General features: G+C 70.8%; 201 protein-coding genes, 6 pseudogenes and 1 riboswitch (1 of these 208 running past the window's edge). Of the genes and pseudogenes, 107 read left to right on the forward strand and 100 right to left on the reverse strand.

Annotation, left to right across the window (positions count from 1 at the left end):
- Nucleotides 1-1,031, forward strand: partial view of a M1 family metallopeptidase gene (locus ACZ6S6_RS21695; RefSeq protein ID WP_469706627.1) — the 3' portion only. 418 nt of this gene lie to the left of the window's left edge; the window shows 1,031 of its 1,449 coding nt (coding positions 419-1,449); its start codon lies beyond the left edge, outside the window; it ends in the stop codon at nucleotides 1,029-1,031.
- Nucleotides 1,032-1,058: 27 nt separating this feature from the next.
- On the opposite strand, the gene ACZ6S6_RS21700 is transcribed toward ACZ6S6_RS21695, so the two are convergent.
- Entirely contained in the window at nucleotides 1,059-2,642 is a 1,584-nt protein-coding gene (locus ACZ6S6_RS21700) for a M4 family metallopeptidase (RefSeq protein ID WP_362965467.1), read from the reverse strand.
- Nucleotides 2,643-2,929: 287 nt separating this feature from the next.
- On the reverse strand, nucleotides 2,930-3,505 hold the full coding sequence (locus tag ACZ6S6_RS21705; protein ID WP_207318258.1) for a TerD family protein: 576 nt from the start codon (nucleotides 3,503-3,505) through the stop codon (nucleotides 2,930-2,932).
- Between the two features lie 225 nt (nucleotides 3,506-3,730).
- On the opposite strand from ACZ6S6_RS21705, the gene arfB reads away from it, so the two are divergent.
- Nucleotides 3,731-4,165, forward strand: a complete 435-nt coding sequence (arfB, locus tag ACZ6S6_RS21710; RefSeq protein WP_145764821.1) for an alternative ribosome rescue aminoacyl-tRNA hydrolase ArfB — start codon at nucleotides 3,731-3,733, stop codon at nucleotides 4,163-4,165.
- Nucleotides 4,166-4,208: 43 nt separating this feature from the next.
- On the opposite strand, the gene ACZ6S6_RS21715 is transcribed toward arfB, so the two are convergent.
- Nucleotides 4,209-4,715 (reverse strand): flavin reductase family protein, encoded by a 507-nt coding sequence (locus ACZ6S6_RS21715; RefSeq protein ID WP_469706628.1) that lies wholly within the window; start codon nucleotides 4,713-4,715, stop codon nucleotides 4,209-4,211.
- Nucleotides 4,716-5,040: 325 nt separating this feature from the next.
- Between ACZ6S6_RS21715 and cdgB the strand changes: the two genes are divergently transcribed.
- Nucleotides 5,041-6,693: a diguanylate cyclase CdgB gene (gene cdgB, locus ACZ6S6_RS21720; protein WP_469706629.1), complete on the forward strand. Its 1,653-nt coding sequence runs from the start codon at nucleotides 5,041-5,043 to the stop codon at nucleotides 6,691-6,693.
- A gap of 153 nt (nucleotides 6,694-6,846) precedes the next feature.
- Nucleotides 6,847-7,848 carry a CBM35 domain-containing protein gene (locus tag ACZ6S6_RS21725; RefSeq protein ID WP_469706630.1) on the forward strand — a complete coding sequence of 334 codons (1,002 nt, stop codon included), beginning with the start codon at nucleotides 6,847-6,849 and terminating at the stop codon, nucleotides 7,846-7,848.
- Between the two features lie 299 nt (nucleotides 7,849-8,147).
- On the opposite strand, the gene ACZ6S6_RS21730 is transcribed toward ACZ6S6_RS21725, so the two are convergent.
- The 6 genes from ACZ6S6_RS21730 to ACZ6S6_RS21755 form a co-directional block, all read right to left on the reverse strand.
- Complete coding sequence (locus ACZ6S6_RS21730; protein WP_469706631.1) at nucleotides 8,148-8,549, reverse strand: peptidase inhibitor family I36 protein; 402 nt, start codon at nucleotides 8,547-8,549, stop codon at nucleotides 8,148-8,150.
- Nucleotides 8,550-8,570: 21 nt separating this feature from the next.
- Nucleotides 8,571-9,422 carry a class II fructose-bisphosphate aldolase gene (locus ACZ6S6_RS21735; protein ID WP_469706632.1) on the reverse strand — a complete coding sequence of 284 codons (852 nt, stop codon included), beginning with the start codon at nucleotides 9,420-9,422 and terminating at the stop codon, nucleotides 8,571-8,573.
- Nucleotides 9,423-9,478: 56 nt separating this feature from the next.
- Nucleotides 9,479-10,423: a 1-phosphofructokinase family hexose kinase gene (locus ACZ6S6_RS21740; RefSeq protein ID WP_469706633.1), complete on the reverse strand. Its 945-nt coding sequence runs from the start codon at nucleotides 10,421-10,423 to the stop codon at nucleotides 9,479-9,481.
- Between the two features lie 168 nt (nucleotides 10,424-10,591).
- A complete protein-coding gene (nagA, locus tag ACZ6S6_RS21745; protein ID WP_362965452.1) occupies nucleotides 10,592-11,752 on the reverse strand; it encodes an N-acetylglucosamine-6-phosphate deacetylase in 1,161 nt (386 codons plus the stop codon).
- A complete protein-coding gene (locus ACZ6S6_RS21750) occupies nucleotides 11,752-12,684 on the reverse strand; it encodes an ROK family protein (RefSeq protein ID WP_362965450.1) in 933 nt (310 codons plus the stop codon). Before ACZ6S6_RS21750 ends, nagA begins: the two co-directional genes overlap by 1 nt.
- Nucleotides 12,685-12,829: 145 nt before the next feature.
- The gene (locus ACZ6S6_RS21755; protein ID WP_362965448.1) at nucleotides 12,830-13,738 is read right to left on the reverse strand and encodes an SIS domain-containing protein; all 909 of its coding nucleotides are present in this window, start codon (nucleotides 13,736-13,738) and stop codon (nucleotides 12,830-12,832) included.
- Nucleotides 13,739-14,110: 372 nt separating this feature from the next.
- On the opposite strand from ACZ6S6_RS21755, the gene ACZ6S6_RS21760 reads away from it, so the two are divergent.
- The 3 genes from ACZ6S6_RS21760 (at nucleotide 14,111) to otsB (ending at nucleotide 17,152) form a co-directional block, all read left to right on the forward strand.
- On the forward strand, nucleotides 14,111-15,325 hold the full coding sequence (locus ACZ6S6_RS21760) for an extracellular solute-binding protein (RefSeq protein WP_362965446.1): 1,215 nt from the start codon (nucleotides 14,111-14,113) through the stop codon (nucleotides 15,323-15,325).
- Nucleotides 15,326-15,357: 32 nt separating this feature from the next.
- Nucleotides 15,358-15,630, forward strand: coding sequence for a DUF3263 domain-containing protein (locus tag ACZ6S6_RS21765; protein ID WP_469706634.1), 273 nt, complete (start codon nucleotides 15,358-15,360; stop codon nucleotides 15,628-15,630).
- A gap of 664 nt (nucleotides 15,631-16,294) precedes the next feature.
- The gene (gene otsB / locus ACZ6S6_RS21770; RefSeq protein ID WP_469706635.1) at nucleotides 16,295-17,152 is read left to right on the forward strand and encodes a trehalose-phosphatase; all 858 of its coding nucleotides are present in this window, start codon (nucleotides 16,295-16,297) and stop codon (nucleotides 17,150-17,152) included.
- Here the strand turns inward: otsB and ACZ6S6_RS21775 are convergent.
- Nucleotides 17,129-18,523, reverse strand: coding sequence for an alpha,alpha-trehalose-phosphate synthase (UDP-forming) (locus tag ACZ6S6_RS21775; protein ID WP_469706636.1), 1,395 nt, complete (start codon nucleotides 18,521-18,523; stop codon nucleotides 17,129-17,131). The two genes, otsB and ACZ6S6_RS21775, sit on opposite strands and share 24 nt — an antisense overlap.
- 57 nt (nucleotides 18,524-18,580) lie before the next feature.
- Nucleotides 18,581-19,531: a glucosyl-3-phosphoglycerate synthase gene (locus ACZ6S6_RS21780; protein WP_362965438.1), complete on the reverse strand. Its 951-nt coding sequence runs from the start codon at nucleotides 19,529-19,531 to the stop codon at nucleotides 18,581-18,583.
- 153 nt (nucleotides 19,532-19,684) lie between these two features.
- Nucleotides 19,685-19,811, forward strand: a riboswitch (SAM riboswitch).
- Nucleotides 19,812-19,828: 17 nt separating this feature from the next.
- On the opposite strand from ACZ6S6_RS21780, the gene thrC reads away from it, so the two are divergent.
- The 4 genes from thrC (at nucleotide 19,829) to groL (ending at nucleotide 24,117) form a co-directional block, all read left to right on the forward strand.
- The gene (thrC, locus tag ACZ6S6_RS21785; RefSeq protein ID WP_362965436.1) at nucleotides 19,829-21,142 is read left to right on the forward strand and encodes a threonine synthase; all 1,314 of its coding nucleotides are present in this window, start codon (nucleotides 19,829-19,831) and stop codon (nucleotides 21,140-21,142) included.
- Between the two features lie 115 nt (nucleotides 21,143-21,257).
- Entirely contained in the window at nucleotides 21,258-21,536 is a 279-nt protein-coding gene (locus ACZ6S6_RS21790) for a MoaD/ThiS family protein (protein ID WP_362965434.1), read from the forward strand.
- A 435-nt stretch (nucleotides 21,537-21,971) separates the two neighbouring features.
- Nucleotides 21,972-22,178, forward strand: a complete 207-nt coding sequence (locus ACZ6S6_RS21795) for a cold-shock protein (protein ID WP_003967346.1) — start codon at nucleotides 21,972-21,974, stop codon at nucleotides 22,176-22,178.
- 316 nt (nucleotides 22,179-22,494) lie between these two features.
- On the forward strand, nucleotides 22,495-24,117 hold the full coding sequence (groL, locus tag ACZ6S6_RS21800) for a chaperonin GroEL (protein WP_250968409.1): 1,623 nt from the start codon (nucleotides 22,495-22,497) through the stop codon (nucleotides 24,115-24,117).
- Nucleotides 24,118-24,235: 118 nt separating this feature from the next.
- On the opposite strand, the gene ACZ6S6_RS21805 is transcribed toward groL, so the two are convergent.
- Complete coding sequence (locus ACZ6S6_RS21805; protein WP_469706637.1) at nucleotides 24,236-25,522, reverse strand: alpha/beta hydrolase family protein; 1,287 nt, start codon at nucleotides 25,520-25,522, stop codon at nucleotides 24,236-24,238.
- Nucleotides 25,523-25,842: 320 nt separating this feature from the next.
- On the reverse strand, nucleotides 25,843-26,559 hold the full coding sequence (locus tag ACZ6S6_RS21810; protein WP_362965430.1) for a TetR/AcrR family transcriptional regulator C-terminal domain-containing protein: 717 nt from the start codon (nucleotides 26,557-26,559) through the stop codon (nucleotides 25,843-25,845).
- A gap of 189 nt (nucleotides 26,560-26,748) precedes the next feature.
- Between ACZ6S6_RS21810 and ACZ6S6_RS21815 the strand changes: the two genes are divergently transcribed.
- Complete coding sequence (locus ACZ6S6_RS21815; protein WP_469706638.1) at nucleotides 26,749-28,488, forward strand: CocE/NonD family hydrolase; 1,740 nt, start codon at nucleotides 26,749-26,751, stop codon at nucleotides 28,486-28,488.
- Between the two features lie 30 nt (nucleotides 28,489-28,518).
- On the opposite strand, the gene ACZ6S6_RS21820 is transcribed toward ACZ6S6_RS21815, so the two are convergent.
- Nucleotides 28,519-29,295 (reverse strand): sulfite exporter TauE/SafE family protein, encoded by a 777-nt coding sequence (locus ACZ6S6_RS21820; RefSeq protein ID WP_362965426.1) that lies wholly within the window; start codon nucleotides 29,293-29,295, stop codon nucleotides 28,519-28,521.
- A gap of 47 nt (nucleotides 29,296-29,342) precedes the next feature.
- Entirely contained in the window at nucleotides 29,343-30,116 is a 774-nt protein-coding gene (locus ACZ6S6_RS21825) for a GntR family transcriptional regulator (protein WP_469706639.1), read from the reverse strand.
- A 302-nt stretch (nucleotides 30,117-30,418) separates the two neighbouring features.
- Here ACZ6S6_RS21825 and ACZ6S6_RS21830 point away from each other — a divergent pair, with 302 nt between their 5' ends.
- The gene (locus ACZ6S6_RS21830) at nucleotides 30,419-30,898 is read left to right on the forward strand and encodes an HIT family protein (RefSeq protein WP_362965422.1); all 480 of its coding nucleotides are present in this window, start codon (nucleotides 30,419-30,421) and stop codon (nucleotides 30,896-30,898) included.
- A gap of 70 nt (nucleotides 30,899-30,968) precedes the next feature.
- On the opposite strand, the pseudogene ACZ6S6_RS21835 reads toward ACZ6S6_RS21830, so the two are convergent.
- The 3 genes and pseudogenes from ACZ6S6_RS21835 to ACZ6S6_RS21845 form a co-directional block, all read right to left on the reverse strand.
- Nucleotides 30,969-31,969, reverse strand: a pseudogene (locus tag ACZ6S6_RS21835) (IS5 family transposase).
- Between the two features lie 583 nt (nucleotides 31,970-32,552).
- Entirely contained in the window at nucleotides 32,553-35,789 is a 3,237-nt protein-coding gene (locus tag ACZ6S6_RS21840; RefSeq protein WP_362965420.1) for an NACHT and WD40 repeat domain-containing protein, read from the reverse strand.
- 287 nt (nucleotides 35,790-36,076) lie between these two features.
- Nucleotides 36,077-36,532 (reverse strand): GNAT family N-acetyltransferase, encoded by a 456-nt coding sequence (locus ACZ6S6_RS21845; protein WP_469706640.1) that lies wholly within the window; start codon nucleotides 36,530-36,532, stop codon nucleotides 36,077-36,079.
- A gap of 353 nt (nucleotides 36,533-36,885) precedes the next feature.
- Here ACZ6S6_RS21845 and ACZ6S6_RS21850 point away from each other — a divergent pair, with 353 nt between their 5' ends.
- The gene (locus ACZ6S6_RS21850) at nucleotides 36,886-38,883 is read left to right on the forward strand and encodes a glycosyl hydrolase family 28-related protein (protein ID WP_469706641.1); all 1,998 of its coding nucleotides are present in this window, start codon (nucleotides 36,886-36,888) and stop codon (nucleotides 38,881-38,883) included.
- A gap of 97 nt (nucleotides 38,884-38,980) precedes the next feature.
- Here the strand turns inward: ACZ6S6_RS21850 and ACZ6S6_RS21855 are convergent, their stop codons facing one another.
- From ACZ6S6_RS21855 to ACZ6S6_RS21870, 4 genes are all read right to left on the reverse strand, one after another.
- Nucleotides 38,981-39,541, reverse strand: coding sequence for a DinB family protein (locus tag ACZ6S6_RS21855; RefSeq protein ID WP_362965414.1), 561 nt, complete (start codon nucleotides 39,539-39,541; stop codon nucleotides 38,981-38,983).
- A 62-nt stretch (nucleotides 39,542-39,603) separates the two neighbouring features.
- Nucleotides 39,604-40,377 (reverse strand): hypothetical protein, encoded by a 774-nt coding sequence (locus ACZ6S6_RS21860; RefSeq protein ID WP_469706642.1) that lies wholly within the window; start codon nucleotides 40,375-40,377, stop codon nucleotides 39,604-39,606.
- A gap of 163 nt (nucleotides 40,378-40,540) precedes the next feature.
- A complete protein-coding gene (locus ACZ6S6_RS21865) occupies nucleotides 40,541-41,380 on the reverse strand; it encodes a hypothetical protein (protein ID WP_469706745.1) in 840 nt (279 codons plus the stop codon).
- 357 nt (nucleotides 41,381-41,737) lie between these two features.
- Nucleotides 41,738-42,451, reverse strand: coding sequence for a TetR/AcrR family transcriptional regulator (locus tag ACZ6S6_RS21870; RefSeq protein WP_469706643.1), 714 nt, complete (start codon nucleotides 42,449-42,451; stop codon nucleotides 41,738-41,740).
- Nucleotides 42,452-42,666: 215 nt separating this feature from the next.
- Here ACZ6S6_RS21870 and ACZ6S6_RS21875 point away from each other — a divergent pair, with 215 nt between their 5' ends.
- Complete coding sequence (locus tag ACZ6S6_RS21875; protein ID WP_469706644.1) at nucleotides 42,667-44,154, forward strand: MFS transporter; 1,488 nt, start codon at nucleotides 42,667-42,669, stop codon at nucleotides 44,152-44,154.
- Between the two features lie 55 nt (nucleotides 44,155-44,209).
- Here ACZ6S6_RS21875 and ACZ6S6_RS21880 read toward each other — a convergent pair whose 3' ends face one another.
- Nucleotides 44,210-44,749 (reverse strand): MarR family winged helix-turn-helix transcriptional regulator, encoded by a 540-nt coding sequence (locus tag ACZ6S6_RS21880; RefSeq protein ID WP_469706645.1) that lies wholly within the window; start codon nucleotides 44,747-44,749, stop codon nucleotides 44,210-44,212.
- A 241-nt stretch (nucleotides 44,750-44,990) separates the two neighbouring features.
- On the opposite strand from ACZ6S6_RS21880, the gene ACZ6S6_RS21885 reads away from it, so the two are divergent.
- The 4 genes from ACZ6S6_RS21885 to ACZ6S6_RS21900 all read left to right on the forward strand — a co-directional run bounded on the left by ACZ6S6_RS21885 (nucleotide 44,991) and on the right by ACZ6S6_RS21900 (nucleotide 48,783).
- Nucleotides 44,991-46,388 carry an MFS transporter gene (locus ACZ6S6_RS21885; protein WP_469706646.1) on the forward strand — a complete coding sequence of 466 codons (1,398 nt, stop codon included), beginning with the start codon at nucleotides 44,991-44,993 and terminating at the stop codon, nucleotides 46,386-46,388.
- Complete coding sequence (locus tag ACZ6S6_RS21890; protein WP_469706647.1) at nucleotides 46,385-47,239, forward strand: SDR family NAD(P)-dependent oxidoreductase; 855 nt, start codon at nucleotides 46,385-46,387, stop codon at nucleotides 47,237-47,239. The genes ACZ6S6_RS21885 and ACZ6S6_RS21890 overlap by 4 nt, the downstream gene beginning before the upstream one ends.
- Nucleotides 47,232-48,074 (forward strand): alpha/beta hydrolase family protein, encoded by an 843-nt coding sequence (locus ACZ6S6_RS21895; protein WP_469706648.1) that lies wholly within the window; start codon nucleotides 47,232-47,234, stop codon nucleotides 48,072-48,074. The genes ACZ6S6_RS21890 and ACZ6S6_RS21895 overlap by 8 nt, the downstream gene beginning before the upstream one ends.
- A 241-nt stretch (nucleotides 48,075-48,315) precedes the next feature.
- Nucleotides 48,316-48,783, forward strand: a complete 468-nt coding sequence (locus ACZ6S6_RS21900; protein ID WP_469706649.1) for a hypothetical protein — start codon at nucleotides 48,316-48,318, stop codon at nucleotides 48,781-48,783.
- A gap of 141 nt (nucleotides 48,784-48,924) precedes the next feature.
- Here the strand turns inward: ACZ6S6_RS21900 and ACZ6S6_RS21905 are convergent, their stop codons facing one another.
- Together ACZ6S6_RS21905 and ACZ6S6_RS21910 are read right to left on the reverse strand one after the other, a co-directional pair.
- A complete protein-coding gene (locus ACZ6S6_RS21905) occupies nucleotides 48,925-49,908 on the reverse strand; it encodes an AraC-like ligand-binding domain-containing protein (RefSeq protein ID WP_469706650.1) in 984 nt (327 codons plus the stop codon).
- 557 nt (nucleotides 49,909-50,465) lie between these two features.
- Nucleotides 50,466-50,618 (reverse strand): annotated as a pseudogene (locus ACZ6S6_RS21910) (transcriptional regulator); the annotation flags it as partial.
- A 113-nt stretch (nucleotides 50,619-50,731) separates the two neighbouring features.
- Between ACZ6S6_RS21910 and ACZ6S6_RS21915 the strand changes: the two are divergent.
- From ACZ6S6_RS21915 to ACZ6S6_RS21935, 5 genes are all read left to right on the forward strand, one after another.
- Nucleotides 50,732-50,974, forward strand: coding sequence for a hypothetical protein (locus ACZ6S6_RS21915; protein ID WP_362966772.1), 243 nt, complete (start codon nucleotides 50,732-50,734; stop codon nucleotides 50,972-50,974).
- Nucleotides 50,964-51,206 carry a hypothetical protein gene (locus ACZ6S6_RS21920; RefSeq protein WP_362966774.1) on the forward strand — a complete coding sequence of 81 codons (243 nt, stop codon included), beginning with the start codon at nucleotides 50,964-50,966 and terminating at the stop codon, nucleotides 51,204-51,206. Before ACZ6S6_RS21915 ends, ACZ6S6_RS21920 begins: the two co-directional genes overlap by 11 nt.
- Nucleotides 51,207-51,260: 54 nt before the next feature.
- Nucleotides 51,261-52,076: an inositol monophosphatase family protein gene (locus ACZ6S6_RS21925; protein WP_469706651.1), complete on the forward strand. Its 816-nt coding sequence runs from the start codon at nucleotides 51,261-51,263 to the stop codon at nucleotides 52,074-52,076.
- A gap of 267 nt (nucleotides 52,077-52,343) precedes the next feature.
- Nucleotides 52,344-53,225, forward strand: a complete 882-nt coding sequence (locus ACZ6S6_RS21930) for a hypothetical protein (RefSeq protein ID WP_469706652.1) — start codon at nucleotides 52,344-52,346, stop codon at nucleotides 53,223-53,225.
- Between the two features lie 119 nt (nucleotides 53,226-53,344).
- Entirely contained in the window at nucleotides 53,345-53,950 is a 606-nt protein-coding gene (locus ACZ6S6_RS21935; RefSeq protein ID WP_362966780.1) for a Uma2 family endonuclease, read from the forward strand.
- Nucleotides 53,951-54,014: 64 nt separating this feature from the next.
- Here the strand turns inward: ACZ6S6_RS21935 and ACZ6S6_RS21940 are convergent, their stop codons facing one another.
- The 3 genes from ACZ6S6_RS21940 to ACZ6S6_RS21950 all read right to left on the reverse strand — a co-directional run bounded on the left by ACZ6S6_RS21940 (nucleotide 54,015) and on the right by ACZ6S6_RS21950 (nucleotide 57,561).
- Complete coding sequence (locus ACZ6S6_RS21940; protein ID WP_469706653.1) at nucleotides 54,015-55,541, reverse strand: PTS transporter subunit EIIC; 1,527 nt, start codon at nucleotides 55,539-55,541, stop codon at nucleotides 54,015-54,017.
- 41 nt (nucleotides 55,542-55,582) lie between these two features.
- The gene (gene murQ / locus ACZ6S6_RS21945) at nucleotides 55,583-56,548 is read right to left on the reverse strand and encodes an N-acetylmuramic acid 6-phosphate etherase (protein WP_469706654.1); all 966 of its coding nucleotides are present in this window, start codon (nucleotides 56,546-56,548) and stop codon (nucleotides 55,583-55,585) included.
- A 95-nt stretch (nucleotides 56,549-56,643) separates the two neighbouring features.
- Nucleotides 56,644-57,561 carry a MurR/RpiR family transcriptional regulator gene (locus ACZ6S6_RS21950; protein ID WP_073732940.1) on the reverse strand — a complete coding sequence of 306 codons (918 nt, stop codon included), beginning with the start codon at nucleotides 57,559-57,561 and terminating at the stop codon, nucleotides 56,644-56,646.
- Nucleotides 57,562-57,677: 116 nt separating this feature from the next.
- On the opposite strand from ACZ6S6_RS21950, the gene ACZ6S6_RS21955 reads away from it, so the two are divergent.
- Nucleotides 57,678-58,046: a hypothetical protein gene (locus ACZ6S6_RS21955; RefSeq protein WP_362966786.1), complete on the forward strand. Its 369-nt coding sequence runs from the start codon at nucleotides 57,678-57,680 to the stop codon at nucleotides 58,044-58,046.
- Nucleotides 58,043-58,315: a DUF4031 domain-containing protein gene (locus ACZ6S6_RS21960; protein ID WP_469706655.1), complete on the forward strand. Its 273-nt coding sequence runs from the start codon at nucleotides 58,043-58,045 to the stop codon at nucleotides 58,313-58,315. The genes ACZ6S6_RS21955 and ACZ6S6_RS21960 overlap by 4 nt, the downstream gene beginning before the upstream one ends.
- A 6-nt stretch (nucleotides 58,316-58,321) precedes the next feature.
- On the opposite strand, the gene ACZ6S6_RS21965 is transcribed toward ACZ6S6_RS21960, so the two are convergent.
- Both ACZ6S6_RS21965 and ACZ6S6_RS21970 read right to left on the reverse strand, forming a co-directional pair.
- Nucleotides 58,322-59,560, reverse strand: coding sequence for a Cmx/CmrA family chloramphenicol efflux MFS transporter (locus tag ACZ6S6_RS21965; protein ID WP_469706656.1), 1,239 nt, complete (start codon nucleotides 59,558-59,560; stop codon nucleotides 58,322-58,324).
- A 179-nt stretch (nucleotides 59,561-59,739) separates the two neighbouring features.
- Nucleotides 59,740-60,414 (reverse strand): HD domain-containing protein, encoded by a 675-nt coding sequence (locus ACZ6S6_RS21970; RefSeq protein ID WP_469706657.1) that lies wholly within the window; start codon nucleotides 60,412-60,414, stop codon nucleotides 59,740-59,742.
- Nucleotides 60,415-60,506: 92 nt separating this feature from the next.
- On the opposite strand from ACZ6S6_RS21970, the gene ACZ6S6_RS21975 reads away from it, so the two are divergent.
- The 4 genes from ACZ6S6_RS21975 (at nucleotide 60,507) to ACZ6S6_RS21990 (ending at nucleotide 63,644) form a co-directional block, all read left to right on the forward strand.
- Nucleotides 60,507-61,157, forward strand: coding sequence for a maleylpyruvate isomerase family mycothiol-dependent enzyme (locus tag ACZ6S6_RS21975; protein WP_469706658.1), 651 nt, complete (start codon nucleotides 60,507-60,509; stop codon nucleotides 61,155-61,157).
- 173 nt (nucleotides 61,158-61,330) lie between these two features.
- Nucleotides 61,331-62,080 carry a LamB/YcsF family protein gene (locus tag ACZ6S6_RS21980; protein WP_469706746.1) on the forward strand — a complete coding sequence of 250 codons (750 nt, stop codon included), beginning with the start codon at nucleotides 61,331-61,333 and terminating at the stop codon, nucleotides 62,078-62,080.
- Nucleotides 62,077-62,781, forward strand: coding sequence for a 5-oxoprolinase subunit PxpB (pxpB, locus tag ACZ6S6_RS21985; RefSeq protein ID WP_469706659.1), 705 nt, complete (start codon nucleotides 62,077-62,079; stop codon nucleotides 62,779-62,781). The genes ACZ6S6_RS21980 and pxpB overlap by 4 nt, the downstream gene beginning before the upstream one ends.
- Entirely contained in the window at nucleotides 62,778-63,644 is an 867-nt protein-coding gene (locus ACZ6S6_RS21990; protein ID WP_469706660.1) for a 5-oxoprolinase subunit C family protein, read from the forward strand. The genes pxpB and ACZ6S6_RS21990 overlap by 4 nt, the downstream gene beginning before the upstream one ends.
- Before the next feature lie 115 nt (nucleotides 63,645-63,759).
- On the opposite strand, the gene ACZ6S6_RS21995 is transcribed toward ACZ6S6_RS21990, so the two are convergent.
- The gene (locus ACZ6S6_RS21995) at nucleotides 63,760-66,072 is read right to left on the reverse strand and encodes a heavy metal translocating P-type ATPase (protein ID WP_469706661.1); all 2,313 of its coding nucleotides are present in this window, start codon (nucleotides 66,070-66,072) and stop codon (nucleotides 63,760-63,762) included.
- A gap of 252 nt (nucleotides 66,073-66,324) precedes the next feature.
- On the opposite strand from ACZ6S6_RS21995, the gene ACZ6S6_RS22000 reads away from it, so the two are divergent.
- Nucleotides 66,325-67,014, forward strand: a complete 690-nt coding sequence (locus ACZ6S6_RS22000; protein WP_362966798.1) for a copper homeostasis protein CutC — start codon at nucleotides 66,325-66,327, stop codon at nucleotides 67,012-67,014.
- Nucleotides 67,015-67,284: 270 nt separating this feature from the next.
- On the opposite strand, the gene ACZ6S6_RS22005 is transcribed toward ACZ6S6_RS22000, so the two are convergent.
- Nucleotides 67,285-69,366, reverse strand: coding sequence for a HelD family protein (locus ACZ6S6_RS22005; RefSeq protein ID WP_469706662.1), 2,082 nt, complete (start codon nucleotides 69,364-69,366; stop codon nucleotides 67,285-67,287).
- Between the two features lie 382 nt (nucleotides 69,367-69,748).
- Between ACZ6S6_RS22005 and ACZ6S6_RS22010 the strand changes: the two genes are divergently transcribed.
- A complete protein-coding gene (locus tag ACZ6S6_RS22010) occupies nucleotides 69,749-69,937 on the forward strand; it encodes a hypothetical protein (protein WP_362967490.1) in 189 nt (62 codons plus the stop codon).
- 12 nt (nucleotides 69,938-69,949) lie between these two features.
- On the opposite strand, the gene ACZ6S6_RS22015 is transcribed toward ACZ6S6_RS22010, so the two are convergent.
- Together ACZ6S6_RS22015 and ACZ6S6_RS22020 are read right to left on the reverse strand one after the other, a co-directional pair.
- The gene (locus tag ACZ6S6_RS22015) at nucleotides 69,950-71,593 is read right to left on the reverse strand and encodes a DNA repair helicase XPB (protein WP_362967492.1); all 1,644 of its coding nucleotides are present in this window, start codon (nucleotides 71,591-71,593) and stop codon (nucleotides 69,950-69,952) included.
- Nucleotides 71,594-72,143: 550 nt separating this feature from the next.
- Nucleotides 72,144-74,594, reverse strand: a complete 2,451-nt coding sequence (locus ACZ6S6_RS22020; RefSeq protein WP_469706663.1) for a helicase-associated domain-containing protein — start codon at nucleotides 74,592-74,594, stop codon at nucleotides 72,144-72,146.
- 75 nt (nucleotides 74,595-74,669) lie between these two features.
- Between ACZ6S6_RS22020 and ACZ6S6_RS22025 the strand changes: the two genes are divergently transcribed.
- Nucleotides 74,670-75,752, forward strand: coding sequence for a hypothetical protein (locus ACZ6S6_RS22025; RefSeq protein ID WP_469706664.1), 1,083 nt, complete (start codon nucleotides 74,670-74,672; stop codon nucleotides 75,750-75,752).
- A gap of 111 nt (nucleotides 75,753-75,863) precedes the next feature.
- On the opposite strand, the gene ACZ6S6_RS22030 is transcribed toward ACZ6S6_RS22025, so the two are convergent.
- From ACZ6S6_RS22030 to ACZ6S6_RS22045, 4 genes are read right to left on the reverse strand one after another with little or no spacing between them, the layout of a single operon-like run.
- The gene (locus ACZ6S6_RS22030) at nucleotides 75,864-76,841 is read right to left on the reverse strand and encodes an ABC transporter substrate-binding protein (protein WP_362956066.1); all 978 of its coding nucleotides are present in this window, start codon (nucleotides 76,839-76,841) and stop codon (nucleotides 75,864-75,866) included.
- Between the two features lie 36 nt (nucleotides 76,842-76,877).
- Nucleotides 76,878-77,723: an ABC transporter ATP-binding protein gene (locus tag ACZ6S6_RS22035; protein WP_362956063.1), complete on the reverse strand. Its 846-nt coding sequence runs from the start codon at nucleotides 77,721-77,723 to the stop codon at nucleotides 76,878-76,880.
- Entirely contained in the window at nucleotides 77,720-78,790 is a 1,071-nt protein-coding gene (locus tag ACZ6S6_RS22040) for a FecCD family ABC transporter permease (protein WP_362956060.1), read from the reverse strand. The genes ACZ6S6_RS22035 and ACZ6S6_RS22040 overlap by 4 nt, the downstream gene beginning before the upstream one ends.
- Nucleotides 78,787-79,797 carry a FecCD family ABC transporter permease gene (locus ACZ6S6_RS22045; RefSeq protein WP_469706665.1) on the reverse strand — a complete coding sequence of 337 codons (1,011 nt, stop codon included), beginning with the start codon at nucleotides 79,795-79,797 and terminating at the stop codon, nucleotides 78,787-78,789. The genes ACZ6S6_RS22040 and ACZ6S6_RS22045 overlap by 4 nt, the downstream gene beginning before the upstream one ends.
- Nucleotides 79,798-79,910: 113 nt before the next feature.
- On the opposite strand from ACZ6S6_RS22045, the gene ACZ6S6_RS22050 reads away from it, so the two are divergent.
- Nucleotides 79,911-80,525 carry an HAD family hydrolase gene (locus tag ACZ6S6_RS22050; RefSeq protein ID WP_469706666.1) on the forward strand — a complete coding sequence of 205 codons (615 nt, stop codon included), beginning with the start codon at nucleotides 79,911-79,913 and terminating at the stop codon, nucleotides 80,523-80,525.
- Between the two features lie 9 nt (nucleotides 80,526-80,534).
- Here the strand turns inward: ACZ6S6_RS22050 and ACZ6S6_RS22055 are convergent, their stop codons facing one another.
- A complete protein-coding gene (locus ACZ6S6_RS22055; protein WP_469706667.1) occupies nucleotides 80,535-80,759 on the reverse strand; it encodes a hypothetical protein in 225 nt (74 codons plus the stop codon).
- Between the two features lie 161 nt (nucleotides 80,760-80,920).
- On the opposite strand from ACZ6S6_RS22055, the gene ACZ6S6_RS22060 reads away from it, so the two are divergent.
- Nucleotides 80,921-81,304 (forward strand): cold-shock protein, encoded by a 384-nt coding sequence (locus ACZ6S6_RS22060; RefSeq protein ID WP_362956048.1) that lies wholly within the window; start codon nucleotides 80,921-80,923, stop codon nucleotides 81,302-81,304.
- A 79-nt stretch (nucleotides 81,305-81,383) separates the two neighbouring features.
- Here the strand turns inward: ACZ6S6_RS22060 and rph are convergent, their stop codons facing one another.
- The 5 genes from rph to ACZ6S6_RS22085 all read right to left on the reverse strand — a co-directional run bounded on the left by rph (nucleotide 81,384) and on the right by ACZ6S6_RS22085 (nucleotide 87,710).
- A complete protein-coding gene (gene rph / locus ACZ6S6_RS22065) occupies nucleotides 81,384-83,990 on the reverse strand; it encodes a rifamycin-inactivating phosphotransferase (protein ID WP_469706668.1) in 2,607 nt (868 codons plus the stop codon).
- A gap of 181 nt (nucleotides 83,991-84,171) precedes the next feature.
- Nucleotides 84,172-85,029: a 1,4-dihydroxy-6-naphthoate synthase gene (locus ACZ6S6_RS22070; protein ID WP_469706669.1), complete on the reverse strand. Its 858-nt coding sequence runs from the start codon at nucleotides 85,027-85,029 to the stop codon at nucleotides 84,172-84,174.
- A complete protein-coding gene (locus tag ACZ6S6_RS22075) occupies nucleotides 85,010-85,717 on the reverse strand; it encodes a futalosine hydrolase (protein ID WP_362956044.1) in 708 nt (235 codons plus the stop codon). The genes ACZ6S6_RS22070 and ACZ6S6_RS22075 overlap by 20 nt, the downstream gene beginning before the upstream one ends.
- Before the next feature lie 31 nt (nucleotides 85,718-85,748).
- Nucleotides 85,749-86,228 (reverse strand): DUF2771 domain-containing protein, encoded by a 480-nt coding sequence (locus tag ACZ6S6_RS22080; protein WP_362956041.1) that lies wholly within the window; start codon nucleotides 86,226-86,228, stop codon nucleotides 85,749-85,751.
- Nucleotides 86,229-86,255: 27 nt separating this feature from the next.
- A complete protein-coding gene (locus ACZ6S6_RS22085) occupies nucleotides 86,256-87,710 on the reverse strand; it encodes an MFS transporter (RefSeq protein WP_362956038.1) in 1,455 nt (484 codons plus the stop codon).
- Nucleotides 87,711-88,129: 419 nt separating this feature from the next.
- Here ACZ6S6_RS22085 and ACZ6S6_RS22090 point away from each other — a divergent pair, with 419 nt between their 5' ends.
- The 3 genes from ACZ6S6_RS22090 to ACZ6S6_RS22100 all read left to right on the forward strand — a co-directional run bounded on the left by ACZ6S6_RS22090 (nucleotide 88,130) and on the right by ACZ6S6_RS22100 (nucleotide 93,910).
- On the forward strand, nucleotides 88,130-89,056 hold the full coding sequence (locus ACZ6S6_RS22090) for a DUF3027 domain-containing protein (protein WP_362956036.1): 927 nt from the start codon (nucleotides 88,130-88,132) through the stop codon (nucleotides 89,054-89,056).
- Between the two features lie 429 nt (nucleotides 89,057-89,485).
- Nucleotides 89,486-92,692, forward strand: coding sequence for a sacsin N-terminal ATP-binding-like domain-containing protein (locus ACZ6S6_RS22095; RefSeq protein ID WP_362956109.1), 3,207 nt, complete (start codon nucleotides 89,486-89,488; stop codon nucleotides 92,690-92,692).
- A 273-nt stretch (nucleotides 92,693-92,965) separates the two neighbouring features.
- On the forward strand, nucleotides 92,966-93,910 hold the full coding sequence (locus tag ACZ6S6_RS22100; RefSeq protein WP_469706670.1) for a hypothetical protein: 945 nt from the start codon (nucleotides 92,966-92,968) through the stop codon (nucleotides 93,908-93,910).
- A 43-nt stretch (nucleotides 93,911-93,953) separates the two neighbouring features.
- Here ACZ6S6_RS22100 and ACZ6S6_RS22105 read toward each other — a convergent pair whose 3' ends face one another.
- Nucleotides 93,954-96,437 (reverse strand): cation-translocating P-type ATPase, encoded by a 2,484-nt coding sequence (locus ACZ6S6_RS22105; RefSeq protein WP_362956031.1) that lies wholly within the window; start codon nucleotides 96,435-96,437, stop codon nucleotides 93,954-93,956.
- Between the two features lie 168 nt (nucleotides 96,438-96,605).
- A complete protein-coding gene (locus tag ACZ6S6_RS22110) occupies nucleotides 96,606-96,923 on the reverse strand; it encodes a DUF2530 domain-containing protein (protein ID WP_469706671.1) in 318 nt (105 codons plus the stop codon).
- A gap of 197 nt (nucleotides 96,924-97,120) precedes the next feature.
- Between ACZ6S6_RS22110 and ACZ6S6_RS22115 the strand changes: the two genes are divergently transcribed.
- Complete coding sequence (locus ACZ6S6_RS22115; protein WP_362956026.1) at nucleotides 97,121-98,575, forward strand: NCS2 family permease; 1,455 nt, start codon at nucleotides 97,121-97,123, stop codon at nucleotides 98,573-98,575.
- Between the two features lie 28 nt (nucleotides 98,576-98,603).
- Here ACZ6S6_RS22115 and ACZ6S6_RS22120 read toward each other — a convergent pair whose 3' ends face one another.
- Nucleotides 98,604-98,810 (reverse strand): hypothetical protein, encoded by a 207-nt coding sequence (locus ACZ6S6_RS22120; RefSeq protein WP_362956024.1) that lies wholly within the window; start codon nucleotides 98,808-98,810, stop codon nucleotides 98,604-98,606.
- 145 nt (nucleotides 98,811-98,955) lie between these two features.
- On the opposite strand from ACZ6S6_RS22120, the gene ACZ6S6_RS22125 reads away from it, so the two are divergent.
- Nucleotides 98,956-99,396, forward strand: a complete 441-nt coding sequence (locus ACZ6S6_RS22125) for a MarR family winged helix-turn-helix transcriptional regulator (protein WP_123460825.1) — start codon at nucleotides 98,956-98,958, stop codon at nucleotides 99,394-99,396.
- 95 nt (nucleotides 99,397-99,491) lie between these two features.
- Nucleotides 99,492-100,826 (forward strand): MFS transporter, encoded by a 1,335-nt coding sequence (locus ACZ6S6_RS22130; RefSeq protein ID WP_362956022.1) that lies wholly within the window; start codon nucleotides 99,492-99,494, stop codon nucleotides 100,824-100,826.
- A 95-nt stretch (nucleotides 100,827-100,921) separates the two neighbouring features.
- Here the strand turns inward: ACZ6S6_RS22130 and ACZ6S6_RS22135 are convergent, their stop codons facing one another.
- The 5 genes from ACZ6S6_RS22135 to ACZ6S6_RS22155 all read right to left on the reverse strand — a co-directional run bounded on the left by ACZ6S6_RS22135 (nucleotide 100,922) and on the right by ACZ6S6_RS22155 (nucleotide 106,378).
- A complete protein-coding gene (locus ACZ6S6_RS22135) occupies nucleotides 100,922-101,506 on the reverse strand; it encodes a Uma2 family endonuclease (RefSeq protein ID WP_469706672.1) in 585 nt (194 codons plus the stop codon).
- A gap of 292 nt (nucleotides 101,507-101,798) precedes the next feature.
- Nucleotides 101,799-102,794: an aldo/keto reductase gene (locus tag ACZ6S6_RS22140; RefSeq protein ID WP_362956018.1), complete on the reverse strand. Its 996-nt coding sequence runs from the start codon at nucleotides 102,792-102,794 to the stop codon at nucleotides 101,799-101,801.
- A 63-nt stretch (nucleotides 102,795-102,857) separates the two neighbouring features.
- Nucleotides 102,858-104,606, reverse strand: coding sequence for a serine/threonine-protein kinase (locus ACZ6S6_RS22145; RefSeq protein ID WP_469706673.1), 1,749 nt, complete (start codon nucleotides 104,604-104,606; stop codon nucleotides 102,858-102,860).
- A gap of 115 nt (nucleotides 104,607-104,721) precedes the next feature.
- Nucleotides 104,722-105,699 carry a prolyl aminopeptidase gene (pip, locus tag ACZ6S6_RS22150; protein ID WP_469706674.1) on the reverse strand — a complete coding sequence of 326 codons (978 nt, stop codon included), beginning with the start codon at nucleotides 105,697-105,699 and terminating at the stop codon, nucleotides 104,722-104,724.
- Nucleotides 105,700-105,778: 79 nt separating this feature from the next.
- A complete protein-coding gene (locus ACZ6S6_RS22155; protein WP_362956012.1) occupies nucleotides 105,779-106,378 on the reverse strand; it encodes a hypothetical protein in 600 nt (199 codons plus the stop codon).
- Nucleotides 106,379-106,532: 154 nt separating this feature from the next.
- Between ACZ6S6_RS22155 and ACZ6S6_RS22160 the strand changes: the two genes are divergently transcribed.
- The gene (locus tag ACZ6S6_RS22160; protein WP_362956010.1) at nucleotides 106,533-107,024 is read left to right on the forward strand and encodes a hypothetical protein; all 492 of its coding nucleotides are present in this window, start codon (nucleotides 106,533-106,535) and stop codon (nucleotides 107,022-107,024) included.
- A gap of 49 nt (nucleotides 107,025-107,073) precedes the next feature.
- Here the strand turns inward: ACZ6S6_RS22160 and ACZ6S6_RS22165 are convergent, their stop codons facing one another.
- On the reverse strand, nucleotides 107,074-108,018 hold the full coding sequence (locus ACZ6S6_RS22165; protein ID WP_469706675.1) for an aldo/keto reductase: 945 nt from the start codon (nucleotides 108,016-108,018) through the stop codon (nucleotides 107,074-107,076).
- 157 nt (nucleotides 108,019-108,175) lie between these two features.
- On the opposite strand from ACZ6S6_RS22165, the gene ACZ6S6_RS22170 reads away from it, so the two are divergent.
- A complete protein-coding gene (locus ACZ6S6_RS22170) occupies nucleotides 108,176-108,817 on the forward strand; it encodes a TetR/AcrR family transcriptional regulator (protein ID WP_469706747.1) in 642 nt (213 codons plus the stop codon).
- A gap of 170 nt (nucleotides 108,818-108,987) precedes the next feature.
- Nucleotides 108,988-109,953 carry an endonuclease/exonuclease/phosphatase family protein gene (locus ACZ6S6_RS22175; protein WP_469706748.1) on the forward strand — a complete coding sequence of 322 codons (966 nt, stop codon included), beginning with the start codon at nucleotides 108,988-108,990 and terminating at the stop codon, nucleotides 109,951-109,953.
- A gap of 44 nt (nucleotides 109,954-109,997) precedes the next feature.
- Here the strand turns inward: ACZ6S6_RS22175 and ACZ6S6_RS22180 are convergent, their stop codons facing one another.
- Nucleotides 109,998-112,550, reverse strand: coding sequence for a scabin-related ADP-ribosyltransferase (locus ACZ6S6_RS22180; protein WP_469706676.1), 2,553 nt, complete (start codon nucleotides 112,548-112,550; stop codon nucleotides 109,998-110,000).
- A gap of 844 nt (nucleotides 112,551-113,394) precedes the next feature.
- On the opposite strand from ACZ6S6_RS22180, the gene ACZ6S6_RS22185 reads away from it, so the two are divergent.
- The 3 genes from ACZ6S6_RS22185 to ACZ6S6_RS22195 all read left to right on the forward strand — a co-directional run bounded on the left by ACZ6S6_RS22185 (nucleotide 113,395) and on the right by ACZ6S6_RS22195 (nucleotide 115,468).
- Entirely contained in the window at nucleotides 113,395-114,027 is a 633-nt protein-coding gene (locus ACZ6S6_RS22185; protein ID WP_469706749.1) for an RNA polymerase sigma factor, read from the forward strand.
- Nucleotides 114,024-115,094: a CU044_5270 family protein gene (locus tag ACZ6S6_RS22190; RefSeq protein WP_469706677.1), complete on the forward strand. Its 1,071-nt coding sequence runs from the start codon at nucleotides 114,024-114,026 to the stop codon at nucleotides 115,092-115,094. Before ACZ6S6_RS22185 ends, ACZ6S6_RS22190 begins: the two co-directional genes overlap by 4 nt.
- A gap of 110 nt (nucleotides 115,095-115,204) precedes the next feature.
- The gene (locus ACZ6S6_RS22195) at nucleotides 115,205-115,468 is read left to right on the forward strand and encodes a chitin binding peritrophin-A domain-containing protein (RefSeq protein ID WP_469706750.1); all 264 of its coding nucleotides are present in this window, start codon (nucleotides 115,205-115,207) and stop codon (nucleotides 115,466-115,468) included.
- Between the two features lie 259 nt (nucleotides 115,469-115,727).
- Here ACZ6S6_RS22195 and ACZ6S6_RS22200 read toward each other — a convergent pair whose 3' ends face one another.
- Nucleotides 115,728-116,519 carry a class I SAM-dependent methyltransferase gene (locus ACZ6S6_RS22200; protein WP_469706678.1) on the reverse strand — a complete coding sequence of 264 codons (792 nt, stop codon included), beginning with the start codon at nucleotides 116,517-116,519 and terminating at the stop codon, nucleotides 115,728-115,730.
- Between the two features lie 247 nt (nucleotides 116,520-116,766).
- Nucleotides 116,767-117,756 carry a helix-turn-helix transcriptional regulator gene (locus ACZ6S6_RS22205; protein ID WP_469706679.1) on the reverse strand — a complete coding sequence of 330 codons (990 nt, stop codon included), beginning with the start codon at nucleotides 117,754-117,756 and terminating at the stop codon, nucleotides 116,767-116,769.
- A 132-nt stretch (nucleotides 117,757-117,888) separates the two neighbouring features.
- On the opposite strand from ACZ6S6_RS22205, the gene ACZ6S6_RS22210 reads away from it, so the two are divergent.
- A complete protein-coding gene (locus ACZ6S6_RS22210; RefSeq protein WP_469706680.1) occupies nucleotides 117,889-118,287 on the forward strand; it encodes a VOC family protein in 399 nt (132 codons plus the stop codon).
- A 15-nt stretch (nucleotides 118,288-118,302) separates the two neighbouring features.
- Here ACZ6S6_RS22210 and ACZ6S6_RS22215 read toward each other — a convergent pair whose 3' ends face one another.
- Genes ACZ6S6_RS22215 through ACZ6S6_RS22225 form a run of 3 tightly spaced genes read right to left on the reverse strand, consistent with a single transcriptional unit; the run spans nucleotide 118,303 to nucleotide 119,973 of the window.
- Complete coding sequence (locus ACZ6S6_RS22215) at nucleotides 118,303-118,920, reverse strand: hypothetical protein (RefSeq protein WP_469706681.1); 618 nt, start codon at nucleotides 118,918-118,920, stop codon at nucleotides 118,303-118,305.
- 4 nt (nucleotides 118,921-118,924) lie between these two features.
- Nucleotides 118,925-119,164: a DUF397 domain-containing protein gene (locus tag ACZ6S6_RS22220; RefSeq protein WP_469706682.1), complete on the reverse strand. Its 240-nt coding sequence runs from the start codon at nucleotides 119,162-119,164 to the stop codon at nucleotides 118,925-118,927.
- The gene (locus ACZ6S6_RS22225; protein WP_469706683.1) at nucleotides 119,161-119,973 is read right to left on the reverse strand and encodes a helix-turn-helix domain-containing protein; all 813 of its coding nucleotides are present in this window, start codon (nucleotides 119,971-119,973) and stop codon (nucleotides 119,161-119,163) included. The genes ACZ6S6_RS22220 and ACZ6S6_RS22225 overlap by 4 nt, the downstream gene beginning before the upstream one ends.
- Nucleotides 119,974-120,055: 82 nt before the next feature.
- On the opposite strand from ACZ6S6_RS22225, the gene ACZ6S6_RS22230 reads away from it, so the two are divergent.
- The 4 genes from ACZ6S6_RS22230 to ACZ6S6_RS22245 all read left to right on the forward strand — a co-directional run bounded on the left by ACZ6S6_RS22230 (nucleotide 120,056) and on the right by ACZ6S6_RS22245 (nucleotide 123,105).
- Complete coding sequence (locus tag ACZ6S6_RS22230; protein WP_362955980.1) at nucleotides 120,056-120,484, forward strand: hypothetical protein; 429 nt, start codon at nucleotides 120,056-120,058, stop codon at nucleotides 120,482-120,484.
- A gap of 592 nt (nucleotides 120,485-121,076) precedes the next feature.
- Complete coding sequence (locus ACZ6S6_RS22235; protein ID WP_469706684.1) at nucleotides 121,077-121,655, forward strand: hypothetical protein; 579 nt, start codon at nucleotides 121,077-121,079, stop codon at nucleotides 121,653-121,655.
- Nucleotides 121,656-121,749: 94 nt separating this feature from the next.
- On the forward strand, nucleotides 121,750-122,406 hold the full coding sequence (locus tag ACZ6S6_RS22240) for a TetR/AcrR family transcriptional regulator (RefSeq protein ID WP_362955975.1): 657 nt from the start codon (nucleotides 121,750-121,752) through the stop codon (nucleotides 122,404-122,406).
- Between the two features lie 69 nt (nucleotides 122,407-122,475).
- Entirely contained in the window at nucleotides 122,476-123,105 is a 630-nt protein-coding gene (locus ACZ6S6_RS22245) for a helix-turn-helix domain-containing protein (protein WP_362955972.1), read from the forward strand.
- On the opposite strand, the gene ACZ6S6_RS22250 is transcribed toward ACZ6S6_RS22245, so the two are convergent.
- Nucleotides 123,041-123,799 carry a GDSL-type esterase/lipase family protein gene (locus ACZ6S6_RS22250; RefSeq protein WP_469706685.1) on the reverse strand — a complete coding sequence of 253 codons (759 nt, stop codon included), beginning with the start codon at nucleotides 123,797-123,799 and terminating at the stop codon, nucleotides 123,041-123,043. The two genes, ACZ6S6_RS22245 and ACZ6S6_RS22250, sit on opposite strands and share 65 nt — an antisense overlap.
- Before the next feature lie 58 nt (nucleotides 123,800-123,857).
- Between ACZ6S6_RS22250 and ACZ6S6_RS22255 the strand changes: the two genes are divergently transcribed.
- Nucleotides 123,858-124,847: a WD40 repeat domain-containing protein gene (locus tag ACZ6S6_RS22255; protein WP_469706686.1), complete on the forward strand. Its 990-nt coding sequence runs from the start codon at nucleotides 123,858-123,860 to the stop codon at nucleotides 124,845-124,847.
- Nucleotides 124,848-124,880: 33 nt separating this feature from the next.
- On the opposite strand, the gene ACZ6S6_RS22260 is transcribed toward ACZ6S6_RS22255, so the two are convergent.
- A complete protein-coding gene (locus tag ACZ6S6_RS22260; protein ID WP_362955964.1) occupies nucleotides 124,881-125,276 on the reverse strand; it encodes a PPOX class F420-dependent oxidoreductase in 396 nt (131 codons plus the stop codon).
- Between the two features lie 102 nt (nucleotides 125,277-125,378).
- On the opposite strand from ACZ6S6_RS22260, the gene ACZ6S6_RS22265 reads away from it, so the two are divergent.
- Nucleotides 125,379-125,894 (forward strand): GNAT family N-acetyltransferase, encoded by a 516-nt coding sequence (locus ACZ6S6_RS22265; protein WP_469706687.1) that lies wholly within the window; start codon nucleotides 125,379-125,381, stop codon nucleotides 125,892-125,894.
- Nucleotides 125,895-125,928: 34 nt separating this feature from the next.
- Here ACZ6S6_RS22265 and ACZ6S6_RS22270 read toward each other — a convergent pair whose 3' ends face one another.
- From ACZ6S6_RS22270 to ACZ6S6_RS22305, 8 genes are all read right to left on the reverse strand, one after another.
- Entirely contained in the window at nucleotides 125,929-126,624 is a 696-nt protein-coding gene (locus tag ACZ6S6_RS22270) for a Uma2 family endonuclease (protein WP_469706688.1), read from the reverse strand.
- A gap of 160 nt (nucleotides 126,625-126,784) precedes the next feature.
- Nucleotides 126,785-127,903 (reverse strand): phosphoserine transaminase, encoded by a 1,119-nt coding sequence (gene serC, locus ACZ6S6_RS22275; RefSeq protein WP_362955955.1) that lies wholly within the window; start codon nucleotides 127,901-127,903, stop codon nucleotides 126,785-126,787.
- 106 nt (nucleotides 127,904-128,009) lie between these two features.
- Nucleotides 128,010-129,218: a cytochrome P450 family protein gene (locus tag ACZ6S6_RS22280; protein WP_362955952.1), complete on the reverse strand. Its 1,209-nt coding sequence runs from the start codon at nucleotides 129,216-129,218 to the stop codon at nucleotides 128,010-128,012.
- Nucleotides 129,215-130,480 carry a cytochrome P450 gene (locus ACZ6S6_RS22285; protein ID WP_362955950.1) on the reverse strand — a complete coding sequence of 422 codons (1,266 nt, stop codon included), beginning with the start codon at nucleotides 130,478-130,480 and terminating at the stop codon, nucleotides 129,215-129,217. Before ACZ6S6_RS22285 ends, ACZ6S6_RS22280 begins: the two co-directional genes overlap by 4 nt.
- Nucleotides 130,477-131,130: a GTP-binding protein gene (locus ACZ6S6_RS22290; protein WP_362955947.1), complete on the reverse strand. Its 654-nt coding sequence runs from the start codon at nucleotides 131,128-131,130 to the stop codon at nucleotides 130,477-130,479. The genes ACZ6S6_RS22285 and ACZ6S6_RS22290 overlap by 4 nt, the downstream gene beginning before the upstream one ends.
- A complete protein-coding gene (locus tag ACZ6S6_RS22295) occupies nucleotides 131,111-131,476 on the reverse strand; it encodes a DUF742 domain-containing protein (protein WP_362955944.1) in 366 nt (121 codons plus the stop codon). Before ACZ6S6_RS22295 ends, ACZ6S6_RS22290 begins: the two co-directional genes overlap by 20 nt.
- Nucleotides 131,473-131,910, reverse strand: coding sequence for a roadblock/LC7 domain-containing protein (locus ACZ6S6_RS22300; RefSeq protein ID WP_469706689.1), 438 nt, complete (start codon nucleotides 131,908-131,910; stop codon nucleotides 131,473-131,475). The genes ACZ6S6_RS22295 and ACZ6S6_RS22300 overlap by 4 nt, the downstream gene beginning before the upstream one ends.
- The gene (locus ACZ6S6_RS22305; protein ID WP_469706690.1) at nucleotides 131,907-133,514 is read right to left on the reverse strand and encodes a sensor histidine kinase; all 1,608 of its coding nucleotides are present in this window, start codon (nucleotides 133,512-133,514) and stop codon (nucleotides 131,907-131,909) included. Before ACZ6S6_RS22305 ends, ACZ6S6_RS22300 begins: the two co-directional genes overlap by 4 nt.
- Before the next feature lie 444 nt (nucleotides 133,515-133,958).
- Here ACZ6S6_RS22305 and ACZ6S6_RS22310 point away from each other — a divergent pair.
- Nucleotides 133,959-134,266: pseudogene (locus tag ACZ6S6_RS22310) on the forward strand (aldehyde dehydrogenase family protein); the annotation flags it as partial.
- Nucleotides 134,267-134,370: 104 nt separating this feature from the next.
- Nucleotides 134,371-134,454 (forward strand): annotated as a pseudogene (locus ACZ6S6_RS22315) (hypothetical protein); the annotation flags it as partial.
- A gap of 258 nt (nucleotides 134,455-134,712) precedes the next feature.
- On the opposite strand, the gene ACZ6S6_RS22320 reads toward ACZ6S6_RS22315, so the two are convergent.
- Nucleotides 134,713-135,267 carry a GNAT family N-acetyltransferase gene (locus ACZ6S6_RS22320; RefSeq protein ID WP_469706691.1) on the reverse strand — a complete coding sequence of 185 codons (555 nt, stop codon included), beginning with the start codon at nucleotides 135,265-135,267 and terminating at the stop codon, nucleotides 134,713-134,715.
- Nucleotides 135,264-136,262, reverse strand: coding sequence for a hypothetical protein (locus tag ACZ6S6_RS22325; RefSeq protein WP_469706692.1), 999 nt, complete (start codon nucleotides 136,260-136,262; stop codon nucleotides 135,264-135,266). The genes ACZ6S6_RS22320 and ACZ6S6_RS22325 overlap by 4 nt, the downstream gene beginning before the upstream one ends.
- A 526-nt stretch (nucleotides 136,263-136,788) precedes the next feature.
- Here ACZ6S6_RS22325 and ACZ6S6_RS22330 point away from each other — a divergent pair.
- The 7 genes from ACZ6S6_RS22330 (at nucleotide 136,789) to ACZ6S6_RS22360 (ending at nucleotide 144,811) form a co-directional block, all read left to right on the forward strand.
- Nucleotides 136,789-137,070: a hypothetical protein gene (locus ACZ6S6_RS22330; RefSeq protein ID WP_469706693.1), complete on the forward strand. Its 282-nt coding sequence runs from the start codon at nucleotides 136,789-136,791 to the stop codon at nucleotides 137,068-137,070.
- Nucleotides 137,067-137,432 (forward strand): hypothetical protein, encoded by a 366-nt coding sequence (locus ACZ6S6_RS22335; RefSeq protein ID WP_469706694.1) that lies wholly within the window; start codon nucleotides 137,067-137,069, stop codon nucleotides 137,430-137,432. Before ACZ6S6_RS22330 ends, ACZ6S6_RS22335 begins: the two co-directional genes overlap by 4 nt.
- A 160-nt stretch (nucleotides 137,433-137,592) precedes the next feature.
- Nucleotides 137,593-137,763, forward strand: coding sequence for a hypothetical protein (locus ACZ6S6_RS22340; RefSeq protein WP_469706695.1), 171 nt, complete (start codon nucleotides 137,593-137,595; stop codon nucleotides 137,761-137,763).
- Between the two features lie 258 nt (nucleotides 137,764-138,021).
- On the forward strand, nucleotides 138,022-140,181 hold the full coding sequence (locus ACZ6S6_RS22345) for a B12-binding domain-containing radical SAM protein (RefSeq protein ID WP_469706696.1): 2,160 nt from the start codon (nucleotides 138,022-138,024) through the stop codon (nucleotides 140,179-140,181).
- Nucleotides 140,182-140,186: 5 nt separating this feature from the next.
- Nucleotides 140,187-141,281 (forward strand): aldo/keto reductase, encoded by a 1,095-nt coding sequence (locus ACZ6S6_RS22350; protein WP_469706697.1) that lies wholly within the window; start codon nucleotides 140,187-140,189, stop codon nucleotides 141,279-141,281.
- The gene (gene cyaB, locus ACZ6S6_RS22355) at nucleotides 141,278-141,841 is read left to right on the forward strand and encodes a class IV adenylate cyclase (RefSeq protein WP_469706698.1); all 564 of its coding nucleotides are present in this window, start codon (nucleotides 141,278-141,280) and stop codon (nucleotides 141,839-141,841) included. Before ACZ6S6_RS22350 ends, cyaB begins: the two co-directional genes overlap by 4 nt.
- A 129-nt stretch (nucleotides 141,842-141,970) precedes the next feature.
- Entirely contained in the window at nucleotides 141,971-144,811 is a 2,841-nt protein-coding gene (locus ACZ6S6_RS22360; protein WP_469706699.1) for an FAD-binding and (Fe-S)-binding domain-containing protein, read from the forward strand.
- Here the strand turns inward: ACZ6S6_RS22360 and ACZ6S6_RS22365 are convergent.
- The 3 genes from ACZ6S6_RS22365 to ACZ6S6_RS22375 all read right to left on the reverse strand — a co-directional run bounded on the left by ACZ6S6_RS22365 (nucleotide 144,808) and on the right by ACZ6S6_RS22375 (nucleotide 146,530).
- On the reverse strand, nucleotides 144,808-145,212 hold the full coding sequence (locus tag ACZ6S6_RS22365) for a type II toxin-antitoxin system VapC family toxin (protein ID WP_362955936.1): 405 nt from the start codon (nucleotides 145,210-145,212) through the stop codon (nucleotides 144,808-144,810). The genes ACZ6S6_RS22360 and ACZ6S6_RS22365 overlap by 4 nt on opposite strands.
- Nucleotides 145,209-145,490, reverse strand: coding sequence for a type II toxin-antitoxin system Phd/YefM family antitoxin (locus tag ACZ6S6_RS22370; RefSeq protein ID WP_362955933.1), 282 nt, complete (start codon nucleotides 145,488-145,490; stop codon nucleotides 145,209-145,211). Before ACZ6S6_RS22370 ends, ACZ6S6_RS22365 begins: the two co-directional genes overlap by 4 nt.
- Nucleotides 145,491-145,597: 107 nt before the next feature.
- On the reverse strand, nucleotides 145,598-146,530 hold the full coding sequence (locus ACZ6S6_RS22375) for a LysR family transcriptional regulator (RefSeq protein ID WP_362955930.1): 933 nt from the start codon (nucleotides 146,528-146,530) through the stop codon (nucleotides 145,598-145,600).
- Nucleotides 146,531-146,726: 196 nt separating this feature from the next.
- On the opposite strand from ACZ6S6_RS22375, the gene ACZ6S6_RS22380 reads away from it, so the two are divergent.
- On the forward strand, nucleotides 146,727-147,755 hold the full coding sequence (locus ACZ6S6_RS22380; protein ID WP_362955927.1) for an EamA family transporter: 1,029 nt from the start codon (nucleotides 146,727-146,729) through the stop codon (nucleotides 147,753-147,755).
- Here ACZ6S6_RS22380 and ACZ6S6_RS22385 read toward each other — a convergent pair.
- Entirely contained in the window at nucleotides 147,715-148,596 is an 882-nt protein-coding gene (locus ACZ6S6_RS22385) for an alpha/beta hydrolase (protein ID WP_469706700.1), read from the reverse strand. The genes ACZ6S6_RS22380 and ACZ6S6_RS22385 overlap by 41 nt on opposite strands.
- 370 nt (nucleotides 148,597-148,966) lie before the next feature.
- Here ACZ6S6_RS22385 and ACZ6S6_RS22390 point away from each other — a divergent pair, with 370 nt between their 5' ends.
- The 3 genes from ACZ6S6_RS22390 to ACZ6S6_RS22400 all read left to right on the forward strand — a co-directional run bounded on the left by ACZ6S6_RS22390 (nucleotide 148,967) and on the right by ACZ6S6_RS22400 (nucleotide 150,850).
- Nucleotides 148,967-149,395: a hypothetical protein gene (locus tag ACZ6S6_RS22390; protein WP_469706701.1), complete on the forward strand. Its 429-nt coding sequence runs from the start codon at nucleotides 148,967-148,969 to the stop codon at nucleotides 149,393-149,395.
- A 305-nt stretch (nucleotides 149,396-149,700) separates the two neighbouring features.
- On the forward strand, nucleotides 149,701-150,198 hold the full coding sequence (locus ACZ6S6_RS22395; RefSeq protein ID WP_362955920.1) for a phospholipase: 498 nt from the start codon (nucleotides 149,701-149,703) through the stop codon (nucleotides 150,196-150,198).
- A gap of 169 nt (nucleotides 150,199-150,367) precedes the next feature.
- The gene (locus tag ACZ6S6_RS22400) at nucleotides 150,368-150,850 is read left to right on the forward strand and encodes a SitI3 family protein (protein ID WP_469706702.1); all 483 of its coding nucleotides are present in this window, start codon (nucleotides 150,368-150,370) and stop codon (nucleotides 150,848-150,850) included.
- Between the two features lie 121 nt (nucleotides 150,851-150,971).
- On the opposite strand, the gene ACZ6S6_RS22405 is transcribed toward ACZ6S6_RS22400, so the two are convergent.
- Nucleotides 150,972-151,925, reverse strand: coding sequence for an alpha/beta fold hydrolase (locus ACZ6S6_RS22405; protein ID WP_469706703.1), 954 nt, complete (start codon nucleotides 151,923-151,925; stop codon nucleotides 150,972-150,974).
- A gap of 520 nt (nucleotides 151,926-152,445) precedes the next feature.
- Nucleotides 152,446-154,206, reverse strand: coding sequence for a S8 family serine peptidase (locus ACZ6S6_RS22410; RefSeq protein WP_362964035.1), 1,761 nt, complete (start codon nucleotides 154,204-154,206; stop codon nucleotides 152,446-152,448).
- Between the two features lie 1,723 nt (nucleotides 154,207-155,929).
- On the opposite strand from ACZ6S6_RS22410, the gene ACZ6S6_RS22415 reads away from it, so the two are divergent.
- The 4 genes and pseudogenes from ACZ6S6_RS22415 (at nucleotide 155,930) to ACZ6S6_RS22430 (ending at nucleotide 162,583) form a co-directional block, all read left to right on the forward strand.
- Nucleotides 155,930-158,800 (forward strand): helix-turn-helix transcriptional regulator, encoded by a 2,871-nt coding sequence (locus ACZ6S6_RS22415; protein ID WP_469706704.1) that lies wholly within the window; start codon nucleotides 155,930-155,932, stop codon nucleotides 158,798-158,800.
- A gap of 84 nt (nucleotides 158,801-158,884) precedes the next feature.
- A complete protein-coding gene (locus ACZ6S6_RS22420; protein ID WP_469706705.1) occupies nucleotides 158,885-159,070 on the forward strand; it encodes a hypothetical protein in 186 nt (61 codons plus the stop codon).
- A gap of 176 nt (nucleotides 159,071-159,246) precedes the next feature.
- Nucleotides 159,247-159,444 (forward strand): annotated as a pseudogene (locus ACZ6S6_RS22425) (L-serine ammonia-lyase, iron-sulfur-dependent, subunit alpha); the annotation flags it as partial.
- A 349-nt stretch (nucleotides 159,445-159,793) separates the two neighbouring features.
- Nucleotides 159,794-162,583, forward strand: a complete 2,790-nt coding sequence (locus ACZ6S6_RS22430) for a helix-turn-helix transcriptional regulator (protein WP_469706706.1) — start codon at nucleotides 159,794-159,796, stop codon at nucleotides 162,581-162,583.
- A gap of 55 nt (nucleotides 162,584-162,638) precedes the next feature.
- On the opposite strand, the gene ACZ6S6_RS22435 is transcribed toward ACZ6S6_RS22430, so the two are convergent.
- Both ACZ6S6_RS22435 and ACZ6S6_RS22440 read right to left on the reverse strand, forming a co-directional pair.
- Nucleotides 162,639-162,947, reverse strand: a complete 309-nt coding sequence (locus ACZ6S6_RS22435; protein ID WP_469706707.1) for a hypothetical protein — start codon at nucleotides 162,945-162,947, stop codon at nucleotides 162,639-162,641.
- Between the two features lie 215 nt (nucleotides 162,948-163,162).
- Nucleotides 163,163-163,515, reverse strand: a pseudogene (locus ACZ6S6_RS22440) (transposase); the annotation flags it as partial.
- A gap of 296 nt (nucleotides 163,516-163,811) precedes the next feature.
- Here ACZ6S6_RS22440 and ACZ6S6_RS22445 point away from each other — a divergent pair.
- The 7 genes from ACZ6S6_RS22445 (at nucleotide 163,812) to ACZ6S6_RS22475 (ending at nucleotide 173,849) form a co-directional block, all read left to right on the forward strand.
- Complete coding sequence (locus tag ACZ6S6_RS22445) at nucleotides 163,812-164,612, forward strand: TIGR03084 family metal-binding protein (RefSeq protein WP_469706708.1); 801 nt, start codon at nucleotides 163,812-163,814, stop codon at nucleotides 164,610-164,612.
- Nucleotides 164,613-164,668: 56 nt separating this feature from the next.
- On the forward strand, nucleotides 164,669-166,432 hold the full coding sequence (locus tag ACZ6S6_RS22450; RefSeq protein ID WP_469706751.1) for an acyclic terpene utilization AtuA family protein: 1,764 nt from the start codon (nucleotides 164,669-164,671) through the stop codon (nucleotides 166,430-166,432).
- Nucleotides 166,429-168,027: an acyl-CoA carboxylase subunit beta gene (locus tag ACZ6S6_RS22455; RefSeq protein WP_469706709.1), complete on the forward strand. Its 1,599-nt coding sequence runs from the start codon at nucleotides 166,429-166,431 to the stop codon at nucleotides 168,025-168,027. Before ACZ6S6_RS22450 ends, ACZ6S6_RS22455 begins: the two co-directional genes overlap by 4 nt.
- 108 nt (nucleotides 168,028-168,135) lie before the next feature.
- Nucleotides 168,136-170,133: an acetyl/propionyl/methylcrotonyl-CoA carboxylase subunit alpha gene (locus tag ACZ6S6_RS22460; RefSeq protein ID WP_469706710.1), complete on the forward strand. Its 1,998-nt coding sequence runs from the start codon at nucleotides 168,136-168,138 to the stop codon at nucleotides 170,131-170,133.
- The gene (locus ACZ6S6_RS22465; protein ID WP_469706711.1) at nucleotides 170,130-171,290 is read left to right on the forward strand and encodes an acyl-CoA dehydrogenase family protein; all 1,161 of its coding nucleotides are present in this window, start codon (nucleotides 170,130-170,132) and stop codon (nucleotides 171,288-171,290) included. Before ACZ6S6_RS22460 ends, ACZ6S6_RS22465 begins: the two co-directional genes overlap by 4 nt.
- 155 nt (nucleotides 171,291-171,445) lie before the next feature.
- Nucleotides 171,446-173,035: a 4-coumarate--CoA ligase family protein gene (locus tag ACZ6S6_RS22470; protein WP_469706712.1), complete on the forward strand. Its 1,590-nt coding sequence runs from the start codon at nucleotides 171,446-171,448 to the stop codon at nucleotides 173,033-173,035.
- Between the two features lie 436 nt (nucleotides 173,036-173,471).
- Nucleotides 173,472-173,849 (forward strand): hypothetical protein, encoded by a 378-nt coding sequence (locus ACZ6S6_RS22475; RefSeq protein WP_469706713.1) that lies wholly within the window; start codon nucleotides 173,472-173,474, stop codon nucleotides 173,847-173,849.
- Here the strand turns inward: ACZ6S6_RS22475 and ACZ6S6_RS22480 are convergent.
- A complete protein-coding gene (locus ACZ6S6_RS22480) occupies nucleotides 173,830-173,976 on the reverse strand; it encodes a hypothetical protein (protein WP_469706714.1) in 147 nt (48 codons plus the stop codon). The two genes, ACZ6S6_RS22475 and ACZ6S6_RS22480, sit on opposite strands and share 20 nt — an antisense overlap.
- 100 nt (nucleotides 173,977-174,076) lie before the next feature.
- A complete protein-coding gene (locus ACZ6S6_RS22485) occupies nucleotides 174,077-174,457 on the reverse strand; it encodes an effector-associated constant component EACC1 (RefSeq protein WP_362964057.1) in 381 nt (126 codons plus the stop codon).
- Nucleotides 174,458-174,761: 304 nt separating this feature from the next.
- Between ACZ6S6_RS22485 and ACZ6S6_RS22490 the strand changes: the two genes are divergently transcribed.
- From ACZ6S6_RS22490 to ACZ6S6_RS22505, 4 genes are all read left to right on the forward strand, one after another.
- Nucleotides 174,762-175,499, forward strand: coding sequence for an enoyl-CoA hydratase family protein (locus ACZ6S6_RS22490; protein WP_469706715.1), 738 nt, complete (start codon nucleotides 174,762-174,764; stop codon nucleotides 175,497-175,499).
- Entirely contained in the window at nucleotides 175,487-176,065 is a 579-nt protein-coding gene (locus tag ACZ6S6_RS22495; protein WP_362964061.1) for a TetR/AcrR family transcriptional regulator, read from the forward strand. The genes ACZ6S6_RS22490 and ACZ6S6_RS22495 overlap by 13 nt, the downstream gene beginning before the upstream one ends.
- Before the next feature lie 127 nt (nucleotides 176,066-176,192).
- On the forward strand, nucleotides 176,193-176,549 hold the full coding sequence (locus ACZ6S6_RS22500) for a DoxX family protein (RefSeq protein WP_362964063.1): 357 nt from the start codon (nucleotides 176,193-176,195) through the stop codon (nucleotides 176,547-176,549).
- 53 nt (nucleotides 176,550-176,602) lie between these two features.
- Nucleotides 176,603-177,145 carry a GNAT family N-acetyltransferase gene (locus tag ACZ6S6_RS22505; RefSeq protein ID WP_362964065.1) on the forward strand — a complete coding sequence of 181 codons (543 nt, stop codon included), beginning with the start codon at nucleotides 176,603-176,605 and terminating at the stop codon, nucleotides 177,143-177,145.
- Between the two features lie 17 nt (nucleotides 177,146-177,162).
- Here ACZ6S6_RS22505 and ACZ6S6_RS22510 read toward each other — a convergent pair whose 3' ends face one another.
- The 3 genes from ACZ6S6_RS22510 to ACZ6S6_RS22520 all read right to left on the reverse strand — a co-directional run bounded on the left by ACZ6S6_RS22510 (nucleotide 177,163) and on the right by ACZ6S6_RS22520 (nucleotide 180,178).
- Nucleotides 177,163-177,783, reverse strand: coding sequence for an RloB family protein (locus ACZ6S6_RS22510; protein ID WP_362964067.1), 621 nt, complete (start codon nucleotides 177,781-177,783; stop codon nucleotides 177,163-177,165).
- Complete coding sequence (locus ACZ6S6_RS22515) at nucleotides 177,767-179,056, reverse strand: AAA family ATPase (protein WP_362964069.1); 1,290 nt, start codon at nucleotides 179,054-179,056, stop codon at nucleotides 177,767-177,769. Before ACZ6S6_RS22515 ends, ACZ6S6_RS22510 begins: the two co-directional genes overlap by 17 nt.
- Nucleotides 179,057-179,215: 159 nt before the next feature.
- On the reverse strand, nucleotides 179,216-180,178 hold the full coding sequence (locus tag ACZ6S6_RS22520; RefSeq protein ID WP_469706716.1) for a MarR family transcriptional regulator: 963 nt from the start codon (nucleotides 180,176-180,178) through the stop codon (nucleotides 179,216-179,218).
- Nucleotides 180,179-180,669: 491 nt separating this feature from the next.
- On the opposite strand from ACZ6S6_RS22520, the gene ACZ6S6_RS22525 reads away from it, so the two are divergent.
- The 5 genes from ACZ6S6_RS22525 (at nucleotide 180,670) to ACZ6S6_RS22545 (ending at nucleotide 183,288) form a co-directional block, all read left to right on the forward strand.
- A complete protein-coding gene (locus tag ACZ6S6_RS22525) occupies nucleotides 180,670-181,464 on the forward strand; it encodes a helix-turn-helix domain-containing protein (RefSeq protein ID WP_362964073.1) in 795 nt (264 codons plus the stop codon).
- On the forward strand, nucleotides 181,461-181,760 hold the full coding sequence (locus ACZ6S6_RS22530; protein ID WP_469706717.1) for a DUF397 domain-containing protein: 300 nt from the start codon (nucleotides 181,461-181,463) through the stop codon (nucleotides 181,758-181,760). The genes ACZ6S6_RS22525 and ACZ6S6_RS22530 overlap by 4 nt, the downstream gene beginning before the upstream one ends.
- Before the next feature lie 224 nt (nucleotides 181,761-181,984).
- Nucleotides 181,985-182,221 (forward strand): hypothetical protein, encoded by a 237-nt coding sequence (locus tag ACZ6S6_RS22535; RefSeq protein ID WP_362964077.1) that lies wholly within the window; start codon nucleotides 181,985-181,987, stop codon nucleotides 182,219-182,221.
- A gap of 49 nt (nucleotides 182,222-182,270) precedes the next feature.
- Nucleotides 182,271-182,777, forward strand: coding sequence for a DUF6624 domain-containing protein (locus ACZ6S6_RS22540; protein ID WP_362964079.1), 507 nt, complete (start codon nucleotides 182,271-182,273; stop codon nucleotides 182,775-182,777).
- A 100-nt stretch (nucleotides 182,778-182,877) separates the two neighbouring features.
- On the forward strand, nucleotides 182,878-183,288 hold the full coding sequence (locus tag ACZ6S6_RS22545) for a VOC family protein (RefSeq protein ID WP_469706718.1): 411 nt from the start codon (nucleotides 182,878-182,880) through the stop codon (nucleotides 183,286-183,288).
- A 125-nt stretch (nucleotides 183,289-183,413) separates the two neighbouring features.
- On the opposite strand, the gene ACZ6S6_RS22550 is transcribed toward ACZ6S6_RS22545, so the two are convergent.
- The 3 genes from ACZ6S6_RS22550 to ACZ6S6_RS22560 form a co-directional block, all read right to left on the reverse strand.
- Nucleotides 183,414-184,136, reverse strand: coding sequence for a sulfite exporter TauE/SafE family protein (locus ACZ6S6_RS22550; protein ID WP_362964083.1), 723 nt, complete (start codon nucleotides 184,134-184,136; stop codon nucleotides 183,414-183,416).
- The gene (locus ACZ6S6_RS22555; RefSeq protein ID WP_469706719.1) at nucleotides 184,129-184,776 is read right to left on the reverse strand and encodes a TetR family transcriptional regulator; all 648 of its coding nucleotides are present in this window, start codon (nucleotides 184,774-184,776) and stop codon (nucleotides 184,129-184,131) included. Before ACZ6S6_RS22555 ends, ACZ6S6_RS22550 begins: the two co-directional genes overlap by 8 nt.
- A gap of 157 nt (nucleotides 184,777-184,933) precedes the next feature.
- A complete protein-coding gene (locus ACZ6S6_RS22560; RefSeq protein ID WP_469706720.1) occupies nucleotides 184,934-186,403 on the reverse strand; it encodes an MFS transporter in 1,470 nt (489 codons plus the stop codon).
- Between the two features lie 307 nt (nucleotides 186,404-186,710).
- Here ACZ6S6_RS22560 and ACZ6S6_RS22565 point away from each other — a divergent pair, with 307 nt between their 5' ends.
- The 4 genes from ACZ6S6_RS22565 (at nucleotide 186,711) to ACZ6S6_RS22580 (ending at nucleotide 191,756) form a co-directional block, all read left to right on the forward strand.
- Nucleotides 186,711-188,312 carry a class I adenylate-forming enzyme family protein gene (locus ACZ6S6_RS22565; protein WP_469706721.1) on the forward strand — a complete coding sequence of 534 codons (1,602 nt, stop codon included), beginning with the start codon at nucleotides 186,711-186,713 and terminating at the stop codon, nucleotides 188,310-188,312.
- A gap of 122 nt (nucleotides 188,313-188,434) precedes the next feature.
- Nucleotides 188,435-188,818 (forward strand): Zn-ribbon domain-containing OB-fold protein, encoded by a 384-nt coding sequence (locus ACZ6S6_RS22570; protein ID WP_362964125.1) that lies wholly within the window; start codon nucleotides 188,435-188,437, stop codon nucleotides 188,816-188,818.
- Complete coding sequence (locus ACZ6S6_RS22575; RefSeq protein WP_469706722.1) at nucleotides 188,811-189,941, forward strand: thiolase family protein; 1,131 nt, start codon at nucleotides 188,811-188,813, stop codon at nucleotides 189,939-189,941. Before ACZ6S6_RS22570 ends, ACZ6S6_RS22575 begins: the two co-directional genes overlap by 8 nt.
- Nucleotides 189,942-190,160: 219 nt before the next feature.
- Entirely contained in the window at nucleotides 190,161-191,756 is a 1,596-nt protein-coding gene (locus tag ACZ6S6_RS22580; protein WP_469706723.1) for an amidohydrolase, read from the forward strand.
- A 115-nt stretch (nucleotides 191,757-191,871) separates the two neighbouring features.
- Here the strand turns inward: ACZ6S6_RS22580 and ACZ6S6_RS22585 are convergent, their stop codons facing one another.
- Nucleotides 191,872-192,516 carry a hypothetical protein gene (locus ACZ6S6_RS22585; RefSeq protein ID WP_469706724.1) on the reverse strand — a complete coding sequence of 215 codons (645 nt, stop codon included), beginning with the start codon at nucleotides 192,514-192,516 and terminating at the stop codon, nucleotides 191,872-191,874.
- Between the two features lie 257 nt (nucleotides 192,517-192,773).
- Entirely contained in the window at nucleotides 192,774-193,883 is a 1,110-nt protein-coding gene (locus ACZ6S6_RS22590) for a citrate synthase 2 (RefSeq protein ID WP_362964098.1), read from the reverse strand.
- A 225-nt stretch (nucleotides 193,884-194,108) separates the two neighbouring features.
- Here ACZ6S6_RS22590 and pdxH point away from each other — a divergent pair, with 225 nt between their 5' ends.
- The gene (gene pdxH, locus ACZ6S6_RS22595) at nucleotides 194,109-194,783 is read left to right on the forward strand and encodes a pyridoxamine 5'-phosphate oxidase (RefSeq protein WP_469706752.1); all 675 of its coding nucleotides are present in this window, start codon (nucleotides 194,109-194,111) and stop codon (nucleotides 194,781-194,783) included.
- A gap of 361 nt (nucleotides 194,784-195,144) precedes the next feature.
- The gene (locus ACZ6S6_RS22600; protein ID WP_469706725.1) at nucleotides 195,145-196,539 is read left to right on the forward strand and encodes a PAS domain-containing protein; all 1,395 of its coding nucleotides are present in this window, start codon (nucleotides 195,145-195,147) and stop codon (nucleotides 196,537-196,539) included.
- A 50-nt stretch (nucleotides 196,540-196,589) separates the two neighbouring features.
- On the opposite strand, the gene ACZ6S6_RS22605 is transcribed toward ACZ6S6_RS22600, so the two are convergent.
- Nucleotides 196,590-197,345, reverse strand: coding sequence for an SIS domain-containing protein (locus ACZ6S6_RS22605; RefSeq protein WP_362964103.1), 756 nt, complete (start codon nucleotides 197,343-197,345; stop codon nucleotides 196,590-196,592).
- A 207-nt stretch (nucleotides 197,346-197,552) separates the two neighbouring features.
- On the opposite strand from ACZ6S6_RS22605, the gene ACZ6S6_RS22610 reads away from it, so the two are divergent.
- On the forward strand, nucleotides 197,553-198,245 hold the full coding sequence (locus ACZ6S6_RS22610; RefSeq protein WP_362964105.1) for a metal-dependent transcriptional regulator: 693 nt from the start codon (nucleotides 197,553-197,555) through the stop codon (nucleotides 198,243-198,245).
- A 678-nt stretch (nucleotides 198,246-198,923) separates the two neighbouring features.
- Nucleotides 198,924-199,817 (forward strand): alpha/beta fold hydrolase, encoded by an 894-nt coding sequence (locus ACZ6S6_RS22615; RefSeq protein ID WP_469706753.1) that lies wholly within the window; start codon nucleotides 198,924-198,926, stop codon nucleotides 199,815-199,817.
- A 109-nt stretch (nucleotides 199,818-199,926) separates the two neighbouring features.
- On the opposite strand, the gene ACZ6S6_RS22620 is transcribed toward ACZ6S6_RS22615, so the two are convergent.
- The gene (locus tag ACZ6S6_RS22620; protein ID WP_469706726.1) at nucleotides 199,927-200,466 is read right to left on the reverse strand and encodes a GNAT family N-acetyltransferase; all 540 of its coding nucleotides are present in this window, start codon (nucleotides 200,464-200,466) and stop codon (nucleotides 199,927-199,929) included.
- A complete protein-coding gene (locus ACZ6S6_RS22625; protein ID WP_469706727.1) occupies nucleotides 200,451-201,440 on the reverse strand; it encodes a hypothetical protein in 990 nt (329 codons plus the stop codon). Before ACZ6S6_RS22625 ends, ACZ6S6_RS22620 begins: the two co-directional genes overlap by 16 nt.
- A 503-nt stretch (nucleotides 201,441-201,943) precedes the next feature.
- On the opposite strand from ACZ6S6_RS22625, the gene ACZ6S6_RS22630 reads away from it, so the two are divergent.
- Nucleotides 201,944-202,315 (forward strand): ATP-binding protein, encoded by a 372-nt coding sequence (locus ACZ6S6_RS22630; protein ID WP_469706728.1) that lies wholly within the window; start codon nucleotides 201,944-201,946, stop codon nucleotides 202,313-202,315.
- A gap of 103 nt (nucleotides 202,316-202,418) precedes the next feature.
- On the opposite strand, the gene ACZ6S6_RS22635 is transcribed toward ACZ6S6_RS22630, so the two are convergent.
- Genes ACZ6S6_RS22635 through ACZ6S6_RS22645 form a run of 3 tightly spaced genes read right to left on the reverse strand, consistent with a single transcriptional unit; the run spans nucleotide 202,419 to nucleotide 205,621 of the window.
- Nucleotides 202,419-204,068 (reverse strand): transporter, encoded by a 1,650-nt coding sequence (locus ACZ6S6_RS22635; RefSeq protein WP_469706729.1) that lies wholly within the window; start codon nucleotides 204,066-204,068, stop codon nucleotides 202,419-202,421.
- A complete protein-coding gene (locus ACZ6S6_RS22640; RefSeq protein ID WP_469706730.1) occupies nucleotides 204,065-204,895 on the reverse strand; it encodes an ABC transporter ATP-binding protein in 831 nt (276 codons plus the stop codon). Before ACZ6S6_RS22640 ends, ACZ6S6_RS22635 begins: the two co-directional genes overlap by 4 nt.
- Before the next feature lie 39 nt (nucleotides 204,896-204,934).
- On the reverse strand, nucleotides 204,935-205,621 hold the full coding sequence (locus ACZ6S6_RS22645) for a bifunctional DNA primase/polymerase (protein WP_362964128.1): 687 nt from the start codon (nucleotides 205,619-205,621) through the stop codon (nucleotides 204,935-204,937).
- A gap of 293 nt (nucleotides 205,622-205,914) precedes the next feature.
- Here ACZ6S6_RS22645 and ACZ6S6_RS22650 point away from each other — a divergent pair, with 293 nt between their 5' ends.
- On the forward strand, nucleotides 205,915-207,297 hold the full coding sequence (locus tag ACZ6S6_RS22650) for a transcriptional regulator (RefSeq protein WP_207319185.1): 1,383 nt from the start codon (nucleotides 205,915-205,917) through the stop codon (nucleotides 207,295-207,297).
- A gap of 191 nt (nucleotides 207,298-207,488) precedes the next feature.
- A complete protein-coding gene (locus ACZ6S6_RS22655) occupies nucleotides 207,489-209,060 on the forward strand; it encodes a hypothetical protein (protein WP_469706731.1) in 1,572 nt (523 codons plus the stop codon).
- A 43-nt stretch (nucleotides 209,061-209,103) separates the two neighbouring features.
- Here ACZ6S6_RS22655 and ACZ6S6_RS22660 read toward each other — a convergent pair whose 3' ends face one another.
- Nucleotides 209,104-210,384, reverse strand: coding sequence for an ABC transporter substrate-binding protein (locus ACZ6S6_RS22660; protein WP_469706732.1), 1,281 nt, complete (start codon nucleotides 210,382-210,384; stop codon nucleotides 209,104-209,106).
- 174 nt (nucleotides 210,385-210,558) lie between these two features.
- Here ACZ6S6_RS22660 and ACZ6S6_RS22665 point away from each other — a divergent pair, with 174 nt between their 5' ends.
- Nucleotides 210,559-211,005 carry an SCO4402 family protein gene (locus tag ACZ6S6_RS22665; protein ID WP_024494606.1) on the forward strand — a complete coding sequence of 149 codons (447 nt, stop codon included), beginning with the start codon at nucleotides 210,559-210,561 and terminating at the stop codon, nucleotides 211,003-211,005.
- Between the two features lie 28 nt (nucleotides 211,006-211,033).
- The gene (gene purU / locus ACZ6S6_RS22670) at nucleotides 211,034-211,936 is read left to right on the forward strand and encodes a formyltetrahydrofolate deformylase (protein ID WP_362964117.1); all 903 of its coding nucleotides are present in this window, start codon (nucleotides 211,034-211,036) and stop codon (nucleotides 211,934-211,936) included.
- 27 nt (nucleotides 211,937-211,963) lie between these two features.
- On the opposite strand, the gene ACZ6S6_RS22675 is transcribed toward purU, so the two are convergent.
- Both ACZ6S6_RS22675 and ACZ6S6_RS22680 read right to left on the reverse strand, forming a co-directional pair.
- On the reverse strand, nucleotides 211,964-213,328 hold the full coding sequence (locus tag ACZ6S6_RS22675; RefSeq protein WP_469706733.1) for a zf-HC2 domain-containing protein: 1,365 nt from the start codon (nucleotides 213,326-213,328) through the stop codon (nucleotides 211,964-211,966).
- On the reverse strand, nucleotides 213,325-213,921 hold the full coding sequence (locus tag ACZ6S6_RS22680) for an RNA polymerase sigma factor (RefSeq protein WP_362964119.1): 597 nt from the start codon (nucleotides 213,919-213,921) through the stop codon (nucleotides 213,325-213,327). Before ACZ6S6_RS22680 ends, ACZ6S6_RS22675 begins: the two co-directional genes overlap by 4 nt.
- Nucleotides 213,922-214,353: 432 nt before the next feature.
- On the opposite strand from ACZ6S6_RS22680, the gene ACZ6S6_RS22685 reads away from it, so the two are divergent.
- On the forward strand, nucleotides 214,354-214,677 hold the full coding sequence (locus tag ACZ6S6_RS22685) for an STAS domain-containing protein (protein WP_469706754.1): 324 nt from the start codon (nucleotides 214,354-214,356) through the stop codon (nucleotides 214,675-214,677).
- Nucleotides 214,678-214,795: 118 nt separating this feature from the next.
- Nucleotides 214,796-215,317 (forward strand): EF-hand domain-containing protein, encoded by a 522-nt coding sequence (locus ACZ6S6_RS22690; protein ID WP_362964121.1) that lies wholly within the window; start codon nucleotides 214,796-214,798, stop codon nucleotides 215,315-215,317.
- A gap of 476 nt (nucleotides 215,318-215,793) precedes the next feature.
- On the opposite strand, the gene ACZ6S6_RS22695 is transcribed toward ACZ6S6_RS22690, so the two are convergent.
- Entirely contained in the window at nucleotides 215,794-217,335 is a 1,542-nt protein-coding gene (locus ACZ6S6_RS22695) for a class I adenylate-forming enzyme family protein (protein WP_362962253.1), read from the reverse strand.
- Between the two features lie 144 nt (nucleotides 217,336-217,479).
- Between ACZ6S6_RS22695 and ACZ6S6_RS22700 the strand changes: the two genes are divergently transcribed.
- The 4 genes from ACZ6S6_RS22700 to ACZ6S6_RS22715 all read left to right on the forward strand — a co-directional run bounded on the left by ACZ6S6_RS22700 (nucleotide 217,480) and on the right by ACZ6S6_RS22715 (nucleotide 221,889).
- Nucleotides 217,480-218,673: an amidohydrolase family protein gene (locus tag ACZ6S6_RS22700; protein ID WP_362962251.1), complete on the forward strand. Its 1,194-nt coding sequence runs from the start codon at nucleotides 217,480-217,482 to the stop codon at nucleotides 218,671-218,673.
- Between the two features lie 11 nt (nucleotides 218,674-218,684).
- Nucleotides 218,685-219,842, forward strand: coding sequence for an acyl-CoA dehydrogenase (locus ACZ6S6_RS22705; RefSeq protein ID WP_362962249.1), 1,158 nt, complete (start codon nucleotides 218,685-218,687; stop codon nucleotides 219,840-219,842).
- 7 nt (nucleotides 219,843-219,849) lie between these two features.
- A complete protein-coding gene (locus ACZ6S6_RS22710) occupies nucleotides 219,850-220,791 on the forward strand; it encodes an acyl-CoA dehydrogenase family protein (RefSeq protein ID WP_469706734.1) in 942 nt (313 codons plus the stop codon).
- Between the two features lie 495 nt (nucleotides 220,792-221,286).
- Nucleotides 221,287-221,889: an ATP-binding protein gene (locus ACZ6S6_RS22715; protein ID WP_469706735.1), complete on the forward strand. Its 603-nt coding sequence runs from the start codon at nucleotides 221,287-221,289 to the stop codon at nucleotides 221,887-221,889.
- A 127-nt stretch (nucleotides 221,890-222,016) separates the two neighbouring features.
- Here ACZ6S6_RS22715 and ACZ6S6_RS22720 read toward each other — a convergent pair whose 3' ends face one another.
- Nucleotides 222,017-222,943 (reverse strand): cyclase family protein, encoded by a 927-nt coding sequence (locus ACZ6S6_RS22720; protein ID WP_362962243.1) that lies wholly within the window; start codon nucleotides 222,941-222,943, stop codon nucleotides 222,017-222,019.
- An 83-nt stretch (nucleotides 222,944-223,026) separates the two neighbouring features.
- On the opposite strand from ACZ6S6_RS22720, the gene ACZ6S6_RS22725 reads away from it, so the two are divergent.
- Entirely contained in the window at nucleotides 223,027-223,953 is a 927-nt protein-coding gene (locus ACZ6S6_RS22725) for an SDR family oxidoreductase (RefSeq protein WP_363069577.1), read from the forward strand.
- Nucleotides 223,954-224,260 lie beyond the last annotated feature (307 nt).

A 224,260-nucleotide genomic window follows, 5' to 3' on the forward strand; every position in this document is an offset into this window, starting at 1 on the left:
TTCGCCGGGGCCGGACCTTCCGCACGGTCGTGCGCTACTCCGGCTCCCCGAAGACGATCACGGACTCGGACGACTCCGAGGAGGGCTGGCTGCCGACCGCCGACGGGGCGGTGGCGCTGGGTGAGCCGACCGGCGCGATGGCCTGGTTCCCGGGGAACAACCACCCGAGCGACAAGGCGACCTACGATCTGGCGGTCACCGTGCCCAAGGGGCTGACGGCGGTCTCCAACGGGGTGCTCGCCGGTCCGCCCAGGACGGCCGGGGACCGCACCACGTTCCGCTGGCACACCGCCGAACCGATGGCGAGCTATCTCGCGACGCTGGCCGTCGGCCGGTTCGAGACGAAGACGTCGACCATGGCGGGCGGCATCACGGTGTTCACCGCGGTGGACCCGGTGTCGGCGAAGGCGAGTGCGCGGACGGTGGCCCGGGTTCCCGAGGTGGTGGAGTGGGAGGCCGCGCACTTCGGCCCGTACCCGTTCTCCGCCACGGGCGCGATCGTCGAGCGCAAGGGGGACGCCGGGTACGCGCTGGAGACGCAGAACCGGCCGTTCTTCCACGGGCCGCCGACCATCGGGCTGCTCGTCCACGAGATGGCGCACCAGTGGTTCGGTGACTCGGTCACGCCCGCGAGCTGGCAGGACATGTGGCTCAACGAGGGTCTGGCGACCTACGCGGAGTGGCTGTGGGAGGAGGAGAAGGAGGACACCCCGGCCCAGGACTCGTTCGACGACGCCTACGAGAACGACAACAACTGGGCCTTCCCGCCCGCCGATCCGCCGACCGCCGCCAACATCTCGGACCCGCCGGTGTACGGGCGCGGGGCCATGGTGGTCCACAAGATCCGCGGGGTGGTGGACGACGACGAGCGGTTCTTCGCGCTGCTCAAGGGCTGGACGAAGACCCACCGGCACGGCAACGCCACGACGGCGGACTTCACCGCCTACGTGGAGAAGGCGACCGGTCAGGACCTGACGGATCTCTGGAAGGCCTGGCTGTACGGCGGGAGCCGGCCCGCCGCGGACGGCTGACCGGCTCCCGGAGCAACGCGTGGGGTGTTACTTCACGTTGACACCGCTCCAGGCGGCGTCGACCTGGGCCAGCTCGGCGCTGTCCGCCCCGTACAGGTCGGTCGCCGCCTTCTCGGTCGCCGTGCGGGCGTCCGCGTAGTCGGTGGACGAGGTCATGTACTCGGAGAGGGCCTTGTACCAGATCTGGATGGCCTTGTCCCGGCCGATGCCGGTGACGGTGGAGCCGTCGGAGGTCGGGGAGTCGTAGTCGACGCCGTTGATGGTCTTCGCGCCGCTGCCCTCGGCCAGCAGGTAGAAGAAGTGGTTGGCGACGCCGGACGAGTAGTGCACGTCCAGGCCACCGACGCTGCTGTCCCAGTAGTCGGCCGAGCCGCCGTCCTTGCTGGGCTCGTCCATGTAGCGCAGCGGGCTGCCGTCGCCGTTGATGTCGATCTTCTCGCCGATGAGGTAGTCGCCGACGTCGGTGGCGTTGTCGGCGAAGAACTCCACCGCGGTGCCGAAGATGTCGCTGGTCGCCTCGTTGAGGCCGCCGGACTCACCGACGTAGTCGAGGTTGGCGGTCGACGCGGTCAGCCCGTGGCTCATCTCGTGGCCGGCGACGTCGAGGCCGGTGAGGGCGCTCTTGTTGTCGGCGCCGTCGCCGTACGTCATGCAGAAGCAGCTGTCGTCCCAGAACGCGTTGACGTACGCGTCGCCGTAGTGGACCCGGGAGTACGCGGCCTTGCCGTCGCCCGCGATGCCGTCGCGGCCGAGCGCCGACTTGTAGAAGTCCCAGGTCTGCGCGGCGCCGTAGTGGGCGTCGACCGCGGCGGTCTGGCGGTCGTTGCCGGTGCCGTCGCCCCAGGTGTTGTCGTCGTCGGTGACCAGGTCGCCCTTGCCGCTCTCGCCCTGGTTCAGGTCGTACGTCGTGTGGCCGCCGCGGTCGCCGTCGGTCAGCTCGAAGCCGGAGCCGGAGGCGGTGGTGGACAGGTCGACCTTGCCGCTGTACTGGCTGTTGCCGATGCCGGCCGTCTCGATGGCCTCGTAGCTGTGCAGCGTCTTGCCGGTGGTGGCGTCCGTGATGATGTGGCGGCGGCTCGGCGTGCCGTCCTTCTGCACTCCGGTCTTCACGGACTCGAGGGCGAGGACGGGCTTGCCGCTGCCCGCCCAGATCACCTTGCGGGCACTCGCCACCGTCTTGATCTTCGCCGTCGTGGACGGCACGGATATCTTGGCGCTGGTCGCCTTGGTGACGCTCTTGAGCTTGCCGTTGCTCGCGGTGTGGGTGACGAGGTCGCCGCCGATGACGGGCAGTCCGGCGTAGGTGCGCTCGTAGCGGGTGTGGACCGTGCCCTTGGCGTCCTTGATCACGTCACGGACGATCAGCTTCTCCTTGCCGCCGAGCTTGAGCGAGGCGGCGGTCGAGGAGACGTCAGTCTGGGCCGACTTGATGGCCGCCGTGCGCGCCGAGGCGCTGCTGAAGGCGGGCGAGGAGGCGCTGGGAGAGGCGGAGGAACCGTCGTTGGGGGCGGCCGGCCTGGCGTTCGCCGTACCGGTCTGCACTCCGACGACGACCATCGCGGCCACGGCGGCCAGGGCTGCGGCGCGACGGGTGTTCATGTGGGGGGTCATGGGTTCTCCGTTGCTCGTTCCGTGGGGGGTTACGAGCGGAGAGCGTGCCACCGAATGAGCGAAATTGACGGTGTACTAACAATTACCTCACATTTCTTTGACCAGTTCTTGTCCGACTGGGATGCGTCTGTGTCCGCTATCCGGCGGACTTCCGTCACTTGCGCAACACCGCGTGTCGTTCGCCCCATTGAGGGCGATCGATGGTACGTGGACACGCGGGAGCCCCCGGCCGCAGGACGTTCGGCCGGGGGCTCCGGTGAAGCGGGTGAAGCGGAAGGACGAGAGCGTCAGAGAGTGACGCCGAAGTCCTGGGCGATGCCGCGCAGGCCGGAGGCGTAACCCTGGCCGACGGCACGGAACTTCCACTCGGCGCCGTTGCGGTACAGCTCGCCGAAGACCATCGCGGTCTCGGTGGCGGCGTCCTCGCTCAGGTCGTAGCGGGCGATCTCGGCGCCGCCGGCCTGGTTGAGGATGCGGATGTAGGCGTTGCGCACCTGGCCGAAGTTCTGGCTGCGGGTCTCGGCGTCGTAGATCGACACCGGGAAGACGATCTTGTCGATGTCGGCCGGCAGGCCTGCCAGGTTGACGTTGATCTGCTCGTCGTCGCCCTCGCCCTCGCCCGTGACGTTGTCACCGGTGTGCACGATGGTCTGGTCCGGCGTCGCCTTGTTGTTGAAGAAGACGAAGTGACCGTCGGAGAAGACCTTCCCGGCGGTGTTGACCGCGATCGCGGAGGCGTCGAGGTCGAAGTCCGTGCCGGTGGTGGTCCGGACGTCCCAGCCGAGGCCGACCGTGACGGCGGTGAGGCCGGGGGCCTCCTTGGTGAGGGAGACGTTGCCGCCCTTGGACAGGCTTACTGCCATGGGAAGTCCCTTTCATCTGTCGTGTGCGGGCTCCGTGTCGTCACGAAGCTACCGTCACACTCCATAACGCAGGCAGGGGACCGGGAGGTTCCTTCCGTCTTTGCTTTCTTTACCGAACTGGCCCGAACTGGCGGCCGTCGCTGCCGGGGCGTGGCCGGAGGGCGCCGCTGAAGAACTGAAGGGCGGCGCTAAAGAAGGTGACGAACACCCGGTGGGCCGGGGAACATGGGTGTCATGTCCGGGCCCTATGTCATCCGCGGTGCGGTCTCCCTGCCGGAGGCCGAGCTCATGTGGCGTTTCTCGCGGTCCTCAGGGCCAGGCGGGCAACACGTCAACACCAGCGACTCCCAGGTGGAGCTGCGCTTCGACCTCGCGGCGACCGAGTCGCTGCCCGAGGTGTGGAAGGAACGGGCGCTGGAGCGGCTGGCGAACCGGCTGGTCAACGGCGTGGTGTCGGTACGGTCCTCGGAGCACCGCTCGCAGTGGCGCAACCGCGAGACGGCCGCCGTACGGCTCACCGCCCTGCTGGCCGAGGCCACGGCGCCGCCCCCCAAGCCGCGCCGCAAGCGCAAGATCCCGCGCGGCATCAACGAGCGCAGGCTGCGCGAGAAGAAGCAGCGCGGCGACACCAAGCGCGGCCGCTCGGGCCGCGACTGGTGAACGGACCCGCCGCCGACCCTTGTCGCCGTCAGCCCGGCCCCCGTCAGCCCAGCTGCCGGTAGCGCCCGCGGAAGTACGCCAACGGGCTGCCGTCCCCGCTCGGCAGTTGCGCGCCGAGCACCCGCCCGATCACCAGCGTGTGGTCACCCGCCACGACGCGCTGTTCCGTGCGGCACTCCAGGGTGGCGAGCGCGCCGCCGGCCAGCGGGGCTCCGGTGACCTCCCCGCGTACATAGGGGATGTCCTCGAACAGCAGCCGGTCGCTGATCCGGCCCTTCATGGCGAACCGTCCGGCGATGTGCCGCTGGCTCTCCGACAGGACGGAGACGGCCCACAGCGGCTGCTCCGCCAGCAGGTCGTCCATCCGTGAGTCGTTGCGCAGGCTCACCATGACCAGCGGCGGGTCCAGCGAGACCGACATGAACGCGGTCGCGGTCATGCCGACGTCCTCGCCGCGCCCGTGCTCGTCGAGCGGCGGCTCCTGCGCGGTGATCAGTACCACACCGGCGGCCAGTCGGGCGAGGGCGCCTCGGAACTCGTCGTTGCTCACCCCCTCAGCATGGGGGATGGGCCTGGGACGCGGGGCGGGGGGCTTCGTCTGCAACACACCGGGCACGCTAGCCGTGCGCGGGCCGTCGGCGCATCGGGCCAGGGGACCAGCCAGGTCCTAGGACCAGTCGTGGGACCCCTCGTGGGACCTGGCCGGAATCCTTTACCATCTGTTGTGACTTGGCTCACAGAGCGCGATATTTGTTGACCCTGTGTACCGGGTGCACAGCTCACTGTGATTCAGTGGCCGTGACACTGCAGTAAGTACGTCAAGTACGCCGATATGAAAACCTGGAGTGCTGTCGAGGTCTCGGGGAGTGCGAGCGATGGAGGCCGAGTCGGAGCCGTACGTCCGTCTTGCGACGATGCGGCAGCTGCACCAGGCCGTGGCCGATCTCAACACGGCGCGGAGCCTGGCCGACACGCTGCAGACCGTGGCCGACGGAATCGTCGCCGGTCTCGGTTACGAGCTTGCCTGCGTCAACCTCGTCCGTCCCGACGGTGATCTCGTGGTCGCCGCCTTCGCGGGCAACAGCGCCGCCGAGGCACTGATCACCGGCCGCGTCGGCTCCCGCACCTCCTGGGAGCGCCGGCTCGCCATGGGCGAGCCGTGGGACGAGCTCCGCTTCATACCGCACACCGACGGCTGGGTCCTCCTCGACGACGACGTCCCGCAGTGGCACACCGAGGGCCCCGAGCCCCGCTTCGAGGACGAGTGGCACCCGCAGGACCGGCTCTACGCCCCGATGTACGCCTCGGGCGGCGGCCTCGACGACCTCCTCGGCGTCATATCCGTCGACCGCCCCCGCAACGGCCGCCACCCCGGCGCCTGGGGCCGCGAGGCCCTCCAGATGTACGCGTCCCAGTCGGCCATAGCCATCAGCAACGCCAGGCTCCGGGCCAACATGCAGCGCGCCCTGGTCCGCCTGGAGCGTGAACAGCAGGCGCTGCGGGCCAGTGAGGAATCCTTCCGCCAGGCCTTCGAGTACGCCCCCAGCGGCATGGCCATCGCGGAGATGGGCGGCGACCAGCACGGCCGGCTGCTGCGCACCAACGACGCCCTGTGCCGGCTGCTCGGCCGCCCCGCCTCGGTGCTGCGCCGCTACTCCTTCGCCGACCTGGTCCACCCCGAGGACATCGGCACCCTGCTCCGCACCTCCGCCGAGGGCGGCCGCGCCGAACTGCGGCTGGGCCGCCGGGACGGCACCTACCTCTGGGTGTCGCTGCGCAACTCCGTCGTCGCGGACACCGCGGACGGGCCGCGCTTCCTGCTCACCCATGTCGAGGACATAGAGGAGCGCAAGCGCCACGAGCTGAACCTCGCGCACCGCGCCTCGCACGACGCGCTCACCGGTCTGCCCAACAGCGCGGAGCTGCGCTCCCGGCTCAGCGCCCGGCTCTGCGAGCGCCCGAACGCGGTGGCGTCCACGGACGTGCAGGCGCTGGACGCGGCGTACGGAGACGTGGACGAGGCCCGCGTGCACGGCTTCCCCGTCGACGGCTTCGACGCGGGGGCGGGCGTCGGCCCGTACGACCACCATGTGCATTCCGTCGCACCCGACACCGGGAAGGACGACGGGTCGAAGGGGCTCGCGGTCCTCTTCTGCGACCTGGACGGTTTCAAGTCGATCAACGACCGCTTCGGCCACCACACGGGTGACGTGGTCCTCATCGAGGTCGCCCGCCGGCTCACCATCTGTGTCCGCGACGGTGACACCGTCGCCCGGCTCGGGGGTGACGAATTCGTCGTCCTCGCGGACGGGCTGGGGTCCGCAGATGCCGCGGACCTGGCCGTACGCCTGCGTAACGCCATCATTCCGCCCATTCGGGTCGACGGCCGGGCGGTCCGCGTCGGGGCCAGTTTCGGCATCGGCTGGGCCGCGTGCGGCATGACCGCCGAAGAGGTGCTGCGCTCCGCCGACCAGCGGATGTACGTCGAGAAGCGGTCCAGGTCGAAGGTTCACCGCAGGGCCGGCTGACGTTCGCCGGGGCGTTGTGCGCGCACCCCGCCCCGGTCCCCGCCGCATCTTCGGCAATTCTTGGGCTGGTCCGTTCGGGGTAGGCTCGGCCGGTCGGCGTGGGCTGACGGTATACGGCGAGTGGCCGACGACATGGTGAGGAGTGACCCAGGGATGGCCGGGAACAACGGCGCGAGCACACCCGAGGACGACGACCCGTTCGGCTACCTCTACGAGGACGGGCAGGCGGCCGGCGCGCAGCCGCCGGGGCAGGGCGGCTACGGCTACCCGGGTCCCGCCGCGCAGCCCGGTGTGCCGCGCACCTCGTACAACCAGGTGCGGACCGTCGGTGAGCGCCAGTACGGCCAGCAGGTGCCGCAGCAGGGGGCCTACGGCTACCCGCCGCAGGGCCAGAACGCCCAGTACGGGCAGCCCCAGGGCCAGCACGGGCAGCCGAACGCGCAGTACGCGGCCCCGGAGACGTACCCCGGTGCCCCCACCTCGCAGGTGCCGCACCAGGGCGGCCGAGGCAACGGCGGCCCCGGCAAGGGCGGTCCCAACACCAAGGGCCTGCTGATCGGCGCGGTCGCGGTCGTCGCGGTCGTGCTCATCGGCATCGGCGCCGCGCTGATGACGGGCGACGGCGACAAGGACAAGAAGAAGGACGACGCGGCGTCCTCCTCCTCCGGCGCGGCCGGTGAGGTCGAGGAGTCGCCGAAGCCCCAGGACTCCCCGAGCGCCTCGGCCCCCGTCGAGCTCCCGAAGCAGGACGCGGCGTCGCTGAAGCTCGGTGGCACGGCGGCCGTGGAGAAGGGCGTCAAGGGTGCCGAGGGCCCCGACGGCTCCTACGTTTCCGGTTTCAACGCCGTTGGATCCTCCGTGACGTGGCAGGCCGCGATGGAGGAGGCCGGTTCGTACCGTCTGACGGTGCGCTACGCGATCCCCGGCAAGGACGCCAACGCCACGTTGACGGTCAACGGGAAGCCGAACTCGCAGCCGATCGGGCTCAAGGACTTCGTCCATTCCTCGGACCCGAACTGGGAGAAGAACTGGCAGACCACCTGGGCGCCCGTCGACCTGGTCAAGGGTGAGAACGAGATCGGTATTTCTTGCCAGGATGGCAATCAGTGCGACGTGATCCTGGATTGGCTGGAAGTCACCCCTGCGAAGGGTTAGCCCATTGCGGGTGAACCGTGTGTGGCCTCTCCTGGGTCCGAATCCGGGAGAGGCCACATTTGTATTTTCTGCGCTGAGCGATCAGGCGCCTATTGTGTAAATTCCGCCTCTTGCGTCAACAGGGCGAGACCGGAGTCATTTCCCTATCATGTCCAAGGCGTAAAGAAGGCGAGGCTCCATCCCTCCCGGTCTGGGCCGCATGGATTCATTTCGTGAATATTGCCTTGCTGCTGTCCTGGGCTTTGGTGTTGGCGGCAACGCTGGTGTTGGCGCCGACATCCACGAGGCGGTGAGGTCTGCTATCCGTAGACCTCGATTCCTGTAGCGGTGGAACCGGTGTTGTCTGTGTAAGTGCCCGGATTCAGAGTGAGCAGCTTGGCGCCCTCGCCGCAGCCGGTGCTGATGTGCCAGAGCACTATGCGATAGGACGTCTGGTTGGAGACGGACCGGGCAGCGGTGAGGGGATAGCAGCCGGGCGCTTTGGAGTAGACGGTCCTGGTTCCAGTCCTGTTTGTCCCCGACCAACCGCAGAAGTTTCCCTTCGGGCAGGTATTGGGGTCAGCCGCCGCGGCCGGTGTGACAAAGGCGCCGGCCACAGCGACGGGACCTCGGCACGCCAATCCCTGAAACCGGCCGACCCACGACCAAATAGACCGCGAACGGCACCTCGCCGGCCGCAGCCGAAACGCTGTTCGGCGCACGCAGCGCCCTGCGTGGTGCTGTCAGCCCATCAGGGCCAGGAAGCCCGCCACCGTCGCGGCCATCGCCTCGCGGCCCGGGGCGATGTACTTGCGCGGGTCCACACCGGTGGTGTGCTCGGCCAGGTAGGTCCGGACGGCCCCGGTGAACGCGGTGTTGAGCGCCGTACCCACGTTGATCTTGACCATGCCGGAGGAGGCGACGGCCTGGCGGATCTCGTCGTCCGGGACGCCGCTGGAGCCGTGCAGCACCAGCGGGACGGGGACGGCGTCGCGCAGCCGGCCGATCAGGGCGTGGTCCAGGGCGGCCGTGCGCTCCGTCATGGCGTGCGAGGAGCCGACCGCGACGGCCAGCGCGTCGACGCCGGTGGCGGCGACGTACGCGGCGGCCTCGGCCGGGTCGGTGCGGACGCCGGGGGCGTGGGCGTCGAGCGGGGCCTCGCCCTCCTTGCCGCCGACCTTGCCGAGCTCCGCCTCGATCCAGATATCACGCGCGTGGCCCCAGGCGACGGCTTCTGCGGTGGCCCGCACGTTCTCCTCGTAGCTCAGCTTGGAGGCGTCGAACATCACCGAGCCGAAGCCCTCGTCCGCTGCCTGGTGCAGCAGCTCCACGGACTCGACGTGGTCGAGGTGGAGGGCGAGCGGGACGGCGGAGGTGCGGGCGACGGCGGCGGCGGCGGCCGCGATGGCGGAGAGCCGGCCGCCGTGGAACTTCACGGCGTTCTCGGAGATCTGGAGGATCACGGGGGCTCCGGCGCGCTCCGCACCGGTGGCGATGGCCTCCGCGTGTTCCAGCGTGATGACGTTGAAGGCGGCGATTCCGCGTCCCTCGGCCTGGGCGGCGGAGACGAGTTCACCGGTGCTGACGAGCGGCATGCTGACCTCTGTTGCTTCGTCGGACCCGTGGGAGGGGCCCGGTGGGGGTGCGGCGCTCAGGCCGCTCCGGGTGTGTGTTCCTCGATGGCGACGCGCGGCAGCAGCTCCTCGTAGGCCGCGCGGTCGAAGTCACCGGCGGTGGGGGCCAGCACGGTCGCCGTCGACAGTGCCACCGCCCGTCGCAGCCGGTCCGGCCAGCTCAGGCCCTCGACGAGGCCGGACAGCAGTCCGGCCACCGCGGAGTCGCCCGCCCCGGTCGGGTTGCCCTTCACGGGGGCCGGCGGGGACGCCTGCCAGCTGCCGTCGGGGGTGACCGCCAGCATGCCGTCCGGGCCCAGTGAGGCGATCACCGCGTGCGCGCCGCGGCGGCGGGCGTCGCGGGTGGCGCGCAGGGGTTCGCGGGAGCCGGTGAGCTGGGCGAGCTCGTCGGCGTTCGGCTTGACGAGGTCGGGGCGGGCGGCGATGCCCCGGCGCAGCGGTTCGCCGCTGGTGTCCAGGAGTACGGGCACGCCCGCGGCGCGGGCCGGCCGGACCAGTTCGGCGTAGGCGCCGACGTGGATGCCGGGGGGCAGGCTGCCGCAGAGAGCGACCGCGTCGGCGCCGGTGAGCAGCTCCTCGTACGAGCGGAGGAAGGCGGTCCACTCGGTGGCGGTGATGTGCGGGCCGGGTTCGTTGAACTGGGTGGTGTCGCCGGTGGCCCGGTCCGCGACGGCCAGGGTGCGGCGGGTGTCGCCGGCCACCGGGACGAGTGCGTCGGTGAGGCTCGCGGTGCCGGGCGGCACGGCCGCGAGCAGTTCCCGCAGGACGGAGCCGGTGGCGCCTCCGGCGAAGCCGGTGACGACGCTGTCGTGGCCGAGGGCGGTGAGTACCCGGGCGACGTTGATGCCCTTGCCGCCGGGGCGCTCGGAGAGTTCGGTGACCCGGTGGCTGGAGTGCGGGACGAGGGCCGTGACGCCGTACGTCAGGTCGAGTGCCGTGTTCAGCGTGACCGTGAGGATCACCTCGGCCGCCACCTCGATCCGTGCTGAGCGCGGATCCCTTGGCAGAACGCGCTTTCCCTGACTGTTTCGCGGACGATCATGCCAAAGAGCCGGCGGCCGGCCCAGACCTCGGGTACAACCGCCGTCTCTTCGTTACGTATCCGCCTCACCGTTCTAGGCCCGCCGCCCTCACACTGCCGCGGGCACCGGCTGGGTGATCCACTCACCCTTGCGCATGACGCCCTTGAGCGTGAAATCGGCGTCCAGGATCACCAGGTCGGCGTCCTTGCCCGGTTCCAGCGAGCCGACGCGGTCGTACACGCCGAGCAGCCGGGCCGGGTTGGCGGAGATGGACTGCACCACGTCGCCGACCGGGATGCGGTCGATGGTGACGGCCCGGTGGAAGGCGGTGTCCAGGGTGAGCGTGGAGCCGGCGATGGAGCCGCCCTCGACGAGCCGGGCGACACCGTCCTTGACCTCGACGGCGAGCGGGCCCAGCTGGTACTGGCCGTCGCCGAACCCGGCCGCGTCCATGGCGTCGGTGATCAGGGCGACGCGGCGGGCGCCCGCGTGGTGGTAGGCCAGTTGCAGGGCGGCCGGGTGCAGATGGGTGCCGTCGTTGATCAGCTCGACCGTGATCCGCTCGTCCTCCAGGAGGGCGGCGATCGGGCCGGGCGCGCGGTGGCCCAGGGGCGGCATGGCGTTGAAGAGGTGCGTGGCGACGGTGGCGCCCGCGTCGATCGCCTCGACGGTCTGCTCGTACGTGGCGTCCGTGTGCCCGATCGCGGCGATGACGCCGTGCTCGGCGAGCAGCCGTACGGACTCGATGCCGCCGGGCAGTTCGGTGGCGAGCGTGAACATCTTCGCGGTGCCGCGGGCGGCGTCCATCAGTTTGCGGACCTCGGCCGGGTCCGGGTGGCGCAGCAGGCCCTCGCTGTGCGCGCCCTTGCGGCACGGCGAGATGAAGGGGCCCTCGAAGTGGATGCCGGCCAGGTCGCCCTGTTCGACCAGTTCGGAGAGGACGCCGGCCCGTTCGGCGAGGAAGTCCATCTCGCCGGTGACGGTGGAGGCGACCAGGGTGGTGGTGCCGTGCTCGCGGTGGGTGCGGACGCCGGTGAGGACGTCGTCCACGGTGCCGGAGGTGAAGGAGGCGCCGCCTCCGCCGTGGTTGTGCATGTCCACGAAGCCGGGGACGATCCAGTGGCCGGACAGGTCGACGGCCGGGGCGCCCTCCGCCGGACCGCCGGCGATGCGGGTGCCCTCGATGATCACCCGGCCGTTCTCGACGGTGCCGGTGGGGAGTACCACCCGGGCACCTGCGAGAACTGTGCTGTCTGCGCGTCCGGCCATCAGGCGGATACCTCCGTGGAGAGAAGATCCCAGGCGAGCAGCCCCGCGCCCAGGCATCCGGCGGTGTCCCCGAGGGCTGCCGGGACGATGTGGGGCAGCTTCTGGAACGTGACGCGTTCCTCGACGGCCGCACGGAGTGGTGTGAACAAGGTTTCTCCCGCCTCGGCGAGACCGCCACCGATGATGAGCGTGCGGGGGTCGAGCAGGGTGATGGCGGTGACCAGTCCGGCGGCGAGGGCGTCGACGGCGTTCAGCCAGACCGCCACGGCCTTCGGGTCGCCCGACTCCACGGCCTTGGCGCAGTCCGCGGCGTCGGCCTTCGGGTCGCCGGAGGCGGCGGCCCAGGCCCGGCTGACGGCCGCCGCGGAGGCCAGCGTCTCCAGGCAGCCGCGCTGGCCGCAGCTGCAGTCCGGGCCGTCCGGCCGGATCACGATGTGGCCGATCTCGCCCGCGGAGCCGTGGGCGCCCGCCTCGATGGTGCCCGCGATCCCGATGGCCCCGGCGATCCCGGTGCCCAGCGGGATGAACACGAAGCGGTCCGCGCCCCGCCCCGCCCCGATCCGGCCCTCGGCGAGCCCGCCGGTCCTGACGTCGTGGCCGAGGGCGACGGGGACGCCGCCGAGCCGTTCGCCGAGCAGCCTGCGCATGGGGACGTCGCTCCAGCCCAGGTTGGCCGAGTAGAGCGCGATCCCGTTCGCGGCGTCGACGATGCCGGGCACGGCGACACCGGCCGCGACGGCGCTCTCACCGAAGTGCTCCTCGCCGTACGCGCGCAGATCCGCCGCGAAGACGAGGATCGACTCCACGACGGCGTCGGGGCCGCGCTCTCTTCCGGTCGCGCGCCGTGCCTCGTAGAGCAGGGCGCCGTCGGCCCCGACCAGTGCGGCCTTCATTCCGGTGCCGCCCACATCGAGGGCGATGACGTGTTTCACGGGAGACAGTTTCGCCCGACGAACCCCAAAAGGTCTAGTCCACTATCGTTGTTTGTTGCGCATCCATACAAAATCGGGACCGCAATCGGGCGACAACGTGCCGACAACACGCCGGCAGCGCGCCGACAACGCGCCCCGCGCGCCCTCAGCCCGGCAGGATCACGCTGCGCGACAGATTGCGCGGGTGGTCCGGGTCGTACCCCTTCGACTCCGCGAGCGTCACCGCGAGCCGCTGGGCCCGGATCAGGTCGGCCATCGGGTCGGCGGTGGCGTGCGCCACCAGCGTTCCGCCGACCCCCGCGACCTCGCCCGCCAGGCCCTCGGGCAGTGCGCCGAACACCCAGGCCACCCGGTTCGGTCCGGTGATCGCGATCGGGCCGTGGCGGTACTCCATCGCGGGGTACGCCTCCGTCCAGGCGCCCGCCGCCTCGCGCATCTTCAGCCCGGCCTCCTGCGCCAGGCCGTAGGTCCAGCCGCGCCCCAGGAACGTCCACTGCTCGGCCGAGACCACCGCCTCGTCCAGCGGCTCGGTCACCGCCAGCTCCGCGTCGACGGCGGCCTCGGTGACCGTCTTCACGCCCGCCGGGAGCGGGCCGGCGGCTTCGAGCCCGGCCCGCAGGAAGGCGAGCGCGGTGGTGGCGAACCGGGTCTGCACGACGGACTCCTCGTCGGCCCAGTCCAGTACCGCCACCGTGTCGGCGACGTCCATCACCGGCGTCTTCGGGTCGGCGGTCAGCGCGACGGTGGGGGTCCTGCCGCGCAGTTCGCCCAGCAGCGCCAGCACCTCGCTCGTGGTGCCGGAGCGGGTGATCGCCACGACCCGGTCGTAGGACCGCCCGGCCGGGAACTCCGACGAGGCGTACGCGTCCGTCTCACCCTGCCCGGCCGCCTCGCGCAGGGCCGCGTAGGCGATGGCCATGAACCAGGAGGTTCCGCATCCGGTGACGGCGACCCGCTCGCCCGGACGCGGCAGCCCCTCGGCCACCGCGCCCGCCTCGGCGGCGCGGCGCCAGCAGCTGGGCTGGGTGGCAATTTCTGTTGCGGTACGGGACATGCGGTACGGCTCCTTGCGGCGTGGGCGGTCGTGGGCGGGCGTGGGCGTGGGTGGAAGTGGGGCGATATCGGGGCGGCACGGCGGCACCGCACGGGTGCGGGTATAAAGGCCTGGACCATTAAGGGCCTTGTGTCCGGCCCTGGTTGACCGAGACCTACTTAGCAGTCACTCCGCGTTCCGTGCAACGCTGCCGCGTTGCCGAAGCGATACCGGGGTGGTGTAGACCTCATCGGACCAGGTGGGGGAAAATCGCAGCTCGTCCGGGGTAGCCCCATGCAGAGGTGGATGCCGCGGATGGCGCGACCGACTAGGACGGACTGGGCTGTGCAGCGGCGTTACTTGGGACTGACGGCGGCTGTCGCCGCTCTGGGGATGACGGCAACGCTGTCGGGCTGCGGCGGCGACGGCGGGGGCGATGTCACGCTGAAGCTGGTCGCGGCCGATTACGGCACCGGCGAGGCGGACAAGTCCGACAAGTACTGGGACGGGGTCGCCAGGAGCTTCGAGGCGTCCCACCCCGGCATCAAGGTCGAGGTGACCGTCCTGCCGTGGACGGACATCGACCGCGAGGTCGCGGAGATGGTGAAGGCCGGAAAGGCCCCCGACATCGCGCAGATCGGCGCGTACGCGGACTACGCCAAGGCCGGGAAGCTCTACTCCGCCGACCAGATGCTCAGCATCCGTACCCAGGCGAACTTCCTGCCGGTCCTCGCGGACGCGGGCCGGGTCAGCCAGATCCAGTACGGGCTGCCGTTCGTGGCCAGCACCCGGCTGCTCTTCTACAACAAGAAGCTCTTCAGTCAGTCGGGTCTCGACGCCCCGAAGACCTGGAGCGACATCGCCGGCGACGCCGCCGCGCTCAAGCAACACGGTGTGAAGTTCCCGTTCGCGCTGCCGCTGGGCCAGGAGGAGTCCCAGGCCGAGACGCTGATGTGGCTGCTCAGCGGCGGTGGCGGCTACACCGACGACGTCGGCTCGTACGACATCGACTCGGACGAGAACATCAAGACGTTCGACTGGCTGAAGTCGAACCTCGTCGACAAGGGGCTCGTCGGCCCCGTCGCCCCCGGCGACCTCAACCGGGCGAAGGCCTTCTCGGCGTTCACCAGCGGTGACGTCGGGATGCTCAACGGCCATCCGACGCTGATGCGGGAGGCCAAGAAGCAGGGCGTCGACGTCGGCATGGTGCCGCTGCCCGCCGTCTCCGGGCCCACCACCAGCTCGATGGGCGTGGCCGACTGGATCATGGGCTTCAAGCAGAACAAGCACCGGATCGAGATGGGCAAGTTCTTCGACTTCATGTTCAGCGACAAGAACGTCATCGACTTCGCGGACACGTACGACATGCTGCCGGTCACCGACAGCGCCTCGGCCTTGATGGAGAACGACCCCAAGTACAAGCCGCTGCACAAGTTCCTGGACGCACTGCCGAACGCGCAGTTCTACCCGTTCGGCAAGACGTCCTGGGCCCAGGCCAGCGAGTCGATCAAGAAGAACATCGGTGAGGCGGTCGAGCCGGGCGCGAACCCCGAGAGCGTGCTGGGGCGCATAGCGCAGGAGTCCACATCGGCGGAGAACGCGGAGTAGCGGTCCACGGGCCGCGCCATATATTGGCTGATATGACCGCCCCTCCTCCGAACGGCCCCGACGAGCCCGCCGCCCCGCCCCCCGGACTCTCCGACCGGGACCGGGCGGTGCTGGCGGTCGAGCGGCAGTCGTGGGCGGGGCCCGGGGCGAAGGAGCGGGCGATCAGGGAGCGGCTCGGCATCTCCCCGACCCGCTACTACCAGCTGCTGAACGCGCTGCTCGACGACCGACGGGCCCTGGAGGCCGACCCGGTCACGGTGAACCGGCTCCGACGCGTGCGAGCGGCTCGGCGAGAACGCCGGTGATTACGGGGCTGGGCCCGTGTCCGAGCCCTCCGGCGGCTCCCTCCAGCCCCTCCGGCGCCCGTGTGCGGCCCCTCCGCCGGCTCCCTCCAGCCCCGCCGGCCGCGCCGTATACCAGCCCGTCCGGCGGCCATCTCAAGCCCCTCTGGCCGCCGTATATCCGACCCGTCCCGCGGGCAAATCAAGCCCCTCCGGCGATTGAGGAGCGGGGTTCGGGGCGGAGCCCCGGTTGCGCGGCGACGGGTTTCACCGGGGGCTCCGCCCCCGAGCCCCCGCGCCTCAATCGCCGGCGGGGCTGGATGGTGCCGGTCACCTCAAGGGGCGGGGTTCGGGGCGGAGCCCTGGGGGTGTGGCGACGGGTTTCACCGGGGGCTCTGCCCCCGAGCCCCCGCGCCTCAAACGCCGGCGGGGCTGGATATGGCCGGCCACCTCAATCGCCGGCAAGGCTGGATGGTGCCGTCCACCTCAAGGAGCAGAGTCCGGGGCGGAGCCGGGTCGGGCCGACCGGAGCCCAGGTCGGGCCGCACGGGGCCCCGGTCGGGCCGCACCGAGCCCCGGTGGGCCGCACGGAGCCCAGGTGGGCCGCACCGAGCCCCGGTCGGCCGCGCCCAGCCCCGGTCGGGCCCACCGAGCCCCGGTCGAGGCCCACCGGCTATAGGCTCGGCGCATGGGCAGCCACCCGCACACCCCGCCCCTGCCGACACCGACGACCCCCGCCGGACAGGAGGGCCTCGCCGCGCTCCTCGCCCGTCCCGACCGTGCCGTCGTCGCGCTCGATTTCGACGGCACCCTCGCGGACATCGTCCCGGACCCCGAGCAGGCCCGCGCGCACCCCGGCACCGTCGAGGCGCTCGCCGCACTCGCCCCGCAGGTCGCGTCGGTCGCCGTGATCACCGGCCGCCCGGCCGGCGTCGCGGTCCGCTACGGCGGCTTCGCCGGGGTCGCGGGCCTCGACCACCTCGTCGTCCTCGGCCACTACGGCGCCGAACGCTGGGACGCCGTCTCCGGCACCGTCCGCGCCCCCGCCCCGCACCCCGGCGTCGCCGCCGTGCGGGCCGAACTCCCGGGCGTACTGGACAGGTTCGACTCCTGGCGCGGTACCTGGATAGAGGAGAAGGGGCAGGCGCTCGCCGTCCACACCCGCCGCGCCGAGGACCCGCAGGCCGCGTTCGAGGCCCTGCGCGGCCCCCTCGGCGAGCTCGCCGCCCGGCACGGGCTGATCGTCGAACCGGGCCGTCTGGTCCTGGAGTTGCGCCCCTCGGGCATGGACAAGGGCGTCGCCCTGACGCAGTACGTGCGTGAGACGGGCGCCGAGTCCGTGCTGTACGCGGGCGACGACCTGGGCGACCTGGCCGCCTACGCCGCCGTGGAGAAGCTCCGCGCCGAGGGCCCCGACGGCACCCCCGGCCTGCTGATCTGCAGCGGCGAGGCGGAGGTGCCCGAACTCGCCCAGCGCGCGGACCTGTTGCTGCCGGGGCCGGGAGCCGTCGTCGAGTTCCTGTCAGTCCTGGCGCAGCGCCTCTAGCTGCTCCAGGAACCACTGCTGCGGCGGCAGCGCGGTGGCCGCCGCAGCCAGCCGCTCCGTGCGCGCCGCGCGCTCGTCGTCCTCCATCGTCAGCGCCTCGTGCAGCGCGTCGGCGGTGGCGGACACGTCGTACGGGTTCACCGTGATCGCGTCGTCGCCCAGCTCCTCGTACGCCCCCGCCTCCCGCGACAGCACCAGCGCGCAGCCGTGGTCGGAGACGACCGGGACCTCCTTGGCGACCAGGTTCATCCCGTCCCGGATGGGGTTGATGAGCGCCACGTCGGCCAGCCGGTACGCGGCGAGGGAGCGTGCGAAGTCGTCCTTGACGTGGAGCACGACCGGGGTCCAGTCAGCTGTGCCGTGCGCCGCGTTGATGCCGTCGGCGACGCGCTGCACCTCGGCCGTGTACTCCCGGTAGACCGCGAGGTCCTGCCGCGAGGGGTAGGCGAACGCGATGTGGACGACCCGGCCGCGCCATTCGGGCCGCTCGTCGAGCAGGGCGCGGTAGGCGAGCATCCCGCGGACGATGTTCTTGGACAGCTCCGTACGGTCCACCCGCACGATCGTCTTCCGGCCGGGGCCCACCTGTTCGCGCAGCGCCGCCATCCGCTCGTCGACGTCCGCCTCGTGCGCGCGGCGGCGCAGGAAGTCCGCGTCGGCGCCGAGCCCGTGCACGCCGATGCGGGTGCGGCCGGTGCCGCCCAGGATCTCCGTGCAGCAGCCGATGAAGGCGTCCGCCCAGCGGCGGGTCAGGAAGGCCGCCCGGTCGGCGCCGAGGATGCCGCGCAGCACCTGCTCGGCGATGTCGTCGGGCAGCATCCGGAAGTAGTCGACGGGCGCCCACGGGGTGTGCGAGAAGTGGCCGATCCGCAGGTCGGGGCGGAGTTCGCGGAGCATTCCGGGCACCAGCACCAGGTGGTAGTCCTGCACCAGGACCGCCGCGCCCTCGCCCGCCTCCTCGGCGAGCGCCTCCGCGAAGGCCCGGTTGTAGGTCTCGAAGGAGGCCCACTGCCGGCGGAACTCCGCGTCGAAGACGGGTTCCAGGGGGGTCTGGTAGAGCAGGTGGTGGACGAACCAGAGCACCGAGTTCGCGATCCCGTTGTACGCGTCGGCGTGCACGTCCGCGTCGATGTCGAGCATCCGTACGCCCGGCTCGCCGACCCCGCGGCGCACCGCCTCGCGGTCGCCGTCACCGAGTGCGGCGCAGACCCACACCTTGTCGTCCACCGCGCTCAGCCCGGAGACGAGTCCGCCCCCGCCCCGTTTCGCGTCGAGTGAGCCGTCCTCGCGGAGCGCGTACGAGACCGGACCTCGGTTGGACGCGACGAGTACCTGGGCGGCGGCGGGCTGGGGGACGTGCTCGGAGACCATGCTGCGGAATCTAGCCCGATCCCGAACCGTCCAAACGTGCGTGCGGCGGTGCTCCGGTCACGCCGCGCGGCGCGAGACGTACTCCTCGATCTCGCGCATCGGCGGCCGCTCCTCGGTGTCCACCGGGTACGTGTGCGGGACGAAGCCGTGCTCGCCGCGCTCGAACTGGGTCAGCGAGGGGCGGACCAGATGCCCTCGGGAGAGCCGCAGCTGAGCGGTCCGGTAGATGGCCGCCGCCATCCGGCCGAGCGCCTGGCCGTCCTGGTGGCGGTGTTTCCTGACGCCGACGTCGACCTGCCCGAGCGCGTCCAGGCCGACCGTGTGCAGGGCGTCGACGAGCAGCCCCAGCTCCACTCCGTAACCGACCGGGAACGGCAGCTGTTCGAGCAGGGAGCGGCGCACGGCGTACTCGCCGCCCAGCGGCTGGACGAAGCCGGCCAGTCGCGGCCAGTGCAGATTGAGCAGCGGCCGTGCCACCAGTTCGGTGACCCGCCCGCCCTGGCCTGCGGTGTCCCCGAGGGGGCGGTCGTACATCGCCTTGACGAACTGCACCGAGGGGTCGGTCAGCAGCGGGCCGACGATGCCGGAGACGAAGTCGGCCGAGAAGTCCTTCAGGTCCGCGTCGATGAAGCAGACGATGTCACCACTGGTCACCAGGAGTGACCGCCAGAGCACCTCGCCCTTGCCGGGGACGGCCGGGACGCGGGGCAGGATCGCGTCCCGGTGGATCACCCGGGCGCCCGCCCGGCGGGCGACCTCGGCGGTGGCGTCCGTGGAGCCGGAGTCGATCACCACGAGTTCGTCGACCAGCCGGACCTTCTCCATGAGCTCGCGCCGGATCACCCGGACGATGTCCCCGACCGTCGCCGCCTCGTTGAGCGCAGGCAGGACGACACTCACGCTCCCGCGGCGCGGGTCGCCGTCCCTGGCGGCCAGGAGCTGCTCCAGCGGGCGGTCGGCGGAGGACCAGGAACGCCTGGTCAGCCAGCCTTCGACCTCTTCCAGCACGGTCGATACTCCCTGTATGTGATCCATCTCGCGGTTCGGACGACTATCTCAACAGTCCGGTGCTTCGGTTACAGTCTTGAACAACGCAGATGGCCGTGGCATGCCGGGGTCCATCCGCTGATAAACGCCTGGATCCATGGTCCAGTGCCACAGCGCTCATCCAGAGGGACAGAGGGAACGGCCCGTTGAAGTCCCGGCAACCATCCAGCCGACCGCGAGGTCAGGTGGGGAAGGTGCCAATTCCGTCTTGTGGCGAAATGCGTCACGAGGAAGATGAGGAGAAAGGGCCTCGCCATCATGGCTGTTCAGACTGTTGCAGCAAACACCGAATCCTCCGTTGATCTTGGTCCCGCCGCGGCGCTTTCCTGCCGCGAGTGCGGAGAGCGATTCGAGCTCGGCCCCCTTTTCGCCTGTGCGACCTGTTTCGGGCCGCTCGAAGTGGCGTACGACCTGCCGAGCGGCTCCCCGGACGAGCTGAAGAAGCGCATCGAGGCCGGCCCCGACAACATCTGGCGTTACGCGCCGCTGCTGCCGGTCCCCGCCGATGTCGCGGACAAGCCCAACCTCAACCCCGGCTTCACCAAGCTGGTCAAGGCCGACAACCTCGCCCGTGAGCTGGGCGTCACCGGCGGCTTGTACGTCAAGGACGACTCCGGCAACCCGACGCACTCCTTCAAGGACCGTGTCGTCGCGATCGCCGTCGAGGCCGCCCGCGCCTTCGGTTTCACCACGCTCTCCTGCTCCTCCACCGGCAACCTCGCCGGTGCGGTGGGCGCCGCCGCAGCCCGCGCCGGCCTGCGGTCCTGCGTGTTCATCCCGCACGACCTGGAGCAGGGCAAGGTCGTCATGGCCGCGGTGTACGGCGGTGAGCTGGTCGGTATCGAGGGCAACTACGACGACGTCAACCGCTTCTGCTCGGAGCTCATCGGCGACCCGCTCGGCGAGGGCTGGGGCTTCGTCAACGTCAACCTCCGGCCGTACTACGGCGAGGGCTCCAAGACGCTCGCGTACGAGATCTGCGAGCAGCTCGGCTGGCGGCTGCCCGACCAGATCGTCATCCCGATCGCGTCCGGCTCGCAGCTCACGAAGATCGACAAGGGCCTCCAGGAGCTGATCAGGCTCGGTCTGGTCGAGGACAAGCCGTACCGGATCTTCGGTGCCCAGGCCGAGGGCTGTTCCCCGGTCTCCACCGCCTTCAAGGCCGGTCACGACGTCGTGCGGCCGCAGAAGCCGAACACGATCGCCAAGTCCCTGGCGATCGGCAACCCGGCCGACGGCCCGTACGTCCTGGACATCGCCCGCCGTACCGGCGGCGCCGTCGAGGACGTCAACGACGAGCAGGTCGTCGACGCGATCAAGCTGCTGGCGCGCACCGAGGGCATCTTCGCCGAGACCGCGGGCGGGGTGACGGTCGGTGTGACGAAGAAGCTGATCGAGGCCGGTCTGCTCGACCCGTCGCTCACCACCGTCGTCCTGAACACCGGTGACGGCCTCAAGACGCTGGACGCGGTGGCCGCCACCTCGCAGGCGACGGCGACGATCCGCCCCAGCCTGGACGCCTTCCGCGCCGCCGGCCTCGGCACCGGCGGAGAGGCCGCCGGCGCCAGCTGACGGGCCACCGGCACCAGCTGACAGGCCCGCCGGCACCAGCTGACAGGCCGTCGGCAGCAGTTGAGAGGCTGCCGGCAGCCTCCGACCATCCGTGACTCCAGGAAGGGCACCCACCATGAGCGTCAAGGTCCGTATCCCCACCATCCTCCGCACCTACACGGGCGGCCAGGCCGAGGTCCCGGCCGAGGGCGCGACCCTCTCCCAGGTCATCGAGTCCCTGGAGAAGAACCACCCGGGCATCGCCGCCCGCGTGCTGGACGACCAGGGCAAGCTCCGCCGCTTCGTGAACGTGTACGTCAACGACGACGACGTGCGCTTCGAGGGCGGCCTGGAAGCGGTCACCCCGGACGGCGCGGGCGTCTCGATCATCCCGGCCGTCGCCGGCGGCTGCTGACCCCCGGGACCCGAGTGGTCCCGCTCCACCGCGTCACCGGAATCGCCCCCTCTGCGACAGAAGCGGAGGGGGCGATTCTGTATGGTTGAGCGCGGTAGAGTGTGGGAAGCCCCCTCTGCTGCCCGTGCCCCCCCCGCATATGTGAATGCGCCCGGCCACGACAAGATGCAGCCAAAGTAACTGAACTTCTTGCGCCATAAGTCGCCTTTGCCTGGCCCGACTTGCCCTGGAATCTCATGAGTTACTCATATTCGGGCGATCGGCGCTGCCCAGAATTCTCGTCCGATTGACCTGTTGCAGAGGGCAGTTGGGCAGATACATTCGGCCGCGGTCGACGCGTTCCGGCGCACGCACCCTCTCCTGACGGAGGGTGAGTTCTGACCCGGGCCCGCGAAGTGCGGTCCTGTGCAAGGGCCAGTAATAGGGGAGTTAGGCATGGCTCAGGGCACCGTCAAGTGGTTCAACGCGGAGAAGGGGTACGGCTTCATCGCGGTCGACGGTGGTGCGGATGTTTTCGTCCACTACAGCGCGATCCAGATGGACGGATACCGCACCCTCGAAGAGGGTCAGCGAGTTGAATTCGAAATCTCGCAGGGCCAGAAGGGGCCGCAGGCGGACATGGTCAAGCTCGCTGTCGGCTGAGCTCGGCACGGTCGGCCAACGACACTACTCACGCACGGAGGGCCCGTACCCCCTGGGGTACGGGCCCTCCGTGCGTCCGGAACCCCTCCGCAAGCGTCGGCCGGTTGTCCACACTCCGGAGGGGGACGCTTGCACTCTCGGGGGTCGAGTGCTAATCATTGGGCTTAGCACTCTCCGGGTGAGAGTGACAGAAACTTGGACCGGGCCGGTGAGGCCCGCAGGTCTGTCGGGGCAAGGAACCGGCAGGCGGCAGGCCGTCCGTCGCGGGCGCCACTCGGTCCGGAGAATCCACCCCTGTCCGGGAGGACCACTTCATATGGCCAAGATCATCGCGTTCGACGAGGAGGCCCGGCGCGGTCTTGAGCGCGGCATGAACCAGCTCGCCGACGCCGTCAAGGTCACCCTCGGCCCCAAGGGCCGCAACGTCGTCCTTGAGAAGAAGTGGGGCGCCCCCACGATCACCAACGATGGTGTTTCCATCGCCAAGGAGATCGAGCTGGAGGACCCGTACGAGAAGATCGGTGCGGAGCTGGTCAAGGAGGTCGCCAAGAAGACGGACGACGTCGCCGGCGACGGTACGACCACCGCCACCGTTCTCGCTCAGGCGCTCGTCCGCGAGGGCCTTCGCAACGTGGCCGCGGGTGCGAACCCGATGGCTCTCAAGCGGGGCATCGAGAAGGCCGTCGAGGCCGTCTCCGCCGCCCTCCTGGAGCAGGCCAAGGACGTGGAGACCAAGGAGCAGATCGCTTCGACCGCCTCCATCTCCGCCGCTGACACCCAGATCGGCGAGCTCATCGCCGAGGCCATGGACAAGGTCGGCAAGGAAGGCGTCATCACCGTCGAGGAGTCCCAGACCTTCGGGCTGGAGCTTGAGCTCACCGAGGGTATGCGCTTCGACAAGGGCTACATCTCGGCGTACTTCGCCACGGACATGGAGCGCATGGAGTCGTCCCTGGACGACCCGTACATCCTGATCGTGAACTCGAAGATCAGCAACGTGAAGGACCTCCTTCCGCTGCTGGAGAAGGTCATGCAGTCCGGCAAGCCGCTGCTGATCATCGCCGAGGACGTCGAGGGCGAGGCCCTGTCGACCCTGGTCGTCAACAAGATCCGTGGCACCTTCAAGTCCGTCGCCGTCAAGGCTCCGGGCTTCGGTGACCGCCGCAAGGCCATGCTCGGCGACATCGCCATCCTCACCGGTGGCACCGTCATCTCCGAGGAGGTCGGCCTCAAGCTGGAGAACGCCGGTCTCGACCTGCTCGGCCGTGCCCGCAAGGTCGTCATCACCAAGGACGAGACGACGATCGTCGACGGCTCCGGTGACAGCGACCAGGTTCAGGGTCGCGTCAACCAGATCCGTGCCGAGATCGAGAACTCCGACTCGGACTACGACCGCGAGAAGCTCCAGGAGCGCCTCGCGAAGCTGGCCGGCGGCGTGGCCGTCATCAAGGCCGGTGCCGCGACCGAGGTCGAGCTCAAGGAGCGCAAGCACCGCATCGAGGACGCGGTGCGCAACGCCAAGGCCGCCGTCGAGGAGGGCATCGTCGCCGGTGGTGGCGTGGCTCTGCTCCAGGCCTCGGCCGTCTTCGAGAAGCTGGAGCTCTCGGGTGACGAGGCGACCGGCGCCAACGCCGTCAAGCTGGCGCTGGAGGCCCCGCTCAAGCAGATCGCCGTCAACGGTGGTCTCGAGGGTGGAGTCGTCGTCGAGAAGGTGCGCAACCTGCCGATCGGTCACGGCCTCAACGCCGCGACCGGCGAGTACGTCGACATGATCGCCGAGGGCATTATCGACCCGGCGAAGGTCACGCGCTCCGCTCTGCAGAACGCCGCGTCCATCGCCGCGCTCTTCCTCACCACCGAGGCCGTCATCGCCGACAAGCCGGAGAAGGCCTCCGCGGCCGCTCCGGGCGGCATGCCGGGCGGTGACATGGACTTCTGATCCTGACGGATCGGTAGCTCCTGCACAGCTGTACGAACGTCGGCCCCCGGGGATCACTCCCCGGGGGCCGACGTCGTTCCTACGCGTCCGTACTCTTACTTGTCCGTACGCGCCCCGGCTACGGCGTGAACACCATCTCCGGGAAGCGGTCCGAGGGGCCGTCCAGCAGCTGGTCGTCGTGCCCGCGCAGCCACCGCCCGAAGAACGACGCCACATACGCGCGGCTCGCGGCCGTGGCCCGCTCCGGCCGCACCGTCCCGACCGCTGCCGCCAGACCGCCGTCCGGCTCCGCGCCCTGCCGGGCCAGTCGCGGCAGCAGCGCCTGCGCGTCGGTGTACGAGGCGTGGCGCGAACCGGTCAGGGTGACGTTCGCCTTCCAGCCGCGGGTGTTCTTCCAGAACGCGGCCCAGGACGGCTGTTGCCGGTAGTCGCCCGAGCTCTCGCCGACCGTCCCCATCAGCAACAGCGGCCGGTCCAGCCCCTCCAGCGCCACCGTGCTCAGCCGGCTGCCGTCCGGCAGCTCGCCGCCCACGTAGTCCATCTGTCCGTCCATGTTGATGCCCGCCCGGATCCGCCGGTCGTCGTGCATCGTCTGCGCCGCGGTGAAGCCGCCCCCGGAGTGGCCGAACATCCCGGTCCTGCGCAGATCGAGTACGTCCCCGAAGCGCGTCCGGTTCAGTTCCGGCAGCCGGTCGAGCACGAACCGGGTGTCGGCGACCCGTACCGCCATGATCTTCCGCAGCAGGGCGCTGATCACGTCCGGATCGGTGGACGGCGCCCCGTCGTAGAGCCGCATGGTGGCGAGGCGCCCGCCGGGGAACTCCACCTCGGTCGCCTCGTGGGTGTGGTCGATCGTGACGACGGCGTACCCGTGGCTCGCCAGGTCGTCCACCAGGGCGGTGTTCCAGGTGCGCGGGTCCCCGAGCCCGCTGGAGTACAGCACGACGGGCAGCCGGCCGGCCCGTGCGGCGACGGGTGCGTCGCGGCGGGCGTGGCTGAGCGTGTCGCCCCAGTCGACGGACCCCGGTGCCATCCCCAGGTTCAGGACGGCGGCCCCGTCCGCTCCGCCGAAGTGGGCGGCCGCCGCAGCCGTCATGTGCGGCTCCCGCCGCGCGGATCCGCCGGGTGCGGCCGGGTAGCGGACGCTGATCATGAGCTCGCGGCGGGCGGAGGTGCCCGGCAGCCACGGCTCGGTCCGCGCCTGGTCGACGAGGTGGAGCACGGTGGAACCGACCTCGAACGGGCCGGTGGGCCGGGGCAGTCGGGCGGTCGGCAGGGGGCGCGTACGGCGGTCCCCGGCCGCGAGGGACGGCACGGCGCCGGTGGCCAGCAGGGCGGATGCGGCGAGGCCGGTGACGAGGACCTGCCGGCGGTTGTGGGTACGAGTACGCGGGACTGCGGGCACCTGGAACTCCCCGTTCGGGCGGGCGCGGCACGGCACGGCACGCGGTGTGGGTGCGCGTGGGCGTGCGGCGGAGGCGTGTGTGGCGGGCGTGTGCGGCGGTACGTGTGCGGCGATACGTGTACGGCGGTACGTGTACGGCGATACGTGTACGGCGGTACGGGTGCCGGGCGGTAGGTCTGCCGGGCGGTAGGTGTGCGAACACCTCCACGATGCCTCTCGCAGCCCTGCCCGCGCGTGATACCCCGGTGCTCATTCGGCGGCCCGGTGGGCGGTACCCAGGTATGAGATCCGCCGTGCCCTCAGGCCGGCACCCGGCCGGATCAGCCGGCGTCGAGGCCGTCGACCAGCCGGGTGAGGAAGCGGCCGAACGTGGCGTCGGGGGTGAGTGGCCGGCCGGCCGCGGAGAGCGCCTCGGCCAGCTCCGGATGACGGCCGTCCGCGGCGACGGCCGCGAGGTAGAGCGCCTCGGCGGCGGCCCGGCCGGGCGACCGCGCGGCCTCGGCCTGGGCGACCTCGTGGGCGACATGCCCGGCCACGAACGCGGTGAGCTGGGCGAAGATCTCCAGCCGCGCCGCCCCGTCAAGACCGCTGGGCCGCAGCGCGGCCAGGGCGTGTTCCAGGAACGCGAGGGTGTTGGGGCCGAGGGTCCGGCGGGCCTGCACGGCGGCGGGCAGCCAGGGGTGGCGGAGCATGTGCTCGCGCTGGAGGTGCCCGAGGGCCTTCAGATCGGTGCGCCAGTCGCCGGTGAGGGGGCCGGAGACGGGGAGTTCGCCGGAGACCTGGTCGATCATCAGGTCCAGCAGCGTCTCCTTGTCGGGGGCGTAGCTGTAGAGGGACATGACCCCGGCGCCCACCTCCGCGGCGACCCGCCGCATGGTGACCGCGTCGATGCCCTCGGCGTCGGCCAGGGCGACGGCCGCCGCCGTGATCGCCTCGCGGCTGAAGGCGGGCCTGCGGCCCCTGCGGGGACGGTCCGGGCTCAGCCAGAGCTCTCTGGGGTCGACGCCGGTGGCGCCGGGCCCGTCGGTACGGGGCACGGTCCTGCGGCTCCCTTCGCCACTGCTGCGGCACCTGTCGCGAGTCCGCTCGGCTGCGGCGCCCGCCGAAGCCGTCGCCGTGACGGCCTCCTGCGCAGGACGTCACTGCTGTGAATCCTGTTGAGCACATCCAAGCATCCAGTATTCTCGTACACGGTACGAGAATGCACGGAGCGATGGAGGCGAACGATGACATCACCCACGCGCGACGCCCTGCCGGGATCCGCCCGGACGCCGTCGCCGGCGAAGCCGCCGCTGTCCTCCCGGATGGTGCGGGCCACCTGGCGCGGGCTCCCGGCCCGGCGCCACAGGGCCGGCTGGGAACCGGGTCTGGTGGTACCGGCCGCCGACGGCAGCCCGCTGATCACGGACCACTACTTCCCGCGTGCGGAGGGCGACTTCCCCACCCTCCTCGTGCGCTCGCCGTACGGGCGGGGCGTGCCGTGGTCGCCCCAGTACGGCATCCTCTTCGCCGAGCAGGGCTTCCACGTGATCGTGCAGAGCTGCCGGGGCACCGGTGGCTCGGGCGGCCGCTTCGACCTCTGGCGCAACGAGGCGCCGGACGGCCTGGCCACCGTGTCCTGGCTGCGCGAACAGCCCTGGTTCAACGGCACACTCGGCACGGTCGGCCCCAGTTACCTCGGCTATGTGCAGTCGGCACTCGCCCTGGACCCGCCGCCGGAGCTGAAGGCGATGGTGATGCAGGTGGGCCTCCAGGACCCGCACGCGCTCTTCCACACGGACGGCGTGCTCCATCTGGAGGCGGCGCTCCTCGTCGGCGTCGGCATGACGTACCAGCACCGCGGCATGGCCGCTTTCGGCCGAGCGGCGATGCGTCTGCAGCGCCGGATGCCCGCGATCGCCTCCGCGCGGCCGCTGCGCGGGGCGTTCGCGGCCGCGCTCGGGTACGAAGTGCCTTGGCTGGAAGAGGTGATGGCCCATCCGGACGCGGACGATCCGTACTGGCGGGGCGCGGCACCGGGTGCGGCACCGGGTGCGGCGGTGGGCGCGGAGCCGCGCCCGGCACCGACCTCGGCATCGGGCGAGGCGGCGGAGCGGTCGGGCATCCCCACCGCCCTGATCACCGGCCGGTACGACGTCCTGGCCGGCCAGAGCTTCGAGCACTACGCCCGGCTGCGGCGCGCGGGGTGCGACACCGCTCTGCTCGTCGGCCCCTGGACCCACACATCCGCCCTGCAAAAGGGCTGGCCCGAGGTGTTCGCCGAGAGCCTCGCCTGGCTCCGCGCCCACCTGTGCGACGACCCCTCCGGCCTGCGCCCCACCCCCGTACGCGTCCACGTGGGCGGCGCGGGCGCGGAGTGGCGGGATCTCGACGCGTGGCCCCCGGACCCGGCCACCACCTCCTGGTTCCCGACCTCGGACGGCCACCTCACCCGGCAGCCGCCCACGGACACCGCACCCCTGACCTCCTTCCGCCACGACCCGGCCGACCCCACCCCCTCCCTCGGCGGCCCCCTCCTCTCGCGTACCGCGGGCGCCCGCGACAACGGCACCCTGGAGTCACGGGACGACGTCCTCACGTTCACCGGCCCGGTCCTGACCGAACCCGTCACCGTCCTCGGCCCGGTCTCCGCACGGATCAGCGTTTCCACGGACACCGGACACGGGGACGTCTTCACCCGCCTGTGCGACGTGGACCCCCGGGGACGCTCCACCAACGTCTGCGACGGCCTCGCCCAACTCCGCACCACGGCGGAGGAACCGGCACGCGTCACCGTTCCGATGGGCGACACCGCCCACCGCTTCGGCGCGGGCCACCGAATCCGCTGGCAGATCAGCGGCGGCGCCCACCCGCGCTATGCGTGCAACCCCGGCACGGGTGAACCCCGCTTCCAGGCAGGGCAGTTCGTGCCGGTGCGGGTGAGCATTCATGCGGATTCCGCCCTGATGCTCCCTCAGGAGAAGTAGTGCGCAGCACAGTTGTCCGCGTACCGCGCCTCAGGAGTGGAACGCGAGATAGGGGGCCAGCGCCAGGAGCATGCCGACGAGGGCGTACTTGAGGCGGCGGTCCGAGACCGATCGGGCGATGCGCCAGCCCACGATCACCCCCACCAGTTCCGGCACGCCGACCACGGCGGCCAGGGTCCAGTCGATGGAGCCGTGCTGCACATAGCCGATGGTGCCCACGCTCGCGATCACCACGGACTGGGCCTGCGCGGCGGCCAGCGCGGACAGCACCGGGAGACCGCAGACGACCAGGAGGGGCACGCTCAGCATCGGTCCGCCCAGGCCGAAGAGCCCCGCCGCGACGGCCACCGTGACACCCACCGCGACGGTGAGCGCGAGCGGTACCCGCACCGGGGCCTCGGCCGCCCGCGAGGTTGCCGTGCGGCGCTCGCGGACCCACACCAGCAGGCCGGTCACCGTGACCGCGCACGCCAGCAGGATCCCGAACCACCGCCCCGACACATGGGTGTTGAGCAGCACGCCGACGGGTGTGCCGACGAGGGCGCTCGCGGCGAGGACCGCGGCGGTGCGTCGCGTGGCCGGGTCCTTCAGCTGTCCCGACCGGGTGTACGCGGCAGTGCCGAGGACGCCGGTCGCCACATGGGTGACGATGGCGGTGCCCGCGACGCCGGCCGGGGTGAGCCCGGTCAGCAGGAACATACCGATGGTGGGCAGCACCCCGCCCGGCCCGATCGCGGTGATCCCGATGCCTCCCGCGAGGCCGAACAGGGCGAGCAGAACCATCGTGAGGGCGTCGGGAGTGGGCATGAGGGTGCCTCCGCCGGCAGTGCCGGGAGTGGGGGGGAACGCTTCGGTCAGGCGGTGCGGGGCGGTACGGCGCCGCGGTGCAGAAGCGTGTGCAGGGCGAACCGGTCGGCGCGCACCCGCAGGGATTCGCTGTCCACGGGGCGCCCGTCGGCCAGCCGGGTCAGGCGGTCGATCACGAACAGGGCCGCTCCGGTGGGGATGCCGAGGAGGCGCGCGGTGTCAGGTTCGGCGGTCACGGCGTGCACGGTGACCTCGGCGCTGCCGAGCCGGCTCCCGGTGGTTTCCTCGATGAGTGTGAAGACGTCCCGGTGAGCGAGGTCGCAGTCGAGGAGGGGCCGCCCGATGTCGGGGGCGAGCCAGGTCGAGTCGACGGAGAGCGGCCGGCCGTCCAGGCTGCGCAGCCGCTCCAGGTACACGGCATCGGAGCCGTCGGGCAGGTGGAGCCGCTCGGTGACGGCCTTCGGCGCGTGCGGTACGACCCGGGCCGCGCGCACCGTGTTCGTCACGGGGCCGTAGCCGACGAGGGTCTCCGCGAGCCCGGTGAGGCGGTCGAGACCGTGCCCGTACTTCGCCGTCACGATCTGCGTGCCGATGCCGCGCCTGCGGGTGATCAGCCCTTCGTCGCTCAGCAGTCCGAGGGCCTCCCTGACGGTGTTGCGGGTGGTGCCGAGCACGTGGCCGAGGGCGCGTTCGTCGGGCAGCATGCCGTCCTCGTAGAGACCGGAGGTGATCCGCTGGCGCAGCGTGTCCGCGATCCGTCGCGCCCGTTCGGCGCGGGACAGCGGCTGCCGCTCCCGGCCCGGGGCCTGTTCGTCACGCATGAGGTGTTTCGTCACTTCCTCTCGGGCCTCACGCTACCCCGGCGTCGCGCCGCAGAATATTACGCCGAAGTTACGCCACCCAACCTGACCTGCGGAAACTCCTGAGCTGCGGGTTTGTCCCGCACTCGGGGCGCTCCGCCAGGGAGGCCGGTGAAGGGGATGGGGCCGGAGCGGGACCTGCGAGTCCCCGCGTACGCGAGGACGGCCGTGAACCCTGGCTCCGTGGAGTGCCGGTCGAGGCGATGCCCGATGCCCCGGCCTCCTGCGAAGGAAAGGTGATCGGGGCCGGGTAGGTTCTCGCCATGGTTGACGACTGGCGGATGGATCGGATCGGGAGTGCCCTGCGAGGGGAAAACCCCGCAATCCTGCGGCGCTTGAACGCGGGGTTCGCAGCAATCGGCGATGTGCAATTCCTCCCGGGCTACTCGGTGCTCCTGGTGGACGATCCCGAGGTGGAAAGACTGTCGGACCTGCCCCGTGACAAGCGGCTGGCCTTCCTGTCCGACATGGACCAACTCGGAGAGGCGGTCGAGCGAGCATCCCGTCGAATGGATGCGGCATTCCGGCGGATCAATCTGGAGATCCTGGGCAACACGGACGGGTTTCTGCATGCACACGTGTGGCCCCGGTTCGAGTGGGAGCCGGCCGACTTGGTGCGGATGCCGGTGTGGCGCTATCCCCGCGACAGGTGGACCGACGAGCAGTACTCACTGGGCCCGCGGCACGATCCGCTGCGCAAGACGATCGGGGACGAGCTGGACCGTCTGCGCTCGGCGAACTGACAGCAGGCAGACCATGAGGCGGCCGTCCTCAGCACGCGGGACAGCCCTTAGGGCCTGTATCGAGTCATGATCAATGAGTGGTCCGCGCGAGGTCCTTGATCCAGATCATGGAGGCGCGGAGATGGAGTCCGGCGAGGTAGCTCTCGGGGGTCTTGTCGTAGCGGGTGGCGATGCCGCGCCATGCCTTCAGCCTGTTGATCAGGCGCTCGACGGTGTTGCGGTCCTTGTAGAGCTCGGCGTCGTGGGTGAGGGGACGGCCGCCCCGGCGGCCTTTCTTCTTCCGGTTGGCGGTCTGGTCCTTCTTTTCCGGGATGACTGCCTTGATACTGCGTTTGCGCAGGTAGGCGCGGTTGCCTCGGGAGGAGTACGCCTTGTCTCCGGCAACCGCGTCGGGCCGGGTTCGGGGACGGCCGACCGGGAGGCGAACCCGCACCTTGTTGAGCACGGGGATGAACTGCGGGCTGTCGGCGGCCTGTCCGGCGGTGAGCGCGAGGACGAGCGGTCTGCACTTGTGGTCGGCAGCGACGTGGACCTTGCTGGTCTGCCCGCCCCGCGAGCGGCCGAGCAGGGCGGCCTTCAGGCGGAGCTTGCGGCGTCGCCGGACGCGTCGCCGTTCGACCCGCCCGGCCTCGACGTCGGTGTCCTGCCCGACTTGTTCCTCGCTGCCGCCCCCTTTGAGCGGGTCCTCTCCTCCTCGGCCGCCTTCTCCAGGGCGTCCAGCGTCTCCAGATCAAGGTGCATCCCGGCGGCGTCGTGGTGGGCACGTGTGGTGGTGGAGTCCACGCTGACCAGCGAAAGGTCCACCTCGCCCCGCTCCGCAGCCTTCGCGATCAGACCTTCCAGCAGGTTCTCGAAGACCCCGGCGTCCCGCCACTGGCGGAACCGGTTGTACACGGTGGGCCAAGCGCCGAACTCGGCCGGCATCTCCCGCCACTGCGCGCCCGAGCGGAACTTCCAGATCACACCCTCGAACTGCTCGCGCAGCTTCGTGGGGTACGGCCCGTACTCGCCGATCGGCAAGTACGGCTCCACGTACCCCCACTCCTCGTCCGTCAGCTGTCTCCGCGTCATGCACACCGGACTACAGGATCCACCCCCGAAGCGACGGCGAATCCCGCAGATTGATCATGACTCGATACAGGCCCTAGGCTCACGCCGCATGAGTCGGAGTGGTTCGCAAGCGGCAGCAGCGAGTGATTAGCCCACGGCGCCGAAGGCTTCGTGGATGCCGTCGCGTATCTCCCGGCGGATCGATCACTGCCCACAACTCGTCATCGATGGTGCACGCGTGGTGGCCAGACGGCCCGCGAAGCCGATGATCAGTGCGGCGACGGCCAACCTGCGACGTGGCGACGTGGTGACGTGGTGATCGTCGAAGGGTGCAGATCTTCATAGGGTCTGGCCCACCTGCGGTTGGTTTTGTATGGATCGCGTCCATCGTCGCCACGGAACCCATCGCGGCAGACCCGTCCGTCCGTCTCTCACGGCACCCGTCCGTCCGCGTCGGCGCCGAACGGCCGGGCGCGACCGACACGGCGTAGTGGTGCTGGACCACGGACCCGCAGGTCGCACTCGTGCCAGACACCTCAAAAGATCTGCGCCCAACCACGATCAACTATCTACAAAGTTCTGCTGGGCGTACGAAAGCGCGAGGCTAGGCGGGGTACCGCTTGACGTCCCAGATCCGGATGGTTCCCTCCGTGTCCCCGGTGACCAGCCACTTGCCATCGTGGCTGAAGTCCAGACAGACCACCGTCGCCATGTGGCCCCGGAGTATGGCCGGAGGGCGGTTCCGGCGCGCGGGCTCCGTCGCGTGGAGTTGGACGTCGCCGGAGTTGTCCATGGACACGGCCAGCAGGGACCCGCTCGGGTCGAAGGCCAAGACATCTATGTCCCCCTTGAGGGACCAGGGTGAGCGATTGAAGCCGTCTCTGCTCCGTCGCCATACCTTGGCCTCGTACAAACCGCCCACCGCGAGCAGCCTCCCGCCGTCGCCGACGGCGAACGTGGTGTGGTCATTTTCCCGGTCTAGCGTTGGCCACGACTTGAACTTGTTGAATTTCGGCTTCTGGTACCACCCCACGCCATCGCCGACGAGCATTGCCAGCCTGCCGTCCTCGAAAAAGGCCAGCCCAAGGGCGCCTGGCAGGTAGTCGTCCTGCTCCTCGGCGGGACGGAGCGGGATGAAGCTGGGCGGCGAACCTCTTTCACCGCTCTTCACCTCCCAAATGGCCACCCCTCCACCCCCCTGGCTGCAGGCCAGGCGATTCCTCTTGGCGTCGTAGGCGAGGGAGTGCTTGGTCATGGACATGTTGCCCACATCCATCATGCCGTATTCCTGGTCGCATTCCTGGTCGCATTCCTGATCGTTTTTCAGCAGAGAAACACCGGTTTCGCTTTCGAGGTCGATGGCAGCACTCCCTTTCGCGATGGGCACGATAAGAGTGGCTCCGCCAGGAAGGAACAGGAGCTCGCCAGGCTTGAACTCCATTTCCTGGGGGGCGGTGACAGGGGACGGAATCCGATCTTCCGCCAGGCCGCTCCACAGTCCCACCCTCCCGTCCTCAAGCAGGTACGCCACTGACGGTGCCTTCCGCGACGCCGCCTCCGTCTCGTGCGGCGGCCGGAACCGCACCGCCTGTACCCTCGGAGAGTCCGGAAGGGCAAGCTTGGCAGAGCTGCTGTCCTGGAATCGCCGGGCACCACCCACCACGCCTAGAGTGGCCGCTCCCACACCGACTGCCAGAATCGCTCTCCGTTTGACCCTCGCACGTGCCGCCGAGGCCTCGTCCGGGTACTGCGGCACTCCGGCCAGCGTCTCCTGGAGCCGGATATGGCGGAACTGGTAGACGCCTCCGACCTGGCGGAGGATCTCCCGACGCCGGGCGTCGGCGAGGAACGCCATGAGCCGCCAGGGGAGTTTGCCGCGCAGCGCGAGCCAGGCCCTCACCAGCACGAAGCGGGGCCACGCCTGGCTCGTAAGCAGGATCAGTGTGAGACACGCTCCGAACAGCAAGCCCATCCCCGTGACCCCATCCAGGAAGTCCACGGAGAGCAGGTCCTCCCGGACCAGGAGTGCCGGGTCGGCGCGGCCCGCGCCAGTCAGTGCCAGGAACATCAGGCGTCCCGCCAGCTCACCGGCCCACACAGCGGCAGTTCCGAGCAGAACCACCAGTACCCCGGCCGCTCCTGCACTGACGACAGCCGACCACCGGTCCTGGGCGAGCAGACGTTGTGGACTGGCCTGGGCCGCACTCGACGGCGGCGCGTCGAGCCAGCCGTGAACAGCGAATGTCAGCCCGGCCAGCACCAGGAGCGCGACGCTGGTACCGGCACCTTCGAGAACGGCCTGCATCTCTTCAGCCGTCCACCCGCTCTTGCTGAAATCCGTGCCCTCCACGGTCACCGGAATCATCAACGGCAGAACGACCAGCGCCGCCGTAGCCACACCGGTCCAGAATCCGCGGAACAGCCGTCTCCCCGACCCCTCCACCGACCAGCTCAGTCGGCTCGGCGTCCTGAAGGCGGACGCATGCCATGCAGCGGTGTGCACCAGGGTGTACAGAAACGCGATGCCGAATCCGTCGCTGAGCGCCACATCTCTGTCGGTCAGGCGGGCGAACATCATGGTTGCCGCCATCAGAAGTACACCCAACGGCAGTCCCGTCAGGGGCCCCGCCCATTTGGAAAGTAGCCGCCCGCTCAGCAGCCACCACGCCAGGTCTCGCTCCCGCAGTCCGTGCAGGTGACGGGCGAGGTACGTCAGCCATCTCCCCGCCTGTTCGGCCGTCCACCACTCCCCGGTCTCCGCCCCCTCCGGCAGACGTGGGTCGGGAGCGTAGGCCGCTTCGACCATGCCCTTGAGGAGATGGTCCTCCACCGCGTACGTGGAGCCGAAGCGGGTGGTGTCGAGGAGTTCGCCCGGATTCCCGCCCCGCTGGTACACCAGCCGCGCCGAGGTCACCAGCAGCGGCGTGGATAGAGCCGTGGTCAGCGGGCTGTCCGGCTCGGTCCGCAAGTGTGCGAGGACCGGTGCCCAGTCGACCCCGTCCGGCCACTCCACGCCCCGTAGGTAGGTGACGACGTCCACCGGCCGGACCGGTAGCACCTCCACCACGGCCGCCTGCCGCAGCGCGGGCGCGCCGTTGAGTACCAGCTCCTCGTACTCCACGGCCCGGCAGGTCACGATGAGCGGACGGTCCGTTCCGGTCTTGTTGATTTCCCGGATAGCGCCACGCCGCGCCGTCTCGGGGATCTCGTCCAGGCCGTCGAGGACCGGTATGACCAGGCCCTGCTCCAGGAGGATGCGGGGGATGTCCTCGCGGCCGTTGTAGTACGGCTGCGCCATAGTCCGTACGACCCAGTCGTTCAGCGGCTCCTGAACTGGGTCCCAGGAGGCGACCGGCAGCAGCACGGGCACTGGCCCGCCTCCCTCCCGCGCGGCCAGCAGACCGGAGGTGAGCAGCATGGCCAGCACCGTCTTCCCCGATCCGGGCTCGCCCACCACCACCAGCCGCCGGTGCGGCACCCTCGCATAGCCGTCCGCGAGCCGGCCGACGACCTCCTCGAACCGGCCATCCAACCGTCCGTCCAGGTGTAGCCGCGCCACCCGCGAGCCGTCGGGCCGGTTCCAACGCGAGTCGGTGACACGTCGCCGGGTCGCCGTCCACGTCAGCGGCAGGACCCGCTCGTCCCGCAGTCGCCGCGCCCCCGCTTCGTCCAGCCACTGGGCCCGCAGTTGAAGGGCCAGGTCGTCGGCGAGCGCAGCGGCGTCCAGAGGCGATGTGTCGGTCCCGCGGAAGAAGTCGAGCATCGCCACCACCAGCGCGGCGAGCGAAAGGACGATCCCCACCGCCGAGCCCACGTCGATGCCCGAGTCATCGATCAGCATCCACAGAGTGAGACCGGCGCTCGCTACCGCCACTACGCTTAGTGAGACGGCACGGACCAGATGAGTGTTGGGCGGGCGAACCCGCCGAAGATTTCTATGCTGCACACACTGAAGTATGGCCTTCTGCCAGACGTCTGTCCCAGCCTTCCGTTGCACTGCGCTGGTCGCGATTTCCCTTTCTGCCAAACTGAGTTGACGAATATCTAGCGGCAGGAAATAGCCGGTTTACGTGCCCCGTAAGCGCTTACGCCCCGGGGAGCGAGTGCTGCTGATGGGGCAGAGGTCGTTCAGGGCTGTGATGTGTCGAAGGGCAGAGGCCGGTGGAAGACGACCATGGCCCGGCCCGGTCCGTCGTAGTCCTCCACGGTCTCGGCGTCGAAGCCGAGGCGGCGGTGGAACGCGATCGAGCCGGTGTTCCCGGGTGACGTGATCGCCTTCAGGTGCCGTGCGCCGTGGCGGAGCGCGGCCTCGGCGAACGCGGCATACAGGCGGCGCCCGAGACCGGTGGCGCGGGCATCGTCCCGGGTGGCGATCAGGTGTACGTAGCCGGTGCCGACCGGGGTGACGAACCCGATGACGTAGCCACGGATTCCGTCCTCGGCCCGAGCGACCAGGCAGGTCGAGCCGAACTCCTGTACCAGCGCCAGAAGATGCAGGGCCCGGAGGTCGCGTTCTCCCCAGTATCGGTGATGGTCATCAAGGACCTGGTGGATGTCGGCCGTATCGGCTGATGCGATCCGCATGGCAGGGATCATGCCAGGTGCCGTGATCGCTCGGGGAGTGCGCCAGGGACACCGAGTGGCACCACGCGAGATCTCGCAACGAACTGCCCTCCCCACGCAAAAATCCTACGAACATGTGCACTTGGACAGCAATCTGACGGAACCTTCTGGCAGAAGTCTTGTGGGCCGGGACGTACGGGTCCTACTGTCGCCTCACCTCCACGGCGGCCGCCCCTCCCCGAAGTACCGGTCGTCCCCAGTTGCGCACTCCGCCTCAGAGAAACGGGCATGCGATGTCACGGAAGATCACCGGTACCGAAGTGAGTTCGCGAAGACCTCGGCGAACAGCCGTGTACGCGGCCGCGGTTGCGTCGATGACCGCAGCCGCGGTCGGCCTCGGCGTGCTGGCGGGCACGCCCGCGCTGGCCGGTCAGCACGCCCCCGCCACGCCCCCTGCCGCGCCCCCCGCCACGACCTCCGCCGTGACCCGGGCCGCCCTCGATCCGGCGCTCGTGGCCGGGCGGGGCGCGGACGTGGCCTTCGTCGAGCAGGAGGCCGAGAACGCCGCGACGAACGGCACGGTCATCGGCCCCGACCGCACCGCGTACACGCTCCCCGCCGAGGCGTCCGGCCGCAAGGCGGTCAGTCTGGAGCCGGGCGAGCACGTCGAGTTCAAGCTGCCGCGCGCCGCCAACGCGATCACCGTGCGCTACAGCATCCCGGACGCCCCGAACGGCGGCGGGATCACCGCACCGCTGGACGTCTCGGTGAACGGCAAGAAGCGCTCCACGATGACGCTCACCTCGCAGTACGCCTGGCTGTACAACCAGTACCCGTTCTCCAACGACCCGGGCGCCGGGCTGCTCCACCCCGACTGGTGGATCACCGAGTGCTCCTGCGTACCCAGCGAGACGACCCCGGCCCCGGTCATCGCGAAGCCGTACCGGCCCAGCCACTTCTACGACGAGCAGCGCCTCCTGCTCGGCCGTACGTACCGCGCGGGCGACACCGTACGACTCACCGTCCCGGCCGGCAGCCGGGCCGCGTGGACGGCCATCGACCTGCTGGACTCGGAGCTGGTCGGCCTCCCGCGCATCGAGCTGCTCGCGGCCAACGTCCTCGTGTTCGGGGCCGATCCGACCGGCCGGCGCGACTCGGCGGACGCGATCGACAAGGCCATCGCCTTCGCGCGGCGCACCCACCTCAAGGTGTACATCCCGCCGGGCACGTACCAGGTCAACCGGCACATCGTCGTCGACGACGTCACCATCGTCGGCGCGGGCAACTGGTACACGAAGATCAAGGGCCGCGAGGTCGCCCTCGACCGCCCGGCCCCCGACGGCTCCGTCCACACCGGCGTCGGCTTCTACGGCAAGGACGCGGCGGACGGCGGCAGTCGCAACGTCCATCTGTCCGGCTTCGCCATCGAGGGCGACGTACGCGAACGCATCGACACCGACCAGGTCAACGGCATCGGCGGCGCGCTCAGCGACTCGACCATCGAGGGCCTGCACATCAGCCACACCAAGGTCGGCATGTGGTTCGACGGCCCGATGTCGAACCTGCGGATCACCGGCAACATCATCGTCGACCAGATCGCCGACGCCATCAACTTCCATACGGGCGTGACCGATTCACGCGTCGCCCACACCTTCGTACGCAACTCCGGCGACGACGGCCTCGCCATGTGGTCCGAGAAGACCGCGAACGCCCGCAACACCTTTGACCACAACACCGTCCAGACCCCGGTCCTCGCCAACGGCATCGCGATCTACGGCGGCACCGACAACACGGTCTCGAACAACCTGGTCGCGGACCCGATCCGCGAGGGCAGCGCGCTGCACATCGGCTCCCGCTTCGACGCCGAGCCCTTCGCCGGAAAGCTGAACCTCACGGCCAACACCACGGTCCGCTCCGGTACGTACGAACTCAACTGGAACATCGGCCTCGGCGCCCTCTGGATCTTCGCCCTCGACAAGAGCATCGACGCGGACATCCGGGTCACCGGCAACAACTTCCTCGACAGCACCTACAACGCGATCATGCTGGTCTCCGACTGGGGCGTGAAGGACCAGTACGTCATCAAGGGCGTCCACTTCAAGGACATCAAGGTCGACGGCACCGGTACGTCCGTGCTGAGCGCCCGCGCGGCGGGCGGCGCCACGTTCGAGAACGTGGACGCGCGCAACGTGGGCGCGGTCGGCGTCAACAACTGCGGCTCGTTCAACTTCCCCGCGACCGGCTCGGAGTTCGCCCTCACGGACCTCGGCGGCAACGACGGCGGCTGGCTGGCACCCTGGCTGCTCCCCAACACGATCACCTGCGACGACCGTCCGGAGGTCGTCCCGCCGTCGGCGCCGGGGAGCTGGTGACACCGGACGGCAGGCAGGAACATCCCGGCGGCGGTACGTCCTAGCGTGCCGCACCGACAACAGGCTGGGCCGCCCCCCCCCGTGGCGGCCCAGCCGCTTACTGCCCCACCCGCCCGTCGATGCACTCGCGCAGCAGGTCGGCGTGGCCGCAGTGGCGGGCGTACTCCTCGATCCGGTGCACCAGCAGCTCCCGTACCGCGATGCCGTCCTTGCCCAGGCGCGTGCCCAGATCCGGGTGTTCGGCCAGTGCGGCGTCGGTCGCGGCCTGTTCGCGGGCCAGGTCGGCGTGGGCGGCGTCGACCACGGCCTGGTCCGCGACGGCCCCGTCGAAGTCCGCGTCCCGCTTGCCGTACAGCTTCGGGCGCGGTTCACCGTCGCTGATCCAGTTGAGCCAGTCCCGCTCCACCTCCGCGAGGTGCCGGATCAGACCGAGCAGCGACATGGTCGACGGCGGAACCGGCCGCCGGGCGAGCTGCTCCGCGTCCAGACCCTCGCACTTCATCCGCAGGGTGTGCCGGTAGTCCGTCAGGAAGTCCTGGAGTGTGGGGAGTTCGCCGTCCGGGCTGACCCCCTCGCTGTTGCGGGGGTCGTCGTCGGGGTCGGCCCACATGTCGGGGTAGACGGTTGCCTGGCTCCATCGTGCGGGTTGGTCGCTCATGGGGGCCATGGTCGTCGGCGAGGGCCCGCGCCCGCCAGTGGTTTGCGGCGCGGGGCCGTCGCTCACTCCGCGTGGCCCTGTCCGACCCGGCCCTTTCGCAGGTCCTGGTGGAGGAACCACGCCGTGAGCGCGACGACCGTCCCGCAGACCGTGGGCACGATCAGCCACGGGAGGCCGGTCCACACGGTCAACAGGCCCACGACGGCGCAGCTCACCCCCGTGACGATGAGCAGCCACTTGCCGTACGGGCTCCAGGTGAGGAATCCGAGGTGGCGCGGTCTGATCAGACGCACCCCGCCGAACATCAGGGTCAACGCGGCCATCAGCCCCGCGAAGGTCCCGGCGGCGACGATCATCTGGGGTTCGTCGCGAGGCGCGTCGGCGGAAACCTGGCGGATGTCCCCCTCGGCGATCTCCACGACGTTGCCGCGCCAGACGGTTCCGGTGATCCGGTCCTTCGGCTCAAGCCCGCTCAGCACCGGCCCCGAGTGGCCGAACGACACGACCCTCCTCGGGTAGGGCTCCGGGCCGAGCAGGGTCGCGTCTATCTGCCTGGGGGCGTTCCGGGTGCTCTCCACGGTGAAGGCGAGCTCCCGCAGACAGTCCTCAAACCTCGGTATCACCGTGCGGGCGGGGCACGTCTCGGCCGCTCTGTACTCGTTGAGCCGGCCGCGACTGTCGGGCAGCCAGCTGGCGAAGGCCGAATAGCAGGTCAGCGCGGCGAGCACGGAAAGAACGAGCAGCGCCCCACCCACCAGCAGAGTCTCACCGATCCTCGACCGGGGCGGCGGGGGTATGTCCTTCCACTGGGCGGCGCCGGTTCTCTTCATGGCCATCGCTTGTCTCCCCCGCTGTTTGCCGCCGAAGTCCGCAGGACGCCAGTGTCTTCCGGCCATGATCAGACGGGCAAGGAGAGCAACCGGCAGTCCGGCCCCTGCCGTCGCTGCCGTACTCTGCCGTCTCCTGGCATCCTCTGGCGGCCCCTTACTTGCGGCGTCCTTACCGGTGGTTGCGTTCCGCGCGGGGGACGAGTCCCGCCCGTACTTCGCTCATCCTGGCCCGTACGCCCTGGACGGGTACGGCGCCTGCGGGGCCGGTGGGGGCGGTGGGGGCGGTGGGGGCCGGGTTCGGGTTGCCCCGGCAGGTGCCGCAGAGTCCGCCGGGCATCGCTTCCGCGCTGCCGGGGGCGCGGCATTCGCCGCATTCCAGGGTCCGCAGGACGACGCGGTGGGCGGGGGAAGCTTCGCGTACGGGCGGGAGTTTGTCGCGCAGGCGTCGGCGGACGAGTGCGGCGGCGTGGTGGACGGGTGTCGGCAGGCCGTCGGTGAGGGCGTGGAGGAGTTCCGGTTCGGTGGCGCCGCGCTCGAACCATTCGCTGACCTGGGGTTCCAGTGCGAGGCAGTCGGCCTGGGACAGGCTGAGTGTGGGGGTGGTGCGGCCGAGGGCGGCGAGCAGGATGAACGAGCGTGAGCGGGTGGGGCGTTGGGGCTGCTCCGGTGGTACGTCGCCCCGGGTGAAGGCATCCCACCAGTCGTCGTCGCGCCAGGTGCGGGAGAAGAACGTCCGCGTGACCCAGAGCAGCACCTCCTCGGTCGCGATGCACTCGCTGCCCCGGCGCAGGTGACCTGCTTCCTGGAGGCGGTTCAGCGTGGTCCGCAGGGCGCACTGTCCGTACGGGAGCGCCTTGGCCAGGGTCTTCACGGAGATGTCGGCGCCGTCACACAGGCCGTCGATGTACGCGGCGACGGCAGCGTCACGGGGGAGGAGGTGGGTGAAGTCATGTCCGGTGCGCGGGCGTTGATCCGGTGCCGAACGTTTGCCGTACCCGGGATTGGCCATCGGGTGATCGAGCGTGGGCGGCGGTACGGGCGCAGAGGGGAGGGCGGCACTAAGCTGGCTGACAGCCATGAGATCGCTCCTGACGATCGAAGTGGTCAGGCCCCTGTTCGGTGTTATCGCACCGGCGGGGGCCGTCTCGGTTCGGCTGACGCTAGAGCGTCGCTACCATCCGTCGCAAGTCGGTCACAAATGGTCAACGTGCCGGTCAGGGTGGGCGGGTGGGTATTCAATCCCGCCACCCATTCCGCTGAAAGAGCGCTCGGATCTCGACGCTTGAGCCCCAGGGCCTGACGGACGGGCGTGACGGGCCTGACCGGCGTGACCGGCGTGACCGGCGTGGCCGGACTGTGCGGCCCGTCAGATCTGTGCGCCCTCGGCCGAGACGTCCTCTGTGGGCAGGGGGGTGGCGCTGATGCCGTTGATCAGGGTCGCGATGCCCCACGACATGCGCTGCTCCGCCGTGCCGGAGACCAGCTGCGCGGCCACGCCCGCGATGTGCGGGTGGGTGCGCTCCGATGTGCCGTGCAGGGCGCCCGTGAGGGAGTCCCACTCGGCCTGCGTGTCGGTGGACTGGTCCCGCGTCGCCTGCTCCGCCGCTGTCGCGGTCGCGTACTGAAGCAGTACGTCCACGCCCCAGGCCGCCTGGCCGGGTGGGACGCCGCCCTCGTCGAGCAGCGCGAGCAGTGATTCGACCAGCCGGAGGTAGTGCGTGCCGCTGGGGCGGGTCACCAGTGCGGCGCGGGACAGGCCGGGGTGCGTGAAGAGGGTGTCCGTGTACGAGGTGAGCAGCCACTCCAGCCGCTCGCGCCAGTCGCCGCCGTTCGCGACGCGCAGCGTGCCCAGCAGCTCGTCGAGGATCGCCGCGTGCAGTTCGGCGGTGTTGGCGACGTACACGTAGAGCGAGGCCGGACCCGTGTCCAGCTCCTGCGCCAGGCGGCGCATGGTCACCTTCGCCAGCCCTTCGGACTGCATGATCCCGACCGCCGTGGCCACGATCCCGTCCCGCGACAGGGCGGGTTTGGCCGGGCGTTCCCGGCGGCTGCGTCGTGGCTGGTCGGTGTCGGATCCCATACGGCCCACCGTAACGAACGGGTAGGGGGCGAACAAGTTCGGGCCAAACGCGTTCGTGACGAACTTGTTCGTCACGAACATGTTCGTTACGGTGAAGAGGTGCCGGCGATGCCGGAGGTGCCGGAGGTGCCCTGAAGCACCCACTCCGCGCCGCCCCACCCCGCACGCCTCGACTCCGCACCACCCCTCGACTCCGTACGAAGGAGATGGCCGCCATGTCCGCATCTGCATCTGCATCCGCATCCGCACCCGTATCCACGTCAACGCCGGCGTCAACACCCGCGTCGACCGGTGCGTCCCCGACCCGGTTCGCCCTGTGGCTGATCCTCGCGCTGGTTCTCGTCGCCGACGCGCTCGACATGATCGACTCCACCGTCACCAACATCGCCGCCCCCACCATCGAGCACGACATCGGAGGCGGTGAGTCCCTGATCAAGTGGCTCGGCTCGTCCTACGCCCTGGCCATGGGCGTCCTGCTCGTCATCGGCGGGCGCCTCGGCGACAAGTTCGGCCAGCGGCGGCTGTTCCTGATCGGCATGACGGGCTTCACGCTCGCCTCCGCCGTCTGCGGTCTCTCGCCCGATCCGGCACTCATGATCGTCGCCCGTGTGGTGCAGGGGGCGTTCGGTGCCCTGCTCATCCCGCAGGGCATGGCGATCATGACCAAGACCTTCCCGCGCGACATGCTCCGCAAGGCGTTCAGCCTCTTCGGGCCCCTGTTGGGTCTGGCGACGGTCGGCGGCCCGATCCTGGCCGGATTCATCATCGACGCGGACATCGCGGGGCTGTCCTGGCGCCCGATCTTCCTGATCAACATCCTGCTGGGCACCGTCGGCACGTTCGTGGCCGCGCGGATGCTGCCCCGCAGCGACCGCGACGCGTCGGTCACGGTCGACGGCACCGGCGCCGCCCTGCTGGCCCTGACGATGTTCGGCCTGCTCTTCGGCCTCATCGAGGGCTCCGGCAGCGGCTGGGGAGTGGTGCCCATCGGCAGTCTGATCGCGGGCGCGGTGTGCTTCGTCCTGTTCGCGCGCCGCCAGAAGTCGGCCGCGAACCCGCTGATCAAGCCGTCACTGCTGAGGAACCGAGGCTTCACGTCCGGCTTGGTCGTCGGCCTGCTGTACTTCGCCGTCACCAGCGGACTCGTCTACGTCATGTCGCTGTTCATGCAGCAGGCGCTGCACGCCTCGCCCGGCGACACCGCCCTCGGGCTGCTGCCCCTGACCATCGGCATCATCATCTCCGCCGGTGCGGGGATGGTCCTGATCAAGCGGCTGGGCCGCACCCTCATCCTCATCGGCATGCTGATCACCCTCGCCGGCGGCGGCTGGATGCTCGCCCTCGTCCTCGCTCAGGGCACCGACCTCACCCTGTGGACCCTCACCCCGGCCGTCCTCCTCACCGGTATGGGTATGGGTGCCTGCTTCGGGACGATCTTCGACATCGCCCTCGGCGGCATCGACCCCGACGAGGCGGGCAGCGCCAGCGGCTCTCTCAGCGCCGTCCAGCAGCTCGCCGCGGGCATCGGCTCCGCCACCGTCACCACGGTCTACTTCCACTCCGGCGCCCCCGCCCACGCCATGACGGTCAGCCTCATCACGGTCCTCGCCGTCACCGCGGCCTGCCTCCCCGCCCTGCGCCTCATGCCCCAGCACGCCCCGGCGGAGGAGCACGCCCCGGCGGAGGAGCGCGAGGAGGCTTAGGAGCCGCTCCTCTTCCGCGTTGGGCGAGACGGTCACACCCTGCGATGGAGTCGAGTCAATCCTCAAGATTCAAGAGCATCATGCGGAACACTCCGGCCAGGTGTTCCCGTTCCCCCTTGTCCAGGCAGGCGATCAGCCGGTTCTGGCAGTCCAGGACATCCGCGAAGACCTGGTCGAAGAGTTCCCGACCGGGAGTGGTGAGCTTGACGATCACTTGGCGACGGTCGACGGTGTCGGGCGAACGAGTCACCCAGCCACGGGATTCCAGTGACTTCAGGCGGGCCGTCATGGTGCCCGAGGTGACCAGTGTCGCCGACATCAGGTCTCTGGGCGTGGCCGCACCGAGAGGGCGGCGGCGCAGCAGGGCGAGCATGTCGAAGGACCATGGTTCGAGCTCGACCGACTCGAGCACCCGTTCGCGGTCCCTCTCGAACAGCCTGATCAGGCGCAGCATGCGACTGACCACCTGATTGCTGCTCACGTCGAGTCCGGGCCTGACCTCGGCCCATTCCGCGATCATGCGGTCAACCGCGTCCTGGGTCGCGGGTGCGCCCTCCTGGGACTCCTGGGGCTCCTGGGGCTCCTGGGATGTCATCGTCACCTCGTCACTCGGTGCGGGGCCGGCTTCATTCTGGCCCACGCGGGGGAAAGTGTCGATAGTCAAGGTACCTGCCCCCTATTCCTCTGTTAGAGGCGAGAGGCCCCGTCGCTGGCGAGATTCTCGATACCTCTTGACTCTCAAGATAGTGCGTTTCTAAGGTGCTCCCCATCGGCCACCCCAGGTGGTCGGTGCCACCGTCGGTCCGCATCGGACCGCGACGCGAAGGGCGGGCGCCATGGAAGAGATCGTGCGGGAGCGGGGGAGGCCGACCGGTACGCCGGAGGCCAAGCGAGTGGCGGCGGGGGCCGGTGTCGGTGCCGCGATCGAGGTGTACGACTTCATCGGGTTCGGCACCGCTGCCGCGCTGTACTTCGGCGACGCCTTCTTCCCCCGATCCGACGCGGCGACGGGCACTCTGTTCGCCTTCGCCACGCTGGGCGTCGGATTCGTCGCCCGGCCGTTGGGCGGCATCGTCGCAGGGCACATCGGTGACCGGATCGGCCGCAAGCCGGTCCTGGTCGCCAGCCTGATCCTGATGGGTGTGACGACCGTCTGTATGGGACTGCTGCCGACGTACGACGCGGTCGGCGCACTGGCTCCCATCCTCCTCGTGGTCGTCCGCGTCGTGCAGGGTCTCGCCTTCGGGGCGGAGTGGGGAGGCGCCGTACTGATGACCTACGAGCATGCCCCCCTGCACCGGAAGGGCGCCTACACCGGCTTCATGCACGCGGGGTTCGCGGTCGGGTTGCTCCTTGCCAACCTCGCGTTCCTGAGCACGTCCTCACTCGGCAACGACTGGTCCTGGCGTCTGCCCTTCCTGTTCAGCCTGGTGCTGATCGTCATCGGTCTGGCCATCCGTTCCCGGCTGAGCGAGTCGCCGGTCTTCGAGGAGGTCAAGGGCTCCGGTGGCGAGTTGAAGTCGCCGATGGTGGAGGTGATCCGGCGTGACTGGCGTGCCGTCGGGCTCGGCCTGCTGATCCGCGTCGCCGAGCCGGCGGGTTACGCGGTCGCCGTCACCTTCATGCTCAGCTACCTCAAGGACAACGACCTGGCGAGCGAAGGAGTGATCCTCCGGTCACTGTGCCTGGCCGCGGGAATCGGAATCGTGGCCACTCCCCTGTGGGGGATGCTGACCGACCGGATCGGGCGCAAGCCCGTCTTCATCGGAGCGTGCGTCTTCGGTGTCGCGTTCGCCTTCCCCATGTTCCTCATGGTCAACACCGGTTCGGTCCTCCTGGTCTCCGGTGTGCTGGTCCTGGCCTACACGGTGTTCCAGAACGCCTTGGTGGCCGCGCAGGGAACCCTGCTCCCGGAGATGTACCGGCCCGAGGTGCGCTTCAGTGGGGCCTCGCTCGCCTACCAGCTGTCGGCCGTCATCGCCGGATTCGTGCCCTTCATGGCCTCGGCGCTCTACCTCGCGGTCGGCTGGAAGGGTACGGCCCTGCTGTTCGCGGTGTTGTGCCTGATCAGCCTGGCGGCTGTGGTCAGGGTGCCCGAGCCGTGGAGTGCGCCGACCCGGGACCAGGCCCGGGAACTGGTGGAGAGATTCACGTCGGACCCCGGCCCGGCGGAGCAGGGCGCCGTGCCGTCGCGCGCCGCCGGAGTGACCGCGTCCAGGAGTGGAGCAGAGTGAACACGACCCGACAAGGTGAGCGCGAACCGGCGTCGGCAGGGCCCCCGGCCGGTCTGGCGGGTGCGCTGGACGGCAGGACGGTGGTCGTGACGGGTGGAGCACAGGGCCTCGGGGCCGCGGTCGCGGAGATGGCCGCCGATGCCGGCGCCGCTGTGGTGGTCGCGGACACCCGGCCGGTGGAGGCGAGGACCGACCGCATCACCGAGCGCGGAGGCAGGGTCCTGCACCTGGTCCACGACGTCACGGTGCCCGACCAGTGGGACGTCCTGGTGGACCAGGTCCTGGAGGAGTTCGGCAGGCTCGACGGTCTGGTCAACAACGCGGGACTGAGCCATCGCGTGAGTGTCCTGGACACACGTCCTGAGGACTGGGCGAAAGTCCTCGACGTCAACGTGGGCGGCACGTTCCACGGCATCAGAGCGGTCGGCGGGGCCATGAGCCGCCGACAGGGCGGCTCGATCGTCAACATCTCCTCGGCGACGGGACTCGTCGGCCATCCGGCAGCGGCGTACTCGACTGCCAAGTGGGCCGTGCGGGGGCTGACGCGGTCGGCGTGCGGAACACTGGCGGCTGACAACGTCCGCGTGAACTCGGTCCATCCCGGCCTCGTGCGCACACCGATGGCCGTGTCCGGCACCAGCGCCTATGTGGATGCCAACATCGCTCTCACCCCGCTGGGACGCATGGCGGACAGTTCGGAAATCGCGCAAGTGGTGATCTTCCTGCTCTCCGATCTCGCCTCATACGTCACGGGTGCGGAGATCGCCGTGGACGGGGGCTACTCGGCCTTCGGCGGACAGGCCGACGTAGCCCGCGTGGTCACCGAACTGGAAGGCTCGCGCCTTGACTGAGCAGGCGGCGGGGGCCTCGACGCCGCACCCACAGCCCCTCTCCGGCCCTGAGCCACGCAGTGCTCCGGAACTCGACGAGTGGATCGAGAAGGTGATGGCCCGCACGGACTTCGGCGGTCTCACACGGCGTGAGTACCGCTACGGCGACCACGCCGAGCAGGTCGCCGACCTGTGGATGCCCGAGAGCGGGACGTACCGTCGGCTCGTCCTCCTCGTCCACGGCGGGGGATTCGCCCGCCACTTCGACCGCACCCTCATGGCGGCAGCCGCAGCGGATCTCACCCGACGAGGCTTCGCGGTGTGGAACACCGAGTACCGGCGCACCGATTGCGGTGGTGGACCGCTGACCAGCCCCCTTGACGTCGTCTCCTCGTTGGAGCGCATGCGCTCGGAGTTGCAACCCTCACGGCGTCCCCTGGTCCTGGGGCATTCGGCGGGAGGCTACCTCGCCCTGCGCATGACCTGCCTGCCCGTCGTCGCGGGCGTGATCGCGCTCGGCGCGGTGTGCGACCTGCGGGCCAACGCGATGGCGCCTGACGACGAATACGCGCGATTCATGGGCGGGTTGCCGGGCGAGGTGCCGGGCCTCTACCAGGCCGCGGATCTCATGACGCCACCTGGGACGGCGTGTCCGCAGTTCCTGCTGTGGGGTGAGAACGAGCAGCCGCACAGGATCGCGGAGAACCAGCGGCTGGCCGATGCCGTGCGAGAGGCGCGGGGGCGGGTGACCGAAGAGGAGATCCCGGCGACCGGGCACTTCGGCTTCCTTGATCCGCGCTCTCTCGCCTGGCGGCGTGCGACCGGACGGCTGGAGGAGATGCACACACACGACTAGCTAGAGAGGAGACGCTCGGGCGCGAGGAGGAGCAATGCCCCCTTCGCACCACCGCTGAGGCACATTCTCCGGCGCCTGGGTGACGCCGGCTTCCAAGAACCTGAGGCTGTGGAATCGCTCGGGAATCGCTGGGGAATCACGGCACTTGGTCCCAAGCACCTGGCACGGAGAACCAACGCTTCGTGGTGCGGCCCCTGGCATCGTCCGTAAGTGAGCGGTCCGACTGACGACACATCGGTCCGTGTTCCCCGTCTGCCGACTGGTGCACGGGTACGCGCACGAGCAACAGGAGGAAGTCATCATCACCACGAACAGGCGTGTCGCGGCGACGCTGATCAGCGCCGCCGCGGTCCTCACGGCCCTCACCGTCCCCGCCCAGGCCGCCAGTACCCACAGCAGCGGCGCACAAGCGGTCTCCTGCTACGGCAGTGCCCGCTCGTACTCGGCCGAGGCGGGCTCCGGCGCCGGAGACAACGCGCACTGGCCCAAGCGCGGCCAGTGGACCAAGGTCAAGGGCAACTGCAGCGACATCAACATCAAGACGAACCAGACCCGCAAGGTGCGGGTCTGCACACACAGCAAGTGCCACGGCTGGGTCAACGCCAAGGCGGGGGTGTGGACGGTCATCTTCAAGAACTCGACCAAGGGAGCCCAGTACTACCTGCAGTTCAACGGCACGAAGACCAACAGCGGGACCATCGCCGACTGACCGGTTCGGGCAGCGGTGATACCGAGGAGTGGGTGGTCCCTCATCCGGAGCAAGGGTGAGGGGCCACTCGCGTATGCCCAGGCCGGCCGCGGACCCTTGCCCTGCCTTGCGTTGCGCTGTCCTGCCTCACCCAGGCCCTGCCTATGAACGGATCTCGTGTCCGCCGGGCGTGCCCATGTGACGGTATTCGCTGGGTGGCATGCCGTACGTGGCGCGGAAGACGTGGGTGAAGTCGGCGGCGCGAGGGAAGCCCCACGCGGTCGCGATGGCGTGGATGGGGCGAGCGGCCAGCGCGGGGTTGGTGAGGTCGCGCCGGGCGCCGTCGAGTCGCTGCTGACGAATCCAGGCGGTGACCGTGGCGCCCTGGCGCTGGAAGACCCGGTGCAGGGTGCGCAGCGAGATGTGGTGGGCGGCGGCGATCTGGCGGGGAGTCAGCTCGGGATCGCGCAGGTTCTGACGGACGAAGCTGTGGATACGTGTGGTGAGCGCCTCGGGGTGAGCCTCGGGCGGGGTCGTGTCGTCGAGGTGGTGGGCGAGCAGCGCTGCCGCCAGGTCGATGGTCACCGCCCCGAGCCGCTCGGCGTCGGCCGGCCGGTACGAGGCGGATTCGGCGGTCAGGCGGGTGAGGAACTGGGCGAGGAGAACGCCGAGACCTGTCTGCCCGGAGAAGGGCAGCGTGAGCAGCCGGTCCGCGGCCCCTCTGGGCAGGGGTAACAGCGTCTGGGGGAAGAGCACGTCGATCATGGCCACCGACGCGTGGTCGATGGCCATCCTGGCGCGCAGGGGCAGCGAGGTGCTGGACAGCATCAGATCGCCCGCGCCCAGCCGGATCTCCCGGTCGGCGTGGACGGCGCCGGCGCTCCCGCGCTGGGTGAAGGTGAGGTTGTACAGCTCCGGATCGGACTGCCGGATCAGTCTCGGGGTGCGGTTCGAGCGAAGAGGCGGGCAGTCGAGGGCGGACACACTCACCGACCCCAGGCCCAGCACCCGTAACGTCGCCCGGAAGTCGTCGGCTTGCTCGGAATCGACCTCGTTGGGTGCGTGGCTGTCGCATGCCATGTCCCGCCAGCACGGGAACCGATCCGCCTCGGGCAGTTCCTCCCAACAGAACACCGACTCGGCCATCTGTCCCCCTTCGGCATGGTGAGCGCCCCCACAGCGCAGGACAAATACCAGCAAACCTTCGGCAGGACGTGACCACAAGGGAGCAAAAGCGCACGGGCGGCCGAGGATCTCGCGCGGGCGCACTGTGGTCGGTCGTCCGGGGCCCTGCCGGTCACCGAGAGAGGTAAAGGTGCGAAAACCTTCCTACCGTCTCGATCTGGACATTTATGGGTTCATTCCGGACCGATGGGTCGCGAACGATTGCCAGGCGCAGCCGCCTTACTGGATCTTCGTGGAGCATCGGGGCAGAGCTGAATTCTGGCTGGGGCTGAATTCACCTGTACCGGATGGTCGATGCAGGCTGTGCGATGTCCGCGCGGCCTGCATCGGCATGTTCCGTACCGGTTCATCCGACGGTGCCGGCACACGGCACCAGGTGTCCGGTCAGCCGCGCTTGAGGTCGGTGACGAACGACGCCCAGACAGCCGCCCGGAACATCAGCGCAGGGCCGTCAACCACCTTGAGCTTCATGATCGTAATCCTCCGCCAACGACTCGATCAAGGTCAGCGACGCTGGTGGTGAGCATCTCGTCGAACTTCTCCGCCTGGTCCATCTGCATGCGCCGCACCCCGGACTCCAGCTGTCCGATGAAGGAGCCGCTGAGGAAGAGCGGGGCGCCCAGGAGAGTGCGGGGCGAGGAGGAGGGATCGAGCTTTCTGGGACCTGGCATGACAACTCCCTGTGGCACACGTGCGGTTGTTGGGACCGCACCTCTTCCAGGCTAACGAGAGATTGGCCACGCTGGGTATGCATTGTCATTACTCAGCGTGGAAGGAATGGATCATGACGACTACGGAGCGGCGCAGGGTGACGGTGGGAAGAGAGCGGGAGGCAGAGGAGGCGGTGGAGCGGTTGCGGGAAGGGTTCGCGGGGGTCGGGATCACGTTGCCGTCGCTGAGGGTCGACCCGGTCTCGTGCGCGGGCAGCGGGCCTGCCGTGCTCGTCGACCTGGGGCGCTGCAACCTCGACACGGTGCGGCGGCTGAGCAGTGTGCTGGACGGGAAGGTGGCCGGTCATGGTGGCTGAGAGCGGTGAGCCGGAGGCGTGTACGCCGGAGCCGGGGTCGTTCGCCGTGGATGTGCGGGACGGGCGGGTGGGCCGGGTGATGGGGCGCGTCGGGCCGGATGTGCAGCTGCGGCCGCCAGGCGGGGGCCCGGAGTGGGACTGCCCGCCCGATGCCGTCCGGCCGGCCCCGCCGGGGCTGGTGCTGCGCGCGCGGGTGACGGAGGTCAACCGGGAGGGACAGCTGCCGCGGTGAGGATGCGAAGGAGTGCCGTGCCGCGTGGGCAACGGGGGCGAATAGCCTGCACCCATGCTGAGCATGAACACGGAAAGCGACGCACAACTGGCTGTCAGGGCGGCCCAGGCGGGAGCGGCGGTGGTCCGGGACATGTACGGAACATCGCCGGAACGCTTCGAGAAGTCCGGCGGTGACTTCGCGACGGCCGCCGACCTCGCGGCCGAGAAGGCCATCCTCGACATCCTGCGGACCGCCCGGCCCGATGACGCGGTGACGGGCGAGGAGAGCGGCCGCACCGGGTCGGAGGGTGCTGAACGCCGGTGGCTGGTCGACCCCTTGTGCGGCACGTTGAACTACGCCGTGAACACCATGGTGGTCGCGGTGAACGTCGCCCTGCGCGACGGGTCCGCCATCACGGCGGCAGCGGCTGCCGATCCGTTCGCCGACGAGGTGTTCTGGACCGACGGCGAGCTGGCCCGGCTTCGAAGGGGCGGTGCGGACGAGGAGTTGGCGCCCTCGTCCGGGTCCAGGCTGGTGGACGTCAACCTCGACCCGCCGTTCCCCAACGCGCCGGACTTCCGGGCGGTCGGCCTGCTGGCCGCACCGGAGTTCGCGGAGCACTTCCGGCCGCGCGTCGTCTCCAGCACCCTTGCCGTGGCCTGGGTGGCGGCCGGGCGGCGGGCGGCGTACGTCACGGACGGCCGGCTGCGCGACAGTGTGCACTTCGCCGCCGGTATCGCCCTGTGCGAAGCGGCGGGCTGTGTGGTGACCGGCATTCAGGGCCGGCCGCTGCACACCGGCGCGGGTGGCCTGGTGGTGGCGGCCGACCGGGAGACGCACGCCCTGTTGCTGGAGATGATCAGGAACCAGGTCCCGGCCGGCCGCTGAGCAGCCACTGAGCGGCCGCTGCGCGGATACTCGTCGGCCGGCGTCCGTGGCGGGTTCCTCGCTTGCGCTCACCGTCACCGCCGGCCTCCTCGCGCTCGGCGCCGTCCTCATAGCCACCTCGCGGGGGAGGCGCCACCGTGGCTGCCGTAGCGTTCGGGCGGCCCCTCGGCCATGAGGAGCCGCCCGTGGTGCCCGCCCGTGGTCCTGGTCCGTGGTCCTGGTCCATAGTCCTCGCCCGTGGTCCTCGCTTCTGGAAAGGACACCCTGATGCCGGCCGTTCTCGTCCTGCTGCTCTCCGGCACCTGGCTGCTCTCCGGCGCCCTCGTCACCGGGACCGATCCGCTGATCGTCGCGGTGGGCCGTACCGCCGTGTGCTGCCTGGTGCTCACCGTCGTCGCCGCGTCGAGCACCAGCGGCCGGGCGGACCTGCGGCGGGCCGCCGCCCGGCCGGCGACCGTCTGGCTGCTGGGCCTGCTCGGCTTCGCCGGGTACGCGGCGGGCACCCTGCTCGCCATCCCCCGCATCGGCACCTCCCTGACGAACCTCGTCGTCGCGCTGATGCCGTGCGCCTCGGTGGCCGTCGGCGCGTTGTTCTTCGGCGAACGGTCCGGGCCCCGCAAGGCGGCGGGCGCCGCCCTGGCCTGCGCGGCGGCCGCCGGGTACGCCGCGCTGGGCGCGGACGCCGGGGACCTGGACGCGATTGGGCTGCTGCTGGTGGTGGCCGCGACGGTGGCGTTCGCGGTGTACGGGTTCCTGTACCGGAACCGGCTGTCCGGGCTGCCGCCGCTGGCCGTCCTGCCCGTGCTGCTCGCGGCGGCCACCTGCCTGCTGCTCCCGATGTCGCTGCCCGCGCTGATCGCCCACCCTCCGACGCTCGCCGCGACGGGCGGGATCGTGGTGCTCGGCGCGGTCGTCTACGCCCCCGCCTACCTCGTGCAGCACCGCCTCATCCTGCTCCGCGGCCCGGTCTTCACGGCCGCCGTCCAACTGGCCGTGCCCTTCACGGTCCGGCTCGGGGACTGGGCCCTGGACACCGCGCCCGCCCCCTCGCTCGCCGAACTGCTGTTGCTGGCGGTGTGCTGTGCGGGGATCGCTCTCGTCACCGTCCGGCCGGTCCGCTCGTCCGAGCCGGTCGCCTCCGAAGGCTGAACAGAGCGGGTGGTTCAGTGCGCCCGTCACACGATCGTGGGACGCGGAGGGAAGCGGCACCGCGCCGCGGAACCGTCGGTCTACGCTCCCCAGACAGGTTTCAGGAGAGGGGACCCGCGATGACCGCCGCGATGGTCGAGCACCAGCAGGACTCCGAAGGCGGCCGGTGGGGCTACCTGCTGCGCACCTGGCAGGAACTGGACGTGCCCGAGGGGTGGCGCGCCGAGATCGACGAAGAGCGGATCTTCCTGGCACCGCCGCCGCATGCGCATCACAACGGGATTGCCGCCGAGGTGCAACGCCGTCTCTATGCGAATCTGCCCGACGAGCTGGAGATCTATCAGACCCTGGGGGTGCACGTGGCACCCCTCGACAAGCTGTACGTTCCCGATCTCGTCGTTATGCCGGCCGAGCTGATCGATGCCGCCGACCCCGAGGCCAGCGATCCCATGGACGCCTCCGAAGCGCTCCTCGTCGTCGAGATCACGTCGAAGGGGAACGCGCGGGAGGACCGGACGAAGAAGTACCGCGCCTATGCGCGCGCGGGTGTCCCCATGTACCTGCTGATCGACCGGTTCGACACGCGTGGCGCCATGAGCACCCTGTTCACGGAGCCGAACGAGGACGGCACGTACAAGCGCTACGACGCGGTGCCGTTCGGCAAGCCGCTCGGCCTGCCCGCACCTTTCGGCGTCACGCTGGCCACGGACGCCTTCCCGGTCTGAGGCGGAACGGCGAAACGGCGGCACCCCGAGGGGTGCCGCCGCTTCGCCATTTCCGATGTGGCCGTCAGACCCCCGCGGGTTCCTTCGGCAGGGCATCCGGGCCGGCCGTCCCCGCAGCCGGGGGCGCGGCGGCCACCGGGGAGGCGGCGGCCGGTTCCTGCGACACGTTGAACTCCGTCAGCAGGTCCTTGCTGAAGCCGAAGAAGTACGTGGCGACGAAGCCGGCCAGGTAGCCGACCACCAGACCGCCCGCGTAGATCGCGATCGTCGCGCCCAGGCCGTGGTTGCCGTCCAGCAGCGGGAACAGGGCCCAGCCGGACGGGCCGATCGCGGTGGAGCCGACCGCGTCGCCGAGCTGGTTGAAGAAGCCGACGAACGCGCCGCCGAACGCACCGCCCACGCACGCCGTGACGAACGGGCGGCCCAGCGGCAGCGACACACCGTAGATCAGGGGTTCGCCGACGCCCAGGAAGCCCGCGGGCAGGGCGGACTTGATGGTCTTGCGGATCGACTCGTTGCGGGGGAGGCGGAAGTAGACCGCGATGGCCGCACCCACCTGGCCCGCGCCGGCCATGGCGAGGATCGGGAGCAGGACCGTGTAGCCCTGCTGCTCGATCAGCGTGGTGTGGATCGGGATCAGCGCCTGGTGCAGGCCCAGCATGACCAGCGGCAGGAAGAAACCGCCGAGGACCAGGCCCGCGCCCGCGCCGCCGTTGGACAGCAGCCAGTCCGCGAACGTACCGATCGCGGTGGAGACCTCACCCGCCACGTACATCAGGCCGAAGATCGTCACCAGGCCGGAGATCAGGACCGTCAGGGTCGGGGTGACCAGGACGTCCAGCGCCTCCGGGACCCAGCGCCGGCACCACTTCTCCACGTACACCGCGAGCACCGCCGCGCCCAGGGCGCCGAGGACGCCGCCCTGGCCGGGGGAGAGCTTCTGGCCGAACGCCTCGATGTTCGCGACGCCCGGGAAGACGATGATGGCCGCGACCGCACCGCCGAGGATCGGCGTACCGCCGAACTCCTTCGCCGTGTTGTAGCCGACGAAGACCGCGATCAGGGCCATGAAGCCGGACGCCATCGCCGCCAGGGCGGGGGTGACGGACGGCAGCCAGCCGAGGTTCACCAGCAGACCGTTCAGGCCCGCGATGATGCCGCAGCCGATCAGGGCCGGGATCAGCGGGACGAAGATGTTGGCGATCCTGCGCAGGAAGAGCTTGAACGGCGTGGCGTTCTTCGACTTCCGCGCCGCCTTCATCCCGGCGCCCTGCGCGGCGAGTTCCTCCGCCGTGACCGGCACAGTGGCGGGGTCCGGGGCGGACGCCCGGCCCTCCTCGACGAGCTTCTCGAACTCCGGCGTGACGCGGGCGACCGTACCGGGACCGAGAACGATCTGGTACGTGTCGTCGTCGACCACGCCCATGACGGCGGGGACGGCCTTCAGCGCGTCGTCCTGGACGAGCGAACGATCGTGCAGGCCCAGCCGGAGCCGGGTCATGCAGTGGGCGATGGAGCTGACGTTCGCGGCGCCACCGACGAGCGGAAGGATCGCGGCGGCAGTGGCGCGGTTCTTGTCTTCTGTAGCCATGGTGCGTGGTGCCTTGCTGTGCGGGGGGTGGGGCGGAAGGGTCAGGTGGTGCGGGGCGCGGCGGCGAGCGCGGCGCGGAGGTGGCCGTCCGACGCGGACAGGAGCGTGGCGGCGGTGGGGCCGTCGACCTGGCCGAGGATGGTGAGGATGGCGTTCTTCACCTCACCGTCGGTGGCGGCGAGCGCGGCCTCGATCTCGGCGTCCGACGCCCCGGTGGCCAGCGAGACGATCCGCCGGGAGCGGGCGCGCAGCTTCTCGTTGGAGGCGCGGACGTCGACCATGAGGTTTCCGTACGTCTTGCCGAGCCGGATCATCGTGATCGTCGAGAGCATGTTGAGGACGAGCTTCTGGGCCGTGCCCGCCTTGAGCCGGGTGGAGCCGGTGAGCAGCTCCGGGCCGACGACGACCTCGACGGGGTGCTCGGCCGCGCCGCCCAGCGCGGAGTCCGCGTTGCAGGACAGGCCGATGGTCAGCGCGCCCTTGGTGCGGGCGTGCTCGACGGCACCGATCGCGTACGGCGTACGGCCGGAGGCGGAGATGCCGACCACCGTGTCGTCGGCGGTGAGGCCCAGCGCGTCGAGGTCGGCGGCGGCCAGCTCCTTGCTGTCCTCGGCGCCCTCGACGGCGGTGATCATCGCGGACGGGCCGCCCGCGATGAGGCCGATGACGTCCGCCGGGTCGGTGTTGAAGGTGGGCGGGCACTCGCTGGCGTCCAGTACACCGAGGCGGCCCGCGGTGCCGGCGCCCGCGTAGATCAGCCGGCCGCCGCGGGCCATGCGCGCCGCGGTGGCGTCGATCGCGGCGGAGATCTCGGGCAGCCGGGCGGCGACGGCGGCGGGGACGGTCTGGTCCTCGCCGTTCATGATCCGGGCGATTTCCGCGGTGGCCAGCTGGTCGATGTCGGCGAGCTCGGGGCGGAAGGCCTCGGTGGTGAGCGTCGCGAGCTGGGCGCGCAGCTCCCCGTATCCGTCGGGGGTGGTGGCGTCGGCGTCGGTGATGGAGGTCATGGAGAGCTGCTCTGCTTTCTTGAACTCGTACGGCTCTGCGGGTGCGGGTGCGGTGATGCGGTGTGCCGGGTTCTTCGTGCGGAACCCGGCACAGGTCAGCGGGTGCGTGGGTTGTGGCGGTGGGCCAGCGCCTCGTAGGAGGCGGCGAGGGCCGGGGCCGCCGTCTCGTACGTACGCTGCGCGACTCCGATGAACAGGCAGTCGACGACCAGGAGCTGGCTCGTACGGCTCGACATGGCGGCGGGGCGCAGCTCGCTCTCGCGGGCCGTGGACGTGGTCAGTACGTGGTCGGCGTACTGGGTGACCGGCCCGTCGGGGCGTCCGGTGATCGCGATCGTCGTCGCGCCGCGGTCGAAGGCGACCCGCAGTGGCTCGATGACGTCACCGGTCGAACCGGAGTGGGTGATCGCGATGGCCACGTCACCGGCGCGGAGCTGCACGGCGTTGGTGACCGCGAGGTGGGGGTCCATGTTGGCGTGCGCGATCAGGCCGATCCGGGCCAGCTTCTGGGCCAGGTCCTGGCCGACGAGCGAGGAGGCGCCGACCCCGTAGATGTCGATCCGGCGAGCGGTGGCGGCGGCGGCCACCGCGGCACCGAGCTGCACGGTGTCGAGCCCGGCGGCGGTGTCGGCGAGGGTCTGCTGCTCGTCGTAGGCGAGCTTGGCGACCACGTCGGCGATCGGGTCGTCTACCGCTATGTCGGCGGTGACGGCGGGGGCCCGGCCGGACTGCTGGTGGGCGGCGAGACCGGCGAGCGCGAGGCGCAGGTCGCGGTAGCCGGGGTAGCCGAGGAGGCGGGCGGTGCGGACCACGGTGGCCTCGCTGGTGCCGGTGAGCTCGGCGAGACCGGTGACCGTCAGGGCGGCGCAGCCCGCCGGGTCGCCCGCGACCGCCTCGGCGACCCGCTGCATCGAGCGGGTCATGGACGGCGCGAGCGTGCGCACCTTGGCGGCGAGGGCTGCCGGGGCGGGCGGCGAATCAGCGCTGAAACTTTCCTTCAAGTCATTGGTCACATTTGAAAGATATTTTCAACGCGCATGTCCGTCAACCCCCCTTTGGTCCTGACCTCTGGCAGTCGCGACCGGAGCGGGAGGGCAGTCGCGGCCGGAACGGGAGGGACAATGGCGGTATGGAGCTGAATCCCCTGGAGCAGGCGCTGCACACCGCCCGCGCACGTGTCATGGCCGACCTCGCCGCCGGAGACGTCGCGCAGGCGCAGATCGTCTCGATGGTCGAGGACGCGGTGACGCACCGGCGCTGGTGGGTCGAGCAGTGGCCGGAAGGGGCGGAGTTCGTGGTCGGCCTCGTCGCCCAGGACGTCCAGGACGCGCTGCTGGAGGAGTACGGCCGCTGGCCGCTGTGCCCGGTCTGCGACGAGGGCGACCCGCACGCGCTCGACGTGGAACCGGAACTGGGCCCGGACCCGCACTGGGTCTGCACGAAGGCCGCCGTGGCGGTCGCCCCGGTCGGCTCGCTCGGCGAAATTGCGCGCCCGTGACCGTCTATATCGATCCGCCGGACTGGCCGGGGCACGGGCGGCTCTGGTCACACCTGGTCAGCGACCAGTCGTTCGATGAGCTGCACGGCTTCGCCGCGTCCATCGGCTGCCCGGAGCGGGCCTTCGAGCGGGACCACTACGACCTGCCGGAGACCCGGTACGAGGACGCGGTACGGGCCGGGGCCCGGCAGATCGGCTCCAAGGAACTGGTCCGCCGGATCACCGAGGCGGGCCTGCGCCGCCCCAAGGGCCGCCCGGCGCCGGGCTGAGCGCGCTCAGGCGGTCGTCGAGGGAGCCGACTCCAGCGCCGCACCCTGCGGCTCCGTCCTGGCGGCCGGCGCGCCCGTCACCAGCAGGGAGGACGCGTTGCGGCTGCGCTGGAGCCGCAGCGAGAACACCACCGTCACCAGCGCCAGTACGGTCATCGCCGCTCCCGCCCACGCGGTCGCCGCGTACCCGAAGTCCGCGTCGATCACCGCGCCGCCCAGCCAGGGGCCCCCGGTGTTTCCGCTGTTGAACGCGGCGGTGGTCGTCGCACCGGCCAGGGTGGGGGCGGCGCCCGCCACGTTGAACATCCGGGCGTTCAGAGCCGGGGCGGTGTAGAACGCCGACAGGCCCAGCAGGAACGAGAGGACGATCACCGCGACCTGGTTGGAGGCGAACAGCGCCAGCGCGGCCAGGAAGACCGTCGACGCGGTGATACCGCTCAGCAGCACCCCGAAGAGGTGCGCGTCCGCGACCCGGCCGCCGATCATCGTACCGATCAGCGCGCCGATCCCGAACAGCCCGAGCACGCCCGGTACCCAGCCGGAGTCCAGCCCGGCGACGTCCGTCAGCACCGGCGCGAGATAGCTGAACGCGCAGAACACACCACCGGCCGCGAGCGCGGTGATCGCGATGGACAGCCACACCTGCCGGTCGCGGTAGATGCCCATCTCCCGCTTCAGCTGCGGCTTCTCGTCCGGGACGGGGATACGGGGGATCAGTGTCGCCACCCCGACGAGGGCGATCGCGGAGGCCACGCCGACCGCCCAGAACGCCGACCGCCAGCCGAGGTTCTCCCCGAGGAAGGCGCCCAGCGGCACCCCCAGCACGTTGGCGATGGACAGCCCGCCGATCATCACGGCCATGGCGCGGGCCCGCTGGTCCACCCGGACCATCGCGATGGCGACGGCGGAACCCACGGCCCAGAACCCGGCGCACGCGAAGGCGCTGATCACCCGGGAGGCGAAGAGGATCTCGTACGTCGGAGCGAGCGCGCCCGCGACCTGGCCGAGGCCGAAGACCGAGATCAGCGCGATGAGCGTGGTGCGGCGCGGCAGCCGCAGCGTCGCGACGGCGAGCAGCGGGGCGCCCACCACCATGCCGATCGCGAACGCGGATATGAGGAGCCCGGCGCGTGGGATCGACACGTTCATGTCGTCGGCTATGGGCGGCAGCAGACCGGAGAGCATGAACTCGCTGGTGCCGAGGGCGAAGACGGAGAGGCCGAGAATGTATACGGCCAGGGGCATACGCGAGCGGCGAGGGGCAGAGTCGGGCATGACAGGTGCCAACAGTGCGAATGCCTGTTACATTCCCGCGCGGTGCGGCCACCGGACCGGACCGGACCGGACCGGACCGGACTGGACCGGACCGGGCCGAATCGGACCGGACCGGACCGGACCGAGCCGGACCGGGTCGGCCCGTCAGCTCAGCGGGCGAGCAGCTCCAGCTCCGTCAGCAGGTTCTGCCGGGCCCTCGGCTCCCACTCGGCCGCCCCGAACGGCGTACGGAACAGCCGCGGCAGCTCCAGAAGCTGCCGCAGCACGGCCGCCCGGCCCTCCCGGAACGTCTCGTCGGGGACGAAGCCGTACTCCTCGCGCACCTGGGCCGCGTACTCGGCGTACTCCTTCGGCGGCGACGCCAGGATCGCCAGGTCCGCGTCGCACAGCACCTCGCCGTTGCTGTCGCCGTCGGCCGGATCGTGCGTGACCGTGAGCCGGACCAGCCGGGCGACCTCGGCGGTGGTCCCGGCGGGCACCCCGGCCTCGGTCAGCGCCCGCTCGGCGAGGACGGCGCTGCGCTCCTCGTTCTCCGAGCGGTCGGGCCGGTAGACCGCGTCGTGGAACCAGGCGGCGAGCCGTACGGCGTCCGCGTCGGCGGCGTGGCCGGCGAGCGTGTCGACGCGGTCCAGGACCGCCGCCAGGTGGGCGGTGGTGTGGTACTTGCGCTGGGGTTCGGCCCAGCGCGCCAGGAGGTTGTCCGCGTACGGCAGCGGGTCCGGTCCTCCGGCGCCGCGCCGGGCCGCGACCAGGCAGTCGCGCCACCGGCCGCGGAGTGCGTCGTCGGTGCCGCGGCGGTGCGGCCGGGCGGTGTCGTCGTCCATGCCTGCGAGGTTACGACCTCCGAGGTGACGACTGCCCCGCGCGTTCGCCGAATACCCAAGTCCGCCGGGGCGGGGGATGGTTGGCTTGGGGCATGGCTGACGAACGCGATCCCGAACTGCCCGGTCTCCTCCTGCGCACCGAGCGGGACGACTTCCTCCCGCTGCTGCGGTCCGCCGACAGCAGCGATTTCGCTCTGCGCACCGCGTGCCCCGGATGGACGGTGCGGCATGTCCTCGCGCACTGCGGTTCCGTGCTGAACCGGGTGGTGGAGAGCCGGTTCGGGCCGGATGTGTTCAGCCCCGAGTGCAACGACCGCGACATCGCCGAGCGCGCCGACTGGACGGACACGCAGGTGGTGGACGAACTGGAGCGGGGGATGGCCGAGGCCGGTGCCGCCATCGCCAAGGCGGGCGGGGTGCTGGACGGGGTGGCGCTGGGGGAGTGGATCCACGCGGGGGACGTGCGCGAGGCATGGGGGCTCGAAGGGGCGTACCGGGGCCCCGGGCTGACGCACGCGCTCGGGCTCCTGGCCCCCTTCGCCCGCCAGAAGGCGCCGCTGCTGGTCGCGCGGCTGGAGGACAGCGGCGAGGAGCTGGTCATCGGGACCGAGCGGGAGGGCCGGGCCCCCGGTCGGTACCGGGGGGACGGGGCGACGCTGATCCGGCTGTACGCGGGCCGGCCGCTGGTGGGGACGCGGTACGAGCTGGCGGGCGTGAAGGAGAGCGAGCTGGTCGTCTTCTGACGCGCGGCACCAGGGCCAGTGGTCAGACCGCCGTCTGCCGCGCGGCCTCTGGCACGCACGCTCGCGGGCTTCCCGCGCTCGTGTTCCGAGTACGCGGAGGCGCTAACGTGCGCTTCGTGACGAATCTGATGAATCCGGCGGACCCGGGGGACGAGCCGGCCACGCCCGCTCCCATGGACCTCAACGCGGACCTCGGCGAGGGGTTCGGGCGCTGGTCGCTCACCGACGACGAGGCCCTCCTCGCGTGCGTGACCAGCGCCAACGTGGCGTGCGGCTTCCACGCGGGGGACCCCTCGGTGATGCGCCGGGTCTGCGACACCGCGGCCGCGCGGGGCGTACGGATCGGCGCGCAGGTCTCCTACCGCGACCTGGCGGGCTTCGGGCGCCGCTCCATGGATGTGCCGGCCGGCGAGCTGACCGCCGAAGTGGCGTACCAGATCGGTGCGTTGCGGGTGTTCGCCGAGGCGGCCGGCACCACCGTCTCGTACGTCAAACCGCATGGCGCCCTCTACAACCGCGCGGTCCGCGACGACGAGCAGGCGGCGGCGGTGATCGAGGGCGTCCGGCTGGCGGGCGGGGACCTGGCGGTTCTCGGACTGCCCGGTTCCCGGCTGCTCGTACGGGCCGCCGAGGCGGGGCTGCCCGCGGTCGAGGAGGCCTTCGCCGACCGCGCGTACACCCCGCGGGGAACGCTCGTGCCGCGCACCGAGCCGGACGCGGTCGTGCTCGCCGCGGACGAGGTCGTGCGTCGCAGCGTCGGTCTCGCGGTGGACCGGAGCGTGATCGCGGCCGACGGCGGACGGATCGCGGTCGCGGCGCGGTCCCTGTGCGTCCACGGCGACACCCCGGGAGCGGCGGCGATCGCCCGGCGGGTGCGGGCGGCGCTGGAAGAGGCGGGCGTCGTGGTCCGGGCGTTCACGTGAGTACGCCGCCGCAGGACGGGGAGGAGCGCGGGCCGGCGCCGGTCGTGCTGACCGCGGGGGCGGACGCGCTGCTGGTCGAGCTGGGCTCCGGGGAGGAGACGGAGGCCTTCCACGCGGAGGTACTGCGGCGCCGCGCGGCCGGCGAACTGCCCGGCGTGCGCGAGGTCGTGCCCGGTGCGCGGACGGTCCTGCTCGACGGCATCGCGCGGGACACGGCCGGGCTCGCCCGTGAGCTGGCGTCCTGGCGGGTACCGCCGCTGCGACGCGCCGCCGGGCGGCCGGTGGAGATCCCGGTCGTGTACGACGGCCCGGACCTGGCCGATGTCGCCGAGGCGTGGGGGGTCGCCGTCGCCGAGGTCGCCGCCCTCCACACCGGGACCGAATTCCGGGTCGCCTTCTGCGGGTTCGCCCCGGGCTTCGGCTACCTGACGGGCCTGCCCGACCACCTCCACCTGCCGCGCAGGGCGACTCCGCGGACCCGCGTCCCGGCCGGTGCGGTGGCCTTGGCGGGCCCCTACACCGGGGTGTACCCGCGCCCGTCCCCCGGCGGCTGGCAGTTGATCGGCCGGACGCCGGACCCGGCCGCCCTGTGGAACCCGGACCGCGAACCCCCCGCACTGCTGACACCCGGCGCACACGTCCGCTTCGTCGAGGCGGACGCGGGGACGGACGCGGGGACGGACGCGGGGGCGGGGGCGTGAGCGCGGTGATCGAGGTCGTCCGCGCCGGGGCCCTGACCACCGTGCAGGACGAGGGGCGCTTCGGCCACGCGCACCTGGGGGTGGGGCGGGCGGGCGCCCTGGACGCCCCGTCCGCCCGGCTCGCCAACCGGCTGGCCGACAACCCCGTCGGTGCCGCGCTGCTGGAGACGACCGTCACCGGCTGCGCGGTCCGCCCGAGCCGTGCGGTGCGGGTGGTCGTCGGCGGCGCGCCCTGCCGGGTGACGGTGGACGGGCGGCCGGTGGCGTGGGGCGCCGCGGTGCACGTACCGGCGGGCGCGGTGCTGGACGCCGGTCCCGCGGCGTACGGGCTGCGCGGCTACCTGGCGTTCGCGGGCGGCCTGGAACCGGAGCCGGTGCTCGGCAGCCGGTCCGCCGACCTGCTCTCCGGGCTGGGCCCGGCGCCCCTGAGCGACGGTGACGTACTGCCACTGGGGCCGCCCCCACAGGCCGGCGCCCCGCCCGCCGCGGCGGTGCCGTGGCCGGGGGTGCCCGCCGAACTGGTGCTCCCGGTGCTCTTCGGCCCCCGCCACACCTGGTTCACGTCCGCCGCCCTGCGCACGCTCACCACGGCCGCGTACCGCGTCTCGCCGCAGAGCAACCGCATCGGCCTGCGCACCGAGGGCCCCGCGCTGGTCCGCGCCCGGCAGGGCGAACTGCCCAGCGAGGGGATGGTGCTGGGCGCGGTCCAGGTCCCTCCGGACGGCCGCCCGGTGGTGTTCCTGAACGACCATCCGACGACGGGCGGCTACCCGGTGGTGGGCGTCGTCCCGGAACCCGCGCTGGCGGCGGCGGCGCGGGTGACGCCGGGGACGGCGGTGCGGTTCGTGCTCACGGGGAAGTGATACGGGGCGGTACGGGGTGATCCGAGGCCACGGGGACACGCCTGCGGGCGGCCGGAGGCCCGGCTCCCCGGAGGGAGCTGAGTCCGGCCGCCCGCGGGCGGGGACGCGCGGTCGGTCACACCCCGGCCCGGAACCTCCGCAGCCGCAGCGAGTTGCCGACCACGAACACCGACGAGAACGCCATCGCCGCACCCGCGATCATCGGGTTCAGCAGACCCGCCGCGGCCAGCGGCAGGGCGGCCACGTTGTAGGCGAAGGCCCAGAACAGGTTCGTACGGATGGTGCCGAGGGTCTTCCGCGACAGCCGGATCGCGTCGGCGGCGGCCCGCAGGTCCCCCCGGACCAGGGTCAGGTCCCCCGCCTCGATCGCCGCGTCCGTGCCGGTGCCCATCGCGAGGCCCAGATCGGCCTGGGCGAGGGCGGCCGCGTCGTTCACCCCGTCACCGACCATCGCGACGGAACGCCCTTCCGCCTGGAGGCGCTTGACGACGTCGACCTTCTCCTCCGGCATGACCTCCGCGTACACCTCCTCGATGCCGACCTCGGCCGCGACCGACTCCGCCACGGCTCGGTTGTCGCCGGTGAGGAGGATGGGTGTGAGGCCGAGTGCGCGGAGTTTCTTGATGGCTTCGGCGCTGGTGTCCTTGACGGCGTCGGCGACTTCGAGGACGGCGCGTGCTTCGCCGTCCCAGGCGACGGTGATCGCTGTGCGTCCGGCGGTCTCGGCCTCGGCCTTGCGCCGCGTCAGTTCCTCGGGAAGGTGGATTTCCCACTGGGCGAGGAGCTGCTCGCGGCCGACGAGGACGGCGTGGCCCTCGACGATGCCCTGGACGCCGAGGCCGGGGACGTTGGCGAAGTCCTCGGGGGTGGGGAGTGGTTCGCCGGTGCGTTCGGTGGCTCCGGTGGCGACGGCTTGGGCGATGGGGTGCTCGGAGGCGTGTTCGAGGGCGCCGGCGAGGCGGAGGACGTCGGTTTCGGTGGTGCCGGGGGCGGTGTGGACGGCCTGGAGGGTCATTTTGCCGGTGGTGACGGTGCCGGTCTTGTCGAGGACGATGGTGTCGACGCGGCGGGTGGTCTCCAGGACTTCGGGGCCCTTGATCAGGATGCCGAGCTGGGCGCCGCGTCCGGTGCCGACCATGAGGGCGGTGGGTGTGGCGAGGCCGAGGGCGCAGGGGCAGGCGATGATCAGTACGGCGACGGCGGCGGTGAACGCGGCCGTCAGCCCCGAGCCGTTGCCGAGCCAGAAGCCGAGCGTGCCGAGCGCGAGCGCGATCACGACGGGGACGAACACCGCTGAGATCCGGTCCGCGAGGCGCTGGGCCGCCGCCTTGCCGTTCTGCGCGTCCTCGACCAGCTTGGCCATCCGGGCAAGCTGGGTGTCGGCGCCGATCCGGGTCGCCTCGACGACGAGCCGGCCGCCCGCGTTGAGCGTGGCACCGGTCACCGGGTCGCCGACGCCGACCTCGACGGGGACCGACTCGCCGGTGAGCATGGAGGCGTCCACCGCCGAGTTCCCCTCGACGACGGTGCCGTCGGTGGCGATCTTCTCGCCGGGCCGGACCAGGAAACGGTCCCCGACCTGGAGGTCCGCCGTGTCCACGGTCACCTCGCGGCCGTCACGCAGGACGGTGACCTCCTTGGCGCCCAGTTCGAGCAGGGCCTTCAGCGCCGCGCCCGCCTTCCGCTTGGAGCGGGCCTCGAAGTAGCGCCCGGCCAGGATGAAAGCGGTGACTCCGGCGGCGGCTTCGAGGTAGATGTTCCCGGCGCCGTCGCTGCGGCCGATGGTCAGCTCGAAGGGGTGCGTCATGCCGGTCATGCCGGCGGTGCCGAAGAAGAGCGCCCACACCGACCACAGGAACGCGGCGGAGGTGCCGACCGAGATCAGCGTGTCCATGGTGGCCGCGCCGTGCCGGGCGTTGGTCCACGCGGCGCGGTGGAAGGGCCAGGCGGCATACGTGACGACGGGCGCTGTAAGGGTCAGCGAGAGCCACTGCCAGTTGTCGAACTGAAGCACAGGGATCATCGCCATGGCGATCACCGGCACGGCCAGCAGGACCGAGGTGATCAGCCGCTGCCGCAGCGGGCGGAGCTCGTCCGCCTCCGCCTTCGCCGCGTCGGCGGGTGTGTCGGTGGTACGGGCCGGGGGAGCGGGCTCGTGCGCGCTGTAGCCGGTCTTCTCGACGGTGGCGATCAGGTCCTGTACGGAGACGCCCTCGCCCCGGTAGCTGACCCGGGCCTTCTCGGTGGCGTAGTTGACGGTGGCCTCGACCCCGTCCATCCGGTTGAGCTTCTTCTCGATACGGGCCGCGCACGAGGCGCAGGTCATGCCGCCGATGGCGAGCTCGACCTCTGCGGCGCCGGTACCGGTGGTGCCACTGGTACCACCGGTGTCAGTGGTGCCGGTGGTGGCTGCGGTCTGCGCGGACACCTGGCCTCCTCGGTAGCTGGATGATTTATACCCCTAGGGGGTATGCATTACTGATTCAGGTATACCCCCTACCCCTATGAAAACGCAAGGGCTGACCGCGGTGGACGCGCGGATTCCGGGCGTCCGGTTGCCTGGCACCCGTCTGACCTCGCGTATCTTCACGTGCGCGGTGAGGCTGCGCTCTCAGCCGCCCGGCCCGTAGGCTGGCCATTGGACTAGACCTATAGCTGCTTCCTGGAGGATTGGGTTCCCATGAGCAACCGTGCAGTCCTGGAGGTGATCGCTCTCGACGCGGAGGACGCGGTCGCTGCCCAGGCGGGTGGTGCGGACCGGCTTGAGCTGGTCACCGACATGGCGGCGGACGGCCTCACCCCGTCCTGTGCGACCTTCGCGGCGATCCGTGCCGCGGTGGACATCCCCCTGCGGGTGATGATCCGCGTGGCGGACGGCTTCGCGGCCGGCGACATCGATGTACTCGTACGCAAGGCGCACGAGCTGCGGGCGGAGGGCGCGGACGAATTCGTGTTCGGCTTCCTGGACGCGGACGGCCGCCCGGATCTCGTCGCGGTCGAGCGGATCATCGCCGAGCTGGACGGCTGCCACTGGACGTTCCACCGCGCGATCGACCGCGCTTCCGACCGGGACGCCCTGCGCAAGGCCCTCGCGGACCTGCCGGGCCTGGACACGTACCTCACCGCGGGGTCGGCGGCCGGGGTGGACGACGGCATCCCCACGCTGCTGGTCGAGGCGGCGCGCAAGGGGGAGCCGGGGTACGAGCCGCAGATCCTGGTCGGTGGCGGGCTGCGGCTCGACCATCTGCCGGAACTGCTGGACGCGGGGATAGACGCCGTCCACATCGGCGGCGCGGCGCGGCCCGGCGGGTGGGCGGGGCCGGTGGATGCGGCGGCGGTACGGGAGTGGCGGGCGGTGCTCGACGCGTAGGGGGGCGGAGCCCCCGGGGTTCGGGTGCCTGCGGGGGCCGGGGCCCGGGGGGCCCGGGGGGCCGGGAACCCCGGGGGCTCCGCCCCCGGACCCCCGCTCCTCAATCGCCGGCGGGGCTTGAATGGCCGCCCGGAGGGGCTCGAATGGCGACCGGAGGGGCTTGAATGGCCGCCCGGCGGGGCTTGAGAGGCCGACCGGAGGGGCTCGAATGGCGACCGGAGGGGCTTGAATGGCCGACCGGAGGGGCTTGAGGAGCGGGGGTCAAGTGGCTCAGGCGGTCGCCCGGAGCTGGTTCGGGAGTTCCGTGGAGTGGACCACGATCAGGCCCGATACCGCTCGGGTCAGGGCCACGTACAGGCGGCGCAGGCCCGTTCGTTCGTCGGGTTCGCCGTCGACGAGCGCCGCCGGTTCGTCCAGCACCACGTAGTCGTACTCAAGGCCCTTCGCCAGTGACGCCGGGACCAGCGTCAGCCGGGAGTCGGCGGTCGTCTCCTGGCCGGGGGACAGGTAGGCGTGGCCCGCCGCCGTCAGGGCGACCGCCAGCGCCGGGATACGGGCGTCGGCGGCGATCAGGCCGGTCGAGCCCTCCTGCTCCAGCGACTCCTCGCAGGCCGCGACCACCGCCGCGTCCAGCGCGTCCACGTCCGAGGTCTCCCGTACGGACAGCGAGCCGGGCGACTCACGCACCGACTCGACCGGGGCCAGGTCCGGCGAGATCACCGGCAGCAGCCGGGACGCGTACGCGATCACCTCGCGCGGCACGCGGAAGCCCGCCGTCAGCTCCTCCACCACCGCGTCCGACTTGCCCAGGTGGTGCAGCGCCTGGGCCCAGCTCTGCGTCGACCACGGCGTCGTGCCCTGCGCCAGATCGCCGAGGACCGTGGCCGAACCGGTCGAGCAGCGCCGGCCCACCGCCCGGTACTGCATGGGGGAGAGGTCCTGCGCCTCGTCGATCACGACATGGCCCAGCGAGTGCGTGCGCGCCACCAGGTCCATCGCCTCGTCGATCAGCACCGCGTCCGCCGCCGACCACTTCGCGGACTTCACGCTGCGGGCCGGCTTGGTCCACAGGATCGTCTTCTGCTCGTCCTCGGTCAGCAGCCCGTCCGCCTGGGCTGCCAGGAACTCCGGGTCGGACAGCAGCCGCAGCACCAGCTTCGACGGCTCGACCGCGGGCCAGACCGCCTTCACGGCCGCCTTCACCGCGGGGGTGCGCGCCACCGCGTTCTGCACCCGGTCGTCCGGCGCCTCGCCCGCCTCCTCCATCCGTACGAGCACGGCGTGGGCGATGCGCTGCGGAAGGGCCTCGTGCGCTGCCCCGTACCGCATGTCGCGGGCCAGCAGCTCGTCGACCATCTCCTCGATCTCGTACGCGGGCACCCGCCAGCGCCGGGAACCGCGCACCACCATCACCGGCTCCGTCGGCGGCGTCACGTGCGAACGGATCGCCCGCCGCAGCACCTGTGCCATCCGGGCGTCGCCCTTCACGACGGCGGCCGGCGCCTCGTCCGTGCCCCGGACCTCGACGTGCGCCGTCACCAGGTCGTCGACGGTCGCCTGCTTCACCTCCAGCTCGCCGAGGGCCGGCAGCACCTGCTCGATGTAGTGCAGGAAGGACCGGTTCGGCCCGATGACCAGCGTCCCGGTGCGGGCCAGCCGGTCCCGGTGCGCGTACAGCAGATACGCGACCCGGTGCAGGCCGACCGCGGTCTTCCCGGTGCCGGGACCGCCCTGGACACAGACCGAGCCGCCCAGCTCGCTGCGGACGATCTCGTCCTGCTCCGGCTGGATCGTCGCGACGATGTCGCGCATCGGGCCGACACGCGGCCGCTCGATCTCCGCCTGGAGCAGCTTGCTGGTCTGCGCGGTCTCGGAAGGATCGGTGAGGTGCTCGTCCTCGTACGCGGTCAGCTCGCCGCCGGTGTAGCCGAAGCGGCGCCGCCGGCCGACGTCGAGCGGGTCCTTGCGGGACGCCCGGTAGAACGGCTGGGAGACCGGGGCCCGCCAGTCGATCACCATCGGATCGCCGCCGGCGTCGTGGACGTGGCGGCGCCCGATGTAGAACTGCTCGCCCTCCGCGCCTTCGGCCTTCTCCGCGCCGACCACGTGGAGGTAGTCCAGCCGTCCGAAGAAGAGCGGGGTGTGGGCGAGGTCGGCGAGCGACTTGATGCGGTCGGCGATCTGGGCCTGCAGCACTGCGGCGTTCACCCAGTTCGCCGTGACATCGCGGATGTTCAGGGCCTGGGCGTCCTCACGCATGGCGCGCAGCGCGGCGCGCGAGGCGGCGAGATGGGCGCGCTCATGAGCGAGAGGGTCGGTGGTGGTGTCGCTTTCGTGTACGTGCGCGGGCACGGTGTTGCCTCCGGCATTCAACGCAGGACGGCGGACCGCACCCCGTCCCCGGCCGGTGGACCGGGGGCGATGCGGTCCGCTCGGGGATCGATCACTGGTACGCACGAGGGCGCGCGTACGGCTGTCGGCCGGTTTCCGTCCGGTCGGCGGCGCTCCCCCGGCTGCCGGCGCGAGCCCTTCCGGGCTGCCGGTACCACGGTGCGGGAGGCGGGCAGACCGGCGATTGTATCGACGGGCCGGGCCGGGCGCGAACGAATACCGGAGTACGACCGCGGGTCCACCCCGTAGGGGACGGCATGAGACCACAGAGGTAGACGCGGCGCCGTCCCCTTCCCTCTGCGGGCCGACGCCGATACCGGCCGGGCGGAGCACCATGGAATACATGAGCACCGTCACCCTGAACCCGCGAAGGACCGGCCCCGCGCACGGCGCGACCGCGGCCACCGGTCACCACTACAGTCACCGCGCCGGTGACGTCCTGCGCGCCGCCGGCATCTTCGTACGGACCGCGTTCGGCGTCGTCGTCCTCGGCGAGTACGCGGAGGAGGCGGGCGTCCGCCGCACGCGCTGACCGCCCGTTCCCTCAGTTGTCCGTCAGCAGCTCGTCGGCGTCCACGATCCGGTACGCGTACCCCTGCTCGGCCAGGAACCGCTGGCGGTGGGCCGCGAAGTCCTGGTCGATCGTGTCGCGGGCGACCACCGAGTAGAACCGCGCCTCGTGCCCGTCCGCCTTCGGCCGCAGCACCCGGCCCAGCCGCTGGGCCTCCTCCTGACGCGAGCCGAACGTGCCGGACACCTGGATCGCGACGGTGGCCTCCGGCAGGTCGATGGAGAAGTTCGCCACCTTCGACACGACCAGAACGCTCAGCTCGCCCTGGCGGAAGGCCTCGAAGAGCTTCTCCCGCTGGGCGTTGCTCGTCTCGCCCTTGATCACCGGGGCGTCCAGGTGCTCACCCAGCTCGTCGAGCTGGTCGATGTACTGCCCGATGACCAGGGTCTGCTCACCCTTGTGCTTGCGCACCAGCGCCTCGGTGACCTTCCGCTTCGTCGCGGTCGTGGCGCAGTACCGGTACTTCTCCTCGGCCTCGGCGGTCGCGTACGCGAGCCGCTCGCTGTCCGTGAGATTGACCCGTACCTCGACACAGTCGGCGGGCGCGATATAGCCCTGCGCCTCGATCTCCTTCCACGGGGCGTCGAACCGCTTGGGCCCGATCAGCGAGAAGACGTCCGACTCGCGCCCGTCCTCCCTGACCAGCGTGGCCGTGAGCCCCAGCCGGCGCCGCGCCTGAAGATCGGCGGTGAACTTGAAGACCGGCGCGGGCAGCAGGTGCACCTCGTCGTAGATCACCAGCCCCCAGTCGCGGGAGTCGAACAGCTCCAGGTGCGCGTAGACGCCCTTGCGGCGGGTCGTGAGCACCTGGTACGTGGCGATGGTGACCGGCCGGATCTCCTTGCGGGTACCGCTGTACTCGCCGATCTCCTCCTCGGTCAGCGAGGTCCGCTTCACCAGCTCGTGCTTCCACTGCCGGGCGGAGACGGTGTTGGTGACCAGGATCAGCGTGGTCGCCTTGGCCTGCGCCATGGCACCGGCGCCGACCAGCGTCTTTCCCGCACCACAGGGCAGCACGACCACACCCGAGCCACCGTGCCAGAACCCCTCGACGGCCTGCTTCTGGTAAGGCCGCAGCGACCAGTTGCTCTCGTCCAGCTCGATCGGGTGCGCCTCGCCGTCCACGTAACCGGCGAGGTCCTCGGCGGGCCAGCCCAGCTTCAGCAGCGTCTGCTTGACCTGCCCGCGCTCGGACGGGTGCACGGCCACCGTGTCGGGGTCGATCCTGGTGCCGACCAGCGGCTGGACCTTCTTCGACCGGAGGATTTCCTCCAGGACGGGCCGGTCGGTGGAGGTCAGCACCAGTCCGTGGACCGGGTGCTTGGAGAGCGTGAGGCGGCCGTACCGGCCCATCGTCTCGGCGATGTCGACGAGCAGCGCGTGCGGTACGGGGTAGCGCGAGTACTTCACGAGCGCGTCGACGACCTGCTCGGCGTCGTGTCCCGCGGCCCGCGCGTTCCACAGCCCGAGCGGGGTCAGGCGGTAGGTGTGGATGTGCTCGGGCGCGCGCTCCAGTTCCGCGAAGGGCGCGATCACACGGCGGCAGGCGTCGGCCTGCTCGTGGTCGACTTCCAGGAGCAGCGTCTTGTCGCTCTGGACGATGAGGGGTCCGGTCACGCGCTTCGGCCCTTTCTACTGCGGGGTGGCCGTGTACCGGCCAAACGTCAAGTGTGCCGCATGCGGTGCGGGGGTGCGGTGCGCCGGGTTCGGGGCGCGGGTTCTTGTCCTCAATCGCCGGACGGGCTTGATTTGTGCGGGTGCCCCGCAGGGTGCGCTTTCCGGGTGGGTGGGGGTCCGGTGCCCCTCCGGGGCGTCTCCTCAGACGACGAACGTGCGGCGGGTACGCGAGGGGGGCCGGGTATCTGTTCGTCGTCCTGCGGGGACTCCCCTGCACGGCCCCGGACCCGGCCGCCTCGCGTCTGCGGCAGTCGTCGGGCCGGTGTGCAGGCGCGCGTGATGCAGGGGTGGGGACGTGCAGGGGAGTCCCCGCAGGAAATGGCGTACGACCCGGGTCCCCCTCGGACCGGGGTGAACACGCCATTTTTGAGGAGACGCCCCGGAGGGGCACCACCCCCCACCCACCGGGAAAGCGCCCCTGCGGGGCACCCGCACAATTCAAGCCCGTCCGGCGATTGAGGACGGAACCCCGCGCCACGGACCCCGGACCTCAGGGCCGCTCGTCCGCCAGTTCTGCTACCCCCGTGATGCGGTGCAGCGGGTACGTGCGGACCTCGTCCGCCGTGTGGTCGTACGCCGTGACGTAGCCGCCCTCGACGCGGACCGGGGCGATCACGCGCTGGCTGGCGGCGCCCTCCGCGTTCACGTAGCCGATCCAGATCGCGGAGCCGGTCATCGCCGCGGCCTGGACGGTGACCAGGGTCTCGGCCGAGGTCGTACGGGGCAGCGCGTCACCGGGCGCCGAGGGGCCGGTGTCCTTGTGGATGACCGTGGCGGCCGTGTCACCGGCCCGGATCGCCCGGACCGCCGCGCCCAGCAGGGTGGGGTCGGGGAGCGGCGGGCCCTCCGGGACGGGGACGGGGGCCGAGCGGGGCGGGGTGCGGCGGGCGCCCGCGCGGGTGATCAGGACGTCGCCGTCGGCGGACTCCGCGGCGGGCGCGTAGCCCATCTCGCGCAGGCCGTCGAGCAGGGACGCCGGGTCGATCTGGGCGGCCAGGGCCGTGGGGGCGAGCCGGCGCAGCCGCAGGGTGGCCGAGCGCTTGTCGGCGAGGATCTCGTTGAGCACGGCCTCGTCGTCGCAGCGCACGTACGCGGACGCGGCGCCGATCCGCAGATGGCCGTGGCGGCGGGCGACGTCGTCGATGAGGTAGCTCAGCGGCTGCGGCACCGGCGTACGGCTGTGCGCGGCGAGGAAGGCGTGCAGGTCGGCGGCGGACTGCCCGGCGTCCAGGGCGCGCCGTACGGATCCGGGCGTGAACCGGTAGACCGTCGCGCCACCCTTCGACTCGATGTCCGCGACAGCGGCGAGCATGTCCGCGAGCGGGCGTTCCAGCGGGCCGGGCGCGACGGCGGTCAGGTCGGCCTGGAGCAGGACGTGGTCCAGCGGCTCCGGGATGAGCGGGGCGAGCCGGGCGGCGGCCTCGGCGGGGCCGGTGGTCAGCAGGGCGCGGGACTGCGAGGCGAGGGCGCCGCGGCCGGTGATGCCGAGGAGCTCGGACTCGTTCAGCGTCCACAGGGCGATCCGGGACCGCAGGTCGGTGGTGGCCCCGGCGGACGCGGAGGCGCCGCGCAGCGGGCGCTCCCAGCGGAGCCGGGCGAGCAGGGTCTCCGGGTCCGGGGCGGTGCCCGGCGGCAGCGCGGCGAGCAGGGCCAGCACGCGGTGGCGGACCTCGGGGGCGGCGGAGCGGTCCAGGTCGGGGCCGAGGGTGGACAGGGCGCGGCCCTTGGCGTCCTGGCCGCCCACCAGCCCCGGGGTGCGGGTGGCGGCGAGCCAGGCGGTGGCGAGGCGCACCCAGCGGTCCTCGGCGGGGAGTTCGGTCCAGTCGTCGTACGCGGGGGTCGGCGCGTACCGCTCGTCGGTCTCGCCGTCGGAGGCCAGCAGCCCCGCCGCGTGGGCGAGTTCGATCCAGAACGCGGCGACGGGCTCCGGCACGTCGAGGACCGCCGCGGTCTTCTTCAGCTCGCGGACGCTGAGGCCGCCGGCCCGCAGTATGGCGGGGCCGCCGCCGTTCCAGCTCTTCAGGAGCTCCTCGACGGTGGACACCGACAGGAACGCCTGTCCGGCCGCCGCGCTGTCCACAGCCTGTGGATCGCGTTCGGCGGCCGCGGCCACGGCGGGCGGCCGCGGCTCGGGCACCCGGTGGGCGCGTCCGGCCCGCAGGTGCAGCGCGGCCTCGCGCGGCAGCACGACGGTGCGGGTCGACACGGGCAGCAGCAGCCCGCGGTCGCGCAGCCACTTCACGGGCGGGGTGGGATTCGGGGTGACCTCGCCGTACGGCGGGCCCCAGACCAGCCGGTCCAGCACCGACAGCGCCTCCACGGGGGCGGTGTCGAGGAGTTCGCCCATCCGGGCCCGGTCGGTGAAGAGCGCGGCCAGCGCGGTCACCGCGGAGACCGGGTCGTAGGTGGCGGGCAGCCCGGCCGCGGTGAGGATCTCCTGGAGCCGGCCGGGCGACATGCCGGCGGTGGCCTCGGCGACGGTCGGGCCGAGGCCGGTGGGGGAGGGGTGCTGCGGCGACGGCGCGAGGAGTTCGCGGGCGGTGCGCACCAGGTGCAGCCGTTCGTCCTCGCCCCAGATGAGGGCCTGTTCGCGCAGGGTGGTGAGGGCGCCCGGCAGCGCGTCGGCGATGGCGGCGCCCGCGTCGCCGTGGTGTTCGCCGTCGTCCCGGCCGTCGCCGGTGAGCAGGGCGAGGAGGGTGTCGTAGGGAGCGGGATCGGGCGCGACCGCGAGTGCTTCGGCGGTCTGCAGGGCGAATCGGTCGAGGTGTTCCAGCGCGCGGACGACGGAGGCACGGGTGCCGGCGCGCGTCGCGAGCTGGGTGATGTCGTTGGGCACGGGGTTGAGGAGGTCGGGCCGGGCGCGCAGCAGCCCGGCCAACGACTCGTCGTCCCGGGCGCGCAGAGCCTCGGCCAGCGTCCGCGGTGGTGTGGTCATCCCCATCCGTCCCACGGTAGTCGCTCCGGACGGGCCCGAGGGCGCTACCGTCGTCGCAGGGCGGTAGAGGGGAACCATCGCGTGGGGATCGAGAGCGATCAGCTGGTCTACGACTACCTGAGCCGGGTCGGGGACATGGCACAGCAGCAACAGCTGTCCTCGGGCACCCGGATGAGGCTCGTTTCGGCGCTGCGGGGCGAGATCGACCGGCAGCGCGTGAAGCAGGCCGCGGACACGCCCGCAGCGGTGCGCCGCATTATCGGGAAGCTCGGCACCCCCGACGAACTGGTCGCGGCGGCGGCCTCGTCGGCGGATGGATCGGTGCCGCTGCCGCAGCCGCCGGAGCCGGAGCAGGGTCCCGCGAAGCCGCCCGGGGTTCCCCGGCCGCGCAGGGCGAAGCTCCGCAAGGACAGCCGCGGGGAAGGCCGGAAGGACGGCCGGAAAGACAGTTCGGGCCAGGGCGCGTCGGAGGCGCCGGTCGCGGCTCCCTTCGACGGCGGGCCGTCCTCGCCGCACCGGGCGGGCACGGACGAGCTCGGGCCGTCCGGGAGCGAGACGGACTGGTGGCGCGTCGAACCGGGCCCGTTCGGCGAGTTCGGCGAGGGGACCGCGGTGGCGGGCTTCCGGGGCGGCGTGGAGATCCCCGCGGTGCTGCGGCCGCCGGTGCCGGAGGAGGACGAGGAGTCCGAGGAGCCGGAGGAGGAGTGGGAGGACGGCGACGGCGAGGAGGAGTACGAGGAGCCGGCGGCCCCCCGGCGGCGCGGGCTGCCCAGGCTGCGCCGCCGCGCCCGGGACGGCGAGGGCGGGGCGCGGCGCGGCTTCTCGCACCCCGCGCTGCTGCTCGCCGCCGCCCTGCTGGTGGCCGGCGCGGTGATGGACTCCCCGCAGGCCCTGCTGCTCCTGGCGGGCGGCTGGGCCCTCGCGTACAGCTCCCGCAAGCTGTCCCGCGCGGAGGCGAAATGGGTGGCGATGGGGCTGCCCGGCGTGGTCGCGGCGAGCGCCCTCGTCTGGCTGTGGGGCCGGATGGACGGCCGGTGGGGGACGCCCATCGGGGACGGGCAGATGGCCCCCGCGATCGGCCAGACCTGGCCGTGGGTGCTGCGCGGCGCGGCCGTGGCCTCCGCGCTCTACCTGGTGTGGCGGGCGCGGAAGCCGCGTGCGTGACCCGGTCGGGCTGGAACCGCCGGGTCGTAACGGCTCAGTCGTCACGGCCCAGTCGTGGCGGCCCGGCCGTGACATGCCGGGCCCGGTCCGTAAGGCCTCGTCAGCCGGTCGTCAGCCGGTCATCTTCGTCTGGAACTCGTCGAGGATCTGGTCCGCGGCGGTGTAGCCGATGCCCGCGATCCACAGCCGGTCGTCGACCTTGAAGACCTTGCCGTTCCTGGAGGCCTTCAGCCCCTTCCACAGCCCGCTCTTCATCGTGCGGGTCGTGCCGGCCTTGTCCGGGTCGCCGTACGTCGAGGTGAAGACGGCGTCCGCGTCCGCGAGGTCGATCTTCTCGGCCGACACGTCGTACGAGAAGCCGTCCTTGGCCTTGTCCGTGATGGCGGGGCGGCCCATGCCGAGGTCGGCGAGGATCGAGCCGATGTAGTTCTGCTTGCCGTAGATGCGGATGTCCGCGCCCTCGACGAAGCGGACGAAGTTGACGTCGGTGGCCGCCGCCTTCTTCTTGCCGCCGATCGCCTCGGTCACCTTCGCGACATGGGCGTCGTACGCGGCGATGACCTTCTTTGCCTCGGCCTGCTTGCCGAGGGCCTCCGCGTGGACGTGGAAGTTCGCCTTCCAGGCCGATCCGGTGGACTCCGTCATCACGGTCGGGGCGATCGCGCTGAGCTGCTTGTAGCGGTCGCCGTCGCGGACCTTGCTGGTGAGGATCAGGTCCGGCTTCAGGGAGGCGACGGTCTCCATGTTGGGGTTGGCGATCTCACCGACCTCCTTGATGTTCTTCGTCTTCTCCGCCGGCAGATAGGCGGGGAAGCCGTCCTCGGTCGCCGAGTGCGTCCCGCCGACGGGCCGCACGCCGAGGGTGAGCGCGGAGTCCAGCTCGCCGGTGTCCAGGACCACGACGCGCTTCGGGTGCACGGGGACCTTCACGTCGCCCATCGCCGTCTTGACGGTGTGGGTGCCGCCGGCCGACGAGGCGCCGTCGCTCTTGCTGCCGGAGTCCGAGGAGCCGCAGGCGGAGAGTGCGAGTGAGCCGGTCAGGGCGAGCGCGCCGAGGGTGAGGCCACGGCGGCGGACGGAGGTGGCCATGGATTGCCTTTCGTAGGTGGGGTGCGGAATCCGGGGTCAGGACGCCCGCGCGGGCTGCCAGGGCGCCCCCGGCACGACGAGCGGCGAACCCGTCACCGGGTCGGGGACGATCACCGCCTCCAGGCCGAAGACCTCACGGACGAGTTCGGCGGTGACGACGTCCTCGGGGCGGCCCTCCGCGACGATCCGGCCCGACTTCATGGCGACCAGGTGGTCGGCGTACCGGGCGGCCTGGTTGAGGTCGTGGAGCACCGTCACCACGGTCCGGCCGCGGCTGCCGTCGGCCGCCGGGGCGGCGAGCCGGCGCACCAGGTCCAGGACCTCCACCTGGTGGGCGATGTCGAGGTACGTGGTCGGCTCGTCGAGGAGCAGCAGATCGGTCTCCTGGGCGAGCGCCATCGCGATCCACACCCGCTGGCGCTGCCCGCCGGAGAGCTCGTCCACCGACCGGGAGCCGAGCGCGGTGATGTCGGTGCGCTCCATCGCGTCCGTCACCGCCCGCTCGTCCTCCTGGGACCACTGCTGCCACCAGTGCTGGTGGGGCTGGCGGCCGCGGGCCACCAGGTCGGAGACGGTGATCGCCTCGGGGGCCACCGGGGTCTGCGGGAGCAGCCCGATCGACTGGGCGATCTTCTTCGTGGGGATCCTCGACAGCTCGGTGCCGTCCAGCAGCACCGCCCCGCCACGCGGCTTGAGGAGGCGGCCCAGCGCGCGCAGGGTCGTCGACTTTCCGCAGGCGTTCGGCCCGACGATGACCGTCACCCGGCCGTCGGGGACGGCGAGGTCCAGCTCGTGGACGACGGTGCGGTCCTCGTACGCGAGAGTCAGCTCGCGCACCGTCAGCCGGCTGGTCACGGCGTCCTGCTGCCGGGTCTCGGTCATGCGTTGCCTCCTCGGCGGCCACCGTGACCGCGGATGATCAGCCAGATCAGGTACGGGGCGCCGACCGCCGCCGTCAGGACGCCCACCGGGAGTTCGGTGGGTGAGAAGAGCCTGCGGGCCAGCAGGTCCGCGAAGACGACGATCACCGCGCCGAGCAGCGCCGAACAGAGCAGCGGGATCTGCGCGGTCCGGGTCATCCGGCGGGCGATCTGCGGGGCCAGCAGGGCGACGAAGTCGACCGGCCCGGCCGTCCCCGTGGCCACCGACGCCAGGATCACGCCGAGTGCGACGAGCCCCAGCCGTACCCGGCCCAGCCGGACCCCGAGCGCGGTCGCCGTGTCGTCGTCCATGGTCACGGTGCGCTGGGCGCGGGCGGCCCACAGCATGGCGGGCAGCAGGACCAGCAGGGTCAGGCCGATGGGTGCGGCCTCGTCGTAGCCGCGGCCGTTGAGCGAGCCGGTCATCCAGATCTGCGCCTGCTGGGCGACGAGGTAGTCGCCCTTGGTCAGGAACAGGGTGGTGACCGAGCGCAGGGCGATGGCGAAGCCGATGCCGATCAGGACGAAGCGGGTGGCGTGCAGCCCGCCGCGCCAGGCGAAGAGGTAGACGAGCGCGGCGGCCGCGACCCCGCCGATCACCGACAGGTACGGCAGGACGGTGTACGAGGTGACGCCGAACGTCATCGCGCCGACCGTGAGCGCGCTCGCGCCCTGGCTGATGCCGATGATGTCCGGGCTGGCGAGCGGGTTGCGGGCCACGGTCTGGATCAGCGCGCCGGCGACGCCGAAGGCGAGGCCGACGAGCAGCCCGACGACCATGCGCGGCAGCCGCAGCGTGCCGACGACGAGTTCGTCGGCGGACGGCCGGCCCAGGACCACCTTCAGCACCTCGCCGGGCGCCACGAAGCTCTCGCCGACGCAGAGGTACGCGACGCAGACGACGGCCAGCACCGCGACGAGCACGGTGGCGGCGACCGCGGCCCGGCGGTGCAGCAGGAACCGGCCGCGCGCCCCGATCCGTATGACGCTGTACCCGGCGGGCCGCACCGCGGCCGTGGTGGCGCTCATGCGGGCACCGCCTTCCGGCGTACCAGCGTGACCAGGAACGGCACACCGATCAGTGCCGTCATCACCCCGGCCGGGACCTCGCTCGGCGGGAAGACGATCCGGCCGATCACATCGGAGACGAGCAGCATCACGGGTCCGATCAGGGCGGCCATCGGGAGCACCCAGCGGTGGTCGCTGCCGACGATCGCGCGGGCGATGTGCGGGACGGCGAGGCCGATGAACGCGATCGGCCCGGCCGCCGCGACACCGACGCCGGTGAGCACGGTGGCGCCGATGCCGCCGACGATCCGTACCGTCGCGATCTTCTGCCCGAGCCCCTTTGCCATGTCCTCGCCGAGCGCCAGCGCATCGAGCCCGCGGGCCACCGAGAGCACCAGGACCGTCCCCACCAGCAGGAACGGCCAGATCTGCTGGGCGACCTCGGCCTCGCGTCCGGCGATCGAGCCGACCTGCCAGAACCGGAACTCGTCCAGCGCGGACGCCTTCGTCGTCAGTACGGCCATGGTCACCGACACCAGCAGCGCGTTGATCGCGGCGCCGCCGAGGGCGAGTTTGACCGGGGTGGCGCCGCCGCGTCCGCTGGAGGCGATGGCGTACACCGCGACGGACGCGATCGCCGCCCCCGCGAAGGCGAACCAGACGTACCCGGTGAGCGTGTGGACACCCGCGTACGCGATGGCCAGCACGACCCCGACCGAGGCGCCCTGGCTGATGCCGAGGATGCCGGGGTCGGCGATGGGGTTACGGGTGATGCCCTGGAGCACCGTCCCGGCGAGGGCGAGGGCCGCGCCGACCATCAGCCCGATCAGCGTGCGGGGCACCCGCATGTTCCGGATGACCTCGGCGGCGTCGGAGTGCCCGCCGTGCAGCAGGGCGTCCAGGACGGCCGACGGGGCGATGGAACGCGCCCCCACGGCGAGGCTGAGCAGTACGGCGAACAGCAGCGCCAGGACGGCCGCCGCCGTCATGAGAGCGCGTCTGGAGCGGCGTGGTGCGGCGGCTGACATCGGACCCAATCGAAAAGCGAAGCAAAGTAAGGCTTGGCTAAGTCTAAGCACCGCCCGGGTACGGCCTCACTGGGGTGTGCCGGGTCCCGCCCGCGCTCGGCACAATGGCAGTCATGGCTTCGCACACACTGACGGTCGGCTTCGACCTGGACATGACGCTCATCGACTCCCGGCCCGGCATCAGGGCCGCCTACGTGGTGCTCGCCGCCGAGACGGGGGCCGCGATCGACATCGACCTGGTGGTGAGCCGGCTGGGACCGCCGCTGGAGGACGAGCTGGCGAACTGGTTCCCGGCCGCGGAGGTGGCCGCGGTGGCCGACCGCTACCGCGAGATCTATCCCACACACGCGATCGGCCCGTCGCTCGCCATGCCCGGCGCACGGGAGTCGGTCGAGGCGATCCGCGAGCGGGGCGGCCGGACGATGGTGGTCACCGCCAAGTACGAGCCGAGCGCGAAGCTGCACCTCGCGCACCTGGGGATCGAGCCCGACGTGATCGTGGGCGGCCTGTGGGCCGAGGCGAAGGCGCAGGCGCTGCGGGAGCACCGGGCGGGTGTGTACGTGGGCGACCACACCGGCGACGTACGCGGCGCACGGGCCGCGGACGCGGTGTCGGTGGGCGTGACGACGGGCCCGTGCGGCGAGGCCGAGCTGCGGGACGCGGGAGCGGACGTGGTGCTGTCGTCGTTGACGGAGTTCCCCGTCTGGCTCAACGGGTACGTGGCGTAGGACCCCGCTCTACTGCTTCGGCGAGGCTGCCAGGGCCGACCGGACGACGCCCGCCGCGGCGATCAGGAACCCCACTCCCATCAGCATGCACACCGCGTACGCGATGGACGGGAACGGCTCGGTGCCGAGGAACAACGGGGCCACGGTGACCAGCGTCGCCACCGCGCCGACGAAGAAGACGATCGCGCCGAGCCGGACCAGCAGGTCGCCTGCGCCAGAAGGAGAAGTACTCACACGGTCAGAGTAGTTCTTTCAGGACACCAGTCCGGATGACCAGGCTTGACGAGGGGTACTTCACCTGTGGAGGCTTCTGCCAGCAGGGGAGCACGACCACCTGGACGGCCTGACCTGCTGAGGCTTTGTTCCGGCATACGGGTTGAGATGGGGTGCGTGCTTTGCCGACTGGCAAGGTCAAGTGGTTCAACAGCGAGAAGGGCTTCGGCTTCCTCTCCCGCGACGACGGCAGCGACGTCTTCGTGCACTCGTCGGTGCTCCCCTCCGGAGTCGACGCACTCAAGCCCGGCCAGCGCGTGGAATTCGGCGTGGTCGCCGGACAACGCGGTGACCAGGCGCTCTCCGTGGAGATCCTCGACCCCACCCCGTCCGTCGCGGCCGCCCAGCGCCGCAAGCCGGACGAGCTGGCGTCGATCGTGCAGGATCTGACGACCGTGCTGGAGAACATCACGCCGCTGCTGGAGCGCGGCCGCTACCCCGACAAGGCGTCGGGCGCCAAGATCGCCGGCCTGCTGCGCGCGGTCGCGGACCAGCTCGACGTGTAGCCCGATGTGCGGGACGTCCCCGCTTGAGTGTCCCGCCCAGGCGGAACGCTCGGGCGGGACGCTCCGGCAGGGCACCCGGTCAGGGCAGGAGCTCGATGTACCCGTCGGTTCCGTGCACGCGGATCCGCTGCCCGTCCCGGATCAGCCGGGTGGCCCGCTCCACGCCCACGACGGCCGGCAGGCCGTACTCCCGGGCGATCACCGCGCCATGGGTCATCAGGCCGCCCACCTCCGTCACCAGACCCGCGATCCCGACGAACAGCGGTGACCAGCTGGGGTCGGTGAAGGTCGTGACCAGGATGTCGCCCGCTTCGAGGTCGGCCTCCGCCATGTCGAGGATGACGCGGGCCCGCCCCTCGACGGTCCCGGCGGAGACCGGCAGACCCACCAGGGCGCCGGCCGGCACGTCGTCGCGCCGGTACGCCCCGGTGAGGGCCTCACCGTCCGATGTGAGCACCCGGGGCGGTGTCAGCGCGTGGTACGAGCGGAACGCGTCCTTGCGCCGCTGGACGAGCCGGTCATCCACCCGGTTCGAGCGCACGGCGTCGTGGAACTCCTGGAACGTGAGGTAGAAGACGTCCTCCTTCTCAGGAAGCACACCGGCCCGCACGAGGCGCTCGGCCTCCGCCATCAGGGCCTGTTTGTAGACGGAGTAGCGGCTGACGATGCCGTACTTCGGGTACTCCCGGTACCCGATGAAGGTTCTGACCCGGTCGATCATCCGCTTGGTCCCGTCGGCCTTCCGGTCCCCGTCCGGCAGGGCCCGCAAGCGGGACAGCACGTCCTGTTCCTTCTCCCGCGCCTTCTGCCGCCCCTGCTCGAAGCGCCGCTCGGCCGCGCCCGGCCCGAAGATCCTGACGTTGTCGAGGATCACGGGCACGAGCGTGCCGGGTCGCTCGCGCCAACGGGGCCTCGTGATGTCGATCTCGCCGACGCAGCGCATGCCGTACCGGTCGAGGTAGGACTCGATGGCGTCGCGCGCCCCGGCCCCGCCCGCGAGCTTCGCCAGCTCGTCGAGGAAGTCCTCGTCCCCGGCGTGCTCGACGCCCTGGAGGAACGCCACCACCTCCGGATGCGGGCGGATCACGTCCGCGACGTCGAGCAGCGCCAGCCCCATCTCCGACGTGATGTTGCCGGGGGCGGACAGCGTGAGCGTGTCAGCCGCGTTCTTCTCGCCCAGCCACTCCAGCAGCTTGTCGTTGAGCCACCACGTGGCCTCCATCCCCGCCATGATCGCCTGGAAGTTCAGCGGATCACCGAGGACCCGCTTGTGCTCCTCGAAGGCCTCCAGCAGGAAGTCGAACAGCGCCGGCCCGGTCTTCGTCCGGATGTCGCGCTCCAGGGCGGCGACGGACACCCGGCTGCGCTCGACCAGCTCGTTGACGATGGCCGGATCGGGCTCGGCCGGGGCGGACGCACCGCCCGCCGGCCGCCTGCCGGAAGCCGCGTCCGGAAGCGGCGGGACGAAGTCGTCACGGTCCAGGAGGGTCTCCAGAGCATCCCTGACCAGCGGATCGCCCCTCCCCATGACGTCCAGGAGGGCGGCGCGGCTCGCGGGCGAGGCCAGGCGCCGGGTGACGTCGACGAACAGCCTCCCGCCCGCCTCGTGCATCGGCACCATGGCCGTCAGCTGCCACATGGAGAGCCCCAGGGGCCGCATGGGGTCGGTCATCATCTGCTGATGACCGACGGAGACGTAGACGTGATTCGCCTGGTCACTGGTCGCGGGTACCGGGAACAGGGTGGTGATCGGGCGGCTCTGCACGATCTGGAAGCCGTCGTCGTCCAGGCACCATTCGATGTCCTGCGGGCCGCCGAAGTGCGCTTCGATCCGCCGCCCGAGCTCCACGAGCCGTACGGCCTGCGCATCCGTCAGCGCCGGCTGCTCCCGCCGTCGCGGGTCGGCCGCCACCTCCCGCGTACCGCCGGCCGGCAGGGCGTGCAGGGCGCGCTGTTCGGCGGCGATCACCTTGGCGACGACCTCGCCGTGCCGCACCTTGAAGACGTCCGGGTTCACCAGGCCGGACACCATGGCCTCGCCGAGGCCGAAGCCGGCGTCCACGGTGGCGACCTTCCGGTCGCCCGTGACGGGGTCGGCCGTGAACAGGACGCCGGCGGCCTGCGGGAAGACCATCCGCTGCACGACCACGGCCATGTGGACCGTGCGGTGGTCGATGCCGTTGCGCCGGCGGTAGGTCACGGCCCGCTCGGTGAACAGCGAGGCCCAGCACCGGCTGATGTGCTGGAGGACCGCCGCCGGCCCCACGACGTTCAGGTACGTGTCCTGCTGGCCGGCGAAGGAGGCCGTCGGCAGGTCCTCCGCCGTCGCGCTGGACCGGACGGCGCAGGCGGCCCGGTCGCCCAGCCCGCCGAGCGCGTGGGTGATCGCCGCCACGAGGTCGTCCGGGACGGCGACCTCTTCGACGGTCCGGCGGATCCGCGAGCTGAGCGTGCGGACCGCCTTCCGGTCGTCCGGGTCCAGGTGGGACAGCTGATCGAGCTGATCCTCGATCGACGGCGCCTGCGCCATGATCCGCCGGAAGGCGTCCGTCGTCACACAGAAGCCACCCGGCACCCGGATGTCCCCGATTCGCGACAGCTCGCCCAGGTGCGCGGCCTTGCCGCCGACGACCGCGATCCGCGTCCCGTCGATCTCTTGAAGATCCCACACGTACTGCTCGGTCATCGCGATACCTCACCTCTTCCCGCTTCCACAGGCTGTGGCACAGGCCGACGATTCTGCGCCGTTATGGGGGGCTTGCGGCAAGCCCCCCATGGCGCTATAACTTAAAAAAGGCAAGGAGAGTGTTCTCTCCTTGCCTTTGTCGTTTCCCGGCCGGTGAAGACGCGGGCCGCCCGGTGGGCGCTCAGACGAACGCGAGCGCGTCCGGTCCGAGTGCCGGTACCAGTCCCTCGGCGGCGGCGCGGGTCAGCAGGCCGCGGATCGCCGCGTAGCCGTCCTCGCCGAGGTCGGCGGTGAACTCGTTCACGTACAGGCCGATGTGCTGGTCGGCGACGGACGGGTCCATCTCCTGCGCGTGCTCCAGGACGTACGGGCGCGAGGCCCGCGGGTCGTCCCACGCCATCCGTACCGACGCGCGCACCGACTCGGCGAGCCGCTTCAGGGTGTCCGCGCCCAGCGAGCGCTTCGCGATGATCGCGCCGAGCGGGATCGGGAGGCCGGTCGTGTCCTCCCAGTGGCGGCCCATGTCGGCCAGGTTGTGCAGACCGTAGTTCTGGTACGTGAAGCGCGCCTCGTGGATGACGAGTCCGGCGTCGACCTTGCCGTCCCGCACCGCCGGCATGATCTCGTCGAACGGCATGACGACGATCTCTCCGACACCGCCCGGCACCACCTCGGCGGCCCAGAGCCGGAACAGCAGATAGGCGGTGGACCGCTCGCTCGGTACGGCGACGGTCCCGCCCGTCAGATCGGTGCCCGGCTCCCGCGTGAGGACCAGCGGCCCGCAGCCCCGGCCCAGCGCCCCGCCGCAGGGCAGCAGCGCGTACTCGTCGAGGACCCAGGGCAGCACCGCGTACGAGACCTTGAGGACGTCCAGCTCACCGCGCTCGGCCATGCCGTTGGTGATGTCGATGTCCGCGAAGGTGACATCGAGGGCGGGCGCGTCGGGGACCCTGCCGTGCGCCCAGGCGTCGAAGACGAACGTGTCGTTCGGGCACGGCGAGAAGGCGATCCGCAGCGGGTCAGGAGTGGTCTCGGTCATGGTGGGTGGTCCAGCCTTCCAGTACGGGTACGAGCTTCCCGAACGCGTCGGTGAGCGCGGCCAGCGCGTCGCCGATGCGCCAGGCGTCACGGTCGCGGGGGCCGACGGTGTTCGAGACGGCCCTGATCTCCAGGGCGGGTACGCCGGCCAGGCCGGCCGCCTCCGCGACCCCGAACCCCTCCATGGCCTCGGCGACGGCACCGGGGTGCGCGGCGAGGAGGGCGGCGGCGCGCTCGGCGCCGCCGGTCACGGTGGAGACGGTGAGGATGTCGCCGGTCACCGCACCGGTCGCGGCGGCCACCGCGCGGACCAGGGAGCGGGGCGGGAAGTGCCAGACCCGGCCGAAGCCGAGATCGGTGACGGGCACGAAGCCCGCGGGGGTCTCGGCGCCCAGGTCCGCGGCGGCGATGCGGCCGGCCACGACCAGGGAGCCGACCGGGGCGGCCCCGGCGAAGCCGCCGCCGATGCCCGCCGAGATCACCAGGTCGTAGCGGTCCGAGACCAGGGCGAACGCGGCGGAGGCCGCCGCCGCGGCCGGTCCCGCGCCGCCGGCGAGGACGTCGAAGGAGCCGGTGCGGTGGATCTCCGCGCCCGGCACCCGGCGTACCGACACCTCGGAGCCGTCCCCGAACGCACGCGTGACCGCGTCCCGTTCCACCGGGACAGCGGTCACGACGAGCACACGCACGGGGGGAGCCTCCGAGGACGGCAGGAGGGGATCAGTCGGTCTTCTTGAGCTCGAAGTGCCAGATGCCCAGCAGCTCCTTGCCCTTGGTCTCCACGATGCTGATCTGCGTCTTGTTCGTGGTCTCACCGGTCTGGCTGGAGAAGAAGGCGCTGCCCGGGATGGACCGGTAGGTCTTCTTGTACGGCTCCTGCTCGGCCTGCTGACCGTCGATGAAGAGGGTCCAGCCGTGGTCCGCGACCTCGGGGTCGACGCCGAAGTGGACCTTGTCGTCCATCGCGACCTTGATGGTCTTCTCCGCCTTCTTGTTGAGGCAGCTCTTGTACTCGGATTCCTTGAGGGCCTTGCCGCCGTTGTAGCAGGACGCCTCGGTGTTCACCGAGTTGTCGCCGACCGTCACGGTGGCGAGTGGCGTCGGCTTGTCGCAGGCGGAGAGGACAAGGAGTCCCGCGGACACGGCACCAAGAGCGACGCCGATTCGACGGCCCTTACCGGAGAAGAACGCAACGGTCATGGGCCGAAGGCTATCGGTCCCTCCGGCTCATGCCACGCGGGGGTGCGGCGAGCCGCGCCGCGCGGCGCCCAGCAGCCCCCGTACGGAGGCCGCCGCGCCGAGCGCGAGGATGCCCGAGGCGACCGCCATGCCCAGTACGCCGTTGAGGGGGAGCGAGATCCCGATCGCACCGCCGACCACCCACGCCATCTGGAGCAGTGTCTCGGAGCGGGCGAACGCGGAAGTGCGCACCTCCTCCGGCACATCGCGCTGGATCATCGCGTCGAGCGACAGCTTCGACAGGGCCTGGGTGAAGCCCGCCGTGGCCGCGAGCGCGGCGACCAGGACCGTGCTGAAGAACGCCGAGGCCAGTACCGCGACGCCGAGCGCCAGGCCCAGCACCGAGGCGATGATGATCTCCGGGCCGCGGGCCCTGAGCCAGGAGCCGACCGCCGTGCCCAGCGCGTTGCCCGTCCCGGCCGCCACGCCGACGATGGCGAGCGAGATCGCGGCGCTCCGGCCGGAGAGCGGCTGCTCGCGCAGCAGGAACGCCAGGAAGAAGATCAGGAAGCCGGAGAGCGCGCGGTGCGCGGCGTTGGCCTGGAGCCCGTGCAGGACGGACGGGCCGACCGAACGGAGCCCCGGCCGCTTCTCGCCGTTCTTCTCCCTGGACCTGCCCGGCTTCTTCCCGTTCCCTGGCGTGGCGGTCTCACCGGGCGTGGCGCTCTCGCGGAGCGGGTCGGGCCGGACGGCGCCCTCGCCGGGCGGGTGCACGAGGTGCGCCTTGCGCTCGCCCTTCGCCGAGTCCACCTTGGGCGGCATGCTGAACGCGAGGACCGCACCGCCGACGAAGATCGCGCACGCGCCGTAGAGCGGCCACGGCGGACCGATCGTCTGGAGCCCCGCCCCGATCGGAGCAGCCGCACCCGTGGCGAGGAGACCGGCGAGGGTGACCCGTGAGTTCGCCTTCACCAGGGAGAAACGCAGCGGCAGCAGCCGCGGTACGACGGCGCTGCGCACGACCCCGTACGCCTTCGAGCAGACCAGGACGCCCAGCGCCGCCGGGTACAGCTCCAGGCCGCCGGTGGCGACCGCGCCCGACATGGTGAGCGCCAGCACCGCACGGGCCAGCATGGAGCCCGCCATCGCGGCGCGGCGGCCGTGCGGCAGACGGTCCAGGAGCGGGCCGATGACCGGGGCGAGGACGATGAACGGCGCCATGGTGACGGCGAGGTACAGCGCGACCCGGCCGCGTGCCTGGTCCGTCGGTACGGAGAAGAACACCGTGGAGGCCAGCGCGATCGTGATCATCACGTCGCCCGCGCCGTTCACCGCGTGCAGCTCGATCAGCTTGCCGAGACCGGACTCGCCCGCGCCGTGGGCGTGCGTCGCCTTCCGGATACCCCGGGCGGTACCGGTGAACGGGCTCCGCAGGGCATGGCCCACCGTCCGGCCCGTCCTGCGGAGCGGGCCGGATCCTTCGTGCGACCTGGCAGAAGCCACTTGGTCATAGTGCCCCAGGACCGGTGGTCACGAACCGGGACAGGCGCGGGGCGCGGTCCGTACCGCCCTGTCGGATCAGTGACCGGGCAGGTCGCGGCGGGTGCGGAGCCGGTGGATCCCGATGGCCGGAGCGCGCTCTTTACAGGGGACACGGCACCGGATACGGCTCGTTTGGGACGGGCAGGTGGGCGGGAAGCGGCGGAGAGGGTAGCGTGCGTAGCGCGCCACCGGCGGTTGTTCTTGGCCGCGCGCCTCTCGGCGATCCCGCAGAATGGGTTGCAGAAGGTGCGCCCGAGGCAGGCACAACGGGTGTGGACGTCGACGCGGCCCCCAGGTCCGCTCCGCCCGCAGCCAAATGGCTGAAATCGATGGATGTGCTGGCGCGCTCGTGAGACTGGCGTAGGAGAGAAGCGAGACCTGTGAGTGCTGCGACGACGAGAAGCCGTACGGCCCGTACCCCTGTTCCCGACCGTTTGTGCGCCGAGGCGGTAGGCCTCGCCCGCGCGGCGGCCGAGGAGGCAGCCGCGCCCGGGGTCGTGGGTGAGCATGTGGACGTGGTCCCCGAGGGGGACCGGGTCGTCACGCACTATTTCGAGTGCAAGGACCCCGCCTACCGGGGCTGGCGCTGGGCGGTGACGGTCGCCAGGGCCTCCCGGGCGAAGAACGTCACGCTGGACGAAACGGTGCTGCTGCCGGGCGGCGACGCGCTGCTCGCGCCGGAGTGGGTGCCGTGGAGCGAGCGGCTGCGGCCGGGCGACATGGGGCCGGGCGACCTGCTGCCCACCGAGGCGGACGATCTGCGTCTGGAGCCCGGTTACACCGGCGACGACGAGCCGCCGCCCAACTCCCCGGTCTCCGGTGAGCTGGCCGACCTCGTCGAGTCGGAGGACGCGGAGCTGACGACGCGCCCGGAGCCTCCGCGCCGCGGTTCGATCGCGGCGGTCGCGGACGAGCTCGGGATGCGGCGTGCGCGGGTGCTGTCGCGGTACGGGCTGTACGCGGCGGCCGACCGCTGGGACGAGGGGTTCGGCGCGAAGACGCCGATGGCCCAGGCGGCTCCGGCCACCTGCGTGACCTGTGCGTTCCTGGTGCCGCTGGCGGGTTCGCTGAAGCAGGCCTTCGGGGTGTGCGCGAACGAGTTCGGTCCGGCGGACGGGCACGTGGTGTCCCTGTCGTACGGCTGCGGTGGGCATTCGGAGGCCGCGGTGATGCCGAAGCCGCCGAAGCCGGCGCCGCACGCGTTGGACACGATGCAGGTGGACGAGTACCCGCTGCGTCCGGCGCGGGATTCCGGTTCGGTGCCGGTGGAGCCGGATGAGCCGTCGGAGGACCTCGGCCACTCCTGAGGCGGTGGCCGGGGGTCCCGGCTCCCCGCGGGGTGCGGGCTGCTCCGGTGTGCGGCTCGTTCCGGCGCACCGTCTTGTCCTCAATCGCCGGACGGGCTTGGTTTCGCTGGTCGGGCTGGGTTTGGTGCGGCTCGCTCCGGCGTACCGGCTTGTCCTCAATCGCCGGACGGGCTGGGTTTTGCCGGACGGGCTTGGTTTCCGCCGACGTCTCGATGTGGCACCCAGCCCGGCGAATCCAGCCCGTCCGGCGTTTGAGGACGGAACCCGGGGTGTGGTGGGCGGTGCCGGTGCTTTCGGGCCGTCCAGGGGCAACCCCCAGCCCGTGCGGCGATTGAGGACGGCGCGGGCGCGGGCCCGGACCCGGTACCTTCGGGCGCACACTTGGCGGCACGGGTACGCGTCACCGGAAGAGGGAGTCACAGCGTGAGCATGAATGCGACCGAGGGGGCCGACCCATTCGGCACCGCACGGCTGCGGCGCCGCGTGCTCGACGCCTGGGGCGCCGGCCCCGCCCGCTTCCGCGAGGACGCCAACGCCGAGGAGGACCTCGCGCTCGGCGGCTACCGCGACCGCCTCGTCGTCGAGCTGGCCCAGAACGCCGCCGACGCCGCCGCCCGCGCCCAGGTGCCCGGCCGGCTCCGGCTGACCCTGCGCCCGGCGACCGCCGACGCCCCCGCCGTCCTGGCCGCCGCGAACACCGGCGCGCCGCTGGACGCCACCGGGGTGGAGTCGCTGTCCACCCTGCGCGCCTCCGCCAAGCGCGAGGGGCACGAGGCCGCCGTCGGCAGGTTCGGTGTCGGGTTCGCCGCCGTGCTCGCGGTGAGCGACGAACCCGCGGTCATCGGCCGGCACGGCGGGGTCCGCTGGTCCCTCGCCGAGGCCCGCGACCTCGCCCGGGAGGCCGCCGTCGGCAGCCCCGGACTCGGTGACGAGCTGCGCCGCCGTGACGGCCACGTACCCCTGCTGCGGCTCCCGCTGCCCGCCGAGGGCACCGCCCCGGACGGCTACGACACCGTCGTCGTCCTGCCGCTGCGTGACGGCACCGCGGAGGACCTGGTCGGCCGACTGCTCGGCGCCGTCGACGACGCGCTGCTGCTCACCCTCAGCGGACTCGACGAGGTCGTGATCGAGACCCCGGACACCGTACGGACGTTGAGCCGGTCGCAGCACGGCCCGTACACCCACGTCGTCGACTCCGCGCACGGTACGAACCGCTGGCGCACCGTCGCCCGGCACGGACCCGTCGAGCCCGCCCTGCTCGCGGACCGCCCGCTGGAGGAACGGCTGCGCCCGCACTGGTCGGTGACCTGGGCCGTCCCGGTGGACGCGGAGGGCGCCCCGGTGCACCCCCGTACCGCCCCCGTCGTGCACGCGCCGACGCCCACCGACGAACCGATCGGCGTACCCGCGCTGCTCATCGCGTCGCTGCCGCTGGACACCACCCGCCGCCACCCCGCGCCGGGCCCGCTCACCGACTTCCTGGTGCGGTGCGCGGCCGACGCGTACGCCGAACTGCTCGCCGACTGGGACCCGGTCTCCGTCGCCACCATCGCGCTCGTGCCCGGACCGCTCGGCAAGGGCGTGCTGGACGGCGCGCTGCGCGGCGCGATCCTGGAGCGGCTGCCGCGCGTCGCGTTCCTGGAGCCGGCCGCCCCGCGCGACCCCGCCGCCGAGCCCGACCGCTGGGACAGCTGGGACGCCGGGGCCGATGACGGCCGCAAGGCCACCACCGCCCTGCGGCCCATCGAGGCCGAGGTGCTGGAGGGGGTCGGCGCGGAGACGGTCGCCGTGCTGGCCGAGGTGCTGCCCTGCCTGCTCCCGGCGGGCCTGGAGCGCCGGGTGGAGCTCCGTACGCTGGGCGTCGCCCGGGTGCCGCTGACCGAGGCGATCGACCGGCTCGCCGGACTTGAGCGCGACCCGGGCTGGTGGCGGCGGCTGTACGACAGCCTGGCCGGCATCGACCCGGACCGGCTCTCCGGGCTGCCGGTGCCGCTCGCCGGAACGACGTCCCAGGGGGCGGACCCGGAGGCCCCGGCCGTCCCCCGCACCACCATCGGCCCCCGGCAGATCCTGCTCCCGCTCCCCGACGCGCTGACCGGACCGGTCCTGGACCGGCTCGCCCGGCTCGGGCTGAAGGTCGCCCACCCGGACGCCGCGCACCCGCTCCTGGAGAAGCTGGGCGCCCTGCCCGCCACCCCGCGCGCCGTGCTGACGACCCCGCAGGTGCGGGCCGCCGTCGCCGGTTCGCTGGACGCGGGCGAGATCTGGGACGAGGACGCGCTCGACGGCGACGAGCTGGTGGAGACCGTCCTCACCCTGGTCCGGGACGCCGACCTGGTGCCCGGCGACGAGCCCTGGCTCGGTGCGCTCGCCCTGCCCGACGAGGACGGCGAGCCCGCTCCGGCCGGTGAACTCGTGCTGCCCGGCAGCCCGTTCGCCGCGATCATGCGTGAGGGCGAACTCGCCCTGTGCGACGAGGAGCTGGCCGCCCGCTGGGGCGAGCAGCCGCTCACCGCCTGCGGGGTGCTGGCCACGTTCGCCCTGGTGCGGGCCACCGATGTGGTCCTGGACCCGGACGAACTGGAGCCGCGCGACGGCGACTTCGCCGAGTCGGACGACGCCGGGCTGCTCGACGCCGTGGACGTGTGGTGCGAGGACATCCTCGACCAGCTCCCGGACACACCGGTGCCGCCGGTCGCCACCGAACTCGTCGCCGTCCGCGACCTCGACCTGGTCGACGACGACGCCTGGCCCCAGGCACTCGCGCTCCTCGCCAGGCCGCCGCTGCGCGACGCGCTGACCCAGCCGGTACGGGTGCTGCTCCCGGACGGCACGACGCGGTCGGTGCGCCCGTACACCGCCTGGTGGCTGCGCGATCACCCGGTGCTGGACGGCCGCCGCCCGGCGGGCCTGCGCGCAGACGGGGGCGACCCCCGGCTGGCGGGCCTGTACGACTCCGTCGACGCGACCGGCTTCGACGACGCCCAGGTGCTGCGCGCCCTCGGCGTCCGGACCTCGGTCGCCGCTCTGCTGGACGAGCCCGGCGGTGCGGCCGAACTCCTCGGCCGGCTCGCGGACGAGGACCGCCCGGTCGGTCCCGTACAACTGCACTCCCTGTACACGGCCCTGGCCGACCTGGACCCGGAGCAGGTCACGCTGCCGGACGAGCTGCGGGCCGTCGTCGACGGCGAGGTGCGGGTCGTGGACGCGGCGGACGCGGTGATCGCGGACGCCCCCGACCTGCTGCCGCTGACCGGGGGGCTGCCGCTCCTGCCGGTCGCCCCGGCGAACGCGGCGGAGCTGGCCGAGCTGTTCCAGGTGCGGCGGCTCGGCGAGAGCGTCGAGGCGGAGGTGACGAGCGAGGGCGAGGAGCACCGGGTGCCGGAACCGGTGCGCACCCTGCTCGGCGCGGGCACCCCGGACACGTATGTGGAGCACGGCGAACTGCGCGCGGGCGGCGTCGAGCTGGACTGGCGCCGCACCCCGGACGGCACCGTGCACGCCGCGACCCTGGAGGGCGTCGCGGCGGGTCTGGCCTGGGCGGCGGGCCAGTGGCCGCGCCGCTTCGAGGTCGCGGCCCTGCTGGAGGACCCGTCCCGCACCGACGAGCTGGCCCGGGACCGCTGGTTCGACTGAGCACGGGCCGCCTCCGGTCCCGTCAGGTCCGGAGGCGGCGGCGCGGCGGGACGGTCAGGTGCGGCCAAGGCCCCCGAATCCCCAGTGCACTGCCGCCCTGCCGCCCTGCCGCTCGGACATCCACGGAAAATCCGTAAAAAATCCTTAAGTCCCACACAACCCTTCACGGTTGGTGATCGTCTTGCCTGTGAAGTCACCAGGCTTCACCGACGATCTTGGGTCCGCGCCCCACCAGATGCGGCGGACCCCCTTCTCCAACTTGGGGAACGAAACATGCGTACTCGTGCCACCGTTGCCACCGTGACCGGCGCCCTGGCCCTTTCCGCCCTCGTCCTTCCGTCGGCCGCCCAGGCCGACGACGCGCACGGTTCGGCCGGTTCGGCCGCCGCCGTCGCGCGCGCGGCTCAGTCCGTCGCCGCCGGGCAGTCCGCCGCGAAGACCGGCGCGCGCTCGGCCGCGCCCGCGGCCGCGTTCCTCCCCGGTGAGATGGACCTCACCTTCTCCAAGCTCACCGTCAACGGCGGCAAGCCGATCGTCGTGGGAACCACGTACACGAAGCGGGTGGCGACCACCTTCACCGTGACGCACGCCGCCGACGTGAACATCTTCGCCCCGGACTTCCTGCTCGACGTCAACCTCTACCGCGGTTCGTACGACTCCCCGACGAACGAGCTGTACAGCGATGACTTCCCCGTCTGCAAGAAGGTGTCCACCAAGGTCGCCACCTGCAAGGGCAACATCAGCGTCACGCCCGGCTACGACCTGATCGGCAACGCCGACGCCACGAAGTGGAAGGCGATGGGCTTCGCCGTCGACTACCGGGGCGAGAACCCGGAGAACCCCGACTTCACCAAGATGGGCTTCGCGCTGCAGGACAAGCTGGGCAACGCCACTGTCCAGCGCGCGTCGAAGCAGTCCGTCAAGACCTCCGCGAAGTCGGTGAAGAAGGGCAAGACCCTCACGTTCACCGGGTGGCTGTCGCGGGCCAACTTCGACGACCTGAAGTACCACGGCTACACCGCCCAGCCGGTGAAGCTCCAGTTCCGCAAGAAGGGCAGCAGCACCTACACCACGGTGAAGACCGTCAAGACGAACAACAAGGGCGATCTGAAGACCACGGCCAAGGTCTCGGCCAACGGCTACTGGCGCTACAGCTTCGCCGGTACGTCCACCACCCCGGCCGCCACCGCCACGGGTTCCTACGTCAGCGTGAAGTAGCCCGCACGCCCCGGCTCCTGCCGCTGGGGCCGCCGCTTCCCCGCTACACCGGGAAGCGGCGGCTCACCAGGCGCCAGGCGTACTCCAGGGCGGCGGAGGCGATCACCGCGATGCCCACCGCAGTCCACGGCATCTGCGCACCCACCAGCTTCAGCGCGAAGAAGTTCTGGAGCCACGGCACCACGAGCACCACCAGGAACGCCAGGCCCATCGACGCCACCAGGCAGATCCGCCACCAGGTGTAGGGGCGGGCGATGATCGCCAGGACCCACATCGAGACCAGGAACAGCGTGAGCGTGGCCGCGCTGGTCTCCGCGTCCAGCGAGCCGGGGCCGACGTAGTAGTGCCGGGCGAGCAGGTACGTCGCGAAGGTGGCGACGGCCGCGATGGTGCCGGACGGGATCGCGTACCGCATGACGCGGCGCACGAAGTGGGGGTGCGCGCGCTCCTTGTTGGGGGCCAGGGCGAGGAAGAACGCCGGGATGCCGATCGTCAGCGTCGACAGCAGGGTCAGGTGCCGCGGCAGGAACGGGTACTCGACCTGGAAGCAGACCACCAGGACGGCCAGCAGCACCGAGTAGACGGTCTTCGTCAGGAACAGGGTGGCGACCCGGGTGATGTTGCCGATGACCCGGCGGCCCTCGGCGACGACGGACGGCAGCGTCGCGAAGCTGTTGTTGAGCAGCACGATCTGGGCGACGGCCCTGGTCGCCTCCGAGCCGGAGCCCATCGAGACGCCGATGTCGGCGTCCTTGAGCGCCAGGACGTCATTGACCCCGTCGCCCGTCATCGCGACGGTGTGGCCGCGGGACTGGAGGGCGGCGACCATCTCCCGCTTCTGCTGCGGGGTGACGCGGCCGAAGACCGCGTTCTCCTCCATGGCGGTGGCCATCTCGTCCGGATCGGTGGGCAGCCTGCGCGCGTCCAGGGTGTGTTCGGCGCCCGGCAGCCCGAGCTTCGCGGCGACGGCGCCGACCGAGACGGCGTTGTCGCCGGAGATCACCTTCGTGGCGACCCGCTGGTCGGCGAAGTAGGCGAGCGCCTCCCGGGCGTCGGGCCGCAGCCGCTGCTCCAGGACGATCAGCGCGCACGGTTCGGCCCCGGTCGCGGTCGCGGGGTCGTCGAGCGGGCCCTCGGCACGGGCCAGCAGCAGGACCCGCAGGCCCTGCTGGTTGAGCTCCTCGATCTCGGTGAGGGCCGGGTCGTCCTCGGGCAGCAGTACGTCGGGGGCGCCGAGCAGCCAGCCGGAGGTCCGCCCGCCGTGCTCGTCGAAGGCGGCGCCGCTGTACTTGCGGGCCGAGGAGAAGGGCAGCGCTTGTGTGACGCCCCAGGCCTCGCCGTCCGGGACGGGGTAGGCGTCGATGATCGCCTGGAGGCTGGCGTTGGGCCGCGGGTCGGAGGCGCCGAAGGCGGCCAGCACGCGGCGCAGGTAGGGCTCGTCCGTGCCGTTCAGCGCGCGGACCTCGGTGACGTCCATGCCGCCCTCGGTGAGGGTGCCGGTCTTGTCCAGGCAGACGATGTCGACCCGGGCCAGGCCCTCGATGGCGGGGAGCTCCTGGACCAGGCACTGCTTGCGGCCCAGCCGTACGACGCCGATCGCGAAGGCGACCGAGGTGAGCAGGACCAGGCCCTCCGGGATCATCGGGACGATGCCGCCGACGGTCCGGGCGATGGAGTCCTTGAAGTTGTGGTCCTTCACCACCAGCTGGCTCAGGACCAGACCGATCGCGGTCGGGATCATCATCCAGGTGACGTACTTGAGGATGGTGGAGATGCCGGTGCGCAGCTCGGACTGGACGAGCGTGAAGCGGGAGGCCTCCTCGGCGAGCTGCGCGGCGTAGGCCTCGCGGCCGACCTTGGTCGCGGCGAAGGCCCCGCCGCCCGCGACGACGAAGCTGCCGGACATGACCGGGTCGCCGGCGCGCTTCAGCACCGGGTCGGCCTCGCCGGTGAGCAGGGATTCGTCGATCTCCAGGCTGTCGGCCTCGGCGACGGTGCCGTCGACCACGACCTTGTCGCCGGGGCCGAGCTCGACGAGGTCGCCCAGGACGATCTCGGAGGTGGAGATCTCGGCCGCGACCCCGTCCCGTCGCACGGTGGGCTTCGCCTCGCCGATGACCGCGAGGCTGTCCAGGGTCTTCTTGGCCCGCCACTCCTGCACGATGCCGATGCCGGTGTTGGCGATGATCACGAAGCCGAACAGGCTGTCCTGGATCGGCGCGACGAAGAGCATGACCGCCCAGAGCACGCCGATGATCAGGTTGAACCGGGTGAAGACGTTGGCGCGGACGATCTCGCGCACCGACCGGGACGAGCGGACCGGGACGTCGTTGATCTCGCCGCGGGCGATCCGCTCGGCGACCTCGGCCGCGCTCAGCCCGCGCCCGCCGCCGGGAGCCGGCAGTTCGACCGGGTGCACCGGGTCGAGTTCGCTACCGGCGTCGATCATCACCGGCCGGTCGGTGGCGGAAGGTACGGAGGATCTGTTCGGCTCATCCCCGGAAGGGTCGAGTGCCCGCTGAGTCATGGTTCAGACGGTACGGGGGTAACGTCCGGTTCACCCACCGGTGGTCCGAAGATCAGACCGGGGGAGGACGGGAATCGTCCCGTGGTGGTATGGCGCGGGGAGCCGCCTGTGACCTGCGGCAGTGGCGCCGGGCCGCGGGGCGTGATCGCGGGCCCGGTGGCCCGGTGGTCAGGCGTTCGTGCCGGGGGTGCCCTCGGAGCCGGAGCCGGAGCCGGAGTCGGCCTCCGGGGCGGTGGCGGCAGCCGCGACGGCCCGCTTGATCGCGGCGTCGCGTCCTCGCACGTACCAGATGCCGATCAGGCCGAGGCCCGCACCGGCCAGGCAGGTCCACACCCACCACAGGTGTCCGTGGTCGTCGAACCAGCCGTAGAACGGGAGCTGGACGAGGAAGAGGACGAACCAGAGGATCGTGCCGCCGGTGATGGTCGCGACGACGGGCCCTTCCAGGGGCTCGGGTGCCTCGTGTTTCGGTGTCCACTTCGCCATGCGGTCAGTGTATGCGGCGCGTGCACAAAGGCCGCCCGGCCAGTCGGCGCAAGTGTCTACGCGCGGAGATAGCGATCTTCGCCTTATGTATTCATACTGAATCTGCTTACGGCTGTCTCGAATTATTCGTATGAAAGTCCAAAGCTGACTAGTTTTAGCCCTCTTTTAGTCCCCTCTACGTACGACTGAGGTCCTCCATGCCCCCCTCGGCCACCGCTCCGGTCGATTCCGAACAGCCCCCGGCTCCCCAGCCCTCCGGCGGCCTGGACCGTTACTTCAAGATCTCCGAGCGGGGGTCGTCGGTCGCGCGTGAGATCCGCGGCGGATTCGCCACCTTCTTCGCGATGGCGTACATCATCGTGCTGAACCCGATCATCCTGGGCAGCGCGAAGGACATGTACGGGCACCAGCTCGACAGCGGTCAGCTGGTCACCGCGACGGTGCTGGTCGCGGCCTTCTCCACGCTCCTCATGGGTGTCATCGGCAATGTGCCGATCGCGCTGGCGGCGGGCCTCGGCGTCAACACCGTCGTCGCCCTCCAGCTCGCCCCCCGGATGAGCTGGCCCGACGCGATGGGCATGGTCGTCCTCGCGGGCATCGTGGTCATGCTGCTGGTCGCCACCGGTCTGCGGGAACGCGTGATGAACGCCGTGCCGACCTCGCTCCGCAAGGGCATCGCGATCGGTATCGGCCTGTTCATCCTGCTGATCGGCCTGGTCGACTCGGGCTTCGTCTCCCGTATCCCGGACGCCGCGCACACCACCGTCCCGCTTCAGCTCGGGGGCGACGGCCACCTCAACGGCTGGCCGGTCCTGGTCTTCGTGCTCGGCGCGCTGCTGACCCTCGCGCTGATCGTCCGCAAGGTGCCGGGCGCGATCCTGATCTCCATCGTCGCGATGACGGTGGTCGCGCTGATCATCGACGCGATCGCGGACCTGCCGGGCGAGGCCTGGGGCCTGACCGTCCCGCAGTGGCCGGGCAATCCGGTCGCCTCCCCGGACTTCGGGCTGATCGGCAAGGTCAGTCTGTTCGGCGGCTTCGGCAAGGTCGGTGTGCTCACCGGCATCCTGTTCGTCTTCACCGTGCTGCTGTCCTGCTTCTTCGACGCGATGGGCACCATCCTCGGCATCGGCGACGAGGCCAAGCTGATGGACAAGGACGGCAACTTCCCCGGTATCAACAAGGTGCTGTTCGTCGACGGCGTCGCGGTCGCCGCGGGCGGTGCGGGCTCAGCCTCGGCGGGCACCTGCTTCGTGGAGTCCACGGCGGGTGTCGGCGAGGGTGCCCGCACCGGCTTCGCGAGCATCGTGACGGGTCTGCTGTTCACGGCGGCGCTGTTCCTGACACCGCTGGCGACGATGGTCCCCTCGCAGGCGGCCACTCCGGCCCTGCTGGCGGTGGGCTTCCTGATCATCGCGGGCTCGGTGCGGGACATCGACTGGAGCGACTACACGCTCTCGATGCCGGCCTTCCTCGCCATGGTGATGATGCCGTTCACGTACTCGATCACCAACGGCATCGGCATCGGCTTCATCGCGTTCTGCGTACTGCGGCTGGCCGCCGGGCGCGGTCGCTCGGTGCCGGTGGCCATGTACGTGGTGTCGGCGGTCTTCGTCTTCTACTACGCGATGCCGGCGCTCGGCCTCACGTGATCCCTCGCGGGCGCACGGCCGACGGGGGTCAGGTGACCTCTTCGGCCGTGACCCCGTCCGCCCCGTAGAACTTCTCTGTCTCGTCGACGGCCGTCTGGAAGCGCTCGTCGAAGTCATCGCGAATGAGCGTCCGGACCACATAGTCCTGGACGCTCATTCCGCGTCTGGCGGCGTGCTGCTTGAGCCGGTCGAGCAGCTCACCGTCTATCCGCAGGCTGAGCACTGTCGATCCCATGCCATGCAGGGTTACGTCCTCCGGGCCCGACGCGCGTGACTTTCCGGAGCTGACTCACTCGTTTGGGTGATCGATTGGTGATTCGGCTCTCGCGCGTGTACCACCGAGTGGTCTTTAGGGTAGGTAATGAGTTAAGCTAACAAACATGCCTGACCTGATCCACGACGGCGACAGTGCCGCTGCCGTGAGCTCCCTTCGTTCCGCCGTCATGCTCCTCGGCCGGCGCCTCAAGCACCAGCGCGTCGACGAGTCGCTGAGCCCCACCGAGATGTCGGTGCTCGGCACCCTCGCGCGTTGCGGTTCGGCCACCCCCGGTGAGCTGGCCCGCAAGGAGCATGTGCAGCCGCCGTCGATGACCCGCATCGTCGCGCTGCTGGAAGCAAAGGGACTCGTCAGACTGGAACCGCACCCCGATGACCGTCGTCAGAAGATGGTCAGCCAGACCGAGCAGGCCGAGGCCATGCTCGCCGAGAGCCGCTCCAAGCGGAACGCCTGGCTGACCACCCTCGCCGAGGGCCTGGACGAGGACGAGTGGGAGACGCTGCGCAACGCGGCCCCCGTGCTGGAGAAGCTCGCCCACCTGTAGCGGAGCGGGCCGCGCCGCACCACAGCCGGCGCACCGCCCCACCGCCGCATCCTCGTCAGTCCGCGCAATGTCCACGCCCGAGGAGGCGAACCCTTTTGAGTACGGGATCCGGAGCAGACTCCGCCCCCGCACCGACTTCCACCCACGAGAGCAAGCCCGGCGGGACCTTCTCGTCGCTGAAGATCCGTAACTACCGTCTGTTCGCCACGGGCGCTGTGATCTCCAACACCGGCACCTGGATGTCCCGCATCACGCAGGACTGGCTCGTCCTGAGCCTCACCGGGTCCGCCGCCGCCGTCGGCATCACCACGGCACTCCAGTTCCTCCCCATGCTGCTCTTCGGCCTGTACGGCGGCGTCATCGCCGACCGCCTGCCCAAGCGCAAGCTCCTCCTCTTCAGCCAGGCCGCGCTCGGCCTGTGCGGTGTCGCACTCGCCGTGCTCACCCTCTCCGGCGTGGTCCAGGTGTGGCACGTCTACCTGATCGCCTTCCTGCTCGGCATGGTCACGGTCGTGGACAACCCGGCCCGCCAGTCGTTCGTCTCCGAGATGGTCGGCCCCGCCCAGCTGCGGAACGCGGTCAGCCTGAACTCCGCGAACTTCCAGTCCGCCCGGCTCATCGGCCCCGCCGTCGCGGGTGTGCTGATCACCACGGTCGGCAGCGGCTGGGCCTTCATGTTCAACGGTCTGTCGTTCCTCGCGCCGCTCGTCGGCCTGATGATGATGCGCACGAGCGAGCTGCAGAAGGCCGTCGTCGTACCGCGCGCGAAGGGCCAGCTCCGTGAGGGGCTGCGCTACGTCTCCGGCCGTCCGGAGCTGATCTGGCCGATCGTCCTCGTCGGTTTCGTCGGCACGTTCGGATTCAACTTCCCGATCTTCCTGACGGCCTTCGCGGACGAGGTCTTCGACGGCGGCGCCGGGATGTACTCGTTCTTCAACATCCTGATGGCGGCCGGTTCCCTCGCCGGCGCCCTCCTCGCCGCCCGCCGCCGCTCCTCGCGGCTGCGGATGCTGGTGGCCGCGGGCACGGTGTTCGGCCTGCTGGAGATCGTCGCCTCCCTGTCGCCGTCCGTCTGGCTGTTCTCGATCCTGCTCGTCCCGATCGGCATGATCGGTCTGACGACCAACATCAGTGCGAACACCAGCGTCCAGATGGCGGCGGACCCGGCCATGCGCGGCCGGGTGATGAGCCTGTACATGATGGTCTTCGCCGGTGGTACGCCGGTGGGCGCCCCGATCGTCGGCTGGATCAGCGATGTGTACGGCGTCCGCACGGGTATGGCGGTCGGCGGCGGGTTCTCGATGGTGGCCGCGCTCGGAGTCGGCTTCATGCTGGCCCGCGTCGGCGGCCTGCGCCTCAAGGTCGACCTGCGCCCCGGCCGCCCGCATGTGCGCTTCGTCCCGCGCGAGCAGCTGGCGACGGCGGCCTGAGAGGCTGCCGGGTGACCTCTGAGAGGCGCCGGCACACACACGATCACGGCCCCGACCGGGTATCCGGTACGGGGCCGTATCGCGTGCGGGCGGGATCAGTCGCGGGGGAAGCCGCCGGTCTCCAGGGTGAGGCCGATGACGGTCGCGGTGAGGTCGATCGGTGTGCCGAAGTCGAGGCTCAGCGCGGATCGGTACTCGTCGTCCTTCGGGAGCGTGTGGAGGTGCCATGTGCCGGTGTACGGGTCGACGATGACGTACACCGGGACGCCCGCGGTGGCGTACGTGGCCATCTTCGGTCCGTAGCCGTTGGCCGCGGTCTGCTTGGAGATGACCTCGGCCACGCATTCGATGTCCTGGTAGCGGAAGTGGCCGTCGGCGTCCGGCTCGGCACCCTCCGCCAGGGCGACGACGTCGGAGGCGAAACCGTTGAGCCGTCCCGGGAAGTCGATGCGTACATCGGACATCAGCTGTCCCCGGGGGTACCTGGCGCGCAACTGCTCGACGATGTCGAGAATGATCTGCCAGTGCGTGCGCCCTTGCGGCGACATGTAGATGTTCCCCTCGACGATCTCTACCTTGAATCCCTCGGGGGTGGGCTCAAGCCACTCGAACATCATGTTCAGGGTGCGCTCGTCGCTGGTGTCGGCCATCTCGATCCTGTCGGTGTCCACGATGGTCATCGTGCCGTTCCTCCCCGCTGCCGCACGGGCGCGGGCAGCCGCGTAGTACAACGATACGCACGGAGACCAGGACACGTCCGCGACTGACGGACCCCAGGGGAACGGCCTCGGGGCAAGGCGGTCCGGGCCTGGCCGCCGGGACGGCGGGCCGGGCGGTTACGCTCGTCGGGTGGACCCCAAGACAAGAAACCGCATTATGGCGGCCGTGCTCGTGCTGATGTTCGTCGTCGTCGCAGCGGCGGCCGCCCTCGGCTGATCGCTCTGCCGGGGACGGCCGCACGCGGGCCCGTTCCTACCAGGCGAAGTTCTCCGGCGACGGACCCGGACCGGGGAAGATCTCGTCCAGGGCCGCCAGCACCTCGTCCGACAGCTCCAGCTCCACCGCGCGCAGCGCGGAGTCGAGCTGCTCGCGCGTACGCGGACCCGAGATCGGGCCGGTGACGCCGGGCCGGGTCAGCAGCCAGGCCAGACCGGCCTCGCCCGGCTCCAGGCCGTGCTTCTGCAGCAGGTCCTCGTACGCCTGGATCTGCGCCCGCACCTTCGGGTCGGCGAGCGCCTCGCCTGAGCGGCCCGAGGTGGACCGGGCGCCGCCGCCCTCGCGCTCCTTGCGCAGCGCGCCGCCGAGCAGCCCGCCGTGCAGCGGCGACCACGGGATGACTCCGAGGCCGTACTCCTGGGCGGCCGGGATGACCTCCATCTCGGCTCCGCGCTGCATCAGGTTGTAGATGCACTGCTCGCTGACCAGCCCGTAGCTGCCGCGCTGCCTGGCGACCTCATTGGCCTGGGCGATCTTGTAACCCGCGAAGTTGGACGAGCCCGCGTAGAGGATCTTGCCCTGCTGGATCAGTACGTCGATGGCCTGCCAGATCTCCTCGACCGGGGTGGACCGGTCGACGTGGTGGAACTGGTAGAGGTCGATGTGGTCCGTCTGCAGCCGCTTCAGGCTGGCGTCCACGGCACGGCGGATGTTGAGCGCGGACAACTTGTCGTGGTTGGGCCAGGGCTCGCCGTCGGCGCCCATGTTGCCGTAGACCTTGGTGGCGAGGACGACCTTGTCGCGGCGGTCGCCGCCCTGGGCGAACCAGGTGCCGAGGATCTCCTCGGTGCGGCCCTTGTTCTCGCCCCAGCCGTAGACGTTCGCGGTGTCGAAGAAATTGACACCCGCGTCCAGGGCGGCGTCCATGAGCGCGTGGCTGTCGCTCTCGTTGGTCTGGGGGCCGAAGTTCATCGTCCCGAGAACGAGGCGGCTGACTTTGAGTCCGGTGCGTCCGAGCTGCGTGTACTTCATGGGGTCAAGCCAACGCCTTGGAGTCCGCTCGAAGCAAGGGCGGAGTTCCGCGGCGCGGCGCTCTCACCCGGTCCGCGGCGCCGCCGGTGCCAGAAGCCGGCCCAGGGCCAGTGCGGTGAGAAGCCAGACGCCGCAGGCGACCGGCAGTGCGCCGATCCCCTGAAGAGGGGTGGCGTAGGCGAGCATCACCCAGGCGAGCAGGCCGTTGGTCCAGCCGCTCATGGAGATGAGCAGGGCGGCGCGGGCCTGGACGCGGAACCGGGCGATGACCTGGTTGGCGATGATCACCCCCGCCGTCAGCGCGGCGACGCAGGCGCCCAACGCGTACAGGAAGAAGGTCGCGTTGAACTCGCGCTCGCCCGTGGCCACGGAGTTGACCGCGGCGCCGACCGCGCCGAGGGCGACCGTGAGCATGATCGTCGAGCCGATCCGACGGGTGAGCGACTTGCTCAGCGGGTCGAACGCGTTGGTGAACCCCTGGGCGCTCGCCATGCCGACCAGGCAGGCGCCGACGGAGAGGATCAGCGTCCCCTGCACGCTGATCGGGGCGCAGAGGAGGATCAGCGCGCACGTCAGCAGTGCCGTGCCCGCACCGGCCAGCCAGGTGGTGGCGACGGTACGGGTGGAGGGGGCGCCGTAGCGCGGCGCCCGCGCCGCGATGCGCAGCCGTCGGGGCGGGGCGGCCGGCGACGGGGCGGGGGGTGCGACCAGCGGGAGCGGTGCGGTGTGCGCGGGGGCCGGTGCGGGGGTCGGTGCGGGGGTCAGCGCGGGCGGGGTCTGCGGACCCCCGCTGCTCGGCACCGCGCTGTACGGCACCGCGCTGTACGGGACCGAGCCCAGGACCGTGGGGGCGGCGGGGTCGCCGGGGATGCCGGTGGCGGGCGGTGCGGGTGTGGCTACGGGTGCGGGTGCCGGAGCCTGCGGGGCTTCGGCGGCCAGGAGGGTCGGGGGGTGCCCTGCCGTCCCAATCGCTGCGCGCAGCAGCTCCGCCACCTCGTCCGCGTCCTTCGGGCGGTCGTCCGGGGCCTTGGCCAGTAAGCGCAGGATCAGCGCGTCGAGCCCCGGGAGGCCGGCGAGCTCCGGTCGGCGGGCGCTCGGCGGCTCGGGGATGTCGCCGAGGTGCTGGGCGAGCACCGCCGTACCGGCCCCGTCGAACGGGGGCCCGCCGGTGAGCAGCGTATGGAGGAGGCAGCCGAGGGAGTACAGATCGCTGCGGTTGCCGAGCACGTCGGGTGCCCGGATCTGCTCCGGCGACATGTAGAGCGGGGTGCCGATCACGAACCCGACGGCGGTCAGGTCGGTACGGGTCATCGAGGCGGCCGGGGCGAGCATCCGGGCGATGCCGAAGTCGAGGATCTTGATTGTCCCGGCCGCGGTGAGCAGGATGTTGGCCGGCTTGATGTCCCGGTGCACAATCCCCGCCCGGTGGGCCGTCCCCAGCCCCGTACAGATCTCGACGCCCCAGGCCATTACCTCGGCGGGCGAGGGGAGTCCGGGGCGCCGGCTCTCCAGCACGGCGCCCAGATCGCGCCCCTGGAGGTGCTCCATGACGAGGTAGAGGACGCGTTCCCCCGCCACCCGCGCCTCGCCGAAGTCGTGCAGGGTGACGATGTGCGGGCTCGACAGGCCGCCCACCACCCGGGCCTCGCGGGCGAAGCGGGTCGCCGAGGTGTCCTCGTCGATGCGGGGCAGGACCTTGACCGCGACCTTGCGGCCGATCCGCTCGTCCTCGGCCTGCCAGACCCGGCCCATACCGCCCGAACCGATCGGCTCGGTCAGCCGGTATCTGCCGTCAAGAATCTCACCACGCATCGGAAGCCCCCCGCTCAACTCAATTGCGATGCCCGCTACATGGTTGCCCAAGCGTCGTTTCTCGGCCCCGTGTTCGGTGATACCGGACCCGCTCTGGTTGGTGGCGGCGGGGCCGCTACCTGTCCGCGAACCGGTCCAGCGCCGCCAGCACCGCGCGGCTCGTCGCCGCCCCGCCGAGATGGCCCGCGTCGTCGATCACGGTCAGTTCCGCGTCCGGCCACGCCTTCGCCAGCTCCCACGCGGTGATCAGCGGGCCGCCCAGGTCGAAGCGCCCGTGCACCAGCACGCCCGGGATTCCCGCCAGCCGCCCGGCGTCCCGGATCAGCTGTCCCTCCTCCAGCCAGGCGCCGTGCGAGAAGTAGTGCGCGCAGATCCGCACCAGTGCCTGCTGTGCGCGTGCGGGCCGGCCGCTGTACGGCGGCGGTCCGGTGTACGCCTCCTGGGAGAGCACCGCGTCCTCCCACGCGCACCAGTCGGCCGTCGCCCGCGCCCGTACCTCCGGGTCGGGGCTCTCCGTCCGCCGGGCGTACGCGGCGAGCACGTCCTCGGTCGCGTCGCTCGCGGCCTCCGGGACCCCGGCCAGGAACAGGTCCCGCGCCTCGGGGAAGATCTGCCCGGCGGCCCGGTACAGCCAGTCGATCTCGGAGCGGCGGGTCGTGGTGACGGCCGGGATCACGATCTCGCTGACCCGCTCCGGGTACCGCTCGGCGTACGCGAGGATCAGCGTCGAGCCCCAGGAACCCCCGTACAGCAGCCACCGGTCGATGCCCAGCCGGACGCGCAGCCGCTCCATGTCGGCGATCAGCCGGTCCGTCGTGTTGAACCGCATGTCGGCGGCCGGGTCGCTCGCGTGCGGGGTGGAGCGGCCGCAGCCACGCTGGTCGAAGAGGATGACCCGGTAGCGGTCCGGGTCGAAGTACTGCCGGGGCCGTTCCGTGCACCCCGAGCCCGGTCCGCCGTGCACGACGAGGGCGGGTTTGCCGGCCGGGTCGCCGCACGCCTCCCAGTACACGAGGTTGCCCTCACCGACGTCCAGCATCCCGTGCTCGTACGGCTCGATCGGCGGGTACTTCTCGTCCGGGCGGCGTTCCACGGCGGTGTCTCCTCGGCTCGCGGCGTACTCGGCGTACAAAAGGGGAACAGGCTGGGAGGGCAGGAGTCGTGACGGCGGCTCAGCCCTTCACCGCCACGTGGTACGCGGACGCCCACAGCACCACCGCGGAGCCCAGCCCCACCACGGCCCGCACGCTCTCGCTCGACCGGCCGGCCGCGATGAGCACGAACCCGACGATCGCGACGACGCCCAGCAGGACCGCCGTCCCCTTGTACTGCCACTGGTCGTAGAAGCGCGCGAGCGGGAAGAAGTGCAGGCCCACGACCAGCGCGATGGCGGCCGGGATGAACTCGGGGCGGCCCGAGGCGTTGGACGCCGAGATCACCGCGAAGATGGCGGCCACCTCGACGACGTTCACTATGCCGACCGCGCGTGCCCAGTTCGCCGGCAGGCTCACCAGGCGGGGCGAGGGGGCGGCGCCCTTGCGGTAGGCGAGCACGATCGCCACCGCGGTGAGCGGCACGGCGATGATCTCAAGGGCGACGGCCGCGCCCGATGACGCCAGTCCGGACGCACCGGCGAAGGCCCAGACCACGGCGAACACCGACAGGACGAGCGTGCCCCTGCGCCGGAGGTTCCGGGTGAGCGCGGCGCACTCGGCATCGTCGGCCGAGGGCGTGGAGGGCGTCGATGGCGTCGATGGCGTGGTGGAGGTCATGGGCGGACAGTACAACGATCATCCTGTCGGTCCGGCGGCTTCCGTCAGGCCGCCCGGCTCGGGCCGATGGCACTTCGAGGTGACGTCAGCCGGCCGGGAGTTCGGCCCCGGCGGGCCCGATCCGCGGTTCCGCCCGGCGGCGTAGCGTAGGAGCGTGAACGCGACTCCCGAGGTACTGGCCGTGCTCGACGATCTGCTCGCCACCGCGGCCCCCGACGCCCGCGGAGCACTCTGGCAACTGGACCGGCAGGGAAGGGAGCTGGACGCCAACCTGGTGCGCCTCCCGCCGGGCGCGGAGGTCGGCGAGCACCAGGAGGACGTGCTCGACGTCCTCCTGGTGGTCCTCGCGGGCGGCGGCCGCCTCACCCCGGCCGGTGGCGGCACGCCGCTGGAGCTGACCCCGACGACGGTCACCTGGCTGCCCCGCACCTCGCGGCGCGCCCTGGCCGCGGGCCCGGACGGTCTCGTCTACCTCACGGTCCACCGCCGCCGTCCGGGCCTGGCCATCAAGCCGACGGTGTCCGCGCGGGAGGGCGGCGAGGCTCCGTGCTCCCTGGACAGGGTGTGCCCGGAGTGCGGCCGCATGTCCCAGGAGTCGGCGCCGAAGTACTGCGGCGAGTGCGGGGAGCGGTTCCCGGAGCGCTGAGCGGCGGGGCCGGCCGGCGGCCGGGGCGCCCGCGGCCGCTGAGTGACCGTCAGCCGAGCGGGACGTCGGCGGACCGTGACTCGACGGCGTCCAGCGTGGCCAGCGCGGCGTCGTCGAGGTCGATCGTCCCGGTGGCGACGTTCGCCTCCAGATGGTCCGCGTCCGCGGTGCCCGGAATGAGCAGCGTGTTCGGCGTGTGGTGCAGCAGCCAGGCGAGGCCGACCTGTGCGGGGGTGCGGCCGAGGGACTTCGCGGCGGCGATCACGGCCGGTTCGTCGGTCACCTTCGGCAGCCGGGGGAAGGCGCCGCCGAGCGGGAAGAACGGCACCCAGGCGATCTGCTCCTCGGCGCAGAGCCGCAGCATCTCCTCGTCGTCGCGCGTCACCAGGCTGTAGAGATTCTGGACGCAGACGATCCCGGCGGGCAGGGCCCGGCGCAGCACGTCCAGGGTGACGGCGCTCAGGCCGATCGCACCGATCTTGCCCTCGTCCCGCAGCGCGGTCATCACGGCGAGCTGGTCGTCGAGGTCGACCACCTGGTCGCCCTCGGCGACCAGGCCCGGCCTGGTGTCCAGGCGGCGCAGGTTCACCACGGGGATCCGGTCGAGGCCGAGGGATTCGAGGTTGGCCTCGACGGCGGCCCGCAGTTGCTCGGGCCGCTGTGCGGGGCGCAGCGGAATGGTGGCGCCGGGGTCGGGGTCGGCGCCGACCTTGCTGACGACCACGACGCCGTCCTCGGGGCGGAACGCGTCGCGGATGAGCCCGTTGACGAAGCCTTCGCCGTAGAACTGGGCGGTGTCGACGTGGTCGATGCCGAGCTCGACCACGCGGCGCAGGAGCGCGATCCCCGCGTCGCGGTCGTCGCGCAGGCGCTCCAGTTGCATCGCGCCGTAGCCGATGCGGGAGACCGTGAGGTCCCCGAGCGTCCCGGCGCCTCCGGCGCGCGGAGTGCCGGTGGCCGTGAGCTGGGGGGAGGGGGAGCCGGTCGCAGTCATGGGATTCCGTCCTCATGAGAAGATGGAGAAGCGGAGGAGCCTCCGTGTAATCGACTGTAACACTCTTATCGGAGGGTCCTCCGTTTTGAAGTCCGCCGACCCGACACCCCCTGATCCGGCGCCCGGTGCGACACCCACCGACCCGGCGCCCGACCGGATACTCCCCGACCCGGCGCCCGGTGCGACGTCCCCGGGAGCCGGCCCCGGCAAGAAGCCGCGCGCCCCCCGCGTCGACGCGCTGCGCAACCGGGACAAGCTCGTCCGGGTCGCCGGGGCCGCTTTCGCGGCGGCTGACGGCACCGTCTCGCTCGAAGGCATCGCCCGCGAGGCCGGCGTCGGCATCGGCACGCTGTACCGCCACTTCCCGACCCGCGAGGCCCTGGTGGAGGCGGTGTACGCCGCCGAACTCGACGACGTCGCCGCCAGCGCCCCCGCCCTGCTCCAGGTGCTCGCGCCGGACGCGGCGCTCCGGGCCTGGATCGAGCGCTACGCCGCGTTCGTCGCGACGAAGCGCGGTATGGCGGACACGCTCCGCGCGGGCTGGGCCTCGGGGCGCATCGCCACCCCCGCCACCCGGGAACGCATCACCACCGCCATCGCCACGATCCTTGCCGCCGGGGCCGCAGACGGGTCGCTCCGCGCCGACGTCGAGCCGGGGGACATCACCGTGATGCTGCTGGGGATCTTCCTCTCCGGCAGCGCCGCCACCGGCGGCACCGCCTCCGAGCAGACCGGACGGCTGATCGATCTCGTCATGGACGCACTGCGGCCGACAACGGCGCGCGGCACCCCCTCATGACGGAAGAGACGCCAAGAACGACACAGACGGAACAGACGGAACAGACGGAACAGGCCGAACAGAGCGAGCCGACGGAACAGGCGGAACAGGCGGAGCCGACCGGACACGCGCGACGGGCGGCACAGCCCAAGACGGCGGCGCGGGCCGGTTCGCCCTGGACGCGGGGCCGGGTGCTCGCGGCGTCGGCCGCCCTCGTCGCCGTACTCCTGGCGTTCCCCCGAGTGATCCCCAACCGGGCCTTCCACGCGGGGAGTCTGCTGGAGTCCTTCCTCCCCTGGCTGGGCCTGGCGGTCGTCCCGCTGCTCGCTCTCGCCCTGCTGCGCCGCTCGGCCACGGCCCTGTCGGCGCTGCTGCTTCCGGTGGCGGCCTGGACGTACGCCTTCGGCGCCCTGCTCCTGCCCGGTACGGGTCCCGGTGCGGATGACCTGGTCGTGGTGCAGCACAACGTGAGCGACGAGAACACCGACCCGGCGGCCACGGCCCGCACCCTGGCGGAGGCCGGGCCCGATCTCATCGCCCTGGAGGAACTGCTCCCGGCGGCACGTCCGGTGTACGAGAGGACCCTCGCCCCGGACTACCCGTTCCACGCGGTCCGGGGCACCGTCGCCCTCTGGTCGAGGCACCCGCTCTCGGGAACCCGCCCGGTGGACATCAAGCCTCGTGGCATAACGGAGTCCTGGCAGCGCGGACTGCGGACCGTGGTCCGCACCCCGCACGGCGACGTCGCGGCGTACGTCGCGCACCTTCCCTCGGTACGGATCGGAGCCGGCGGCCTGACATCCGCCCGGCGCGACGAGAGCGCCGAGCTGCTGGGCCGGGCCGTCGCCGCAGAGAAGGTCGGCACGGTGATCCTGCTGGGCGACCTGAACGGCACGGTCGACGACCGTGGGCTGACCCCGCTGACCTCCCAACTGAACGTATCGGAGCGTGGGTTCGCCTTCAGCTTCCCGGCGTCCTTCCCGCTGGCCCGGATCGACCAGGTGATGGCGCGGGGCGCGCAAGTCGGTCCCCTCCGCACTCTGCCCGAGACCGGCAGCGACCATCTTCCGGTCGCCACACGGATCTCGCTCGCCCCGTCCCCCGGGGGTCGCGAGCATGGCACTGCGACCGGTTCAGATGAACATCAAGGCTCTTGACGACCCGGTGGTGAGGTGTAGCCGTTCCCTCGCGGTTGCGGCTGTCAGTCCCGATCTTCCGGCTCCAGGTACCACTTCTCGTTCGCCACGTACTCGCCCCACGAGCCGTCCGGCTGGAGCTTCCAGACGCCCTTGATGTACCCCGAATCGATCCCGCCGGGGAAGGAGATCTCATTCTCGCCGGCCCAACGGCTCTTGTCCCCGAAGGTTTTGTTGACGTCGATGCCACCCGGCGGATCGATGTCGTAGCGGTACTGCGCCGATTCGTAGAGCAGATCCGGTTCGGTGTTCGTCGTTGTCGAGACGAACGCGGATTCCGTGTTGGACATGACGTAGTTGTACAGATTGGTGTTTTTGGGATTTTTCGGCTCGAAGCCTTCGAGGAAGATCTCCTCGGGGGAACGGTCGTCGAAGCGGTACAGGGGCTCGTCCGAGTCGCGCCACACCACTTCGTCCGGGAGGCCCGACGTATCCACCTCGGTGGTCGCCACCTCAGGATGAGGGTTGCGCTTCCCGCGGTTGCATTTGTCCGGCGCTGACCCGGGCTCGGGCTTGCTCTGCGGCTGATGGTCCGGCTCGGTGGTGATCTCGTCCGTCGCGTCATCGAACGCGTCGACACCGGGGATGGTGGATCCGGGCAGCCCCTCCATGATGGCCAGGGGGACGGCGCCGCCGATTGCGAGCGTGGTGCCGCTGTAGGTAACCGGCTTGCCGGCCCCGGCCGAGGCGAGTGTGTAGCGTCCGCTGCCGGTTGCGCCGGGGGTCAGGCTGCCGTAGAAGGCGACGTTGTTGTCCCGGCAGTCGTCCTTGTCCTCGTCGGACTTGTCGTCCTTGTCCTTGTCCTTGTCGTCGTCTTTATCCTCGTCGGACTTGTCATTGTCCTCGCCACCGCTGGAGCCGCCCGAGGTCGAGGGGCAGCCGCTCAGGCCCCACTGAGACCCGGCGCCCGTGGGGTTGCAGGGCGGCTTGCCGCCGCTTGAGCTACCGCCGCTGCTGGAGCTGCTGCCGCCGCTGCTTGAGCTGCCGCCGCTTGAGCTACCGCCGCTGCTGGAGCTGCTGCCGCCGCTGCTTGAGCTGCCGCCGCTTGAGCTGCCGCCTCCTGAGCTACCTCCGCTTGAGCTGCCGCCTCCTGAGCTGCTGCCTCCGCCGGAGCTGCCTCCGCTTGAGCTGCCTCCGCCGGAGCTGCCGCCGCTGCTGGAGCCGCCTGACGTCGAGGGGCAGCCGCTCAGGCCCCATTGAGACCCGGCGCCCGTGGGGTTGCAGGGGGGCTTGCCGCCGCTGGAACTACCGCCGCTGGAACTACCGCCGCTGCTGGAGCTGCCGCCGGAGCTGCTGCCGCCGCTGCTGGAGCTGCCGCTGCTTGAGCTGCCTCCGCTGGAACTACCGCCGGAGCTGCCGCCGCTGCTGGAGCCGCCCGAGGTCGAGGGGCAGCCGCTCAGGCCCCATTGAGACCCGGCGCCCGTGGGGTTGCAGAGGGGTTTGCCTCCGCTGGAACTACCGCCGCTGCTGGAGCTGCCGCCGGAGCTGCTGCCGCCGCTGCTTGAGCTGCCGCCGCTGGAACTACCGCCGCTGGAACTACCGCCGGAGCTGCTACCTCCTCCGGAGCTGCCGCCGCTGCTGGAGCCGCCCGAGGTCGAGGGGCAGCCGCTCAGGCCCCATTGAGACCCGGCACCCGTGGGGTTGCAGAGGGGTTTGCCTCCGCTGGAACTACCGCCGCTGCTGGAGCCGCCGCCGGAGCTGCTGCCACCGCTGGAGCTGCTACCACCGCTGGAGCTACCTCCGCTTGAGCTGCTGCCGCCACCGGAGTCACCGCCACCGTCACTGCCTCCGCTTGAGCTGCCGCCGGAGTCACCGCCACCACTGTTCCCGCCACCGGAGTCACCCCCGCCGTTGCTGCCACCGCCGGAGTCACCCCCGCCGGAATTCCCACCACCGCTGTCACCGCCGCCGTTCGAACCGCCGCCGGCGTCCCCACCGTCCGCGACCGTGGTGGATTCGCAGTCGCTGCCCATGATGTTGCAGACCGCCGTCTGGAGTCTGTCCGAGATCTGCGGCCCTACGCCGCTGAACAGCAGCGCGCCGATGATGAGGGCGACCAGGCTGATCAGGCCGACGTACTCGACCGTCGACTGGCCACGGTTACGCCGCCAGGTGATCAGGTGCGGAACGGACGGCGTCCCCTCCCGGCGGAACCGCTCCAGCGTCCAGCGCGGCCTCACGGCCCGCTGCTCCGAGGGCAGTTGGAACCACCTCCGGCTGCCGCCCGCGCTGATCAGCGCCAACAGGGCACCCGGCAGCACCATTTGGGTGAAGCCACGCTCCGAGCCCGCGTAGAGATTGATGACGCTGCCTATCAGCAGCCACGCCTGGAGCCCGATCAGCGCGAGCCAGACGACCCTCCCGCCGGTCCACAGACGCCGCGCCAGGATCGCCGCTGCGATCCCCGGCACCATCGCGTACAGCGCCAGCAGACTGATCGTCGGCGTGATGCGGGTACCCAGCTCCAGCAGTGAGTTCAGCACACCGACGCCGCCCAGCAGCGTCAGGCCGAACACCAGATACAGGAGGACCCGTGTCGCGACAAGCGAACGCGGCAACTCCCACCTCTGTGTCGGTACGCCGACCTGGAACGCCAGGTGCTTTGAGTCCAACAACGGAATACCCTTCTACCAGGCTGCGGTAAAGCCCGGGTCCCCCGATCCGGCTGTGGCGCGTGAAGCCGCCACGCTACGTGCACGCAAGGCCCAATTCGAAGGGTCCACGGGCCCACCCCCGGACCCAAGTTGGGCCGGTCGCCGCGTCTCACCTGGTCCTTTCTGTACCAAGCGGGCGTCGGCCGGGGCGGGATGGCCGATAACTCTCTGTTCGGAGCTCTCTCCCACGTATGGGGTCCTTACGAGCCGACATGAGGAACACCGCGTCAATGGCGAAGCGGCCGGCGGTGGGCCTGGTGGATGGTGTCGGTGATGGTCAGGCCGACCTAGTAGGACAGCAGCCACCGGCCCCGGCGGGAGAGCCAGTCGAGGAAGGCATGGGTGCCGACGCGGAGTCCTGACGACACCCGGTACCCCGGCACGGCGCGCTGTCGGACCGCTGTTCAGTGCGCCGTGCCGGGGCTCAACGGTCGCGCAGTTCCAGGCGCGAACGGTGTCACGGGCGCCGGGACACCGGCCCCCGCCCCGTCACACGCGGCCCGTACGCTCTTCCGGGCGGACGGCACCGTCAGCCCCCGCCGCCGACCGCTGCTGCTGCTGCAAGAAATTGTGGCGCGAGTCACAGGAACGGGCGCGAGGTCGCGGAGAGATACCGGGTGTGAGGGAACCACCAGAATCAAAGGCCCCGGAGAATCCCCGAGGCACCGAAGGTGCCGAAGGCACCACAGGCACTGAGGCCCCGGAGGCCGCGGAGGCCGCGGAGGCCGCGGAGGCCGCGGAGAACGAGATGCGCCGGCGCCTGCACGCAGGGGAGCGCGAGGCCTTCGCCGAGTTGTACGAGAGCTGCGCCCAGGCCGTCTACCGTCACGCGCTGCGGCTGACAGGTGACTGGTCGACCGCCGAGGACATCATGGCGGACACCTTCCTGGCCGCCTGGCAGGGCAGAGAGCGGCTGGAGGAGGGCCGGGGCTCCGCGCTGCCCTGGCTCCTCGGCATCGCCACACACAAGTGCGAGAACACCCGGCGGGGGCTGCGCCGGCGGCTGGCCTTCCTGGCCCGTCAGCCACCGCCCGCCAACGTCGCGGACTTCTCGGCGGAGGCGGCGTCCCGACTGGACGACCGGAGCCGTCTGCGCGCCGTCCCGGCGGCCCTGGGTCAACTGCGGCGCCAGGAAAAGGAAGTGCTCTCCCTGTGCGTGTGGTCCGGACTGGACTACGAGCAGACCGCCGAGGCGCTCGGCATCCCGGTGGGCACGGTGCGCTCCCGCCTCTCCCGCGCCCGCAAGAGACTCGCGCGGATCGCGGAAGAGACGGAACGCGCGCAACGCCCGCGCAAAAACCTGGAACCCGCGAGAGTCCGCGGAGAGGTAAGGAATACAGCCGCAATCGCGGCCCAGCCCGTGCGGGAGGAAACCCCATGAACCGCGAAGACGCCGCCTCTCCTGAGAACAGGAACGACGACGAAGCCCGGCACCTGGCCCGGCTGCTTCCTCCTCCGGTGACCGAGGACCTGTCGCCCGAGCGATTCCGTCACCAGAAGGAACTCTTGATGAACCACATCGACGCCGACTCCCGTCGTGACAGTCCGGCTCGGCCCACCACCCGCCCCACCAGCCGGTTCCTGCGCCCCGCCCTTCTCGTCCCCGTGTCGGCGATGGCCCTGGCCGGAATCCTCGCGGGCGGTCTCGCCCTCGGTACGGACAACGAGGACCGGACGACAACGGCGACGGCCACCCAGGGCACGGACAGCCTTCTCCACCGCCTCTCGACCGTCGCCCTCACGAGTGAGGCGCCCGTCGTGCGGGACGACCAGTTCCTCTACACCCGCTCCAAGGCCCGGGAGACCGATATCAGCAGCGGCAAGGCCGTACTGAGCCCGCTGACCGAGACGGAGGGCTGGGCGCCGCAGGACCCGCGTCCCCTCAAAAAGATCGGACTGACCCGGGTCAATGGCGAGGATTCGGTCAGTAACGCCGAGCTCGGGGACGACAACGGCACCCCCGCCGGACTGTCCCGCCCCACCTACCACTGGCTCGCCTCGCTGCCCACCGACCCGGACGAACTCCTGGCCTACCTCCGTACTCACGTCCGGAAGGATGCCGAGCTGGAGACCGACCAGACCGTCTTCGAGCAGATCGGCATCCTGCTCGGCGGGCTGTTGCCGCCGAAGACGGCCGCGACCCTCTACCGTGCGGCGGCGAACATCCCGGGCGTCAAGGAGGCACCGGACGCCAAGGACGCCATAGGCCGCACGGGCCTCGGCATCACCCGCGAGGACACCAAGCACGGCGACCGCACCGAATGGGTTTTCGACAAGGACGACTACTCCTTCCTCGGCTCCCGCCAATACCAGACGAAGGACGTCCCGTACGCGAAGGCCGGGACCCTCCTCTACAGCACCGCCGAGATCGAGCGCGCCATCGTCGACAAGGCCGGACAGGTCCCGGGCAAGGCCCCCGGGTCCACCGGGAAGCAGCAGGCCGGCTGACCACTACGCGCGTCTCCGGAGATGCGCGGGAGATTGCGGGGCTCGGTCCGCCCCACTCATCCGGGGCGTAACCACATCGCCGTGAAGATCGTTTTGCGGGCATGAATCGAATGCATCGAACCGCAGCCGCAGTGCTGCTTGCTCTTGCCGGCTTCGCGTATTCGGCCCCGGCGCAGGCGGCTGCCGAAGTTCCCGCTTGTACTCAGGAAGGCTTCTTTCCCAATCCGGGCGATCAGTCCAAGTTCTACCGATGCGTGGACTTCGGAGGTGAAGGCACGGAATTTACGCGCTTCGATTTCGAGTGCGGGCCCGGAACGCTCTATCACCCCGAACTTGTGACGTGCGTCCACCCGTGGCAGATGCCCCCGCAGTAGTCCGCACCTGGTGCCCGCCCCCGGACTCGACTCGGGCATCTCTGCGGATTCCTTCCGGGTCTCCCCGAGGGGCGCGCGTCACTGGCCGTGGGACGAGGGGGCGACTCCATCGGGGGTCATGCAGGGCGGGCCGCCGGACCACCACGGGCCAGGAGCTCGTCGGCGGTGCCAAGGGTCCCTCTGATACGGCGGGTGACTTCGGCGCGCTGGGCGACGATCGGCGGAGCCCGCACGGCACTTGGCCGCCCCCACGGCCGGGTCAGCCCGGCTTGACCGCCAGCGTCGCAAAGTAGCTCGACATGTATTGAGCGGATGCGTTGGACTGGTCCGGTGCTTCTGCGAAGCCGCTGAGGACGAACCCTGCGGCGAGTTGCCCGCCGATCTGGTCGGTGAGGGTGTGGCTGTATTCGAGAGCGGCATCCGCGCCGAACTTCGTGGCGCGTTCCTCGGCGGAGTAGTGCGTGACGTCGCTGTAGGGCAGCTTGTGCGCGACGACCAGCTCGCCGCGCTCGTCGAGGGCCTCGTGGTCGAACAAGTAGGCGTCAGGGTTGAGGAAGCCCGCGAGCAGAGTTCCGCCCGGTCGCAGGACGCGGAAGCACTCACGCCACACCGGTGCCAAGTCGGGTGCGAACAGGTTCGAGACCGGATGGAATACGACGTCGAATGTCGCGTCGCCGAAGGCGCTGAGGTCGCGCATGTCACCCAGGACGGTGCGCAGGTTAAGTCCGTCGCGCTCCGCCACCGTCCGGTCCTGGCCGAGCTGGCGGGGCGAGTTGTCGAACACGGTGACCCGCGCCCCTGCGGCGGCGAGGATCGGACCCTGCTGGCCGCCGCCGGAGGCCAGGCACAACACGTCCTTGCCGGTCAGGTCCGTCGGCAGCCAGGAGCGGTCGACCGGCTCACGCCCGATGAGGACAATCGACCAGTCGCCCGTGCGGGCGCGCTCGACATCCTCAGCACTCACCGGCCTCGACCACTCGTTGCCCTCCTGGACATACTTGTCCCAGGCCGCCCGATTGTGGGCACCGGGGTCGACGACACGGTCCTGCACGTTTAACTCCCTGCGCTACAGCCAAGCGGGCACCAGCGGTACCGACAGTTCGGCGCCGCCAGCCAACACGATCACAGGTGTTGGCTCAACGGAATTAGCGGGCTCTGGCCACCATGGCTCGACGGTTGTGGCCTGGCGCTGCGGTCCGGGAAGGCCGGCGTCGGCGCATCGACGGTAGAACCGGTACAGCGGATCGCGGAGCCCCGAGCCGGCCCCGGCGTAGCGAAAGCCCCGCCCCCCGCCCCTGTCAGGTCTGCCGGGCGCAGGACGTCAGGCGGCCGGCGAGCGCGATGACGAGGTCGCGCAGTTCGTCGGGGCGTTCGATGACGAACGGCCGGTCGAGCGACGCGAGTACCGGCGGGAGCCAGTCGAGCTCCTCCACGCGCAGCTCGACGCGCATCCAGGCCCCGGTCACCGGATCCGCGCCCGGCACGGGGGCGACCTCTTCCAGGGTCGCCACGCTCGCCGGGAGGCGGGCGCGGATCTGCTCGGCCGTTCCTTGGATGCGCAAGGTCACCTCGTACCGGTACTCGGCCGTGGCGAACCCCGACAGCACGCGCTGTGCGGGATCGAGTCCGGCGGGCACCTCGAACGAACCGGGCAGGGTCCTCGCGCCCGCGATGCGGTCGAGCCGGAAAGTCCGGTCCTCACCGATCGCGGGGTCCGCGCCCGTGACGTACCACCGACCGGCATGGGCGACGATCCCGTAGGCGTGCAGCGGGCGTTCGCTGTGCCGGCCGTCGCGGTCGGTGTATCTGATCGAGAGCGGACGTCGGTGACGTACCGCGTCCGCGACCGTGAGCAGCACCTCGGCATCCGGATGGGCGTACTCGCCCGGCGGAGACGTGAACTCCAGGGATTCCAGGACGGTGTCGAGCCTGCGGGCCACCCGCTCGGGCAGCACCCTGCGGATCTTGGCCGCCGCTGTCTCGCTCGCCGTGTCCGCCGTCGTCATCAGCCCCGTCCGGCGACCCGCGACCAGGCCGAGCAGCGCGGCCAGCGCCTCGTCGTCGCTGAGCATGAGCGGAGGCAATCGGTATCCGGGGGTGAGCCGGTACCCGCCGTAGCGGCCCCGTACCGCTTCCACCGGCACGTCGAGGTCGATCAGCTGGTCCACGTACCGCCGCACGGTCCGCCCGTCGACACCGAGCCGGTCGGCGAGTTCGGCCACCGTCCGGATACCGCCCGACTGAAGCAGCTCCAGGAGGGTCAGCACGCGCACGGTGGGTCGGGACATGTTAAGAGCTTAATGCGAATACCGTCGGATACCGGGCGGATTCTGTCCACTATTCGTCCTAGCCTGTGGAGTGCAAGGGCTCCACCGGGGGCTCCACCGACACCGACCGACCTTTTGACCTGGGAGAACACCATGGACTTCGTCTCGATCCGCATCATCACCGACGACGTCGCGCGTCTCGTCGAGTTCTACGAGAAGGCCACCGGGGTGTCCGCGACCTGGTCCACCGAGGACTTCGCCGAGATCGGTACCCCCGGCGCCACGCTCGCGATCGGCAGCACCCGCACCGTCCCGATGTTCGCTCCGGGCTCCGCCCGCCCGGCGGACAACCACAGCGTGATCCTTGAGTTCCTCGTCGACGACGTGGACCGGGTGTACGAGAACCTGACCGGCCTCGTCACCGACTTCGTCAACGAGCCCACGACGATGCCCTGGGGAAACCGGGCGCTGCTCTTCCGTGACCCCGACGGCAACCTCGTCAACTTCTTCACCCCGGTCACCCCGGCCGCCGTCGAGAAGTTCGCCCGTTGACACCGAGCACGGTCACTACTTCCGGGCGGGGAAGGCCTCGTCGAGTGTGGGCAGCGAGAGGTGGTCGGTCGTCAACGCGTCCAGAACGTCGTCGAGGCGCAGGTAGCGGCCTTGATGGACCGCCGGTGTGACCTTGCCGATCGTGCCGGCTTCCTTGAGGCGGAAGACGGTCCACGGCCGGGGGAAGGGGCTGCCGTCCAGGGCCTCGCCGTCGCGCGTGATCCGGCGCGTCTGCGCGGACGCGTTCCGCGTGCCGTCGATCTCCTGGTTGATGGTCTCCACCGAGTCGACACCGAAGACCAGACCCGTACCGCCGGGCCGGTACATCACGAGCATCTTGGGGCGGGCCAGCCCGACGTGCTTGCTGTCCATGGGGCATACGTACGCACTGTGTGCGGCGAGATCGTCCATGGTTTGCTTGCTTGCGGGCACGATCACCGCGTGCTCCTGGAGGGAACGGAACCAGCCGAGTGCGGCTTCCTCCTCCCAGACGAACTTGTTGCGGTTGCGGGCCACCGGGTCAGCGGCCAGCCCTCTGGACGCCATGAGTTCGATATTGCGTGGCGGACGTGACACCAGTTGCCCGAAGTCGGCTCGGGTGATGACTTCGGGCAGTTCGTCGAACCAGGACATTGCGCTAGAACTCCATGTGTTGGATGAAGACCGACCAAGCGGCGGGGGACAGAGCGAGGGCGGGGACGGTGCGGTCCTTGGAGTCGCGGACGTGAACGGTGTGGGGGCAGGTGGCGACCTCGACGCAGTTACCGCCGTTCGTGCCGCTGTAGCTGGACTTGGACCAGGAGAGGGCGACCTCGACGCAGTTGCCGCCGTTCTGGCCGCTGTAGCTGCTCTTGAACCACTTCAGGTCAGTGCTCATAGTCCTTCTGCTATCTGCTTGATCAGCCTGCGCGACTCTTCCAGCCCGTGAGCCTGGGTCCGGAGCATGCCATACGTCGCAAACAAGTCTCCCAGTTGAGGTTGTTCACTGACAACGAAGTTCCGGCCCTGCACCTCCAGGTACGCCAGCCGTCGCCGGTCGTCGGTCTCCAGCAGGATGAAGGACCCGCTCAGCCCGGCGTGTGTTTCCCGGTTGGGTGACATCACCTGGATGTGCACGTTCCGCAACTCGCTCATTTCAAGGAGGTGCTGAAGCTGCGCCCGATGCACGTCCCGTCCCCCGATGGGGCGAGTGATCGCGCTGATTTCCAGAATGAAGCTGATGTCCGGTAGTGGCTTGCGGGTCAGCAGGGTCTGCCGCGCAAGACGGCCCGCTACCAGTCTCTCGATCTCGTCGTCATCGAGCGGCGGGCAGGCTGCCTGGTACAGGGCGTAAGCGTGCGCCTCTGTTTGCAGCAGTCCGGGCATGATGCTCTGCTCGTACTCGTACCGCGCCACGGCCTTGGCTTCTTCCTCGGCGAACGGTTCGAACCAGGAGGCCAGGTGACCGAACGACAATTTCACCGCCGCCGCGATCAATGCGCCCTTGGCACCCACCGCCGCGTCCGCCTTCGGTACGAAATTTCCCTTCGGAGGCCGTTGCCCCCGTTCCACCATCGCCACCTGCGACTTGGAGAAGCCGATCTTCGCGCCTAAGCCCTCCTGCGACAGCCCGGCCAGTTCGCGGTAGTGCCGCAGCAACGCCCCGAACATCTCGGCGTTCCCGCCGCCGGTACTACTGGAGTGCACAGCCCCACCCCCCAAGTGCACAGCAGTGCACAAACGCCTTGTGTCCCTGGTCACGGTACGTGTGGACGCCGACGCTTTACGTATGGAACCGAAAACTTCACCTGACCTGATGCCCGCCTGGATTCCCGCGAGGGGGCACGCCCTGCGCCATGCCGGGATCTACTTCGACGCCGTACGGATCATCGGGCTGCTGGGCGAGCAAGTGGCGTACGAGGTCATGCAGTTCACCGATTTCCAGGCGGGTCCCATCATCCGGTCCCTGATCGGGGAGCGGAGTACGTACTTCCTGGTGCCGCCCGGCAGCGCCCGCAGCCACAGGTGGCCCGCCGGGGCCGACGCGTTCGTGCGGGGGGAGGGCGCGGCGTTCGTCGGGGTGCCCGCTGTGGAGGGGCTGACGTATCCGCTGGACTGGCGTTCGCTGCCCACCGCCCAAGTCCCGTTCGTGGATACGGAACTGCTGTTCGAGCTGCTCAACGGTGTGGTGGAGGCGGAGAATTGTGAGGTAACGTGATTGCGTCGTTACGCTCCGTGCGCATTCGCGCATGGGGCGGCCCCCGGGGGTGCTACCAACACCCGGCCGAGGGCCTTCACCCCACGATGGATTCAGAGGTCCACCGAGAATGCTTTTTCATGCTATCTCGCCGTCCTACGGCTATGTGAAGGCGTCCCACGATGTCATCCGGCATCCGCGCCTCGGCAGTGACGCGAAGGTCTTGATCACCTACGTGCAGGGGCTGCCCCCGGGGCGGGCCGAGCGGGCGTTGAGCGATCACGCCAAGTGGATCGGGATCACTGGGCGTGCGTACCAGAAGGCCAAGGCGCAGCTCAAGGAAGACGGGTTCGTGCACGAGTGGCGGCGGCAGAACGACGGAGGGCTGTGGGTGACCGATCAACTCGTCAGCAACGTGTCGCTCTCCGCCGGGGAGGCCCGGAGGTTCCGGGACGCGAGAGCGGAATCACCGCAGGTGGGACCGAGTAGTCACTATCCGACGGTCGGTTATCCGGGTACTCGGTCGGCCGGTGGTTACCTACCGGTTGATGAAGAACGTGAGAAGAACTCAACCCACCCACCCTCCGAGGCGGTTCGGAATTCGATTGAGCCTGTGGAGAGCGAACCGGCGAGCGAACCGGCTCGCGAACCGGAGGTCGAAGCCGAAGTCGGCCCGGAGCGCGACGCTGAGGTCGTCGAGGCCGAACGCGTACTGCTCTCGCTCCGGCACGCCCACCCTCAGCTCCACCTCGGCGTCCGCGAGGCCCGCGGTCTGGCCGAGGCCGCTGCCGACTGGCTTCGGCGCGGGGTGAAGGCGGCGGAGCTGCGGCTCGCGCTGGTCAGCGAGTTGCCGTCGGGCGGGGTGCGGTCGGCCGTGGGGTTCCTGCGGTACCGGCTGGTGCAGAAGCTCCCGGAGCCGGTGTGCGTGGCGGCGTCCGCCCCCGCGGCGCCCGCGCCCCGGCCGCCTGTCGCCTGTGAGGGGCCGGGGTGGGAGCACGTGTTCCGGCCCCGGGGCGAGGAGACGGTGTGCCCGCCGTGTGCGCAGGAGGCCGCGTGGCGGGCGCACGCGGCCAAGTGGGCCGTGTACGAACCCGATCGGGACGAGGAGGACTTCGAGGCTGCCGAGCCGCTGCCCTGGCGGGAGCGGGTCGCGGCGGTCCTCGCGGAGGACGCGGCCGGCCGCGCCGACTGAGGCGTACGGCCGTTCGCTGGTGTGGCGGTTCCACCGCTGACGCGGTGGAGCGAGGAGAGTGGGCCCGGGGGCCTGGACGGACTGAGGAGGACCGGTGGTGGACGCCATGGTTGACCGATGGGACGGAGTTCGGGAGACGAGGGACCCGGTGCGGTGCCGTGAGCAACTGATGGCGGCCGCGCGTACCTTGTTCGCCGTGTACGGGTACGCCCGTACCTCCGTCAAGGACATCTGCGCCGCGGCGCACGTACAACAGCGTGATTTTTACCGCGAGTTCGAATCGCGTGAGGCCTTGCTCGTCGACCTGTACGACGAGGTGGCGATCGGCGGGATGCGGGCGGTCGAGGTGGAGCTCTCGGCCGAGGGCATGGACACCTGTCCGACGGACGAACGGATCCGCAGGCTCTTCGGCGCCTATGTGCAGGTCGTCACCCGGGACGCGCAGGCGGCGAGGGTGGCGTTCGTCGAGGTGCTCGGCGTGAGCCGGGCGATGGACGACCACCTCGCGATGTGGCGGGCGGTGTGGGTCGAGTTCCTGACCCGCGAGGCCGAGCGCGCCGCGGAGCAGGGCCATGGGGCGGACGGTGATCTCACGGTCGTCGTGAAGGTGCTGACCCGCTCCGTCGACGAGCTCCTCGCCCACCACGGGCGCCGCCCGCGCCAGGTGCCGGGCGACTGGCTGACCAGCGAGCTGACCAGGATGTCGCTGGCCATGATCGGTCCGGGTGCCGCGCCCGGGGTCCCCGCATGACAAAGCCGGTTGCCGGACCGGCAAGCGGAGGCATGATGCCGGACCGGCAGGCGGAGGCATGATGGAGGAATGGCAGTACATGAGCACGCGGCGGAAGACGGCGGCACGGCGGACGGCGACTTCTCGTCCGTCCTGACGGGCGTGGGGCCGCGGCTGCGCGCGCTGCGGACGGAGCGCGGTACGACGCTGGCCCAGCTGAGCGAGACCACCGGGATCTCGCTCAGCACGCTGTCCCGGCTGGAGTCCGGCGGCCGCAAGCCGACCCTGGAGCTGCTGCTCCCGCTGGCGAAGGCGTACGGCGTGCAGCTGGACGAGCTCGTCGGCGCGCCGGACACCGGTGATCCGCGGGTCACGTTCCGCCCGTTCAACCGGCACGGCATGACGTTCGTGCCGCTGACCCGGCACATCGGCGGGGTGAACGCGTACAAGCAGGTCATGCCCGGCCTGACGGGCCCGCCGGGTCCGGTCGAGCAGCGGGTGCACGAGGGGTACGAGTGGCTCTACGTGCTGTCGGGGCGGCTGCGGCTGGTGCTGGGCGAACACGACCTGGTGCTGAAGGCGGGCGAGGTGGCCGAGTTCGACACGCGTACACCGCACTGGTGGGGCAACGTCGGGCCGGAACCGGTGGAGTTCCTCAGCCTGTTCGGACCGCAGGGGGAGCGGATGCACGTACGGGCGAAGCCGACGGGGAAGCAGTGACGGGCCGGTCCGCCGCCGGGACGTACAGGCCGCCCAGCCCCCATGCCTGGTGCATCGCGTCGGCGTAGGCGGCCGCGAGCCGGTGCTCTCCGGACAGTCCGGGATGCGTGCCGTCGTAGGTGTCCGTGTGGATGTCGTAGCCCGGCGGGCGGGACGCCAGCAGGATCGGGGACATCGGCTCGTCGAGGTCGGCCACGGCCTTGGCGAGGAGTTCGTTGAAGCGGTCGCACTCGGCGGCGAAGGGGGCGTCGGACTCGGCCCGGATGTTCGGTATGACGGGGAGCAGCACGCACCTGATGTGCGGGTTCGCGGTGCGCGCCGCCGCGAGGAACGCGCGGGCGTTGCGGGCGGTCTGCTCGCTGTCCGTGTAGAAGCCGAGGTCGATCAGGCCGAGCGAGACGAGCAGGATGTCCGCGCGGTGCGCGGCGACCGTGTCCGCGATCACCGGGGCCATGTGCAGCCAGCCCTCGCCCCAGCCGGCCAGGTGGTGGCGGGCGGCGGCGGGGAAGGCCGGGGCGCCGTACGCGTACGAGGCGGGGGTGCCCGTGCCGGTGTCGTACAGCTCGGTGCGCGGGCCGACGATCGCGTACGGTCCGTCGAAAGCCGCTTCGAGGTGCTGCCACATGCGGTAGCGCCACGTGAAGTCGCCGGCGCGTCCGATGGTCATGGAATCGCCGACGAACATGAAACGCATGGCGCCATCATGGCCGATCATGGCTCCGGCCTGCGACGTGACGGTGGACACTTGTGCCATGCGCTCGTATCGACTGACTGCCTTCGGCGCCGCCGCGCTCCTGTCCCTCGCGGCGGCGGTGCCCGCCGTGGCCGACGACGGCGGGGCCGACCGGAGCTTCACGATCAAGGACCCGCGGATCACCGAGTCCAGCGGACTGGCCGCCAGCCGGGCCCATCCGGGGATCTACTGGACGCACAACGACAGCGACGACGGCCCGTACGTCTTCGCCGTCGACTCCCGGACCGGGAAGACCGTCGCGACGATCACCATGAAGGGCGTCGGGGAGCCGCGCGACGTGGAGGCGATCTCACTCGGACCGGACGGGAACCTGTACGTCGGTGACATCGGCGACAACCTGGACGGCAGCTGGGACCACGTCTGGATCTACCGCTTCCCCGAGCCGAAGGTGCTGCGGGACGCGACGGTCCGCGCGACGCAGTTCGACGTGAAGTACGCGGACGGGCCGCGCAACGCGGAGTCGTTGATGGTCCACCCGAAGACCGGGCGCGTGTACATCGCCTCGAAGAAGGAGGGCGGCGGCGGGCTCTACGAGGGGCCCGCGAAGCTCACGGCCGGCTCGGACAACATCTTCCGGCGGGTCGGTGAGGTGCCGTGGGTGACGGACGGGGCGTTCTCGCCGGACGGGAAGGAACTGGTGCTGCGCTCGTACTTCAGCGCGCGCGGCTACGCGTTCGCGAACGGCAGGCTCGGGAAGGACTACCCGGTCGAGTCCCCGCTGCTGAGGCAGGCCGAGTCGGTCACGTACACGGTCGACGGCTCGGCGCTGATGTACGGCTCCGAGGGTGAGCAGAGCGATGTGGTGCGGGTGGACCTGAAGAACGGCGGCGAATCCGGCCGTACCGGGGTGAAGTCACCCTCGTCCGCCGGGGCGGCCGGTGACAGCGACGGCGCGCCGGTGAAGGGCACCACGCTGACGGGGATCGCGGTGCTCGCCGGGATCGGTCTGCTGCTGGTCCTGGGCAGGAAGCGGCGCAGGAAGAGCTGACAGGAGCGCCTTGCCCCGGCTGCGCCCGGCCCGTCATGCGTCGAGCGGGCGGATCTCGTAGTGCAGGGTCCTGTCGCGCTTGAGCCGGTGGGTGAGCGGGACGAGCACGCCGTGCATGACCGGGTACTTGCGGGACAGCATCCGGGCGGCGTGCGTGTTCTCCTTCGAGCCCGCCTGGAGGAGGCGTGCGTGGGCGGTGATCTGGGGGCCGGTAGGCCTGCCGCGTACCGTGCACGGGCCGATTCTCACCGTGGGGTGGTTGCGCATGCGCTCCACCTTCCAGGCCGACGAGAACGTACGGATGTAGGCGTGATCGCCCTCGACGGCGATGTTGACGGGGGTGTCGGCATGCGTTCCGTCCTGCCGCCGGGTGCTGAGGAGGACGGCGTACTGCTTCACGAAGGGCTTGAGCTCAGGGATCGTGTCCATACCTTCCATGATCCACAGGCCGGGCGCCGTGTCATTCCCGGGCGCACGGCCGGACGAGCGTTTCGCGGCTGCCGCCGGGCCCGGTAGTAAGATCATCCGCTTATGACGACTGACACCGGGCCCGTGCCCTTCTCCACCCCACGCCTGGACGCCCAGCCCCTGCGGGTGGCGCACGCGGACGAGATGGCGGCCGTACTCTCCGACCCGGCCCTGCACACCTTCACCGGCGGCGCCCCGGAGGACGCGGACGCCCTGCGGATCCGCTACGCCCGCCAGTGCGCCGGCTCCCCGGACCCGGCCGAGCGGTGGTGGAACTGGGTGCTCAGGGTGCGCGGCGACGACCGCCTGGCCGGCTATGTGCAGGCGACGGTGAACCTGGCCGACGCGCAGGCGGAGATCGCCTGGGTGATCGGGTCCGGATGGCAGGGCCGGGGCTACGCCAAGGAGGCGGCCGTGGGCCTCGTGGCGCACCTGCTGGACGGGGGAGCGGTGCGTACGGTCGTCGCCCACATCCACCCCGACCACGCGGCGTCCGCAGCGGTGGCCGCCGCGGCGGGGCTGGTGCGGACCGAGGAGTGGGAGGACGGCGAGGCGCGGTGGCGGCTGGACGCCGCCTGAGCCCTCGTCCTCAGGCTCCGGATGGGGCCGGGGCTCAGCTCTCGGACGGCTCGGGCGACGGCTCCGGTGACTGTTCCGGTACCGGCTCGGGTGCCGGCTCGCGCTTCGGGCTGGGGCGGCCCGCCGCAACCAGGGCGGTGACGTCGAGCGTGACCTCGGCGCCGATCGAGTCGGGGAGCGTGACGCTGTGGCCGGGCGCGTACACCTGGTGGGTGTCGTACCCACCGGCGAGGGGTTCCGTGAGGACGTGGACGCGGCCGTGCTTGCGGTCGAGGATGACGTAGACGGGGATCTTGGCGTTGGCGTACGCCGCGACCTTGATCCGTAGGTCGTTCTGGTAGTCGCCGGAGGTGACCTCAAGGACGAGGCGGAAGGCACCGGGGGCGTAGCAGTTGTTCTCGGCCTTGTGCGCGTCGAAATCGGCGTCGACGACGGCCAGGTCCGGGATGGCGTAGTCGGAGGGGCCGCCGGGCAGCCACAGGCCGACTCCTTGGATGACCGCTGAGTCCCCGTCGTCGAGTCCGGCTTCGATCAAAGGACGCATCAGTTTGGTCAGCGCGCGGCCGTGCGCGCCGTCCGCGGACGGGGCCACGGTGGTGACGCCTGCGATGATCTCGACGCGGTGGCCCGGGAGCTGCTCCGAGAGCCGGTTGGCGCTTTCGAGCAGCGATTCGGGCCCCAGCCGCTCCGGCTCACCGTCACAGGGGTGCGCGACTGCTGCTGACGGCATTGCGGGCCTCCTGAAAGGGCTGATGTCGAGAACATCGTCATAGGACTGTGTGCCCGTATGCGGCGGATACGCACCCGCGTCACCCCGGCGAGTGAAGCAGAAACGGCCCTGCGCACGTGGTCACGTGTGCAGGGCCGTTCCGGACGCGTCAGCGGTGGAACTACAGCTTCTCGATCACGTAGTCGATGCACGCCGTCAGCGCCTGGACGTCCGACGGGTCGATCGCCGGGAACATCGCCACGCGCAGCTGGTTGCGGCCCAGCTTGCGGTACGGCTCCGTGTCGACGATGCCGTTGGCGCGCAGCACCTTGGCGACCGCGGCGGCGTCGATCTCGTCCGCGAAGTCGATGGTGCCGATGACCTGCGAGCGCTTGGCCGCGTCGGTGACGAACGGGGTCGCGTACTTGGAGTCCTCGGCCCAGCCGTACAGGTGGCCGGAGGAGGCGGCCGTGCGGCCGGTGGTGAAGTCCAGGCCGCCCTGGGTGTTCATCCAGGTCAGCTGCTCGTTCAGGAGGAACAGCGTGGCCAGGGCCGGGGTGTTGTACGTCTGGTTCTTCAGGGAGTTGTCGATCGCCGTGGGCAGCGAGAAGAACTCCGGGATGTGGCGGCCGGAGGCGTGGACGCGGGTCGCGCGCTCCAGGGCCGCCGGGGAGAAGACGCCGATCCAGAGGCCGCCGTCGGAGGCGAAGGACTTCTGCGGGGCGAAGTAGTAGACGTCCGTCTCGGCGATGTCGACCGGCAGGCCGCCCGCGCCGGAGGTGGCGTCCACCAGGACGAGGGAGCCCTCGTCGGCGCCCGCGACGCGCTTGACCGGGGCCGCGACACCGGTCGAGGTCTCGTTGTGGGTGAAGGCGTAGACGTCGACGCCCGCCTCGGCCTTCGGGTCCGGGTGGGTCCCCGGGTCGGAGGCGATGACGGTCGGGTCGGCCAGCCACGGGGCGAGCTTGGCGGCCTTCGCGAACTTCGAGGAGAACTCCCCGAAGTTGAGGTGCTGGGACTTCGACTCGATCAGACCGTGCGTCGCGATGTCCCAGAAGGCGGTGGAGCCGCCGTTGCCCAGAATCACCTCGTATCCCTCGGGGAGGGAGAAGAGGTCGCGCACTCCGTCACGTACCGCGCCGACCAGGTTCTTCACCGGAGCCTGGCGATGCGACGTACCGAGCAGGGATGTTCCGGTGGCGGCCAGCGCGTCGAGCGCCTCCGTCCGCACCTTGGAAGGACCGGCGCCGAAGCGCCCGTCGGCGGGCTTGATGTCAGCGGGAATCTGGATGTCGGCCACGACCCGGAGCGTAGCCCTTCGGTACGGCGGCTACGCATCCTGTCCGTCGGATGAGACGCGCGATCCGGTTCGTGGATGCCGGATCGCGCGTCCCTGACGGGCCGGCTCAGCCCAGTTCGACCGGGAGGTCGAACAGGTCGTTCTGGGTGACGATCGGCTTGTTGCGCAGCTCGGAGGCCGGTACCGCGAGGTCGAGCTCCGGGAAGCGCTCGTAGAGCGCGGGGAGTGCGACCCCCGCCTCCAGCCGGGACAGCGCCGCACCCGGGCAGATGTGCGGGCCGTGGCCGAAGGCGATGTGGCGGTTGGGGGAGCGGGACGCGTCGAACTCGCCCGCGGTCGGCCCGTACTGCTGCTCGTCCCGGCCCAGCGCGCCGAAGGAGACGATCAGCGCCTCGCCCTTGGGGAGGACCTTGTCACCGACCGCCACGTCCTCGGTCGCGAAGCGGATCAGGACGTGTGACGTCGGGGTGGACCAGCGCAGGGTCTCCTCGATCACGTTCTCCCACGGCACCTCGCCGCCGAGCACCCGCTTGCGCTGCTCGGGGTGGGTCTCAAGGGCGACGACGGCGTTCACGATCAGGCTGATCGTCGTCTCGTGGCCGGCCGCGATGATCAGCTGGAGGGTGTTGACGATCTCCTCGTTGCTGAGGTGGTCGCCGTCCTCGGAGGCCGCGATCAGGGCGCTGGTCAGGTCGTCGCCCGGCTCGGCCCGCTTGCCGTCGACGATCTTCGTGAAGAGCGCGCCGAGGTCCGCCATCATCTGCGGGACCTCCTCCGGCGGCGTCTGCGTCGAGAAGAACTTCTCGAACAGCTCCTTGAGGCGGGGGTGGTCGGCCCCGTCCACGCCCATCAGTTCGCTGATGACGTTCATCGGCAGCGGGTACGCGAACTCCGCCTTCAGGTCGACCTTCTCGCCCTTGGGCAGGGCCGCGAGGCGGTCCAGGCTCGCGGTCGTGAGTGCCTCGATGCCCGCGCGCAGCCGTTCCACCCGCTTCACCGTCAGGGCCTGCGCCACCAGCGTGCGCAGCCGGCGGTGGTCGGCGCCGTCGACGGTCAGCATGGAGCGGCCCGGGTTGGCGAGGCCGATCAGCGGCCAGTCCAGGGGTATCTCGCCGCGCTGCCAGGCACCCCAGACGTTGATGTCCTTCACGATCCTGGTGTCGGTCAGCAGTTGCCGCGCCTCGGCGTGGTGCGTCACCGCGTAGCAGTGCACCCCGCCGGGCAGTTCCACCTCGGCGAGCGGGCCCGCGGCACGCAGCGCGGCGCCCTCGCCGTCGAGGTCGGCGACGAAGGGGTCGAGGACGATCCGGGTCATTGCTGGCCTCCGTTGGCGGGTCCTGCGGCGGGGGTGGGTGTGAAGGCGACGGGTAGGTCCGTCAGCCCTCGCAGCCAGGGGGACGGGCGCCGGGTGAGCTGTCCGGCGGGGACGGCGAGATCGATGTCCGGGAGGCGGTCGAGCAGTACCTCGATGCCGGTACGGGCGATGACCTCGGCGGTCTCCTGGGCCGGGAAGGGGCAGCGGTGCTCGCCGTGGCCGAAGGAGAGGAACGCGTTGTTGCCGCCGGTCAGCGCGGATCCGTCGGTGCGGACCTGCGGGTCGGCGTTGGCCGCGGCGATGCCCAGGAGCAGCAGGTCGCCCGCCTGGATGTGACGGCCCCCGAGGTGGGTGTCGCGCGAGGCCCAGCGGCCCGCGACGTTCTGCGTCGGGGTGTCCTCCCAGAGGACCTCGTTCATGGCCTCGGCGACGCTGTGCCGGCCGCCCGAGAGCGAGGCGGCGAACCGGTCGTCGGTGAGCATGAGCCGCAGCGAGTTGCCCATCCAGTCCGCGGTCGGCTGGTGGCCGGCGGCCATCATGACCATCAGGTCCTGGGCGATCTCCTCGTCCGTGAAGCCGCCGGGGTCGGCCAGCATCCGGGTGGCGACGTCGTCGTCGGGCTCGGTGCGCTTGTCGGCCAGCAGCTGGAACATCGAGGTGCCGAGGTGCGTCTGCCCGGCGAGCGCGCGCTCCCGGCCGTCGATCATGTCGTTGATCGAGCCGACGAGCGCGTCGCCGACCGCGTCGCTGAAGCCGTAGATCCGGGCCAGGACGCGGGCGGGGAGCAGCATCGCGTACTCGGCGATGATGTCGGTCCCGCCCTTGGAGCAGAACCGGTCGATCAGCTCGTCGGCGAACTCCTCCGCGTACCGCTTCAGCGAGAAGGGGTCGACCGCCTCCAGGGCGTCGCTGATCATCCGGGCGCGCTCGACGTGCCGGGGGCCGACCGTGTAGAGGATCGACGGCTGCTTGCGGCCGATCATCGGCAGCAGCGGCCAGCCGTCGGGGATGTGCTCCCACTGGCTCCACAGGTCGGAGTCGCGGCTGAACAGCACCGGGTCGCTGGTGAGCTGGTGCAGTTCGCGGTAGCCGAGCACCAGCCAGGCCGGGATGTCGCCGTCCAGGACGACGGGCGCCACGGAGCCGTGGTCCCGGCGCATCTCCCGGTACAGCTGGGTCGGTTCGGTCTGGAACCGTGGTCCGGACAGTGGCGCGCGGCCGTGCGCCGGGCAGCCCGGGGGTGGTTCGGTGGGCTGGGTCACGTGGTGTGCTCCGGGGTCTTCTCCGGTGTGGTCTCCGGACGGGTGGCGGCGGAGGAGGAGCTGGCCGTGCCCCTGGAGAGGGCGTACAGGTGCTCCACCAGCGTGATCAGTACGTACTTGCTGGAGGACCGGTCCCGGGCGTCGCACTCCACGAGCGGTACGTCCTCGGAGAGGTCGAGCGCCTCCCGGATCTGCTGCTCGGTGTGGAAGCTGCCGCCGAAGTCGTTGCACGCCACGATGAACGGAGTGCCGTGGTGCTCCAGCCGGTCGATGGCGTACCAGGAGTCGGCGAGGCGCCGGGTGTCGACGAGTACGACGGCACCGAGCGTGCCGGAGAACAGCCGGTCCCACAGGAACCAGAAGCGCTCCTGGCCGGGCGCGCCGAACAGGTACAGCACCGAGCGTTCGTCGAGGGTGATCCGGCCGAAGTCGAAGGCGACGGTGGTGGACGTCTTGGAGTGCACGCCGTCGAGGTGGTCGACCGCCTCACCCGCGCGGGTCATCGTCTCCTCCGTGTTGAGCGGACGGATCTCGCTCACGGATCGGACCATGGTGGTCTTGCCGACCCCGAAGCCACCGACGACGACTATCTTCAGTCCGTTGTCGGCCGTGGCCTGTAGGGCGGCACGGTCAGAGGTTGCGGAGTCCAACGAGCACCTGTTCCAGGATGTCGGGGTCGGGGAGCCGGTCCGCGACGCGTGCGGTACGAGGGTGGCGGGCACTGATCCTGCTGGTGTCGAGCAGGTCGCACAGCAGGATGCGCACGATGCTGACGGGCAGGTTCAGGCTCGCGGCGATCTCGACGACCGCGGTGGGCCGTTCGCACATTCGCAGGATCGCGACGTGCTCCGACTGCATACCGGGGGCCGGTTCGCATTCCGAGACGACGAGTGTCACCAGGTCGAAGGCGGCCGAGTCGGAGCGGCTGCGCCCACCGGTGAGGGTGTAGAGCCGGTCCGGGTCGTCGTCCCGGCCGGGACGGGGGCGCGGCGTCATACGGCCGCGTTCTCGGAGGCCCCGGGGGCCTCGGCGGGCTCGCGCGGCGGGGCGACGAGGTGCTCGCCCAACTGCTCGACGAGCTCGCTCATGTTGTGCCCGACGAGGCCGACATCGGCGTCCTCGGAGGCGATGACGGCGAGGTGGGCGCCGGCGCCCGCCTCCACGATGAACAGCACGCCGCCGTAGAACTCGGCCATCGCGGACCGTACGCCGCCGGTGCCGTCGCCGAACTCGACGGACGCGCCGTGCGACAGGCTCTGGATGCCGGCGGAGATCGCGGCCAGCTGGTCAGCCTGGTCGACGGAGAGCTCGGGGGTACGGCACAGCTTGAGGCCGTCCCTGGACAGCACGAGGGCGTGGCGGGCGCCGGGGGTGCGCTCAAGGAGCCCCTCCAGCAGCCAGTTGAGCTTCTCGTCCGTGGTCGCGGTCATCGGGTGTTGCCTTCCGGGTGCGGGGAGGTGGGCCGTACGGCCTGGCGGAAGCTGCTGAAGCGGGCTGCCTGGGCCTTGGGGTCGGACGTACGGGCCCGGGGGGTCGTTCCGTCGGTTGCGTCGGCGTCGGAGTCGGCCGAGGCCCTGCCGCGGGACTCGGCGGCGGCCAGGGTGCGGCCGCGGGAGCGCTTGGGGAGGCCGCTCTCGCCGAACCGGGGGAGGCCGCCGGTGGTGTCCGATGTGGTGCCGGAGGTGGAGTCGGAGCGCCGGATCTCCTGGGTGCGGGAGCTGTCCCGGGTGCCGTCGGCCAGGTCGGTGCCGTCGGTCCGGCCCGCTGCCCCGGTGCTGTCGGGCTCGTCGGTGGTCCTGTCGGTGGTCCGGTCGGTCCGGTCGGTCCTGTCGGGCCCGTCGGCTCCGGAGGCGTGGACCGGCTCGGGTTCACGCGGGGGAGCGGCCGCCGGACGGGCGGTGGGCTCCGGGGCGGTCGCCGGTGCCGGGGCGGGTGCCGGCGTCGGGGTCCTGGTGATGATCTCCTGCGGGAGCATCATCAGCGCGCCCGTGCCACCGCGCGCCGAAGGCCGGAAGGAGACCGTCAGCCCGTGCTTGCGGGCCAGCCGACCGACGACGGCGAGGCCGAGCCGGGTGCCGGAGAGACCGGTCAGGTCCTGGTTGGCCGCGGAGACGGCGCGTTCGGCGCGGCGCAGCTGCACATCGCTCATGACCAGTCCGCTGTCCTCGACGGTCAGCACGATGCCGGCCGGCACCTCCTCCACGTACACGTGGACCTCGGCGGTGGGCGGCGAGAAGTTCGCGGCGTTGTCGAAGAGTTCGGCCAGCGCGTGCATGACGCCCTCGGCGGCGTGCCCGGCGACGGCCACATCGCTGGTGGAGTGCAGGCGTATCCGCTGGTATCCGCTGATCCGGCCCATCGCACCGCGCAGGATGGACTCCATGACGATGGGCTTCGCCCAGCGGCGTCCGGAGCGCGCGCCGGTCAGCACGGCGATGGAGTCGGCCAGCCGGCCCGCCTGGGCGGTGCGGTGGTCCAGGTGCAGCAGATCGCCCAGGACTTCCTCGGAGGCGTGCCGGTTCTCCATGTCGCGCAGGTCGGCGAGCATGCTCGTGGCGAGCGCCTGCATCCGGCCCGCGGCGTTGGCACACGCGGCGACGGCGGCGGAACGCTCGGTCTCGCTGCGCGAGACGCGGGCCTTGAGCTTGGCGTTCTCGGCGGTGAGGCGCTCGGCGGCGGCCGCGGCCTGCGCGGTGATCCGGTCCGTCTCGGCGGCGGCGGCCGATTTCATCCTTGCCGTCTCGGCGGTGAAGCGCTGGGCGTCGTAGGCGGAGGCGGAGACCATCCGGGAGGTCTCGGCGGTGAACCGGCTGCTCTCGGCCGCGTGTATCTCCCGCAGTCGGCGCACCGTGGCGCGGGCGTGGACGGAGGTGGCGACGGCGGCGGACAGCAGCACGGCGGCGGCACCCGCCCCCCACGCCACTGCGGTCCTGGCCGATTCGGGGGCGGCGACGGCTGCCCAGAGGCACAGGGATCCGGTGATGACCACCGTGACCAGCAGTGCCAGTGCGGTCGGCCTGGTTGAGGGGCGCAAGCGGAGTCCTTGGGACGCGGACGGTGACGGACGGGACGGTTCGGGCAAGTCGGTACGGCGGGGATCAAATACGACAACTGGAACAGATGATTCCCAGACAAGTCTGAGTCACTATATGAGAATTGACGATCTGTTTGGCAAGAACTTGTGGTGCTCTCTGTTGCGTATATGTTCGGTTGCCCGTCAAATTCCTGGTACTGCACCCGTGTTTGGCGTGATGGTGGTCAGGCCAGGGGCTGTGGCCTCGCCGTTTGTAGTAGCTGATGCGCGCTCGGTGTTGTGCTTGTCGTCGCCAGTGGGACCCGCGCGGGACATGGGCGACCGGGCGGGCCGGCCACGGTCAGGAGGGTCTTCAGGGGCGGTGCCTTCGGGTGCGAAGCGCACGTAGTAGGCGATCTCGGTGGGCTCGATGATGCTGCGGTGGGCAGCGCGGTGGGCAGCGCGGTGGTCCTCGAGCCGGCCGAGCAGACCCTGGCGTCCGTCCATGTGCGGCTGAGCCTGGGGGCCGACCTGCTGTCGCCGGGTGTCGTCAACATCGTCAACGGCTTCGGTGCGGAGGCCGGCAAGCCGCTGGCCTCCAGCCCGCGCGTCGCGAAGATCGCGTTCACCGAGGAGACCACGACGGGGAGGCTGATCATGCACTCAAAGGCTTCAGCATGTTCGCCCTCAACCAGGGCGAGGTCTGCACGGGTCCGTCCCGGGCGCTGATCCAGCGCGGCCACTACGGCGAGCTCCTGGAGGCGGGCATCGCCCGCACCGAACAGATCGTGCCTGGCCACCCGCTGGACGCGGACACGATGATCGGCGCTCAGGAGCCTCCAACGGCCAGCTCCACAAGATCCTCTCGTACCTGGACATCGGCCGGCAGGAGGGCGCGAAGGACCTTACGGGCGGCGAGCGGATCGAGTACGACGGGGAGCTGGCGGGCGGCTACTACGTACAGCCGACGATCTTCGAGGGCGACAACCGGATGCGGGTCTTCCAGGTGGAGATCTTCGGCTGTGGACCCGTGACACGAACACCGCGTACCGGGCGGGCCGAGCCATCCAGGCGGGCCGGATCTGGACGAACTGCTATAGGAGCGCAGCTCTCCAGAGGAGCGGGGAATATGTTGCGGAGGTCCGGGGTGCGATTCAGGGTGGCCGACACTCCGGTGGACCCGAAGCCCCCCGGTCAGGGTGCTTCTGTGTTGCTTCGATCAGGAAACTCTACGTGTGGCGCGAGCCATGCACACGAGCCATGGCGAGTCGGGAGACGGCTGGACGACTCCGATCTCCTGGTAGCCCCAGCCCTCGTAGAGACGCATGACCTTCCCGTCCCCGGCTGCCGGGTTGACCATGAGCGTGGCGTGAGCTTCGTCTCGCATCCTCAGCAGCTCATCGTGCATCTGGCGGGAGACGCCTATCCCTCTCCACTCCGGGATGACGCCGATCTCTTTCACGGCGATGGCGTCCTTGGCCGTGTAGCGGGTCGGCGCCGGCGTGGACATCCGCATCCACCAGCGGTCGCCTGGTGTGACGGTGTTGCCGTACGCGTAGCCGACAGGGATGCCGGACTTCTGATCATGGGCGACGACGGCCGCCCAGCCGGGCTCGGCCCCGTGCCGATCAAGACGGTCCAGGAAGACTTCCAGCCGGTAGTTCGGGTGGTCCAGCAGATCAGCTCGCACCTGGCACCACAGGTCGCCCAGCACTTCTCGCACCTGCCGTGTGCAGGAGGTGCGGTGGCGCAGGCTGACCGTTCGGACTGTCACTTATGACTCTCCTTGACCTGGCGGGTGCGCTTCCGCCACAGGGCAGTGGCAGGGCTTCTGGGGGCGATCTCGTTGATCCTGGTGCCGAAGCCTGCCAGCATCCCGACCACCCGTGGATGACTCGATGCCGCATCGGCCGGCACCTGCATGGCGGTCGACACAGCGGCTTCGATCTCACCCTGTTCGAGCTGGGCCCGCGCGAGGCGGGCTGTAGTGATGGCCAGCGACCTTCGCATGTGGGGGCGCAGCCCGGCCAGGCAGCGATGGCCGTGCGCCTCAGCCTCCTCCCACTCCGCCAGGCTCAGGTACGCCGATAGCGCCAGGGAGTTGATCTCCGCCTCGTCGTAGAATGCCAGAAGCCACGGGGGCCTCCCAGGGTCGTCGGCCCGATCCGCTCTGTGCCAGGCTTCTTCGGCCTGTCTGAACGAGCGGCGAGCTCCCTTGGCGTCCCCTCCGACAGCCTGAATCGCTCCGTGCCGCGCGAGGCCGAGCGATGCGAAGACCGGGTCGCGGCGGACGATCCCGAGGTTCCTGGCGACCATGTTGGCGGCCGCCGCATCACCTGCGCGGCCCATGTGCCGGTACATCGTTCCGGTGTGGGACCAGATACGGAACTGGATCGCGTGGTCACCAGACATCGCGGCGATGGCTTGCGCCTCTCTCATGTGCTCTTGGGCGTCGCCGAACCGCCGACCGTCGATGGCCGCCCACAGCGCCGACGACCGGAAGCCCGCTGCGCATCCGTACAGGGCGCCGCGGACCCCCTGCGACGCGGTTCCAACGGATTGCAAGGCCAGCGCTTCGTCAGCCAGCCGAGATGCCTCGTTCTCGATCTGGAGTTGTCCTCCGTGTCGGTGATCAGAGGCGACGATGTCTGCGAAGTTCTGCCTGATCCTGGCCACGTCGGACATGCCGACGCGTCGAGGAGGGATTGCCGCAGCTGTGGAGGAAGCTCCGGCCACGACGGTGGCGGCGACGACGGAAGTGGCGGTCACGAACCTTCGGCGTTTCACTGGCGGCTCCTGGTGGGGCTTGCTGGGGGTAGCACGGCTTCGCCGCCTGAACCCTAATTCCGCGGCGACCCCGCCTGACACCAGCTCAAGCGCCGTCAGCTGAACCGTGTTCGGGCAGCGAACACGCCCTGATCGCCAGGCACGAATATTGGAGTCATCCAGGCCACCGATCTTCCCTGTTAGCTCCCCAACAGCCCGATTCACCAGGTCAGCGACCTCTCGCGCCGATAAATCCTGATCTTCCATCCAAGCCACGAACGCGTCGTTCCGCCTTGAGTCCACACCACGACGGTAGAGGGCGCAGCCCTGCCGACGCAGGTCAACGGGAGGTCAAATCGCCCTATGGCACGGCACCTGTTGGGTTGTTGTCCGCCCTACTCAGTTTTGGATTACGGGCGTTGACTGTTTGTCAGGCGCCCAGGGCGCCACCTTCCACTCGTGGCTCCACTCGCCCCTGGGTGGCGCTCTCCCCTCCAGTACGACCGTTCTCCCCAGGAAGCGAGCGACCATGACCCCGCAGTGCACCCTCCCGAAGCGCACGCCCCAGCGCAGTCACATCACCAGCGAGCGCGCCCAGAAGGCTTACAACGCCCTGTACACGTTCCTCGTGGCGCAGGGCGTCAACCTTCGCAGCATGAAGCTCCAGGACGAGCCTCCGTTGACACCGCTCATCTCCCTCGGCGGTGTCAACGTCACCACCGCCGAGAAGCTGATCGGGGCCCTGGAGAAGCCCCCCTCTGCCGCACGGCCGTCCAAGGAGGTCGACTCCCCTGAGGAGGCGGAGTCGTGAGCTTCGACGTAGGGGCCAAGGTCCGGGACCACACGAGGTTCACGGAGGGGCAAGTCTGGAAGCGCACGGGTGCGTTGCTCCACCTGCAAAACGCGAGCGGGTTCACCTGGACCGTTCTTGAGCACCGTTGCACGCTGGTCGAGAGTGCAAGCGGCGAGCCGGTGGGCTTCCCGCCGAACACACGGCCGCAGACCTGCACGCCGGACCAGATGGAGGTCAACGACTACGTCCGGCTGGACAACCAGTGTTACCGGGTTCGTGACATGCGGAGCCAGGGCGGTGCGACCGGCCGGGTGCTCATCCTCGACGGTTACGGCCCGTGGGTGATGACTGACTCCCGTCAGATCTTCCGTCCGGTCTAGTCTCCCGGACCCGGTTCCGCCTCTACCCCGTGGGCGAGGCGCGGACCTGATCCCCCGGCGCCTGCCGGGTCCGGGCCCAACCCAGCAAACGGAAGTAGGTGTGCCATGACCGCGTCCCCCCGACGTATTTCCGGCCACCCGCAGAGACAGGGACGAGGCAGTGCAGACGTACAACGCCCTGCGCTGCGCCCTTGCGCGGGCCGGCATATCCCTCCTCAGCCCGCACGCCGATGAGGGACGTCCGGGACAGCGGCCGCTGATCGTCCTCGGCCACGTCGAGTTGGCCGGCGTTCGCGGGTTGGTCGCGATCCTCAACTCCGAAACTCCGTGAGGTCTTCCCGAGCCCGGAGATCAGAAGCATTGGTGCCCCATCGGAGCAGCCGTCCGCTTCCTGACGACTGGCTATCGGAGCCCTGTTCGCAGCGCTGTACCTGCGCGCCAACCCCCAGATTCCCAGCCCCGATGAGCCCTGGCCGTGTCGGCACGGTCTGGACTGTGGAATGACCCCATGTCGGGGCTGGGTCCGCTCCCCTCGCTGTACCGGTGTCCTCCCCGGTACAGCGAGGCTTCCACACGGATGAGGAACCTCGTGGAACACAAGCTGAACGACACCTCGCAACGACTCCTCGACGCACTCCGGTTGGCCCTCCCCAAGAGTGCGGCCCGGACGGTCCCCGCTGACATGGGGATCGAGGGGCTGTTCACAGAGCCCAACCGTCTCCGCGAACTCCTGGAGATTCACTTCGGCCGGCACCTGCGCAGGGTCCGCGTGACGGGCACGCTGGACCGCCGCCTGATGCTCCTGGAGGCCCTGGACGGCAGGTGGGTGGTGGCCGACCTCTCCGGTGGGTCTCACGGCAGCCGAGCATGGCCGGCATGGGCGCAGCGGCACATCCACATCGATGACGGCGCGTCCTGGCTCTCCACAGCGTCGCTCGATGAGCAGGCCGTCTACCGGCTCACGAAGCCCAAGGTCGTACTCGCGTCCTTGTACCACCCCGAGAACTTTCCCCTGCCGCGCTTCCCTCTCGGGATCTCCGACCTCGCTCGCGCCGCCCGGACGACGCTGCAAGGAGAAGTCGAGCTGATCGACATGCAGCTCGGGGTCACCCTCGAAGACCTCATGAAGACGGTCTCCTCCGAGGCGCCCGATGTCCTCGGCGTCTCCGCCACCTTTGGTCAGCACGACCTCATGACCGAACTCCTCGACGCGGCCTATAGCCGGGCCGAGCCTCCCCTCATCATCGCTGGAGGCAGCCTCACCGCCCGCAACGAGAAGCTGCTCCTGGATCGCTATCCGCCCCTCTTGGTGGCTCGGGGTGCCGGGGAGAGCACACTCCAGGACGTGTTGTCGCACTGGCACGGGGACATCGGCAAGCGGGGGATCCGAGGCATCGGATACACAGGGGCCGCGAGGGGCAACGGCACCTTGTCCATCGGGCGCCGGCACACGCCCAAGCTGGTCAACGCCGCCCAGGCCGACATCCTGCCCGAACTCGACCTCCTCGCTCGCACCTTCGAGCACAAGGGCGTCGCACAGCTTGAGGCTTCGCGAGGGTGCACGAACTTCTGCGGTTTCTGTCCTCGAGGACACAAAGGCCAGTGGGCCGGCGGCTCCGCCGCCACGTTCCCGTGGCTGCTGGAGGAGATGTCTGCGGTCTTCGACCGCTACCCAGCCATCTCGAAGACGCTGTACTTGGTGGACGAGGAGTTCATCGGTCGCGGCGGCGACGCCGTCACCCGTGCCCTCGACGTGGCGAACACGATGCACAAGGCCGGGTTCTCGTGGGAGACGAGCTGTCGCATCGACCAGGTCGTACGGACCGAGAAGGACGAGGCGTGGCACGTCGAGCGCGCGTCGATGTGGAGGGCCCTGGTCGAACGCGGTCTCCGTCGCTGTCTGTTCGGCGTCGAGTCGGGCGTCGACTCCATCTTGCTGAGGTTCAACAAAGAGACCACCGGCGAGCAGAACGCCCTGTCCATCCGCACGCTCTCCGCCCTCGGCGTGGCCACTCGGTTCACGTACATCACGTTCGACCAGCTCATGACTTTCGAGGAGCTGGAAGCCTCCTACGCCTACCAGGGGCGCACCGACCTGCTTCTCCGCCCCATGCCCCACCTCTCTCCGGAGGAGATCGTGGCCGGGGTCCGCGACCCTGAGTTCGTCGCTGCCAATGCCACCGGGCGCCCGTTCCACGCCGGTATCTCCTACATGCTCGTGTCGATGGAGTGCCTGATCGGCGCCGCCTACACGAAGCAGGCTCAGAAGGCGAGCCTGACCGGTGAAGTCCGGCCCTCCATGGGTCGTCAGGACGCCAGGTTCGCTGACTGGCGCATTGGCGTTCTCAGCAACTGGGCCCAGCTCTGGGTCGACAGGAACTTCGCGCTCGACTACACGCTGAAGTCGCTGGAGAAGATCCTCGACGGGGAGCCGCGCTCCGCCGTGCGAGGAGCCAGGGTCGTTCTCAAAGACTCCGCCTACACGATGCTGGGCCGGATGATCGAGCTGGCGCGAACGAGGCCGGTGCCGCTCGACTGCCAGGAGACGCAGCGAGTGCTCGACGCGGAGGTCCGTGCGGTGCTTGACGCCGGAAACAGCGACCTCCGCGGCGAGATGGCGCAGGTGGTCTCCGAGGTCTCCGCAGTACTCCCGGCTGATCACCGGGAGATGTTGACGGAGCAGTACGGACGATGGGCCGAGTCCAACGGATGGCGACTGATCAACGCCTCTGACCCCTGCGGGACTTGATGACCATGGACAAGCGATTCCTTCACGGCCTCGATCGTGATGTCTCGGCTCTCGGAGCTGGGTGCTGGACGATCGGCGGGCTGGCCACGAACCGAGGCACCTCCATCGGATGGGCTGAAGTGGACGAGGAGTCCGCATTCGAGGGCCTGGGCCGCGCGTACGACCGGGGAGTCACGTTCTTCGACACGGCCGACGTGTACGGGATGGGCCGCTCGGAACGGCTCGTGGGGCGTCTCCTCGCGCAGATCGACCGTAGCCGCGTGACCGTATCCAGCAAGGTCGGATTCTTCGCCGGCACCTCTGAGCACCCGTACTCCGCCTCGCAGATTCTCCGGCAGTTCGAGACAACCTGCGAGAACCTGGGGACCGAATACCTCGACGTGTACTTCCTGCACAGCGCGGACTTCGGCCCCGACGACCGTTACCTCCCCGAGGCCCTGGAAACGCTCCAGGCCCTCAAACAAGGCGGCCGCGTGCGAGCCATCGGGATGAAGGCCCCGCACGAGTTCGCTGTCGAGTGGGCGTCGGCCCCGAGACATCCGCAGCTCGCGGCCTCGGCGCGATTCCTGGGCCTCTTCGGTCTGGTGCGCCCGGATGTACTCACCGTGCGCCACAACCTGCTCAGCCCTGCCTACGGGCCGCGGGAGACGGACATCTTCGCTCTCGCGCGACAGAACGGGACCGGAGTCCTCATCAAGCAGGCTCTTGGTCAAGGGCTCCTGATCGGGGCACACGATCCGGAACGGCCCCGGATCTTCCCCACAGCTGATCACCGCCACGGCGACCCGCGCTTCGGTATGGCCGCCCTCGACGCGATCCACGCAGGTCTGAGAGGCCTCGGAGACCGGTTCGGAGTGTCTTTGCGCGACCGCATCCGAGTCGCCCTTCGATACGCCCTCGGCGCTGACCCCGATGTCCCCGATGTCCCCGTACTGATCGGCTTCCGGGACGCCGAACAGATCACGGTCAACCTCGACTCCGTGGGTGAACCGCTCACTGACGAGGACATGGGCGCGATTCGAGCCGTCATGGCTCCCGTTCGCGCCATGCTCTTCCCGGACACCATGCCCAACCACACAGCAGTGGAGACCCACGCATGAAGCACGTCGAGATCGAGCAGAAGTTCCAGCTCATCAGCCCGGCCGAGGATCTGAAGGCGACGCTCACTGAGCGGGGCGCGGAGCAGGGCAGGGAGTCCCGCCAGATCGATACCTACTACAACGCTCCCCACAAGGACTTCCTGGCCGACGACGTCATCTCCGAGTGGCTGCGGGTCCGCGAGGAGGGCGAGGGGAAGGCGTCGCTGAACTTCAAGCGCTGGTACCCGCTGGAGGAGAAGGTCAAGACCCACTGCGACGAGTTCGAGTCGCCCGTCACCGAGCCCGAGGCCGTCACCAAGCTCCTCGCCGCGCTCGACTTCAAGCAGCTCGTCACCGTGGACAAGGTCCGCGAGGAATGGGTGTGCGGCGACGTCGCGGTCGCGTTCGACACCGTCGCCGACCTCGGCACGTTCATCGAGTTCGAGTTCAAGGGTGAGGCCGAGACCGTCGAGGGCGGGATCGCACAGCTCGAAGAGTTCATCTCGGGCCTCGGCATCAAGCTCGGAGACCGAATCAACGCCGGTTACCCGCACCTCGTACTGGGCCTTGTGTCCGCCTGATCCGCATAGGCTCAGAAACACGAAAGGATGGACGCCCCTGGCGCAGGTCAGGGGCGTCCTCTTGACGTATTCGGCGGAAACGTGAGGATGCGGCCGGCGGCCGGCCCGGACCGGCGGCATCCTGGCCGGATGGCACCTCGTGAGGCAACAACCGGAACCGACCGCACCGCACTCGCCGAAGCGCTGCGCTCCGCCGTACGCGGCGACGTCGCGTTCGACGCCACCGCGCGGGCCCTGACGACGATGGACGCGTCCAACTACCGCCGGGTGCCGCTAGGCGTCGTCGCCCCGCGCGACGCCGACGACATCGCCGCCGCGCTCGCCGTCTGCCGCGCGCACGGGGTGCCTGTCGTGCCGCGCGGCGGCGGTACGTCCATCGCCGGGCAGGCCACCGGTACCGGCGTCGTCCTCGACCTCACCCGCCATCTGCGGTCGGTCGTCGAGCTGGACGCCGGCTCCCGTACGGCCGTGGTCCAGCCGGGCGTCGTCCTGGACGACCTGCGGGCCGCCGCCGCACCGCACGGGCTCACCTTCGGCCCGGACCCCTCCACGCACAGCCGCTGCACGATCGGCGGCATGATCGGCAACAACTCCTGCGGCTCGCACTCGGTCGCCTGGGGCACCACCGCCGACAACGTCCACGCCCTGACCGTCGCCCGCTACGGCGGCGACACCCTGCGCCTGGAACGGGGCGCGGCCGGGCCCGCCGGGCTGCCGGAGCTGGTCGCCGGCCACCTCGCCCTCCTGCGTACCGGATTCCCCGAACTCCCGCGCCGCATCTCCGGGTACGCCCTGGACGCGCTGCTGCCCGAACGGGGCCCCGACCCCGCCCGCGCGTTCTGCGGCAGCGAGGGCACCCTCGGCGTGGTGACGGAGGCGACGCTGCGGCTCGTCGAGGCGCCCGCCGCCCGCGCGCTCGCCGTACTCGGCTACGCCGACGAGTCCGCCGCGGCCGAGGCCGCCCCCGGCCTCCTCCCGCACCACCCGCTGACCGTCGAGGGCATGGCCGCCGACCTCGTACGCGAACCGGCCGCGCTGCCGCGCGGCGCGGCCTGGCTCTTCGTCGAGACGGGCGGCGCCACCCCGGCCGAGGCACGGGCGCACGCCGAACGGATCGCCCGGACCGCGTCCGCCGACGCGGTGGACACCGCCGTCGTCACCGACCCGGCCGGGCAGCGGGCGCTGTGGCGCATCAGGGAGGACGCCGCCGGCACCGCCACCCGGACGCCGGGGGGCGGTGAGGCCTGGCCCGGCTGGGAGGACTGCGCCGTGCCGCCCGCCCGGCTCGGCCCCTACCTCCGCGAGTTCCGCGCCCTGCTCACCGAACACGGGCTGCGCGGCACCCCGTACGGGCACTTCGGCGACGGCTGCATCCACGTCCGGATCGACTTCGACCTGCTGAGCGGCGACGGCGTGGCCCGTTTCCGCCGCTTCTCCGAGGAACTCGCCTCGCTCGTCGTCGCACACGGCGGATCGCTCTCCGGCGAACACGGCGACGGGCAGGCCCGCGCCGAACTCCTGCCGAAGATGTACGGGAGCGAACTGGTCTCCCTCTTCACCCGGTTCAAGGACCTCTGGGACCCGGACGGCGGCATGAACCCCGGCATCCTCGCCCGCCCCGCCCGGCTGGACGAGAACCTGCGCTTCGACGTGCTGCCCCGCGAGCCGGTCGACGTGGCGTTCGGCTACCCGCACGACGGCGGCGACTTCTCGGCGGCGGTACGCAGATGCGTCGGCGTCGCCAAGTGCCGTACGCGGGAGGCCGCGGGCCCGGCCGTGATGTGCCCGTCCTTCCGCGCGACCGGCGAGGAGGCCCACTCGACCCGCGGCCGGGCCCGGCTGCTGCACGAGATGCTGGCCGGCCCCGCGGGCGGGGTGATCACGGACGGCTGGCGCTCGACGGAGGTACGGGACGCGCTCGACCTGTGCCTGTCCTGCAAGGGCTGCCGCAGCGACTGCCCGGTGGGCGTCGACATGGCCACGTACAAGGCGGAGTTCCTGCACCACCACTACCGGCACCGGCTGCGCCCCGCCGCCCACTACACGATGGGCCGGCTCCCGGTGTGGCTGCGCCTGGCGTCGCCCTTCGCGGGCCTGCTGAACGCGCTGGCACGGGTGCGGCCGCTCGCGGCCCTCGCCAAGCGGCCGGCCGGGATCGCACCGGAGCGCGGCATCCCGGTCCTGGCGCGCGAGACGTTCACCCGGTGGCTGGGCAGGCGCTGGGGGAAGGAGACGTCTCTCCTCTCCGACGACGAGGTGGTCACCGTCTGGCCCGACACCTTCACCGAGTACCTCTCGCCCGAGGTGGGCCGGGCGGCGGTGAGGGTCGTGGAGGCGGCGACCGGCCGCCGGGTGATCCTCCCGCCCGGTCGCGGACTGTGCTGCGGCCTGACGTACGTCTCGACGGGGCAGCTGGACCGGGCCCGTTCGGTGATGCGCCGCACCCTGGACCGGCTGGCCGGCACGCACGGCTCCCCCGTGATCGTCCTCGAACCGAGCTGCGCGACCACCCTCCGCGGCGACCTCCCGGAACTCCTCCCCGACGACCCCCGCGCCGCCGGACTCGCCGCCTCGGTCCACACCCTGGCCGAGTACCTGGAGAAGTACGCCCCCGACTGGCGGCCCCCGCGCCTGGACCGCCCGGTCACCGGCCAGACGCACTGCCACCAGCACGCGGTCCTGGGCGACGGGCCGGACCGCCGGCTGCGCGAACGGGCGGGCCTGACCGGCGAACTGACCGGCGGCTGCTGCGGGCTGGCCGGCAACTTCGGCTTCGAACGCGGCCACTGGGACGTCTCCACGGCCTGCGCCGAGGACGCGCTGCTGCCGGCGGTACGGGAGGCGGCGCCGGGTACGGAGATCCTGGCGGACGGGTTCTCCTGCCGCACCCAGCTGGACCAGCTGGGCGGAGTGCGGGCGCGGCACCTGGCGGAGGTTCTGGCGGAGGGGCTGGAATCAGGGAACTCTTAAGCCGGCGCGTGCACCGGCAGTCCGAAGTCCGTTGCGGCTCGGGCCAGTTCGCCGTCGTACGTGACGAAGGCGGTGAGGCCCACCCGGAACGGTTCGGCGGTGGCGAGATGGATCGAGTCCAGGGTGCCGAGCCTGCGCGCCTGGTAGGCGGTGGCGCGCGCCAGCACGGTGGTGGTGAGGTCGATGAGGTAGACGCCCCGGACGGCCTGTGCCGTGAAGTAGGCGATGCGCTGGGGATCAGCTCCGGCCCGGTGCAGTGTGCGGGTGATCTCCAGTCGGGCCAGATCGCTCGTGAGCAGCTCGGTTCCCTCGGGCAGCCCCGCGCGCCAGGCACGCAGGGCTGCGGACTCCGGCTCGGGTTTGATGAATTTCATCAGTGCGCATGAGTCGAAGTAGATCAACGCCGGCGCTCCTCGTCGCGCTCCGAGAGGAGCAGGCCGGAGAGGCTCGGCAGCTCCGGCGCGAGGTCGGGCGCCAGATCCGGCATGCCCTGCTCGGCCGGGGGCGTGGCATCCCCGGACTCGATCATGCGGCGGAGCGGATCGGGTGTCTCGGTCTCGGGCACCATGCGCAGGACCGGTACGCCGCGATCGGTGACGAGTATGGGCACGCCCGAGCGCACCAGGGCCACGGCCCTGGACGGGTTCTGGTTGAGTTCGCGAAGCCCGATCGTTTCCATGCTTCGAATGTAGCTACATTATGTAGCTACAGCAACAGGCGGCCACCTGATCCAGCGGCCGGGGCGGGGGATTCCCGCGCGGACATCGGGATCGGTTTCCCCGGCGCTCACTCCGTGACGTCTCGCCCCACGATCTCGCGGGCCAGCGCCGCGAGATCGGCGAGCGCCGGATGGCCGGGGGCGTCGCGGCGGGCGAGCAGTACCGGCACGGTGGGGGCGTCGGTGAGCGGCCGGTAGACGACACCGGCGTGCGGGTGCATGGCGGCGGTCGAGGCGGTGGAGACCCCGGCGCCCCGGCCCGCCGCGATGGCGGTCAGCCAGTCGTCGGTGTTGCCGACGGTGAGGGTGGCGGCGGGCCGTGCGGACGGCGGCCACAGGTCGGGGGTGGTGGTGCCGGAGACGGTGTTCAGGACGAGGGTGCCGGTCGCCAGGTCGGTGAGCCGGAGCGCGGCGCGGGCGGCCAGTGGGCCGTCCGCCGCCACGGCCGCGACCCGTTTCTCGTCGAACAGCACCTCGGTGAGGAGACCGGGCGCCTCGACCGGCCCGCGCAGCAGTGCGGCATCGACCTCGCCACGGGTCAGCCCGGCCGTGCGGTCGTCGATTCGCAGGAGTTCGAGCGGGGTCTGCGGATACCGCTCCTGCCAGCTGCGGAGCAGTGGTGTGGTGTACCGGCCGAACGCGGACCAGGCGTGCCCGAGCCGCAGCGGCCGCCGTCGCAGTCCGCCGGGGTCGAGCGCCTCGTCGAAGGAGGCCACCGCGGCGGCGGCCTTGTCGCGGAAGGCGACGCCCTCGGGGGTGAGGACCAGGTGGTGGGTGGAGCGGTCGACGAGCCGGATGCCGAGGTGCCGCTCCAGGGCGGCCAGGGTCCGTGAGACGGCGGGCTGGGTGAGCCGGAGCCGGGCGGCGGCCCGGGTGACGCTGGACTCGTCCGCCACGGCGAGGAACGCCCGCAGATGCCGGATCTCGACCCCACGCCCGGCGCTCGCGCCGGTGCCCCGGCCTGTCCCCGTGCTCCGGTCCGCGCCCTGTCCTGTACTCATGCGCGGGAAGCATAACGGGAGCCCAGTCGGCATTTCACACGCCGCGCGGAGGTGCTTACGGTAAGGGGATGGGCTGCACGAGATGAGTGCAGTATCTTCAATTGGATAGTGCAGTGTGTTGCACTGTGCTGCATTGCGCTGCATGGCATTGCATTGCATGTGACGTAATTCGTGAACTCAGGAAGTCAGGCCACAGGTGAACGACCAGGGCACCGCCGCGGAATCGGCCGCAGCATTCGCCACTCCGGAAGCGGTCACCGCCCTCGGCGGACCGGGCGAGCCTGCCGGACCGGGCGAGCCGGGCCGTGCCGGAAGGCGCGGAGCCGCGCTCGCCCCGATCGCGCTGGTGGTGGCGGGCGGCCTCTCCGTCCAGTTCGGCGCGGCGGTCGCGGTCCTGCTGATGCCGAAGGCGGGCGCCCTCGGTGTCGTCACGCTGCGGCTGGCCCCCGCCGCGCTGGTCATGCTCGTGGTGTGCCGCCCCAGGCTGCGCGGGCACTCGCGCGCCGACTGGGGCACGGTGCTCGCGTTCGGCGTCGCGATGGGCGCCATGAACACGCTCTTCTACCAGGCCGCCGACCGCATCCCGCTCGGCGCGGCCGTCACCCTGGAGGTGCTGGGCCCGCTCGCCCTCTCGGTCTACGCCTCGCGCCGCCTGGTCAACGTGGTCTGGGCGGCCCTCGCGCTGGGCGGGGTCCTGCTGCTGAGCGGCGGCGGCTTCGACCGGCTCGATCCGGTGGGCGCCGCGTACGCCCTCGGTGCGGGAGCCATGTGGGCGACGTACATCATCTTCAGCGCCCGCACCGGCCGCCGCTTCCCGCAGGCCGACGGACTGGCCATGGCGATGGTGGTGGCGGCCCTGCTCTCGCTGCCGCTCGGCATCATGGAGGCGGGCTCGAAGCTCCTGGTGCCCAGCACGCTCGGACTGGGCGCGGCCGTCGCGGTGCTGAGCTCGGTCCTCCCGTACACCCTCGAACTGATGGCGCTGCGCAGACTGCCCGCAGCCACCTTCGCGATCCTGATGAGCCTGGAACCCGCGATCGCGGCCGCGGCCGGCTTCCTCATCCTCAATCAGGCGCTCTCCACCACGGACGCCCTGGCCATCGCCCTGGTCATCGGGGCGAGCATGGGCGCGGTACGCAGCCAGGTGAGGGGCCTGCGGAAGCCGCGGGACGGCTCGGCGGGGACTACTCCGCGGCCTGCGCGGCGACGCGCTGAACGGCCTTGACGGCGAGTTCGGTCCGGTCGACGTAGATGTAGTGACCGCTGTCGGCGGCGGTGCTGAGCTTGCTGCGGCCGGAGACGGCGGTCCACTTGTGCTGCCCCTCGGACCACACCTTCTCCAGGCCGTTCCCGTACACGGGGAACTGGCCGAGGTACTTGGTTCCGTGCTGGATGACCTCCACCGGGATGTTCCCGGCCGAGCGCACCTCGGCGTCGGGGAAGGCGAGCTTCTCCGGGTTCTGCCCCTCGCCGACCGCGACGGTCTGCGTGCGGAGGTCGGCGCTGTCGCCGGTGGCCGACTTGGGGATCACCTTCTCGATGTCGCCGTTCGACGTCGGCGACGTGGCGTCCATCAGCACCAGCCCCTTGACCTGGTCCTGGTGGTCGGGGGCGTACCGGGCGGCGAGCAGCCCGCCCAGCGAGTGCCCGGCCAGGACGACGGGTCCGTCGCCGACGACCTGGTTGAGCACGCCGGTGAGGATCTTCCCGCTGGCGGCGATGGTCTGCGGGCCGGCCGGCGCGTCGCTCGCGCCTTCCCCGAGCCGGTCGTAGGAGCAGACCCGGTTCTTCTCGCTCAGGATCTTCCGGAAGGCGGCCGTCTTCTTCAGCCCGTCATCCAGCCCGGCCATCACGATGACGACCGGCTTGCCGTCCGCCTGACCGCCGGAGCAGGAGACGTTCACCGAACGGCCCTCGACGCGGATCTTCTTCGTCCCGGAGAACGAGTCCGCGGCGGCCGACGCCTTCGACGGCGTGGGGGAGGTCTCCTCGCACGCCGTGATCCCCGCGCCGAGCGTGATGCAGCAGAGAGTGGTGACAACCGTGGTCCTGATATTGCGCGCCATTTCGTCCTCCGAATAGTCCGAACAACCAGCTGAGAAGGCGGGCAGATGCCGTTGGCCCGCCTTCTGTGACCAGGCAACTCACGTGGGTGCAAGGGGAGTTGTTCCTGCACCGCGTTTGCTTGCCTCGGCTGACATGAACGCTACGGATTCGGCGGTCCGGAATCGTCACCACGCAGCGGGCACTTGCGGGTAGCTCGCACGGGGGACGAGCCGTGCGGCGCGAGGCCCTGACCGCTCCGGAGCCTTGAACCCTTCGCCTGCGACCGGGCGATGGCCATCGGCCGGGATGCTCCAAGGGCGTATGCTGCTGCGGAAATTGCGGGCGACAGCGAGGCGTCGAGCGGGCGGAGTCCCGGCCGGGGAGGGCAACGTGGTGCGCGTACTCAGGACGGTATTCCCGGTCCTCGCCCTGGTGGCGATGTCGGCGGGGTGTTCCTCGTCCGACGGCAAGAGCGAGCAGCAACTGGCCGAGCAGCGGGGGAGCTACTGCACGCAGCTGGGGGCGTGGCAGAAGGCGCGGAACGCGGCGGGCACGGACTCCGACGCGGACTCCGACGCGGACTCGGACGCGGAGTCGGACGCGGAGTCGGACGCGTCTGAATCGTCAGACTACGACGAGGTCGGGGCCGTCGCCGAGGACGCCTTCCTCGCGATGCAACCGCTCCTGGACGAGACCGTCGGCGGAGGCCGCACCCTGGGTGAGGCGACGGTGGCGGCGCTGAAGAACGGTGACTCCGAGGCGGAGGGGCGCCTCGGGGAGTACTGCGGAGACGCCGGCTACGAGACGCTGATGCGCTAAAGACTGTGTCCCGTCATCCCCGGCGGGCGCGCGACGACAGCCACGGCACCGCGCCGTTTCGGTTGGTCTGAGGCGGCTGCCTTCCGCTTGGGCCGACAGAGCCCCTCGACGAGGTTCATCGTCCCAGCTCAGAAGGCATTTTTCGTATTTCCTCCCCGCTTCCGGCCCCATCTTGACCGAAACGGCGAGGCTAATTGACGAAACTGCCTCACTCGCCATGTACATGACGGCATTCTGGAGCTGCCTCATGAGACCCACGAGGCGCACAGCTACGGCAACTCCCCCACACTCTCCGGAGGTTGTTCATGCGTCGCCGCTTCGCCACCTTGCTCGCAACGGCTGCCCTGTCGCTCCCGCTCGCCCTGCTGCCCGCCGTATCCGCTTCCGCCGCCCCTGCGGACAAGCCCCAGGTCCTCAGCTCCTGGACCCAGACGAGCGCCTCCAGTTACAACGCCTGGAACGCCGCCCACAACAACCAGGGCGCCTGGGCCGCGTACGGCTTCGACTGGTCGACGGACTACTGCAGCAGCTCGCCCGACAACCCGTTCGGCTTCCCCTTCCAAACGGCCTGCGCCCGCCATGACTTCGGCTACCGCAACTACAAGGCCGCCGGCACGTTCTCCGCCAACAAGGCCCGCCTGGACTCCGCGCTGTACGAGGACCTCAAGCGCGTCTGCGCCGCCTACTCCGGCGCGAAGCTGACCTCGTGCAACGCCACGGCCTGGACGTACTACCACGCGGTGGACATCTTCGGCGTCGCACCGGCGAAGGCGGGCGCCGGCGGAGTGACTCAGTCCGCCTGACCTGCTGTATGACTGGGAGGCTCGGGCCGCTCCGATCGCGGCCCGAGCCTCAAGGACTCGGGGTGGGAATGACGTTAGTGATGGCGGCCGCGGCTGTCCGGGGCGTACCGCAGTTGTTCCTTCTGTCATGGCCGACGCGTTCGGTTCGGCTCTCGACGGTACGGCTCGCATGAGCATTTCCTACAGCCTCGACATGGCGACAGAGCAGACCGCTTCGCAGGTCGCCCGTGAACTCTGCGACATCGCACGAACCGCTGGGCTGTTCGACGAGTCCATCACCCCTGCGCTGGTCCTCGACGACGGCGCACTGACCACGAAGGGCATGTGGGTCCGCATCGGCAAGGAGACACCGCAGCCGTGGGATCCCGTCATCACCGACCTCGGATTCGCCCCCACGGTCTGGGGACGGTTCCAACCCGGCAGGTCCAGCGACTACTCGGACCAACAGGACGACATGATCCGCCTGGTCTCCGGACTGCTGGACCGCACGCCGGGCGATGCCGTGCTGCACTTCCAGACCGAGGTGATCTGGCTGCTGCGCCGGGGTTCTGAGGTGAGTCTCAACGAGCGGGACGACCTGTGGCCACCTCAGCGCCTGGCCGCCGTGTCCCAGCCCAACCGGCGTGCCACCCATGAATTCTCTCAGGAATGACCCGCGCGACGCTGTCACTGTGACGCCACCGCCACCGCCACCGCCACCGCCACCGCCTCCGCCTCCGCCCCCACAGTCTCGCCGACCGTGCGGGGCGGTGCCGTTCCTCCTCCGCCCACGGTCAGCCGGCGGTCTTCAGTATCTTCGTGACCGCCGTGACAATGACATCCGGGCGGTCGTTGGCGATGTCGTGCGAGCTCTTCGCGGCGGTCACGAGGTCGCGGTTCGGGGCCCCCTTCACGAACTCCTGCTGGGCGTCGCGCCAGAGCTGGGCGTCGTCGGGGGTCTCGAAGGGGGTCTTCTCCGAGACGATGGCCGTCGCCGGGACACTCTGGGGCCAGGAGACCTTGTGGTACGCGCGGTGCATCGGGCCGTAGCCGTCAGCGGTGGCGAGCAGCTGGCGGGTCTGCTGCGTCGAGGGCTGGTCCTTGAGGGCCTCCACCTGGGCCTTGTTCGCGGCTTCGATCTTCGCCGTTTCCTCGTCCGTGTAGAACTGGGGCAGGCTTCCGTCGACAAGGACGGCGCCCGTGAGCCAATTCGGGTTCTCCTTGGCGAAATACGTGGCGACCTCGCCCGCCTGGGAATGTGAAACCAGGATCACGTCATGGGTGATTCCCAGCTTCGTCAGTCCGGCCTTCAGATCGGAAACCGCGTTCTCGACGTTCCACGCCCCGGGAACCTCGTCGCTCTTCCCCATTCCGGCCCGGTCGTACGTGAAAACCATCGAACCGGTCTTCTTCGCCAGTTCGGGCGCTATCTTCTTCCAGTACGACGAGTCCTCGCCGCCACCCGCGTCCAGGACCAGGGCCGGCAGGCAGCCGGGTGTGACGTGGAAGGCCAGGCTGTGGTCACCGTTCTCGACCATGCGGAGGGACGCCGCGGCGGCGGGCGTCGACGGCTTCGCGGCGGCCGGGCTCTCGGGATTCTGGTGGGATGACCGGCCGGGGCTCTTCGAAGTCCCGGAATCGGACGGAGTCGAATCCGCACAGGCGGAGATTCCGGTCAGTGCGGCGGCCAGGCAGATACCCACGATGGCGGGACGGAGGCGGCGGTTCTTCCGTACGGTCTCAGTCATGGCTTTTTCGTTCCTAAGGGCTTGCCGGGAATCAAACCGACGTATTGATTCCCGGCAAGCCCTTAGCAGCATATTTCACGGTTCTACTTTGGGTACGACCTCCGAGTTTGATCGCGGGCCTCAGGTCATCGTGCTTCGGCGGGTTCTGCAACTCGGATCACTGCGCCGAACGGTGGCGCCTTCTTTGCTCGCCTTCCGGCTGGCCTGGTCTCCGACCGTACCCGCCACGTGGTCGGCCTAAGGGCTGTCCCGCAATTCCTGGCGGGCGCGCGGCGTCAGATGCGGCACCTCGCTGCGTTGTCGGGACGCCCGAATACATCCAGTATTCGGGCGTTCCTCCGCCTTGCGATGCACCGCATCTGACGCCGCGCGCTGATCCACCAGGAATTGCGGGACAGCCCTTAGCGCGACGACGCCTGATCGAGTACTGGGACAGCAGCCGCGGTGCATGCAGACGTCCAGGGCCCCGACCCGGCCTGTGACGCTGGTCACGGGTCGGGCCGGGGCATGGTGGTGTGGGTTAGCTGCTGAAGCAGAAGGCGCTGCCGCCGAAGTCCCAGCAGTCGATGGTGCGGGTGGTGGTGTCGCTGTTGCCGCTCGCGTCGGTCACCGTGAGCTTGGCGGTGTACGTGTCGTCGGCTGCGGGGTATTCGTGCGAGACGGTGGCGCCCTTGCCGGTGCGACCGTCGTCGAAGTCCCAGGCGTAGGACGTGATGTCGCCGTCGGCGTCGGTGCTGTCGCTGGCGTCGAAGTCGCATGCTTCGTACCAGCAGGACACTGTGAACGCGGCCGACGGCGCCCCACCGGCCGGTGCGCCCACCGAGACCCGCTCAGTCGCACTGTCCTTGTTGCCGTCGTCGTCGGTCACCGTCAGCGTCACTTCGTACGTACCGGCCTTGGCGTACGTGTGCGAGGGAGTGGCGCCCTGGCCGCTCTTCCCGTCGCCGAAGTTCCAGGCGTAGGAGGCGATCGAACCGTCCTCGTCCTTGGACGCCGAGGCGTCGAAGTCACAGGACAGCCCCGACGCCGCACACTCCGCCGAGAACTCCGCCACCGGACCATCACCCGGCTCGGATCCGCCGCCGCCCAGGTCCGACACGTTCAGCAGCAAGTTCGGCGAACCGCTCCCCGCGTTGCCGACGACACCCGACTCGGCGCTCTCAACCAGCGCGCTCTCGACCTCGGCCGGGGAGGCGTCCGGGTGCGAGGAGAGGTACAGCGCAGCCGCGCCCGCGGCGTGCGGCGTGGCCATGGAGGTGCCGCTCATGTTCTGCGAGCCGCCGCCGTTGCGGGTAGAGGTGATGTTGCTGCCCGGTGCGAACAGGTCCAGGCAGCGGCCGTAGTTGGAGTACCCGGTGTCGCGGCTGTCGCTGCGCGTGGTGGCACCCAGGGTGATGGCGTCCGCCACGCGGGCCGGGCTGGTGTTGCAGGCATTCTGGGACTCGTTGCCTGCCGCCACCGCGAACTGCACACCGGAGTCGATCGCGCCCTGCACCGCTTCGTCCACGGAGGTGTTGCCGCCGCCGCCCAGGCTCATGTTGCCGATGGACGGACCGGTGGCGTTCTGGGCGACCCAGTCGATGCCGGCGATCACGGTGGACCAGGGGGCGCTGCCTTCACAGTCCAGTACGCGGACGGAGACGATGTCCACGTTCTTGGCGACGCCGTAGCTCTTGCTGCCGATGGTGCCCGCCACGTGGGTCCCGTGACCCGCGCAGTCGCTGGCGTCGCTGTCGCCGTCGATGAAGTCGTAGCCGCTGGTGGCCCGGCCCTCGAAGTCGGGGTGGCCCAGGTCCACCCCGGTGTCCACGACGAAGGCGGTCACGCCGGATCCGTCGTTGGGGTAGGTGTAGCTGTCGTCCAGCCCGCCATCGACGCGGTCGATGCCCCAGGCCGGGGGGTTGGGCTGCGTGCCGGTGGCCTTGGCGATGCCGTCGGCCTCGACATAGCGGACGGCCGGGTCCGCCGCGAGCTTTCTCGCCTGCCGTTCGGTGGCCTGCAGGGCGAACCCGCGGAAGGCCGCAGAGTAGACCTGCTCCACGTCGCCGCCGTGCTCCTCGGCCAGGGCCGTGGCCTGGGACGTGACCCGCGCCTCGGATCCTGCCTGTGTGGACGCCTCGCCCTTGAGCGCGACGATGTACTGGCCCTCAATCGCGCTTGCCGCCTTCGCGTTGAGGATGGCGCCCCCAGGCGCCCCAGCGGCTGGCGGCGCCGCCATGGCCGCTCCGCCGGACAGCGCGAGCATCGTCGCCGTGATGGCGCCGAGCCCGGCTGTTCTCAAACGTGTTTTCCCTGTACGCATAACTGTTCCTCCAGATCGGGGGGGCCATCGGTCCTGACGTGGATGCGTCAGGACCGATGGCGCCCTCACCTTGTGCGTTCAGCGATGCGGAAACAATCCGGCTATCGGTAGGTAGGCCCACCTGTTAAATGGCGGAGGCGTTCCCGTTCCTGCCCTGAGCTCACAGGCCGCCGCTCAGCGGAGAGGTGGCGCATTACTCAGTACGAAGGAAAAGCGCGTCGTTCGCGCAGCCAGCACCCCGGTCTCGTCAGTGGGGCTATGAGCGGAAAAGGGAGCAGTCACCATCGACGGCGATCTTCCCGCTGCTGTAACCGAGCGTCACCGGCGGGGTTGCCTGTACATCCGCTGACCAACGTAGGAATCCTCAACCGCGATGCGGGCTGAGAGAGCAGAGGCATCGCCGCTGCTGGGTAGCACCCGGCAGCGAGCGCTGTGTTCCTGGCTGCCACGATGCGCGGGGAACGGACCCCACCGCGTACGGCCCGTCTACGTGCCCCGCGCCGTTCACCGAGCGTCCTTGTCGGTTTGGGCTGAGTCCGGCAAGTCACAGACGACAGCCGCCTCGGGGCACGGCATGCGCTGGACGCCGGCGTCGAGAGCGCGGGCGAGGTCGGTCAGTTGGAGCACGCTTCTCGTAGTCGCGGGGGTGAGGTTCGGTTCCTTCCACGCGAGCACGGCGACGAGCGCTTGGTACGGGGGCGGTCCAGCGAAAGGTTGGCGTCGGCCGGGCCCCCTGGCCGACGCCAACCCACTTCCCTATGACCCGCCCCGTAGCCTTCATGTAGCCAGATTTCCGCTTGGGAGTCGGCGGGGGGGGGAGCCCCGCCGGGATGCTCCAGCGTCCATCTGAGCCTGGGCTCGTGCCTGCTCGGCCACGTTCCGGGTTTCGGTCGGCACGTCGTGGAGCTCTCGAACGAGTCGGTCGTCGATCGGCGAACGAGGAACTGCTTTCCTCTTTGGAGCTGGGCGCTGTGGCGGCCTACGTACTTGGACAGGGGATGTCGTACGCCTTGTCTACGTGACGGCTGTGAGCCTGTTGTGGCCCTGGCACGCGGTCGGACCCCAGAACCACCTGAAGATTCTGGGATCCGACGTTCGGTGCGGCGGCGGGTCAGCTGCCTGAGCGGAAGACCCCGCCGTCGAAGTTCCAGCATCTGAACGAGAGGGTCATGCTGAGTGGCCTTTCCGGCAATACGTGGCCTTACTTACGGGGTTACGGATTGTTTCGCTGAGTCGATTCGCTGAGAGTGAGAAGCGTCTCGGGCGGTCAGCTGGCCGGGTGCCGGTGAATCCTTCGTCATTGAGGAAGGTGGTGGTCGCTGGAGGAGACTCAATCGGCTCACCGGGCACCTGCTGGTGTCGCCGACGGGACTCGTCCCGGTCGCCGGTACGGCAGCCGTTTCCGATCACATGGCCTCCCCCTACAGGTCTTTGTGCACTGGGCTACGACTGCTCCGGCTCCGGGGCGACCGTCGACTTCAACCGGGTCTGCGACAGCCCCGGTGGCCTGCCGCGTGGTCTGGCTTCCTCCCCGATGCCAGACTGTGCGGCGCGGTGTCGTGGGAAGGTCGGCTGTGCGGCCGACACGGCGACCTGCATCTGTGCCTGGCATGCTCATATCATTTTCCTGTCAGTTCGCAGTCACCTGGGTAACAGGCAGGTATCCTCCGCCTTGCGTGGATCCCAACGGCCGGAGTTGATGATGAGTACTCCTCGTTTTGCCGCCCCAGAGGCCCCCGTACTGGTCGGACGAACACGGGAGTTGCAGTCCCTGCTGGACGCCACGAACAGCCCGCCGGCCGTGGCTCTCGTAGAAGGGGAGGCCGGCATCGGCAAGACCCGGTTGATCTCCGAAGCACTGCAGCATCCGTCGGTACGGGAACGGCGAGTTCTGTTCGGCAGTTGCCATCCCTTGCGCGAGCCGTTCCCCTACGGTCCCGTTTTCGATCTGCTGCGCCTTCTGGCCGGCGATCTGCCGACTGATCTCGACCCGGTATGCGGCACACTGCGCCCTTACCTGCCTGAACTCGCCGACCATCTGCCGTCCGCGCCCGAACCCGTGCATGATCCACGTGCCCAACGTCACCGGCTTTTCCGCGCCGTCCGCGCGCTCCTCTCGGCGCTGGGCGAGACCGTGGTGATCGTCGAGGACCTGCACTGGGCTGACGACGGCACCCGCGACCTGTTGCGGTTCTTGGTTGACGATCCCCCTGCCAACGTGTCCGCGGTTCTCAGCTATCGTCGAGAAGACCTGCCGGAAACCGGACTGCCGCTCGGACGCGCCTACCGGCCTCCGCGGGGCACCACTTCGGTTCTGGTCGCGCTTGAGCCGCTGGATGTACACGGCGTGCGCGGCATGTTCACCGCAATCACTAGCGTCCGCCAGATTGCGACGTGCTTCGCGGAGGAACTGCACCGGTTCACCGCAGGCATACCGTTCATGGTGGAGGAGGTGGTCAGGGCACTGCCCGGCGGAGCGCAGGCCGGCATTGCGACGGACAGCACGGTATTTGAGGGCATGGCGGTGCCCACCCTGCTACAGGACGCGATCGCCGACCGGATGCATCTGCTGTCGCCCGCCGCGGCTGAGGCTGTGCGGGCCGCCTCAGTGCTCCGTGTGTCCGCGGGAGAGGCTCTCATCGGGGCGGTCATGCAGGCTACGGTGCAGTCTGACAGCGCCGAGACGTGCTCGGTCGCGATCCGTGAGGCGCTTCTCGCGGGGGTGCTGCACGAATGGAGCCAGGACCGGTACGGTTTTCGGCACGTTCTCGCGCAGCAGGCCGTCTACTCGGCGCTGCCTGGTCCCGACCGGCGCCGACTGCATCAGCAGGCGTTGTGGGCGTTGGCAGCCGAAGAGCCACAACCGCTGGTCCAGCTCGCCCATCACGCTCGGCAGGCGGGAATGGTAGTGGAATGGCAGCGCTACGCCGAGTCCGCCGCTACGTCGGCACGCGAGGTGGGCGACCTCCCGCTCGCGGTGAGGGTCCTTGAGGACCTGCTGGCCGACGCGCGGCTCAGCCGCTCGGAGTACGCCCGTATCGCTGTTGAGTTGAGCCGGGACGCGGTCTTGGGCCTGGCCCACCGCCGGGCGGTCGAACTGCTGAGCTCGGTCGTCCGGGACAGCGGCATCCCCGAAGGCACACGCGGGGAGATCAGATTGAATCTCGGTCTCTTGCTCAATAACCAGATGGGTGACTACGAGTCGGGCCGTGCCCACACCGAGCTGGCAGTCGAAGAGTTGCGGGAACGCCCCGCACTCGCGGCCCGCGGTATGGCGGCTCTGGCCATGCCGAGTTGGGGTGATCATCCGATTCAGGTCTACGAACAATGGATTGAGCGAGCCGAGCGGTTGGTGGAACAAGAGCCCGATTCCGCAGTGCGCACGGCGGTACGGGGAAACCACCTGGCGCTGCGAATGTCCGTGGGCGACCCTTCGGTGTGGAAAGAGGCTGAGGCGCTCATAGGCAGTGCAGGAGACGGCTATGACCCACGACAGACCGCCCGGGCCTGTGGGAACTTCGCCGATGCCGCTACTTGGAACGGACACTTCGAGGCTGCGCAACGATTCCGCACCGAAGGCAGAAGGCTCGCCACCGCGTGTGGTGCCTCGTTCTTCGAAGGCATCGTGGACGGCACGGCACTGCGCCTGGACTGGTGCACGGGCCGCTGGGAAGGGCTGGCCGACCGGGCGAGGCATACCCTGGAGGTGGTCCAGGGCGTCTCCGGCATTGCGGCTGACGCACACCTCGTCCTCGGCCTGCTCGCCTGCGCAATCGGCGACTGGGAAGAGGCAGCCGACGAACTCCACGCGGCTGGCCTCGCCGATCCCGGTAACGCACCCGCGACGATAGTGGTCACCGCGTCGGCAGCCCTGACCCAGCTGCACACCGAACGGGGCGAGTCCGAGGAAGCCAGGGCCGCAGCAGAGCGGGGCATCGCCCGGATCCGCCGCAAGGGCGCCTGGACATGGGCCGGCGAGATGGCCCCAGCTGCCGTGGTCGCATTGGTGAACGCCGGTTTCCCGGCAGAAGCCGAGCGGGTGGTCGAAGAGTTCGCCAGTGGCATCGAGGGAAGGAGTGCACGCTCAGCCGCCGCCGCTCTCCTGATGTGCCGCGGCGCCCTCGCAGCGGGCGTCGCGAACATCGCGGAAGCCATTGAAGCCTTCGACGGTGCCCAGGCCGCATACGCCGCGCTGCCACAGCCTTATTACGCAGCCCGTGCAGCAGAAGCGGCTGCCCAATGGCGCATGGCTGAGAAGGATGGTAAAGGAGCCGAAGAGCTGATGTCACTTGTGGACGAGTTCACGGCGATCGGGGCACTCAGGGACGCCGGGCGCTGCCGGCGGGCGCTACGCGCTCACGGTTTTACCCTGCCTTCCCGTCGCGGTCGCCGCGGTTACGGCGACGAGGTCTCACCCAGGGAGAGCGAGGTGGCCAAGCTGGTAGCGCTCGGCCACACCAACCGGCAAATCGCCGAAACGCTGTTCCTGTCCCCTCGCACCGTGGAACAACACGTGGCCAAGGTACTGCGCAAGCTGAAGGTAAAGTCACGCGCGGAGATCACTCCGCTGTGACGCTGACGTAAGCGCTGTACGTACTGACCACAAATCCCCTGGCCCACCCGGCATCTGGTCATCACCATCACTTTGTGCCCAGCAGTGTCCGGTGAGGCTATCGGCCACCGCCGGAAGCTGCTGGGCGGTGACCTGGCCTACGGCCGCCTCGGCCGCCACGTCCCGCTCATTGGTCCCGAGGAACGGCACGGCACCATGCAGACTGTCGCGCGTGCGCGCCGCACAAGGAAGGCCGAGACGCTGCGTCGACCCGTGGACGGGCACGTCTGAGGGGAAGCTCAGTGGGCGTCCAGTGCGGCTTGGCCAAGCATGCTGCTGCAGGATTCGGTGCTCGGCTCCCTCCCTTGGGGCAGAAGGTTCCGTGCGGCCCCCCCCCGCATGTAGAGAGGGCATGAAGCACAACCTGGGCCTGACCTCGACGCGGTCGGCACGTTGGTCAAGATCCCTGCACCACGCGCAACGGCATGGCGGCGGTGAAGGCGGTCACCACGGCGCGGGCCACTGCGGAGCGATCGCAGCCACCCAGGGTGTCCCTCGGCAAAGTCATCAAGACCATGAAGGAGACCCGGGGCATGAGCGTGAAATGCAACGAGACGGCTCGGGGGCGGGCTCGCAGTGAACATCATCGAGTGCTGAGTACGTAGGCCCTGACCAGCGTGTTGCGGGCCGGAGGCCGTCGTGGCAGGGCCACCGGGGCGTTAATCGGGTATCCGTATTTCCGCCATCTCGGATATAAGGGAGCACAGGGATGGCATAGCTTCGAGCGGCGGGACCGGGCTTGCGGAAGGAACCTGCGCGCGCCGCCATTCGGGGTCCCAGCCGGAATGGCACTGCGCCCTGCTTCTCAGCAGTCGGCCGAGCGTGCTCCGCTGCGCGTGGTACAGCCGATGGAACTTCCGCACGCCCGGGTCCGCCCGGGCGTGAGCGGAATGTGACCGCAGGCGGCTGCTCGTAAGATGTGCGGCCCGTTGTCGTTCACCGACAATGGGGAAGATGGAGAACGAGGGTGGCGACGTGATCGCGACGTGTGGTCTCGCTCTGCGCTCCCTCGCACGTGCTTTCGCCGACCGGCATCCCGAGCCGGTGCTGCTGTTCGTCGAAGGCTCCGCCGGTCTGGGGAAGAGTCATCTGCTCCACGAACTGTCCGGCCTGCCCGAGACGTCGGACGTGGTCCGGCTGTGGTGGCGGTGCGGAGCTGGCGACGGGCAGCCGGACGAGGACGAGCTCTGGCAGAAGCGGACCCTGTTGCTGGTGGACGACGTCCACCGGGCGGACGAGGACGAGCTGCGGCGGCTGCGCCAGGTGTTGGAGGGGCTGGCGCCGGGCTCGGCGGCGGTCGTGGCCTACCGGCCCGAAGAGCTTCCCGTTCCCGGTCTGCCGCTGGGCTTTGCCGCCATGGCCTATCCACCCCGGCTCACGGTACTCACGGACCGGCTGACGCCCTGGGACGAGGAACGCGTCCGCCGGGCGGCCGCGGAGGTGCTGGGCGGTTGTACGGCCGAGGCAGCGCGGGCGCTGCGCGAGCGGACCGGTGGAGTGCCCCGGGTGGTCGTCGATCTCCTGACCCTGCTCCGGGAGCGGCGGCCGGCCTTCACCGGCACAGCCGCCGAGGTGTCCGAGGCCGGGGTGCCGACCCGGTTGACGGAGCTGGTGCTGAGCCGCACGTACGCGCTGCCTCCGGCGCACCGGCCGCTGGTCTGGGCGGCAGCGGTCCTCGACGGGCCCGCCGCCCGTGACGAACTGATCGCCGTGGCGGGACTCGGGGCCGTACCGGGCGGCGTCGCGCTGCTGGGGGCCCTGGAGTGCGCCGCCCTGACGGAGGTGAGTACAGGGCGCTACGGCTTCGCGGTCCCGCTGGCCGCCGCTGCCGTCCGGGCCGCCGTGCCCGGCCCCGTACGCCAAGATCTGCACCGGCGGGCGGCGACCATGCTCAGTCACGGCCAGCCCGTGCCTTGGGCCGCTGTCGCCGAACATCACCGGGCGGCCGGCGAGGAACAGAAATGGCTCAGGGCGGTGGAGAAGGCGGCGGAGTCGGCGGCGGAGTCCGGCCGCCATCAGCAGGCAATCACGCTCCTGGAGCGGACGCTCGCCACCCCCGGCCTTCCCCCGCGGTCCCGGGCCCGGCTGGCTCCCCTGCTGGCCCGCAACGCGGTGACCGGGCTGCGCTCGGACCAGACCGTGGAAGTGCTCGCGCAGCTCGTGCAGGACGCGGATCTACCCCCTGCCGTACGGGGAGAGCTGCGGCTCGACCTGGGGCTGATGCTGTGCAACCAGGTGGGCCGGTTCACCGACGGTTGGCGAGTCCTGGAGATCGCCGCCACCGAACTGCGCGAGGCCCGGTCCCCCCTGGCCGCCCGCGCCATGGCCGCCCTGGTCATGCCGTACTGGCCGGGCGTTTCCCTCGATGTCCACAAGCGCTGGCTGATCAGGGCCGTGGCAGCGGCGGACGACAACGGCGACGACGCGATGCGTACGGCGGTACTGGCCAACCATGTTGGACTCGCAATGAGTTGGTCTGCCCCCGAGGCATGGGACCTGGTGAAGCAACTTCCCGTGCAGAGCACGGACCTCGGCTGCGCCCGGCAGGCGGCACGCGGTCTGTGCAACGCCGCGGACTCCGCGGTCTGGCTCGGCTTCTACGGGCGGGCGGACGGTCTGCTGGCAGAGGGGCGCGAGCTGGCGGCGCGCAGCGGAGCGCCGTACACCGAGCACAGCGCGTTGGGGACGCGGCTGCTCCATGAATGGTGGACGGGCCGGTGGCTGGGCCTGGCACGCAGGTGCGAGGACTTCATCGCCGCCACTGCGGACATGCCGTTCATCGCTTCGGACGCCTACGTCGTACGCGGACTGCTCGCCGTCGCTCAGGGCGACTGGGGGGAGGCCAGGTCTTGGCTGTCTCAGCGGGGCACGTTCGTCACGGAGAACCTGCCGGTCCCGCTGGGAGCGACGGCGGCCGGCGCGGTGATCCGCCTGACGCTGGCCCGCCAGGAGGTGTCCGCCGCCGCGGAGCAGGCACGTGCGGCCTGGGCTGTGGTGGCCGACAAGGGGGTGTGGCCCTGGGCCGCGGAACTCGCCCCGTGGGCCGTGGAGGCACTGGCGCGCGCGGGCGACACGGCCGGGGCGCGGGCCATGGTCCGGGCCTTCGCCCAAGGCATCGGGGAGGGCGACGCTCCCGCCGCCCGAGCCTCGCTGGCGTGGAGCCGGGCCGTGCTGGCTGAGGCGGAAGCGCTGACTCAGGAGAAGCCGAGCGGTCTGCCGGCGGCTGCGGAGTCGTACCGGAAGGCGGCGGTGGCCTACGCGGAGCTGCCCCGCCCGTACAGCCGGGCCCTGACCGCCGAGGGAGCCGCGCGCTGCGTCCTCGCGGCTGACACTGCCGGCAGCACGCCGGAAGGCTTCCGGTCCGGTACGGCGAGCGGTGACTCCGCGAGGGGCCCGACGCTCGACCGCGCCGCAACTACGGCGATTGCCGAACTGGAGGTATGCGCAGAGCACTTCACCGATCTGGGTGCCGTCTGGGACGCGACACGGGCCAGGGCCCTGCTGCGTACCCGACAGCCGGCCAGGAAGGGCCGGCCTCCCGGCCGCCCCTCGCACACCGACCAGTTGTCGCCCCGGGAGGCGGAGGTCGCACAGCTTGCGTCCACCGGGCTCACCAACCGGGAGATCGCTGCAACCCTGCACCTCTCCCCACGGACCGTCGAGCAGCACATCGCTGGAGCCATGCGCAAGACGGGCGCGCTCTCGCGCCGCGATCTCGGCCACCGGCTGGGCGGCACGTTGTGAGGGCGGCCGCTCGATGGACCGTTCGGGGCTGACTGCCCGCTACGGAGGGCAGCCGTCACGCCAGGGGCAGCGGAGGCCGCGCGGCCCGGAAGCCTCTGTCATGCTCCCAGACGGCAACGGTCGCAGCCTTCCAGTCGAGCACCCAACCGGAGCGGATCCCATGCGCCCCCCAGCCGTCCGGGCGTCGGCGCGGGAGGGCGAAGCCCGCCTTCTGCGCGGCGACCGCCGCGTCGCACGCCTCGCGCGCGGCGCGGAGGGCCTCCGACTCGGTCTCGGCGGCCCCGGTGAAGACGTGCAGGCCGCATCGCTCGGGCTGTACGGAGCTCCTGGTGGGGACGTTGACCTGGAAGTAGATCTCGGCCATGACGTCATCTCCTCGGTGTCGCGGTTTCCTGCCACCGGATCCACCGCTGACAGGTCACACGACCGTACGGCTCTCACGCGGTCCGCAATATCCGGAATGACCGGATCACCTATACGTATTCGGGCGAGCCGCGCCGCGCTCGCTGCACATCCGGCCAGCCGAACACGGCGACAGCGGCGGGGCTGGGCTCACCGACTCGGGCCGCGCGCCGGAGCGGGCCGGCCGGGGCGGCCCGCGACGGGCGGGATGCCGTCGACCAGGGCGAGGGTCTGGGTGATGCCGTTGACGTTGGCCGCGGTCGTGATGACCTTGAGCGGGGTGCCGCGACCGTCGCAGATCAAGTGGTGCTTGCTGCCGGTCTTGCGCCGGTCGACCGGCGACGGACCGGTGTCGGCACCCTCTTTTTCGCCCGGATGTGGGAGCCGTCCACGCCTGCCCGGGACCAGTCGAGTTCGCCGGCCGCGTTCAGCTCCGCGAGCAGGACCTGGTGCAGCCGGTCGAAGACCCCCGCCTTCTGCCACCGGTCCAGCCGCCGCCAGCACGTCTGACCCGAACAGCTGGGGACGGATAGTTTTCACTGTGTCCGGCGGGCCCGGTGGGCGCCCCTTCGGACATCACCAATAGGTCTCGGAATCGCATTCCCGGTCGATGGGGCTGCCCGCCCGGTACGTGACTGCCTCAGGCCCCCGGTGACAGTGGGGGTAGCCCCCGGTGCCGGGTACCTATCGGGTACCTCCGGGCGCTCAGCCCGGGGGAGGCGCCCGGGAGGCACCGCGCGGCAAAAATAATGCAAGCATGCTTGATTGTTTTCTGTCCCGCTGGCAGGCTCCGGGGCACACCGCCACGCCCCGAGGGGAGCGCACCGTGTCCGATGCCTCAGCCGTGCTCGACGATCTGCGCAGCGAGAGCGAGGAACTCGACCTGCTGGTAGCCGGGTTGAGCGCCCCGCAGTGGGCCGGGGCGACACCTGCCGCAGGGTGGACCGTCGCCCATCAGGTGGCCCATCTGAGCTGGACCGACGAGGTGGCGCTGCTCTCCGTCACCGACCCCGGCCGGTTCGGCGACGAGGTCGCGCAGGCGCTGCGGGACCCCGAGGGCTTCGTCGACGAGGGCGCCGGTGCTGTCGTGGCGGCGTACGCCCCCGGCGCCCTGCTCACCCACTGGCGCACCGGGCGCGAGCGCCTCCAGGAGGCCCTGCGGGCGGCCCCGGCCGGGACCCGGTTCCCCTGGTACGGGCCGCCCATGAGCGTCGCCTCCATGGCGACCGGGCGGCTCATGGAGACCTGGGCGCACGGCCAGGACGTGGCCGACGCGCTCGGTGTCACCCGCACCCCCACCGCCCGGCTGCGGCACGTCGCGCGGATCGGGGTACGCGCCCGCGACTACGCCTTCCTCGTCCGGGGGATCGAGGCACCCGGTGAGGAGTTCCGGGTGGAACTGGAGGGCCCCGGCGGCGAGTTGATCGCGTACGGGCCCGAGGGCGCCGCCCAGCGAGTCACCGGGCCGCTGCACGACTTCTGCCTGCTCGTCACCCAGCGCGCCCACCGCGACGACCTCGCCGTCCGGGCCGAGGGGGCCGACGCCGACGCGTGGCTGGGCATCGCGCAGGCCTTCGCCGGGCCCGCCGGACCCGGACGCGCCCCGAGGCAGGGGACCGGGGAGTGACGGACGCGCCCATACCCGCGCCGCACGCGCCAGACGCGCGCGTGCCCGCGTCGCATGTGACGGACGCGCCCACGCCCGCGCCGCACGCGCCAGACGCGCCCGCGCCGCTGCGGATCGGCAACGCCTCCGGGTTCTACGGCGACCGCTTCGACGCCGTGCGCGAGATGCTCACCGGCGGCCCCCTCGACGTCCTCACCGGCGACTACCTCGCCGAGCTGACCATGCTCATCCTCGGCCGTGGCCGGCTCAAGGACCCCTCGCGCGGCTACGCCACCACCTTCCTGCGCCAGCTGGAGGAGGGCCTCGGGCTCGCCCGGGAGCGCGGGGTGCGGATCGTCACCAACGCCGGCGGGCTCAACCCGGCCGGACTGGCCGACGCCGTGCGGGAGTTGGCCGACAGGGTCGGCGTGCCCGTGCGCGTCGCGCATGTCGAGGGCGACAGCCTCCCCGTACCCGACGGCTACCTCACCGCCAACGCCTATCTCGGCGGCGACGGCATCGCCGCCTGCCTGCGGGCCGGCGCCGACGTCGTCGTCACCGGCCGGGTCACCGACGCCGCGCTCGTCACCGGGCCCGCCGCCGCCCACTTCGGCTGGGGACCCGAGGACCACGACGCGCTCGCCGGAGCCGTCGTCGCCGGGCACGTCCTGGAGTGCGGCACCCAGGCCACCGGCGGGAACTACTCCTTCTTCCGGGGCCACGACCTGCGGCGGCCCGGCTTCCCCGTCGCCGAGATCCACGCCGACGGCACGTCCGTCATCACCAAGCACGACGGCACGGGCGGCGTCGTCGACCTCGGTACCGTCACCGCCCAACTGCTGTACGAGACCGGCGGCGCCCGGTACGCCGGACCCGACGTCACCACCCGCCTCGACACCGTACGACTGGCGCAGGAGGCCCCGGACCGGGTCAGGATCTCCGGGGTGCGCGGTGAGGCCCCGCCGCCCACCCTCAAGGCCGGACTCACCCGGCTCGGCGGCTGGCGGAACGAGGTCGTCTTCGTCCTCACCGGGCTCGATGTCGAGGCCAAGGCGCAGCTCGTCCGGGACCAGTTCGCGGACGCCTTCGACCGTGCCGGGCGCCGGCCCGACGTGGTGCGGTGGGAGCTCGCCCGTACCGACCGGGCCGACGCCGCGACCGAGGAGACCGCGAGCGCCCTGCTCCGGCTCGTCGTCCGCGATCAGGACCCGGACGCCGTCGGGCGGGCCCTGTCCGGCGCCGCGATCGAGCTGGCCCTCGGCAGCTATCCGGGCTTCCACGTCACCGCCCCGCCCGGAAAGGGCGCGCCCTACGGGGTGTTCGAGGCCCGGTACGTACCGGCGGGGGAGGTGACGCAGGTGGCCGTGCTCCCGGACGGGCGGCGCGAGGTGCAGGGACCGCCCGCCCGGACGCGGGTCCTCGCGGACGTCGAACAGCCCGTACTGCCCGAGCCGTTGGCCGCCGGGCTGCCCACCCGCACCGCACCGCTCGGGCAGCTCGCGGGCGCCCGCAGCGGCGACAAGGGCGGGGACGCGAACGTCGGGGTGTGGGTGCGGAGCGACGAGGCGTGGCGGTGGCTGGCCCACGAGCTGACCGTCGAGCGGTTTCGCGAACTGCTCCCGGAGACCGCCGAGCTCACCGTCGTACGCCATGTCCTGCCCCACCTGCGCGCCCTGAACTTCACCGTCCACGGGCTGCTCGGCGAGGGCGTCGCCGCCCAGCACCGCTTCGACCCGCAGGCCAAGGCGGTGGGGGAGTGGCTGCGCTCGCGCCACCTGGAGATACCCGTGGTCCTGCTGCCCCCGCAGGAGGGCGCCGACGCACCGGAGGTGCACGCATGACCGTCCTGCCCACCGGGCTCGACACCGCGAGCCCCGAATACAGCGCGAACCGCGCGGCCATGCTCGACAAGCTCGCCGAACTCGACGCGGCGCACGCCAAGGCGCTGGAGGGCGGCGGTGAGAAGTACGTCGAGCGGCACCGCTCGCGCGGCAAGCTGCTGGCCCGCGAGCGCATCGAGCTCCTGATCGACGAGGACAGCCCGTTCCTGGAGCTGTCGCCGCTCGCCGCCTGGGGCAGCGACTACGCGGTGGGGGCCTCGCTCGTCACCGGGATCGGGGTGGTCGAGGGCGTGGAGTGCCTGATCACCGCCAACGACCCGACCGTACGCGGCGGCGCCTCCAACCCCTGGACGCTGAAGAAGGCCCTGCGCGCCAACGAGATCGCCTTCGCCAACCGGCTGCCCTGCATCAGCCTCGTCGAGTCGGGCGGCGCCGACCTCCCCTCGCAGAAGGAGATCTTCATCCCCGGCGGGGCGCTCTTCCGCGACATCACGCGCCTTTCGGCCGCCGGTATCCCGACCGTGGCCGTCGTCTTCGGGAACTCCACGGCCGGCGGGGCGTACGTCCCCGGCATGTCCGACCACACCGTCATGATCAAGGAACGGTCCAAGGTGTTCCTCGGCGGTCCGCCGCTGGTGAAGATGGCCACCGGCGAGGAGAGCGACGACGAGTCTCTCGGCGGAGCCGAGATGCACGCCCGCACCTCCGGCCTCGCCGACCACTTCGCCGTCGACGAGCAGGACGCCCTGCGCCAGGCCCGCCGCATCGTCGCCCGCCTCAACTGGCGCAAGGCGCACGGCGATCCGGGCCCCGCCGAGCCGCCGAAGTACGACGAGGACGAGCTGATCGGCATCGTCCCCGGCGACCTGAAGGTGCCGTTCGACCCGCGCGAGGTCATCGCCCGGCTGGTCGACGGCTCGGACTTCGACGCGTTCAAACCGCTCTACGGGACCAGCCTGGTCACCGGCTGGGCCCGGCTGCACGGCTACCCGGTCGGCATCCTCGCCAACGCGCAGGGCGTGCTGTTCAGCGAGGAGTCGCAGAAGGCCGCCCAGTTCATCCAGCTCGCCAACCAGCGCGACATCCCGCTGCTCTTCCTGCACAACACCACCGGCTACATGGTCGGCAAGGAGTACGAGCAGGGCGGCATCATCAAGCACGGCGCGATGATGATCAACGCGGTGTCGAACTCGAAGGTCCCGCACCTGTCCGTGCTGATGGGCGCCTCCTACGGCGCCGGGCACTACGGCATGTGCGGCCGGGCCTACGACCCGCGCTTCCTGTTCGCCTGGCCCAGCAGCAAGTCCGCCGTCATGGGCCCGCAGCAACTGGCCGGGGTGCTCTCCATCGTCGCCCGCGCCTCCGCCGCCGCGAAGGGGCGCCCGTACGACGACGAGGCGGACGCCGGACTGCGCGCCATGGTCGAGCAGCAGATCGAGGCGGAGTCCCTGCCGATGTTCCTGTCCGGGCGGCTGTACGACGACGGGGTCATCGACCCGCGCGACACCAGGACCGTCCTCGGGATGTGCCTGTCCGCCATCCACACCGCACCGGTCGAGGGCGCCCGCGGCGGCTTCGGCGTCTTCCGGATGTGAGCGCCCCCTTTTCGCGGCTGAACCGCCGCCGCTCTCGCGGAGGTGGTTGCTCGCCGTCGGGGTTCCTCAATTGATGGTTGCGGTCTTCTAGCGGAAAGAGTTCTGTCCTTGACAGCCACTATTCACTCACTCATCGTCGCCAACCGGGGCGAGATCGCCTGCCGGATCTTCCGCACCTGCCGCGCGCTCGGTATCGCCACCGTCGCCGTGTACTCCGACGCGGACGCCGACGCGCTCCACGTACGGGAGGCCGACACCGCCGTACGGCTGCCGGGGGCCGCGCCCTCCGACACGTATCTGCGCGGCGATCTCGTCGTGGCCGCCGCCCTCGCGGCGGGCGCCGACGCCGTCCACCCCGGGTACGGCTTCCTCTCCGAGAACGCCGGGTTCGCCGCCGCCGTGCGGGACGCGGGGCTGGTCTGGGTCGGCCCGCCGGTCAGGGCCATCGAGCTGATGGCGTCCAAGACCCGCGCCAAGGAGCTGATGGCCGCCGCCGGCGTCCCGCTCCTCGCCCCCGTCGACCCGTCCGAGGCCCGCGCCGAGGACTTGCCGCTGCTCCTGAAGGCGGCTTCGGGCGGCGGCGGCCGGGGGATGCGAATCGTCCGTGAACTCGTCGACCTGGAGAGCGAGTTGACGGCGGCTGCGGCCGAGGCGCTGTCCGCCTTCGGGGACGGGGAGGTCTTCGCCGAGCCGTACGTGGAGCGCGGCCGGCACGTCGAGGTCCAGATCATGGCCGACGCGCACGACGGCGTCTGGGCGCTCGGCACCCGCGACTGCTCCCTCCAGCGCCGCCACCAGAAGGTCATCGAGGAGGCCCCCGCACCCGGTCTCGACGACGAACTGCGCGACCGGCTGCACGCCGCCGCCGTCGCCGCCGCACGGGCCGTCGGCTACCGGGGCGCGGGCACCGTCGAATTCCTGGTCACCGACGACGGACGGCCGTACTTCCTGGAGATGAACACCCGCCTCCAGGTCGAACACCCTGTCACCGAGGCGGTGTTCGGCCTCGATCTCGTCGCGCTCCAACTGCGCACCGCCGAGGGCGAGCCGCTGCCCGCCGCCGCGCCCCCGCACCCCGCCGGGCACGCCGTCGAGGCCCGGCTCTACGCCGAGGACCCGGCCCGCGACTGGCAGCCACAGACCGGAGCACTGCTCTCGCTCGACGTACCGGACGAGCCCGGCGTGCGCCTGGACACCGGATACACCGGCGGCGACACCATCGGCGTCCACTACGACCCGATGATCGCCAAGGTCATCGCCCACGCCCCCACCCGCACCGAAGCCGTACGCCTCCTCGCCCGCACCCTGGAACGCGCCCGCGTCCACGGCCCGGTCACCAACCGCGACCTGCTCGTACGCTCCCTGCGCCACCCGGACTTCGTGGCGGCCCGACTGGACACCGGCTTCTACGAACGCCACCTGAAAGCGCTGACCCCCGCACCCGACGAGGCGGCCGTACGGCTGGCCGCCACCGCCGCCGCCCTCGCCGACGCCGCCCGAGGCACCGCCGCCCGAGACATCGCCGCCCGAGACACCGCCGCCACCGCAGGCGTCACCCGCTTCGGCGCCTGGCGCAACCTCCCCTCGCAGCCCCGGCTCAGGCGCTACCGCAGCGAACCGGACGGCGGCGAGCACGAGATCACCTACCGCACCACCCGCGACGGGCTCGCCGTCCCCACGGACGGCGTCCGCGTCGTCTCCGCGAGCCCCGGCCGCGTCACCGTCGAAACGCAGGGCGTCACCCGGCACTTCGACGTCCACGGCCACGACGACCGGCGGTACGTGGACACCGCCGCCGGCTCGTACGCCTTCACCGCCCTGCCCCGCTTCACCGACCCCGCCGTACGGACCGAACCCGGCTCCCTGCTCGCCCCGATGCCCGGCACGGTGGTCCGCCTGGCCGAGGGACTGGCGGCCGGGTCCGCCGTCGCGGCCGGGCAGCCGCTGATCTGGCTGGAGGCGATGAAGATGGAGCACCGCGTCCTCGCCCCCGCCACCGGCACCCTCACCGCGCTCCACGCCGCACCCGGCCTCCAGGTGGAGGTCGGCGCACTGCTCGCTGTCGTCACGGAAGACGCATCCGCACCTGTTGAGGAGACCGCATGAGCACCGTCCTCGAAACCGAAGAGCACCAGGCCCTGCGCGCAGCCGTCGCCGCCCTCGGCAAGCGCTACGGGCGCGACTACATGACCGCCGTCGTCCGTGAAGGCGCCCACCCCCGCGAGCTGTGGGCGGAGGCCGCCAAGCTCGGCTACCTCGGCGTGAACCTCCCCGAGGAGCACGGCGGCGGAGGCAGCGGCATGGCCGAACTCTCCATCGTGCTGGAGGAGTTGGGGGCGGCGGGTTCGCCGCTGCTCATGATGGTCGTCTCGCCCGCCATCTGCGGCACCGTCATAGCCCGCTTCGGTACCGACGCCCAGCAGCGGCAGTGGCTGCCCGGCCTCGCGGACGGCAGCCTCACCATGGCCTTCGGGATCACCGAGCCGGACGCCGGTTCCAACTCGCACCGCATCACCACCACCGCTCGCCGCGACGGCGAGGAGTGGGTGCTCACCGGCCGCAAGGTCTTCGTCTCCGGCGTCGACATCGCCGACGCCACACTCATCGTCGGCCGCACCGAGGACGCCAGGTCCGGCAAGCTGAAGCCCTGCCTCTTCATCGTCCCGCGCGAGGCACCCGGCTTCCAGCGCTCGCAGATCGACATGGAACTCCAGGCGCCGGAGAAGCAGTTCGAACTCGTCCTGGACGACGTACGGCTGCCCGCCGACGCGCTCGTCGGCGACGAGGACGCGGGCCTCCTCCAGCTCTTCGCCGGGCTCAACCCCGAACGCATCATGACCGCGGCCTTCGGCATCGGCATGGGCCGCTACGCGCTGGGCCGCGCCGTCGAGTACGCGAAGACCCGCCAGGTGTGGAAGGAACCCATCGGCGCCCACCAGGCCATCGCGCACCCCCTCGCCCAGGCGCACATCGAACTCGAACTGGCCCGGCTGATGATGCAGAAGGCCGCCCGGCTCTACGACGACGGGGACGACGCCGGCGCGGGCGAGGCGGCGAACATGGCGAAGTACGCGGCCGGGGAGGCGTGCGTGAAGGCCGTCGACCAGGCGGTGCACACCCTCGGCGGCAACGGCCTCACCCGCGAGTACGGCCTCGGCTCCCTGATCACCGCGTCACGGGTCGCCCGGATCGCACCGGTCAGCCGGGAAATGATCCTGAACTACGTATCCCATCAGTCCCTGGGTCTCCCCAAGTCGTACTGACAGCAGCCATCCTGTCCCTCCACGCCGTACGGGACCCGCCCCCCCCCAAGGGCGCGGGCCCCGGCCCGGCGCCGCACGCCACCTCTCCACGCGCCGTACGGGGCGGCCCGCTCCCGCCGCCGCCCCGCCATTCCGCATCGAAGGGACTCCCCGCCATGGTGCACGTGTTCCGGAGCGACTACCCCGACGTCCAGCCACTCGACACAGCCATCCACGACGCGGTGCTGGGCCAGGCCGCCGCGGAGTACGGCGACACGGTCGCCCTGATCGACGGTACGAACGCGAGCAACCGGCTCACCTACCGGCAGCTCGACGCCTTCCACCGCAAGATCGCCGCGGGGCTGGCCGACGCCGGACTCGTCAAGGGCGACGTACTCGCCCTGCACAGCCCGAACACCATCGCCTACCCGGCCGTCTTCTTCGGCGCCACCCGGGCCGGGGCCACCGTCACCACCGCCCACCCGCTCGCCACGTCCGAGGAGTTCGCCAAACAGCTCCGCGACTCCTCCGCGCGCTGGATCGTCACCGTCTCCCCGCTCCTGGACACGGCCCGCCGCGCGGCCGAACTCGTCGGCGGCATCGAGGAGATCTTCGTCTGCGACCGGGCCGAAGGGCACACCTCGGTCCTCGACATGCTCACCACCACCGCCCCCGAACCGATGATCACCATCGACCCGGCCGAGGACATCGCCGCGCTGCCGTACTCCTCCGGCACCACGGGCGTCCCCAAGGGCGTCATGCTCACCCACCGCTCCATGGCCACCAACCTGGAACAGCTGCGCCCCTTCGTCCCCATGGGGGCCGGCGCCCGCATCCTGGCCGTGCTCCCCTTCTTCCACATCTACGGGCTCACCGCCCTGATGAACGCGCCGCTGCGGACCGGCGCCACCGTCGTCGTACTGCCGCGCTTCGACCTCGCCCAGTTCCTGACCGCGATCGAGACGCACCGCATCACCGGCCTGTACGTGGCCCCGCCGATCGTGCTGGCCCTCGCGAAGCACCCGGTCGTCGACCGGTACGACCTGTCCTCCCTGGAGTACATCGTCAGCTCCGCCGCCCCGCTCGACGCCGAACTCGCCGCCGCCTGCGCGCGCCGGCTCGGACTGCCGCCCGTGCGCCAGGCGTACGGGATGACGGAGCTCTCGCCCGGCACCCACGTCGTCCCGCTGGCCGCCGAGAACCCGCCGCCCGGGGCCGTCGGCACCCTGCTGCCCAACACCGAGATGCGCATCGTCTCGCTCGACGCCACCGGCGAGGACGCCGGAACCGGCACCGACGGCGAGATCCTGATCCGCGGCCCCCAGGTGATGAAGGGCTACCTCGGCCGCCCCGACGCCACCGCCGCCATGATCGACGCGGACGGCTGGGTGCACACCGGCGACATCGGCCGGGTGGACGACGAGGGCTGGCTGTTCGTCGTCGACCGGGTCAAGGAACTCATCAAGTACAAGGGCTACCAGGTCGCCCCCGCCGAACTCGAAGCGCTGCTGCTCGGCCACGCGTCGATAGCCGACGCCGCCGTCATCGGCGTGTACGACGAGGACGGCAACGAGGTCCCCAAGGCCTTCCTCGTACGCCGGCCGGCCACCCCGGAGCTCACGGCCGACGACGTCATGACCTACGTCGCCGAACGCGTCGCCCCGTACAAGAAGGTCCGCCGCGTCGAGTTCGTCGACGCCGTACCGCGCGCCGTCTCGGGCAAGATCCTGCGCCGCGAACTGCGCGACAGGGAGAAGCAGCGATGATGGAGCCGCAACCTGCGACCACGCGGACCGCGACCACCGGCCGGACCGTGTGCGGGGCGTCTACATCCACGACACCGTGGTACGGAGCCGTGGGTCGAGCTCGCCGAGTTCCAGATCGGATCGGTACGGCCGGTCGCTGAGGCGTTCGACTGCCTGACGGAGTCGCATCGGGTCCGCATTGAAGTCCTGAATCGGGAAACCGACGTACCCGATTCTCCCGAGAGAGCGGGGAACCTCGTTTCCTTTTGTCGGAGCGGACCATGTTCCCTTGATGCGAGGGCTGCTCTGCGACAGTCGGACAATTAAAACGTCATCCGATTTCAGGGCGCCGTCGTATTTTGTGCTGAAGACGTATCCATGTAGAACCCCGAGGTGGGAGACGTGCTCCCAGGGGATTTGGAACGGGGGCCATCCCGGCTTATCTACCGACAGGCCGGTGCCGTCGAGGGATAGGCTTGCGTATTTTGCCCGAGCGTTCCGCGTGAAGGTTCGCATGGTGAGTAGCAGCGGCAGGGCCACGAGAAGGGCAAGTGGCGAGGTCGAGTTGGCCGGAGAGGAGGGTGTGTTGGGGGCGCATGGCGGCTACGGCTCGGCCGGAGAAGCAGCAGTCGAGTACGAGGACTCTGGCTTTGGCGCGGGATTGTGCCAGTTCCTGTTTGAGGAGCTGGAAGGGCAGAGCGGTGTAGCCGGCGTGGTCGGGGTCGGGGTCGGTGTCCGTGACTGCCAGGTGGAGAAGGCCGCCGTCGTCGAGCAGGCCGTGTCCGGCGTAGTAGACGAGCAGGAGGTCTTCGGCCTCACGCCCGGGCGGAGGTGAGTTCCCTGCCGATCGCGCCCCGGTCGACCGGGGCGCCGTTCGCGCCGAGGATGCGGATGTGGTCCGGGAGGAGCAGGCCGCGTTCGCCGGAGAGAGCGTCCTTGAGTGCGTCGAGGTTGTTCCGCACGGCGGGAATCTGCTCCAGGCCGGGGGACGTGTAGTCCGATACGCCGATCAGCAGCGCACGGGAGGAGGCCCCGTCGGGCGTCCAGGGCTTGGAGATGGCTTCAACTCTCCAACTGGCCCAGCAGTGTGTGCACCTCCGCGATCACCCGTGCTGGATCCGCGGCCCGTTTGACGTCCACTTCGACGTGCCCCCCGTTCGGCGCCCGCACCGTGACCTTGACGTCGGAGCGCCGCTGGACCAGCCAGGTGGTCAGGGAGCGCGCCAGCACGGCGCCGGCGCCGCCCGATCCGAGAGCCACCATCAGAACGTCCATGGACGTGCCCATGTGGCCCGGTTCCGGAGCCTCGCCGTGCAGCGTCAGCCGCCCCCGAAGTGCTTCCTCGAAGGTCAGCCATTCGCGTAGGGCGCGGAGGTGTTCCAGGGCCTCTGTTCCGGAGACCGTCAGCCTCAGCTCGGTAGGCGCCGTATTCGTCTCAGCCATGGAAATCATCCTTGCAGAGCCCGCACTTCGCGGGGACGGCTTCTGAAACGTTCGCGCCGTATGGGCCTCTCGGTGCCTCTTGGCCTGTGCCTCTTGCTCTGTACCACTTGTTCTGGGCACCTGTTCTGGGCACCTTGGACAGGAGGCGTCGAACTGATCGATCTGCCTTCCAGCCGACGCACGGTGTGGCCGGGGGCTGCCCGGACATCGCGCTCGCACAAATCATGCAAGCACGCTTGATTGTTCTTGTCCGTGGTGCCACGCTCAACGCTCCGGCCGGGCAGAAGCAGAGGGAGACCATCGGATGAGTCGGCTCGCCCCACCCACCCACGAACGGGGCATCACCACCCTCACGCTCGACTCCCCGGCCAACCGCAACGCCCTGAGCGCACCGCTCGTGGCCGCACTGACCGAGGCCCTAGACGCGTGCGCGACCGACGAGAGCATCCGGGCGGTGGTCCTCACCCACACCGGCAACACGTTCTGCGCGGGCGCCGACCTGAAGGCACCGGCCGACCCGCACGCCTTCGTCGCCCTCATGCGACGCATCGTCACCCTGCCGAAGCCGGTCGTCGCCCGAGTCACCGGACACGTCCGGGCGGGCGGCCTCGGCCTGCTCGGCGCCTGCGACATCTCGGTCGCCGGACCCGACTCCTCCTTCGCCCTCACCGAATCACGCCTCGGGCTCGCCCCCGCCGTCATCTCCCTGCCCCTGCTGCCCCGCCTGGACCCCCGCGCCGCAGCCCGCTACTACCTCACCGGCGAACGCTTCGACGCGACCGAAGCCGCCAGGACCGGCCTCGTCACGCTCGCCGCCGAGGACGTGGACAAGGCGCTCGTACCGGTACTCGACGGACTGCGCAGGGCCTCGCCCCAGGGGCTGGCCGCATCGAAGGAGCTGGTCACGGCTACTGTGCGGGAGACTTTCGACCAGTACGCCGAAGACCTCATCGCCCGCTCCGCCACACTCTTCGCCTCCGACGAGGCACGGGAGGGGATGACGGCCTTCCTGGAACGACGGGACCCCGCATGGCGGCTCTGACACCCCCCAAGCAGGACCGCAGCCGTGCCACCCGGCAGAAGCTCCTCGAAGCCGCGGTGGCCTGCCTGGCCGAACACGGCTGGGCGGGCTCCACGGTCTCCGTCGTCGCCGAACGCGCCGGGGTCTCGCGCGGCGCCGCCCAGCACCACTTCCCCACCCGCGAGGACCTGTTCACCGCCGCCGTCGAGTACGTCGCCGAGGAACGCTCCGCCGCCCTGCGCGCCCTCCCCGACCAGGACCGGGCCGCGGTCGTCGTCGCCCTGGTCGACCTCTACACCGGCCCGCTCTTCCGCGCCGCCCTCCAGCTCTGGGCCGCCGCCTCCAACGAGGAACAGCTCCGCCCCCGCGTCACCGAACTCGAAGCCCGCGTCGGCCGCGAGACCCACCGCATCGCCGTCGGCCTCCTGCACGCCGACGAGAACCGCCCCGGCGTACGCGAAACGGTCCAGGGCCTCCTGGACATGGCCCGCGGCCTGGGCCTGGCCAACGTCCTCACCGACGACACGGCCCGCCGGCGCCGAGTGGTGGCGCAGTGGGCGGCGATGATCGAGGACGCGCTGGACTGAGCGAGGGCGATGGGTGATGGGCGATGTCACAAGCCGGCGTCCGGTTTCGTCGTTCAGGGAAACGGCCTCCCGCGAGGGAGCACCGAGCAACACCGTTCCCCACTGAATCGAACGAATCGGAGACATCGTGTTCACCGCCTACGTCACGGTCACCATCCTCGGCGCGGTCTTCAACGGCGCCGCCGCCGTCACCTACCTGATCGGCCACGAATACCCCAAGACCCAGGCGGACATGAAGGGCATCCACCGCAGATGGGTGCCCGTGCTGGGCTCGCTGCTCGCGGCGGGCACGGTGGGACTGCTGGCGGGACTCGCCGTCCCGCTCCTGGGCACCCTCGCCGCAGTCGGCCTCATCCTCTACTTCATCGGCGCGATCATCGCCCACCTGCGGGTGGGCTCCCGCAATATCGTGGGCGGCATCGTGTTCCTCGCCACGGCGGCGGCCGTCCTCGTGCTGGGGTTGCTCGACCACGGGGCCTGGTAGCCACCGCACGGATATCCTGCTCCGTCCCGAACAGGCCAGGGAGGCCCCGCATCATGAGCAGCACCACGTCGCCCTTTCCCGACCGGATCGAGCTCACGGGGGAAGGCCTCGTCCTGCGCGACTGGACGGAGGCAGACCTGGCCTCGATGCCGGATCTGTTCGACCACGCCGACATCGCGCACTGGACCCCGATCGTCTCGCCCTTCGACGAGGAGGCCTCCCGGACCCGCCTGGACAGGGCCCGGCGCCTGCGGGAGGAGGGCTCGGCCATCCTGCTCGCGATCACCGTGGACGGCGGCGCCCCGCTCGGCGAGGTGATGCTGCGACGCGCCCCCGAGGGCACGGAGCTCGGTTACGCGGTCGGCCCGGCCCACCGGGGCCACGGTCTGGCCGCACGGGCGGTACGGGTGATGGCCGCGTACGCCTTCGAGGAGCTGGGGGCGGAACAGGTGATCCTGGAGCTTGAGGCCGACAACGCCCCCAGCGTCGGGGTGGCCACGAGGGCGGGCTTCAGCCTGCTCGACGTACCCCTGATCGAGGGTGAGCAGAAGGGGCGGCCCTACGTCCTGCAGACGTGGGGCCTGGAGCGCCCCTGACTGTGCGGGGCGCCGCCCTACTGCGGGCCGCCGATGGCGAGCGCGAGCTTCCACATGCCGGTGGAGGGGTTCATTTCCCGCTCCTTGCCGTCCGGAGCCAGCTGCTTCGCCCGGCGGACCGCCTCGCGCCAGCCGTCCTCGTAATGACGGAAGTCAAGGCCCGTCTTGGAGTATCCGCCTGGCGTGTGCTTGTTCAGAATCGGAACGAGCTGGTCGTAGGAGGGTGCGTGCTTATGGTGATCGGTGAAGTGCAGCAGCAGCCACACTTCGAAGCACGGGTTCGACAGCGCGATCCCGATGTGATTGCGGTCGGCTTCACGTAGGGCCTGATCGATATCGGTGAACTCGTCGACGTCCAGGACGCACCACGCCTCGTCGTAGGCGTCGTCGGCCGTCTCAAGCAGCTTCACCGTGTGCGCGACGACTTGGGAGGGAGCCTTGGGATGCTTGACGATCTTGATCGATACCGCTGGATTCCGGGCAGCGTTCTTGAGGCCCTGGACGTAGGCGTGCTCTGTCACCTCGGCGCCGCAGACGACCAGTAATCGCAGGCGGGGGGTGCGAAGCTCGGTTCTCCTGCCGAGCCGGGAATCTCGTAAGGGACGCCTGCGGCCGTCCGGCTTAGGTTGCCGCGCCATTCTGTTCCCCCCGTGTGGCCAGTGCCTTGGCAAGGCTCTCGTCGATGAACGGCACTCCGCCGTAGCTGCCCCCCAGGTAGCGGCGCTCGTGGTTCTCGCCGGCGCGTGGTTTGAACTCGGACAGGGCGAACAGTCTCGTCTCCCCGTACTGGTCCTTCTCCACGAACCACACCTGATCCCGCTTGAGGATGTCCTCGCCGTCGACACGGCCGAGCAGACTGGCGTCGTGGGAGGTGAAGACGAGTTGCGCGCCGCGCGGGTTGGTCTCCGGCTCCTGGAAGAGCTTGATGAGCTGGGTGGTGAGCAGTGGGTGAAGACTGGAGTCGATCTCGTCGACGACGAGCGTGCCGCCTCGGCGCAGTACGGACAGAAATCGCGGGGCCTGCTCCAGCAGAGCCTTGGTGCCCGCGGACTCCTCGTGGAGATCCATGCGGACTACGCCGGTGCGCCCGCGGTGGCCGATCCACGGGCGTACGGTCTCCCGCGGCCCTCTTTCCGCCAGCCTGGCGAGCTCCCGCTGGGGTACCCGTCCGCCGTACAGCCGACGCAGGGCGTCCTCGTCCAAGACCTGACGCTCGGTGCCGTACGCCTCGATACCCAGGTCGGCAGAGCGCAGGAGAGCCAAGAGGCCGGGAGTGTCCCAGGCCGGTCCCGGCGTCCCCGGAGCGATTCCCAGCGGCGAGCGCATGCGGCCCTCACTGAACTTCAAGCCTGTCGCGAACCAGTCGTAGACGGGGCGGAAGTCCTTCTGCTTGGAGCGTGCGGCCATGGTCAGGAACAGCACATTCGATTCGGTGATGTTCTCGACCAGTTCCAGTTCACGTCTGGCCTGCGTGTCACCCGGATTCACTTCGCCCTCGTAGCGCTCGAAGATCTTGCGCTTCTTCCCGAGCGGGTAGCTGTAAAGCCATTCGTCGAGGACTCGCTCGTCGTCGATGCTGAAGCCGTAGGTGTAGCGCACCCCGGCCAGCGAGAGATCCACCACGTACCAGGACGGTTCCTCGGCAGCCGAGGCATCCAGGCGGAACACGCTGCGGGCGATGCCGCCACCGGGCTCCGCATCGCGATGCGAGTTCAGGACCATTCCGGCCATGTACCCCAGTGCGCCCACGAGGTTCGATTTCCCTGCGGCGTTGGCACCGAACAGGCCCGCCACGGGGACTGCGGCCCAGTCCGTACCCGTAGGACGGTCCGCGTCGTAGGCGGGGTGAAGCTTGAGTTCTTGCTCCTCGCGGACCGAGCGATGGTTCGACATCCTGAAGTTCAGCAGCATGTGGGCCCTCCCCTCTGTGATTTTCCGCCTATGTGCGCAAGTGAAACGCGCAATATGAGGTCTGGCAACCTCTGACAAGGGATTTCGCAGCGTCTTAGCCCTACAGGCTCAGCCTGCGGGGCAAAGCAGTGGGGGCGAGACCGAGCGAGGGGACTCCGCTCAGGGGGCTTTGAGGAGGTCGCGGAGTCCGGCCACGAGCTTGGTGACGTCGCGTTCGACGGGCAGGTCGGCCTGGGCGTCGGTGGCGGTGGTTGCGGGCTGGCGGCAGGGTTGGCAGAGGCCGTCGGGGAGTGCTTCGGGGCGGCCGGGGGTGCCGCATTCGGTGCATTCCATCATCACGCGCCGGACCGGGGTTCCGGCGGGCGGCGGTGTGGGGGTGGTGGGCAGTGCGGGCGGGATTTTGTCGTTGAGGCGGCGGCGGACGAAGCCGACGGGTGAGTCGACGCGGGCGGGCAGTCCGGCGGTGAGGGCGCCGGTGAGGTAGTCGGCGTCCACGCCGCGTGCGAACCACCGCTCGGCCAGGGTCTCCAGGACCGTGCAGTCGGCGGCGGAGAGCGCGAGGCGTGTGTCGACCCGCCCGAGCCCGGCCAGCGCGAGGTACGCGGGGGAGGGGGCGGGGCGCTCGGGCTGCGGTTCTCGCACCGGCGCGGGCGCGGGTTCCCGCACCGGTGTGGGTGCCGGTTCCCGCACGGGTTCCCGCACCGGCTCGGGAACGGAAACGGGCGCGGGGCCGAGGTGGTTCGCCCACCACTCGTTGTCGTGGGCGGTTCGCGACCAGTAGGTCCGGAACACCCACCGCACCTGGTCACCGCCACCGACCGCGCACCGCACGCGCCGCAGGTGTCCGGCGACCGACAGCGCGGTCAGCGCGGAGCTGACGGCCTGCTGCCCGTACAGGGGGAGCTGCTTGGCGAGGCACTTCACGCTCATCGTGGCACCCTCGGGCAGCTGCTCGATGAACCCGGCCACATACCGCTCCCGGAACGGCAGCAGGTCGAAGTCATCTGCGCGGGAGGAGGGTTGGTCCGGAACGGATCGCTTGCCGTAGCCGGGATGGGCCATCGAGTATGGGGCCGACACTGCGAACGCGGACAGGGCGGGACTAAAGTTCTGAACAGCCACGAGATCGGGTCTCTTTCGATCTTGGAGGTCAGACCCCGGCCGGTGTTGGAACACCGTGTCGGGGTCGCTTCGTTCTCGCACCGTAGACAGTCGCGACGCAGCGTCGCAAGCTGTCACCATTAGTCATACTTGCTGGCCGTGACGGGTCAGGGAGGTAGGGAGGGTTTTCCCAACCACCCTTCTTTCCCTACCGGTTAAAAGAAGGCGCTCGAACCTCGGAGCTCGTGGCTCGGAGCTCGAATCCCGAGCCTCAAGCTTCGGGCCGACCCCGCCCCTCCGTACGCTCGAAGGAGTGAACTGTCCCTCCCGAAGCCCGGGACCCGAGCCCCGAGCTGCGAGCTTCGAGGCACGAGCCTCGTGGCCGGGACGGCCGGCGACAGGGCACCCGTACAGATTCTTTGTACGAGTGCGCCGAGGCGTGAACCACGGACAAGGGTGGGAGTGGGGACCGTATGCACCCCAGGAATCGACAGCGCAAGAACGCGTCGGCCATGAAGCTTGTGGGCAAGCTGCTCGGCCTGTTCCGCGTCACGGCGGGTCTGACGCAGTCCCAACTCGCGGATCTGGCAGGGGTGCAGGTGGAAACGATCGCCTCCATCGAACAGGGGCGCCGCTCACTCCTCCCGGACCTGGCGCGCCGGCTGGACCAGCTGCTGGAGACGAAGGGCGCGCTGGCCACGGCCGTGGAGAACCTGCCGGAGGTCGACCTCGTACCGGCCTGGGCCGAGCAGTACATGGACCTGGAACGGACGGCGCTCGCTCTCTCCTGGTACGACAACCAGGTCCTGCCCGGACTGCTCCAGACCGAGGCCTACGCACGGGCGGTCTTCCGCAACCGGGTCCCCGTGTTCAGCGAGGAGAAGATCGCGATCCAGACCGCCTCCCGGCTGGAACGCCAGGAGATCCTGCACCGCAGTGAACCCCCGACGATCAGCTTCGTCATCTGGGAGCCGGTGGTGAGGCTTCAACTCGTCGACGACGAGGCGCATGTGGAGCAGCTCCGCCACCTGCGTACGTGCGCGACGCTGCCGGGCGTCAGCCTTCAGATTCTCCCGCTGAGCCACCGGGCTCATGCCGGGCTGAATGGCCCCTTCACGCTGCTGGAAACACCGGACTATCAACAGGTTGCCTACTCCGAGACCCAGCGCGGCAGCCTGCTCGTCTGCGACCCCGATGAGATCAGCATCCTGTCCCAGAAATATGCGATGCTGCGAGCTCAGGCCCTCAGCCCCGGAGACACCTTGGGCCTGTTGGTCCGTCTGCTGGGAGAGTTGGGAGAGCAATGAGCACTGAACGCGCGTGGTTCAAGTCCAGCTACAGCAGCGACGAGGGAGGCGCCTGCCTCGAAGTCGCCTACGAGTGGCGGAAGTCCAGCTACAGCAGTGACGAGGGCGGCCAGTGCCTCGAAGTCGGCTACGCATGGCGGAAGTCCAGCCACAGCGGTGACGAGGGCGGCCAGTGCGTCGAAGTCGCCGCGCACCCCGCCGCCGTACACGTCCGTGACTCCAAGAACCCCGAGGGCCCGGAACTGGCGCTCCCGCCCGCCGCCTGGGCCGCGTTCACCGCACACGTGGGCCGCTGAGGCGCTGTACGAGCACCGGACCCGTCCCGGGGGTCCGAACGCCATGCTGCCTGTGGCTCAGCTGTACGTGCGCGACGTACCCCTGCTGCGGCTGCCCGGCCAGGCCGATCTGCTCCAGGCGCTGTGGTGCCCTGCGAGCACCCGCCGGAGTACAGGCCCCCGGCCGCGCTGGTCTGGCGAACCGCCGCCGGGGTGACCGACTCGCCGCGCCGCCCGAGCCGTCCGTGCTGGAGTACGGCGACAACTACGTTCCGGAGCCGTGCCTGCTCGCGCCGGAACAGCTCACCGAGTACCCCAACGCGCTCGCTCTGGACCAGGCCCTCACCGCGCTCGACGACCCCGGCACGGCGAACCCGCCCAAGGTCCAGGTCTTCTTTCGGCGGCAGATCAAGTATCCCAACGCCCGGATCCGCTTGTCACCCTTCGCCAGAACGATCTTTTGTGGCTTTTTGCGCGCCTAGGGTTGCGAACGACCAGCACGACGCACCCCTTTGGACTCCAGGAGCAGGAATGACACCCGAAGTCGCCGCAGTGGCGCGGGAGCTCGCGGACATGGCCGCGGCCGACCACCAGGCCGCCGTTCAGGCGAACAGCGACAACCACACGGAGCAGCTGGCGTGGCGTCGTCTGACCGCCCAGCACGCGGATCGCCTCACCGAGATCATGGGCGAGCACGGCTGGCCCACCGCGGAACTGGTCGGTGAGGACGCGGCGCGGGCCGCGTGGCTGATCGCGCAGCACGCCGACCGGCAGCTCGATGTGCAGCGCCGGGCGCTCCGGCTGATGGAGCAGGCGGTGGCAGCGGGCTCAGCAAGCGCGCGGGACCTGGCCTTTCTGCGCGATCGGACACTCGTGAACGAAGGACGCGAGCAGATCTACGGCACGCAGATCGCCGGGGTGCGGGACGGTTCACCGATCCCGTGGCCCTGCGAGGACCCCGAGCGCATGGACGAGCGGCGCGCGGAAGTGGGCATCCCCTCGTTCGACGAGTACGTCGCCCAGTTCCCGGTGGCCTGAGCCGAACGGCCGATGCGCTCACGATTGCCCGCTCGTTAGGCTCCGTCGCCGAGCGCCGGCCGGGCCCACGGCCGGTCCGCGCCCGTCAGGAGGTTGCCCCATGGCCGTCAACGCCGCGGCGCACGTACGCATCGCCCGTCCGTCACGCGATCTCCGGGCGGCGGAGCGCTTCTGGGTCTCCGGGCTCGGGCTCGACGTCCTGTACCGGCACGAGGCCGACGGCACGCCGGGCCGGCACTCGCTGCTGATGGTCGGCCGGCCCGACGCGGCCTGGCACCGGGAACTCGTACACGCCCCCGCCGCCCCCACCGACCCGCGGCCGACCCCCGAAGACCTGCTGGTCATCTACCTCGGCGAACCGGTGCCGGACTCCCTCGTGGAGCGGCTCGAACTGCACGGCGGCAAGCGGGTACCCGCGCACAATCCGTACTGGGACACCTGGGGCGTGACGGTCCGGGACCCGGACGGATATCTCCTGGTGCTCTCCACCAGGAACTGGTCCAACTCCTAGGTTCCGGCCGGGTGGGGCCTTCCGGCCGGGTGGGGCCGCTCCACGCCCAGGAAGGGCGGCCTCGCTTCTCAGGGCGGGCATCGGCATCCAGGCGAGGGGCCTCCGGTGAAGGCGGGCCCCCTCCGTCAGGAGCCGCCGGCCAGCATGACCACCGCGATGACGGTGAGGCCACCGAGCACGATCGGCCGGAAGCGTTCCGCCGGGACCCGCCGGAAGATGCGGTCACCCATGGCCCAGCCCAGCGGCAGGCCCAGTACACCTGCCGCTGTCAGGATCAGCGCGGTAGCGGAGATGTGTCCCAGTGCGACGAAGACGGCGACCGCGACCACGTCCTGCCCGCAGAAGACGGCCTGCAACGTCGCCCGGTAGCGGCGCGGTTCGAGCTTCTGCAGCGCCAGCACCAGCGGAGGGCCGTTCATGCCGGTCGAGGTGAGGAGTCCACCGCTGATGAAACCGGCTGTCCACGTCGTGACGTTTCCCTCGGGCAACCGCACACCGAACGACAGCAGCCCGACCAGCACCAGCAGCGCGCCACCGATGAGCAGCGAGAGGGTGTGCTCGTCGGAGAGGGCGAGCGCGAGCAGGCCGAGCGGCATGCCGAGCACCCCGGCGAGCGTGAGGCGGCGGGCCTGCCCGGTATCCACGTGCAGGCGCTCGCGCCGCCAGGAGCCGGCGGTGAGGACGAGGCTGACCGTGGTGGCCGCGACCACCGCGGTCACCGGGTCGACCACGAGCGTGAGGAGGGGTACGGCGACCAGGGCGGCGCCGAAGCCCGTCACCGCCTGGGCGAGCGCGGCCAGGAGGAAGACGCCGACCGCGGTGAAGGCGAGGGGCAGGAGGTCAGTCATCGGTCGCCGGAGCCGTTCGCTCCTCGTCGTCACGGACGACCCCGTGCAGGAAGCTTCGTACCATCTGCTCGTGCAGCTGCCGCGGTGTGAGCTGGTTCGAGTGCATCGCGGCCGTGAGGGTCGGGTGGGCGGCCCGGTTGACGTTCGCGAACACTCTGGCGCTCTTGGCCGCCGGCCTCATCGCCTCGGTCAGCGTGACGCCCAACGTCAGCTTCTCCAGTCCGTCGAGCAGCTGAACGTGCAGGCGCACGGGGACTCCGCTCTCCGCCAGGTAGACGGCAGCGGACTCGAACATGTCGGTGACCAGGTCGCGCGGGAGGAACTGCAGCAGCACCGGAGCGGCATTGCGGTGCCGAAGGACCACATCGCGAAAGTTCAGGCTGTACGTGATCGCCCACTCCCGCCAGTCGCCGGACTCGGGCCGCCTGGGGATCCTGGTCTCGTACACGATCGCCCGCGTCACCTCCGTCAGGACCTCCGTCTTGTCGGAGAAGTGGTGGTACAGCGACGGCGTCTTGACATCGAGATGCTGGGCCAGCCGGGCCAGGCTGAAAGCTTCCAGCCCCTCGCTGTCGATGATCGCGATGGCTCCCGCCACGGCGGCGGCTCGGCTGATCAAGGGTTTCGGCGGTCGAGCCATTGGTGCGCGGTCTCCTCTGCTCGGCGCCTGACCGGCTCTTGCGATCTCGTAGTGGGTCCCGGCCGGGGGCGGGTGCACGGTGTACGCATGTGCAGGGTATCGCCGTCAATCGATCGGCCCCGCGTGGCCTCGCAGCCACGAACGCCGCGCTGCACGACTATGCCGATGCTCCCCCCGCCGTGACGCCGTCGACCACCGGCGCGGCAGGGGACTCCCGGGCATTGCGCACGCTCGCGTAGGCGATCACTGCTGCCGCGGCGAGAGTCGGAATCACGAACACCAGGAAGATCGAGTCCGCCGCCCAGGAGCGGTCCACCAGTGCGCCGATCCCCAGAGGAGTCGCGATACTGCCGATGCGGCCCAGGCCGGCCGCGATTCCCAGGGCCGAGACCCTCGCCTCGGGACGGAACAGCAGAGGCACCATGACGTACAGCCCGGCATAGGCGGCGTTCAGGCACAGCCCGAGCAGCGCCGCGGCCACCAGGGTGGGGCTCAGCTGGCTGGACACCGAGGACATGAGGGCGAACAGCAGCGCGCCGGCCGCGACGAAACCGGCGGTGACCCGCATGGAGGCGAACCGGAGAGTCAGCGCGGCGAAGAGCAGCATGCCGACCGCGCCACCCAGCGAGAAGAGCAATCCGCCACCGATGCCCTCGTTGTTCGACAGGCCGGCCAGTTTCAGCAGTTTCGGCGTCCAGGTGTTTCCGAAGAAATAAGCGGAGTTGACCAGGCAGAAAGCAATGCACGTGGTGACCAGCGCCCACGATTTCAGGGCGGCGGATCCCACCGCGCCGAGCGACGGCGCCTCGATCGTGCGGTGCTCATCGGCGTCCCCGAGAGTGCCCGGCAGGTTCATTTTCTGGATCAGGGCGTCGAGTTTCTTCCGGGAGGCTTCGGTTCCCTTGGTTTCCAGGTAGTCGGGTGACTCCGGGATTCCCGCGTATGCCACGACTACCGTCGCCGCGGTGATGAGCGCACCGAACACGAATGCCGCGCGCCACCCGAAGCTCGACATCAGAATCGTCCCTGCGGCGCCGCCGAGCACCCCGCCGGCCGGAATGCCGATGGCGAACAGGGCGATCAGGGTGGAGCGCTTACGGGCGGGGCAGTACTCACCGACGATGATCGGCAGGCTGGGGATGATGCCCCCCATGCCGAGTCCGGTCAGAAGCCGCAGCAGAGCGAGCTGGGTGACGTCAGCGGCGACCGCGGAGAGCGCGACGCCGACCGTGATGACGACGAGTGAGCCGATCAGCAGTGGGCGACGCCCATAACGGTCACCGACCGGTCCGAGGGCGATGGACCCCACAGCCATCCCTATCAGACCGCCACTGAAAAGGAGGCCCGACTGGGCGCCGGATATACCCCAGTCATCGGTGATGGGCAGTACGGCGAGGGATATCGAGATGATGTCGTATCCCTCGGCCATACTGACCAGCGCGCAGAGGACGATAACCCGTATCTGGAGTCGGCTGAGCGGGGAGGCATCGATCAATTCGCGCGCTGAAGTCATCGGTTTCCTAACTTGCCGTTGTGGCGCACATGGGCATGGCGGTTCGACCAGTTGCCCACCAGGGGGACCGAGGAATACGCGACCCGCGCGGAGTCGGGAGGCCAGTGGTGACATGGCGTCGACTGCACCTCGGGTCGCTCGGTAAAACTAATGCTCGTCGGTTTACTCGTCAACGCTCAGAGCGTCCGCACATCAATGAGAATAAGCGTCTGTGACGTAGCTCACACGTACTGTTAACCTAATGACCAATGGTTTAGCGTGTGGCTTGCCATCACGGAGACGTGCCCGGTCGGCAGTGCGCAGGGCCAGCCCTGTTCGCGCTTCGCCGCCCCGGGGCGCAGCCGATTCCATTGCATTCGCAGACAGCTCCTGGCAACGCCCCTGCACCGCTGCGGCCGACAGGATGGGAAGGACCGATCCCATGCTCCTCTCACACTTCTTCGATCAAGGATGGAACCTCGATCCGGCGGCGGTCGCATACCGCCACGGCGAGGTCGACTGGACCTTCGAGGAGGCCGGCTCGCTCTCCTGCCGCATCGCGAACGCCCTTCACCGCGACGGGTTCGAGGCCGAGACCAAGGTCGCGGTCCTGTCGCCCAACGATCCGGCCGCATGGCTGTGCGTGATCGCCGCCTGGCGGGCCGGCGGGACCTGGGTGCCGCTCAACCCCATGAGCCCGGTCAGCGACAGCATCGGCTTCATCGATCAGTTCGACTGCGAAGTGCTCTTCTACCACCCGTCGTTGTCGACGGCCGTGGACGAGATCCACGCCGAAGTCGGCGATCGGCTGCGATTCATCCGCCTGGAGGGCGAGGAGAGCGAGGAGGGCGACGGAGGCGACGAGTCCGCTGCCGAGGCACGCCCGTACGCGATCCCGCTCGCCGAGTGGCTCGGCGACGTCCCTGCCACCCGGCCGGCCATCGACGTATCGCCGGACACCGTCGCGATGATCTCGCCGACGGGAGGAACCACGGGCCGGCCGAAGGGTGTGATGAACACGCACCGGAGCTTCGGCACCTGCATCGCCCAGCTGATGCTGGTGATGCAGTACCGCGCGGACGAGTCCGTGGTCAACCTGGCAGCGGCGCCGATGACGCATTCGGCGGGCGTGCTGACACTGCCCGTCAGTGCCCGGGGCGGGGCCGTCGTGGTACTCAAGCGACCGGATCCGGTGGCCCTGCTCGAGTCCATCGAACGGAACGCGGTCACCGATCTGTTCCTGCCGCCCACCGTGATCTACCGCCTGCTCAAGAACCCCGGACTGGCCGGCTACGACCTCTCCTCACTGCGGTACTTCCTCTACGGGTCGGCCCCGATGTCCACCGAGAAGCTTCGCGAGTGCCTGGAGGTGTTCGGCCCGGTGATGATCGAGTCGTTCGGGCAGACCGAGGCACCCGGATCCATCAGCTTCCTGCGGCCCGAAGAACACTTCACCGACGGTGAGGTCGCCGAGGACGCGCGCCTGCTCTCCTGCGGGAGGCCGTCGCCGTTGGTCCAGGTCGAGATCCGCGACGAACAGGGCACCGCGGTGACCGCCGGCGAGCGGGGCGAGATCTGCGTGCGCGGCGACCTGGTCATGAAGGGCTACTACCGCAATCCCGAGGCGACGGCCGAAGCGGTCAGGGACGGGTGGCTGCACACCGGCGACATCGGCTTCCTCGACGCGCAGGGGTTCCTCACCCTCACCGACCGCAAGAAGGACATGATCATCTCGGGCGGATTCAACGTCTACCCGGCTGAGGTCGAGCAGGCCCTCTGGTCCCATCCGGCCGTACAGGACTGCGCGGTGATCGGCGTCCCGGACGCGACCTGGGGGGAGGCCGTCACCGCGGTCGTGGAACTCAACGAGGGCGCGGACGTCGACGTGGCCGAACTGATTACGTGGTGCCGCGACAGGCTGGGTCCGGTGCGGACTCCGAAACGTGTGGACGTCATTGAACGGCTGCCGCGGAGCGTCAACGGGAAGGTGCTCAAGAAGGACCTTCGCGAGCTGTACTGGACAGACCGGACCCGGCGGATCTGACCCGGCCCAACCTCCCGCCGCCGCTGGTCCCGCGCCCGGCTCCCTCCGTACCCGCCCCGCGGCATGTGCCCGACCTGCGCCGGACCTCCGGCTTTCCGAATTTCCAGGAGATGGACCTCGTCATGCTTCCCTCGTTCGACGATGCCGCACTGCGGTGTGATGACACGGGTGTCACACTCCGGGGCTCCCGTTGCTCCAGTTGCGACACCGTGAGCTTCCCCTCCCGCGAGCGGTGCGTGCGGTGCTACGCCCTGGCGAAGCCGATGGATCTGCCCGGCAAGGGAGTCGTCGCCTCTTATTGCACCGCGATGTTTCCCATTGCCGGGGCACAGCCTCCGGTGACCATCGCGCAGGTCCGTATGGACGACTGCGATGTCGAAGTGCTCGGTGTCGGTACGGGCGAGGTGCGGATCGGTGATCCCGTGGCCGTGGTGCCCCGCGTCGTCGGTACGGACGGCGCCCGGTTCACCGCCTACGGTTTCGAGAATCGGGCTGACCATGCGTGACGTATACGTTTCCGGCGTCGGAATGACCCCGATCCTCTCCAGGACGCGGACTCCCGCCCACGTCCAGGGCGGCCAGGCGCTCAAGGCGGCACTCGCGGACTCCGACGCGGCCTGGGCCGAGGTCGGCCTGCTCGTCGTGGGTGCGGTCGGGGCTGGTATGTCCTCGGCACCGCTGGTGCTGCACGAGATGGCGTGGACCGGGATTCCGGCGTTCGCCGTGGAGAACGCCTCGGCCACGGGCACGGCGGCGTTCGAGCAGGCGAGGGAAGCGGTCGCGTCCGGGCGGGTGGAGACGGCGGCCGCGGTCGGCATCGGGAGCCTGGGGGCTCTCCTGATGAGCCGCGCCGCGGAGGACGAGCGGGCGCCGGACCTGATCTCGGTGTCGGGCATGGCGGTCCCGGCCGTGCCGTTCGCGCTGATGAAGCAGGCGCGTATGCACCGGTACGGCGAGTCGGCCGACGCCGGCCTGCTGGTGGTCGAGAAGAACCTGCTCAACGCGAGCCGCAACCCCATGGCCCAGCGCGACAGGGCGCTCACGATGGAGGAGCTGAAGTCCGCCCCGATGCTGGTGGATCCACTGCGCCGGGTCGAGTCCTGCCCCATCGGCGACGGCGCCGCCGCGGTCATCCTCACGAGCCGCCGGTCCGACGCCGGACACCGCGCGGTGCGGGTCACGGCGGCGGTGGCCGAGACGGACAAGTGGCACGCGGCCGCCGCTTTCATGCCGGACCTCGGGGTGACGAGGAGGGTGTCCGCCCAGGCCTATGCGCAGTCGGGCATCCGGCCCGACCAGCTGGACGTCGTGGAGGTCCATGAGGCGTTCAGCGTCGAGGAGTTGCAGTACATCGAGGATCTCGGACTCGCGCCCGCGGGACAGGCCTCGTCCCTCATGGCGGACGGCGAGTTCCACATCGGTGGCCGGGTGGCGGTCAGCCCCAGCGGCGGGCTCATCGGTCGCGGGCATCCGGGGGGAGCCACGGGGCTCGCCCAGTTCGTGGAGATCACGCAGCAGCTCCGAGGAGGCTCCGGTGAGCGTCAGCACGCCGGAGCCAGGGTCGGGCTCGCGCAGATGATCGGGGCCGGCGGGGTGAACTACGCGCACGTCCTGGTCGGCGAGGACTGACAGCGGGCGGGTACCCGGTCGACCGGTCGCAGACGGCCGCTCGGCTACCCGGTCGACCGGTCGCAGACGGCCGCTCGGCTACCCGGTCGACCGGTCGCAGACGGCCGCTCGGCTACTCGGTCGACCGGTCGCAGACGGCCGCTCGGCTACTCGGTCGACCGGTCACAGGCGGCCGCCGGCCCGGCCCACGCGGTCGGACAACGAAAGGGAGACGACGACATGAACCGCGAAGGCGTCCGTGTCTACATCAACGGTGACATCCGGACGATGGCCGGTCCGACCGCCGTCACACCGACGGCTGTCGTGTGCGCGAACGGCCGGTTCGTGGCCGTGGGCCCCGATGCCGAGATGCTGGCCCTGGCCACCGAAGGCGCCGAGGTGGTGGATCTGGGCGGGGCCGTGGTCGTCCCGGGATTCATCGAGACACATCTGCACCCGATGATGTGGGGGCTGATGCTGGCCGGCGTCGATGCCACACCGGCCGCGTGCCCGACGATCGACGAGGTCATCGTGGCGCTGGCGGCACGCGCCGAGCGGACCCCTGAGGGACAGCTCATCGACGCGTGGGGGTTCGACGACAGCCTGGTCGCGGACGACCGCGGTCTCACCGCCGCGGACCTCGACAAGGCATCGACGCGGCACCCCGTCCTGGTACGGCACGCTTCCGCGCACGGCGTCTACGTCAACTCGGCCGCCCTGGAGTCAGCCGGCATCGATCAGCGCACCCCGGACCCGGCCGGCGGCGTGATCGTCCGTGACACGGACGGATCACCCACGGGGGAACTGCGCGAGATGCCCGCGATGCTGCTGTTCCCCGATTCCGTGCCGTCGATGGATCTAGACCGGGGCCGGCAGGCGGCGCTCCGCGCGCAGGAGGCGATGGCCCGGGTGGGGGTGACGAGCTTCCACGACATGTTCGTCACCGCCGAGATGTACGACGCCTACCACCGGCTGGACACCGACGGCGATCTGCGTCTGCGGGCGCGCCTGTACCTCTGTCACGGTGTACACGATCAGCTCGGCGAGCTCGCCGACCCGACGGATCACCTGACGGTGGGCGGCGTCAAGCTCATCTCCGACGGCTCCATCCAGCTCCACACCGCCGCGCTGACCGACCCGTACCACGACCTGGGCGGCTGCCACTGCGGCGGAATGGCGATTCCGCCCGGCAGTCTGGACGCCCTGGTGGCCGAGAACCACGCGGCCGGCCGGGCGGTCGCCATCCATACCAACGGCGATCAGGCCATCGACTTCGCCCTCGACGCGATCGGCCGGGCACAGGCCGCGCACCCCGGGCAGGTGCTGCCCCACCGCCTCGAACACGTGCAGACGCTGCGCGAGGACCAGATCGGACGCATGGGTGAACTGGGCGTCGCCGCATCGATCTTCGTCAACCACGTCTACTACTGGGGCGACAGGCACCGGGACCGGTTCCTCGGCCCGGCTCGCGGCGAGCGGATCAGTCCGGTTGCTTCGGTGGCGGCCGCCGGCCTTCCCTACGCCCTGCACTGCGATTGCCCGGTCACGCCGGTGAACCCGCTCTTCACCATGAACACCGCGGTGCATCGCGTCACCCGGAACGGCGATGTGCTGGGCGCGGATCAACGCGTCACTCCCTACGACGCGTTGGCCGGCTACACCACCGCCGCCGCTCGCGTCACCGGGGAACACTCCGGGAAGGGGAAGATCGCGGCAGGGCACTTGGCGGACTTCGTGGTGCTCGACGGCGACCCGCTCGGCGAGGGGCCGGCGGATCTGTCCGGCCTGCGGGTCATACGTACGGTGGTCGGCGGAGAGACGGTCTTCGAGGCGTGAGCGCCACAGCGATCATGACCACGACCACGGCCACGCCCGAGTAGGGACGCCCTGGCGCCGGCCGGGCATGTCGTCAGGGACGAGATGCCCGGCGCACGGACACAGGAACGGATTGTCAGTTGGTCCAGAGGACCGGGCTGTCGCTGTACGCGTCACCCTCGTCGAACGAGGCGGCCACGATGGGCGTGGTCTTCGTGGCGCTGAGCGAGCAGGTCTCGTACGACGCGCCCTTGGTAGTGAAGTCGCGGGGCGCCGTGTCGTTGTCGCACTTGCCCGGAAGATCGCCGATCAGGACGATGCCCGTGGGGCCGCCGCCCTCCAGCTCGCCGCGCAGCTTCAGTGACGAGTACGCCAGGTCGGTGCCGCCGACGTTCTCCACCTTCATCCGGATGTAATAGGGCGTCATGCCCTTCGCCTTCGCGCCGAATCCGGCCATGTCGGCCTCGGCGCCCTTCTCGATCGCCGTGACGGTCACGGCGATGGTGCCCTTCTTGTCGGTCCCGTACTTGAACGGCAGAACCGCCTTGTCGCCGATCTTGAGCTTCGTGCCCGGCGCGGTGGTGTCACCCTTGGCCGGCGCCGCGCCGTCGTCGCCGGGGTCCGCGGACGGGCTCTTGCTGCCCGGATCGGACGATGTCGGGGCGGACGCCGAAGGCGAGTCCTGTGCCGATGACGAGTCGTCGCCGTCGTTGCAGGCCGTGAGCCCGAGCGCCATGGCGGTGAGACCGGCCGCGAAGATGATGCGTCCCTTGTGCGTCATTTTGACCTAACTGGCGGTGAGGGCTGCCGCGTACGACAGCCGGTGCGTTCAACAACTGGACGAGGCGTCCGGCCACGCGGCCGGACGTGCCGCAGCGGCGCGACGACGGCAGTCCGTCACCGAGGCGCCATGACGCATCTCAGGATGCGGCGGGAATGACACAGGCATGCCACAGGCGTGCGACGGGTGCGGCACGGCGACGCCCGGACGCCCGCGCCGGTCGCGTCGACGGGCGCCCGGCAGTTGTCGAACCGTCCTCAGTTGCCCAGGTCGCCCAGCTGATCGAAGCCCGGGATCTCCCGCGGGCTGCGCGTCCCCGGCCCGATGTACGTGGCCGAGGGCCGCACCAGGCGGCCCGTCCGCTTCTGCTCCAGGATGTGCGCCGACCAGCCCGCCGTACGGGCACACGTGAACATCGACGTGAACATGGGCGCCGGGACCTCCGCGAAGTCCAGCATGATCGCCGCCCAGAACTCCACGTTCGTCGCCAGCACTCGGTCCGGGCGGCGCGCGTGCAGCTCCTCAAGGGCGGCCTTCTCCAGGGCCCGCGCCACCTCGAAGCGCGGTGCGCCCAGCTCCTCGGCCGTGCGGCGCAGCACGCGGGCGCGGGGGTCCTCGGCGCGGTAGACGCGGTGGCCGAAGCCCATCAGCCGCTCGCCCTTGTCGAGGGCCTTCCGCACGTACGCGGCGGCGTCGCCGGTCCGCTCGATCTCCTCGATCATGCCGAGCACCCGGGACGGTGCGCCGCCGTGCAGCGGGCCCGACATGGCGCCCACCGCGCCGGAGAGCGCGGCGGCCACGTCGGCGCCGGTCGAGGCGATGACGCGGGCGGTGAACGTCGAGGCGTTCATGCCGTGCTCGGCGGCCGACGTCCAGTAGGCGTCCACGGCCTTCACATGGCGGGGGTCCGGCTCGCCGCGCCAGCGGATCATGAACCGTTCGACGACGGACCCGGCCTTGTCGATCTCGCTCTGCGGGACCATCGGCACCCCCTGCCCGCGCGCCGACTGGGCGACGTACGAGAGCGCCATGACGGCCGCCCGCGCCAGGTCGTCGCGCGCGGTCTCCTCGTCGATGTCCAGCAGTGGTTTCAGCCCCCACACCGGGGCGAGCATCGCCAGCGCGGACTGCACGTCGACCCGGATGTCACCGGAGTGGACCGGGATCGGGAAGGGCTCGGCCGGCGGCAGACCGGGGTTGAACGCCCCGTCGACCAGCAGCCCCCAGACATTGCCGAACGACACCTGGCCGACGAGATCCTCGATGTCGACCCCGCGGTACCGGAGCGAACCGCCTTCCTTGTCGGGTTCGGCGATCTCCGTTTCGAACGCGACGACTCCTTCGAGTCCGGGTACGAAGTCGGACATCAGGCGGCTCCCTCGGATCGGCGGCTGCGGGCGGGACCCGAAGGGCCCGCCCCACGATATTGGCGGGTTCCGACGTGACCGGGAAGCGTGACATCCGGCACAGCTCCCCGTTCTCTCCCCGAACGGTTGATGACCCTCCTCGCCGGGCAGACTGGGCCGCTGCGGCAGGATGAGCGTGTGTCCACCGCAGATTCCTCCTTCGATTCCACCACCGATCCGGCCGCGATGCGCGAGCAGTACCGTTCCGAGAGCTTCGCCGAGGACAGCCTGGCCGCCGACCCCATGCAGCAGTTCGCCCGCTGGTTCCGGCAGATCGCCGCAGGTGGGATGCTCCACGAGCCGAACGCCATGGTCGTGTCCACGGCGACGCCCGAGGGCGTCCCGTCCTCCCGCACGGTGCTGCTGAAGATGTACGACGAGCGCGGATTCGTCTTCTTCACCAACTACGAGTCCCGCAAGGGCCGCGAGCTGGCCGCCAATCCGCGGGTGTCGCTGCTCTTCCCCTGGCACCCGCTGGCCCGCCAGGTCATCGTCACCGGCACCGCGGCCCGCGTGGGCCGCGAGGAGACGGCCGCCTACTTCCGTACCCGCCCCCACGGCTCCCAGCTCGGCGCCTGGGCGAGCGCGCAGTCCACGGTGATCGGCTCCCGCGACGAGCTGGTGCGGCGTTACGAGGAGCTGGCGGCCCGCTACCCGGAGGGCGAGCAGATCCCGGCGCCCCCGCACTGGGGCGGCTTCCGGGTCGTTCCCGGCACGATCGAGTTCTGGCAGGGCCACGAGAACCGGCTGCACGACCGGCTGCGCTACGTACGGGAGGCCGGGACCGGGGCTGAGACCGGGACCGGGAGCGGGACCGGCGACGGCCATGGCGGCTGGCGCGTCGAGCGGCTGTGCCCGTAGATCGTCCCCGCCTCCGGACGCGCAGAAACCCGCAGGCTCTGGTCCCTCCTTGCGGAGGAGCCGGCCGGACTTACCGGCGAGCCTGCGGGTCGGTGACTGCTTGGGATTGGCCGGCGACCGGCCTGCACTGCGAAGAGCGCGACGACGGGCGTCAGCCCGCAGTCACCTCACGAGTCCGAAGAGAAATCACTTCCGGAGCACCTCCTTTCATGTGTACCCGCAGCCTAGGAACCGCCCCACGGGCCGCACAACCGAATTATCCGTGCCATCGATTTCGGTGAAGTCGCTGTGTGCTGGGTCACGTTCGAGTTCAATGGTCTGACGTGCAGCAATGCCGGACACGTCCTGCGAGGGGTACGGGATGAGTGCTTCCAGAAGCAGCGGAACCACCGACGCCCTCGGGCCCGAGGAAGGCCCGGAGGCCGGTCCCGGGGCGGTCCGGGGGGCGGAGCTGCTGGCGGCCCTGCTCGACGGAATGGACGCGGCGCTCTGCGCCTTCGACGCGGACGGCACCGTCACCCACTGGAACCGCGAGGCCGAGCGGATTCTTGGCTGGTCCGCCGAGGAGGCCGTCGGACGGCCCGGTTTCGCCGGATGGGCCGTGCGCCGGGCGGACGTGGACGAGGTGCAGGGGCGGCTGATGGCCGTCATGGACGGGCCGGGGCGGCAGGTGCACGAGTTCGCGCTGCTGCGCAAGGACGGCGGGCGGGTGCTGGTGCGGACCCAGTCGGCCGGGGTGCGGGGCGCGGACGGGAAGCCAGCCGGGGTGTACTGCGCGTTCAGCGAGGTCCATGCGCAGATCGACCTGGAGCGGGCCATCGCGCTGAGCGAGGCGCTGTTCGAGGACGCGTCATGGGGTGTCGTGCTCGTCGACGTGGACCTGCGGCCGACCGTCGTCAACGCCCACGCCGCCCGCGCGCTCGGCGGCGGCCGGACGACGCTGCTGGGGCGGCCGCTGGGCGAGCTGATCGTGCAGGGCGTGGAGGACCTGGAGGGCGCGCTCCAGCACGTGCTGGCCGCGGGCGCCCCGCCCGCCCCCGCCGAGCTGTGGGTGACGCTGCGGACGGCCGAGGGCAACCGGCGGCGCTGCTGGCGCAGCGGCTTCCTGCGGCTGGCCTCGCCGCTCGCCGAGGAGCCGGTGCCGCTGGGCGTCGGCTGGCTGTTCCGGGACGTCACGGAGGCGAAGCTGGCCGCCCAGGACGCGGACCGGGTGCGCTTCCGGTCGAATCAGCTGCACCGGGCCTCGCGGTCGGCGGCCGAGTGCGAGGACCCCATGGAGGCGGCGACCACCTCGCTCGACTACGCGCTCGCGGGCTTCGCCGACCACGCGCTGGTCGACCTGGTGGCGGGGGAACGGCTGGTCCGCGCGGCGCAGACGCCGTCCGATGCGCCGGGCCCGTGCCTGCCGGTGGCCGGCGGCGGCATCCCGCTGCGGTACGTACCGGGCCATCCGGCCCTTCAGGCGGTGGACCGCACGGGCTCGGTACGGGCCACGGCGGGGGCGGCACGGGCCGCCGGGGAGTGGGCGGCCGAGCGCCAGTGGCCGGCCGACTCGGTGCACGCCCTGTGCGCGGTGCTGCGGAGCCGGGGGAGGACGCTCGGCGTGGTGACGTTCCTGCGCTCGGCCAACCGCGCCGCCTTCGAGCGCCCGGACGCGGTGTACGCGGAGAGCATGGCGGACCGCGTGGCGGCCTCGGTGGACCTGTACCAGTCGCTGGGGGAGGGTTCCGGGGGTATCAGCCCGTCCGGCGGCTGAGGGGACGGAACCCTCGCGCCGGTGGCGGCCCCCGGTACCCACTCGGGCCCTCAGTGCCGGTAGAAGATCCGGTCCGCGTACTGCGTCATCACGCGCCCGTTCCACTCGTGGCCGCCGTCGACGTTCCCCGACCGCAGCAGGGGCGGCTCCACGCCCCGCTCCAGCAGCCGTTCCGCCGCCGCCGCCATCATCGCCTGCATCACCGCGCTGGTGACCACGGTCGACGCGGGCGCGAACGGTGCCTCGATGCCGTCGACGTCCAGCTCCGCGTCACCGATCGCGATCTTGCTGTCGAGGACGATGTCGCAGTGGTCCCGCAGGAAGCCGCCCGAGCTGTGCCGGGACCGGGTGCCGTCCGCGTACGCGACCGAGGTGACGCCGATGACCTTCACCCCCAGCGCACGCGCGTTCATCGCCATCTCCACCGGCAGCGCGTTGCGCCCGGACAGCGAGATGATCACGAGGAGGTCGCCCGCCCTCGCGGGGCTGGAGTCGAGGACCGCGCCCGCGAGGCCGTCGACCCGCTCCAGCGCCGAGCCCAGGGTCGCCGGCATGACGTCGACCCCGAGTGCGCCGGGGACGGCCAGGAGGTTCATCAGGGCGAGCCCGCCCGCGCGGTAGACGACGTCCTGGGCGGCGAGCGAGGAGTGCCCGGCGCCGAAGGCGAAGAGCCGGCCCCCGGCCTCGACGGTGTCGGCGATCGCGGCACCGGCCGCCGCGATGTTGCCGGACTCCTCGTCGCGCACCCGCTCCAGCAGGCCGATCGCTGCGTCGAAGAACTGACCGGCCAGCTTGCTTTCGCTCATCTGAGGAGGGCCTTTCCGGCGGAATGGGGGTGACCAGGGCGTCCGTACCGCCGATCACGTTGCGGTCTGGACCAGTGACATGTCAATACCGCGAGGGCCGCTCCGGCCCACTCCGATGCACCACATCGGACCGACGAGGCACGGTTGTCGGTGGTATGCGTCAGAATTGGGTCAGGGCCAGCGCACGATTGCATCGAGGGGCACGAAATGTCCGGACTGATCGACACAACGGAGATGTATCTCCGCACCATCCTCGAACTTGAAGAGGAAGGCGTGGTCCCCATGCGCGCCCGGATTGCGGAACGGCTGGACCAGAGCGGTCCGACGGTCAGCCAGACGGTGGCGCGCATGGAGCGCGACGGTCTGGTTCAGGTCGCGGGCGACCGGCATCTGGAGCTGACGGAGGAAGGGCGCCGACTGGCGACCCGCGTGATGCGCAAGCACCGGCTCGCCGAGTGCCTGCTCGTCGACGTGATCGGCCTGGAGTGGGAACAGGTCCACGCCGAGGCATGTCGCTGGGAACACGTGATGAGCGAAGCCGTGGAGCGGCGGGTGCTGGAGCTGCTGCGCCACCCGACGGAGTCCCCGTACGGGAATCCGATCCCGGGCCTGGAGGAGCTGGGCGAGAAGGCCGGGGCCGATCCGTTCCTCGACGAGGGCATGGTGAGCCTCTCGGATCTCGACCCGGGCGCCGAGGGCAAGACCGTGGTGGTCCGCCGGATCGGTGAGCCGATCCAGACGGACGCCCAGCTGATGTACACGCTGCGGCGGGCGGGCGTGCAGCCCGGTTCCGTGGTCAGCGTGACGGAGTCGCCCGGCGGAGTGCTGGTCGGCAGCAGCGGGGAGGCGGCGGAGCTGGACTCCGAGGTGGCGTCGCACGTCTTCGTCGCCAAGCGCTGAATCGTGGCCACGCACTGAATCGTGGCCACGCACTGAAGCGATCGCCACGCACGAGGCGTGGCCACGCCACTGAATCGTGGCCACGTACTGATTCACCGCCGGGCGTTCACCCGCGGGCGAGCACCGAGCGGCCGGCGGCCGGTGTCCGGTTCACGCCTCCCAGGCGGTGCCGGGCACCGGCCGCCGACGTCCGCTTCCCGTCTTTTCCGTCCGGAATTGCAGCGCTCGGACGGATCGCGTGCCAGGCTGTGGCTGAGGGATACCTGAGAGTGTCGGCCGCCTGGCCGCGCGGTCGGGGAGGGGAGCAGGGTATGCGCCCGTCGTGCTGGCAGGTCCGGCCTGCGCACCGGATGAGACACGCACCCACGCCCGCGTCGGGCCCCGGCCCAGGGCCCCATGAACGACGGTTGGCCCCGGCGCCTCACGGCGCCGGGGCCTGTCCTCCCCTGTTCCGACCTGGAGCCCCGAGCTCTTCAGGTCGTTCCCTGCGGGCCCTCATCCCCGAGTGGCCCGCCTCCCGGAGAAGATCTCCCCTCCGCGGCCGACGTCAATCCTTGGAAGCGGTCACTCGAACGAGCGGTGTTGTGTGCCGGAACCCGGTTTTCGAATAAGAGTTCGATACGCTGGCGGAACGCGACCACGTGGTGTTCGAGGGACCAGAAGGGGGTGCCAGAACATATGGTGCGGCGCATCGATGTGACCGGAACCGACGGCGTACGCCTCGCGGCCTGGGAGTTCGCCGATCCGCCCAAGGAGCGCGCGGAGGGCGAACGCGCCCCCGGCGTCCTCATGCTGCACGGCCTGATGGGCCGGGCCTCGCACTGGGCCTCCACCACCCGCTGGCTCGCCGAGCGGCACCGCGCGGTCGGCCTCGACCAGCGCGGCCACGGCCGCAGCGACAAGCCGGCCGACGGCTCGTACACGCGCGACGCGTACGTGGCCGACGCCGAGGCCGCGATCGAACAGCTCGACCTCGGCCCCGTGACCCTCGTCGGGCACGCCATGGGAGCGCTCACCGCCTGGCAGCTCGCCGCCAAGCGCCCCGACCTCGTCCGGGGGCTGGTCATCTGCGACATGCGGGCCTCCGCGCTCGGGGCGGCCTCGCAGCGGGAGTGGGAGGACTGGTTCACGTCCTGGCCGGTGCCGTTCGCGACGCTGTCCGACGTACGGAAGTGGTTCGGTGAGGACGACCCGTGGGTGGAGCGGCCCAATCCGTCGCGCGGTGAGTTCTTCGCCGAGGTGATGGCCGAGCGCGCGGACGGCTGGCGGCCCGTCTTCTCCCGCCGGCAGATGCTCCAGTCCCGCGCCACCTGGGTCTTCGAGGCGCACTGGGAGGAGCTGGCCCAGGTCGGCTGCCCGACCCTGGTGCTCCGGGGCCTCGATGGCGAGCTGGGCCGGGCGGAGGCCCAGGAGATGGTCCGGGTGCTGCCGCGCGGGCAGTACGCGGAGGTGGCCGACGCCGGCCACCTCGTCCACTACGACCAGCCGGAGGGCTGGCGCGCCGCGGTCGAACCCTTCCTGGAGCAGCTGGCCGAGGACAACCGCGACGACCGGGAGCCGGTGTCTCCGTGACGCCGGCCGGCAACCACGTTACGCAGAGGCTCACCCTCACGGGCCGGCGTTGCGCCGGTCCCAGGTGACCATCCTCCGGCAGTGAGGGGGCGCTTCTTCGCGTTCCTGGTCAGTTCAGGGGCAAGCCGGCCAGCAGCACCGCATACACCGGGGAGTCCGGGAAGGGGCGGCGTTCTCCGACCTTCCCGAAACCCCAGTCCTCGTACAGTGCCTGCACACGGGGGTGTTCGACATCCACAAGAAGGACGGCGAGGTCTTCGGGCCGCTCCTCCAGAAGAGCCCGAGTGACCAACTCGGCCGTACCGGTCTTCCGCCACTTCGTCCGGACGGCCAGCTCGGAGTAGGAGAACGTCCGGTCATTCGCCGGGGCGGGCTCCAGGTGCTCACGCCACCACTCCCGCTGCGGGGTGGCCGGAGCCCCGTACGCGAAGGCCACAGGCTCTTCACCGTCGAAGGCGATCACGCAGGCGAAGTCCGGGTTGCCTCCCCAGTGGTCCACGAACCAGGGAAAGCGCTGGTTGAACTCGTCATCCATGGCATCCGCGTAGGCATCCCGGTGGATGTCGATCAGGGCCTGACGGATCTGCGGGAGGTCCTCGTGCGCGAAGCGGCGGACAACCAGCTCTGCGGCGTTCAAGCTCGGCTCCATTCGGTTCGAAAGCGGTCTCCCCACTCTCTGGCGACCGCCGCGTCCGGCGCAAGGGTGATCAAGTCCCGGTAGAAGTCACCGAGCAGAAGACGCATCCGGCCGGGGATCGGGGAGCCCGACATCAGTGTGAAGGCCGAGGACGCCGTGGCGCACCCCTGGTCGATGTCGCGCTGGTGGAGCTGAGCCAGAGCGAGCCGTGTGGTCGCCAGGGCCCGGTTCCTGCGGAACTGCTCCGGGATCGAGCCGAGGGCTTTGTGGGAGGCCGCCTCGGCGTCGGCGGAGTCCCCGATGCGGTCGCGCACGATGGCCGTGATGGCCGTCAGCTCAGCCGGCCCGTAGAAGGCCGTCCAGCTCGGCCGACGCTGATCCATCTCCGCCTTGGCCAGGGCCTCCTGGGCGTGACCAAGAGATCGGAGGGCAGATTGGCGCTCGCCGAGATTCGAGTGGCCGATGGCCGTACGGGCGTGAGTCAGAGAAGCGAAGAGCGAGTCCCGCTTCGTGATGGCCGTGGCCTGTGCCGCCTGGGCGGAGTCGACCGCCTCCACGTGCTCCCCCCGCTGGTGGGCCAGCATCGCGTACGAGTTCCAGACCCTCAGCTCCACCACGGGGTCCTGCCCCATCCCGGCGAGGTACAGCGCCTTGCCGAGGAGGGCGTATGCCCGGTCGGTCTGCTTGGCGTCCAGGGCGCTCCACGCGGCCGTTGCGGTGTAGTCGGCGGCCACAGAGAAGAGGCGGAGCCGGACCCGCTGGGTGGCCCCGAGCTTCTGCTTCTCCAGTGCCTCGGCGGCACCGGCCAACGCGACCCGTTCCAGGCCGTCGTGACCGCCCCGGGAGTCGTCGAGGGCCATCAGGGCGTCCAGCCCGTTGCGGAGTCGGATGACGTCCGAGGCCCCGACCTGGGGAGGGGCGCCGACGAAGGGGGCCACGGCGGCTGCTGTGCCCGTGGCGACGGTGAGGAAGTTCCTGCGGTCCACAGGGTCCTCCGGAGGAGTCGAGGTTCGTCGGCGTCTCGCCGGAGGGCTGAAGCCCAGCTCCCCGGCGGTACAGCCGAATACTGCCTCTAACGCCTCACGTTGCCGGGGGTGGGGCCACCTCGTGTTTCCGGTCAGCCAGTGCCGGATCGTCCTGTCACTGACCGTGCCCTCATGGCCGGAGCAGATCAGCCGGGTATTCAAGGCGTCGGCCAACTCGACCTGCGTCAGGCCCCGCTCCCGCATCGCGCTGCTGAGGCTCTCGTTCCCCTCCACGTACCCACAGTAGTGACGGAGTCCCCATCAGTGAGCAGGTAGGGGGCAGAAGTTTCCGGTCGGGCCATATGCACGACCGGCCGATATTTCCTCCCGCGCGGGTGAGACGGGTCGTTCACTGAAAAGAGGCCGTCCGCTGCCTGGGACACCGCAGGCAGTTCACACACCCACTGAGGTCGTCGATGACTGTGACCGCTACGCCCCGCCCTACAGGGCATCCCGGGTACTCCATGACTCTCCCTCGCGAGGCGGAGAGCGCGGCTACCGCCCGCAAGCTCGTCCGTACCGCTCTGGCCGCCTGGGGCTTGGAGGACCACATCGACGACGCCGCGGTGGTCATCACCGAGCTGGTCTCGAACGCCGTGGACCACGGCCGCCTCCCCTCGATCCGCGTGATGGTCTCCCGCCCCACCGAGAACTGGGTCCGTCTCGGGGTCGTCGACCGCTCGAAGGCCATCCCGATGATGCGGACCGACTCCGACGGAGACCGGATTCGGGGGCGGGGCCTCGTGATCGTGGACTCCCTGACCCAGCGCTGGGGCACCGACCTCTACCGGTGGGGCAAGCAGGTCTGGGGCGAGATGCGGGTGGAAGAGGCATGAAGGACGGGAAGGCGTGGGTGGGCGATCAGGTGCACGACGGGGCCACCGGCAGGAAGGTCATCGTGACGTCAACGCCGGGGCCCGGCCCCGCCGCCCCCGTCCGTCACCCCTTGCTGACCGCCGCCAGGATCTCCGGCAGCCGGTCCGCCGTCCGGGGCGCCGCCATCCGCAGTCCCGCCCAGGCGATCAGCGCCCCGTACGCGCCGCCCACCGGCAACAGCAGCCACAGCCAGCCCTGCGCACCGGCGAGATGCAGCCAGATCGTCGCGCCGATCACCGGCGCGCACAGCAGCGCGGCCGAGACCATGCCGCCGAAGATCGAGATCCAGGCGAGCCCGGCCTGACCGGGCGCCACGTTCTTGAACGCGCCGTCCTGCGGGATCGAGTACGGGAAGTTCGCCGAGGCCACCGCGCCCGTCGCCAGCATCGCGCCCAGCAGCGCGAACGACAGCCCCATGACCCCCGGCAGCGTCTTCCAGTCCCCGAGCACCGCGCACGTCAGCACCGTGACCAGCACCGTGTAGGGAAGGGTGATCAGCAGCATCGCCAGTGCGCGCGCCCGTAGTTCCAGGTACGCGTCCCGGGTCGAGGAGATCGCCGCGGCCACCATCCAGAACGCGGAGGTGTCCTGCCCGAACTGGTTGTACATCTGGATGCCGAGCATCCCGGCGGCGAAGCAGGCGAAGTAGACCGAGCCGGTGCCCTGCATGGCGTTGAGCAGGGGCACGATCAGCCCGATCGCCAGCGCCGTCACCCACGCGGCCTTGGTCTTCGGGTCCCGTGCGATGTACCGCAGGCTGCGCTGCATCACGGTGCCGGTGCGCCCCTCCGGGAACAGCGCCCACAGGCCGGCGCCGCGCGAACCGGACTTCGCGCGGTTCGGCTCGGCGGCGGCGAGCGTCGAGCCGTCCGGTGCCGTCATCAGCTTCACCAGGCTGCGCTGCCACAGCCACACCAGCAGGGCCAGCGCCGCCACGGAGAGCAGCAGCTGAACGGCGGCCCGGCCGTACGAGCCCTGGGACGCGGACTCCACCGACCCGATCGCCGAAGCGGGCGGCAGCCAGCGCACCACGTCCGCGGCCGGGTCCAGCGCGGAGAGGCCGCCGGCCTGGCCGAGCCGCTGCGCGCCGAAGTTGACGGCCTGGATGCCCACCGCGATCACCAGTCCGCTGAGTACCGCCAGATCGCGCCCCTTGCGGGAGGTCAGCAGCCGGCTGTTGGCCGTGGCGACGGCCCGCGTCAGCGCCACGCAGACCAGCAGGGTCAGCGGGGCGGCCACGACCGCGAACACCGCCGCCCCCGCACCGTGGGCCAGCGCGATCACCGAACCGGCCGTCAGGCAGAGCGTGAACAGCGGGCCGATTCCGACCAGCGAGGCCATCAGCAGCGCGACGATCAGAGGCCTCGGCCGCAGCGGCAGCATCACCAGCCGGCTCGGGTCGAGGGTCTCGTCCCCGGCGGCGAAGAACAGCGGCATCACGGCCCAGCCGAGCGCCAGCACCGCGGCCAGCAGCACGACGAGCGATTCCGCGTGGGCGTTGCCGCGCAGCGCGATCAGCCCGATCAGCTGGCCCGCGGCGATCAGCAGGGTCATGACGACGGACGCGATGTACGCGGCCCGCCGGCCGGCCGACTGCCGCAGCCCGTTGCGCAGCAGGGTGAGCTTGAGCCGTACGAAGACGGGGACCAGGGCCGTACCGTCCATGCCGCCCGTCCGGGGCCCGGATCCCGCCGGGGCGTCGAACACGCTCATCGGGCGCCGCCCAGCCAGTCCAGGGCGTCACCGTTGTCGCGGCCGCCCGCGCCGACGAGCTCCAGGAAGGCGTCCTGGAGCGAGGGCGCGTCGCCGCGCACCTGCGCCAGGGTGCCCTGGGACCGGATGCGGCCGGCCGCCATGACGGCCACCCAGTCGCAGAGCGACTCGACGAGCTCCATCACATGGCTGGAGAAGATGACGGTCGCCCCGGAGCGGGTGTAGCGCTCCAGCACACCGCGGATGGTCTGCGCCGACACCGGGTCGACGCCCTCGAACGGCTCGTCCAGGAAGAGCACTTCGGGGTTGTGCAGCAGCGCCGCCGCCAGCCCGATCTTCTTCCGCATGCCGGTCGAGTAGTCGACGACCAGCTTGTGCTGGGCGCCCGCCAGGTCCAGTACGTCCAGGAGCTGGGTGGCCCGGCTGTCCGTCTCGGGCCCCGGCAGTCCCCGCAACCGGCCGGTGTAGCCGAGCAGTTCACGTCCCGAGAGGCGTTCGAAGAGCCGCAGGCCCTCGGGCAGGACGCCGATCCGGGACTTCACCTCGACCGGATCGCGCCAGACATCCCGTCCGCCGACCTCGATCCGGCCCATGTCGGGGCGGAGCAGCCCGGTGACCATGGACAGGGTGGTGGTCTTGCCCGCGCCGTTGGGGCCCACCAGGCCGACGAACTTGCCCGCGGGCAGCTCCAGATCGATTCCGGCCACCGCGGTCTGCTCGCCGAACCGTTTCCAGAGCCCCTCCACGCGCACCGCGGGCGGCGTCACCCGCGGCGGGTCCGCGTCGAGGGCCTGCTCTGCTCTGTCGGTCTCGCGCCGGTCCGGCATCGTGCACGCCCTTCGAAGTCCCCGTCTGTGGGGGCCACCCTACGAAAGGCGGGTCCGCGCGTCGGCTGCTTCCCTGCCGCAGGCGTAGGCGAGCGGGCTGATGAGCTCCTCCACCTCGGGCAGCCAGCGGTTGGCGGTGGTGGGGCGGCGGGCCCACTGCACCACGCCGCTGCCGCCGACCCGGGTCGGCGGCGCCGTCACGTAATGGCCCTCGCCGCGGCCGCGCAGACCGATCGCGGCGGCGCTCCAGCCCAGCCGCCGCACCAGGCCGTCCGCCTTGGCGGCGGCGCCCGGCAGGACGAAGAACTGCATCCGGCGGTCGGGGGTGCGGGTGACCGGCCCGAGCGGCAGGCTCAGCCGCTCCACCCGCGCCAGCGCCAGGAAGCCGGCCGACTCCGGTACGTCGATCGCGTCGAAGGCGCGTCCGGTCGGCAAGAGGATGGCCGCCCGGGGGTGTTGGGACCACATCCGGCGGGCCGCCGCGCCGCTGCCGGTGGCCTGGCCCGCCCAGTCGGCCCGGGTGGGATGGGCGCCGGGAGCGGCGCAGCGGGCCTCGCCGCACGAGCACCCCTCCGTCCCGTCGGCCGGCTCCAGCCAGGTGCCGGGGCACACGTCCCAGTGCCGCTCCTCCGTGTACCGCACGGCGGCGTCGAGCAGCGGCTCGGCGCGCTGCTGGGGGACCTGCGCGGCTTCCTTGACTCCGATGGGCTCTTCCACGCACAGCACAACTCCCGCCACCACGTGGGGTTACGGGCGTGGCGTGCGCGGTTGGGGCCGCTTCGCTCCCGTCACGCGGGGCGCATCGAGGCATGGGCGGGGGCGCGCGGTAGGCGTCACGGCGAAGGAGGGGTAACCAGATACGGGAATTCCGGCACAGTTCGTCTCTCATCCTAGGGCGCTTGCTGTGACGAAAGATGCAAGACGCCGTGAAAGTGACCAACACGATGAATCGGTGCATTTCTCAGTCATATGTCGGGCAGTGATCCCGCATGATCACTGCGGCCTCAGGGGGACAAACGATGGCAGCCAGGCCTCTCGTCGCACGCCAGCCGAACGAACGGCTCCAGGCGCTCATCCAGGAAGCCGGATGCTCCAACGCGGGCCTCGCCCGCCGCGTCAACATGGTCGGGGCCGAACGCGGGCTCGACCTCAGGTACGACAAGACCTCGGTCGCCCGCTGGCTGCGCGGACAGCAGCCACGCGGCAGGGCACCGGGCATCATCGCCGAGGCGCTCGGCCGCAAGCTCGGCCGTACGGTCACGATCGACGAGATCGGGATGGCCAACGGCAAGAACCTCGCCTCCGGCGTGGGCCTGCAGTTCGCCCCGACGGTGATCGGGGCGATCGAGCAGGTCTGTGAGCTGTGGCGCAGCGATGTCGGCCGCCGCGACTTCCTCACCGGTTCGGCGGTGGCCTCGTCGGCGCTGGTCGAGCCCAGCCGGGACTGGCTGATCAGCGGCGCGGACCCGCAGGTCGCGCGGGCGGCCGGGGCCCGGGTCGGGATGCCGGACGTGGAGGCGGTGCGGGCGATGACGGCCGCGCTGGTCGACCTCGACCACCGGTTCGGCAGCGGCCATGTGCGGCCGGTCCTGGTGCACTACCTGAACAGCGTGGTCTCCGGGCTGCTTTCGGGTGCGTACCGCGAATCGACCGGGCGCCAGCTGTTCGCCGCCGTCGCCCGGCTCACCGAGCTCGCCGGGTACATGGCGATCGACACGGGCCAGCCGGGGCTGGCCCAGCGCTACTACATCCAGGCGCTGCGGCTGGCGCAGGCGGCGGGCGACCGCGCCTACGGCGGCTATGTGCTGGCCGCGTCGATGAGCCATCTCGCGGCCCAGCTCGGCAATCCGCGCGAGATCGCCCAACTGGCCAGGGCCGCGCAGGAGGGCGCGCGCGGGCGGGTCACACCGAGGGCGGAGGCGATGTTCTACGCCGCGGAGGCGCGCGGCCACGCCCTCCTCGGCGACGCCGGCACCTGCCAGTCGGTGGCGGGCCTGGCACAGGCCGCCCTGGAGCGCGCCGATCCGGACAGCGGTGACGATCCCGACTGGATCGCGCACTTCGACCACGCCTACCTGGCCGACGAACTGGCGCACTGCCACCGCGACCTCGGCCAGGCGGAGGCGGCCGCCCGCCGGGCGAAGGAGTCCCTGGACGGCCACCCGGAGTCCCGCGCCCGCCGCCGCGGCATCGGCCTGGCGCTGCTGGCCACGGCGCAGGTGCAGTTGCGCGACGTGGAGCAGGCCTGCCACACGGGGACGCGGGCGATGGAGCTGCTGGGCTCGGTGCGCTCCAGCCGGGGCGCGGAGTATCTGGAGGACCTGCAACAGCGGCTGGTGCCGTACGGGGACGAGCCCGCGGTACGGGAGTTCGGGGCCCGCCTGGAGCTCCAGGCCGCCTGAACCGGAGAGGTGCGGCCGGGTCCCTTTCCGGCCGCCCCTGTCGCCGGGCGGGGTGTTAACAGCGCCGTGGGGCCGCTGGGTGTTACAGCCGGTGTGAAGGGGAGGTGAGTGACCTCACGCGCTTGGCGAACGGCGGCAACCACCCGGTAGCGTGAGCCGACGATTCCATAGGTACACACGTAGGAGTCCCGGTGACACAGAGCGGACAGGGCGACGAGCAGCAGCTCCCTGCTGTACGACCCGCGCACGAGGGCGTCGTGCTGCCCGCGGGTGGCGGCGAGCCCTGGACACCGGGGGCACCCGCGGACCAGCAGGCCCCGGCGGAAGGACAGCCGTGGGGCCAGCCCTGGGGGCCGCAGGCGCCTGGCCACGGCCAGTACGGGCAGGACCAGCAGGCGCCCGCGTACGGGCAGCAGCAGGGGCAGTATGACCAAGGGCAGTACGACCAGGGGCAGTACGGCCAGGGACAGTACGGGCAGGACCAGCAGGCGCAGGCTCCGTCGTACGGCCAGGAGCCGCAGCAGGGTCAGCACGGGCAGCAGGAGCACCAGCAGGGGCACCAGGGACCGGCGTACGGCCAGTCGCCGCAGCAGCCGCTCCCGCTCCCGCCCGCCCAGCCGCAGGGCCCGTACGCCCAGCCGCTGCCGCCCGAGGCGGTGCCCGGCATGGGCATGGGCGGGGACGCGGACGCCACGCAGTTCATCGCGCCGGTGCCCTCGGGCCCCGCGCCGGGCGGGCCGCCGCCGGAGAGCCCCGCGGAGTCGACCCGGTACCTGGGCCAAGGCCAGCAGCAGGGGTACCAGCAGCCGCCGGCCGGTGGTCACGCCGCACCGCCCGCGCCGGGCGGCCAGGACTCCGACGCGACCCAGTTCATACCCCCGGTGCCCGGCGGCGCCCCCTACGGCATCAGGCCCGGGACGCCCGGTGAGCGGCCGCCGCCCGCCGAGTTCGACAACCTCTTCCGCAGCGACGAGCCCGCCGGTGCCACGCAGCAGATGCCCCGGTTCGACCCCGCGCAGCAGCTGCCCCCGCAGCACCAGGGCCCCCAGCAGCCCCCGCAGGCGTACCAGCAGCAGCCGCCCGCGTACGGCGGACCCGAGGACGGGCTGCCGCAGGAGGGGCGTGACGAGCGGCGCAAGCGGCCCGCGCACGTCCCGCTGATCGCCGCGGTCGTCGTCGGCTGTGCCGTGATCGGGCTCGGCGCCGGTGCGCTGCTGAGCGGTGGCGACGACGACAAGGACAGCAAGCAGCCGGTGGCCTCGGCGAGTTCACCCGCCGCCGACGCTCCCGCCAAGGAGGCGGCCGACCCGGCGAAGCCGCAGGCCGAGGCGCTGGACAAGCTTCTCGCGGACAGCAACAACAGCCGGGCCGCGGTCATCGGCGCGGTGGAGAAGACCAAGACCTGCACCAACCTGGACCAGGCCGTGGCGGATCTGAAGGGCGCCGCCCAGCAGCGCCGTGACCTGGTCACCCGGCTCAAGGACCTGTCGGTCGACAAGCTGCCGGACAACGGCCGGCTGACCGCCTCGCTCACCAAGGCCTGGCAGGCGTCCGCGTCCGCCGACGACCACTACGCCGCCTGGGCCGAGCAGGCCAAGAGCAAGAAGGTCTGCAAGCACGGCACGGCCCGTACGACCCCGCAGAGGCAGCAGGCCGACGTGCGGAGCGGCGAGGCGAGCAAGGCCAAGCACGAGGCGTCCGGGCTGTGGAACACCATCGCGAAGAAGTACGGCCTGACCGAGCACGAGGCCACCGAGCTCTGAGCACGGCGGTGAGACGGGGCGGGGCGGGTCCGCCCACCCCGTCTCAGCCGGTCGCGCTCGCGTCCGACAGGGTCTTAGTCACATCCACGAAGCCCTTCCGGTCGGCGACCAGTTTGCCGTCGCGGACGATCTGGAACGTCACCTTGCTGTTCACGATGCGCGGGTAGGAGTCCGAGCCGATCATGTCCTCGTAGCGCCAGCGGAGCTCGGGGGTGAGGCCGCCGGTGTCGACCCGGATGCCCTTGTTGAGGGCCTTGGTGACCTTCCAGGCGGTGATCTCCGGCTCGTGCAGGGACTCCACGACCGACTTCAGGGCGGTGTAGGCGATCCAGGTCGTCTGCACGCCCGTGTCGTCCGGGTCGATCCGGTTGTCGCCGAAGGCGTGCTCGCGGATCACCTGCCGCATCCGGTTCCAGCGGGCGTCGCCCGAGTCCGGGTACCAGCCGGTGACGTACGCCCCCTCGAACGGGCTGTCGCGGCCGCCGGTGCGGTCGATGAGCGGCTGGCCCACGCTGCCGAGCACCGAGGAGATCCTGACCGCCGCGTCCGGCGGCTCCAGCCGGCGGAAGGAGTCGAAGAAGGTCTCCGTGCGGTCCCCGAGCACGGCCGTCACGCACCCGCCGGCCGCGCCCGCCCCGGTCAGTGCCCGGCCGGCCGCGTCGTCGTAGGAAGTGGCCGCCTCCGCCGCCCGGATGTCGACCGGCGCGGGCCGACGCGCCTCGGTGAGACCGGTCTTCAGGAGCCACGACTGCCCATCGCCGCCCAGCGTGTCCGGCCGCACCAGCGCGACCCGGTCGCAACTGCCGGCCAGCTGCCTGGCGTTGCCGGCCAGCAGTGCGGACTGGCCGCCGGTCACGGGGTAGGACACATAGCTGCGGAACTCCTCCTCGGAGGCGCCGTACCCGCCGATGTACGGAATCCCGGCCACCTCCAGCGGCGCCGTGAACGCCCGCCCGTGGCGGCTGTACGAGCCGACGACCGCGACGGCCTTCTCCTCGACGGCCAGCCGGGCGCAGTTCCCCGCGCCGGTCGAGGTGTCCTGCTCGTCGCAGGTGAGCACCCTCAGCCTGTGCCCGTCGAGCCCGCCGTCGCCGTTCACCCAGCGGGCGTACGTCCGCGCCATCGCGGTCATTCCCGCCATGTCGGCCGCGTCCGGGCCGGACGCGCCGCCGGGCGCCCAGGTGACGACGGTGACGGGCGCCCTGGAGTCCCCCGATACCCCAGGGAGCGCGCCGCAGCCGGTCGTCAGCAGGCCCCCCGCCGCCACTGCGCTGACGAGCAGCCTCGAAGGGCGGGAAGCGATGGGGCGTTGCCGTCCGGTCATGGGCCCAGACGATTCCCGCCCCGGGGTAACGCCGCAGTGTGCCGCGTTCAACGCTCGGTGACATCCGAGTGAATTGCAGGGGGCCGCACGGGAGGCCGGAAAGGGAACGTACGATCGACAGCTGTGCAGCAAGGTTCCGAGAACACTTCCCGTCGCGGCCGTCGCTCCTCCACCATGGGCGGCATGCCGCTCAACGACATTCCGTGGTGGCGCTGGCGCAGCAACGTGCGCTCGGCGCTGCACATGCTCTCCGACCCCGTCTTCCATCACGAGTGCTGGCTGGCCGGCCGGGAGGGATACGGCGACGTCACCGACGCCGTGTACCGCCTGGTCGAGGACACCTGGCTCGACAACTGGTCCGCCGAGAAATACGTCGGCACGGTCTTCCGGGACTCCGGTGAGGCCGCCCTCGTCGACGTCGCCGTGCTGCGGGTGCTGCGCATCATGCACCAGGTCGGCGCGGACGCCCCGGTGTCCGCCTATCTGGAGCACCACGGCTGGCCGGAGGCCGTCCGGGCCGCCCGCGAGGCCCATGTGCTGCTCGCCTCGAACGACGGCGAGGACCCCGATGTGCCGCCTCGTTCGCTGGACGTGCTCCGCATCATGACCAGAACGGCCTGAGATCCGGGCGGTGTGGCACCCTACGGGAATGACCGCGCCGCAGCCCTCCGATTCCGTTGCCTCCGCTGTCCCGGACGCCGCGTCCGAGCAGTATGTCCTCACACTCTCCTGCCCGGACAAACAGGGCATCGTGCACGCCGTGTCGAGCTATCTCTTCATGACCGGCTGCAATATCGAGGACAGTCAGCAGTTCGGGGACCACGACACGGGTCTGTTCTTCATGCGCGTCCACTTCTCGGCGGACAGCCCGGTGACGGCGGAGAAGCTGCGGGCGAGCTTCGCCGCGATCGGTGACTCCTTCCGGATGGACTGGCAGATCCACCGGTCCGCGGACCGGATGCGGATCGTGCTGATGGTCAGCAAGTTCGGCCACTGCCTGAACGACCTGCTGTTCCGCTCGCGGATCGGGGCGCTGCCGGTCGAGATCGCCGCGGTCGTCTCCAATCACACCGACTTCGCCGAGCTCGTCGCCTCGTACGACGTCCCCTTCCGGCACATCCCGGTGACCAGGGACAACAAGGCGGACGCGGAGGCGCGGCTGCTGGAGCTGGTCCGCGAGGAGGACGTGGAGCTGGTCGTGCTGGCCCGCTACATGCAGGTCCTCTCGGACGATCTGTGCAAGCAGCTGAGCGGCCGGATCATCAACATCCACCACTCGTTCCTGCCGAGCTTCAAGGGCGCCAAGCCGTACCACCAGGCGTACGCCCGCGGCGTGAAGCTGATCGGTGCGACGGCGCACTACGTGACGGCCGACCTCGACGAGGGGCCGATCATCGAGCAGGAAGTGGAGCGGGTGGGCCACGGCGTGACGCCGGACCAGCTGGTCGCCGTCGGGCGCGACGTCGAGTGCCAGGCGCTGGCACGCGCCGTGAAGTGGCACGCGGAGCGGCGCATCCTGCTCAACGGCCGCCGCACCGTCGTCTTCCCGTAGGCCGGGCCGTGCCGACGGCGGCCGGTCTCACAGCCTGCTGAGCGAGGCCGCCGCGAGGAGCACGTCCTGGATCGCCTCGCGGTCCCCGCGCTGGCCGGCCGCCGCCTCCACGGCCGGCACATGACCCGCCACCAACTGGCAGAACTCGGTGCCGTCCAGCGCGACCTGCGCCACCGCGTGGTCGGGGGAGCCGATCGCGGCCGGTGAATCCAGTGCGATGTACCAGTCACCACCGCCCAGGCCCTCGACCTCCAGATGGAGCGAGCGCCCCGGGGAACCGGCCGTCACCAGTCGGCGGGCCGGACCGGCGAGCCCCGACCGTCGCCGTTCGGCCAGCGCGGCGGGCAGCATCCGGGCCGCGAGGTCGATCATCCGGTGGAGATGGGCCGCGGAGGGCGCCTCGTACGGATAGTCCACCGCCTCCGCGATGTCACCGCCGTGCACCCAGCACTCGAAGGCACGGTCCAGCAGGGCGTCCCGCAACGGCAGCGCGAAGTCGCCGTAGGAGACGGAGAGGTCCGAGACACCGCGGCCCGCGAAGGACACGGTACGGATGAGGGTGTGGCTCTGGTCGCGCCACGGCTCACGGACCGCGCGGGTCGGCGGCCGCCGGGCGGACGACCAGTAGCTCTCGGTGCGCGCGGTGGGCGCGAGCGCCGGTCCCGGGCCACGGCGCGGAATGCCCGGGACGCTGTCGGCGAGTGGGTCGTCGAGGCCGAGCGCGGTGCTGACCAGCCCGTCGACGGTCATGAGGTGGCCGATGACCCCGGCGACCGTCGTCCTGCGGTTGGCCGTGCGCTCGTCCTCGAACCACTTCAGCCGCACCGGGGCGTGCCACTCGGAAGCACCGATGTCGCGCAGCAGCGCATCGAGGCGGGCCGTCTCCGCGTCGTACGGAGCCACCCATTCGGGCACCGGGATCTTGGCCGGCCGGCGGCTCAGGCAGTTCTCCAGCACCCGCGTCCTGAGCAGCGGATCGAGATCCAGGCTGGCGTCGGTGTGCAGCAGCCCGACCGCGTCACGCAGCCGCAGCGCCTCGTCCGCACAGGGCGCGCACTCCGTGAGGTGCGCCTCGACGGCCTCGGTCTCCTCGGCGGAGCAGGCGGCCAGCGCCCACGCACCGAGGAGCGCCTTCAGCACGCGGTGCGGGAGCACCAGGGCCGGCGGACCCGGCGGGCCCGGTCGGTCATCGGCCGGGTCCGGCTGCGGTGGCGGCGGTACGGATTCCGGCTGGGGCGTGGGTGGTGGCGGTGGCGGTGGCGTTGCGTGCCCCAAGTCGAAGTCGTCCGCGGCTGCCCGCGGGCCCGGTATGCGACGGGCGCCTCGCACCTCGTCGTCCTGACCGTTCCACTCGCGGCCGTCGCCGTCGAGCCCTTCCGCGTCCTCGCTCACAGCCGCCGCCCGTATCCGGGTGGCGAGGAGCCCTCCAGCGGACGGGTCTGGGCGGTGGAGAGCAGCTGGAGCCCGAGCCGCAGCCGGCGCCGGGCCTCGTCCTCGGTGACGCCGAGGTCGGTCGCGGCCTGCCGGTAGTCCCGTCGCTGGATGTACGCGAGCTCCAGCGCGGCCCGCAGCGGTGCGGGCATGGACGCGACGATGTAGTCGGCACGGGCGGCGGCCGTGGCCCGGTGCACCCGTTCCTCCAGATCGGCCGGGTCGGCGCGGGCCCGGCCGTCCTCCGCGTCCTCGTACGTCCCGTCGGCGGCGGTGCCGCGCAGCCGCCGCACGGACTGGCGGTGGGTGAGCCGGGCCACCCAGGACCGCATCGAGCCCTGCTTGGGGTCGTAGGCGTCGGGGTTCTCCCACACGTACCCGAAGACCTCCCGGGTCACCAGGTCCGCGGCGCTCTCGTCGTCGAGCATCCGGTGGGCCTGGCTGTGCACGAGCGAGGCGAACCGGTCGTAGAGCTCCCCGAGGGCGGCCGCCTCTCCGCGTGCCAGCCGCTGCTGCATCCTGCGGTCCCAGCGGGGTGGTGCGTTATTGGCCATGAGACCCCCAGCCCTGTGCCCGTCTTTGTGTACGCCTCGTCACACCGAATGTAGTCGGCAGTACTGACAGGGCACGCCCTTTGTGGCAAGTACGTCCGCGCGGACGCCCTGGATGATAGGGAATGCGGCCCCCGGGGCACCGGAATCAGACCTGAAGTGATCATTTCTGCCTGAAACCCTTCTGTGCGTTCCTGGGGGAGGCGGTGTTTCATGGGGGGTGCGCCGGGGCAGCCGCGAGGAGGAACGCAAACTTCCGGATCGCGAATTCCCCGGAATCCCCGGAACGAGAGGCCCAGTCGCGTGACAAAGCCATCCCCTCCTGGAAACCGCCCCCCGGCTGCCGCCGCTCACGCCCCCTGGTTCGCCCAGGAGCGTTCCCGGAAGCCACTGAGCGTGGCCGAGAGCGAGCAGGGCGGGTGGACCGTGCTGCACATGCGCGGTGAACTGGACCTGGTGACCTCACCGGCCGTCCGCCAGTCCGTCCACGACGCGGTCGCCGTCGGCCGCCACGACGTCGTCCTCGACCTCTCCGAGGTCTTCTTCTGCGACTCCAGCGGCGTCGGCGTGCTGATCGCCTCCCGCCGGCTGATGCGTTCCTGCGGCGGCCGGCTGCGGCTCATCCTGCCCGCCCGGGGCGCGGAGGACGGTTCCCACGTCAACCGGGTGCTCGCGGCGCTCGGCGTGCGCCGGCTGTTCGAGGTGTACCCCGACTGCGACTCGGCCGTCGACGACGCGGCCCAGCCGCTTTCGGCCTGAGACCGTCCGCGCGGCGGCCGTCCGGCGGGCGGTCGCCGCTGCCGTTCAGTGCCGGGTTGTCACAGTGCTGACGCCGGTAAGTGACACGTGACCCCCGTGGGCGTCGTACGCTCCCCGCATGGACAGCGCAGAGTATGAGCGCAAGATCGCATTCCGCTTCGCCGCCTTCGACCAGGACGGCAATGGGTACATCGATCGCGCGGACTTCAACGCCGCCGCGGCCCGGCTGCTCGCCGAGTTCACCACGACGGCCCGCTGCGACAAGGGCCAGGCGCTCTACAGCGGGGCCGAGGCGTTCTGGCAGGGCATGGCGGGCATCGCGGACGTGGACGGGGACCAGCGCGTCAACCGCGAGGAGTTCGTCGGCGGGGCGGTGAAACGGCTCCGGGACAGCCCCGAGCGGTTCGCGGAGATCGCCCGCCCCTTCCTGCGCGCGGCGCTCGCCGTGGCCGCCCAGGACGACGGCGTTCCGGCCGCGGTGCCCGCCGTGGAGCGGGCGCTACGGGTACTGGGCGCGAGCCCGGACGCGGCGGCGTTCGCCGCGCGGAGCCTGGACGGGGACGGGGACGGGCGGGTGGCGGAGGCGGACGCGGTGGCGGCGTTCGCCGCGTACTTCACGGTGATCGAGCCCGACGCGTAGCCCTTGGGCGGGCGGCCGCGTGTTTGCCCCGGTCCGGGGTGCGGGGTTCCGTCCTCAATCGCCGGACGGGCTTGGGTGGCGTCGGGTGCCCCCGTGGGGTGCGCTTTCCGGGTGGGTGGGGGTCCGGTGCCCCTCCGGGGCGTCTCCTCAGACGACGAACGTGCGGCGGGTACGCAAACGGACCCGGGTATCTGTTCGTCGTCCTGCGGGGACTCCCCTGCACGGCCCCGGACCCGGCCGCCTCGCGTCTGCGGCAGTCGTAGGGCCGGTGTGCAGGCGCGCGTGATGCAGGGGTGGGGACGTGCAGGGGAGTCCCCGCAGGAAATGGCGTACGACCCGGGTCCCTCTCGGACCGGGGTGAACACGCCATTTTTGAGGAGACGCCCCGGAGGGGCACCACCCCCCGCCCACCGGGCAGGCGCACATCTCAAGCCCGTCCGGCGATTGAGGACAAGAACCCGCACCCCGGACCGGCGTCACCGTGTCGTGAACCGTTCCCGCAGGCGGTACTTCAGTACCTTGCGGAGGGTCTCGTTGCGGGGGAGCGCGTCCACCACCTCCAGTTGTTCCGGGAGCTTGTGGACGGACAGGCCCTCGCCGCGCAGGTAGGCCGTCAGCTCGGGGAGGGTGAGCGCGGCGGCGTCCGGCGGCTGTTCGATCACCGCGCAGACGCGTTCGCCGCGCGACTCGTCGGGGAGGCCTATCACCGCCGCGTCGCCCACGCCGGGGTGGCGGGCGAGGAGGTCCTCCACCTCCTTCGCCGAGATGTTCTCGCCCTTGCGGATGATGATGTCCTTCAGCCGGCCCGTGAGCACCAGGTGCCCGCTCGGCCCGACGTGGCCGACATCGCCCGTGATCAGGAAGCCCTCCGCGTCGAAGGGGCTGGTGGAGGCCAGGTAGCCCTTGCAGACGGCTTCGCCCCGCAGCCGTACCTCGCCGTCCGTGTCGTACGGCAGCGGCTTGCCGTCCTCGTCGGTGATCCGGATCTCCATGCCCTCGGGCGGGCGCCCCTCCGTCTCGGCGAGGTGTTCCACGGTGTCGTCCGGGGCGCCCATCGTGATCATGGGGACCTCGGTCATGCCGTAGCCGTGGGTGAGCTGGACGCCCATCTCGCGGACCACCGCGTGGTAGATCTCGGGGGGTTTCGGGGCGCCTCCGCCCGCCAGCAGGCGCAGCGTGGGGATCAGCGGGCGGGCCGGGTCCTTGCGCTGCTCCGCCAGGAACATCGAGTAGAACGCCGTGGAGCCGCCCGCGACCGTCACCCCGTGACGCCGGTAGCCCGCCAGCGCGTCCGGCATCGCGAAGTGCTCGAACATCACCGCGGGGAAGCCGTACAGCAGCAGCATGACCGTGTAGTCCGGGCCGGCGACATGGGCGAACGGGAAGGCCATCGAGCCGACGTCGGCCGCCGACAGGCGCAGCGCGTGGGCCAGGCAGGAGCCGGCCGCGATCAGGCTGCGGTCGGTGTGCAGGACGCCCTTCGGGTCGGAGGTGGTGCCCGAGGTCCAGTAGATCCAGCGCACCGACGTGCCCTCGGCGGGCGGTGGGGGCAGGATCGCCGGATCGCCGTCCGGGAGGGTGTCGTACGCCTCGAAGACCTGCGGCGGGCGGTCGAGGTCCGCTGCCAGGCGGCCGGCCATCGCCGTGTGGTCGAAGCCGCGCCAGGTGCCGGGCACGGCGAGGAACCCGGCCTTCGACTGGCGCAGCGCGAAGCCCACCTCGCGGTCGCGGTAGAAGGGGATGAGGGGTGTCTGCACCGCCCCGATCCGGGCCAGCGCGAAGGACAGCAGCGCCGTCTCCAGCCGGGTCGGCAGCTGCCAGGCGACGACGGTTTCCGGGCGAACCCCCATGGCGTACAGCCCGGCGGCCACCCGCTCGCTGCGGTCCCTCAGCTCGCCGAAGGTGAGTGTGCGGTCGTCCTGGATCAGGAAGGGCAGGTCGGCCGTCAGGGCGGCCCGGCGTTCGATGAGCTCCCAGAAGGTGCCTGATGCGCCCAGGGCATGTGCGGTCTCGTTCACGGCGAACCCCTCACAGCTGACGGGTAGTCAGATCGTGCGGAGAGCGTAGAGCGCTGTGCCTTGTCGGTCCAGGGGTGCGGGGCTAGCCTGAGGGCGAAGTAAATCTGACGGGTCATCAGAAAAGCGTGCGCCGAAGGGGACACCATGACGGAACTGCCTCGGATCGTCAGCGTCGACGACCATGTGATCGAGCCGCCGCACCTGTTCTCGACCTGGCTGCCGGCCAAGTACCGGGAGCGCGGTCCGCAGCCGCTGACCGCGGGCATCGGGGAGCTCGCGTACACCGGCGGCAAGTACGTCATCACGATGGATCCCGACGGCCCGCCCACCGACTGGTGGATCTACGAGGACCTCAAGTTCCCGTACAAGCGGAACATCGCCGCCGTGGGGTTCGACCGCGACGACATGACGCTGGAGGGGATCACCCGGGCGGAGATGCGGCGCGGCTGCTGGGATCCGGCCGAGCGGCTGAAGGACATGGATCTCAACCATGTCGAGGCGAGCCTCTGTTTCCCCACCTTCCCGCGGTTCTGCGGGCAGACCTTCGCGGAGGCGCACGACAAGGAGGTCGCGCTCGCGTGCGTCCGCGCCTACAACGACTGGATGGTGGAGGAGTGGTGCGGTGACAGCGGCGGCCGGCTGATCCCGCTCTGCATCATCCCGCTCTGGGACATCGACCTGGCCGTCGCGGAGATCAGGCGGAACGCGGCGCGCGGGGTGCGGGCGGTGACCTTCTCGGAGATCCCGACCTATCTGGGGCTGCCGTCGATCCACACCGGTTACTGGGACCCGTTCTTCGCCGTATGCCAGGAGACCGGCACGGTCGTGAACATGCACATCGGGTCCAGTTCGCAGATGCCCGCCGCGTCCCCCGACGCCCCGCCCGCCGTGCAGGCCTCGCTCTCCTTCAACAACGCCATGGCCTCGATGATGGATTTCCTGTTCAGCGGCGTGCTGGTGAAGTTCCCGACGCTCAAGCTCGCCTACAGCGAGGGCCAGATGGGCTGGATCCCGTACGCCCTGGAGCGCGCCGACGACGTCTGGGAGGAGCACCGGGCCTGGGGCGGGGTGCGCGATCTGATCCCCGAGCCGCCGTCGACGTACTACTACCGGCAGATGTTCTGCTGCTTCTTCCGCGACAAGCACGGCATCGCCTCGCTCGACGTCGTCGGCCGGGACAACGCCACCTTCGAGACCGACTACCCGCACGTCGACTCGACCTTCCCGCACACGAAGGAGGTCGCCCTCGACCACGTCAAGGGACTGGACGAGGAGACCGTCTACAAACTGATGCGCGGGAACGCGATCCGGATGCTCGGCCTGGACCTCGACAAGTAGGCGCGCGCGTCATGGACCTCGCGTACACGGAGGAAGAGGAAGCCTTCCGGGCCCGACTGCGGGAGTGGCTGGCCTCGGTGCTCCCCGGCCTGCCCGGGAAGCCGGACCCCGGCGACTGGCCGGGGCGGCGGGCGTACGACACCGGCTGGCAGCGGCTGCTGTACGACGCCGGCTACGCGGGCCTGCACTGGCCCGCCGACGCGGGCGGCCGGGGCGCCACCCCGACCCAGCACCTGATCTTCCTGGAGGAGACGGAGCGGGCCGGGGCGCCCTATGTCGGGGCGAACTTCGTCGGGCTGCTGCACGCCGGGCCCACCGTCGCCGCCGAGGGCACCGCCGCCCAGCGGGCCCGCTGGCTGCCGCCGGTGCTGCGCGGCGACGAGATCTGGTGCCAGGGGTTCAGCGAACCGGACGCGGGCTCGGACCTGGCCTCGCTGCGGACCCGTGCCGTGCGCGACGGCGACGACTACGTGGTCAGCGGGCAGAAGATCTGGACCTCGCACGCGGAGGTCGCGGACTGGTGCGAGCTGCTGGTGCGGACGGACCCGGCGGCGCCCAAGCACCGTGGGATCAGCTGGCTCGCGATGCGAATGGACGCCCCCGGCGTCACCGTCCGGCCGCTGCGCACGCTCGCCGGGTCCACGGAATTCGCCGAGATGTTCCTCGACGAGGTGCGGGTGCCCGTCTCGCACCGCGTGGGCGAGGAGAACGACGGCTGGCGGGTCACCATGGTCACGCTCTCCTTCGAGCGCGGCACGGCCTTCGTCGGTGAGGTCGTCGCCTGCCGACGCACCCTGGACGCCCTCGCGGCCGAGGCGCGGCGCAGCGGGCGGTGGGACGACGCGGTGCTGCGCCGGAGGCTGGGCAGGCTGAACGCCGAGTTCCGGGCGCTGTGGCGGCTCACCCAGTGGAACGTCAGCGAGGCGCAGAGCACCGGCGGCGTGCCCGGCACCGGCGGCTCGGTCTTCAAGCTGCGCTACTCGCACGCCCGCCAGGAGCTGTACGAGGCGGCGGCCGAGGTGCTCGGCGCGGGCGACGCCCTCGACCTGGACCGGGAATGGGTGCTGGACCGGCTCTCCTCGCTCTCGTACACGATCGCGGCCGGTACCTCGCAGATCCAGCGGAACATCGTCGCCGAGCGGATTCTCGGCCTGCCGAAGGGGCGGTGAGCGGACAGTGGACTTCCGGCTCTCACAGGACCAGCGGGACCTGCGGACGGGGATACGGGAACTGCTCGCCGGCCGGTTCGGCAGGGACCGGATGCGGGCCGCGCTGGACGGCGGCGTCGGCCGTGAGCTGTGGCGGGAGCTCGGCGCGGCCGGTCTCTTCGCGCTGCGGCTGCCCGGGACGGCGGGCGGTGTCGGGCTCGGCCTGCCCGAATCCGTACTGATGTTCGATGAGATCGGGCGGGTCCTGCTGCCGGGCCCCCTGGCCGCCACTCAGCTCGCGGCGGGCGCGGTGAAGGGGGCGGCGGAGGGCGAGGCCGTGGTGGCGCTCGCGGAGGCCGGGCGGCCGGTGGGGCACCTCGCCGACGCGGACGCGCTGCTGGTCCTGGACGGGGACCGGGCGCGGGTGCTGACCGGCGGGGCGCTCCGGCAGGTCGTACGGGAGGCCCGGCCCGTGCGGTCGCTGGACCCGGGCACCCCCCTGTGGCGGGTGCCGGACCTGGCCGCGCACGACGGCGAATCGCTGCCGGACGGGGCGCGGCTGCGCCGCGAGGGCGCCCTGCTGACCGCCGCCGAACAGCTCGGCAGCGCCGCCCGCAGTCTGGAGTCGGCGGTTCAACACGCCGGTGAACGTGAACAGTTCGGAGCGCCGATCGGGGCCTTCCAGGCGGTCAAGCATCTGTGCGCCGGAATGCTGGTGCGCGCCGAGACGGCCCGTACCGCCGTCTACGCGGCCGCCGTGACGGCGGACCCGGTGGAGATCGCCGGGGCCAAACTGCTCGCCGACGAGGCGGCCGTCGGCAATGCCCGCGACTGCCTCCAGGTGCACGGCGGTATGGGCTTCACCTGGGAGGCGGACGTCCATCTGCATCTCAAGCGGGCCTGGCTGCGGTCCGGGCAGTGGCTGACGGCGGCGGACGCGGAGGAGGCGCTGGCCGCCGATCTGACCTGAACCGGAGCGGATGGTTGGCCGGTGCACACAGGTGACGCGATGGACCCCTGAGGTTCACGCTGCGGAGTGACACAGCGCAGTCGGTATGCACCGATACCGGCTTGTGTCCGTTGCGTGATTCGTCACGGGGTGGAGTCGGCGCCGGGCTCGGGTACGCTCCGTTGGATGCGAGTGGTTCTGGAACCTGGCGATCCGGATGTGGCCTGTGCGGCTGCTCCGGTCCGCGAGAGGTGCCCTGCTCGTGGTCCACACAGAGGGTCCGGGCCTGCCGGGGAAGCGATTTCCGGGGTTTTCGTGGTCTCCGGGCGTCTCTGTTCGACTCTCCGCAACGTGCGTCGCACAGTATGCACCATGCGTACTCCTTCGCGCTGGAATATGCCCGAAGCGCTTGTTGCGGTGACTGTACGTCAACCATGCTGTCTCGTAAGGGAATCACGTTCCGTGACCCTGAGGAGGCGCGAGGCGATGTGTCCGCCGGTTCGGATGGTGTGAGCGGTGCAGGTGCTTCAGGTTCAGTTGGAGGTCGGGGCCGACCCCGCGGAGGTCGGGCGGGCCCGCAGATGGGCGCGATCGCGGCTGGTCGGGTCCGGGATACGGGACGATGAGCCGCTGGCCGAGACGCTCATCCTGCTGATCTCGGAGCTGGTCACCAACGCGGTCGTGCACACCGGCTGTCCGGCCGTGCTGCGCATGCTGTTCGGCTCGACGGGAGCGCCGGGCAACGCCGGGACCGTACGGGTCGAGGTGGCCGACGCCAGCTGCCGCCCGCCGCAGCAGCGGCACGCGGAGGGCGAGGACACCGGCGGCCGGGGCCTGGAGCTGGTCGACGGCCTGGCCGACCGCTGGGGCTGGCAGCCGGAGGGCGCCGGCAAACGCATCTGGTGCGAGGTGGACCGGGGCATTCCGCTGATCCAGGTGCAGATGCAGCCCTGCGCCCAGGGCGCGGGCGCGCACGGCGCCGCGCAGGGCCCGGTGCAGAGTCCCGTTCAGAGCCCCGTTCAGAGCCCCGTGCAGTGCGACACCGGTGGCTGTGACGCCGCCGGGCGTGAGGTGGGCGCCGCGTACGAGGCGTCGCACGCGGTCACCCGTCGCGCGTAGGTCCGGTTCCGTCAGGAGCGCCGTTTCCGTCGGTGCGGGGCGCGGCCCTGCACCGGCCCGGCTCCGCGGCGGGCCGGCTCCGGGCGGTTCGGCTCCGGGCGGGTTCGGCTCCGGGTGGTTCGGCGCCTCAGAAGACCGCGACCGGGGCGACCGGTGTGCCGGTGGCGCCGACGAAGGGTTCCGGCATGGCGGAGAGCAGGAAGCCGTAGCGGCCCGACTCCGCACAGGCTGTGGACAACTTCTCCAGATTCCAGTTCTGGCCCTGCAGCATGCCCATCTCGACCAGGTCCAGCGCGTGCACCCCCAGCCACAGGTCCTCGATCTCCGGCGGGAAGATCTCGAAGGTCAGCGTGTCATTGGCGACCGCGGCCACGTCCCGCGCGCGGAACCACTCGGGCGTCCGGATCGAAAGGCCCGGTGACGGGTAGGCGTACCCGTTCTTGTCCCCGGCCAGATAGACCCGCACCTGCCCGGTCCGTACGAGCACGATGTCGCCGGCCCGCACCCGGATTCCGGCCAGCTCCTCGGCCGCGTCCAGGTCCTCGGGGGTGACGGCGTGGCCGCCGGGCAGCCGGTCCACCCCGTGGGCGCGGGCCACATCGAGCAGCACCCCGCGCGAGACGATGTGCGTGGCCTTGTCGATGCCGCTGAACCGGGCGCCGCCGTGCGCGGTGATGGTGTCGGCCGGGCGGCCGTTGTAGATCTTCCCCGAGTGCGAGACATGGGTGAGGGCGTCCCAGTGGGTGGCGGTCTGGAGGCTCAGGACCGCGCTGTCGTCGCTGGTGGCGACGGTGCCGGGACCGAACAGCTCCTGGTTGATCTGGACCATGGTGTGCAGCGGATTGACCCGCCCCTGGATCAGCCCGCTCTGCACGCCGTCCTGCTGGAGAGGGAGCGCGAGCGGGATCCGCAGCCCGGTCCGGACGGTGGCCGCCGCCTCCCGTACGACCTCGTCGGTGATGAGGTTGAGCGTCCCGATCTCGTCGTCCGCGCCCCAGCGGCCCCAGTTGTTCACGCGCTTGGCGATGTCGTGGAACTCGTCCGGCAGTGACATGGAGCCTCCTGGGGCTTGTGCCGGTGGACCTGATGACCCATAGAATCTAACGGTCCGTCAGAAACCGCGGGAAGGGGCCGGACATGGGGAACTTCTTGGCAGGCAAAGTGGTGGCCGTCACGGGTGCCGGGCGTGGCATCGGGCGGGCCGTCGCGCTCGCCGCGGCGGCCGAGGGGGCGAGGGTCGTGGTCAACGACTACGGCGTCTCCATCGAAGGCGGTGAACCCGCCAGCGAGATAGCCGAGTCCGTCGTCAAGGAGATCGTGGCGGCGGGCGGCGAGGCGGTCGCGGTGGCGGACGACATCTCCACCATGGCCGGCGGGCAGCGGGTCGTGGACACCGCGCTGGCGCGGTTCGGGCGTATCGACGGGGTGGTGTGCGTGGCCGGCATCCTGCGCGAACGGATGCTGTTCAACATGTCCGAGGAGGAGTGGGACCCGGTGATCGCCACCCACCTCAAGGGCACGTTCACCGTCTTCCGGGCCGCGTCCGCGGTGATGCGCAAGCAGGAGGGCGCGGGCACGCTGATCGGCTTCACCAGCGGCAACCACCAGGGGAGCGTGGCGCAGGCGAACTACAGCGCGGCGAAGGGCGGGATCATCTCGCTGGTGCGCAGCGCGGCGCTGGGCCTGCACAAGTACGGCGTCACGGCGAACGCGGTCGCGCCGGTGGCGCGTACCCGGATGTCCGCCAACGTCCCCATGGAGCTCAAGGAGATCGGCGAGCCGGAGGACGTGGCGGCACTCGTCGTCTACCTGCTCAGCGAGCGGGCCCGCGCGGAGAAGATCACCGGGCAGGTGTACACGATCGCGGGCCCGAAGATCGCGGTCTGGGCCCAGCCGAGGGAACTGCGCGCGGGGTACGCGGAGGGGGCGGCGTGGACCCCGGAACGCATCGCGGACTTCCTGCCGGGGACGGTGGGCACGGACCCGATGCCGATGCTTGCGCAGCTGGAGGCGATGGCGGAGGCGGCGCGGGCGGCGGCGGCGGGGGCACGCCCGAACGCGTGAGGGGCTCCCGGCACGCGTTCGCCTTCCGGCGTGGGATGCGTATGGCTGGCCCCTGCGGTGGGGCGGATCCCGGCTTTCCGGGGCGACTTAAGCCCCTCCGGCGATTGAGGAGCGGGGGTTCGGGGGCGGAGCCCCCGGTTGCCGGGCGCGCGGGCGCGTTGGGGGGGGGGGGGGGGGGGGGGGGGGGGCGGGGGGGGCGCCCGGGGGGGGGGGGGCGGGGCGGGGGGGGGGGGGCCGGGGGGCGGGGGGGGGGGGGGGCGGCGCGGAGGCCGGCGTCGTGCCCGCGCCGTTCGTCCCCGCGTAGGGC

Source organism: Streptomyces sp. NPDC048671 (genome assembly GCF_055587045.1).

Bases quoted from the DNA above. Each gene is read 5' to 3' on its own strand.
- ACZ6S6_RS21700 (WP_362965467.1), bottom strand. From the start codon at position 2,642: ATGACCCCCCACATGAACACCCGTCGCGCCGCAGCCCTGGCCGCCGTG.
- ACZ6S6_RS21705 (WP_207318258.1), bottom strand. From the start codon at position 3,505: ATGGCAGTAAGCCTGTCCAAGGGCGGCAACGTCTCCCTCACCAAGGAG.
- arfB (WP_145764821.1), top strand. From the start codon at position 3,731: ATGGGTGTCATGTCCGGGCCCTATGTCATCCGCGGTGCGGTCTCCCTG.
- cdgB (WP_469706629.1), top strand. From the start codon at position 5,041: ATGGAGGCCGAGTCGGAGCCGTACGTCCGTCTTGCGACGATGCGGCAG.
- ACZ6S6_RS21725 (WP_469706630.1), top strand. From the start codon at position 6,847: ATGGCCGGGAACAACGGCGCGAGCACACCCGAGGACGACGACCCGTTC.
- ACZ6S6_RS21735 (WP_469706632.1), bottom strand. From the start codon at position 9,422: ATGCCGCTCGTCAGCACCGGTGAACTCGTCTCCGCCGCCCAGGCCGAG.
- nagA (WP_362965452.1), bottom strand. From the start codon at position 11,752: ATGGCCGGACGCGCAGACAGCACAGTTCTCGCAGGTGCCCGGGTGGTA.
- ACZ6S6_RS21755 (WP_362965448.1), bottom strand. From the start codon at position 13,738: ATGTCCCGTACCGCAACAGAAATTGCCACCCAGCCCAGCTGCTGGCGC.
- ACZ6S6_RS21760 (WP_362965446.1), top strand. From the start codon at position 14,111: ATGACGGCAACGCTGTCGGGCTGCGGCGGCGACGGCGGGGGCGATGTC.
- ACZ6S6_RS21765 (WP_469706634.1), top strand. From the start codon at position 15,358: ATGACCGCCCCTCCTCCGAACGGCCCCGACGAGCCCGCCGCCCCGCCC.
- otsB (WP_469706635.1), top strand. From the start codon at position 16,295: ATGGGCAGCCACCCGCACACCCCGCCCCTGCCGACACCGACGACCCCC.
- ACZ6S6_RS21775 (WP_469706636.1), bottom strand. From the start codon at position 18,523: ATGGTCTCCGAGCACGTCCCCCAGCCCGCCGCCGCCCAGGTACTCGTC.
- thrC (WP_362965436.1), top strand. From the start codon at position 19,829: ATGGCTGTTCAGACTGTTGCAGCAAACACCGAATCCTCCGTTGATCTT.
- ACZ6S6_RS21790 (WP_362965434.1), top strand. From the start codon at position 21,258: ATGAGCGTCAAGGTCCGTATCCCCACCATCCTCCGCACCTACACGGGC.
- ACZ6S6_RS21795 (WP_003967346.1), top strand. From the start codon at position 21,972: ATGGCTCAGGGCACCGTCAAGTGGTTCAACGCGGAGAAGGGGTACGGC.
- groL (WP_250968409.1), top strand. From the start codon at position 22,495: ATGGCCAAGATCATCGCGTTCGACGAGGAGGCCCGGCGCGGTCTTGAG.
- ACZ6S6_RS21815 (WP_469706638.1), top strand. From the start codon at position 26,749: ATGACATCACCCACGCGCGACGCCCTGCCGGGATCCGCCCGGACGCCG.
- ACZ6S6_RS21820 (WP_362965426.1), bottom strand. From the start codon at position 29,295: ATGCCCACTCCCGACGCCCTCACGATGGTTCTGCTCGCCCTGTTCGGC.
- ACZ6S6_RS21825 (WP_469706639.1), bottom strand. From the start codon at position 30,116: ATGCGTGACGAACAGGCCCCGGGCCGGGAGCGGCAGCCGCTGTCCCGC.
- ACZ6S6_RS21830 (WP_362965422.1), top strand. From the start codon at position 30,419: ATGGTTGACGACTGGCGGATGGATCGGATCGGGAGTGCCCTGCGAGGG.
- ACZ6S6_RS21840 (WP_362965420.1), bottom strand. From the start codon at position 35,789: ATGCTGATCGATGACTCGGGCATCGACGTGGGCTCGGCGGTGGGGATC.
- ACZ6S6_RS21845 (WP_469706640.1), bottom strand. From the start codon at position 36,532: ATGCGGATCGCATCAGCCGATACGGCCGACATCCACCAGGTCCTTGAT.
- ACZ6S6_RS21850 (WP_469706641.1), top strand. From the start codon at position 36,886: ATGACCGCAGCCGCGGTCGGCCTCGGCGTGCTGGCGGGCACGCCCGCG.
- ACZ6S6_RS21855 (WP_362965414.1), bottom strand. From the start codon at position 39,541: ATGAGCGACCAACCCGCACGATGGAGCCAGGCAACCGTCTACCCCGAC.
- ACZ6S6_RS21860 (WP_469706642.1), bottom strand. From the start codon at position 40,377: ATGGCCATGAAGAGAACCGGCGCCGCCCAGTGGAAGGACATACCCCCG.
- ACZ6S6_RS21865 (WP_469706745.1), bottom strand. From the start codon at position 41,380: ATGGCCAATCCCGGGTACGGCAAACGTTCGGCACCGGATCAACGCCCG.
- ACZ6S6_RS21870 (WP_469706643.1), bottom strand. From the start codon at position 42,451: ATGGGATCCGACACCGACCAGCCACGACGCAGCCGCCGGGAACGCCCG.
- ACZ6S6_RS21875 (WP_469706644.1), top strand. From the start codon at position 42,667: ATGTCCGCATCTGCATCTGCATCCGCATCCGCACCCGTATCCACGTCA.
- ACZ6S6_RS21880 (WP_469706645.1), bottom strand. From the start codon at position 44,749: ATGACATCCCAGGAGCCCCAGGAGCCCCAGGAGTCCCAGGAGGGCGCA.
- ACZ6S6_RS21885 (WP_469706646.1), top strand. From the start codon at position 44,991: ATGGAAGAGATCGTGCGGGAGCGGGGGAGGCCGACCGGTACGCCGGAG.
- ACZ6S6_RS21905 (WP_469706650.1), bottom strand. From the start codon at position 49,908: ATGGCCGAGTCGGTGTTCTGTTGGGAGGAACTGCCCGAGGCGGATCGG.
- ACZ6S6_RS21915 (WP_362966772.1), top strand. From the start codon at position 50,732: ATGACGACTACGGAGCGGCGCAGGGTGACGGTGGGAAGAGAGCGGGAG.
- ACZ6S6_RS21920 (WP_362966774.1), top strand. From the start codon at position 50,964: ATGGTGGCTGAGAGCGGTGAGCCGGAGGCGTGTACGCCGGAGCCGGGG.
- ACZ6S6_RS21925 (WP_469706651.1), top strand. From the start codon at position 51,261: ATGCTGAGCATGAACACGGAAAGCGACGCACAACTGGCTGTCAGGGCG.
- ACZ6S6_RS21930 (WP_469706652.1), top strand. From the start codon at position 52,344: ATGCCGGCCGTTCTCGTCCTGCTGCTCTCCGGCACCTGGCTGCTCTCC.
- ACZ6S6_RS21935 (WP_362966780.1), top strand. From the start codon at position 53,345: ATGACCGCCGCGATGGTCGAGCACCAGCAGGACTCCGAAGGCGGCCGG.
- ACZ6S6_RS21940 (WP_469706653.1), bottom strand. From the start codon at position 55,541: ATGGCTACAGAAGACAAGAACCGCGCCACTGCCGCCGCGATCCTTCCG.
- murQ (WP_469706654.1), bottom strand. From the start codon at position 56,548: ATGACCTCCATCACCGACGCCGACGCCACCACCCCCGACGGATACGGG.
- ACZ6S6_RS21955 (WP_362966786.1), top strand. From the start codon at position 57,678: ATGGAGCTGAATCCCCTGGAGCAGGCGCTGCACACCGCCCGCGCACGT.
- ACZ6S6_RS21965 (WP_469706656.1), bottom strand. From the start codon at position 59,560: ATGCCCCTGGCCGTATACATTCTCGGCCTCTCCGTCTTCGCCCTCGGC.
- ACZ6S6_RS21970 (WP_469706657.1), bottom strand. From the start codon at position 60,414: ATGGACGACGACACCGCCCGGCCGCACCGCCGCGGCACCGACGACGCA.
- ACZ6S6_RS21975 (WP_469706658.1), top strand. From the start codon at position 60,507: ATGGCTGACGAACGCGATCCCGAACTGCCCGGTCTCCTCCTGCGCACC.
- ACZ6S6_RS21980 (WP_469706746.1), top strand. From the start codon at position 61,331: ATGGACCTCAACGCGGACCTCGGCGAGGGGTTCGGGCGCTGGTCGCTC.
- ACZ6S6_RS22000 (WP_362966798.1), top strand. From the start codon at position 66,325: ATGAGCAACCGTGCAGTCCTGGAGGTGATCGCTCTCGACGCGGAGGAC.
- ACZ6S6_RS22010 (WP_362967490.1), top strand. From the start codon at position 69,749: ATGAGCACCGTCACCCTGAACCCGCGAAGGACCGGCCCCGCGCACGGC.
- ACZ6S6_RS22020 (WP_469706663.1), bottom strand. From the start codon at position 74,594: ATGGGGATGACCACACCACCGCGGACGCTGGCCGAGGCTCTGCGCGCC.
- ACZ6S6_RS22030 (WP_362956066.1), bottom strand. From the start codon at position 76,841: ATGGCCACCTCCGTCCGCCGCCGTGGCCTCACCCTCGGCGCGCTCGCC.
- ACZ6S6_RS22035 (WP_362956063.1), bottom strand. From the start codon at position 77,723: ATGACCGAGACCCGGCAGCAGGACGCCGTGACCAGCCGGCTGACGGTG.
- ACZ6S6_RS22040 (WP_362956060.1), bottom strand. From the start codon at position 78,790: ATGAGCGCCACCACGGCCGCGGTGCGGCCCGCCGGGTACAGCGTCATA.
- ACZ6S6_RS22045 (WP_469706665.1), bottom strand. From the start codon at position 79,797: ATGTCAGCCGCCGCACCACGCCGCTCCAGACGCGCTCTCATGACGGCG.
- ACZ6S6_RS22050 (WP_469706666.1), top strand. From the start codon at position 79,911: ATGGCTTCGCACACACTGACGGTCGGCTTCGACCTGGACATGACGCTC.
- rph (WP_469706668.1), bottom strand. From the start codon at position 83,990: ATGACCGAGCAGTACGTGTGGGATCTTCAAGAGATCGACGGGACGCGG.
- ACZ6S6_RS22070 (WP_469706669.1), bottom strand. From the start codon at position 85,029: ATGACCGAGACCACTCCTGACCCGCTGCGGATCGCCTTCTCGCCGTGC.
- ACZ6S6_RS22080 (WP_362956041.1), bottom strand. From the start codon at position 86,228: ATGACCGTTGCGTTCTTCTCCGGTAAGGGCCGTCGAATCGGCGTCGCT.
- ACZ6S6_RS22095 (WP_362956109.1), top strand. From the start codon at position 89,486: ATGAATGCGACCGAGGGGGCCGACCCATTCGGCACCGCACGGCTGCGG.
- ACZ6S6_RS22100 (WP_469706670.1), top strand. From the start codon at position 92,966: ATGCGTACTCGTGCCACCGTTGCCACCGTGACCGGCGCCCTGGCCCTT.
- ACZ6S6_RS22105 (WP_362956031.1), bottom strand. From the start codon at position 96,437: ATGACTCAGCGGGCACTCGACCCTTCCGGGGATGAGCCGAACAGATCC.
- ACZ6S6_RS22110 (WP_469706671.1), bottom strand. From the start codon at position 96,923: ATGGCGAAGTGGACACCGAAACACGAGGCACCCGAGCCCCTGGAAGGG.
- ACZ6S6_RS22115 (WP_362956026.1), top strand. From the start codon at position 97,121: ATGCCCCCCTCGGCCACCGCTCCGGTCGATTCCGAACAGCCCCCGGCT.
- ACZ6S6_RS22120 (WP_362956024.1), bottom strand. From the start codon at position 98,810: ATGGGATCGACAGTGCTCAGCCTGCGGATAGACGGTGAGCTGCTCGAC.
- ACZ6S6_RS22125 (WP_123460825.1), top strand. From the start codon at position 98,956: ATGCCTGACCTGATCCACGACGGCGACAGTGCCGCTGCCGTGAGCTCC.
- ACZ6S6_RS22135 (WP_469706672.1), bottom strand. From the start codon at position 101,506: ATGACCATCGTGGACACCGACAGGATCGAGATGGCCGACACCAGCGAC.
- ACZ6S6_RS22140 (WP_362956018.1), bottom strand. From the start codon at position 102,794: ATGAAGTACACGCAGCTCGGACGCACCGGACTCAAAGTCAGCCGCCTC.
- ACZ6S6_RS22145 (WP_469706673.1), bottom strand. From the start codon at position 104,606: ATGCGTGGTGAGATTCTTGACGGCAGATACCGGCTGACCGAGCCGATC.
- ACZ6S6_RS22155 (WP_362956012.1), bottom strand. From the start codon at position 106,378: ATGACCTCCACCACGCCATCGACGCCATCGACGCCCTCCACGCCCTCG.
- ACZ6S6_RS22165 (WP_469706675.1), bottom strand. From the start codon at position 108,018: ATGACTGCGACCGGCTCCCCCTCCCCCCAGCTCACGGCCACCGGCACT.
- ACZ6S6_RS22185 (WP_469706749.1), top strand. From the start codon at position 113,395: ATGCGCCGGCGCCTGCACGCAGGGGAGCGCGAGGCCTTCGCCGAGTTG.
- ACZ6S6_RS22190 (WP_469706677.1), top strand. From the start codon at position 114,024: ATGAACCGCGAAGACGCCGCCTCTCCTGAGAACAGGAACGACGACGAA.
- ACZ6S6_RS22195 (WP_469706750.1), top strand. From the start codon at position 115,205: ATGCATCGAACCGCAGCCGCAGTGCTGCTTGCTCTTGCCGGCTTCGCG.
- ACZ6S6_RS22205 (WP_469706679.1), bottom strand. From the start codon at position 117,756: ATGTCCCGACCCACCGTGCGCGTGCTGACCCTCCTGGAGCTGCTTCAG.
- ACZ6S6_RS22210 (WP_469706680.1), top strand. From the start codon at position 117,889: ATGGACTTCGTCTCGATCCGCATCATCACCGACGACGTCGCGCGTCTC.
- ACZ6S6_RS22215 (WP_469706681.1), bottom strand. From the start codon at position 118,920: ATGTCCTGGTTCGACGAACTGCCCGAAGTCATCACCCGAGCCGACTTC.
- ACZ6S6_RS22220 (WP_469706682.1), bottom strand. From the start codon at position 119,164: ATGAGCACTGACCTGAAGTGGTTCAAGAGCAGCTACAGCGGCCAGAAC.
- ACZ6S6_RS22230 (WP_362955980.1), top strand. From the start codon at position 120,056: ATGGAACCGAAAACTTCACCTGACCTGATGCCCGCCTGGATTCCCGCG.
- ACZ6S6_RS22245 (WP_362955972.1), top strand. From the start codon at position 122,476: ATGGCAGTACATGAGCACGCGGCGGAAGACGGCGGCACGGCGGACGGC.
- ACZ6S6_RS22250 (WP_469706685.1), bottom strand. From the start codon at position 123,799: ATGCGTTTCATGTTCGTCGGCGATTCCATGACCATCGGACGCGCCGGC.
- ACZ6S6_RS22255 (WP_469706686.1), top strand. From the start codon at position 123,858: ATGCGCTCGTATCGACTGACTGCCTTCGGCGCCGCCGCGCTCCTGTCC.
- ACZ6S6_RS22260 (WP_362955964.1), bottom strand. From the start codon at position 125,276: ATGGACACGATCCCTGAGCTCAAGCCCTTCGTGAAGCAGTACGCCGTC.
- ACZ6S6_RS22265 (WP_469706687.1), top strand. From the start codon at position 125,379: ATGACGACTGACACCGGGCCCGTGCCCTTCTCCACCCCACGCCTGGAC.
- ACZ6S6_RS22270 (WP_469706688.1), bottom strand. From the start codon at position 126,624: ATGCCGTCAGCAGCAGTCGCGCACCCCTGTGACGGTGAGCCGGAGCGG.
- ACZ6S6_RS22280 (WP_362955952.1), bottom strand. From the start codon at position 129,218: ATGACCCGGATCGTCCTCGACCCCTTCGTCGCCGACCTCGACGGCGAG.
- ACZ6S6_RS22295 (WP_362955944.1), bottom strand. From the start codon at position 131,476: ATGACGCCGCGCCCCCGTCCCGGCCGGGACGACGACCCGGACCGGCTC.
- ACZ6S6_RS22300 (WP_469706689.1), bottom strand. From the start codon at position 131,910: ATGACCGCGACCACGGACGAGAAGCTCAACTGGCTGCTGGAGGGGCTC.
- ACZ6S6_RS22330 (WP_469706693.1), top strand. From the start codon at position 136,789: ATGACCCCGCAGTGCACCCTCCCGAAGCGCACGCCCCAGCGCAGTCAC.
- ACZ6S6_RS22350 (WP_469706697.1), top strand. From the start codon at position 140,187: ATGGACAAGCGATTCCTTCACGGCCTCGATCGTGATGTCTCGGCTCTC.
- cyaB (WP_469706698.1), top strand. From the start codon at position 141,278: ATGAAGCACGTCGAGATCGAGCAGAAGTTCCAGCTCATCAGCCCGGCC.
- ACZ6S6_RS22360 (WP_469706699.1), top strand. From the start codon at position 141,971: ATGGCACCTCGTGAGGCAACAACCGGAACCGACCGCACCGCACTCGCC.
- ACZ6S6_RS22370 (WP_362955933.1), bottom strand. From the start codon at position 145,490: ATGGAAACGATCGGGCTTCGCGAACTCAACCAGAACCCGTCCAGGGCC.
- ACZ6S6_RS22375 (WP_362955930.1), bottom strand. From the start codon at position 146,530: ATGAGTACAGGACAGGGCGCGGACCGGAGCACGGGGACAGGCCGGGGC.
- ACZ6S6_RS22385 (WP_469706700.1), bottom strand. From the start codon at position 148,596: ATGGCGCGCAATATCAGGACCACGGTTGTCACCACTCTCTGCTGCATC.
- ACZ6S6_RS22395 (WP_362955920.1), top strand. From the start codon at position 149,701: ATGCGTCGCCGCTTCGCCACCTTGCTCGCAACGGCTGCCCTGTCGCTC.
- ACZ6S6_RS22400 (WP_469706702.1), top strand. From the start codon at position 150,368: ATGAGCATTTCCTACAGCCTCGACATGGCGACAGAGCAGACCGCTTCG.
- ACZ6S6_RS22405 (WP_469706703.1), bottom strand. From the start codon at position 151,925: ATGACTGAGACCGTACGGAAGAACCGCCGCCTCCGTCCCGCCATCGTG.
- ACZ6S6_RS22415 (WP_469706704.1), top strand. From the start codon at position 155,930: ATGAGTACTCCTCGTTTTGCCGCCCCAGAGGCCCCCGTACTGGTCGGA.
- ACZ6S6_RS22430 (WP_469706706.1), top strand. From the start codon at position 159,794: ATGGAGAACGAGGGTGGCGACGTGATCGCGACGTGTGGTCTCGCTCTG.
- ACZ6S6_RS22435 (WP_469706707.1), bottom strand. From the start codon at position 162,947: ATGGCCGAGATCTACTTCCAGGTCAACGTCCCCACCAGGAGCTCCGTA.
- ACZ6S6_RS22455 (WP_469706709.1), top strand. From the start codon at position 166,429: ATGACCGTCCTGCCCACCGGGCTCGACACCGCGAGCCCCGAATACAGC.
- ACZ6S6_RS22465 (WP_469706711.1), top strand. From the start codon at position 170,130: ATGAGCACCGTCCTCGAAACCGAAGAGCACCAGGCCCTGCGCGCAGCC.
- ACZ6S6_RS22470 (WP_469706712.1), top strand. From the start codon at position 171,446: ATGGTGCACGTGTTCCGGAGCGACTACCCCGACGTCCAGCCACTCGAC.
- ACZ6S6_RS22485 (WP_362964057.1), bottom strand. From the start codon at position 174,457: ATGGCTGAGACGAATACGGCGCCTACCGAGCTGAGGCTGACGGTCTCC.
- ACZ6S6_RS22490 (WP_469706715.1), top strand. From the start codon at position 174,762: ATGAGTCGGCTCGCCCCACCCACCCACGAACGGGGCATCACCACCCTC.
- ACZ6S6_RS22495 (WP_362964061.1), top strand. From the start codon at position 175,487: ATGGCGGCTCTGACACCCCCCAAGCAGGACCGCAGCCGTGCCACCCGG.
- ACZ6S6_RS22505 (WP_362964065.1), top strand. From the start codon at position 176,603: ATGAGCAGCACCACGTCGCCCTTTCCCGACCGGATCGAGCTCACGGGG.
- ACZ6S6_RS22510 (WP_362964067.1), bottom strand. From the start codon at position 177,783: ATGGCGCGGCAACCTAAGCCGGACGGCCGCAGGCGTCCCTTACGAGAT.
- ACZ6S6_RS22515 (WP_362964069.1), bottom strand. From the start codon at position 179,056: ATGCTGCTGAACTTCAGGATGTCGAACCATCGCTCGGTCCGCGAGGAG.
- ACZ6S6_RS22525 (WP_362964073.1), top strand. From the start codon at position 180,670: ATGAAGCTTGTGGGCAAGCTGCTCGGCCTGTTCCGCGTCACGGCGGGT.
- ACZ6S6_RS22530 (WP_469706717.1), top strand. From the start codon at position 181,461: ATGAGCACTGAACGCGCGTGGTTCAAGTCCAGCTACAGCAGCGACGAG.
- ACZ6S6_RS22540 (WP_362964079.1), top strand. From the start codon at position 182,271: ATGACACCCGAAGTCGCCGCAGTGGCGCGGGAGCTCGCGGACATGGCC.
- ACZ6S6_RS22545 (WP_469706718.1), top strand. From the start codon at position 182,878: ATGGCCGTCAACGCCGCGGCGCACGTACGCATCGCCCGTCCGTCACGC.
- ACZ6S6_RS22550 (WP_362964083.1), bottom strand. From the start codon at position 184,136: ATGACTGACCTCCTGCCCCTCGCCTTCACCGCGGTCGGCGTCTTCCTC.
- ACZ6S6_RS22555 (WP_469706719.1), bottom strand. From the start codon at position 184,776: ATGGCTCGACCGCCGAAACCCTTGATCAGCCGAGCCGCCGCCGTGGCG.
- ACZ6S6_RS22560 (WP_469706720.1), bottom strand. From the start codon at position 186,403: ATGTCACCACTGGCCTCCCGACTCCGCGCGGGTCGCGTATTCCTCGGT.
- ACZ6S6_RS22565 (WP_469706721.1), top strand. From the start codon at position 186,711: ATGCTCCTCTCACACTTCTTCGATCAAGGATGGAACCTCGATCCGGCG.
- ACZ6S6_RS22570 (WP_362964125.1), top strand. From the start codon at position 188,435: ATGCTTCCCTCGTTCGACGATGCCGCACTGCGGTGTGATGACACGGGT.
- ACZ6S6_RS22575 (WP_469706722.1), top strand. From the start codon at position 188,811: ATGCGTGACGTATACGTTTCCGGCGTCGGAATGACCCCGATCCTCTCC.
- ACZ6S6_RS22580 (WP_469706723.1), top strand. From the start codon at position 190,161: ATGAACCGCGAAGGCGTCCGTGTCTACATCAACGGTGACATCCGGACG.
- ACZ6S6_RS22585 (WP_469706724.1), bottom strand. From the start codon at position 192,516: ATGACGCACAAGGGACGCATCATCTTCGCGGCCGGTCTCACCGCCATG.
- ACZ6S6_RS22590 (WP_362964098.1), bottom strand. From the start codon at position 193,883: ATGTCCGACTTCGTACCCGGACTCGAAGGAGTCGTCGCGTTCGAAACG.
- pdxH (WP_469706752.1), top strand. From the start codon at position 194,109: ATGCGCGAGCAGTACCGTTCCGAGAGCTTCGCCGAGGACAGCCTGGCC.
- ACZ6S6_RS22600 (WP_469706725.1), top strand. From the start codon at position 195,145: ATGAGTGCTTCCAGAAGCAGCGGAACCACCGACGCCCTCGGGCCCGAG.
- ACZ6S6_RS22605 (WP_362964103.1), bottom strand. From the start codon at position 197,345: ATGAGCGAAAGCAAGCTGGCCGGTCAGTTCTTCGACGCAGCGATCGGC.
- ACZ6S6_RS22610 (WP_362964105.1), top strand. From the start codon at position 197,553: ATGTCCGGACTGATCGACACAACGGAGATGTATCTCCGCACCATCCTC.
- ACZ6S6_RS22615 (WP_469706753.1), top strand. From the start codon at position 198,924: ATGGTGCGGCGCATCGATGTGACCGGAACCGACGGCGTACGCCTCGCG.
- ACZ6S6_RS22620 (WP_469706726.1), bottom strand. From the start codon at position 200,466: ATGGAGCCGAGCTTGAACGCCGCAGAGCTGGTTGTCCGCCGCTTCGCG.
- ACZ6S6_RS22630 (WP_469706728.1), top strand. From the start codon at position 201,944: ATGACTCTCCCTCGCGAGGCGGAGAGCGCGGCTACCGCCCGCAAGCTC.
- ACZ6S6_RS22635 (WP_469706729.1), bottom strand. From the start codon at position 204,068: ATGAGCGTGTTCGACGCCCCGGCGGGATCCGGGCCCCGGACGGGCGGC.
- ACZ6S6_RS22640 (WP_469706730.1), bottom strand. From the start codon at position 204,895: ATGCCGGACCGGCGCGAGACCGACAGAGCAGAGCAGGCCCTCGACGCG.
- ACZ6S6_RS22650 (WP_207319185.1), top strand. From the start codon at position 205,915: ATGGCAGCCAGGCCTCTCGTCGCACGCCAGCCGAACGAACGGCTCCAG.
- ACZ6S6_RS22660 (WP_469706732.1), bottom strand. From the start codon at position 210,384: ATGACCGGACGGCAACGCCCCATCGCTTCCCGCCCTTCGAGGCTGCTC.
- ACZ6S6_RS22665 (WP_024494606.1), top strand. From the start codon at position 210,559: ATGGGCGGCATGCCGCTCAACGACATTCCGTGGTGGCGCTGGCGCAGC.
- purU (WP_362964117.1), top strand. From the start codon at position 211,034: ATGACCGCGCCGCAGCCCTCCGATTCCGTTGCCTCCGCTGTCCCGGAC.
- ACZ6S6_RS22680 (WP_362964119.1), bottom strand. From the start codon at position 213,921: ATGGCCAATAACGCACCACCCCGCTGGGACCGCAGGATGCAGCAGCGG.
- ACZ6S6_RS22685 (WP_469706754.1), top strand. From the start codon at position 214,354: ATGCGCGGTGAACTGGACCTGGTGACCTCACCGGCCGTCCGCCAGTCC.
- ACZ6S6_RS22690 (WP_362964121.1), top strand. From the start codon at position 214,796: ATGGACAGCGCAGAGTATGAGCGCAAGATCGCATTCCGCTTCGCCGCC.
- ACZ6S6_RS22700 (WP_362962251.1), top strand. From the start codon at position 217,480: ATGACGGAACTGCCTCGGATCGTCAGCGTCGACGACCATGTGATCGAG.
- ACZ6S6_RS22705 (WP_362962249.1), top strand. From the start codon at position 218,685: ATGGACCTCGCGTACACGGAGGAAGAGGAAGCCTTCCGGGCCCGACTG.
- ACZ6S6_RS22720 (WP_362962243.1), bottom strand. From the start codon at position 222,943: ATGTCACTGCCGGACGAGTTCCACGACATCGCCAAGCGCGTGAACAAC.
- ACZ6S6_RS22725 (WP_363069577.1), top strand. From the start codon at position 223,027: ATGGGGAACTTCTTGGCAGGCAAAGTGGTGGCCGTCACGGGTGCCGGG.